Source organism: Pseudomonas putida (assembly GCF_009883635.2).
GTDB lineage: Bacteria > Pseudomonadota > Gammaproteobacteria > Pseudomonadales > Pseudomonadaceae > Aquipseudomonas > Aquipseudomonas putida_W.
The window spans coordinates 5,215,661-5,446,346 of the sequence record NZ_CP026115.2 but is presented as its reverse complement, the minus strand read 5'-3'; the positions used below and the strand labels follow the sequence as shown (position 1 = coordinate 5,446,346).

Annotated in this window: 194 protein-coding genes, 5 pseudogenes and 1 riboswitch (2 of these 200 cut by a window edge); of the genes and pseudogenes, 77 read left to right on the top strand and 122 right to left on the bottom strand. The window is 63.1% G+C overall.

Annotated features, from left to right (window positions below; genetic code table 11):
• Positions 1–806 carry the 5' portion of an MFS transporter gene (locus C2H86_RS24780; RefSeq protein ID WP_159410296.1) on the bottom strand. 544 nt of this gene lie to the left of the window's left edge, so 806 of the gene's 1,350 nt are visible here — the first part of the coding sequence; its start codon is at positions 804–806; its stop codon lies beyond the left edge, outside the window.
• 41 nt (positions 807–847) lie between these two features.
• A complete protein-coding gene (locus C2H86_RS24775) occupies positions 848–1,675 on the bottom strand; it encodes an amidohydrolase family protein (protein ID WP_159410295.1) in 828 nt (275 codons plus the stop codon).
• 146 nt (positions 1,676–1,821) lie between these two features.
• On the opposite strand from C2H86_RS24775, the gene C2H86_RS24770 reads away from it, so the two are divergent.
• On the top strand, positions 1,822–2,781 hold the full coding sequence (locus tag C2H86_RS24770; protein ID WP_159410294.1) for a LysR family transcriptional regulator: 960 nt from the start codon (positions 1,822–1,824) through the stop codon (positions 2,779–2,781).
• Between the two features lie 120 nt (positions 2,782–2,901).
• Here C2H86_RS24770 and C2H86_RS24765 read toward each other — a convergent pair whose 3' ends face one another.
• Positions 2,902–4,161 carry a HAMP domain-containing sensor histidine kinase gene (locus tag C2H86_RS24765; RefSeq protein ID WP_159410293.1) on the bottom strand — a complete coding sequence of 420 codons (1,260 nt, stop codon included), beginning with the start codon at positions 4,159–4,161 and terminating at the stop codon, positions 2,902–2,904.
• Complete coding sequence (locus C2H86_RS24760; RefSeq protein ID WP_159410292.1) at positions 4,158–4,850, bottom strand: response regulator transcription factor; 693 nt, start codon at positions 4,848–4,850, stop codon at positions 4,158–4,160. Before C2H86_RS24760 ends, C2H86_RS24765 begins: the two co-directional genes overlap by 4 nt.
• A gap of 178 nt (positions 4,851–5,028) precedes the next feature.
• Between C2H86_RS24760 and bamA the strand changes: the two genes are divergently transcribed.
• The 7 genes from bamA (at position 5,029) to C2H86_RS24725 (ending at position 10,547) form a co-directional block, all read left to right on the top strand.
• Positions 5,029–7,392 (top strand): outer membrane protein assembly factor BamA, encoded by a 2,364-nt coding sequence (gene bamA / locus C2H86_RS24755; protein ID WP_159410291.1) that lies wholly within the window; start codon positions 5,029–5,031, stop codon positions 7,390–7,392.
• A gap of 102 nt (positions 7,393–7,494) precedes the next feature.
• Positions 7,495–7,851, top strand: a complete 357-nt coding sequence (locus C2H86_RS24750; protein WP_159410290.1) for a hypothetical protein — start codon at positions 7,495–7,497, stop codon at positions 7,849–7,851.
• Positions 7,852–8,136: 285 nt separating this feature from the next.
• Positions 8,137–8,772: a hypothetical protein gene (locus tag C2H86_RS24745; RefSeq protein WP_159410289.1), complete on the top strand. Its 636-nt coding sequence runs from the start codon at positions 8,137–8,139 to the stop codon at positions 8,770–8,772.
• Positions 8,769–9,113: a hypothetical protein gene (locus C2H86_RS24740; RefSeq protein ID WP_159410288.1), complete on the top strand. Its 345-nt coding sequence runs from the start codon at positions 8,769–8,771 to the stop codon at positions 9,111–9,113. Before C2H86_RS24745 ends, C2H86_RS24740 begins: the two co-directional genes overlap by 4 nt.
• 21 nt (positions 9,114–9,134) lie before the next feature.
• Positions 9,135–9,497, top strand: coding sequence for a hypothetical protein (locus tag C2H86_RS24735; RefSeq protein WP_159410287.1), 363 nt, complete (start codon positions 9,135–9,137; stop codon positions 9,495–9,497).
• A 142-nt stretch (positions 9,498–9,639) separates the two neighbouring features.
• Complete coding sequence (locus tag C2H86_RS24730) at positions 9,640–10,047, top strand: hypothetical protein (protein WP_159410286.1); 408 nt, start codon at positions 9,640–9,642, stop codon at positions 10,045–10,047.
• Between the two features lie 86 nt (positions 10,048–10,133).
• The gene (locus C2H86_RS24725) at positions 10,134–10,547 is read left to right on the top strand and encodes a hypothetical protein (protein WP_159410285.1); all 414 of its coding nucleotides are present in this window, start codon (positions 10,134–10,136) and stop codon (positions 10,545–10,547) included.
• Positions 10,548–10,631: 84 nt separating this feature from the next.
• Here C2H86_RS24725 and C2H86_RS24720 read toward each other — a convergent pair whose 3' ends face one another.
• The 12 genes and pseudogenes from C2H86_RS24720 to C2H86_RS24660 form a co-directional block, all read right to left on the bottom strand.
• Positions 10,632–11,369 carry an HvfC family RiPP maturation protein gene (locus tag C2H86_RS24720; protein WP_159410284.1) on the bottom strand — a complete coding sequence of 246 codons (738 nt, stop codon included), beginning with the start codon at positions 11,367–11,369 and terminating at the stop codon, positions 10,632–10,634.
• The gene (locus tag C2H86_RS24715; RefSeq protein ID WP_159410283.1) at positions 11,362–12,207 is read right to left on the bottom strand and encodes an HvfB family MNIO-type RiPP peptide maturase; all 846 of its coding nucleotides are present in this window, start codon (positions 12,205–12,207) and stop codon (positions 11,362–11,364) included. The genes C2H86_RS24720 and C2H86_RS24715 overlap by 8 nt, the downstream gene beginning before the upstream one ends.
• A gap of 64 nt (positions 12,208–12,271) precedes the next feature.
• Positions 12,272–12,799 carry an HvfA family oxazolone/thioamide-modified RiPP metallophore gene (locus tag C2H86_RS24710; protein WP_159410282.1) on the bottom strand — a complete coding sequence of 176 codons (528 nt, stop codon included), beginning with the start codon at positions 12,797–12,799 and terminating at the stop codon, positions 12,272–12,274.
• Positions 12,800–12,985: 186 nt separating this feature from the next.
• Positions 12,986–13,327 (bottom strand): annotated as a pseudogene (locus C2H86_RS24705) (HNH/ENDO VII family nuclease); the annotation flags it as partial.
• Positions 13,328–13,429: 102 nt separating this feature from the next.
• Complete coding sequence (locus C2H86_RS24700) at positions 13,430–13,849, bottom strand: NTF2 fold immunity protein (protein ID WP_159410281.1); 420 nt, start codon at positions 13,847–13,849, stop codon at positions 13,430–13,432.
• Position 13,850: 1 nt separating this feature from the next.
• Positions 13,851–15,901 (bottom strand): annotated as a pseudogene (locus tag C2H86_RS24695) (RHS repeat-associated core domain-containing protein).
• A 401-nt stretch (positions 15,902–16,302) separates the two neighbouring features.
• Entirely contained in the window at positions 16,303–16,722 is a 420-nt protein-coding gene (locus C2H86_RS24685; protein ID WP_159410278.1) for a hypothetical protein, read from the bottom strand.
• Positions 16,723–16,732: 10 nt separating this feature from the next.
• The gene (locus C2H86_RS24680) at positions 16,733–17,878 is read right to left on the bottom strand and encodes a PAAR domain-containing protein (RefSeq protein WP_205524567.1); all 1,146 of its coding nucleotides are present in this window, start codon (positions 17,876–17,878) and stop codon (positions 16,733–16,735) included.
• Positions 17,875–18,450, bottom strand: a complete 576-nt coding sequence (locus C2H86_RS24675; RefSeq protein WP_159410277.1) for a DcrB-related protein — start codon at positions 18,448–18,450, stop codon at positions 17,875–17,877. Before C2H86_RS24675 ends, C2H86_RS24680 begins: the two co-directional genes overlap by 4 nt.
• A 58-nt stretch (positions 18,451–18,508) precedes the next feature.
• Positions 18,509–19,306: pseudogene (locus tag C2H86_RS24670) on the bottom strand (type VI secretion system Vgr family protein); the annotation flags it as partial.
• Positions 19,307–19,637: 331 nt separating this feature from the next.
• A complete protein-coding gene (locus C2H86_RS24665; RefSeq protein ID WP_159410276.1) occupies positions 19,638–20,408 on the bottom strand; it encodes a hypothetical protein in 771 nt (256 codons plus the stop codon).
• Positions 20,409–20,494: 86 nt separating this feature from the next.
• On the bottom strand, positions 20,495–20,983 hold the full coding sequence (locus C2H86_RS24660) for an isochorismatase family protein (protein ID WP_159410275.1): 489 nt from the start codon (positions 20,981–20,983) through the stop codon (positions 20,495–20,497).
• A 119-nt stretch (positions 20,984–21,102) separates the two neighbouring features.
• Between C2H86_RS24660 and C2H86_RS24655 the strand changes: the two genes are divergently transcribed.
• Entirely contained in the window at positions 21,103–21,954 is an 852-nt protein-coding gene (locus C2H86_RS24655) for a GGDEF domain-containing protein (RefSeq protein ID WP_159410274.1), read from the top strand.
• A gap of 84 nt (positions 21,955–22,038) precedes the next feature.
• Positions 22,039–22,335 (top strand): DUF3144 domain-containing protein, encoded by a 297-nt coding sequence (locus tag C2H86_RS24650; protein WP_159410273.1) that lies wholly within the window; start codon positions 22,039–22,041, stop codon positions 22,333–22,335.
• A 182-nt stretch (positions 22,336–22,517) separates the two neighbouring features.
• Here C2H86_RS24650 and C2H86_RS24645 read toward each other — a convergent pair whose 3' ends face one another.
• The 7 genes from C2H86_RS24645 to C2H86_RS24615 all read right to left on the bottom strand — a co-directional run bounded on the left by C2H86_RS24645 (position 22,518) and on the right by C2H86_RS24615 (position 32,360).
• Positions 22,518–23,513: a hypothetical protein gene (locus C2H86_RS24645; protein WP_159410272.1), complete on the bottom strand. Its 996-nt coding sequence runs from the start codon at positions 23,511–23,513 to the stop codon at positions 22,518–22,520.
• Between the two features lie 679 nt (positions 23,514–24,192).
• Positions 24,193–26,157 (bottom strand): heavy metal translocating P-type ATPase, encoded by a 1,965-nt coding sequence (locus C2H86_RS24640; protein ID WP_159410271.1) that lies wholly within the window; start codon positions 26,155–26,157, stop codon positions 24,193–24,195.
• Between the two features lie 37 nt (positions 26,158–26,194).
• Positions 26,195–27,235 (bottom strand): protease modulator HflK, encoded by a 1,041-nt coding sequence (hflK, locus tag C2H86_RS24635; protein WP_240349639.1) that lies wholly within the window; start codon positions 27,233–27,235, stop codon positions 26,195–26,197.
• Positions 27,222–28,238: a protease modulator HflC gene (gene hflC, locus C2H86_RS24630; RefSeq protein ID WP_159410270.1), complete on the bottom strand. Its 1,017-nt coding sequence runs from the start codon at positions 28,236–28,238 to the stop codon at positions 27,222–27,224. The genes hflK (C2H86_RS24635) and hflC overlap by 14 nt, the downstream gene beginning before the upstream one ends.
• Complete coding sequence (gene hflK, locus C2H86_RS24625) at positions 28,235–30,214, bottom strand: protease modulator HflK (protein WP_159410269.1); 1,980 nt, start codon at positions 30,212–30,214, stop codon at positions 28,235–28,237. The genes hflC and hflK (C2H86_RS24625) overlap by 4 nt, the downstream gene beginning before the upstream one ends.
• A gap of 446 nt (positions 30,215–30,660) precedes the next feature.
• Positions 30,661–31,365, bottom strand: coding sequence for an SDR family oxidoreductase (locus C2H86_RS24620; RefSeq protein WP_159410268.1), 705 nt, complete (start codon positions 31,363–31,365; stop codon positions 30,661–30,663).
• A gap of 101 nt (positions 31,366–31,466) precedes the next feature.
• Positions 31,467–32,360 (bottom strand): LysR substrate-binding domain-containing protein, encoded by an 894-nt coding sequence (locus C2H86_RS24615; RefSeq protein WP_159410267.1) that lies wholly within the window; start codon positions 32,358–32,360, stop codon positions 31,467–31,469.
• 303 nt (positions 32,361–32,663) lie between these two features.
• Between C2H86_RS24615 and C2H86_RS24610 the strand changes: the two genes are divergently transcribed.
• The gene (locus tag C2H86_RS24610) at positions 32,664–33,596 is read left to right on the top strand and encodes a LysR family transcriptional regulator (protein WP_159410266.1); all 933 of its coding nucleotides are present in this window, start codon (positions 32,664–32,666) and stop codon (positions 33,594–33,596) included.
• Positions 33,597–33,606: 10 nt separating this feature from the next.
• Here the strand turns inward: C2H86_RS24610 and C2H86_RS24605 are convergent, their stop codons facing one another.
• Complete coding sequence (locus C2H86_RS24605; protein ID WP_159410265.1) at positions 33,607–34,797, bottom strand: MFS transporter; 1,191 nt, start codon at positions 34,795–34,797, stop codon at positions 33,607–33,609.
• 299 nt (positions 34,798–35,096) lie between these two features.
• Here C2H86_RS24605 and C2H86_RS24600 point away from each other — a divergent pair, with 299 nt between their 5' ends.
• The 3 genes from C2H86_RS24600 (at position 35,097) to C2H86_RS24590 (ending at position 38,644) form a co-directional block, all read left to right on the top strand.
• On the top strand, positions 35,097–35,279 hold the full coding sequence (locus C2H86_RS24600; protein WP_159410264.1) for a DUF2986 domain-containing protein: 183 nt from the start codon (positions 35,097–35,099) through the stop codon (positions 35,277–35,279).
• 332 nt (positions 35,280–35,611) lie between these two features.
• Positions 35,612–37,333, top strand: a complete 1,722-nt coding sequence (locus C2H86_RS24595; protein WP_159410263.1) for an ABC transporter permease — start codon at positions 35,612–35,614, stop codon at positions 37,331–37,333.
• Between the two features lie 9 nt (positions 37,334–37,342).
• Entirely contained in the window at positions 37,343–38,644 is a 1,302-nt protein-coding gene (locus C2H86_RS24590) for an ABC transporter ATP-binding protein (protein ID WP_159410262.1), read from the top strand.
• Positions 38,645–38,817: 173 nt separating this feature from the next.
• On the opposite strand, the gene C2H86_RS24585 is transcribed toward C2H86_RS24590, so the two are convergent.
• Together C2H86_RS24585 and C2H86_RS24580 are read right to left on the bottom strand one after the other, a co-directional pair.
• Complete coding sequence (locus C2H86_RS24585; protein WP_159410261.1) at positions 38,818–39,081, bottom strand: DUF3077 domain-containing protein; 264 nt, start codon at positions 39,079–39,081, stop codon at positions 38,818–38,820.
• A gap of 155 nt (positions 39,082–39,236) precedes the next feature.
• Positions 39,237–39,479, bottom strand: coding sequence for a hypothetical protein (locus tag C2H86_RS24580; protein WP_159410260.1), 243 nt, complete (start codon positions 39,477–39,479; stop codon positions 39,237–39,239).
• 146 nt (positions 39,480–39,625) lie between these two features.
• Between C2H86_RS24580 and C2H86_RS24575 the strand changes: the two genes are divergently transcribed.
• Together C2H86_RS24575 and C2H86_RS24570 are read left to right on the top strand one after the other, a co-directional pair.
• Entirely contained in the window at positions 39,626–39,784 is a 159-nt protein-coding gene (locus tag C2H86_RS24575; protein WP_159410259.1) for a hypothetical protein, read from the top strand.
• A 110-nt stretch (positions 39,785–39,894) separates the two neighbouring features.
• The gene (locus tag C2H86_RS24570; protein ID WP_103447575.1) at positions 39,895–40,224 is read left to right on the top strand and encodes a hypothetical protein; all 330 of its coding nucleotides are present in this window, start codon (positions 39,895–39,897) and stop codon (positions 40,222–40,224) included.
• A gap of 135 nt (positions 40,225–40,359) precedes the next feature.
• Here C2H86_RS24570 and C2H86_RS24565 read toward each other — a convergent pair whose 3' ends face one another.
• From C2H86_RS24565 to C2H86_RS24545, 5 genes are all read right to left on the bottom strand, one after another.
• A complete protein-coding gene (locus C2H86_RS24565) occupies positions 40,360–40,674 on the bottom strand; it encodes a chorismate mutase (RefSeq protein WP_159410258.1) in 315 nt (104 codons plus the stop codon).
• Positions 40,675–40,900: 226 nt separating this feature from the next.
• The gene (locus C2H86_RS24560) at positions 40,901–41,224 is read right to left on the bottom strand and encodes an AAA family ATPase (RefSeq protein WP_159410257.1); all 324 of its coding nucleotides are present in this window, start codon (positions 41,222–41,224) and stop codon (positions 40,901–40,903) included.
• Positions 41,225–41,297: 73 nt separating this feature from the next.
• Positions 41,298–41,933 carry a LysE family translocator gene (locus C2H86_RS24555; RefSeq protein ID WP_159410256.1) on the bottom strand — a complete coding sequence of 212 codons (636 nt, stop codon included), beginning with the start codon at positions 41,931–41,933 and terminating at the stop codon, positions 41,298–41,300.
• 53 nt (positions 41,934–41,986) lie between these two features.
• Entirely contained in the window at positions 41,987–42,187 is a 201-nt protein-coding gene (locus C2H86_RS24550; protein ID WP_159410255.1) for a DUF1289 domain-containing protein, read from the bottom strand.
• Positions 42,188–42,241: 54 nt separating this feature from the next.
• On the bottom strand, positions 42,242–43,438 hold the full coding sequence (locus C2H86_RS24545; protein ID WP_159410254.1) for an MFS transporter: 1,197 nt from the start codon (positions 43,436–43,438) through the stop codon (positions 42,242–42,244).
• Positions 43,439–43,805: 367 nt separating this feature from the next.
• Between C2H86_RS24545 and C2H86_RS24540 the strand changes: the two genes are divergently transcribed.
• Positions 43,806–44,876, top strand: a complete 1,071-nt coding sequence (locus C2H86_RS24540) for an enoyl-CoA hydratase/isomerase family protein (protein WP_159410253.1) — start codon at positions 43,806–43,808, stop codon at positions 44,874–44,876.
• Positions 44,877–44,892: 16 nt separating this feature from the next.
• The gene (locus C2H86_RS24535) at positions 44,893–46,044 is read left to right on the top strand and encodes an acyl-CoA dehydrogenase family protein (protein WP_159410252.1); all 1,152 of its coding nucleotides are present in this window, start codon (positions 44,893–44,895) and stop codon (positions 46,042–46,044) included.
• A 6-nt stretch (positions 46,045–46,050) separates the two neighbouring features.
• On the opposite strand, the gene C2H86_RS24530 is transcribed toward C2H86_RS24535, so the two are convergent.
• The 5 genes from C2H86_RS24530 to C2H86_RS24510 all read right to left on the bottom strand — a co-directional run bounded on the left by C2H86_RS24530 (position 46,051) and on the right by C2H86_RS24510 (position 51,701).
• A complete protein-coding gene (locus C2H86_RS24530) occupies positions 46,051–47,007 on the bottom strand; it encodes a helix-turn-helix transcriptional regulator (protein ID WP_159410251.1) in 957 nt (318 codons plus the stop codon).
• A 290-nt stretch (positions 47,008–47,297) separates the two neighbouring features.
• Positions 47,298–48,353, bottom strand: coding sequence for a GlxA family transcriptional regulator (locus C2H86_RS24525; RefSeq protein WP_159410250.1), 1,056 nt, complete (start codon positions 48,351–48,353; stop codon positions 47,298–47,300).
• A 117-nt stretch (positions 48,354–48,470) separates the two neighbouring features.
• Positions 48,471–49,499 carry a glycine betaine/L-proline ABC transporter substrate-binding protein ProX gene (gene proX / locus C2H86_RS24520; RefSeq protein WP_159410249.1) on the bottom strand — a complete coding sequence of 343 codons (1,029 nt, stop codon included), beginning with the start codon at positions 49,497–49,499 and terminating at the stop codon, positions 48,471–48,473.
• Positions 49,500–49,564: 65 nt separating this feature from the next.
• On the bottom strand, positions 49,565–50,518 hold the full coding sequence (proW, locus tag C2H86_RS24515; RefSeq protein WP_159410248.1) for a glycine betaine/L-proline ABC transporter permease ProW: 954 nt from the start codon (positions 50,516–50,518) through the stop codon (positions 49,565–49,567).
• 22 nt (positions 50,519–50,540) lie between these two features.
• Positions 50,541–51,701 (bottom strand): quaternary amine ABC transporter ATP-binding protein, encoded by a 1,161-nt coding sequence (locus tag C2H86_RS24510; protein WP_159410247.1) that lies wholly within the window; start codon positions 51,699–51,701, stop codon positions 50,541–50,543.
• A gap of 361 nt (positions 51,702–52,062) precedes the next feature.
• Here C2H86_RS24510 and C2H86_RS24505 point away from each other — a divergent pair, with 361 nt between their 5' ends.
• The 3 genes from C2H86_RS24505 to C2H86_RS24495 all read left to right on the top strand — a co-directional run bounded on the left by C2H86_RS24505 (position 52,063) and on the right by C2H86_RS24495 (position 55,553).
• Positions 52,063–53,049: a LysR family transcriptional regulator gene (locus C2H86_RS24505; protein WP_159410246.1), complete on the top strand. Its 987-nt coding sequence runs from the start codon at positions 52,063–52,065 to the stop codon at positions 53,047–53,049.
• A gap of 104 nt (positions 53,050–53,153) precedes the next feature.
• On the top strand, positions 53,154–54,485 hold the full coding sequence (locus C2H86_RS24500) for an anti-phage deoxyguanosine triphosphatase (RefSeq protein WP_159410245.1): 1,332 nt from the start codon (positions 53,154–53,156) through the stop codon (positions 54,483–54,485).
• A 183-nt stretch (positions 54,486–54,668) separates the two neighbouring features.
• Positions 54,669–55,553: an alpha/beta hydrolase gene (locus C2H86_RS24495; RefSeq protein ID WP_159410244.1), complete on the top strand. Its 885-nt coding sequence runs from the start codon at positions 54,669–54,671 to the stop codon at positions 55,551–55,553.
• Positions 55,554–55,555: 2 nt separating this feature from the next.
• On the opposite strand, the gene C2H86_RS24490 is transcribed toward C2H86_RS24495, so the two are convergent.
• The 3 genes and pseudogenes from C2H86_RS24490 to C2H86_RS24480 form a co-directional block, all read right to left on the bottom strand.
• Positions 55,556–56,287, bottom strand: coding sequence for a hypothetical protein (locus tag C2H86_RS24490; RefSeq protein ID WP_159410243.1), 732 nt, complete (start codon positions 56,285–56,287; stop codon positions 55,556–55,558).
• Between the two features lie 108 nt (positions 56,288–56,395).
• Positions 56,396–57,187 (bottom strand): histidinol-phosphatase, encoded by a 792-nt coding sequence (gene hisN, locus C2H86_RS24485; protein WP_159410242.1) that lies wholly within the window; start codon positions 57,185–57,187, stop codon positions 56,396–56,398.
• A 60-nt stretch (positions 57,188–57,247) separates the two neighbouring features.
• Positions 57,248–57,516: pseudogene (locus C2H86_RS24480) on the bottom strand (manganese efflux pump MntP family protein); the annotation flags it as partial.
• Between the two features lie 10 nt (positions 57,517–57,526).
• Positions 57,527–57,698, bottom strand: a riboswitch (yybP-ykoY riboswitch).
• Positions 57,699–57,818: 120 nt separating this feature from the next.
• Here C2H86_RS24480 and C2H86_RS24475 point away from each other — a divergent pair.
• From C2H86_RS24475 to C2H86_RS24465, 3 genes are all read left to right on the top strand, one after another.
• Positions 57,819–58,709, top strand: a complete 891-nt coding sequence (locus C2H86_RS24475) for a universal stress protein (RefSeq protein ID WP_159410241.1) — start codon at positions 57,819–57,821, stop codon at positions 58,707–58,709.
• Positions 58,710–58,953: 244 nt separating this feature from the next.
• On the top strand, positions 58,954–61,089 hold the full coding sequence (locus C2H86_RS24470; RefSeq protein ID WP_159410240.1) for a TonB-dependent siderophore receptor: 2,136 nt from the start codon (positions 58,954–58,956) through the stop codon (positions 61,087–61,089).
• An 88-nt stretch (positions 61,090–61,177) separates the two neighbouring features.
• The gene (locus C2H86_RS24465) at positions 61,178–62,416 is read left to right on the top strand and encodes a hypothetical protein (RefSeq protein ID WP_159410239.1); all 1,239 of its coding nucleotides are present in this window, start codon (positions 61,178–61,180) and stop codon (positions 62,414–62,416) included.
• Positions 62,417–62,468: 52 nt separating this feature from the next.
• Here the strand turns inward: C2H86_RS24465 and C2H86_RS24460 are convergent, their stop codons facing one another.
• The 4 genes from C2H86_RS24460 to ptrR form a co-directional block, all read right to left on the bottom strand.
• A complete protein-coding gene (locus C2H86_RS24460) occupies positions 62,469–62,990 on the bottom strand; it encodes an acyloxyacyl hydrolase (protein ID WP_159410238.1) in 522 nt (173 codons plus the stop codon).
• Between the two features lie 180 nt (positions 62,991–63,170).
• Complete coding sequence (locus C2H86_RS24455) at positions 63,171–63,917, bottom strand: phytanoyl-CoA dioxygenase family protein (protein WP_159410237.1); 747 nt, start codon at positions 63,915–63,917, stop codon at positions 63,171–63,173.
• A gap of 9 nt (positions 63,918–63,926) precedes the next feature.
• A complete protein-coding gene (locus tag C2H86_RS24450; protein ID WP_159410236.1) occupies positions 63,927–64,379 on the bottom strand; it encodes a carboxypeptidase regulatory-like domain-containing protein in 453 nt (150 codons plus the stop codon).
• Between the two features lie 60 nt (positions 64,380–64,439).
• Entirely contained in the window at positions 64,440–65,306 is an 867-nt protein-coding gene (gene ptrR, locus C2H86_RS24445) for a putrescine utilization regulator PtrR (protein ID WP_205524634.1), read from the bottom strand.
• 107 nt (positions 65,307–65,413) lie between these two features.
• Here ptrR and C2H86_RS24440 point away from each other — a divergent pair, with 107 nt between their 5' ends.
• Positions 65,414–66,799 (top strand): aldehyde dehydrogenase family protein, encoded by a 1,386-nt coding sequence (locus C2H86_RS24440; RefSeq protein ID WP_159410234.1) that lies wholly within the window; start codon positions 65,414–65,416, stop codon positions 66,797–66,799.
• Between the two features lie 35 nt (positions 66,800–66,834).
• Here the strand turns inward: C2H86_RS24440 and C2H86_RS24435 are convergent, their stop codons facing one another.
• Positions 66,835–68,748: an AAA family ATPase gene (locus tag C2H86_RS24435; protein ID WP_159410233.1), complete on the bottom strand. Its 1,914-nt coding sequence runs from the start codon at positions 68,746–68,748 to the stop codon at positions 66,835–66,837.
• 330 nt (positions 68,749–69,078) lie between these two features.
• Positions 69,079–69,978 (bottom strand): helix-turn-helix domain-containing protein, encoded by a 900-nt coding sequence (locus C2H86_RS24430; protein ID WP_103447194.1) that lies wholly within the window; start codon positions 69,976–69,978, stop codon positions 69,079–69,081.
• Positions 69,979–70,158: 180 nt separating this feature from the next.
• Here C2H86_RS24430 and C2H86_RS24425 point away from each other — a divergent pair, with 180 nt between their 5' ends.
• The 3 genes from C2H86_RS24425 (at position 70,159) to C2H86_RS24415 (ending at position 73,983) form a co-directional block, all read left to right on the top strand.
• Positions 70,159–71,517 carry a glutamine synthetase family protein gene (locus tag C2H86_RS24425; RefSeq protein WP_159410232.1) on the top strand — a complete coding sequence of 453 codons (1,359 nt, stop codon included), beginning with the start codon at positions 70,159–70,161 and terminating at the stop codon, positions 71,515–71,517.
• Positions 71,518–71,584: 67 nt separating this feature from the next.
• On the top strand, positions 71,585–72,673 hold the full coding sequence (locus C2H86_RS24420) for a polyamine ABC transporter substrate-binding protein (RefSeq protein ID WP_159410231.1): 1,089 nt from the start codon (positions 71,585–71,587) through the stop codon (positions 72,671–72,673).
• A 14-nt stretch (positions 72,674–72,687) separates the two neighbouring features.
• The gene (locus tag C2H86_RS24415; protein WP_159410230.1) at positions 72,688–73,983 is read left to right on the top strand and encodes an NAD(P)/FAD-dependent oxidoreductase; all 1,296 of its coding nucleotides are present in this window, start codon (positions 72,688–72,690) and stop codon (positions 73,981–73,983) included.
• A gap of 135 nt (positions 73,984–74,118) precedes the next feature.
• Here C2H86_RS24415 and C2H86_RS24410 read toward each other — a convergent pair whose 3' ends face one another.
• Both C2H86_RS24410 and C2H86_RS24405 read right to left on the bottom strand, forming a co-directional pair.
• Positions 74,119–74,424 carry a helix-turn-helix domain-containing protein gene (locus C2H86_RS24410; protein ID WP_159410229.1) on the bottom strand — a complete coding sequence of 102 codons (306 nt, stop codon included), beginning with the start codon at positions 74,422–74,424 and terminating at the stop codon, positions 74,119–74,121.
• Entirely contained in the window at positions 74,405–74,788 is a 384-nt protein-coding gene (locus C2H86_RS24405) for a type II toxin-antitoxin system RelE/ParE family toxin (RefSeq protein ID WP_159410228.1), read from the bottom strand. The genes C2H86_RS24410 and C2H86_RS24405 overlap by 20 nt, the downstream gene beginning before the upstream one ends.
• A gap of 201 nt (positions 74,789–74,989) precedes the next feature.
• On the opposite strand from C2H86_RS24405, the gene C2H86_RS24400 reads away from it, so the two are divergent.
• Positions 74,990–75,670, top strand: a complete 681-nt coding sequence (locus C2H86_RS24400; RefSeq protein WP_159410227.1) for a DUF3313 domain-containing protein — start codon at positions 74,990–74,992, stop codon at positions 75,668–75,670.
• Positions 75,671–75,797: 127 nt separating this feature from the next.
• On the opposite strand, the gene C2H86_RS24395 is transcribed toward C2H86_RS24400, so the two are convergent.
• Complete coding sequence (locus C2H86_RS24395) at positions 75,798–77,174, bottom strand: L-serine ammonia-lyase (protein WP_159410226.1); 1,377 nt, start codon at positions 77,172–77,174, stop codon at positions 75,798–75,800.
• A 146-nt stretch (positions 77,175–77,320) separates the two neighbouring features.
• Between C2H86_RS24395 and C2H86_RS24390 the strand changes: the two genes are divergently transcribed.
• Positions 77,321–78,265 (top strand): LysR substrate-binding domain-containing protein, encoded by a 945-nt coding sequence (locus C2H86_RS24390; RefSeq protein ID WP_159410225.1) that lies wholly within the window; start codon positions 77,321–77,323, stop codon positions 78,263–78,265.
• Here C2H86_RS24390 and C2H86_RS24385 read toward each other — a convergent pair whose 3' ends face one another.
• From C2H86_RS24385 to C2H86_RS28575, 12 genes are all read right to left on the bottom strand, one after another.
• Entirely contained in the window at positions 78,266–79,927 is a 1,662-nt protein-coding gene (locus tag C2H86_RS24385) for a phosphoethanolamine transferase (RefSeq protein WP_159410224.1), read from the bottom strand.
• Between the two features lie 37 nt (positions 79,928–79,964).
• Positions 79,965–81,386 carry an undecaprenyl-phosphate glucose phosphotransferase gene (locus tag C2H86_RS24380; RefSeq protein ID WP_159410223.1) on the bottom strand — a complete coding sequence of 474 codons (1,422 nt, stop codon included), beginning with the start codon at positions 81,384–81,386 and terminating at the stop codon, positions 79,965–79,967.
• Between the two features lie 174 nt (positions 81,387–81,560).
• Positions 81,561–82,310: a WecB/TagA/CpsF family glycosyltransferase gene (locus C2H86_RS24375; RefSeq protein ID WP_159410222.1), complete on the bottom strand. Its 750-nt coding sequence runs from the start codon at positions 82,308–82,310 to the stop codon at positions 81,561–81,563.
• Complete coding sequence (locus C2H86_RS24370; protein WP_159410221.1) at positions 82,310–83,497, bottom strand: glycosyltransferase family 2 protein; 1,188 nt, start codon at positions 83,495–83,497, stop codon at positions 82,310–82,312. Before C2H86_RS24370 ends, C2H86_RS24375 begins: the two co-directional genes overlap by 1 nt.
• Complete coding sequence (locus C2H86_RS24365; protein WP_159410220.1) at positions 83,491–84,696, bottom strand: glycosyltransferase; 1,206 nt, start codon at positions 84,694–84,696, stop codon at positions 83,491–83,493. The genes C2H86_RS24370 and C2H86_RS24365 overlap by 7 nt, the downstream gene beginning before the upstream one ends.
• 22 nt (positions 84,697–84,718) lie before the next feature.
• Entirely contained in the window at positions 84,719–85,666 is a 948-nt protein-coding gene (locus C2H86_RS24360; RefSeq protein ID WP_159410219.1) for a DUF535 family protein, read from the bottom strand.
• A 7-nt stretch (positions 85,667–85,673) separates the two neighbouring features.
• Positions 85,674–86,651: a glycosyltransferase family 2 protein gene (locus C2H86_RS24355; RefSeq protein WP_159410218.1), complete on the bottom strand. Its 978-nt coding sequence runs from the start codon at positions 86,649–86,651 to the stop codon at positions 85,674–85,676.
• 27 nt (positions 86,652–86,678) lie between these two features.
• On the bottom strand, positions 86,679–87,203 hold the full coding sequence (locus C2H86_RS24350) for a serine O-acetyltransferase (protein WP_159410217.1): 525 nt from the start codon (positions 87,201–87,203) through the stop codon (positions 86,679–86,681).
• Positions 87,204–87,211: 8 nt separating this feature from the next.
• The gene (locus C2H86_RS24345) at positions 87,212–88,168 is read right to left on the bottom strand and encodes a glycosyltransferase family 2 protein (protein WP_159410216.1); all 957 of its coding nucleotides are present in this window, start codon (positions 88,166–88,168) and stop codon (positions 87,212–87,214) included.
• Complete coding sequence (locus C2H86_RS24340) at positions 88,161–88,778, bottom strand: acyltransferase (protein ID WP_159410215.1); 618 nt, start codon at positions 88,776–88,778, stop codon at positions 88,161–88,163. The genes C2H86_RS24345 and C2H86_RS24340 overlap by 8 nt, the downstream gene beginning before the upstream one ends.
• Positions 88,779–88,899: 121 nt before the next feature.
• On the bottom strand, positions 88,900–90,366 hold the full coding sequence (locus C2H86_RS24335; RefSeq protein WP_159410214.1) for an FAD-dependent oxidoreductase: 1,467 nt from the start codon (positions 90,364–90,366) through the stop codon (positions 88,900–88,902).
• Complete coding sequence (locus C2H86_RS28575; RefSeq protein ID WP_275898217.1) at positions 90,363–90,485, bottom strand: hypothetical protein; 123 nt, start codon at positions 90,483–90,485, stop codon at positions 90,363–90,365. The genes C2H86_RS24335 and C2H86_RS28575 overlap by 4 nt, the downstream gene beginning before the upstream one ends.
• Before the next feature lie 380 nt (positions 90,486–90,865).
• Between C2H86_RS28575 and C2H86_RS24325 the strand changes: the two genes are divergently transcribed.
• The 3 genes from C2H86_RS24325 to galE all read left to right on the top strand — a co-directional run bounded on the left by C2H86_RS24325 (position 90,866) and on the right by galE (position 96,035).
• Complete coding sequence (locus C2H86_RS24325) at positions 90,866–92,392, top strand: O-antigen ligase family protein (RefSeq protein ID WP_159410213.1); 1,527 nt, start codon at positions 90,866–90,868, stop codon at positions 92,390–92,392.
• 4 nt (positions 92,393–92,396) lie between these two features.
• Positions 92,397–94,997 carry a cellulase family glycosylhydrolase gene (locus C2H86_RS24320; RefSeq protein WP_159410212.1) on the top strand — a complete coding sequence of 867 codons (2,601 nt, stop codon included), beginning with the start codon at positions 92,397–92,399 and terminating at the stop codon, positions 94,995–94,997.
• Positions 94,998–95,072: 75 nt separating this feature from the next.
• Positions 95,073–96,035 carry a UDP-glucose 4-epimerase GalE gene (galE, locus tag C2H86_RS24315; protein WP_159410211.1) on the top strand — a complete coding sequence of 321 codons (963 nt, stop codon included), beginning with the start codon at positions 95,073–95,075 and terminating at the stop codon, positions 96,033–96,035.
• 43 nt (positions 96,036–96,078) lie between these two features.
• On the opposite strand, the gene C2H86_RS24310 is transcribed toward galE, so the two are convergent.
• The 7 genes from C2H86_RS24310 to C2H86_RS24285 all read right to left on the bottom strand — a co-directional run bounded on the left by C2H86_RS24310 (position 96,079) and on the right by C2H86_RS24285 (position 103,220).
• Positions 96,079–96,885: a CpsD/CapB family tyrosine-protein kinase gene (locus tag C2H86_RS24310; RefSeq protein WP_159410210.1), complete on the bottom strand. Its 807-nt coding sequence runs from the start codon at positions 96,883–96,885 to the stop codon at positions 96,079–96,081.
• Between the two features lie 11 nt (positions 96,886–96,896).
• The gene (locus C2H86_RS24305; RefSeq protein ID WP_159410209.1) at positions 96,897–98,462 is read right to left on the bottom strand and encodes a GumC family protein; all 1,566 of its coding nucleotides are present in this window, start codon (positions 98,460–98,462) and stop codon (positions 96,897–96,899) included.
• Positions 98,463–98,482: 20 nt separating this feature from the next.
• On the bottom strand, positions 98,483–99,601 hold the full coding sequence (locus C2H86_RS24300; protein WP_205524566.1) for a hypothetical protein: 1,119 nt from the start codon (positions 99,599–99,601) through the stop codon (positions 98,483–98,485).
• A 25-nt stretch (positions 99,602–99,626) separates the two neighbouring features.
• Positions 99,627–100,172 carry a polysaccharide biosynthesis/export family protein gene (locus tag C2H86_RS24295; RefSeq protein ID WP_159410208.1) on the bottom strand — a complete coding sequence of 182 codons (546 nt, stop codon included), beginning with the start codon at positions 100,170–100,172 and terminating at the stop codon, positions 99,627–99,629.
• Positions 100,173–100,458: 286 nt separating this feature from the next.
• A complete protein-coding gene (gene eppA, locus C2H86_RS28245; protein ID WP_181004478.1) occupies positions 100,459–100,635 on the bottom strand; it encodes an EPS-associated small membrane protein EppA in 177 nt (58 codons plus the stop codon).
• A 234-nt stretch (positions 100,636–100,869) separates the two neighbouring features.
• Positions 100,870–101,988: a glycosyltransferase family 61 protein gene (locus C2H86_RS24290; protein ID WP_159410207.1), complete on the bottom strand. Its 1,119-nt coding sequence runs from the start codon at positions 101,986–101,988 to the stop codon at positions 100,870–100,872.
• Between the two features lie 74 nt (positions 101,989–102,062).
• Entirely contained in the window at positions 102,063–103,220 is a 1,158-nt protein-coding gene (locus C2H86_RS24285; RefSeq protein ID WP_159410206.1) for a hypothetical protein, read from the bottom strand.
• A 907-nt stretch (positions 103,221–104,127) separates the two neighbouring features.
• On the opposite strand from C2H86_RS24285, the gene C2H86_RS24280 reads away from it, so the two are divergent.
• A complete protein-coding gene (locus C2H86_RS24280) occupies positions 104,128–106,392 on the top strand; it encodes a M60 family metallopeptidase (protein WP_159410205.1) in 2,265 nt (754 codons plus the stop codon).
• Between the two features lie 48 nt (positions 106,393–106,440).
• On the opposite strand, the gene C2H86_RS24275 is transcribed toward C2H86_RS24280, so the two are convergent.
• Complete coding sequence (locus C2H86_RS24275) at positions 106,441–108,042, bottom strand: putative bifunctional diguanylate cyclase/phosphodiesterase (RefSeq protein WP_159410204.1); 1,602 nt, start codon at positions 108,040–108,042, stop codon at positions 106,441–106,443.
• A 138-nt stretch (positions 108,043–108,180) separates the two neighbouring features.
• Here C2H86_RS24275 and C2H86_RS24270 point away from each other — a divergent pair, with 138 nt between their 5' ends.
• From C2H86_RS24270 to C2H86_RS24260, 3 genes are all read left to right on the top strand, one after another.
• Entirely contained in the window at positions 108,181–109,800 is a 1,620-nt protein-coding gene (locus tag C2H86_RS24270; protein ID WP_159410203.1) for an NADP-dependent glyceraldehyde-3-phosphate dehydrogenase, read from the top strand.
• 110 nt (positions 109,801–109,910) lie between these two features.
• Positions 109,911–110,378, top strand: coding sequence for a VOC family protein (locus C2H86_RS24265; RefSeq protein ID WP_159410202.1), 468 nt, complete (start codon positions 109,911–109,913; stop codon positions 110,376–110,378).
• 63 nt (positions 110,379–110,441) lie between these two features.
• Positions 110,442–111,629 (top strand): hypothetical protein, encoded by a 1,188-nt coding sequence (locus C2H86_RS24260; RefSeq protein WP_159410201.1) that lies wholly within the window; start codon positions 110,442–110,444, stop codon positions 111,627–111,629.
• A gap of 130 nt (positions 111,630–111,759) precedes the next feature.
• Here C2H86_RS24260 and yiaY read toward each other — a convergent pair whose 3' ends face one another.
• From yiaY to C2H86_RS24245, 3 genes are all read right to left on the bottom strand, one after another.
• Positions 111,760–112,908: an L-threonine dehydrogenase gene (yiaY, locus tag C2H86_RS24255; RefSeq protein ID WP_159410200.1), complete on the bottom strand. Its 1,149-nt coding sequence runs from the start codon at positions 112,906–112,908 to the stop codon at positions 111,760–111,762.
• A 78-nt stretch (positions 112,909–112,986) separates the two neighbouring features.
• A complete protein-coding gene (gene ilvA, locus C2H86_RS24250; RefSeq protein ID WP_159410199.1) occupies positions 112,987–114,549 on the bottom strand; it encodes a threonine ammonia-lyase, biosynthetic in 1,563 nt (520 codons plus the stop codon).
• 183 nt (positions 114,550–114,732) lie between these two features.
• On the bottom strand, positions 114,733–115,164 hold the full coding sequence (locus tag C2H86_RS24245; protein ID WP_159410198.1) for a PACE efflux transporter: 432 nt from the start codon (positions 115,162–115,164) through the stop codon (positions 114,733–114,735).
• Positions 115,165–115,438: 274 nt separating this feature from the next.
• On the opposite strand from C2H86_RS24245, the gene wecB reads away from it, so the two are divergent.
• The 5 genes from wecB to C2H86_RS24220 all read left to right on the top strand — a co-directional run bounded on the left by wecB (position 115,439) and on the right by C2H86_RS24220 (position 123,836).
• Positions 115,439–116,593: a non-hydrolyzing UDP-N-acetylglucosamine 2-epimerase gene (wecB, locus tag C2H86_RS24240; RefSeq protein ID WP_159410197.1), complete on the top strand. Its 1,155-nt coding sequence runs from the start codon at positions 115,439–115,441 to the stop codon at positions 116,591–116,593.
• Complete coding sequence (gene nrfB, locus C2H86_RS24235) at positions 116,590–118,764, top strand: cyclic di-3',5'-guanylate-activated glycosyltransferase NrfB (RefSeq protein WP_159410196.1); 2,175 nt, start codon at positions 116,590–116,592, stop codon at positions 118,762–118,764. Before wecB ends, nrfB begins: the two co-directional genes overlap by 4 nt.
• Entirely contained in the window at positions 118,761–121,763 is a 3,003-nt protein-coding gene (locus C2H86_RS24230; protein ID WP_159410195.1) for a phage receptor, read from the top strand. Before nrfB ends, C2H86_RS24230 begins: the two co-directional genes overlap by 4 nt.
• Positions 121,763–122,602 (top strand): DUF4434 family protein, encoded by an 840-nt coding sequence (locus C2H86_RS24225; protein ID WP_159410194.1) that lies wholly within the window; start codon positions 121,763–121,765, stop codon positions 122,600–122,602. The genes C2H86_RS24230 and C2H86_RS24225 overlap by 1 nt, the downstream gene beginning before the upstream one ends.
• A 142-nt stretch (positions 122,603–122,744) precedes the next feature.
• A complete protein-coding gene (locus tag C2H86_RS24220; RefSeq protein ID WP_159410193.1) occupies positions 122,745–123,836 on the top strand; it encodes a GGDEF domain-containing protein in 1,092 nt (363 codons plus the stop codon).
• Here C2H86_RS24220 and C2H86_RS24215 read toward each other — a convergent pair.
• Together C2H86_RS24215 and C2H86_RS24210 are read right to left on the bottom strand one after the other, a co-directional pair.
• Positions 123,811–125,109 carry an ATP-binding protein gene (locus tag C2H86_RS24215; RefSeq protein WP_159410192.1) on the bottom strand — a complete coding sequence of 433 codons (1,299 nt, stop codon included), beginning with the start codon at positions 125,107–125,109 and terminating at the stop codon, positions 123,811–123,813. The genes C2H86_RS24220 and C2H86_RS24215 overlap by 26 nt on opposite strands.
• A gap of 6 nt (positions 125,110–125,115) precedes the next feature.
• A complete protein-coding gene (locus tag C2H86_RS24210; protein ID WP_110638964.1) occupies positions 125,116–125,817 on the bottom strand; it encodes a response regulator transcription factor in 702 nt (233 codons plus the stop codon).
• Between the two features lie 253 nt (positions 125,818–126,070).
• On the opposite strand from C2H86_RS24210, the gene C2H86_RS24205 reads away from it, so the two are divergent.
• From C2H86_RS24205 to mobA, 3 genes are all read left to right on the top strand, one after another.
• Positions 126,071–127,240: an efflux RND transporter periplasmic adaptor subunit gene (locus C2H86_RS24205; RefSeq protein ID WP_159410191.1), complete on the top strand. Its 1,170-nt coding sequence runs from the start codon at positions 126,071–126,073 to the stop codon at positions 127,238–127,240.
• Between the two features lie 11 nt (positions 127,241–127,251).
• A complete protein-coding gene (locus C2H86_RS24200) occupies positions 127,252–130,374 on the top strand; it encodes an efflux RND transporter permease subunit (protein WP_159410190.1) in 3,123 nt (1,040 codons plus the stop codon).
• Between the two features lie 61 nt (positions 130,375–130,435).
• On the top strand, positions 130,436–131,011 hold the full coding sequence (gene mobA / locus C2H86_RS24195) for a molybdenum cofactor guanylyltransferase MobA (RefSeq protein ID WP_159410189.1): 576 nt from the start codon (positions 130,436–130,438) through the stop codon (positions 131,009–131,011).
• Between the two features lie 67 nt (positions 131,012–131,078).
• Here the strand turns inward: mobA and C2H86_RS24190 are convergent, their stop codons facing one another.
• The 5 genes from C2H86_RS24190 to peaA form a co-directional block, all read right to left on the bottom strand.
• Entirely contained in the window at positions 131,079–132,752 is a 1,674-nt protein-coding gene (locus tag C2H86_RS24190) for a fatty acid CoA ligase family protein (protein ID WP_159410188.1), read from the bottom strand.
• Between the two features lie 123 nt (positions 132,753–132,875).
• Positions 132,876–133,997 carry a quinohemoprotein amine dehydrogenase subunit beta gene (gene peaD / locus C2H86_RS24185; RefSeq protein ID WP_159410187.1) on the bottom strand — a complete coding sequence of 374 codons (1,122 nt, stop codon included), beginning with the start codon at positions 133,995–133,997 and terminating at the stop codon, positions 132,876–132,878.
• A 32-nt stretch (positions 133,998–134,029) separates the two neighbouring features.
• Entirely contained in the window at positions 134,030–134,353 is a 324-nt protein-coding gene (gene qhpC / locus C2H86_RS24180; RefSeq protein WP_027916687.1) for a quinohemoprotein amine dehydrogenase subunit gamma, read from the bottom strand.
• A gap of 1 nt (position 134,354) precedes the next feature.
• Positions 134,355–135,785: a quinohemoprotein amine dehydrogenase maturation protein gene (peaB, locus tag C2H86_RS24175; RefSeq protein WP_159410186.1), complete on the bottom strand. Its 1,431-nt coding sequence runs from the start codon at positions 135,783–135,785 to the stop codon at positions 134,355–134,357.
• Positions 135,786–135,834: 49 nt separating this feature from the next.
• Positions 135,835–137,400 carry a quinohemoprotein amine dehydrogenase subunit alpha gene (gene peaA / locus C2H86_RS24170; protein WP_159410185.1) on the bottom strand — a complete coding sequence of 522 codons (1,566 nt, stop codon included), beginning with the start codon at positions 137,398–137,400 and terminating at the stop codon, positions 135,835–135,837.
• 495 nt (positions 137,401–137,895) lie between these two features.
• Here peaA and C2H86_RS24165 point away from each other — a divergent pair, with 495 nt between their 5' ends.
• Positions 137,896–139,389 (top strand): aldehyde dehydrogenase family protein, encoded by a 1,494-nt coding sequence (locus tag C2H86_RS24165; protein ID WP_159410184.1) that lies wholly within the window; start codon positions 137,896–137,898, stop codon positions 139,387–139,389.
• Positions 139,390–139,500: 111 nt separating this feature from the next.
• Here C2H86_RS24165 and qhpG read toward each other — a convergent pair whose 3' ends face one another.
• The 4 genes from qhpG to C2H86_RS24145 are packed head-to-tail and all read right to left on the bottom strand — an operon-like array spanning position 139,501 to position 145,095.
• Entirely contained in the window at positions 139,501–140,793 is a 1,293-nt protein-coding gene (qhpG, locus tag C2H86_RS24160; protein WP_159410183.1) for a flavin-dependent monooxygenase QhpG, read from the bottom strand.
• Positions 140,786–141,457, bottom strand: coding sequence for a subtilisin-like serine protease QhpE (qhpE, locus tag C2H86_RS24155; RefSeq protein WP_159410182.1), 672 nt, complete (start codon positions 141,455–141,457; stop codon positions 140,786–140,788). The genes qhpG and qhpE overlap by 8 nt, the downstream gene beginning before the upstream one ends.
• Positions 141,447–143,180, bottom strand: coding sequence for an ABC transporter ATP-binding protein (locus C2H86_RS24150; protein ID WP_159410181.1), 1,734 nt, complete (start codon positions 143,178–143,180; stop codon positions 141,447–141,449). Before C2H86_RS24150 ends, qhpE begins: the two co-directional genes overlap by 11 nt.
• Position 143,181: 1 nt before the next feature.
• Positions 143,182–145,095 carry a sigma-54-dependent Fis family transcriptional regulator gene (locus tag C2H86_RS24145; RefSeq protein WP_159410180.1) on the bottom strand — a complete coding sequence of 638 codons (1,914 nt, stop codon included), beginning with the start codon at positions 145,093–145,095 and terminating at the stop codon, positions 143,182–143,184.
• 562 nt (positions 145,096–145,657) lie between these two features.
• Here C2H86_RS24145 and C2H86_RS24140 point away from each other — a divergent pair.
• The 5 genes from C2H86_RS24140 to alkB all read left to right on the top strand — a co-directional run bounded on the left by C2H86_RS24140 (position 145,658) and on the right by alkB (position 152,315).
• A complete protein-coding gene (locus tag C2H86_RS24140) occupies positions 145,658–146,986 on the top strand; it encodes a hypothetical protein (protein WP_159410179.1) in 1,329 nt (442 codons plus the stop codon).
• 32 nt (positions 146,987–147,018) lie between these two features.
• Positions 147,019–149,250, top strand: coding sequence for an Ig-like domain-containing protein (locus C2H86_RS24135; protein ID WP_159410178.1), 2,232 nt, complete (start codon positions 147,019–147,021; stop codon positions 149,248–149,250).
• Positions 149,251–149,265: 15 nt separating this feature from the next.
• Positions 149,266–149,736 (top strand): curlin, encoded by a 471-nt coding sequence (locus tag C2H86_RS24130; RefSeq protein ID WP_159410177.1) that lies wholly within the window; start codon positions 149,266–149,268, stop codon positions 149,734–149,736.
• A gap of 16 nt (positions 149,737–149,752) precedes the next feature.
• Positions 149,753–151,198, top strand: a complete 1,446-nt coding sequence (locus C2H86_RS24125; RefSeq protein WP_159410176.1) for a curlin — start codon at positions 149,753–149,755, stop codon at positions 151,196–151,198.
• A 472-nt stretch (positions 151,199–151,670) separates the two neighbouring features.
• The gene (gene alkB / locus C2H86_RS24120) at positions 151,671–152,315 is read left to right on the top strand and encodes a DNA oxidative demethylase AlkB (RefSeq protein ID WP_159410175.1); all 645 of its coding nucleotides are present in this window, start codon (positions 151,671–151,673) and stop codon (positions 152,313–152,315) included.
• Between the two features lie 21 nt (positions 152,316–152,336).
• Here the strand turns inward: alkB and C2H86_RS24115 are convergent, their stop codons facing one another.
• From C2H86_RS24115 to mnxG, 20 genes are all read right to left on the bottom strand, one after another.
• A complete protein-coding gene (locus C2H86_RS24115) occupies positions 152,337–152,573 on the bottom strand; it encodes a hypothetical protein (protein ID WP_054885269.1) in 237 nt (78 codons plus the stop codon).
• 742 nt (positions 152,574–153,315) lie between these two features.
• Entirely contained in the window at positions 153,316–154,158 is an 843-nt protein-coding gene (locus tag C2H86_RS24110; RefSeq protein ID WP_159410174.1) for a CsgG/HfaB family protein, read from the bottom strand.
• Positions 154,159–154,192: 34 nt separating this feature from the next.
• Positions 154,193–154,606 carry a curli assembly protein CsgF gene (locus C2H86_RS24105; RefSeq protein ID WP_159410173.1) on the bottom strand — a complete coding sequence of 138 codons (414 nt, stop codon included), beginning with the start codon at positions 154,604–154,606 and terminating at the stop codon, positions 154,193–154,195.
• Positions 154,603–155,004, bottom strand: coding sequence for a curli production assembly/transport protein CsgE (gene csgE, locus C2H86_RS24100; protein ID WP_159410172.1), 402 nt, complete (start codon positions 155,002–155,004; stop codon positions 154,603–154,605). Before csgE ends, C2H86_RS24105 begins: the two co-directional genes overlap by 4 nt.
• A complete protein-coding gene (locus C2H86_RS24095; protein ID WP_159410171.1) occupies positions 155,001–155,528 on the bottom strand; it encodes a type II secretion system protein in 528 nt (175 codons plus the stop codon). Before C2H86_RS24095 ends, csgE begins: the two co-directional genes overlap by 4 nt.
• Positions 155,503–155,877, bottom strand: a complete 375-nt coding sequence (locus tag C2H86_RS24090) for a type II secretion system protein (RefSeq protein ID WP_085676884.1) — start codon at positions 155,875–155,877, stop codon at positions 155,503–155,505. Before C2H86_RS24090 ends, C2H86_RS24095 begins: the two co-directional genes overlap by 26 nt.
• A 5-nt stretch (positions 155,878–155,882) precedes the next feature.
• Positions 155,883–156,356: a type II secretion system protein gene (locus C2H86_RS24085; protein ID WP_159410170.1), complete on the bottom strand. Its 474-nt coding sequence runs from the start codon at positions 156,354–156,356 to the stop codon at positions 155,883–155,885.
• Complete coding sequence (locus C2H86_RS24080; protein ID WP_159410169.1) at positions 156,353–158,215, bottom strand: secretin N-terminal domain-containing protein; 1,863 nt, start codon at positions 158,213–158,215, stop codon at positions 156,353–156,355. The genes C2H86_RS24085 and C2H86_RS24080 overlap by 4 nt, the downstream gene beginning before the upstream one ends.
• Positions 158,212–158,721: a hypothetical protein gene (locus C2H86_RS24075; RefSeq protein WP_159410168.1), complete on the bottom strand. Its 510-nt coding sequence runs from the start codon at positions 158,719–158,721 to the stop codon at positions 158,212–158,214. The genes C2H86_RS24080 and C2H86_RS24075 overlap by 4 nt, the downstream gene beginning before the upstream one ends.
• Complete coding sequence (gene pilO, locus C2H86_RS24070) at positions 158,721–159,284, bottom strand: type 4a pilus biogenesis protein PilO (RefSeq protein WP_159410167.1); 564 nt, start codon at positions 159,282–159,284, stop codon at positions 158,721–158,723. The genes C2H86_RS24075 and pilO overlap by 1 nt, the downstream gene beginning before the upstream one ends.
• Positions 159,271–159,813, bottom strand: coding sequence for a PilN domain-containing protein (locus C2H86_RS24065; RefSeq protein WP_159410166.1), 543 nt, complete (start codon positions 159,811–159,813; stop codon positions 159,271–159,273). Before C2H86_RS24065 ends, pilO begins: the two co-directional genes overlap by 14 nt.
• 1 nt (position 159,814) lies before the next feature.
• Positions 159,815–160,594: a hypothetical protein gene (locus tag C2H86_RS24060; RefSeq protein WP_159410165.1), complete on the bottom strand. Its 780-nt coding sequence runs from the start codon at positions 160,592–160,594 to the stop codon at positions 159,815–159,817.
• Positions 160,578–162,257 (bottom strand): GspE/PulE family protein, encoded by a 1,680-nt coding sequence (locus tag C2H86_RS24055; RefSeq protein ID WP_159410164.1) that lies wholly within the window; start codon positions 162,255–162,257, stop codon positions 160,578–160,580. The genes C2H86_RS24060 and C2H86_RS24055 overlap by 17 nt, the downstream gene beginning before the upstream one ends.
• Before the next feature lie 60 nt (positions 162,258–162,317).
• Positions 162,318–162,851: a response regulator gene (locus tag C2H86_RS24050; protein ID WP_205524565.1), complete on the bottom strand. Its 534-nt coding sequence runs from the start codon at positions 162,849–162,851 to the stop codon at positions 162,318–162,320.
• A gap of 237 nt (positions 162,852–163,088) precedes the next feature.
• Positions 163,089–163,730 (bottom strand): SurA N-terminal domain-containing protein, encoded by a 642-nt coding sequence (locus C2H86_RS24045; protein WP_159410162.1) that lies wholly within the window; start codon positions 163,728–163,730, stop codon positions 163,089–163,091.
• 11 nt (positions 163,731–163,741) lie between these two features.
• Positions 163,742–165,259: a cytochrome c/ABC transporter substrate-binding protein gene (locus C2H86_RS24040; RefSeq protein WP_159410161.1), complete on the bottom strand. Its 1,518-nt coding sequence runs from the start codon at positions 165,257–165,259 to the stop codon at positions 163,742–163,744.
• 3 nt (positions 165,260–165,262) lie between these two features.
• On the bottom strand, positions 165,263–165,898 hold the full coding sequence (locus tag C2H86_RS24035; protein WP_430738604.1) for an SCO family protein: 636 nt from the start codon (positions 165,896–165,898) through the stop codon (positions 165,263–165,265).
• Positions 165,899–165,921: 23 nt separating this feature from the next.
• Complete coding sequence (locus C2H86_RS24030; protein ID WP_159410159.1) at positions 165,922–166,578, bottom strand: SCO family protein; 657 nt, start codon at positions 166,576–166,578, stop codon at positions 165,922–165,924.
• Positions 166,575–168,563, bottom strand: coding sequence for a cytochrome D1 domain-containing protein (locus C2H86_RS24025; RefSeq protein WP_159410158.1), 1,989 nt, complete (start codon positions 168,561–168,563; stop codon positions 166,575–166,577). The genes C2H86_RS24030 and C2H86_RS24025 overlap by 4 nt, the downstream gene beginning before the upstream one ends.
• A gap of 18 nt (positions 168,564–168,581) precedes the next feature.
• Positions 168,582–174,437: a manganese-oxidizing multicopper oxidase MnxG gene (gene mnxG / locus C2H86_RS24020; protein WP_159410157.1), complete on the bottom strand. Its 5,856-nt coding sequence runs from the start codon at positions 174,435–174,437 to the stop codon at positions 168,582–168,584.
• Between the two features lie 313 nt (positions 174,438–174,750).
• Between mnxG and C2H86_RS24015 the strand changes: the two genes are divergently transcribed.
• From C2H86_RS24015 to C2H86_RS24005, 4 genes and pseudogenes are all read left to right on the top strand, one after another.
• Positions 174,751–177,732 (top strand): T6SS effector BTH_I2691 family protein, encoded by a 2,982-nt coding sequence (locus tag C2H86_RS24015; RefSeq protein WP_159410156.1) that lies wholly within the window; start codon positions 174,751–174,753, stop codon positions 177,730–177,732.
• 4 nt (positions 177,733–177,736) lie between these two features.
• Positions 177,737–178,629: pseudogene (locus C2H86_RS28430) on the top strand (DUF6708 domain-containing protein).
• 191 nt (positions 178,630–178,820) lie between these two features.
• Positions 178,821–179,108, top strand: coding sequence for a hypothetical protein (locus C2H86_RS24010; RefSeq protein WP_159410154.1), 288 nt, complete (start codon positions 178,821–178,823; stop codon positions 179,106–179,108).
• Between the two features lie 88 nt (positions 179,109–179,196).
• Positions 179,197–179,811: a Yip1 family protein gene (locus tag C2H86_RS24005; protein WP_159410153.1), complete on the top strand. Its 615-nt coding sequence runs from the start codon at positions 179,197–179,199 to the stop codon at positions 179,809–179,811.
• Positions 179,812–179,829: 18 nt separating this feature from the next.
• Here the strand turns inward: C2H86_RS24005 and C2H86_RS24000 are convergent, their stop codons facing one another.
• The 6 genes from C2H86_RS24000 to C2H86_RS23975 form a co-directional block, all read right to left on the bottom strand.
• A complete protein-coding gene (locus tag C2H86_RS24000) occupies positions 179,830–180,090 on the bottom strand; it encodes a DUF1652 domain-containing protein (RefSeq protein WP_159410152.1) in 261 nt (86 codons plus the stop codon).
• 217 nt (positions 180,091–180,307) lie between these two features.
• Positions 180,308–181,219 (bottom strand): DNA-3-methyladenine glycosylase family protein, encoded by a 912-nt coding sequence (locus tag C2H86_RS23995; RefSeq protein ID WP_159410151.1) that lies wholly within the window; start codon positions 181,217–181,219, stop codon positions 180,308–180,310.
• Positions 181,220–181,302: 83 nt separating this feature from the next.
• Positions 181,303–182,190 carry a pirin family protein gene (locus C2H86_RS23990; protein WP_159410150.1) on the bottom strand — a complete coding sequence of 296 codons (888 nt, stop codon included), beginning with the start codon at positions 182,188–182,190 and terminating at the stop codon, positions 181,303–181,305.
• Positions 182,191–182,295: 105 nt separating this feature from the next.
• Entirely contained in the window at positions 182,296–183,270 is a 975-nt protein-coding gene (locus C2H86_RS23985; RefSeq protein WP_159410149.1) for a hypothetical protein, read from the bottom strand.
• Positions 183,271–183,333: 63 nt separating this feature from the next.
• Positions 183,334–184,218: an alpha/beta fold hydrolase gene (locus C2H86_RS23980; RefSeq protein WP_159410148.1), complete on the bottom strand. Its 885-nt coding sequence runs from the start codon at positions 184,216–184,218 to the stop codon at positions 183,334–183,336.
• A 21-nt stretch (positions 184,219–184,239) separates the two neighbouring features.
• Complete coding sequence (locus C2H86_RS23975) at positions 184,240–184,869, bottom strand: LysE family translocator (protein ID WP_159410147.1); 630 nt, start codon at positions 184,867–184,869, stop codon at positions 184,240–184,242.
• Between the two features lie 122 nt (positions 184,870–184,991).
• Between C2H86_RS23975 and C2H86_RS23970 the strand changes: the two genes are divergently transcribed.
• The gene (locus C2H86_RS23970) at positions 184,992–185,471 is read left to right on the top strand and encodes a GNAT family N-acetyltransferase (RefSeq protein WP_159410146.1); all 480 of its coding nucleotides are present in this window, start codon (positions 184,992–184,994) and stop codon (positions 185,469–185,471) included.
• A 61-nt stretch (positions 185,472–185,532) separates the two neighbouring features.
• On the opposite strand, the gene C2H86_RS23965 is transcribed toward C2H86_RS23970, so the two are convergent.
• Genes C2H86_RS23965 through C2H86_RS23950 form a run of 4 tightly spaced genes read right to left on the bottom strand, consistent with a single transcriptional unit; the run spans position 185,533 to position 191,073 of the window.
• A complete protein-coding gene (locus tag C2H86_RS23965; RefSeq protein ID WP_159410145.1) occupies positions 185,533–186,462 on the bottom strand; it encodes an aliphatic sulfonate ABC transporter substrate-binding protein in 930 nt (309 codons plus the stop codon).
• A 3-nt stretch (positions 186,463–186,465) separates the two neighbouring features.
• Positions 186,466–187,509 (bottom strand): L-glyceraldehyde 3-phosphate reductase, encoded by a 1,044-nt coding sequence (gene mgrA / locus C2H86_RS23960; protein ID WP_159410144.1) that lies wholly within the window; start codon positions 187,507–187,509, stop codon positions 186,466–186,468.
• Positions 187,506–188,840, bottom strand: coding sequence for an LLM class flavin-dependent oxidoreductase (locus C2H86_RS23955; protein ID WP_159410143.1), 1,335 nt, complete (start codon positions 188,838–188,840; stop codon positions 187,506–187,508). The genes mgrA and C2H86_RS23955 overlap by 4 nt, the downstream gene beginning before the upstream one ends.
• A 28-nt stretch (positions 188,841–188,868) precedes the next feature.
• Complete coding sequence (locus tag C2H86_RS23950; protein WP_159412989.1) at positions 188,869–191,073, bottom strand: TonB-dependent receptor; 2,205 nt, start codon at positions 191,071–191,073, stop codon at positions 188,869–188,871.
• A 261-nt stretch (positions 191,074–191,334) separates the two neighbouring features.
• On the opposite strand from C2H86_RS23950, the gene C2H86_RS23945 reads away from it, so the two are divergent.
• The 7 genes from C2H86_RS23945 (at position 191,335) to C2H86_RS28240 (ending at position 200,373) form a co-directional block, all read left to right on the top strand.
• Entirely contained in the window at positions 191,335–192,381 is a 1,047-nt protein-coding gene (locus tag C2H86_RS23945; protein WP_159410142.1) for a LacI family DNA-binding transcriptional regulator, read from the top strand.
• An 87-nt stretch (positions 192,382–192,468) separates the two neighbouring features.
• Complete coding sequence (locus tag C2H86_RS23940) at positions 192,469–193,401, top strand: LysR family transcriptional regulator (protein ID WP_159410141.1); 933 nt, start codon at positions 192,469–192,471, stop codon at positions 193,399–193,401.
• 115 nt (positions 193,402–193,516) lie between these two features.
• Complete coding sequence (tcuA, locus tag C2H86_RS23935; RefSeq protein WP_159410140.1) at positions 193,517–194,962, top strand: FAD-dependent tricarballylate dehydrogenase TcuA; 1,446 nt, start codon at positions 193,517–193,519, stop codon at positions 194,960–194,962.
• Entirely contained in the window at positions 194,949–196,106 is a 1,158-nt protein-coding gene (gene tcuB / locus C2H86_RS23930) for a tricarballylate utilization 4Fe-4S protein TcuB (RefSeq protein WP_159410139.1), read from the top strand. Before tcuA ends, tcuB begins: the two co-directional genes overlap by 14 nt.
• Before the next feature lie 38 nt (positions 196,107–196,144).
• Positions 196,145–197,437 (top strand): MFS transporter, encoded by a 1,293-nt coding sequence (locus C2H86_RS23925; RefSeq protein WP_159410138.1) that lies wholly within the window; start codon positions 196,145–196,147, stop codon positions 197,435–197,437.
• A gap of 108 nt (positions 197,438–197,545) precedes the next feature.
• Positions 197,546–199,480 carry an RHS repeat protein gene (locus C2H86_RS23920; RefSeq protein ID WP_205524564.1) on the top strand — a complete coding sequence of 645 codons (1,935 nt, stop codon included), beginning with the start codon at positions 197,546–197,548 and terminating at the stop codon, positions 199,478–199,480.
• On the top strand, positions 199,363–200,373 hold the full coding sequence (locus tag C2H86_RS28240) for an RHS repeat-associated core domain-containing protein (RefSeq protein ID WP_205524563.1): 1,011 nt from the start codon (positions 199,363–199,365) through the stop codon (positions 200,371–200,373). The genes C2H86_RS23920 and C2H86_RS28240 overlap by 118 nt, the downstream gene beginning before the upstream one ends.
• A 68-nt stretch (positions 200,374–200,441) precedes the next feature.
• On the opposite strand, the gene C2H86_RS23915 is transcribed toward C2H86_RS28240, so the two are convergent.
• Complete coding sequence (locus tag C2H86_RS23915) at positions 200,442–201,563, bottom strand: MFS transporter (protein WP_159412988.1); 1,122 nt, start codon at positions 201,561–201,563, stop codon at positions 200,442–200,444.
• Positions 201,564–201,919: 356 nt separating this feature from the next.
• Between C2H86_RS23915 and mexE the strand changes: the two genes are divergently transcribed.
• The 5 genes from mexE to C2H86_RS23890 all read left to right on the top strand — a co-directional run bounded on the left by mexE (position 201,920) and on the right by C2H86_RS23890 (position 210,689).
• Entirely contained in the window at positions 201,920–203,161 is a 1,242-nt protein-coding gene (mexE, locus tag C2H86_RS23910) for a multidrug efflux RND transporter periplasmic adaptor subunit MexE (RefSeq protein WP_110635215.1), read from the top strand.
• A 12-nt stretch (positions 203,162–203,173) separates the two neighbouring features.
• Positions 203,174–206,353 (top strand): efflux RND transporter permease subunit, encoded by a 3,180-nt coding sequence (locus C2H86_RS23905; protein WP_159410137.1) that lies wholly within the window; start codon positions 203,174–203,176, stop codon positions 206,351–206,353.
• On the top strand, positions 206,350–207,768 hold the full coding sequence (locus C2H86_RS23900; RefSeq protein ID WP_159410136.1) for an efflux transporter outer membrane subunit: 1,419 nt from the start codon (positions 206,350–206,352) through the stop codon (positions 207,766–207,768). Before C2H86_RS23905 ends, C2H86_RS23900 begins: the two co-directional genes overlap by 4 nt.
• A gap of 167 nt (positions 207,769–207,935) precedes the next feature.
• Positions 207,936–208,991 (top strand): HEAT repeat domain-containing protein, encoded by a 1,056-nt coding sequence (locus C2H86_RS23895; protein ID WP_159410135.1) that lies wholly within the window; start codon positions 207,936–207,938, stop codon positions 208,989–208,991.
• Positions 208,992–209,084: 93 nt separating this feature from the next.
• Positions 209,085–210,689 carry a response regulator gene (locus C2H86_RS23890; protein WP_159410134.1) on the top strand — a complete coding sequence of 535 codons (1,605 nt, stop codon included), beginning with the start codon at positions 209,085–209,087 and terminating at the stop codon, positions 210,687–210,689.
• A gap of 6 nt (positions 210,690–210,695) precedes the next feature.
• Here C2H86_RS23890 and C2H86_RS23885 read toward each other — a convergent pair whose 3' ends face one another.
• Positions 210,696–212,684, bottom strand: coding sequence for a response regulator (locus C2H86_RS23885; protein WP_159410133.1), 1,989 nt, complete (start codon positions 212,682–212,684; stop codon positions 210,696–210,698).
• Between the two features lie 317 nt (positions 212,685–213,001).
• Between C2H86_RS23885 and C2H86_RS23880 the strand changes: the two genes are divergently transcribed.
• On the top strand, positions 213,002–213,688 hold the full coding sequence (locus tag C2H86_RS23880) for a type 1 glutamine amidotransferase domain-containing protein (protein ID WP_159410132.1): 687 nt from the start codon (positions 213,002–213,004) through the stop codon (positions 213,686–213,688).
• Positions 213,689–213,818: 130 nt separating this feature from the next.
• Positions 213,819–214,625 carry a CSS-motif domain-containing protein gene (locus C2H86_RS23875; protein WP_159410131.1) on the top strand — a complete coding sequence of 269 codons (807 nt, stop codon included), beginning with the start codon at positions 213,819–213,821 and terminating at the stop codon, positions 214,623–214,625.
• A gap of 16 nt (positions 214,626–214,641) precedes the next feature.
• Here C2H86_RS23875 and hppD read toward each other — a convergent pair whose 3' ends face one another.
• Positions 214,642–215,718: a 4-hydroxyphenylpyruvate dioxygenase gene (hppD, locus tag C2H86_RS23870; protein ID WP_079227918.1), complete on the bottom strand. Its 1,077-nt coding sequence runs from the start codon at positions 215,716–215,718 to the stop codon at positions 214,642–214,644.
• Between the two features lie 301 nt (positions 215,719–216,019).
• Here hppD and C2H86_RS23865 point away from each other — a divergent pair, with 301 nt between their 5' ends.
• Together C2H86_RS23865 and rarD are read left to right on the top strand one after the other, a co-directional pair.
• Positions 216,020–217,606, top strand: coding sequence for an EAL domain-containing protein (locus tag C2H86_RS23865; protein ID WP_159410130.1), 1,587 nt, complete (start codon positions 216,020–216,022; stop codon positions 217,604–217,606).
• Between the two features lie 32 nt (positions 217,607–217,638).
• A complete protein-coding gene (gene rarD, locus C2H86_RS23860) occupies positions 217,639–218,526 on the top strand; it encodes an EamA family transporter RarD (protein ID WP_159410129.1) in 888 nt (295 codons plus the stop codon).
• On the opposite strand, the gene C2H86_RS23855 is transcribed toward rarD, so the two are convergent.
• The gene (locus tag C2H86_RS23855; protein WP_159410128.1) at positions 218,489–220,060 is read right to left on the bottom strand and encodes a TerC family protein; all 1,572 of its coding nucleotides are present in this window, start codon (positions 220,058–220,060) and stop codon (positions 218,489–218,491) included. The two genes, rarD and C2H86_RS23855, sit on opposite strands and share 38 nt — an antisense overlap.
• Before the next feature lie 260 nt (positions 220,061–220,320).
• Between C2H86_RS23855 and C2H86_RS23850 the strand changes: the two genes are divergently transcribed.
• On the top strand, positions 220,321–220,902 hold the full coding sequence (locus C2H86_RS23850; protein WP_159410127.1) for a LysE family translocator: 582 nt from the start codon (positions 220,321–220,323) through the stop codon (positions 220,900–220,902).
• On the opposite strand, the gene C2H86_RS23845 is transcribed toward C2H86_RS23850, so the two are convergent.
• Both C2H86_RS23845 and C2H86_RS23840 read right to left on the bottom strand, forming a co-directional pair.
• Complete coding sequence (locus C2H86_RS23845; protein WP_159410126.1) at positions 220,895–221,680, bottom strand: helix-turn-helix transcriptional regulator; 786 nt, start codon at positions 221,678–221,680, stop codon at positions 220,895–220,897. The genes C2H86_RS23850 and C2H86_RS23845 overlap by 8 nt on opposite strands.
• A 10-nt stretch (positions 221,681–221,690) precedes the next feature.
• Positions 221,691–222,233 carry a helix-turn-helix domain-containing protein gene (locus tag C2H86_RS23840; RefSeq protein WP_159410125.1) on the bottom strand — a complete coding sequence of 181 codons (543 nt, stop codon included), beginning with the start codon at positions 222,231–222,233 and terminating at the stop codon, positions 221,691–221,693.
• 151 nt (positions 222,234–222,384) lie between these two features.
• Here C2H86_RS23840 and C2H86_RS23835 point away from each other — a divergent pair, with 151 nt between their 5' ends.
• Both C2H86_RS23835 and C2H86_RS23830 read left to right on the top strand, forming a co-directional pair.
• Positions 222,385–223,167 (top strand): aldolase, encoded by a 783-nt coding sequence (locus tag C2H86_RS23835; RefSeq protein WP_159410124.1) that lies wholly within the window; start codon positions 222,385–222,387, stop codon positions 223,165–223,167.
• A 33-nt stretch (positions 223,168–223,200) separates the two neighbouring features.
• Entirely contained in the window at positions 223,201–224,088 is an 888-nt protein-coding gene (locus C2H86_RS23830; protein ID WP_159410123.1) for a dihydrodipicolinate synthase family protein, read from the top strand.
• Positions 224,089–224,151: 63 nt separating this feature from the next.
• Here C2H86_RS23830 and C2H86_RS23825 read toward each other — a convergent pair whose 3' ends face one another.
• The 3 genes from C2H86_RS23825 to C2H86_RS23815 form a co-directional block, all read right to left on the bottom strand.
• The gene (locus tag C2H86_RS23825) at positions 224,152–225,570 is read right to left on the bottom strand and encodes a short-chain fatty acid transporter (protein ID WP_159410122.1); all 1,419 of its coding nucleotides are present in this window, start codon (positions 225,568–225,570) and stop codon (positions 224,152–224,154) included.
• 189 nt (positions 225,571–225,759) lie between these two features.
• Positions 225,760–226,416, bottom strand: coding sequence for a CoA transferase subunit B (locus C2H86_RS23820; protein WP_159410121.1), 657 nt, complete (start codon positions 226,414–226,416; stop codon positions 225,760–225,762).
• A gap of 35 nt (positions 226,417–226,451) precedes the next feature.
• Positions 226,452–227,150, bottom strand: a complete 699-nt coding sequence (locus tag C2H86_RS23815) for a CoA transferase subunit A (RefSeq protein ID WP_027916752.1) — start codon at positions 227,148–227,150, stop codon at positions 226,452–226,454.
• A gap of 140 nt (positions 227,151–227,290) precedes the next feature.
• Here C2H86_RS23815 and C2H86_RS23810 point away from each other — a divergent pair, with 140 nt between their 5' ends.
• Together C2H86_RS23810 and C2H86_RS23805 are read left to right on the top strand one after the other, a co-directional pair.
• Positions 227,291–228,196, top strand: coding sequence for a LysR family transcriptional regulator (locus tag C2H86_RS23810; protein WP_159410120.1), 906 nt, complete (start codon positions 227,291–227,293; stop codon positions 228,194–228,196).
• Positions 228,184–229,005 (top strand): aldo/keto reductase, encoded by an 822-nt coding sequence (locus C2H86_RS23805; protein WP_159410119.1) that lies wholly within the window; start codon positions 228,184–228,186, stop codon positions 229,003–229,005. Before C2H86_RS23810 ends, C2H86_RS23805 begins: the two co-directional genes overlap by 13 nt.
• A 112-nt stretch (positions 229,006–229,117) precedes the next feature.
• Here C2H86_RS23805 and C2H86_RS23800 read toward each other — a convergent pair whose 3' ends face one another.
• A protein-coding gene (locus C2H86_RS23800; RefSeq protein WP_430738564.1) for an error-prone DNA polymerase crosses the window boundary here: on the bottom strand, positions 229,118–230,686 show its 3' end. It continues 1,569 nt past the right edge of the window; 1,569 of the gene's 3,138 nt are visible here — the last part of the coding sequence; its start codon lies off the right edge, out of view; the stop codon is at positions 229,118–229,120.

Here is a 230,686-nt window from a genome sequence, read left to right as displayed (position 1 = left end):
CAGGTCAGGAAGAACACGTTGGTAGAGTTGCAGGCAAACTGCCCCAGGCAGATGCCGAGCATGTTGCGGTGCTTGAGCAGTGCCGGGATCTGTGACCAGTGGAACTGCGTGGCCTTCTGCCCGCCATCGACCACCCCGCCGCCGGCGGCGATGTAATCGAGCTCTGCCTGGTTAGCCGACGTCGACTGGTGTGGCTCATGGTATTTGCGCCACCACACCAGGCCATAGAGGATGCCCAGCAGCCCCACTGCCATCAGCAGGAAGCGCCAACCATAGGCATGCAGCACCCAGAACAGCAACGGCGTCAGGAACGCAAGCCCGGTGTATTCGGCAAAGGTGTAGATGCCGGTTGCCCGGGCCCGCTCGCGCTGCGGGAACCAGGTCGCCACCACGCGACTGTTGGTGGGGAAGCACGGCGCCTCGGTCACGCCGACCAGAAAGCGCATGCCCAGCAGCGACAGAAAGCCCTGGGCCAGGCCCTGCAGGCCGGTGAACAGCGACCACAGGGTCAACGCCAGCCAGTAGGTGAATTTGGTGCCGAGGCGGTCGATGAGAATACCGCCGGGGATCTGCGCTGCGGCGTAGGTCCAGGAAAATGCCGAGAAGATCACCCCCATCATCGCCGCGTTCAGGCCCAGGTCGGCGCTGATGCTCGGCGCGGCGATGCCCATCACGCTGCGGTCCAGGTAGTTGATCATGGTGCCACCGGAAATCAGCGCAAGAATCATGAACCGGGTGCGGGTGCGTTGTTGCGCGCGCGCCGGGGTGTCGAATACCCCGACGCCGATTGGCTGCTCAGTGCTCATGGCGGTTGCTCTCTTGTTATTGGATTGGCAAGTGCGGGGAATCAGGCAAAACCGAACAGGCACCGCGGTGTGTCCCACATGACCTTGCGGCGCAGGCGGGCGTCCGGCATCAGGCGTTCGGCCAGTTTCAGCAGCGGGCCGTAGTCGACCCGCGCCTGCTGGCGGATGAACGGCCAGTCCGAGCCCCACACGCAGGCATCCGGGCCGAACGCTTCGAGCAGCACCCGCACGTAGGCGTGGCTTTGTTCATACAGGCCATCGGCATTGGCGAACTTCTGCATGCCTGACAGCTTCACGCTGGCCCGCCCGCTGCTGGCCAGCCGCAGCAGGGCCTGGAAGCCGGCCTGGCGCACGCCGGCGGCAGCATCCGGGCGGCCGCAATGGTCGATCAGCAGGCGCGCCGAGGTCCCCTCGACCAGCCATTGCAGGTGCAGCAGCTGGTCTTCGCAGACCTGCACCTGGGCGAACATGCCCAGTTCGGCCAGCTTGCCGAACAGCGGCTCGGCATCACGCATGCTTGCCACGCCGTACAGCGCCGGGTTGAAGGCGACACCGACCACGCCCTGCTCGTGCAACGCCGCCAGGGCGTCCAGGCTGATCTGCCGCTCGACCACTGCAATCCCCTTGAAGCGCCCGTGGCCAGCCGCCAGTGCGTGAAGCAGCAGGCCATTGTCGGTGTGGTAGCCACTGTTCGGTTGCACCAGCAAGGCATGGCGCACGCCATAGGCGTCCATCACCTGGTTGAACTGGGCCAGGGTGGCGACCTCCTGGCCGGAAGGCGCGTAAGGGGCATTGGGGTGGTAAGCGAAATGTGCGGGGTCAAACAAATGGTTATGGCAGTCGATCTTGGGTTCGTCGTAGATGTTCAAGCGCGGTTCCTCCAAGCGCCACTGCGCTTGCCTGCAGATCTTGTTATTGTTCGCCGCCAGGGCGATTTGCCTGGGTTCACGATACTGCGGGCAGTTGCAGAGCGCTCATACACAGATGGCGAAGACCATAACCAGAGGTAATATGCATGACCCCCGCTGAGGAAAGCCCGGACGGCACGACAATGGTGTTCAAGCTGCGGCACATGGAAGTGTTCCGCGCGGTGATGCTGACCGGCTCGATCAGCGCAGCAGCGAAAATGCTCTACGTGTCCCAGCCGGCTGTGAGCAAGCTGATCGGCTATATCGAGGGGCGCCTGACCTACCGGTTGTTCGAGCGCATCAACAACCGCCTGGTGCCCACGGCCGAGGCGCAGGTGCTGTATCGCGAGGTCGAGCGGGTGTACCAGGCAGCCTTGCAGGTGAACGCGTGCGCCCATTCCCTGGCCGCCGGCAGCCACCGAACACTGCGCATTTCCTGCAGTGCCTCGCTATCAACCGTGGTCATCCCCGCCGCGCTGGCCCAACTCAAGCGCGAAGCCCCGTCACTGCAGATCGAGTGGCAAACCTCGCTGATGCACGCCATGCCCAACCAGATCCTGTCGAAGACTGTCGACCTGTCGATCGCCGCGTTGCCGGTGATCCACGACCACCTGCACTCCCAGGCCTTCATGCGCGGGCGCATGGTGGTGGTGATGCCGGCCGGGCATGCCCTGGCGCAAGCCCCGTCATTGACACTGAAACAACTGCAAGGCCATGCGCTGTTGCTGTTCCGCCCGGACATGCCGTTCGGCCAGCTGTTGGCCGGCCACATCGAGCGGCGTGGCCTGAAGCTTGACTCCCTGCTGTCGTTCACCAATGCCAACGAAGCCGTGGCACTGGTCAAACAGGGCATGGGCATCAGTGTGATCGACGAGTTCGTCGCGCAGGACAGCGGCCTGCAGGTGGTCCCTCTGGACGACGAGATCCATTTCGACATCAGCTTCGTCTACTCGCGCTTCGAGCCGCCGTCGCAGTCGGCGCTGCACCTGATGCGGGTGCTGCATGGCCAGGCGCTTGGGCTCGGCCGGGGGATTGACGGGTTCACGCTGCCCCCTAGGTTGAAGTGATTGAGGACTGGAAGTTGTTCGCCGCGGCAGCTTCAGCGCCTATGAGATCGAGCGCCGCGCGGGCGGCGCTCGATCTATGCCTTCACTAACAATTCAAGGCAGGCACCTCTGCCCCCACCCTCACCCCAAGCGCGGCAACAGAATGTCCACGCTCAAGCCACCCGCCCCGCCAGCCTTCGCGCTGATACTGCCCTGGTGCAACCCGATGGCGCGGCGGGCAATGGCCAGGCCCAGGCCGAAGCCATCGGCGCCGCTGTGCCCACCCCGGTCGAACGGCTCGAAGATGCTCTGCAGGCGCGCCGGCTCTACCCCGGGGCCCTGATCGACGATGTGCACCTGCAACTGTTCCCCGCCGCCCACCAGCCTCGCCTCGACGCGCACTTCGCTACCTGGCGCGGTATAGCGCACGGCGTTGCGGACCACGTTCTCGAAGGCGCGGTACAGCAGCTCCTCATGGCCGCGGGTGACGAAAGTACCAGCGCCCTGCAAACTGACCTGCGCCTGCTTCATGCCCGCCTCGAAACGGGCGTCCTCGACGATTTGCGCCAGCACCTCGACGGCATCCAGTTCGCCCTGCTCGCTTTGGCCTTGCTGCGACTGCACCCGCGCCAGGGTCAGCAGTTGCTCGATCAGGTCATCCATGCGCCGCGATTCGCGTTCGATGCGCCCAAGCATTTCCTCGCGCTCGGGCTGCTGGCGCAGCAGCCCGATGGCGACATGCAGCCGGGTCAGCGGCGAGCGCAGTTCGTGGGAGATGTCGTGCAGCAGCTGCTGCTGTGCTTCTACCAGCGCCTTGAGCTGCCCGGCCATGCGGTCGCAGTCTTCGGCCAGCTCGACGATTTCGTCGCGCCGCCGCCCCAGGCGCGGGCGCACGCGCACGTCGAAGCGGCCCTGGGCAACCTGGCCCATGGCCTCGCGCAGCCAAGTCAGCGGCCGGGTCAGGTAGAGGCTGCAGAGCAACGCGAACACCGCACTCATCAGTGTCCCGGTCAGTAACGGGCCCATGCCCCGCGGCCGCGGTGCTTCGTCCAGGCGGGTGGCCACCGAAGCGCGCAACACCAGGGCCTGGCCACCCTCGTCGAGCAGTGCCCGCTCAAAACGCGGCTCGGCCACGGCGCGGCCGGCCAGCAGGTGGCCAGTGCCGTCATACAGGCCCACCTGCACCTCCGGCGGCTGCGGCGACACCTGCAGGTACTGGCGGCCGGCCTGTTCGCCATAGCGGTGCAACAGGTTCAGTTCGGTGGCCAGCATCGAGCGCAGCCCAGGGGTGTCACCGCGCAGGTCATCAAGCATGAAGGTCCCGGCACCGACCAGGAAGGTCAGGCTGTTGGCCAGCCAGAAAGCCAGGAACAGCTTCCAGAACAGGCGCCGGCGCATCATTCGACGATCAGCATGTAGCCCATGCCTCGCACGCTCTGGATCCAGCTGCTGCCATCGTCGCGTGGGCCGAGCTTCTGGCGGATGCTGCTGATGTGCACGTCGATGCGCCGGTCGTAGCGGGTCAGTGGCCGGCCCAGGGCGTTCAGCGACAGGTCCTGCTTGCTCACCAGCTGGCCGGCCTGGCGGACCAGGGCCTCGAGCAGGCTGAACTCGGTACCGGTCAGGTCCAGTGGAATCGGCCCCCACTGCGCCTTGCGCCGACCGGGCCACAGGGTCAGGGCGCCACGGCCGATGGACTCGGCACCCTGGCTTTCGGCCAGCATCTGCGGATGCACCCGGCGCAGGATCGCCCGCAGGCGTGCCACCAGCTCACCCGGTGAGCTGGGTTTGGGCACATAGTCGTCGGCCCCCAGTTCCAGGCCGGCGATGCGGTCGATGTTGTCACCCCGTGCGGTCAGCAGCAGCACCGGCACCTGGCTGCGGGCACGAATGCGCCGCAGCACTTCGATGCCCGAGATGCCCGGCAGCATCACGTCCAGCACCACCAGTCGGTAAAGCCCGCTCAAGGCGCGGGTCTCGCCCTCCTCGCCGGTGGCCACGGCAGTGGCCTGGAAGCCCTCGCGGGCCAGGTACAGGGCGAGCATTTCGGTCAGTTCGCGGTCATCGTCGACCAGCAGTACGGGGATCATGATGGGTAAAGTGCCAGGTTCTGCAAAAGTGCCATGATCGCCCCGTCTTGGCGGACCGTGGGCGAACTTTACACATCTTTACCCTCGGTTAACCGCGCCGAACACAGCCCGCCCGTATGCTCATCGCCCGCTTCCCGGCAGCCCCGTGCTGCTCTTCTACGCCCGCCTGGAACCCTCGATGAATTACCCGCGACTGTTGCTCTCCATCCTGCTGCTCAATGCCTCCATGGCCCAGGCCGCGTCGTTCAGGATCGCCGACATCCGCGTCAATGGCCTGCAGCGGGTGTCCGCTGGCAGCGTGTTCGGCGCCTTGCCGCTCAACGTCGGCGACCAGGCTGACGACCGTCGCCTGGTGGATTCCACCCGTTCGCTGTTCAAGACCGGCTTCTTCCAGGACATCCAGCTGAACCGTGATGGCAATGTCCTGATCATCAACGTGGTCGAGCGCCCGTCGGTGTCGAGCATCGAGATCGAAGGCAACAAGGCGATCAGCACCGAAGACCTGATGAAGGGCCTGAAGCAGTCGGGCCTGGCCGAAGGCGAGATCTTCCAGCGTGCCACCCTCGAAGGCGTGCGCAACGAGCTGCAGCGCCAGTACGTGGCCCAGGGCCGCTACTCGGCCGAGGTCGATGCCGAAGTGGTGCCGCAACCGCGCAACCGTGTGGCCCTGAAGATCAAGATCAACGAAGGCACGGTCGCCGCCATCCAGCACATCAACATCGTTGGCAACACCGTGTTCAGCGATGAAGAACTGCAGCAGTTGTTCGAGCTGAAGACCACCAACTGGCTGTCGTTCTTCAAGAACGACGACAAGTACGCCCGTGAAAAGCTCTCCGGTGACCTGGAGCGCCTGCGTTCCTACTACCTGGACCGCGGCTACATCAACATGGACATCGCTTCCACCCAGGTGTCGATCACCCCGGACAAGAAGCACGTCTACATCACCGTCAACGTCAACGAAGGCGAGAAGTACACCGTTCGCGACGTGAAGCTGTCGGGCGACCTGAAGGTGCCGGAAGACCAGGTCAAGTCGCTGCTGCTGGTGCAGCCGGGCCAGGTGTTCTCGCGCAAGGTGATGACCACCACCTCCGAGCTGATCACTCGTCGCCTGGGCAACGAAGGTTATACCTTCGCCAACGTCAACGGCGTACCGCAGCCGAACGACCAGGACCACACCGTCGACATCATGTTCGTGGTCGACCCGGGCAAGCGTGCCTACGTCAACCGCATCAACTACCGCGGCAACACCAAGACTGAAGACGAAGTGCTGCGCCGCGAAATGCGCCAGATGGAAGGTGGCTGGGCTTCGACCTACCTGATCGACCAGTCCAAGACCCGCCTCGAGCGCCTGGGCTTCTTCAAGGAAGTCAACGTCGAGACCCCAGCGGTGCCAGGCACCGACGACCAGGTAGACGTCAACTACAGTGTCGAAGAGCAAGCCTCCGGTTCGATCACCGCCAGCGTCGGTTTCGCCCAGAGCGCGGGCCTGATCCTCGGTGGTTCGATCAGCCAGAACAACTTCCTCGGTACCGGCAACAAGGTGTCCATCGGCCTTACCCGTTCGGAGTACCAGACCAAATACAACTTCGGCTTCGTCAACCCCTACTTCACCGAGGACGGCGTAAGCCTGGGTTACAACCTGTTCTACAGCAGCACCGACTACAGCGACTACTACGATGACGGCGTGTCCTACTACGCCATCAACAGCTACGGCGCGGGCGTCAACTTCGGTTACCCGATCAACGAAACCTCACGCCTGACCTACGGCCTGACCCTGCAGCACGACGACATCAATCCGGGCACCTACAGCGCCGACGAGATCTACGATTTCATCCAGCGCGAAGGCAAGAGCTTCAACAACCTCAAGGCCTCGATCGGCTGGTCCGAATCGACCCTGAACAAGGGGGTGCTGGCCACTCGCGGTCACTCTCAGGCCCTGACCCTGATGGCCACCACGCCGGGCAGCGACCTGTCGTTCTACAAGCTCGACTACAACGGCCAGACCTTCCTGCCCGTGAGCAAGGACACCACCCTGCGCCTGCACACCACCCTCGGCTACGGCAACGGCTACGGTTCCACCGACGGCCTGCCCTTCTACGAAAGCTACACCGCTGGCGGCCAGGGTTCGGTACGCGGTTTCAAGGACGGCACCCTCGGCCCGCGCAGCACCCCAGCCACCGGCACCTATTCAAGCGCTGGCCAGGCCTATTACTCCGACCGCGACACCGACGTGCTCGGCGGCAATATCCTGGTCACCGGCGGCGCCGAGTACATCTTCCCGATGCCGTTCATCAAGAATCAGAGCCAGCTGCGCAGCTCGGTGTTCGTCGACGCCGGCAACGTCTACGCCGACACCTGCTACCTGTCCACCACCCAGGGTTGCGGCAACGTCGACCTGAACCAGCTGGCCGTGTCGCTGGGTGTGGGCGTGACCTGGTACAGCCCGATGGGGCCGCTGAGTTTCAGCCTGGCGGCACCGCTGAAAAAGCCGGACAACGCCGAGACGCAGATCTTCCAGTTCTCCCTGGGGCAGACCTTCTGACTGAGCGCGCACAAATTACCGCTTTTTACCCTCGCTTAACCCAAGTTGACAGTCACCTTGCCTAAGCTGAGAGACATATGAACATGCCTTGCAGGTACCCCCATGCCACCCTTCGCCCCCACCGCCCTGGCCTCGGCATTGCACGAAGACAGCCCCGCTTCGCTGCTCGACCTGGTGCAACGGCGCCTTAGCGCCATGCTGGGCCCACGCTACACGGTGATCCTCGCTGCCAGTGGCGATGACGCCAGCCACTACCACCTGGCGATCCAGCACAGCCAGAGCGGCCTGTCGCTGGAGGACAATGGCAGCATCGGCCCGCGCTTCGCCGAGCGGCTGCTGGCCCTCGGCGGGCAGCTCAAGGCCATGCTCGAATCGCAAACCTTCGCCCACATGGGCAGCGACGACCCGGCCCGACCGTTGGTATGGCTCAGCGATCCGGCTGATTCAGATGGCGCCTGATGGCGCCACTGGTGTGGCCATGGACCGTTGACGTTTCCACCTTGACGCGCAAGTACCTTGTTGAAACTGCATCCTTCACATTGACGTCAAGCTGAATATTCAACTTCAACACAACAACTTTCCGCATCGCAACTCAATACTTTCCATGCATTCCTGTACTTTTCAGAAAAGCCGTACAACCCTGCGCGCCTCAAACTTTCTGTAACCATTTAAACCTGTTCAGCGAAATATCTATTTTCATATATTTCCCAGCCTCGACTGCAACGACGCGCCTCAACGATGCGCATGAACAGTCACCGCTATTCAAGCCGCTGGGTGAATATGAAAAAGAAAAGACTGATCGCCTCCGCGTTACTCAGTACCGCCGTTCTATCAGGTTGTACGGTGACATTGGCTCAACCCTACGATGCCGAACTTTATAAAAATACTGAGGACTTCTACAAAAACGCAGCAACGCTACTGCTCAAGGGGGAGCGTGCAAGCCCTGTCAGCAAACAACAACTTTCAACCTTGAGGGCAAAAGATGCACGCCAGCATCCTGGGCATTTCAGCCGATTCCAGGCTGAGTACGACGAGCTTCTGGTCGAAAGCAACACCCTCATACTGCGGGCGCTGACCAACGCAGGAGCGCTCAGTGAGCCCGGCAAGCAGCTGCACGCCCGCGTCGAGCAGTCGCTGGAAGAACAGCTCGGCAACCAATGCGATGTGCTGCAGCGCGACTTTCCCGACGCCGACCTGACCACGCGCAACTATGTAGATCTCAAATGTCTGGTCAGCAGGTGGCAGCACGAACACCAGCAAGCCAGCTATCAGGTCTTGAACAAAGCCATTTGGCAGAATCGCAAGAACACACTCTTCGACAGCATACTGGCCATTCAGGCCGCGGCAGCCAACACACCGTCTTCGAGGATAAACCCATGAGCACCATCATCAATGGCGTGGACCTCGACGCGGTCCTGCTTGAGGCGATCAACGCCGCAAAAACCATCATTCACTCGGATTGGCCAGTCATTCGGGCCGAAGTGGAAAGCCTTGGTCGCAGCATGGCCAGGGATATGATGATCCTTCATCAACAGCAACAAGACGGCGCATTGAGTGAAAACGATATCGGACTATTCCTCGATGACCAGAAGATAGTGGCACGCCTGCGCCTTCGCTCCATTGCCATTGTCACACTGCAACTTGCAGAGGCCATTCTCAACGCCATGACTGCCGTGTTCAGGTCGGCCATCTACCGGGCACTTGGCTATGACATGCGATAATCGGTCTGCAAAGGAAAACACATGATGGACAATCAAATCCGCTCTGCCGAGCTGTTGGTAAAGAATGCGCTGTCAGACCCTGAAGTCCTGCAGAGGATTCAGGAAGATCCGCATAGCGCGCTCACCGCACTCAAGGAAGAAACCGTACAACAACTACCACACCTGGCACGTCCGAACGATGCCACCACCAATCGAATCTGGATCGTCATTGTCGGTTCTTTCACGCTGGTCATGCTGTATACCGTCTGGATACTGGGGAGTGGTGTCAGCGAAAGCACCATTGAGACCCCAGTGACGAAATCCGACACGATCCTCACCGTACTCATGACGGTGATCAGCTTCCTCACTGGCTTGCTGTCGCCCAGCCCGGTCACCTACAAATAGCCCTGAAGGCAGTAAAGCACTGAGGAGGCTGAACTTTTGCGCGATTACTGGTCTATCTGAGCAGGCTCACGCGAGCGGATGCGCAGCTTCGAGAGGCAACGCATCCGTATGTTCAATGATAACCAGGGGATTGCCTGTAATCATGAAACTCCACTTTTCGAAGCTCCTGTTCGCCAGCCTGTTCGCTTTCGCGGCCGCAGGCTCGGCGTCGGCGATGCAAATGCACACTCCGAACCCGGTCCAGGCCACTGACACAGCCCTCCACACGCCAGTCAAGCCAGCCCAAAGCCCCTGGCCAGACCTGGCCAGCATCGCCGATGGCCAGCAAGGGCCGCTGCTCGCCCATGACGACCGCTACTGGCGCGACGGCCGCTGGCACTACCACAGCGAAGACCGCCGCCGCGAAGAATGGCGTCGCGCGCAATGGCGCCGGGAACAGGCACGCCGTGAAGCCGAACGCCGCCACGAATGGGAGCGCCGCAACGAGCGCGCCCACCACTACGATCGCGACCACCGTTATGATCGCGACCACCGCTACTATCGCCGCTAAGCCCTGGCGGCCATTTGTGCCCTGCAGTTCCTTCGACTATGTTCACAGCAGCCAGCCACTGGCTCGACAGCGAAGGGACTGCAGGCATGAAAACAACGTTTTTCAGGTTCTCCCCACTCCTCCACGGCCTGGCCGGTGCAGCGCTGCTGGCACTGGCCGGCTGCAGCTCGATCAACGCCCATACCAGCGAATACGTCGGCGCGCCGCACTTTGCCCCAAGCAATGCCGCCAATGTCGAGGTACTGCGCCGCGAACCGATCCGCCGTCATGTACGCCTCGGTGAAGTGCTGATCGACGCCAGCGTCGAGCCGCCACCTGAAATCACCGAAGTGGAACAGAAGCTGCGCGAGGAAGCGGCGTCCATTGGCGGCGATGCTGCCGTGGTGGTGTATGACCACATTCAACCGGTGGCCGCCTATGTCGAAGGGCCGCTGTGGGATCGCGATATCCACAAGGTCGAAGGGCGCAAGCTCAAGGCGATCGTGATCAAGTACCAGTAAGCCGCTCATGACCGATTGCACATGAGCTACATGCCTGCACCGCCATGGGCGCCCAGTCCTGCTTCCGCCTGGGCTGGCGCCGGCCTAGTCGCAGCGCGTGCCGAGCACCACGCCCCGGGCCTTGAGGCTGAGCAGCAGCGCAAGGCCCGGGGCCTCGATGGCGGCGGGTTCGACGCCGGCCGCCGCGGCCAGCGCCGCCAGGTGTTCACGCCCGCTCAATGGCTGGCCTTGCAACGACTCCAACAGTGCATGGGCCAGCGGTGCCAGGCGCGAGAAGCTCACCTTGTGGCCCGCGCCTCGGTGCGCCAGCAGCAGCGTCGGTACGTCTGGCGCCTCAACCGGTAGATGCTCCGGCCCAATGTGGCTGACCGGCCAGGCATAGGCCAGCGGCATGGCGAGGCTGGACAGCACAGGCACGCCTTCGAGCAGATCACCCTCAGGGTCATGCTCAGGTTCGGCGACATCGCTCAGCAGCAAGGCCGTTTCGATCCACTCGTAATGGGCCAGTTCGGCGACCCACTCGGGTTGGTCGGTGCGCCCTTGCAGGTACTCGACCCACTCGCCGCCCACTTCGGTGAACAGCGGCGTGTGGCAGCGATGGTGGGCATAGAAGTCTTCACACAACCCCTGCCAGTGTTCGGTGGCGAGGCTGGCATGCAGCACTGGGAAGCTGCCGGCCAGCAATGATTGCAGGTTGCCGAAGAACAGTTGCCGATACACCGCCAGACGCCGCGCTTCGATACCGGGCGGCGGCGGATTGGCCTGCGGGTCGCGGATATGCCCGGCCATGCGCAGTTGCTGATCGCGCAGCGAGTCAGCCATGGCGCACCGCCAGGGCCTGCGCCACGGGTTGCAGGCTGCGAATATGGTCCACCTCGGCCAGCAGTTCGGCCAGTGGTGGCAGGTTGAAGTCGCGCTCGAGCAGGGTCGGCACCGGCCCCAGGTAATGGTAGGCACTGGCCAGCAGGCCCCAGACATCAGGCCTGACGCTGGCGCCATGGGTATCGATCTTCAAGTCCGGCGCTTCATCGTAGTGCCCGGCCACATGCAGGCAGACCACCCGCTCGGCCGGCACCTGGGCGAGAAACCCGGCAGCGTCGTAGCGATGGTTGCAGGCATTGACCACGATGTTGTTGATGTCCAGCAGCAGGTCGCAATCGGCTTCACTCAACACCGCCTTGAGAAACTCGATCTCGCTCATCGCCTGATACGGCGCGGCGTAGTAGGAGATGTTCTCCACGGCAATGCGCCGGCCGAGGGCATCCTGGACCTCAGCAATACGCGCCGCAGTATGGCGCACGGCTTCATCGGTGAACGGCATCGGAATGAGGTCGTACAGATGGCCGTCATCGGCACAGTAGCTCAGGTGCTCGCTGAACAGCGGTACCTGATGACGGTCGAGAAAGGCGCGGATCTGGCGCAGAAAGCCATGGTCCAACGGAGCCGGGCCGCCCAGCGACAATGACAGGCCGTGGCAGGCCAGCGGGTAGCGCTCGGCCAGTTGCGCCAGGCCTTCGCCGAAGGCACCGCCAACGCCGATCCAGTTGTCCGGGGCGCATTCGAGAAAGTCCACGGCGCCGGCGTCCATGGCCAGCAGTTCGGGCAGCAGCCCACGGCGCAACCCCAGGCCCGCGCCCTGCAGGGTAGAAGAAGTGTTCATCGGCATGTTCCTTGTGGTGCAGCGCCCTCCCCGGCCCACGGCCTGGGGAGGATGCCGCCGAGGGTCAGTTCTTTGCCTGGCTCAGTTTGCTGTACAGGTCGGTCGGGAATGGATTGCCATTGGCGTCGAACTGGTGCTTGCGGAACTGGTATACCTCGGCCTCGGAAAGGTAACCGTCGTGGTTGGCGTCGATCGCATCGAACTCGGCACCGGCCTTCGGGGCGACTGCCAACAGCTCGGCACGGGAAACGCGGCCGTCATGGTCGGCGTCGGTGCGGGCGAACGAGGCGTCACCACACTTGCCTTCACCGCATTTGCCTTCGGCCTGGGTGACCTTGCCCTTGGCACCGCTGGCGCCACACTTGCCCTCGCCGCACTTGCCCTCGGCCTGGGTGGCCTTGGCCTTGGCGCCGCTGGCACCGCACTTGCCTTCGCCACACTTGCCCTCGCCGGCCTTTTCTGCGGCGGCCAGTTGGTAGCCTTGTGGCAACGCTTCGACGGCAAACGCCGAGGAAGCCAGGTTGATACCGCCTACCAGGGCGATGCTCAGCAGGCCGAGACGAGTCTTGTTGGGGAACTGGATACGGGACATGGTGTTTCTCCTGATAGTCGTACGGTCATGCCTCAAGGGCGAAAGAGCCAGGGAACGCAGGCCGTGGGGCTTGTTCGTTCGGGCTGGCCCATTTGGCCCCAGGGATGTATCCCGGGCGTATCAGGAGGGCGAAGGTTTTGTATGTGAGTGTTGTGGCAGGCGCAATGATACAGTGAGATACAGCCACGAAGGGTCGTACTGATAACGGCGGTGAATCGGGTTGTAGGCGTGTTCCACCAGCAGCGAGGTATTGATGCCATTGTTGTGCACCTGTGAAAACTGATCGGCTGGCAAGGTCGAGGCAAACTGCCAGGCCTTGCGCCCCATGGCGTCATAGCCAAAGCAACTGGTGAGCTTGCCCTGGGGGCGGTAGACCTCGCGGTGCAGGTCATCGCGCTCCATGTCGCTGATCACCTGCCCATCCAGGTTCAACTGGTGCAGGTGGCCGCTGCCGTAGCACAGGTGGTTGACCTTGCGGCCATCCGGCAGGGTCAGCGTGGTCAGGTTGCTGAGCCGGTCGTATTCGTAGCGGATCCACTTGCCCTTGGCAACGCACGTTACGCGGCTCGGCAAGCTGCGTAACGTGCATTGCAGGTGCCTGGTCTCTGCCGTCGGTGTGAGTCAGTTAGCTCACAAAGGAGCGCGACGCCATTTTTCATCAAAATTCAAAACCTCTCTCTTCTTTATTTTCCACTCACCTTCTTTTTGAGCCATATAAATCCGAGAAATAGTTTCAGCCCCGTTGACTTGCTGCACGCGCACAGTCAAGTTTTTTTCATCGCTCTCCAGAATCTCAAATCTGTCAGAATCGGGATCATAGGTTGCAGGCTTTGTGCACCCCAAATCTATAAGGCGTCCATAGTTAAACTTGTCCTTCATGGCGTACTTATTTAGAATGCGCTCTAATTCATGCGCATATTCCTCTTTCAAACCAACTTTATCAACCCCCTCGCCAAGGGTTAGTTTGCGCTTGGCAAAAAAATCGACCTCCCACACCTTCATCTCCCCCATGAAAGCAATGAGACTCTCCGGCACATTTTGAATAGACATATTAATTCCCAAAAATACCCTCAAGAATTTTTACGCCTTGATGATAGACGTCATAAGTTATAGATGTGGGGCGCGTGCCGCCGCTACCGTATATGAAATTAAGCTCAACATCGACACCCCCCTTTTTCTGAACCACATTTGCAACTTGAGATTCGAATACTCTGAATTGCCCACGATTTATCCCTTTCAGCTGAGGGAAGACACCATTTTTAGCTCCTGAACCGCCTAAAATTTTACCAATAATGTGTCCAGCGTCATCGTCTGGATTTCCCATCAACCGAGCCCATGCTCTCGAAGATTGATTGGTTGCCGTACCTGACCTCAGATCGCCCCTCGTGATCGTAGCGGTCGCCTTCAAGGGTTGGCCTGCCATCCCTTTGGTAACATGTGTGGTGACACACCATCCTAAAGGATCAAGCCACCCCGTAGAATTAGGAGCATACTTGTAAAGATTGAATCCACCCAGTAGCCCAATAGGATCTTGAGTGGTAAAGCGTGCGACCTCGGGATCGTAGAAACGGAACGTATTGTAGTGCAGCCCCGTTTCGTCATCGAGATACTGGCCTTGGAACCGTAGATTCTGCTGGACCTGATCGACTGCCAGATGCTCAATCGCCCCCCATGAACGATACGTCGCTTGCCAAACAATCGTGCCGTCGCTGTCCGTCAGCTCCAACGGTGTACCAATCTGGTCCGTATGGAAGTAGTAGAGCTTCTGATCGTCGCCTTCCACCTGATCGACCCGCGCCAGCGGCGCGTAGCTACCCGGCTCATACAGGTACAAGATGCTCTGCTCCGGCGTCTCCTCGCGCAGCATCCTCAAACCTTGCCAGAGGAAGTGTTTCTGCTGAGTTTTACCGTTGACCTCCGTCTGCTTGGCCACCCGCCGCCCGAGGCTGTCATAGCGGTACTTACCCCAACTCTCCAGCGTGCCCTCGCGCAACTTCTCGGCATGGACAAGTCGATTTTCGCAGTCGTAACTGAAACTCTGCAGCTTGTCGTACCCCGTGCGCTTCTCGATCAAATTGCCCCAGGGGTCATACCTGTATTCCTGATCCCGCCACCGCTTGATCCGGTTGTCGTTGACCTGGGCAAACTGCCGAGCATTGAAGTCCAGGCGGTTGGCTGCTGCGTCGTAGCGAAATTCTTCACTGCTGATCAGTGAGCCGGTATCGCGTCCGCGCAACTGGCCATTGGCTTCGTATTCATACCGGGTCTCACCGCGCAGCTTGTCGAGCGTGCGCACCAACTCGCCGGCCGGGTCGTAGTGGTATCGGCGGTGAGTCGGGTTATAGGCATGCTCCACCAGCAACGAGGAATTGATACCGACGTTGTGCACCTGCGACAGCTTGTCGGCTGGCAAGGTCGAGGCAAACTGCCAAGCCTTGCGCCCCATGGCGTCGTAGCCAAAGCAGCTGGTGAGCTTGCCCTGGGTGCGGTAGACCTCGCGGTGCAGGTCGTCGCGCTCCATGTCGCTGATCACCTGCCCATCCAGGTTCAACTGGTGCAGGTGGCCATCCGGCATGGTCAGCGTGCTCAAGTTGTTGAGCCGGTCGTAGTCGTAGCCCAGGCTGCCATCGGGTGTGATTTCTTGCGTCAGCCGGCCCAGCAGGTCGTAGGCATACGCCAGCTTTTCTTCGGTCACCCAAGTTTCTTGCCGATATCACTCGGTTGCCTGTGGATACTCAGCAACCGGTCGGCCTCGTCGTAGGCGAAGTCTTGCCGGGCATCGCGGTTGACCTTGGCCAGCAACCGGCCAATGACATCCCGTTCGAACAGCGTATGTCGCTCAGGATGCTCGCCGTTTTCGCCGTAGCCGATTTCGTCCAGGCGAATCAGACGGCCACTGACGTCGTAGCTGAAACGCCGGGTCAGGTTGTCCACCCGTATTTCTTCACTCAGGCGGTCCGACGCGTCATAGGCAAAGCGGTAGGCCGCATTGTTTTCTTTGACCAGTGCGGTCAGGCGCAGGGCCTCGTCGTATTCATAGCGGATCCACTCGCCCTTGGCGTCCTGTCGGCGGCTCGGCAGGCCGCGCGGGGTGCGTTGCAGACGCGTGGTCTGGCCTTTGCCGTCGGTGTGGGTCAACACCTGGCCCAGGGCGTTGTAGGTGAAGGTTTCCGCACTTCCGTCCGGATGGCGGATGCGCAGCACCTCGCCGTCCGGCTTGCGCTCCAGCGCGGTGGTCTGGTTCAGCGCATCGCTCACCGCGATCAGGTGCTGGCGATCATCGTAGCGGTAGTAGGTGCTCTTGCCGGAGCAGTCCTGAAAGTGCTCGACCTGGGCATGGGCGTTCCACCGCAGGTACCGGGACTTGAAGTTGTCATCGTTGATCGTGTGGGCAGGCCAGCCGTCGCTGGGGTCGTACACCCTATAGGGCTAAAACCATTCAATGACCCCAGAAAGTTTCCTGTATGCAGGGGCTCAACATCATGCTCAGCAAACTACAGGTGCTAGTTAAACTCCTGAAAATCCGCATTCTCCAATCCAAACTTTTTAAAGACCCTAATTGCGTCTTCCGAAATAACCAGACGGTTATCCTGGCTTAGCCCGAAGTCAGACACACCAGCTACACCATCTACTTTCAACCAGACAAAGTCTGGCAGTGCCATGCCTGGATTGATCTCTTCAAATGTTTCCGATTTTTTTATAAAAACAGGTCCGAAACTGCACCCTGACAGGCCAGATTTTCTTATTGCAGATGCAGCCACCTCGGTAACAATATAGCAAGGGAAAGATTCAACCAGATGATCACCAAGCCAGTCGTCAAATTCATATTCTAAAGAGGAAATAGTTGGAGGGTGCATAGAGGTATCCATCACGGTTCCGTCACCAAGCCCTCCAGCGACCTCTGGACCAATAAAGTAATGCATAGAGTCAACCTTATCTAACTGGTGGAGTAAATTCAGCTCCAAACATACCATCTATCTCCGTTGCCTTGTCAAGTAATTGATGCTTGGTAGGCTTGGGGAATTCCATATAAAACTTATTCCATTCCTTTCGAATTGCGCTCAGGTGTAGCCTTGAATTTTTCTCCTTGGGAATACCCCTTAAGTTTTCAAGCGAATGGAGCTCCTCATTTTTTACGAGTCCCGGATATCGATTTTGAATCTGTTGCTCAACTGCGTGATGAACAATTACCTTTCCGCGCTGCTCAGGATATGCATTGAAAAAGGTTGTTCTGTAATCATCAGAATTAGCTTTTCCAAAAGTGGCTCGCGGTTGAAAATCATCACTTGAAGCGCTTAGGCCCGCTGAGCTTCTTTGGGTGATCTTTAAATTTCCACCGTTCGACCCAAGCCCACCAACTGGTTGAATTCTGTACCTCGCAGTCATTCCACCCGCGACGACAGCACTACCAAAAGCCATTAGCTTCTGTTGATCTGACCCTTCGCCGTAATGACGTCCACCAAACCGATATCCCGCCTCACCGCCAACTACACCCCCAAACATCCCCCACAGCGCCATTTCCGGCCCCACCAACGCCACGGCACTGGCAAGTCCAAACCCTATTACCGTGGCCTCAAGCCAGCCCGGCACTTCCGGATCGATCTCATCGGTAGTTTCAGAGCCACCACCAATAAAAACGTTTGATGACCCGGCGCTGATCCTTGCATCACATACCGTGCGATCCCCAGCCCTCGCTGCGGGTTGCCCGTTGATGTAAACAGACCGACTGCCCTGGGCCAGGGTTTTGCTTACTCCGGGATGATCGGTGCACAGCGCCTGATCGACATGCGCCCTGGCAGCGGGCCTGCCATTTATATGCACGTTGTCAGAGCCCGAAGTAATCCAGCCTGTTTCGCGTTGAGCATGGGAGAGGCTCCCCAGCAACTGGCCAAAGCCCGCACCGGCTGCCGCCCCCGCGCCGATCATGGCGCCAACTGCCAGACCACCCAGCCCTCCGGTGCCGACCACGGCAATCCCGATCAATACTGCGCCGGCACCCAAGGCAAGGCCGGCCAATAAGCCGCTCAATGCGCTGGAATGCTCGATCGGATCATCCTGTCGCGCAGCCGCGCCGGTCATGCGGTGACTGCCTTTTCAGCCGCGGCGCCACGCAACTCCAAGCTGCCGATCATCTCGTCGAAGGCACTGCGCTCAATGGCCGTCATACCTTTTGGGTTGTTGCTGGTGGCGGTGATCTGTATCAGAAGCGGGTGGTCATGCTCGTCCCGGTGCAGGAAAATCACTTGAATCTGGTGCACGGGCTGGCCTTGTTGACGCCAGCGCAGCTCAGCCCGTCGAGCCTCCAGGCCTGCTACCTCGACCGGTGAAACCGGCTCGACCCAGTGAATATGGGAAAGTGATTTTTCCAACGCCTTCAATGCCTGCTGAGAAAGCGCTTCGAGATCTGCGTCGGGTGGGACCTGCGACCGGCCTATTACCAGCGAGAACGGGCTTGGCCCGATGTCAGTCAAGGTCAAGAGTTGAAATGTCTTGTCCTTCAAACTTTCCGGCCGAACAAAACTCAGTTCATTGGTAAAGAAGCGTGGAGGCGGTATCGCTTTCAACGCCTCCTGTTCCAACCGCTCACGCTCAAGTCGCTCTTGCTGTTCACGCCGCTGTGAAAGACGGTCGTAAATATTCGGACGATGCATAAGACTGTTCCTTGTCCCTGACTAGTTCTTGTTCAAATTGATGAGGGTGCTACCGGTTTTCAAAACGCTGCACGTCGCCTTGCTCATTGAGGCTGCACAGGGCCACCGGCAGGCGGTTGCGGGGTTGGCGGTAGTCGAAGGTTTGCGCGGCGATGCTCCCGGCCTGCAGCTGGCGCTGGCCGCACCACTGGGTGATCGCGTCGGCGGTTTCGGTGACGGAGGTGCTGTGGAAGCGGATCTGCGCTTGCTCGGGAAGCGCGTCGAGCATCGTAGAGTCGTCGCAGATGACCAGGGTATGGCCTTCGCGGCTGTGTTCGAAAAAGTAGAACAGCCCGGCGTCATCCAGCAGGCGCTGGACGAAGTTGAGGTCGCTTTCGCGGTACTGGGTGAGGTAGGTGTGGCGTTTCTGCGGCTGGCTCAGGCGCAAGGCGTAGTCGGCATAGGCCGGGTACAAGGCGAAGACGTCCGCAAGTACGTCAATGACGGTGCAGTTCTGGAATATGCGCGTGTCGGTGCGGTGCCTGAGCATCGTCAGCCAAGGACTCAGGGTCGCGCCGTAGCGGTCCAACGCGCCGTCGCTGCCCTGGCTGGCAAAGCGCGTGAGGTAGCCGTTGATGAAGCGCGGCGCGGCATCGGCCAGTTCGATCTCGAGGCTGACCTGCTGGCCGATCATCGACTTGAGCGGCATTTGCGGTGCGTCGCAGATCAGCAGCAGCTCATAGGCGAACGGCTGCGACAGGGCCTCGGCGCCCCTGAAGCTTTCCAGCAGCAGCGGCTGGTCGGGGTCGGCCAGGTGGTGAAACTTGAACAGTCGGCGATGCTGCGGCGAAAGGCGCTCTGCCAGGTCCATGATCATTGCGTTGTCCTTGAGGGCGAGAAGCGCTCGGAGGCTAGGGCAATGATCGAGGAGCTGACAATGAACGGTGTGTTGAGGGAAAAACGTGTGTGTAGGACAGAGAAGCCGGGTGATTTCGCACATTCCTACACAGCGCGATAGTACCCGTCGCCGGGAAAGAGCGCCGGCCCAGCAATGGCGCTATTTTGCGGCGAATGCACGTCCGACCGGCACTTCGCCCTCGCACATCAGTAAATCTGCTTTCAAACAGCCCCGCCGAATCAAGGAGTTACAAAATGACCGCCAGATGTATTGATCGGCCGCTGCCGGAAAGCGCCATGTGTCGCGACGATCATGCCCGGCGGCGGTCCAGCAGCTTGGCCAGGGCGAAGGTCGCCACCACTGCCAGCACCACGGCGGCGGCAATGGACGGCACGGTGCCCCACTGCTCGATGAAGCTGTTGACCGTCAGGTAGAAACCCAACACGCCCACACCACCAATGGCGTTGCCGCGCACGATCGCCCCCAGCTCATGGTGCCCGCCCTGGACATGGGCGAACACCGCCAGCGGCCAGGCGATTACCGGGATCGGCGCCAGCAGGCCGCTGGCCACCGGCCCGAGCCACTCGGCACTGGCGGTGATCGCCACCAGCAGCGCGGTGGCCGTGAGCATGCGCATCGGGATCACCCAGCGTGGCAGTTGCACCACCTTGGTGGTGCCGGTGGGCGCCGGTTGCGAGGTGACGACGATGATCAGGCTGAGCAGCGCCAGGGTCACCACCACCGACAACGCCACCCAACCCAGGTGGCTCATCAAGGCCGCCATGGCAGCGTAAACCGCCAGCGCGGCGATGCAGCCGGGGAATGCGCCGATCCGTCGCGTCACCCGGTAATAGAACAGATAGGTCGCCTGGACTGCCGCCAGGCCGGCCAAGGCCCCCGGCACGGCCTGCAAGGCAAAGCCAGGGCCCTGTTCGAGGCTCAGGAACAACACGACCAGGGCTGAAGTGACCGGCAGGCCGGAGAGCAGCCCGCCGATTTGCGTGCCCCAGCGTTTGGCCGCCAGCGAGATGGCCAGCATGAGTGTGGGGGTGATGAGAAACTTGAGGTAAAAGGCAGTCATGGGGGCTAGCGCGTTTCGAAAGAAAGGGGGCCAAGTGCATCGGCGTCCCCATGCTAAACGATGCGCGCTGGCTTTTCGCGGTTTTCTCAGCGGCCCGACTGCGCGATCTCGGCCATCACCTCGGCTCGAGTGGTCACGTTGCCAAAGTGGTGCTTCCAGAGGTCGGTACCCAGCTTGCCTGAGCGGTCCAGCGATGAGCCGACGGTCAGGTCGGTCACCAGGGTCGGGCAGAGCCCGGCATCGAACAGCGCGAAGCCTGCCGCCAGCACGCAGGTTTCGGTCTGCATGCCGCACACCAGCACGCGTTCAACGCCGAGCTGCCGGATGTGGGCAATGGTCTCGGCGGTCTGGCCATAGCCATGCTTGATGAACACCTGGTCCACCTCGACCAGGCACTCGTCTTCGGCCGCCGGGTGCCAGCCGAGCTGGCGCTGGAACGGCGTCACCTGCTCATCGTGCAGTTCGACCGAGGCGATCGACGGAATGCTCGCTGACAACAGACGTATCCCGTCCACCAGCCATTCGGGTGGGCTGAAGGTGGACTGGACATCAACGATGAGCAGAACCTGCTGCATGAACGACTCCTGAATGCTCAAAACGGCCGCGGAGTATATCTGTTTGAATGGCCGCTGGTGGAACCAACCCTGCTCTGTGTATGCTGGCCACGCCCGAGCCCGATGCAGCGGACGCACCTATGCCTGTTGACCTGCAAGCACTTTACCCGAAGCTGATCCAGCTGATGCTCGACACGGTGTTCGTGGTCGACCGGGACAACACCATCGTGTTCGTCAGCAATGCCTGCGAGGCGTTGCTCGGTTACCGTGCCGACGAGCTGATCGGCACCCCGATCACCCGCTACATGCACCCCGAAGACCTGGACGCCACACGGGCGTCGATCATTCGAGTGATGAACGGCCAGTCGCACAGCGACTTCCGCAACCGCTACCTGCGCAAGGACGGTGGCGTGGTGCACATCCTCTGGTCGGCCTTCTGGTCCGAAGAGGTGGGCGCGCGCATCGGCGTGGCGCGCAACATCACGGCGCTTACCCAGGCCGAGCAGCAGTTGCGCTTTCTCGCCCACCATGACCCGCTGACCCGGCTGTGCAACCGCTCGCTGTTCAACGAGCGGTTGGCCAGCGCCCTGCGCCACGCGCGCCCGTTTGCGCTGCTGTTCCTGGACATCAATGACTTCAAGGGCATCAACGATGTGCACGGGCATGCCATCGGTGACCAGGTGCTGTGCGCCGTCGCGCGGCGCCTGGAGGGCTGTGTCGGCCCTCAGGACACGGTGGCGCGCATGGGCGGCGACGAGTTCACCATGCTGCTGAGCGACTTGAGCTCGGCGGGCGCGGTAGCCGAAAAGATGGCCCAGATCCTCGCCGCCATGGCAACGCCGTTGGCCAGCGAGCAGCGTGCGCTGCCCACGCCGTCCTGCAGCATCGGCGTGGCCTGCTACCCGGACGACGGCGCAGACATCGACATCCTGCTCAACTGCGCCGATGACGACATGTACCGCAACAAGCGGCGCCGTTCCGTGGCGCGATAAGCTGCTGCCGGTAATTGCTGCCGGCAGGTGCCCGCTGTGGCATGCTGCGCGCCCCGCACGACAGGCCCACACAGGTATCCCGCCATGACCCAAGCCACCGACCAGGCATTCTACGACCGCGCCGATGCGCATATCGACCTGGCCAACCAGCAGCTCGACTCCCTCGCCGACATCGGCAAGGTCAGCGCCTCAATGACCTTCGCCGCCAGCCGCTTCAGTGCCTGGCTCAGCGCCCGCAACTTCAAGTCCGGCGCCGAAATGGCCGCCGCGCGGGAGGAAATCCTGAAGTACTTCAGCGAACAGTACCGGATGATGCTGGAAGACAACGTCGACGAGTACATCGAGCAGTTCGACCGTTACGTGCTGGGCAAGGAAAGTTGAGTTTCAGACCCTGAACTGCACCAGCACCCGGCAGGCGTGGGCAACGCCTGCCCTAGTCACGCGCAGGCTTTGTTGCACGGGCTAAAGGCAAACCCTCTGGGAATTAGGTGCCGTTCATGATGCTGCTAACCAGGAATCTAAATTCGTGAGCCGTACGAAAATCACAGAACGACCCGGTGAAATTATTTTTCCTTGGTTGAGATGGTCACATACCAATTACAGTCATTGCTTTCGAGTTCAGCTTGCTGCTGGTGCCAATCTCCCTGCTTGCGCACCAGGCTCAATGCTGCTTTGAACCTGACGAACTCGACGCCATTTTTGAACCTTTCAGTGCGGTAGGAACTCTTCCAGACTTTAGTACAGTTGGCATAGGAAGATGACGAGCACCAGCCAGCGACCGGTGTCAACTCACCGCTTCTGTCTTCCTCATCGCGCTCTACGGGCGCCACCGTAGCTCCCAGGGCGCCAAGAATATTACTCATGAAGCGCTCGTAGCGCTCACCATAACAGTACGCCTTGACTGTCGAATCATCACCTTCTTCTACTCTCTTACCGGCAACGCCAGTAGGCCCTACCCAGAATGAAGTATAAAATTCCTTCTTCAACGTAAGGAATGTAGATTCCGCGACATCATCGACGAATTTGGTATACGAATCGAACTTGAAACCCAGGAAATTTCGCACGCTGTAAAAATACAGCACCCCTTTTTCACTCTCCCACTTTCCATCGCGGTCAACATCGCTTCTCTTGGTGCCATACGGAATATCAGACAGGCTTTTCGTCGATCCCGAAGATGATTGCGGATCCACGCCCTTGGAGGCGTCAGGCACGGGATCAATTTTGTTGATTCGATCATATACATCATTCACAGTTTTTATCTTTTCCGACGTAGACATCGTCTTGTCGTCCATGATCAATACACAGATCTGCCATTGATAAAATGCATTCGTACGTGATTTTTCCGCATCCGGATATTTGGAAAAAATTTCGGTCTTTGACTTTTCAATCGCGCCATCGAGTGAAGCGGAGCCTATTTGCTTGAACAAAACCTCAGCCTCTCCCTTCAGTGACGCTTGAAGCGCAGTATTACTAACTGGCGGCGCCTCCCCGCAACCCACTGCGAGTACCTTCTCTACCAGCAGGAAAAACAATAAAGACGCAAACATCACCCGTTTCATAAAGCCTCCTGCACCCGTATCTACAGACCAAGACGCTTGCGCCCCTCGGGACGGAATCATTCACTGCACGATAGTCCATCGCTGACAGAGCGTGTAGTTTTGCAGCGCGTACAGGTCGTATGCGTTTACCCTCGCGTACTGAACAGCATTTATACAATTCACCTATTGACCAAGGGAACACTCAGCCAGCGCATTAAAAAGGTCAGCCATCATTCACTTTCGAAATAAAGAAAGCGACCGCTTCAGCCACCCCACTCAAACTGGACAACTGGCTCCCCCCCGGCTACTGTCATCCTGAAAAGTGCGAAAAAGCCCTTATTGAAACTTCTGACTACCTACGGTGGTGAAGGCAACTAACGCTGCCCGTCGATCGCAGGTGCATGCAACCAAACGATTTCACCCCGTTCAAGCTGAACATTGCCCCCTTGAAGTTCCGAATGGAGAAGGTGTGACTCCCGCGTCCTTGACACTCAACTGAACGACACCACTTCCAGAGGACACACCATGGCAGTCGGACAAGAAAAAACCCATCGCCTGGTCGCCGACGGTGTGGTTGGCCTGCCACCCTGCGCGCACTGGGCATCGACTGGCCAACGGAGGCTTGAAGCATGGACGGAATGAAAGCGCCCTTCTACCCCATCATCCATGTGCGCACGAAACGGACTGACGCCGTGCTCAGCTAGGGCTGCAGCGCCGGTACCGCATTGCTCTGCCCGAGCCGTTCGTCATAGCGCAACAGGCGCCCGGCGTTGGTCAGCACCAGCAGCGTGCTGAGATTGTGCAGCAGCGCGGCGACCATGGCCCCCGCCGCGCCCAGCAGGCCGAATGCGGCGGCAACCACGATCGCCAAGGTCCAACCGAGGCCGATCAGCACATTCACCTGGAGTGTGCGTCGGCACTCGCGGCTGAGGCGGATACAGGTGGCCAGGCGCCGCAGGTCGCCGTTGATCAGCACGATATCTGCTGCGGCCAGGGCAATGTCGGCACCGTTGGCGCCCATGGCCACCCCGACCACACCGGCCTTCAGCGCCAGCGAATCATTGATGCCATCCCCCACCACCAACGGGCGAAAGCCCAGCTGCAACTCCTGGTTGACGTGGTGCATCTTGTCTTCAGGCAGGGCTTCAGCCACCACCTGCGTCATGCCGACCTGCTCGGCAATGGCTTCGGCGACACGGCTGCGGTCACCGGTCAGCAGCAACTGGCGCTGCAGGCCAAGCTCGCGCAGCTGCTGCATCGCCTCGGCAGACTCTGCCCGCACATGGTCGGCCAGCAGCAGCCAGGCGAGGAACTGCCCGTTCAGCGCCAGGCCGGCAATCGGGCCGTCATGCTCGGGCACGGGCGGCACCTGCAGGCCCAGTTGGCGGAACAGCTCCGGGCGCCCCAGGGCCGCTTCACCCTCGGCGGTGTGCGCCACCACACCAAAGCCCTGGCGTTCGTGGACGTCCAGCAGGGCCAGATGCTGCTCATGGGGCACCAGCGCCGCCAGGGCCCGGCTGACCGGATGGCTGCTGGCAGCGCCGAGGCCGGCCGCAAGGTTGACGATATCGGCCTCGGGCAAGCCCGCCGCAGTGCCGACCACGCTACGCAGACGCAGGTCGCCATAGGTCAACGTGCCCGTCTTGTCGATCACCAGCGAAGACAGGTCGGCCAGTTCCTCGAGGAAGGCCGAACCGCGAATCAGGATGCCATGCCGGGCAGCGACGGCAATCCCCGCCACTGCAGTCGCCGGCGCCGACAGCACCAGGGCGCACGGGCAGGCAGCCACCAGCACGGCCAGCATGGCCTGGGCATCGCGGGTGATGAACCAGGTCACGGCGGCAATCAGCAACACCAGTACCAGGTAGCGCCCGGCGTGGCGTTCGAGCAGCCGGGTAATGGGCGGCTTGGCTTGCTCGGCGCGCTGCATCAGGGCGATGACCTTGCCCAAGGTAGAGTCATCGCCGACGCGCGTGACCTCTACCCGCAGCAAACCGTCCAGGTTGATCGAACCTCCATGGATATCCATGCCACTGGCCACTTCCAGCGGCAGCGCCTCGCCGGTGATCGGCGCGGTATCGAGGCTGGCCTGCCCCTGCAGGACACGGCCGTCGGCCGGCACGCGGTCACCGGCACGTACCTCGACCTGGTCACCTGGTTTGAGGCTGGCATTGTCGACCTCGCGCACCTGGCCATCGGCATCGATCAGCCGCGCATGGCTGCGGGTCAACTGCCCCAGCGCGGCAATGGCCTCTTGCGAGCCCAGCACGCTGCGCTCTTCGAGCATGTGCCCGAAGATCATGATGATCGGCAGCAGTGCCGCAGTGGCCAGGTCGCCGGTTGCCCAGGCGCCCAGCATGGCCAGGGCGATCAGCTGATCGGTAATGCCGTGCAGGCTGGGGTGCAGCAGGCTGAACCAGGCCGAGCGCAGTACCGGCACCGCCACCAGCAGCGAGGCAGCGCCCAGCAGCAGTTGGCTGACGCCCTCTTGGGTCGGCGCCAGCCAGCGCCAGGCCAGCCCCAGCGCCAGCAACCCCAGGGCCAGCATCGCCAGGGTCAGCTGGCGTGCGGCAGTGCGTTGCTCGGCCTGCGATAGCAAGCCGGACGTGAGGTGGGTGTGGGCATGGTGATGGTGCCCGTGACCATGACAGTGATGAGTACTCATCGCGAGCAGCTCCAGAACTGGGAAAAAGGCATCGTAGTCATTGCGCAGGGCCCTGCAGGATCATGTGCCCGGCGTCATCTTTGTTGACGGTGGTGACCGACCCGGCACGCGCCAGGATAGCCGGCACCCGCTCACGGTAGAGGCGCAGCAGCAACTGCGGATCCTGCTGCTGGGTCAGGCCGACGATCGTCGCGGTGGCGGCCTGGGCGCGGGACAAGCGCTCGCTGGCTTCGGCCTGGGCCACTTGCACGGTGCGGTCGGCGGCCTGGGTGGCCTGCTGCAATTGGCGCGCAGCATCATTACGGGCCTTGGCGACCGCCTGCTCGGCCTGCTGGCTGGCAGTGAGCACCGCGTTGAACGCGCTGACCGCCGACCATGGCAGCGAAGACTGGATGTCGACCCGCACCACCTCGATGCCCAGGCTGGCGCCGGCCAACTGCAGCCGAGCCAGGCTGCCATTGATGCCTTGCTGCAGGTCACCGCGCAGCCGCTCGCGTTGATCGGCCAGACGGGCATCGCCGCCGACCAGCTCCGGGCGCGCGACCAGGATGGCATCCATGTCGCGCGAGGCGCAGATCTGTACGGCGTTACGTTCCACCAGGCGGTCCAGCGCGGGTTGCACATGTTGCCCCTGGCGCGCATAGGCGTAGGGGTCGCTCACCGTGTAGAACACCCGCACGTCCAGCTGCACGGCCCCGGCGTCGCCGGTCAGCAGATAGCCGGAACCTGCAGTGGCATCGCTGGCCAGGGTGCCGTCCTTGTCGGATTTCTGCGCAAGCGCCGAGCGCAGCAGCAACTCCACCCGGCGTTCGGTGACCCGCGCCGCCGAGGGCAACATCACCACTTGCTCGAAGGGCTCAGGCCAGGCCAGCAACAGGCCGGCATTCTGGATGCGCTCCTCGGCCCCCAGGCGCAAGACCACCGCACGGTTTTCCGGGCCTATCTGGCGCACATTGCCAAACAGCCAGCCCACCGCCGCCAGCACCACCACCACGTACAACGCCAGGAAGCCGATGCGCCCCGATTGTAGCCAGGGGCCGGCGGGCAGCATGGCCGACAACGGCTCACGGCTGGCCATGGTCAGCCCCCGCTGGCAGCACAGGCCCCTCTACCAGGGCGCGGAACGGCGCCGCGTCGGTGCGCAACACCAGCTTGGTGCCGGGGTTGATGACCGAGCCAAGGGTGTCGAGCGAGCGCAGCAAGGTGTACAGCTGCGGCGCACCGGCATAGGCCTTGCCGTAGATGTCCGCCGCCTGCACCTGGGATTGCGCCTGGATCTGCGCGGCCTTCACGCTGGCATCGGCCTGCAGGATACGGGCATCACGCTCGGCGGCCGACTGGATCTCGGCCGCCTTGCGCTTGCCTTCGGCCGTGCGCTCGGTGGCGATGGTCTCGCGTTCGGCGCGCATGCGGTCAACGGTGGCTTCGAGGGTGACCTTGGGCAAGGTCAGACGCTCGATACCCACTTGCACCACCCGCACCCCATAACTGTTGATCAGTTGCTGCTCGATCTGCTCGCGCAAGCGTTGCTCGAAGCCGTCGATGCGCACCCGGCTGGCATCGACGTTGACCAGGTCGGCCAGTTCGAAACCGCTGGCCGTGGTTTCCAGGGCCGAACCTACCAGGGTGCGAATCTGCCGCGCCGCCTCGTCGGGCTGATTCTGCACCGCGCGCATGAACAACTGGATGCTCTGCGGATCGGCCGCCACCTGCCAGGCGACATAGGCCTGCACGATGATGCGCAGGCCATCCCGCGTGCCGACATCCTGCAGCCCGCTTGAGGTGGTGCGCAAGCGCAGGTCGACCGGTACCGCGGCCTCGAACGGCACGGGCCAGCGCCAGTTGAGCCCAGGTTCGATCAGCACCCGCGACGGGTTGCCGAAACGTGTGATGACGGTTGCTTCGCCGACACGAACCTGCACGAGGCAGGCCGTCGCGGCCATGATCAGGACCAGCAGCAGCGCTACCCCGACACGCAGCCAGGCGGGTCGGGCACGGCCGTGATTATCGGCATGATCGTGATCATGATTGTGGTCGTGGTCGTGGTCGTGGTCATGACCATGTGCGGTATGGGAACTCACGGGTTACGCTCCTGGATACGGCCGGATGCGGGTTTCGATTGTGAAGGGTCGATAGGCGCGGCAAAGCTGCGCAGGTCCAGGGTCGGCGCCTGGTTTGCCGCCAGCCGGTGGTCGATGATTAGGCTGCTCGCCTGCGCCATCCCTTGGGACAGACGCTCCAGGTACTGTTCGAGGATGAACGCCTGGCCGGCGTGCAGCCAGGCGGTGTGCTCGGCATCGAAGCGCAGCGCGGCGGTGTCGGCCTTGGTCTGGGTTTCATGGGCGCCGGCCGTGGCCTTGTCGGTCAACGACGTGGCGCTCTGGCGGGCTTCGTCAAGCTTCTGCGCGGCCTGCCCACGGTCACGGGCGACCAGCGCTTGGGCGGTGATCTGCGCGGCCTGCACGGCATGGTAGGCATTGGCCGCGCCGGCGGGCGGGTGGATGGCCTCCACCGAGGTCGCCAGCAGCTCTACCCCGGTATCCATGCGGTCGAGGTCCGCCTGCACTGCACGGCCGATGTCACGGCCGAGCTCGGCACGCTCGGCGCCCAGCAGACCATCCAGCGAGCGACCGGCGAAGTCGTGGACCAGCACCCGATTGGCAATGCTGCGCAGCAGTTGCTCGACGTTGGCCGTGTGATACGCCGCCGCCAGGGCGGCCGCGTCGCTCAGGCCGATGCGGTAGATGAAGCGAACGTCCATGTTGACGATCTGGAACCCCTGACGCCCGCCATCGGCACCGGCAATCACCTGCGAGTTCTCGCTCAGGTGAGTGGCGTCCCACAGCCGGTTGGCGGTGGTCGGCGGAGCACCGTCGGCAGCCGCCAGCGGTTCGCTGACACCCTCGGCCGTGGTCGTCGCCATTTCATGGATGATGCTGTTGTCCACTGTCAGCACTTTGCCAAAGGGCCAGGGCAAGCCGACATGCAGGCCCGGCGGGTACACCGCCACGGGGTTGCCAAAGCGCTCGTAGACGCCACGATTGTTGGTCGGCACCTCGACGATGCCGGTCAGCAGCCAACCGACCAGCGCCACCAGCGCCGCCACCGGCAGGAACGCCCGCCGCATGAAGGCGAACGCCCATACCTGGCGCAGATCGATGCCCAGGCGTTCATGCAGTTCATCTTGCAGCACGGCCAATGGCCGGGGTGGCCACTGCAGAAAGTCGCCCGCCAGGCTACGCGCCACCAGTGCCGGCTCTTCACCTAGGCGCGAGGGGCGGAACATCGCCAGCACCGCCCGGGTCAGCAATTCGAGCGCTGCCAGGCCAGGCAACAGGCCGATCAGCACCGCCAGGCGGGCCGGCCACAGGCGCTCGCCGTCGATACAGGCCAGGCAGGCAATGGTCAGCACCTGCACGGCAATGACCAGCCGCAAGGTGGCGGCAAGCGCCGCAGCCTCGGGCCAGGTCGCCTCGCTTTCAGCCATCAGGTGGCGCTCGAGCACGACCAGGCAAAACGCAAAAACGGCCAACAGGCCGATGGCAACCCACGTCACCTGCCCTGCCACCGACGGTGTCGGCAGGTCGAAGCGCCAGGCCCCCTTGACCAGCAGCAGTGCCAGGCACGCCAGGCCAATGAGCCATGGCGTTTCTGCGCCAAGCCTGCGCCATTGCCGTCGGCAGGCATCGGCGACCTGCCGGCACCAGCGATCGAAACGGCTGAGCGACTCAGGCTCGACGGTTTCTTCGCCAGCGCGAGAGAACAGCAGCGGGACGGGCATGTGGCCCATGGCAGTCGCACGCCAGCTGGCCACCTGCCAGGCCGACTGTGCAGCGCCTGCCAACAGAAGCAGAGCGGCGCCGTTGACGGCGAGCAGGACCAGCCAGTAGGAGTCAGGGCTGAATATCCCGATCAGCCCTTGCAGTAGCGCCAGCAGCACAGCAACCGCCAGCGACAGGTACATCAGCTGCCTCAACTTGCGGGTATGGATCAGCGCATGCTGAAAACGGGGGTAACCATCGAGGTCGACGGCCTCAGTGTCTAGATCGACTCTCATTAAGACTCCAGGAAATACCAGGCTACGCAAGTCTTGAGCCGAAGGAGCTGACGGCCACCGGCGACGAGCAGCGTAACGTTATAACGACAAATGTAAAAAATTTGTCGCAAAACGTAAAATTGGCATTTGGGCCTCAAGATAGGTCGGAAGGGATGCGGCGCCTGTGAGATGGAGCGCCGCCCGCGCGGCGCATCGCGAGCTCTGCTCGCTCCTACGTTTGTTTCGGGCCAGTAACGCCTGTGGCAGGCGCGCGCGACCGCCTTTTCGTACGACGCGATATTCCGCCAGGCGCCAAGGCGTTCGCGCGCAAATCCCACAGGAATAACTGGCCCGAAACAAACGTAGGAGCGAGCAGAGCTCGCGATGCGCCGCGCGGGCGGCGCTCGATCTCACAGGCGGCAAAAACTTCAAGGCGAACACCTACCGGCCTCCCCCCTCGAAACTGCTCAGACGCTACGCGTCACGCCACCATCGACCTTGATGTTCTGCCCAGTAATGTAGGCAGCACCATCGCTGGCCAGGAAGGCAATGGTGGCGGCGATCTCCTCGCTGGTGCCGTAGCGCTTGAGTGGCACGCTGTCGCGGCGCTGCTCGGTGGCCGGCAGGCTGTCGATCCAGCCGGGGAGCACATTATTGATACGCACGTTATCGCCAGCGAACTGGTCGGCGAAGATCTTGGTAAAGGCCGCCAGACCCGAACGGAACACGGCCGATGTGGGGAACAAGTCAACAGGCTCGAACGCCCAGGCGGTAGAGATGTTGATGATCACCCCGCCCTTCTGCTTTTGCATGTAAGGCGTCACCAGCCGTGTCGGGCGGATGACATTGAGCAGGTAGGTATCCATGCCCTTGTGCCAGTCTTCGTCGCTGATCTCCAGGATTGGCGCGCGAGGGCCGTGGCCGGCGCTGTTGACCAGCACGTCGATGCGGCCCCATTGCTCCACCACAGCATCCACCAGGCGCTGCAGGTCCTCGACCGACTGGTTGCTGCCGGTGACGCCGATGCCGCCCAGTTCGGCGGCCAGCGCCTCGCCCTTGCCTGAAGAGGACAGGATGGCGACCTTGAAACCGTCAGCGGCCAGCCGACGTGCCGCTGCAGCCCCCATGCCGCTGCCACCGGCGGTGATGATTGCCACTTTTTCTACAGACATGTTGCCTCCTTGGGTAATGGAACCGTGCTGTTGCAAGTTTCATCACACTAGCAGCCGGCAGCTGATCGAGGGAGGCAGGCAAAGTTGGCCAAGCCAGTAGATTAACTATCGCCTACCTGGCTATTGAGCCACTCCCTGACAAGGCCTAGCGCTGCTGCCTCCTGCGCCTTGCGTGGCCATACCAGGTAGAACGCCTTGTCCAGCCTCAGCTGCTGGGGAAAGACCTGCTCGAGCCTGCCGGCAGCGATGTCGACCTTGACGAAGGCGTAGCTGGCAAGGGTAATGCCCTGCCCGCCAATGGCGGCGTCGATGGCCAGCGATGTCTGGTTGAAACGCACACTCTTCGCCGTCGGCTTCGAATGTTCAGGGAAGAAGGCAGCCGTGTATTGCGGCCAGAAATTGTGCCCGTCGTGCAAGGCGACATAGCGTTGCAAGGCCGCAAAGCTCTCTGGCTTGCCCATTTCAGACAACAACGCCGGGCTCGCCACCGCGACGATCCGTTGCTCCATCAGCAGCTCGACGTTCAGCCCGCCCCCGAACGGCGGCTGACCGTAGCGCACGGCGATGTCGACGCCATCGGTATGGAAATGCGAGAGCCGGTCGGTGGCCAGCAGGCGCAGGTCGATGTCAGGGTGGGCCTCAGCGAAATGGCCGAGCCTTGGAATCAGCCACTTCGAGGCAAAAGTAGGCGTCACGCTGACCGTGAGCTGGGACGGTGCCGGGCGCAGCAGCTGGGTGGCTTCATCGATCATCCCCAGGGCGATGCGGATACTCGCCGCATAGCCACGCCCGGCATCGGTCAGGCCAACACCCCGTGGCAGGCGCTCGAACAGGCGCACCTGCAGGCTGGCCTCCAACCCGCGCACCTGCTGGGCGACCGCCGCCTGGGTCACGCCCAGCTCCTCGGCGGCGAGGCGAAAATTCAACTGACGCGCCACCACTTCGAACACACGCAGCGCATTGAGTGACGGCAACCCGGGGAAACCAGCAGGCATGGGAATGGATTTTCTATCGGTCAAGGTCTCCTGAGGCTACCGACATCACCTGGGGTTTGGAAGCGGTGCCAGTCGATGATCCATCGCAAAAGCCCCGACTAGGGGTATTCTGCCCCCGGGGGTGGGTTCAGGGTTTGCTGCGCCAATACAGGGTGACCGCCACCACATCCACGGCCAGCACGATCGCCACAACGAGGAACATGAAGTAGTGATCCTCCACGAGCATTGGCGTATCCCCTGTCTGGTCAGCTTTTCAGCATTGCGAGCAATTCCTGTTCCAATGGCGCTAAAAGGGAGTAACGAATGTTTTCATCTGAACGGCTGAAGGGTCTCGACGTGTTCGTCGCCGTCGCGGACCTGGGCAGTTTCACTGCCGCAGCCGAACGGCTGAACCTCACAGGATCTGCAGTGAGCAAGAGTGTGGCGCGCCTCGAGGAACGCCTTGGAGTAAGGCTGTTCAACCGCACCACCCGCACCTTGGCGCTGAGCGAGGCGGGTATCACCTTCTACCGCACCTGTACCTCGGTACTGGCCGACCTGGAGCAGGTTGAGCATGCCCTCAGCGCCGAGGGCGACGAGCCCCACGGCAAGGTGCGAATAGACCTGCCGGCCTCGTACGGCCGGTTGCATGTGCTGCCGCTGATCCTGGATTTCATCCACCAGCATCCGCTGCTGCAACCGCACATCTCGTTTACCGACCGCTTTATCGACCCGCAGCACGAAGGCATCGACATCGTCGTGCGCATCGGCGGCCCTGATGCCTGGCCAACCAGCCTGGGCCACCAGTATTTCGGCGCCCAGCGCCTGATCTTCTGTGCCTCACCCACCTACCTTGCCCAGCACGGCGTCCCGCAAAGCGAGCGTGATCTCGATCAGCATCACTGTGTCGGTTATGGGCACGGCGATGGTCAAGTCAGCCCATGGTTCTTCAAAGGCCGCCAGCCGGGAGAAATGGAGCGGCGTACGCCGCAGGCGCGCATCGCTGTCGGCGATGGCGAGGGCGAAGTGGCCGCCGTGCTCGCTGGGCATGGCATCGGCCAGTTACCGACTTGGCTGACCCAGCAGCACATCGACCAGGGCACACTGGTCGAGGTGCTGCCTGAGCTGGCAACGGACGGCCTGCCCATGAACCTGGTCTGGCTGAAAAGCCGCGAGAACCAGCCCAAGGTCCGCGCCCTGCTGGACTACCTGCTGCCACGGTTGGCGCCCCATGGCAGCCGGCCCGGCGACAGCTGACTGCCCTGCCCTAACGCTCAGGCGCGAGGTTGCGAACGGCCAACGCCAGGAGCAGCGCGAGCACCGCAACGGCAGCGGCCACATAGCCGAGGTAGCCGATGCCCAGGTTAGACACGGTCATGCCGCCGATGATGGCGCCAGCGCCAATGCCGGCATTGGCTGCCGAAACATTGCTGGTGCCCGCCAGCGCCTGTGCGTGGGTAACCGAACGCATGACCCGCACCTGGCTGATCGGGTAAAGCGCTGTATTGGCGATGCCCCACAGCCCAAGCGCTACACAGAACAGCCAGCCACCTTGAGCCAGCGGAACGGCCGCCCCCATGCCCAGAGCAAGCAGCGCGAGAAAGCCGATGGTGGCTTTGATCGGCGAATGGTCGACGGCCCTGCCGCCAATCCAGTTACCCACCAGGCCAATCGCGCCAAAGCCCATCATCCACCAGCCAACATTGGCAGGTGCCACCCCCGCGACACGCTCGAGGATGTCGGCCAGGTAGGTGTAGGCGATGAACATGGCACTGAACACCACCACCGAAAGCAGCACATTGGCCAGGAAGCATGGCTCCCTGAAAATCCGTGCCTGCTTGAGGAAATCCACCTTGGCCGTGCGCGCCACGCTCGGCATGTAGACCCACATGGCCACAGCCATGATCAACGACAGCCCGGCAAGCAGCCAGAAAGCCCCTCTCCAGCCGATCGCATTGGCCGCCACAGTACCTAGCGGAATACCCAGCAGCATGGCCGCCGAGATCCCCAGGTAGACCCTTGAAATAGCCTGGCCCGCCCGCTGCGGCCCGGCCAGTTGCCCGGCGGTCTCGCTGGCCGTGCCCCAGAACACCGGCAAGGCCAAGGCAGGCACCACGCGGGCCACGCCGAGCAACCAGATGTTGCTCGAAGCGGCCGCAACGGCGTTGGCTGCGGCGAACAGCAGCAAGATCCCGATGAACAGTTTTTTCCGCTCCAGATGCGACAGCGCCGCCGTCAGGGGCGGACCGAAAACCATCACGGTGAAGGCAAACAGCGTCACCAGTTGCCCGGCAGCGGCAATCGAAATGTTCAGGTCTCGAGCCAGCGCGGGAAGCAGCCCGACGATCAGGAACTCGGTGGTGACGATGAGAAAGGCGGAAAAAGCCAGGATCGCGATGCTGATTCCTGCGTTTCTGGAAGTGGAAGCAACCTGTGCGGCTGATTCGTAAGCAGACATTGAGAGGCTCCTGTTGATGGCCTCCCAGTTTATTCATTCCATAAAATACAATTATTGGCCAATTCTCACGTATCAACGGAACTGAATTCATCAATCCTTTCAGCCTCTTCACGGTCACCGGCTTCTGTCGGCCACGGATACGCTGTCGAATTCCGGGCCGTCTGCGCGGCCTAGATCAGCCAGATGTTGCGATTGCGCTCGAGTGTCAGGTGAATTCAGAGAGAGGCTGCAGGCCGGGCCCGCAGAATGAAATCCCCAAGGTACAATGCGCGACCTACGCTGCACATCAGAGATGGACAATGAACCGCCAGAAGAAACTCAAACAGCTGCTCAAGGCCCACCAGAAAAAGGCCAATGCCAAGCTGGCGCCCAAGAGCAACAAGCCCAAGTACATCAGCAAGGCCGACCGGCTGAAGCTTGAAACTGAAGCGGCAGTTGTACAGAACGATTCAGACACACCGGCGGCCCAGGCAATCGCCTGAGCACCGACAGGCTCGATCAACGCTGCGTCTGCGATATTTCATCAAGAAAAGTCTGATCATTTTCGTGAATTCCTTTTCATGACGGCGGGATTGATCGTCTACGCAGTTGCTGGTCCAGCTACACACCCTCCCCATGCCGCATTGAGCGCATGCCTCGTCACGTCCCTCTCCGTCAGTGGCGATTAAACAAATCTTAATGTCTCTCAGGCATTTGCCGCCCTCTAGCCAGTTGCTTGCGACTGGCACTGCCTTTGCCCTGTCAGCCAACTGAACCATACTGGCTCACGTGGCGACAGCTGCCCTTCCCAGCCCCTGACGATAGAGATCTGATCATGGCCCGCCTGTTCACCCCGTCGTCAGGCCTGCGTAACGCCGTGCCCAATCGCTGGGACTGGATCCTCCTGCCGCTGGTGCTGGTATTGCTGGTGCTCGCCGCCTATGGCGCCATGCAGATGAGCCGGCCGTTCGTGGTCGGCGAGGCATTGTCGATCTCTCTCGACCCGGCCTACCTGCCCTACTACCTGCTGCGCACCATGCTGCGGATGTTCACCGCGCTGGGCTTCTCGCTGCTGTTCGCCTTCCTTTTCGCCGCGCTGGCGGCCAAGTACCGTGCCGCCGAGAAGGCCATGATCCCGCTGCTGGACGTGCTGCAGTCGGTGCCCATCCTGGGCTTCCAGGCCATTGCCATCGCGCCCTTCATCGCACTCTTCCCGGGCAATCTGCTGGGTGTGGAATGCGCGGCGATCTTTGCCATCTTCACCTCCCAGGCGTGGAACATGGCGCTGAGCCTGTACCAGTCGTTCCGCACCGTACCGCCAGAACTGAACGAGGCCGCACGGATCTTCCGCCTCTCGGCCTGGCAGCGATTCTGGCGCCTGGAACTGCCGTTCGCCATGCCTGGCCTGCTGTGGAACATGATGATGTCGATGTCTGGCGGCTGGTTCTTCCTGGTTGCCGCCGAGGCCATCTCGGTGGCCGGGCAGGATATCAAGCTGCCCGGGATCGGCTCCTATATCGCCGTGGCCATCGACCAACGCAACCTCGGCGCGATCGGCTGGGCCATCGCCGCGATGCTCACCGGCATCGTGCTCTACGACCAGCTGTTCTTCCGTCCGTTGCTGGCCTGGGCCGACCGTTTCCGCTTCGAAGACACCCAGGGCGACACCGCGCAGCGCTCCTGGCTGCTCGACTGGGGCCGCCACAGCAGTTGGCTGAGCGGCTTCAGCGCGTTGTTGGCGAAGGGGTTCCAAAGCGCCATGGGCTGGTTTGCCCAACGCCATGACGGCACCGTGGCGCGGCGCCATTGGCTGCGCCTGCCCACCTGGTGGTCACGCGCCTGGGACGCGGCCCTGCCGTTGGCTTGCGCCTTCGCCTTCATCCGCCTGGGACTGTTCGTGCACCAGGACGTCGGCTGGGGCGAGGCCCTGCACGTGCTCGGGCTGGGCTTGATCACCCTGTGCCGGGTGATGCTGCTGATCGCCCTCGCCTCGCTGGTGTGGGTGCCGCTGTCGATCTGGATTGGCCTGCGGCCCCGCTATTCGCAGAAGGTCCAGGCGCTGGCGCAGTTCCTCGCCGCCTTCCCGGTCAACCTGCTGTTCCCGCTGGTGGTCCTGGTGCTGGTGCACTTCCAGCTCAGCCCGAACATCTGGCTCAGCCCGCTGATGGTCTTCGGCACCCAGTGGTACATCCTGTTCAACGTGGTTGCGGGCGCCGCGACCATTCCCTACGAACTGCGCCTGGCCGCCGACAACCTCGGCCTGCGCGGCTGGCTGAAATGGAAACGCGTATACCTGCCGGCGGTGTTCCCCAGCTTCATCACCGGCGCCGTCACCGCCAGCGGCGGCTCGTGGAACGCCAGCATCGTCGCCGAGTACGTCAGCTGGGGCGACACCTCGCTGGTGGCCGACGGCCTGGGCAGCTACATCAAGCAGATGACCGACGCCGGTGATTTCCACCGCATCGCCTTAGGGATCGGCGTGATGTGCATCTACGTGATGCTGGTAAACCGCGTGTTCTGGCGCCGCCTGTACCTGCTTGCCGAAAACCTTCGCTGAGGACTTGCCATGAAACCATCGCTGATCGAACTCAAGAGCGTGAGCAAGGCCTTCCAGGCTTCCGACGGCACCCCGCGCACCGTCCTCGAAGGGGTCGACCTGAACCTGCGCGAGCGTGAAATCGTCGCCCTGCTCGGGCGCTCCGGTTCGGGCAAGTCGACCCTGTTGCGGATCATCGCCGGCCTGGTTGGCGCCGACCGCGGCACCGTCACCTACCGCGGCCAGCCGATCCACGGCCCGGTAGGCGGCGTGGCCATGGTCTTCCAGTCGTTTGCACTGTTCCCGTGGCTGACCGTGCAGCAGAACGTCGAGCTAGGCCTGGAGGCCCAGGGCATGAACCCGGCCGAGCGCCAGCGCCTGGCCGACACGGCGCTGGAGCTGATCGGCCTGTCCGGTTTCGGTGGCGCCCTGCCGCGCGAACTCTCCGGCGGCATGCGCCAGCGCGTGGGCATCGCCCGCGCCCTGGTGATGAACCCTGAGGTATTGCTGATGGACGAGGCCTTTTCGGCGCTCGACGTGCTCACCGGCGAAACCCTGCGCGACGACATGCTCGAACTCTGGGAAGAACGCCGCATCACTACCCGCAGCATCCTGGTGGTGTCGCACAACATCGAGGAGACGGTGATGATGGCCGACCGCATCCTCATCCTCTCCAGCGACCCGGGCCGGGTGCGCTCGGAACTGCACATCGACCTGCCGCGCCCGCGCAATGCCGACTCAGCGGAAGTCCGCGCGCTGATCGACGACGTTTACGCGCTCATGACCCGGGGCCCCGAAGCCATCGCCGCCGCCGGTGCGCCACCGGCCGTGGAGCTGGGCTACCGGCTGCCCGATGCCGATATCGCGCGGATGGAGAGCGTGCTCGAGCTCATCGCTGGCGAGCCCTTCAACGGCGAAGCCGACCTGCCGCACCTGGCCGAGGAAACCGCGTTGCCCGACGAGGTGCTGTTCCCGATCTACGAGGCCCTCGGCCTGCTTGGCTTTGCCCAGGTGATCGAGGGCGACATCCGCCTCACACGCCAGGGCCGCAACTACGTGACGGCCCGCCAGGCGCGGCGCCAAGACCTGTTCGCGCGCCAGTGCAAGGGGCGCGTGTCGCTGATCAGCTACATCCTCGACAGCCTCCAGCTGGAGCCCGCCGGCCTGCTGGAAAAGACCGTGCTCGACCGCCTGACGGAGTACATGGACGCCGAGGAAGCCGAGCGTGTGCTCAAGGTGGCCATCGAGTGGGGGCGCTATGCCGAACTCTATGAGTACGACTTCCACACGCGCCGCCTGACCCTGGCGCGGGAAATCATGGGCGAACACTGATTGCGGCGTTCAGGCGTGTGCGCTCAGACCGGCGAGCCCTTGCCACGCAGCAACGCATCGAACCGCTCCGGGTCAGCCGTGCCCAAGCGATTGCTTCGGCTGCTGACACTGATGCCTCTGCCGCTCAAGGCTGACCTGCAGCATCCAGACTTCCCTGCTGACGCAATCTTGGCTTATTGGGTCATGCCTAGTTCGGCATCATCCATCAACGCCTTGGCCATCGCGCTGAGGTAGTGCGAGGCCCAGATCATCATCGGCTTTTCATCCATCAGGCCCAGGATGGTCAGTTCGCGCACATAGCCCATCAGTTCCGAAGCCTGCTCTCGCGCGTCGCGGCAGGGGATGCCGGGTTCGATGCGGAACAATGGGTGGCTCTGGTTTTCACCTTGGAAGAAGGTGGTCTTGCCGACGGTGCATTGGGTGTCGTCTGTGGTCATTGGTCAATCTCCCTGAAAATTTGCTTTGCCTGGGCTGGCCTCTTCGCGGGACAAGTCGGATCGCCGCACCGCCGCTCCTACAGGGAATCGCGAACCCTTGTAGGAGCGGGCTTGACCCGCGAAAGGGCCAGACCAGCCAGCACATCACCTGAGCCTTAGTGCAAGGTCCGAGGCTTAGTAGGCATCTGCACCTGTATCAACGCCGCTTCGAGCAAAGCCCGCAACGCCTCCATCTCATGCATCGAGGCCATCATCAGGATCGACGCCGGTGACTTGGGCTGCAGCAGCAACGCCTGATGCACCACCGTGGACGCACACAACGCGTAGTCCGTAGCCTGGATCAGGGTGTCTTCAAGGGAATGAATATCGTGGGGTGGATCGGGGACAATCTTCAACATCGCATAGTACCTTTCCTGGGGCTTCCACCTGCCTGCTGTCAAACAGTCGGGTGGCAGCTGTACATGGGTTGACAGACCGGCGGACTATGCAAGTTCCGGCGCACGCAAGCGTGCCCCACGTACAGCCGCCATATCAGGCGAGCCACATGCATAATACCGTTACGGCCTGTCAAAGCCGTGTCGCTGATGAGCAGCGACAGGCCGAGACTAAAGCCCTCGGCAGAGCAGCCGCAACGGAAAATATGCGGGAAGAGTATCTTTGGGAAATGGACTACAAGAAAGGGGCAAAATCTGATTTTTTCTAAACGGTCTGTATAATCCCGCGGCGTTAACCGCACCCCGTGCGGTAGCCGAAGGACCGGCGCCCAGACTCGCGCCTGGTTGTTCGATCAAAGCCAATCGATAAGGAAATCCCATGCGTCAAATCAAACTCGTGCTCGCAGCATTGCCCTTCTGTGTACTGGCCGGCTGCGGCAACGATGCCCTGGAAGGCACCTATGAACAGACCACCACGGTAATGGGCATCCAGGGCCCAAAACAGAAAGTCGAGTTCGCCAAGGACTACATCATTGCCAACGGCAACAAGTTCAAGGTCGAGGAGTGGGAGCGCAAGGATGATGAGGTCGTCGCGCGCGACAAGGATGGCCAGGCACTGATCAATGTGCGCGTACTGGACGGCGGTAAGCGTCTGGAAGCCATTGGCGGCAGCAACATGGCCAAGAACGTGTTCGTGCGGGTGGACTGACCGACCGCGGTCACCCAACGCCAAATCTTCGCGGGTGACCGCGCTGTCGCTGTAGTCATTACCCAGAGGCGCCTCGATCTTTTGTGAAAGGTTGAGGCGCCCTGCCCGCCTGATGCACGCTGCTCCGTTGAATGCTCACGCATTGCCCGCTGGATCAGTGGCAGTCAGCGTGGCGTGAACGTTCAGCTCTTCGGCGATGAACGCCGATATCATGGCCCGGTAGACCTGTTCCACCACCGCAGGCGAAGCACCCGCCTCGCCTGCCATTACCCGCACCTTCTCGATGACTTGCTCGACCCGCGCCGGCGCGCGTACGTCATCGGTGGTTTTCTTGAAGCGCGCGGCCTGCGTCACGAGCTTGCCGCGTTGAGCGAGCAGTGAAACGAGGCTTCGATCGATGACATCGATGCGCTGCCGGACTTCATCCAGAGAGGTGCACGTTACTTCCATTTTCTTGAATTCCTTTTCATGGGCCGAGATTGATCGTAACCGCAATGGCTGGGTTCGCAGGCACTCATTGTAGCCATGGGCGAATGTTCGCTTCGGATCTCGGTGCCATTGCAAATACGCCCGAAGCTGCCATAGGCTGCCTTCTCATTAATAGATGCCATTGATGCAAGCTGCTGACGCCGAGTTCGCGCGTCGAGGCATCACCTTCGCGGTCCTGCACCGACACTCAAAGCCTTGCAGCCTTCTCGTGCCCACTTTGGCTGGCGTTCACTTCGATAACCTCGACAAACCCCTCGGACCTGCAAGGTGGCTCGAACGCAGCCGCCACCGCCTCAATACTCGCCCTCGGCACTTGATGATCGACCCGGCGCAAGGCATTGCGTGCCAATGCCTGCTCGACCGGAGCCTGCACCCAGACTGCCGTGACCGGCACACCATGGCGCGCAGCCAACGCCAGGATTGGCGCACGGTGCACGCGCCGCGGCAGTGCTGCAGGCACGATCAAGCTCGGCAGGGTCAGCCATATGGCCCAGCGAAAACCGCGGATCATCGCAAACTGGCCGGCACAGAGCAGCAAGACCAGTGCAACACCGGTACTCAGTACATAGGGCCCGAGAACGCTCTTAACCGGCCTGCCGGCGCATGGTCAGAATCGCCGCACCAAAACCGATGAACGTCGTGCCGACTACCCGGCTCACCCAACGCGACAGCGCCGGCCGGGTCAGCACACCCTTGGCCCGCGAGGCCAGCGCGGCATACAGGCTCAACGACGTCAGCGACAACGCCACGAAGATCCCGGTCAGGGTCAGGAACTGCGGCAGCAGCGCCGCGCCCTGGTCGATGAACTGCGGAAACAGCGCGGTGAAGAACATGGTCGCCTTGGGGTTGGTGACGGCAGTCAGGAACGCCGACTTGTACAACTTCAAGGGGGTCGGCTTGCTGACCTCGGCCGCCGCCTGATCCACCAGCATCGGGCTTTTCTTGAGCAACTGCCGGGCGCCGAGGTAGAACAGGTAGCCGGCACCGATCAGCTTGACCGCGTTGAACAGCATTTCGGAGCTGGCCAGCAACGCTCCCAGGCCAAGCATGGCGGCCGCCGACAGGCAGAACAGGCCCGAGCCATTGCCCAGTGACGACCACACGGCACTGCGCTGGCCGTGGGCGAGGCTGTTGTTGATGGCCATCAGGGTGGCAGGCCCTGGGCTGGCAATGGCGATTGCAGCCACCAGGGTGAAGGCGAGAAGCGAGTGGGTATCCATATGGCAGGCTCGGGAACGTTTCGAAGCGTGCATCTTACATAAGCGCAGCGGCTTCAGTCGTTACCCTGGCGCTTGGCGTTCTTCTTGGTAATGGCCTTCATCCGCGTGGCCGCGCGTTGCACGGCAGCCATCTTCTCAGGGCGTTTCATGCCGCGCCACTTGCGGATTTCTTCACGGGTGCGGCCGCAGCTCACGCACAGCTCGCTGTTGAGCTGGCAGAGCGAGACGCAGGGGTTTTCGATGTCTTTGGCCATGGCGGGCTCCAATCACGGCCGCGGATCATACCCTGTGGAAGCTGCCGGGCATACTCACGCTGCCACGGCACGCCCGCCCAAGCGGCGCCAGACCAGGCGGCCGCAAGTGATCGACCAGTTGGCCAGGGCAATCACCAGCAGTATGTTCAGCAGTGCCGGCATGCCTGCCTGGACGATGACCTTGCCGGCCAGCAGCGGGAAGCCGAACACGCCAACGAAATAGGCCAGGCTGAACAGCACCAGCGACTGGGCTGTCTGCCCGGCGGGGGCTTCGTTGGCCGCCAGGCCGTTGATCACCGAATAGGTCAGGCCATAGCCGACACCCAGCACCACGGCCGCCAGCACGTAGGTCGCCGTGCTGTCGACGCCGTACATGAACATCAGCACCGACAGCACCATCAATGCCGTCATTAGACAGGCCATGCGGTACGGGTCACGCTTGACGATGAAACCGGCAATCAGCAAGCGGCAGGAGATCGCAGCCGACATGAAACCAAGGAAGAACAGCGAGTAGTCCAGCTGCCTGGCGCTGGCATAGGAAGTCTGGAAGCTCGACAGCCCTCCGAAGATCGCGCCGCCCAGGCCAACCATCAGGATGGCGAACGCCGCCTTGGAAGACAGCACCGCACGCGTGGCTGCCGGGGTGATCTTGCACACCACCACGGCGCCGGTCTTCAGCTGCTGTATGCGCGGCCCCATCAGCAGGAACATCACGCCACCCAGCACACTCGCCACGGCTGCAGCGACGAAGGCCGCCTCCACCGGGTAACCCAACGCCTGCGCCGCGCGCCCCAGCAACGGCCCGGTGCCGATGCCGGTCATCATGCTGCCCGAGAGCAAGGCAAAGTATTTGACCCGCCGTTCTGGCTCGATGAGCATCGCCACGATGATCGGCCCCAGCGTGTAGAACAGGCCCCAACCGAAGCCCAGCAGCAGGCCGCACAGCAAGATGGCCGTACCGAACCCTGGGGCGGTGGCAAAGCCCAGGCAGGCCGCGGCAAGAAACACCGCGCCGCCGGCCACGGCCTTGGGTGCGCCAATCAGGTCGGTCAGGTGGCCGGAGAAGATCACCGCCATAAAGGTGCTGAGCATGGCGGCGCAGATCACCGTGCCGGCATCGGCTTCGCTGGCACCGTGTGCGCGCAGCGTCATGGCCAGCAGAAAGGTCGTGCCGTAGGAAAGCGAAAGCAGGTAGCTGCTCAGGCAAAAAGTGGCGAATAGGCCGTTGGCAGGTGGTTGACGGGAAAACATCAGGCATTCCAATTGTTTTTATCGAGTGCCCGGTTTTTATCACGGGGTGAACGGTGTTTGGATATCAAAGCAGCGGAGTGAAGCGTGGCACACTCATACCTATCAAGCACATCTCGGTGGGCGCTGAAGCTGCTCCCCCCTTCAAGTCTAACCATTCAAGCGGGCTTGCCCGCGATGCGCCGCGCGGGCGGCGCTCGATCTCACAGACGCTGCAGAACCCAAGCCAGGAACAACTCAAGGCATAAACGCACGATCCCCCTGCAGATTTGTCCATTGCGTAAGATAAATTCGCATGCCAGGATCCAGCGATCCTCCAGCGCACTCCAGACTTCACTTGGAAAATCAATAACAAAGCAGGGAGAACGCGATGACCGCGCACGCTCATACCTCGGCAACGGCTCATGTACTGGCCGAGGTCCGCAACCAGATTGGCCACCTCACCCTCAACCGCCCTGCCGGCCTCAATGCCCTGACCCTGGACATGGTGCGCAGCCTGCGCCAGCACCTCGACCAATGGGTCGAAGACCCACAGGTGCAGGCCGTGGTACTGCGCGGCGAAGGCCCCAAGGGCTTCTGCGCCGGCGGCGATATCCGCTCGTTGCACGACAGCTACAAGGCCGGCGAAACCCTGCACGAAGACTTCTTCGTCGAGGAATACGCCCTGGACCTGGCCATCCACCGCTACCGCAAGCCGGTGCTGGTGCTGATGGACGGTTTCACCCTCGGTGGCGGCATGGGCCTGGCCCAGGGCTGCGACCTGCGCATCGTCACCGAACGCAGCCGCCTGGGCATGCCCGAGGTTGGCATCGGTTACTTCCCGGACGTAGGCGGCAGCTACTTCCTCTCGCGCATCCCGGGCGAACTGGGCACCTACCTGGGCGTCAGTGGCACCCAGATCCAGGCTGCCGACGCCCTGTACTGCGGGCTGGCCGACTGGTACCTGACCAGCGACAAGCTTGCCGCGCTGGATGAAGGCCTGGATACGCTGCGCTTCGGCGACCATCCGCTCAAGGACCTGCAGAACCTGCTGGCCAAGCTCGGCAGCCAGGTGCTGGACGATGCGCCGCTGGAAAAGCTGCGCCCGGTCATCGACCACTTCTTCGCCCAGCCCGACCTGGCGGCGATCATCGAGCAACTGCGCGCCGTGCGCATCGGCGACAGCCACCCATGGGCGTTGGCGACTGCCGAACAGCTGGAAAGCCGCTCGCCGCTGGCCATGGCGGTTACTCTGGAGATGCTGCGCCGCGGTCGCCACCTGGCGCTGGAAGACTGCTTCGCCATGGAGCTGCACATCGACCGCCAGTGGTTCCAGTACGGCGACATCATCGAGGGCGTGCGCGCCCTGATCATCGACAAGGACAAGCAGCCGCGCTGGAACCCGCCGACCCTGGCCGGGCTGTCGCGCCAGCGGGTCGACCAATTCTTCGAAGGCCTGTGAGCCCGGGAGTACACAGATGCAAGACCTGGAACTGAGCGAAGAACAGATCATGATCCGCGACATGGCCCGGGACTTCGCCCGTGGCGAGATCGCGCCGCATGCCCAGGCCTGGGAAAAGGCCGGCTGGATCGACGATGGCGTGGTGCGCAAGATGGGCGAGCTGGGCCTGCTCGGCATGGTCGTGCCCGAAGACTTCGGCGGCAGCTACACCGACTACGTGGCCTATGCCTTGGCCGTCGAGGAAATCGCCGCTGGCTGCGGCGCCACCGGCGCGATGATGAGCATCCACAACTCGGTTGGCTGCGGCCCCCTGCTGGCCTACGGCACCCCTGAACAGCAGCAGGCCTGGCTGCCGCGCCTGGCCACTGGCGAGGTGATCGGCTGCTTCTGCCTGACCGAACCACAGGCAGGCTCCGAAGCGCACAACCTGCGTACCCGCGCCGAGCTGGTCAATGGCGAATGGGTCATCAATGGGTCCAAACAGTTCGTCAGCAACGCCCGCCGTGCCGGGTTGGCCATCGTCTTCGCCGTCACCGACCCGGAGCTGGGCAAGAAAGGCCTGTCGGCCTTCCTGGTGCCCACCGACAACCCCGGGTTCAAGGTTGACCGCAGCGAACACAAGATGGGCATCCGCGCCTCCGACACCTGCGCGGTGACCTTCGACAACTGCCGCATTCCGGCGGCGAACATCCTCGGTGAGCGTGGCAAGGGCCTGGCCATCGCCCTTTCCAACCTCGAAGGCGGGCGCATCGGCATCGCCGCTCAGGCCCTGGGCATCGCCCGTGCCGCGTTCGAGGCGGCGCTGGTGTACTCGCGGGACCGCATCCAGTTCGGCAAGCCGATCAACGAGCACCAGAGCATCGCCAACCTGCTGGCCGACATGCAGGTCCAGGTGAATGCTGCGCGGTTGCTGATCCTGCATGCCGCGCGGCTGCGCACGGCAGGCAAGCCGTGCCTGTCGGAGGCTTCGCAGGCCAAGCTGTTCGCCTCGGAAATGGCCGAGCGAGTGTGCTCGATGGCGATCCAGGTACACGGTGGGTATGGCTATCTGGAGGACTACCCGGTCGAGCGTTATTACCGCGATGCGCGTATCACGCAAATCTACGAAGGGTCGAGCGAGATCCAGCGCATGCTGATCGCGCGCGAACTCAAGCACTACCCCTTGTAAGCCCTGTCATTGGCGCTGCCTGAAGGTTTCCGAAGGCAGCTCGCCAAAGCGCTGGCGATACACTTCGGAGAACCGCCCGAGGTGCAGGAAGCCGTAATCCATGGCCAGCTCGGTCACGCTGCGCACCGCGCAGCTGCCATCGCTCAGGCACGCATGCACCCGCTCCAGCTTGCGCTGGCGCACGTACTGCTTGGGCGTGGTGCCCAGCTGGCGATCGAACAGCGCATACAGCGAACGCAGGCTCATGCAGGCCTGCTCCGCCAGCGCCTCGGCGGTCAGCTCCAGCTTGAGGTTGCGGTCAATGTAATCGAGGATCCGCTCCAGGCTCGCACCCGGCGTGCCCAGGCTTTCGCGGCGGATGTTGGTGCTCATCAAGGTCATCAGCTTGCTGGCGACAATCTGGCTGTAGTGCCCTTGCACCCGCGGCAGCGAATCACTGACCTCGGCTTCGTGGCAGACCATGGCCAGCAGGTTGACGAAGCCATCCAGCTCCTCCAGCCGGTAGTGGTTGCGCAGGAAGCGCACGCCGCCGTCCGGCCGTTGCCAGCGCTGCTCCTCGCAGATGGTGTCGAGCAGCCGGGTCGGCACCTTGAGGATGAATTTCTCGCAGTCTTCGGAATAGGTCAGGTCGACCGGGTCGTCCGGGTTGATCAGCAGCAATTCGCCAGGCACCAGGTGGTGCTCGCGCTGGTGTCCGCGCCACAGGCAGTTGCCGTTGAGCAGCACTTGCAGGTGGTAGATGGTTTCCAGCGCCGGCGAAGTAACCCGCACGCTGCCGCCGTAGCTGATGCGGCACAGGTCGAGTTCGGCGAACTTGCGGTGGCTCAGGCTGGCCTGGGGGTGGGTGGTACGCGACAGGCCGATGCAGTGCTGGCCGACGTGCTGGTTGACGTAGTCGGACACCGCATAGGGGTCGGCGTGATGGAACACGCTACTGCGCTCGCTCAGCAGGCGGCTTTCCATAGGCTAGGCACTCGGCATCGTTATTGTTCTGGGCGCCGCTTCCTACTGGCCCAGGGGCTGTGGTTGCGGTCGTTCACGGTCATTGTATCGGGCCAGGGTGAGGTATCTGGGGGCAGCTGACCACTGGCGCATAAGTGACACACTAAGCAAAAAGGCGGGGGTTGGGCAATGAGATGTTCGGATTGGGCGGGCGAATAGCGGACAATGGACTACCGGTGCCTGGGCGATTATCGAACATAGTTGATGCTTGTATTGCCCGCGAAGAGGCCCTACAAGTCAACATCAAGCTATCAATGTACCGCCACTTCCTGCCACCCTGCCCAACCTTGGCTGCGCGCGCGGAATTGGCGCGGGGCAATGGCGAACAACTCGCGAAAACGCCGATAGAAATGCGGGAAACTCACAAATCCACTGGCCACAGCCACCTCGGTCAGCGACTTGCTGGTGTGCTGCAGCAACTGCCGCGCATGGGTCAGGCGCAGTTCCAGGTAATACCGTGGCGGCGTGGCCTGCACATGGCGGCGGAACAGGCGCTCCAGGTGGCGCCGCGACAGCCCGGCATGCTCGGCGATTTCGTCGATGGCGATCGGGTCTTCGATATTGGCATGCATCAACTCCAGCGCCAGGCGCACCCCACGGGGCAGGCTCGGGTCGACTTCCGGCGTGATCGACGGCACGTCGCTCAGCACCCGCGAGCGGTCACACGCCAGCATCTGCTCCACAGCCCGACGCAGTGCTTCGCCGGCTTTGAACTCCAGCAGCGCCAGCATCATGTCCAGCGCACTGCTGGCCCCGGCACAACTCATCCGCCGGCTGTCGAGCATGTGCGCCTGGCGGCTGACACGGACCTTGGGGAACAACTCGCTCATCATCGCCCGGCCATCCGGGTGGAAAGCACAGTCATGGTCGTTGAGCAGCCCGGCTTCGGCCAGGAAGTAGGCGCCATTCCACAGCCCACCGAGCTGGCACCCCAGGTGGTCGGCCTGGCGCAACTTGCTTCGCAGCAGCGCCGACGCCTCCAGGCGTACGCGGAAACCACCGCACACCAGCAGACAGTCAAGCCCGTGCACATCAAGCTCGGCCAGCGCGGTATTGACCGGCAGCGCGATGCCGAGGTCACTCATTACCTGCGTACCCTCGCCCACCACCTGGATGTCGAATAGCGGCGTGGCGCTCATCAGGTTGGCGGTGACCAGGCTGTCCATGGCGGCGGTAAAGGCCATCATCGAGAAGTGCTCGTGCAGGACGAAGGCCACGCGGCGGCATGGCAGCCCCAGGGTGGTGCGGCCGGCAGGGTCGAGGTGGGCCAGGTTGGCGTTCTTGAGGATGCTTTCGAAATGGCTCATGGCGGTGACTCAACGGCGGGAAGAACGCGGTGGATTCTTCGCGGACAAGCCCGCTCCTACACGATTTCTGTAGGAGCGGGCTTGTCCCGCGAAGGGGTCAACATTGATGGAACAGGATTACTTGCTGGCCTGGGTAGCCGCAGCGCGGGAGGCCTGCAGCCACTCATCGAACTGCTGACGGTGCGCGGCGACCCACTCTTTGGCATGGCGGGTGATGTCGGCAGGCTTTTTCTCGCCTTTCTGCATCTTCAGGTTCTGGTTGCTCTCGTCATCGGTGCTGATCTGCACCAGCGACAGGAACTTGGTGGCCGCCGGGTTTTCCTTGGCGAAGTCCTTGTTCAGCACCGCCACCACCTTGTCGATGGCAAAGCCGAGGTTCTTGCCGTGGTACATGGTATCGACATCGTTGTTGCCATCCGGCAGGTCGGTCTTCGGCACTTCCAGCCAGACCACGTCCTTGCCTTCGACCAGCACACTGGCGATCCACTGCGGCACCCAGGTGAAGTACAAGATCGGCTTGCCTTCCTTGTAGCGAGTAATGGTGTCGGCCATCAGCGCGAAGTACGAGCCCTGGTTGACGGTCACGGTCTTGTCGAGGTCGTAGGCCTTCATGTGGTGGGAGATCACCAGCTCGCAACCCCAGCCCGGGTTGCAGCCGGTCATGTCGGCCTTGCCGTCGCCGTCGGTGTCGAACAGCTTGGCGATCTCGGGTTTCTTCAGGTCGGTGATGTACTTGATGTTGTATTGGTCGGCGGTTTTCTTGTCGATCAGGTAGCCCTGGGCGACGCCCGGCAGAATGTTGCCGGTCTTGACCATCACATCGTCGCCGCCGGCCTGCTGGTAGAACTTGTCATGCAGTTTTTCCCACAGGTGCACGGTGAAGTCGGCGTCGCCGTTGGCCAGGGCCACCATCATCACGCCGTACTCGGTCTCCTTCGGCTCCTGCACGTTGTAACCCAGCTCGCGCAGGCCTTCCATGGCCACTTCGCCACGAAAGCGCTCTTCAGCGATGGAGGGGAAGATCGGGGTGACCTTGACCCCTTCTCCCGGTTTGTCGGCCGAGGCATGGGCACACAGCGCGGCGGCTATCAGCGTGAGTGCGGTGGCGCATTTGAGAATGCTGCGGGAGAACTTGGATTCGTGCATCGTCGCTTACCTTCTTCTGATTTTTATCTTCAAGTGCGGCAGATCGAATGTATCCAGGGGATTGCTCAGGCAGTCTTGCGCCGCCCTTGGGGTTGCGCCGCGCCGCACAGGCGCATTACCACGCCCACGGGGCCGGTGTGGTACCAGCGCAGGCTCGGGTCGGCGCTGGTGCGAGCGCCCATGGCCTGGGTCAGGCGGTCGAGGAAGATCGCCAGCAGCACCAGGCCGACACCGCCGACGGTGGCCAGGCCCATGTCCAGGCGGCCGATGCCGCGCAGTACCATCTGGCCCAGGCCACCCACCGAGATCATCGAGGCGATCACCACCATCGACAGCGACAGCATCAGGGTCTGGTTGAGGCCGGCCATGATGGTCGAGGTGGCCAGCGGCAGTTGCACGCGGGTCAGCATCTGCCGCGGGGTGCAGCCGAAGGCGCGGGCGGCTTCGATCTTGTCTTCAGGGACTTGGCGGATACCGAGGTTGGTCAGGCGCACCAGCGGTGGCAGCGCGAAGACGATGGTCACCAGTACACCTGGTACGTTACCGATACCGAACAGCATCACCACCGGCACCAGGTAGACGAACGCCGGCAAGGTCTGCATGGCATCGAGCAAGGGCCGGATGATGCTTTCCAGGCGGTTGCTGCGGGCACACAGGATGCCCAGCGGAATGCCGATCACCGCGCAGAAGAACACCGAGGTCAGCACCAGCGCCAGGGTGGTCATCGACTCGGACCAGACCCCGATCAAGCCCAATAACGTCAAGGTGATGAAGCACAGCAGCGCCATGCGCTTGCCTGCCAGCTGCCAGCCGAGCAGCGACGAAAGGAGGATGCCGATGGTCGGCGGAATGCTCTGCAAGGTGAACTCGATGCCATTGAGCACCTGGTCGATCGGCCAGCGAATGGCGCGGAACACCTCGCGGAAGTTGTGCACGAGGAAGTTGAGGGTTGCGGTGACCCAGTCACCCAGGGGGATGGTGGCCGCCTGGAACGGGTCGAGAAGGCTGAATTCGGACATGAGGGCTTACCTCTTCTTGTACTTAGTGGCGGCTCAGGGTCTGCAGCAGCTCGTTTTTCGACACGGTGCCCTTGAAGGCACCCTGGCGGTCGAGCACTGGCACCGGATACGGCAGGTCGGCCGCGATGCCCAGTACTTCATGCAGTGGCGTATCGGTGTACACCGGCTGCTGCTCGTGCAGGCTGTAGCGTTCACTGGCACTGGCGCCATTGGCATCGGTGTCGACCACGCCGAGCAACTGCCCGCGGTCGTCCACCAGGTAGCCGTAAGGCACACCGGCCTGGAAGCTCGGCGCCTTGCCATTGACCTTGCACACCACGGCCGGGTCGAACTTGGCCAGGTCTCCGGCCTTGAGCACCCGCGAGCTGTCGAAGCTCTTGAAGAAGGTGCGCACGTAGTCGTTCGCCGGCTGGTTGATCAGCTCCTGCGGGGTGCCGATCTGCACCACCCGCCCGCCTTCCATGATCGCGATGCGATGGCCGATGCGGATGGCTTCTTCGATGTCGTGGGAAATGAAGATGATGGTGCGCTGCTGCTCGGCCTGCAGGCGCATCAGTTCGCCTTGCATTTCGCTGCGGATCAGTGGATCGAGGGCGGAAAACGCTTCGTCCATCAGCAGGATCGTCGGGTCGTTGGCCAACGCCCGGGCCAGGCCCACGCGCTGCTGCATGCCGCCGGAGAGCTGGTGCGGGTAGCTGTGCTCGTGGCCAGCCAGGCCCACCTGGCTCAATGCTTCACGGGCACGGCTGTGGCGCTCGGCTTCGGGCACGCCGGCAATCTCCAGGCCAAAAGCGGTGTTTTCCAGCACGCTCATGTGCGGCATCAGGGCGAAGGACTGGAACACCATGCCCATTTCCTTGCGGCGCACATCGAGCAGGGCTTTGTCGGAGAGCCCGGTGATTTCCTTGCCGTTGAGATGGATGCTGCCGGAGGTGGGTTCGATCAAGCGGTTGAACAGCCGCACCATGGTCGACTTGCCCGAACCGGACAGGCCCATGATGACGAAGATCTCGCCACGCTTGACGGAAAAGCTTGCATCGAACACGCCGACGACGTGGCCGGTCTTGCTGAAGATTTCGTTCTTGTCGGCACCCTTGCGGAGCATCTCCATGGCCATGTCGGGGTTGGGCCCGAAAACCTTGAAGATGTTTTTTACCGAAAGAATCTCATCGGCATGGCTCATACGACCCTCTTTATTATGCTTATTAACCAATCTTTGAACGTCGCACTTTCAATAAGGCGGGTAGAGATCAGTGCGAGTACGCTTGGCAGTCCGTTCAAATTCGAACGTGAGTCAAAACCGGCACGCAGAATGTCCTGCTTCAAAATTATTCGACATCGCTGTCGCGAATGCCGCGCCGTGTGGGTTTTACGTTAGGCCCTGATCCAGAGCTGGTCCAACGACATTTGTATCGCCCAAACCATTACCTGAAGTTATCAATCGGCCTGCAAGCGCGGTGCTAGACCGCTGCTGCATTTACCCATGGACCGTTTACAGGCTAGAGTGAATCACTTGGCTAGACGAAGGACCGCCCTCCACCACCATGGTCAGACACTCCGAACCCGATCAGACCCTGATCAAGATGCCGTCGTTGCGCGCCGTGAAAGTCTTCGTTGCCGCCGCCAAGTACCAGAACTTCACCCGCGCCGCCGAAGCCCTGTGCGTGACCCAGGCCGCCGTCAGCCGGCAGATCCGCGAGCTGGAAACGTATCTGGGCGCCGAACTGTTCACCCGGGTGGGTCGGGCGGTAGAGCTGACCGTGGCCGGCTCGATCTTCTTCGATGCGGTGCAGTTGTCGTTCGTCAACATCTCCCAGGCCGCCGAACGCATCCGCAGCAACACCAACACCCGGCATGTGGTCACCCTGTGCTGCTCGCCCGCGTTTGCCGCGTTATGGATGGGGCCGCGCATGCCGAAGTTCCTCGACGAAAACCCGGACATCGACATCAACCTGGTGACCACGCAGAACTTCCTGTCGATGGAGCCCGGGGTGCGCCCGGACATCTACATCACCAAGCTCGGCAAAGTGCAGGCGGGCTACAGCTCGCACCCGCTCAACCATGACGTGATCTACCCGGTGTGCACGCCCCAGTACCTGGCCACGCACCCCGAGCTGCGCACGCTGGAGGGCCTGCGCGACGGCACGCTGCTCAACCTCACCCCCTATGGCCGCTCGCAGGTCGCCGAGCACGTCGACTGGAATGTCTGGCTAGCGTTGCATGATGTCGACCTGAAGAGCCGCGCCAGCACGGCGCCGCATTTTTTCAATGCCAACGACTACAACCTGCTGGTGCAACTGGCGCTGAACAATCAAGGCGTGGCGCTGGGCTGGCATCACCTGATCGCGCCGCTGGTGGCCCAGGGCCTGCTGGTACGGCCGGTGGAGCAGGAACTGGTGCTCAAGGACACCTTCCATTTCCTGGCCTTCAACGAGGAAAAAGAGCACGACTCCAGTTGCCGGCGCTTGCGCGAGTGGTTGCTGCAGGAGTTTCAGCCGTTGCTCGAACAGCTGCGGGAAAGCCGCACCTGATCGGCAACCGCATCCTGCCAATGCCTATCTAAACATCTCGTTTATATCGCGTATCAAAACCAGCTGGCACCATGCCTTCTCTCTCTTCTTGCACAGGGAACGACATGACGGACGCCATTTGGGGAAAACGCAGGGACGAGCCTGGCAAACGCCACAACGATATCCGGGACGAATGGGAACGTGACTATGCGCGCCTGATCCACTCTTCAGCCTTCAGGCGACTGCAATCCAAGACTCAGGTACTGGGGCTGGGCGAAAGTGATTTCTATCGCACACGCCTCACTCACTCGATGGAAGTGGCGCAGATCGGTGTGGGCATCGTGCATTGGCTGCGCAAGCACCATACCGATGAACCCCAGATCCAAAAGCTCCTGCCCTGCTCCGCGTTGATGAACTCTATCTGCCTGGCGCACGATATCGGCCACCCGCCTTTCGGTCACGGCGGGGAAGTGGCGCTCAATCTGTGCATGAGGCACCACGGTGGCTTCGAGGGCAATGGTCAGACACTGAGGATCCTTTCCCGCCTGGACAAGTACACCGCCCAGCATGGGCTCAATCCGACGCGCAGGTTGTTGCTTGGCGTACTCAAGTATCCCGTTGCCTACAGTGCGCTGGTCAATGAAGACGCATACGGCGCGGTCAAGACTCCGCAATGGTTATCTCAAGCCAATCGGCAAAAACCACCCAAATGCTACCTGGATGACGAACAGGAAGTGATCGATTGGGTGCTTGAGCCCCTCGAGGCAAGTGAGCGTGAAGCCTTCAAACGCTTTGATACCCGTGACAGTGAACATGCAAAGGCTCGGCACAAGGCTTTCGATACGTCGGTGATGGAGTTGGCCGATGATATTTCCTATAGCCTGCACGACCTCGAAGACGCCATTTCGTTGGGCATGGTTACTCGTCACGATTGGGAAGATCACATCCAGGGGCATGAGCACCTGTTCAGGGATTGTGGCAGTGACCTTGAGGCTGCGGTGATCACCGAGCAGCTTTTTGCCGACAGCTACAAGCGCAAGGAAGCAATCGGCACGCTGGTCCATGCCTTCATCGTCAATACCGAGGTCCAACCCTCTACGCTCGACGGTGCGACGACCGACCTGCTGAAGTGGAACGCCCGCCTGAAACCACCCTACGAAGCGCTGCGTAAACATATCTTCAACCTCGTGGTGCACAAAGTCATCAAAAGCGCCAATGTGCAGCAACTGGAATTCAAAGGGCAAAAGATCGTGGTCGAATTGTTCGATGCACTGAGCTCCGATCCACAACGCCTGCTGCCCTCACGCACGGTGGCGCGTTACATGGCCGCAGAGGACGATTCGAGAAAGGCCCGGGTCATTTGCGATTTCATTTCAGGCATGACGGACGAATACTGCACGCGCCTCTATGAAAAGCTGTTCTACCCGCACAAAGGCTCCATTTTCGATCACTTGTGACGCCATCACCGCACCTGCAGAGACCTTGCAGGGTATGCACCTCGTGCCGGGGCCGCGTTGCGGCCCTTTCCGACCGGCCCAGCGCTCCGCCAAGGCCGTTCCAGAAACAGCTTGCAACCAAGCCATCGCACCGCTCGGTAACTTTTCCGACATCAACCCCCGCGCATCTGCTAGAAACCCGCCATGCCTACCCTCTTCCTCACTCACCTGCGCCGCCGCTGGCTCAGTTGGCTGTGCGCCGCCGTGATGGTCATCGGTTTGCCCGCTGGCTGTGCGGTGCTGCAGCACAAGGAACGCGAGCTGCTGTTCCGTATCGAGCCCGGTCAGGCCAGCTGGTTCCGCGGCCTGCCCAACGGCGTGCAGGAACTGGACCTGCGCCCGCGCAGCTTTACCGACAACCAGAACCTGCATGCCTGGTGGTGGCCCGCCAAACGCGCCGGTGCACCGGCCATCCTCTATCTGCACGGCGTGCGCTGGAACCTTACCGGCCAGTTGTTCCGCATCGAGCAGCTGCACGCAATGGGCTATTCGGTGCTGGCCGTGGACTACCGCGGTTTCGGCCAGAGCCGTGGCGGCCTGCCGTCCGAAGCCACGGTCTACGAGGATGCGCGCATCGCCTGGGAGCGCTTCGCGCAGTTGCAGCCCGACCCCGGCAAGCGCCTGATCTTCGGCCATTCGCTCGGCGGCGCCGTGGCTGTCGAACTGGCCTCCGAGCTGGCCAGCCAGGCACAGAAGGATGGCAGTGCAGCACCGGCGCGTGGTTTGATTCTGGAGTCGACCTTCACATCGTTGGGCGATGCGGCAGCGGCGGTTGCCAACACGTCACTGCCTGTGCGCTGGTTGATGTCACAGAAATTCGATTCGCTGGACAAGATCAAGGATGTCGGCCTGCCCGTGCTATTGGTGCACGGCATGGATGATCGCTTCGTACCGCCGCGCTTCAGCCAGGAACTGTTCGATGCCGCGCAGCAACCCAAGACCCTGCTGTTGGTACCGGGAGCGACCCACAACAACAGCATGAGCCTTGCCGGGCAACGCTACAGGCGTGCCATTCAGGCATTGCTTTGAAGTCACTGAACCGGTAGGAAGTTCATCAACAGTAAGCTCTGCGCATAATTCAGCCCAATCCGCCGATAGCGCTCATCCAGCAGCTCCGCCAGCAAATCCAGCCGCGCCACGATCTTGCCGAACTCCACGGCAAAACTCAGGTTGCTGCCCTCCTCCGAGATCTCGTTGGAGAACAGCAACAGCACCCCATTGGCATCCTGCCGCTGGCTGAGCATCCAGGTCGCCTTCTCGATATTGCGCGCCGCATTGTTGACGAACAGCGGGTCGATGGTATCGGTCATGTAGAACTCGGTGCGCCCGCCGTGCGCGGTGATCAGCATACTGCCGATGGCATAGATGAAGGCGCCGACCCGGTCGCCGCGAAATTCCGGGCTCAATGCATAACTCAAGGCTGTGAGGTCGCGGCGGTTGCCCAATTGCGGTAGAGGCTGGCGCTGTTCGATGGCGATGCGGATCTGTCGCTCGGCCGTGGCGGCGTCAAGGTAACCGGACATCTTCCACTGACTGGGGTTGCGCAGGTACAGCTTGTTCATCAGCAGATACAGGCTCTGCAGGTTGTCGCGCATGGCCAGCGTGGCCATGCGATCGACACTGGTCTGGAACAGTTCGCTGGGTTTGCCGTTGCCGAACTGGCTGACGATGTCGTGGCCTTGCTGCTGGCTGCAACCGGCCAGGCCTATGAGGGTGCCCGCGAGCAGCAGACGAGAGAGGATTCGGGAATTGCTTGCAACCATCGGCACCGGGTCAAAATCGGCGGCCGCGCTGGGGATCGGCGCGGCCTGGCCAAACATAGAGCCCGGAAATCGGAAAAAGTGCGGTGCCTGGGGCAGGCAACCCATCAATCACATGGCGTGGCGCAACATCTCCACGACCTGTGCATGCAGCGCCGGATCACCACAGGCCACCACACACCCGCCATTTTGCGCACTGCTGCCATCCCAAGCGGTAATCACCCCGCCCGCCCCTTCGATGATCGGCATCAACGCCTGCACGTCATACGGTTGCAAGCTCGCTTCGACGATCACGTCGACAAAGCCCGAAGCCAGCATGCAGTAGGCATAGCAATCACCGCCGTAACGCATCAGCCGTGCCTTGCCAGCCACAGCCTCGAACGCCGCCTTGCGCTCTGCGGTGTCGAACATGTCCGGCGTGGTGCACATCAGTGTGGCCGAAGCCAGGTCGGCGCAGGCACGGGTCTTCAGCCGCGTGCCGCTACGCCAGGCGCCTGCCGGAGTGCCGACAAAACGTTCATCGGTGAACGGCTGGTTCATTACGCCCACCACCGGGCGCGTTCCGTCATTCAGGGCGATCAACGTGCCCCACAGTGGCAGGCCGGTGATGAACGCACGCGTGCCGTCAATCGGGTCGAGCACCCAGGTCAGCGGGCTGCTGCCCACCGCTACGCCGGCCTCTTCACCGAGAATGCCGTGCTCCGGATAACGCGCCTGGATCAGCTCGCGCATGGCATCCTCGGCCGCCTTGTCGGCCACGGTCACCGGGTCGTACAGGCGACCGCCCTTGTCCTCGACCTCCAGGCTGGCGCGAAAGTACGGCTTGATCGCCAGCGCAGCGGCATCGGCCAGCTGCTCGGCGAAGGCTTGGAATTCGCCGATCTGTTCAGCGCTAAGGGACATGGGGCAGGTCTCGTGGAAAATGTCGGGGCTGCATCATACCCGACAACCTGGGTGTTACACCGCTGTCAGGTGTTCATAGAGAATGGTCGCGCCGAGCAGCAGCAGGGTAAAGGCGATCCACTGGTCCCACTGTTCGGCATACTGGCTGGCCGCCTGGCCCAGCAGCCAGCCGGTGACCGGGGTGATGGCTTCGATGACGCCGAAGATCAGGCCGGTGCGCAGGGCCTCGGCCAAACGTGGCCTGCGCAGGCGCGAACCCTTACCGATGGCGGCCGCAAAGGCATCCGTGGACATGGCGAGGCGAGAAAGACGAGGGAAATGGGATTCAACGATCGAGCTCCAGCCGGGCAACGAGTCAACGACAGTCGACCTGCAGGCCCCGGCTTGGCTGCAGGAAGGTCGTTGGTCTCGCCAATCCGGGGGGATGCGCTGGCCATGGCAGGTTGCCAAATATGTTGACCAGGGCGCCTTCACAGTGCGCGAAGGCAGGCTACTCCCCAATGAGTGGCGCGATGATACCAGCGCCATATGAAACAAGCGTGAATGGTTTTGCCTGGCTGAACGGGGTCTAGACTGTACAGACCAGATGACATGGCATGAACCGGGGGGCTGCCACACGTGGAGGTGTGCGATGAGCCAGTTCAAGCGTCTGTTCGTCATGCTCGGCCCGCAGATGCGCCATAGCCCGGCGCTGCAGCGCGCGGCGGCGCTGGCCGAGTCCAGTGGTGCCCTGCTGGATATCAACGTGTTCGTCGACGATGTCGACACCTTTGGCTTGATGAGCGATGGCCGAGAGCGTGAGCGGCTACTCGGCGACAACCGCCAATGGCTGGCCGACGAAGCCGAGCAACTGGGCAACGCCGGGCTCGATGTTTCCACCGAACTGCTGCTGACCCGGGACCCGCTGGGCAGCGTGCTCGAACGCATCGAACGGCTGGGGTGCGACCTGCTGATCAAGGACGTGCAGCACGAACCGGTACTCAAGCGTTTGCTGGTCACGCCGCTGGACTGGCAACTGCTCAAGGAAAGCCCGGTGGCCGTGCACCTGGTCAGCGACATCCGCCTGCCGCTGCCCCGGCAGATTGCGGCGGCGGTGGACCTTAACTGCCTGGGAGCAGGCGAGCATCTGGACGATCAGGTGATCCACAGTGCTCATGCCCTGGCCCTGCAATGCAACGCCGAACTGCACCTGCTGCATGTGTGCGATGCGGCCAAGACCCATATCGCCGACTTTGGTGCCGGCACCGTCACCATGCCGGGGTTCGATGGCAGTGTGCGCACGGCGCAGCGGGCGGCGTTCAACCGGCTGGGCGACCACCACCAGATTCCGCTGGAGCGACGGCATTTTGTCGAGGGTGCGGCGATCCGGGCGATTGCCCAGTTCGTGAGCCACAGCCGGGTCGATGTGATCGTGATGGGCAGCCATCGGCATGATGCGATGCAGACGTTCCTCGGCGGCACCACGGCGCATGTGCTGGAGCATCCGTTGTGCAATGTGCTGGCCATAAAGGCCAGTCGCTGAGTCTTGCACTGCCCGCACAGGCCTTTTCGCGAGCACGCCCGCTCTCACAGGTATACCAGCAACCTGATGGGCTGCGGGCCCCCTGTGGGAGCGGGCGCGCCCGCGAAGAGGACGGCCCTGCCAAGTGCATGGTATCTGGCACACCAGTGCCAACTAAAAAGAATGCATTTGATAATGATTCGTAGTAGTTTCTCGGCACTTCCCACACTCCCTTTCAGCGCCCTACTCCAGGATCGTACCGTCGATGCGTCGCACGTTCGTTTCGCTTTGTGTGCTTCAAGCTATCTCCCCGCTGGCCTTCGCCGAGCCCGAACCGCTCAATGACCCGGCCCAGATAGAACTCCAGGCCCTGAACATCACCAGCAGCGCCGACAGCGAACGCGCCGATGGCCCTGTGGATGGCTACAAAGCCAGCCGCTCGGCCAGTGCCACACGCACCGACACGGCCCTGCACGAGACTCCGCAATCGATCAGCGTGGTGCCCAAGGATGTGCTCGAAGACACTGGCGCCACTCGCCTGCAGGACGGCCTGGACTATGCCGGAGGTGTCGGCCGTGCCAACAATTTCGGCGGCCAGGGCCTGACCACTTTCACCGTGCGCGGCTTCACCACCGGCGAGTTCTACCGCAACGGTTTCCCGATCAACCGCGGCTACCCCAATGCCCCCGATGCCAACACAGTCGAGCGCCTGGAAGTGATCCGCGGCCCGGCCACCAGCCTGTATGGCCGGGGCGACCCTGGTGGCACCTTCAACGTGGTCAGCAAACAGCCGCTGGCCGAGCCCAAGGTGACCCTGGGCAGCCAGTTCGATGACCAGGGCATGCACCGCGCGACCCTGGATGCCACCGGGCCGCTGAACGCCGATGGCTCGCTGGCTTATCGCCTGAATGTGCTGGGCGAAGGTGGCGACAGCTTCCGCGACGATGTCGAGAGCGAGCGCTATGACGTTGCGCCGGTGATCAGCTGGCAGGTCAACGATGCCACCAAGGTCATCTTCGAAGGTGACTTCATGCGCAACAACCACCCGCTGGACCGCGGTTTGACCCGCCTGCCCGGCCAGCTCGGTACGGCCTCGCGCGACACCAACATCTGGGAAAAAGGCAGCGACAACCTGCTGCACAACGACAACAATATGGCCCAGCTGCGCTTCGAGCACCTGCTCAACGACAACTGGACCTTGGGCGGCGGCATGCAATGGCTGGACGGCTCGCTCAAGGGCAACGCCGTGGAAGCCAACGGCCTGCAGGCCGACGGCCGCACGCTGGGGCGCAACTTCAACTACCGCAAGCTGGAGTGGACCGACCGCGACTACCAGCTCAACCTCACCGGCCACTTCGACACCGGTGGCTTCGCCCACACCCTGCTCACCGGCATCGAATACGAAGACTACGACTACAACTCGATCATCCAGCGTTCGGCCGCAGGTACCGGCGCCTACCCGATCGACATCTTCGACCCGGTGCTGGGCCAGCCGCGCCCTGCCCTGACCCGCACCACCACCCATGACAAGGAAAATCTCAAGACCTGGGCGGCATTCATCCAGGACCAGGTGGCCATCACCGAGCGCCTGAAAGCCCTGGCTGGGGTGCGTTTCGAACGCTTCGAGCATGACTATGACAACAAGCTCAACAATGCCGGTGACTTCAACAAGGGCGAAAACGGCGTCACCCCACGCTTCGGCCTGATCTACGACCTGACCGACACGGTTGCCGTCTACGCCAACACCGCGCGCTCGTTCAAGCCCAACAGCGGCGCCAGCCTGCAAGGCACTGGCTTCGACCCGGAAAAGGGCAAGTCATACGAGCTGGGCGTGAAATGGGAAGCGCTGGACCGCCAGCTGAGCGTGGACGCGGCGATCTACCACATCGTCAAGGAGAACGTGCTGACCCGCGACCCGAACGACCCGACCGGCACCTACAGCATCGCTGCCGGTGAAGTGCGCAGCCGCGGCCTGGACATCAACGTCGCCGGCAACCTGACCCCGGAATGGCGGATGATCGGCGGCTACGCCTACGTCGACGCCGAGGTGACCAAGGACAACAGCATCCCCACCGGCACCCGCCTGGCGAATATCCCGCGCAACAGCTTCAGCCTGCTCAATACCTATGAGTTCCAGGATGGGCTGGCCAAGGGCCTGGGGCTTGGGGTTGGCGTGAAGTATGTGGATGACCGCGCCGGTCAGACGGCGGCCAGTACCTACACCATGGAGCGCTACAGCGTGGTCGACCTGCTGAGCTTCTACAAGGTCAATGAGCACGTGCGGTTGAACCTGGACGTGAAGAACGTCTTCAACAAGGGCTATGACGAGGGGGCGTTCAACACCTACGTGTACCCTGGGGCGCCGCGCACGGTGCAGGCCGGGGTTTCCTACATATTCTGATAGCTCGGTAAACTAACATTATTGCCAGTATCACCCTTTGCTCAAATTGCTTATCTTCTTTCTATCACTGATCGTTAGGAGACGCAAAATGCCTGGTCATGCAGGAGAAATGGATATCAGTTATGGGGAAAGTGGATATGCGAGATTTCCAGGTATGCCGCCTGATGAAAACGCACGCGTTATCGCCATCACTCAAGATCCAGACGGTAGCCTTGCTGTGGTGTGCGCCGTCAAGGGTGAACGCAAAAATTTCTTTATCCGTATAACGTCCAACGGGAAATGGGACACGCTGACAGGATTCAGACCAATCGAAGTGCCGGCGGACCAAGACGACTCCGCCAGCCACTTTGAAATGATCGCTCGAAACCCTGCGGCAAATACATACATCGCCCAGTCTACGACGTATTACATGGAGGAAGATCAAAGTATCGGCACTTGTGCAGTGGGCCAATATGACCTGAATTTCAATCCACTCAGCGGTTTCGGGAAACTGGGCATAACGCTTCACACCCCTGGTCATGCACCGACCAAGCCCAACACAACGGAGCCGGTCAAAGTACTGCGCAGTGAGCGTATCGGCAACGAAATCAGGTCGTTATTCATTTCGAAACGCGATACCGAAAGTGAGCCGACGGCTTGGATTGCCCTTCTGGACGCTCTGACAGGTTTGCCACTGCCCGGTGTGGGGCAAGCGCGAGTGGCACTGCCGATACTTGATGTCCAGCCAGGCACACCCACTTATCCCTTGAGGATCACCGACAGCGACTTCCTGGATGACGGTAGCCTAGTTTTGGCTGGCTCTACCGATTGGCGGCAGATCATCACAAAATTCAAGGCTGATGGCTCGTTGGACACCGTATTCGGTATCAACCAAGTCGCAGCCCACCGCAAGGAAGTAAAATTCTCGGTGGATCGCCAGTGCAAGCGGGTTGTAACGGTCGCCGGAACTCCTCGAAACTTTGGCGAACAGTCCGTACTGATTGTACGCCGTTTCTTTTTAGATGGGCGGGTCGATAGTGATTTCGGCGAAAATGGGTTAGTGAATATTTTTATGGCCAACTATGAGTGGAACACGGTTATTGGCGTATCCATAGACTCGGCACAGCGTGTCATTATCGCCACCAATCAACGTAAAGGCATCGACGTCTCGAATCACGCGACCGTAACGCGGCTGTTAAACAGCGGCCACCTGGATAAAAGTTTTGGTAGCCTAGGCCACTTTCAAGACCCCACTTTGCAATTGCAGAACCTGCTATTCAACGATGGCGAGTTGAAACTGTTGGCGCAAAAGGGCGACGATTTCCTGGCCATTCGACTACACCTTTGATCAACTGATCCAAACCCAAGACCCGGATAGCTCGAGTCTTGGGTTAACTGATTCAAAAACGTTTACTGTAGAACAGCGAGTAGGATTCGATGCCGTCGTTCGGTTGCTTGATGCCGGCGTTGGAATAGTGAATCGCCCGGATCCCCACCTTCTGCTCGCCAGGCAGCTTCAGGCCGAAACCGATACGGTCTTCGAAGTTGACCGATGAACCCAGATGCTGGTCGCCCACATCGGTCTTGGAGAAGGCCGCCAGGCCAATCCCGGCTTCGACATACGGGGTGTAGGTGAAACCACTGAACTCATAGGTGAACACCGGGCTGAACGACAGCGAGTGGGCGCCGCTGGCATCGCCACCTTCCCAGTAGGTGTAGGCCGCATCCCAATAGCCCGTCACAAAACCGATGTCGCTCTTCAGCCACTGCTTGTCCCAATCGAACGACATGCCGAGACGGTAGGTCATGTCACCTTGGCCGGTTGCCCCCACGGCACCGGAAATCTGCGCGGCCTGGGCCAGATTGCTGCCGGCGAGCGCCAATAGGGCGGCGGCCAGCGTGCTGGCAAGACGGGTTTTCATCAATGACTTCTCCTGATGGTCACACGGGCAAATGGGGGCTTGGGCCCCTCGATTTCTGCGGTGAACGGTGTATCCAACCGGTCACACGGGGTAACACTTTTCTGATTATTGTCCAGATAATCAGAAAGTTGAAAGTGAATTGCCAGCATTGTTTGAATTTACCTGCAGTGCCCAGCTACTTCAGTCGTATTCGGCCTCCTCATGCTCCCCCAGCAGGCGCCGTTGCCGAGGCGTCGCCTGCTCCAGCACCTGCGGGTTGAACTGCCAGCTCAGGTACGGGGAGAACTTTTGCGCCACCATGCGCCGGCCGTAATGCACCTGCAGCATGTCGCGCTGGCGGGTGTTGCTGCAGTTGGCGCCGCCGCTGTGCCAGACATCACTGCGAAAAACCAGTACATCCCCCGCCCGGCACAGCATCGGCTGTGCCTCGCGGCCCTGCCATCGCTGCTCGCCAGGTTGCGGCGGGCGCGCAGCGCGGTGGCTGCCGGGCACTATCCAGGTGGGGCCTATGTCGAGGTCGATGTCGCTGAGGTACAGCTGCGCGGTAAGGATCTGAGCAGGCAGGCTGAAATCGCTGCGTTCGCGGAGCCAGGCCGGCAACGCCATGGGTAGATGATCCAGATGCAACGCCATGCCTGGATAGCCTGGGTGGCTGCGCCAGGCCGTCTGGCCGATGACGTGGCAATCTTTGCCAAGCGCTGCTTCGGCCAGCTCGATCACTGGCGGCAGGTCAAGAAACGGCAACCACAGGGGGTTGCGGTTGAACACACACTTGTAGTGTTCCAGCAGCCCTTGGTAATCCCAGTGAATCGGTTGCAGGTCATCGATGGCGCAGCGCAGCAAGGCGATGCGCAAAGGGTCGAGCACACCTGTGAGCCACACGTAGCCTTGCTCGTGCAACTGCTGCAACTGGCCATCGATGCTCATCGGTACACCTCAACGCCAGTTCAGGTTGGCGGTGACCGGTGCCTTGCCATTGACGCTCACCTGCTGCTGAACAGTGGTACCGTCCGCCTGGCCGATAACCTTGTACTGGCCTGGCGGGAGCTGCACGTACAGCAATGGACCGGCGTCCTGCACGCTCAACAGCGACTTGCCCTGTGCATTCTGGATATCGATAGTGGCGCCGCTCTGGAACTTGCCGTCTGGCCCGGTCGAGAGCTCGACATGCAAGTCATAGCCCTTGGTGCGGCGCATGGCATTGGCCTCGTCCTGGCCGATACCGCCTGCCAGGTAGCGGATGCCGTTCTGTTCCTGGGGCTGCAATTGCACGGCCTGCATGTCGATGGGGGCGTTGTGGTCTTCCACTTCCGCGGCAGCCGCCAGGGTCCAGGGCAACGCCAGTGCGATCAACAGCGTGGCACCCAACGCATAGTGATGGTTACGCATGGTCAGCTCCTCCTCAGGGAGATGGCTTACCTAATGTTGGACCCCATCCACTGCTGATGTTCACGCCGTTCGCCGCTCTTCGAGCAGTTTCACGAACATGCTCAGGCTGCGCGAAACCGTGCCTCGGCGCCACACCAGCCAGGTCTTCAGGTAGCGGAACTGCTCCTGCATCGGCCAGGCGCAGACCGTGCTGCAACCGGGCATGTTGTCGAGCATGCTGCGCGGCAACATGGCCAGGCCGGCACCGGCGCTGACGCAGGCGAGCATGCCGTGGTACGACTCCATTTCGTGGATCTTGCCGGGCACCGCCTGATCCTGGACGAACCAGCTCTCGAAGTGATGGCGGTACGAGCAGTTGGCCCGGAAAGCGTAGATGCTCGCGCCGTTGACGTCCTGGGCGCGGGTCACCGGGGCGTGGTTGAGCGGCGAGATGATCACCATCTCCTCCTCGAACACCGGCATGCCTTCGAGCGTGGGGTGCAGCACCGGGCCGTCGACGAACGCCGCCACCAGGCGCCCCGCCAGCACGCCTTCGAGCATGGTCCCCGACGGCCCGGTGGACAGGTCGAGGTCGACCTTGGGGTAGCGCTGGTTATAGGCGGCCAGCAAGGCCGGAATACGCACCGCCGCCGTGCTCTCCAGCGAACCCAGGGCGAAGGTGCCCTGGGGGTCTTCGCCGGCCACGGTCAGCCGCGCCTCGTGCACCAGGTCGAGGATGCGCCGGGTGTACTCAAGGAAGTTCCAGCCCGCTGGCGACAGACGCAGGCGGCTTTTTTCGCGGATGAACAGCTCGACGCCGAGATCCTCCTCCAACTGCTTGATGCGCGTGGTCAGGTTCGACGGCACCCGATGGATGTGCTGGGCGGCGGCGCTGATGCTGCCCTGCTCGGCCACGGCCTTGAAGATCTCCAGTTGCACCAGGTCCACAGTCATTCTCCAAACGTGAATGTTTCGCTCATTATTATTCAGTTTTCATTAAAGCCATAGCCCACTAGTCTGGCGTCACTGATTAACAACAACGAGAGTGTCCAGCCATGAGTGCGATCAGCAGCCTGACCCACGCCATCTCCGTCGACCCGTTCAGCGGCGAGCAGATTGGCGCCTACCCCTTCGACACCGACGCCGCACTGGAAGCGGCGCTGCAACGTGCCAAGGCTGGCTACGGCCAGTGGCGCCAGGTGTCGCTGGGTCAGCGCAGCGAGTACCTGCTCGCCCTGGCCAGCACCCTCGAAGCCAAGGCCGAAGCCTTCGCGCAGATGATCAGCCGCGAAATCGGCAAGCCGATCGCCCAGGCCCGTGGTGAAGTCGCCAAGTGCGTCGGGCTGTGCCGCTGGTATGCCGAGCACGGTCCGGCCATGCTCGCCGCCGAGCCGACCCAGGTCGAAAAAGCCCGCATCGAATACCGCCCACTGGGCCCGATCCTGGCCGTGATGCCGTGGAACTTCCCGGTCTGGCAGGTACTGCGCGGCGCCGTGCCGGCGATCCTGGCGGGCAACACCTACGTGCTCAAGCACGCACCGAACGTGATGGGCAGCGCCTACCTGCTGGGTGAGCTGTTCAAGGACGCCGGCCTGCCTGAAGGCGTGTTCGAGGTGCTGAACGTCACCCCGGACGGCGTCACCCGCGCCATCAACGACGTGCGCATTGCCGCCGTGACCCTGACCGGCAGCGTGCGTGCCGGCATGGCCATCGGTGCCCAGGCGGGTGCGGCGCTGAAGAAGTGCGTGCTGGAACTGGGCGGTTCCGACCCGTTCATCGTACTGGCCGATGCCGATATCGATGCCGCCGTGCAGGCCGCCGTGATCGGTCGCTACCAGAACACCGGCCAGGTCTGCGCCGCCGCCAAGCGCCTGATCATCGAAGAAGCTGTGGTCGAGGAATTCACGCGCAAGTTCGTCGAAGCCACGCGCAAGCTGAAAATCGGCAACCCGCTGGAAGACGACACCTACATCGGCCCGATGGCCCGCTACGACCTGCGCGACGAACTGGATGGCCAGGTTCAGGCGACGCTGGCCGAAGGTGCCACCCTGCTGCTGGGCGGCAACAAGATCGAAGGCGTAGGCAACTTCTACGCACCGACCGTGTTCGCCAACGTCACCCCGGACATGACCGCCTTCAAGCAGGAACTGTTCGGGCCGGTGGCGGCGATCATCACTGCCCGTGACGCCGACCATGCCGTTGAGCTGGCCAACGACAGCGAGTTCGGTCTGGCGTCGACTATCTACACGGCCGACTATGCGCTGGCCGAGCGCATGACCGCAGCACTGGATACCGGTGGCGTGTTCATCAACGGCTACTGCGCTTCCGACCCCCGCGTGGCGTTTGGTGGCGTGAAGAAGAGCGGTTTCGGGCGCGAACTGTCGCACTTTGGTGTGCGCGAGTTTACCAATGCCCAGACCGTGTGGCTGGATCGCAACTGATTCATTGATTGGGGCTGCTTTGCAGCCCCGATTCTTCAATCCCGGACCTGGTCCTTGACCCAGTCCAGCATCCCCCCCGGCACGATCAGTTCATGCCGCGCCCGCGAACAGGCGGTATACAGCCCCGCCAGCATCCGCGCCCGCTCGTTGCGATTGCCCGCCGTGCTCGGCGCCACCATCAGCTCCGGCGACACCATCACCCGGGCGAACTCCATGTTCTTCACATCCCGCACGCGCCCGAGGAACAGCTTCGGCGCCTTGTCCCAGCGGTAACGGCTCTTGGCCTTGGCGAAATGCTCGGCGGTATAGCCTTTGCGCAGCATGCCGGCCACGGCAACAAAGGCCTTGTCGTCACCCTTGTCCTGCTCCAGCGCCTGCCAGCTGGGGTAACGGAACAGCATCGGGTGGCGTGCCCGGGTGCCGTAGCGGTACAGCTCGATGCAGTCCTCGACGAACAGCTCGAAGTCCTTGCGCGCACTTTTCAGCAGCACGAACGGTACCCCTTGATGGGTCAGGCGCTGGAACCAGCCGAACAGGCCCCACTCGTCATCGACGATCAAGGCGGTGGGCTGTTCAGGCACCGTCACCGTGTCGAAGAAGCTCACCCGGGTGTAGTGCTCGGCACTGCCACTGAAGGCGGCCTGGATCGCCGCCGGGTGCGCCTGGATCAACGGGTTGAGCACACCATCCATGGCCGGGCCGGCGCGCAGCGAATGGTCGATGTAGCGCTGGCGGATGAAGTTGCCATGGTGCGGGCTGAGGCCGTTGAGGTTCTGCAGTTCGTCGCCCAGGGCAATCACTGACTGAGGGCTGCGATCGAGCACGGCCAGCATCGGGGCCGAAAGCTCATGGGCCTCGTCGACGATGACGTGGCTGTAGCGGCTGTCGATCACCTCGGCTGTCAGCGACAGCAGCTTGACCCGGTGGTAGTCGCGTACCGGCAGCTGGATTTCACGGGCGGACGGGCGGATCAGTTCGTGCCAGTACAGGCGGGCCTTTTCCAGCAGTACTTGCTGGTCCAGCGGAGTGGTGCCAGGCCCGGCCCAGGGCAAGTGATGCAGCTGCATCTGGTTGTCGCCGCTGCGGCAGAAGCTGCGCACGGCCTTGACGCACAGGGCCACTACATCGTGCGCGGCGAGCGGGCCGATGTCGGGGATGTTCAGCCAGCGCACCACCTGCGCCTCCTGCGGGCGCCAGGACAGTTTGGTGCGGTACGGGTCGCGCAGGCGCCAGCCGTTGCTGGTGAGGTCACGGTTGAGGATGTCGTCGGCCAGTTGGCCGAAAGTCATCGCAGTGTAGGCCTGGGCATCTTTCACACGTGCCTGCAACGCCCGCAGCTGGCCTTCGGTGAGGGCCAGCAACAGCGTGCGCTGGGGGTCGAGCAGGCGCGCGAACTGGTGGATCAGGAAGGTCTTGCCGGTGCCGGCGAAACCCTGCACGGCAACCGATTCGTCGACGCCGCACAGGAACTCGCGCAGCAAACGGTTCTGCTGGTCACTGAGCATCAGGTCGCTGGCCAGTGACGGCAGGTACACCGGGTGCAGTGGGGTCACGCGCTGGCGGTAGCTGTCGGCGAACTGGAAATTCCACTGGCCTTCGGCGTCCTGGAACTCGTCGGCCTGGTACTCGGTTTCGGCCGACACCAGTGCGACGCCGTTCTCACCGAGCATGCCCAGCCCCATGGCGAACGCCTCGCGGTCGAAGTGCTGGGCTACCTGGCCCTGGAAGCGACCTGGGGCGGCGTCTTCGACCTCATTGGCGATGCGCACGATCTCGGCGAAGCGGCGCTCCTGTGTGTCCGCCGAGGCGCTGGCCGGTTGGCGCGGCAGGTTCTGCACGAACAGCACGGCGGCAGCTTCCAGCAGGCTGGCGCTCGGGAAGAAGTCGGTGGCGGGGGGCGCGCTGGCCAGGCGGTCGGCCTGGTCGCTGGGCAAAGGCAGGTAGAACATCGGGACCTCGGGTGGAAACTGCCGGGCACGATAGCAATTTTCCGCCTGGAATGCTGTGGTGTCTGTGAGATCGAGCGCCGCCCGCGCGGCGCATCGCGAGCTTTGCTCGCTCCTACGTTTGTTTCGGGCCAATGTCTCCTGTGGGATTCGTACGCGGACGCCTGGGTGCCTGGCTCGATATTGCGTCTTACGAGCAAGGCGGTCGCGCGCGCTTGGTACAGGCGTTACTGGCCCGAAACAAACGTTGGAGCGAGCAAAGCTCGCGATGCGCCGCGTGGGCGGCGCTCGATCTCACAAACGACCAAAATGCCATGGCGAATAGCCAACCATTCAGCCCCTGCGCCGCTTCAAGGTCTCGCTCGGAAACTCCTTGAACAACTGCCGGTAACTCTCTGAAAACCTTCCCAAATGCCAGAACGACCAGCGCATGGCCACTTCCGCCACGGTCACCTCACCACCGCGCAACAGATCCCGCCGCGCGCCGTTGAGCCGACGCAACCGCAGCCAGTGCGCCGGCGGCATCCCGGTGAACGCCTTGAACGCCTGCTGCAACTGGCGCAGCGAAACGCCAGCCACCTCGGCCAGCTCCACCAGGTTGAGGGTTTCTTCCGGGCAATCGGCCGCCCATTCGCTGACCCGCTGCATGATCGCCCGCTCCTCGCCGCGCCGCCCCAGCGCCCCGCCCTGCAAGCGCTGGCAGGCATTGTCGAGAATGAACAGGCAGTCCTCGAGCAGCTGCTCGGCCAGTGCCTGCCCTTGCAGCGGGCAATCAGCCTGGCCAAGGCGGGTCAAGGTGGCGCTCAGCCAGCTGCCGAACAATGCATTCTGGCCGCTGCCCAGCGGCACCATGAACAACCCTTCGAGCCGTTGCGGGTCCAGGCCATGGCGGGCGAGAAAGGCCTGGTCGAACACCACGGCCACTTCCTGGTAGTTCTCCGGCGTGATCCAGATATTGCGGCTCTGCTCGTTGAGCAGGTACAGGCTGTTTTCGCTCTGGTCGAAACAGAACGCCAGTGAACCGCTCGGCGCACGGAAGAACTGCTCGACCCGAGTGTTCAGGCGCTCTTCGTACACCTCCACGCCATCGAGCCCCAGGCAGCGCAGCTGGCCGCTGAAATGCCCTGGCGACATCTGCCGGTACTGCTGCTGCCAACCGGGGGTGGCGCGCACCTGTTCGGTGACATCCGTGGTGTGGAAAGCCTGAACTTGCAAGGCATTGGGCGTTGTCACGCTTTGTCCTATTTGCACTCTTTTGGTGCATTCGTTGCCGAAGAAAGTGGATAGATGGCTTTGCGGGCCTGCGCTCAAGATAGTCTCCAGCGTGTCACCTGGGAAGCGTAATGCCTCTGAAACCCTGTAACGGCTTTCGCGGCAAGCCCGCCCACAAAAAAAACCAACCAAGAGGTCTGTATGAACGCCCCCTTCGATCAGCTGTCCGCCTGGCTGAAAGAACACCGCATCACTGAAGTCGAATGCGTGATCAGCGACCTGACCGGCATCGCCCGCGGCAAGATCGCACCGACCGCCAAATTCCTCCATGAGCGCGGCATGCGCCTGCCCGAAAGCGTGCTGCTGCAGACGGTCACCGGCGACTACGTCGACGACGACATCTACTACAACCTGCTTGATGCGGCCGACATCGACATGATCTGCCGCCCCGACCCGACGGCGGTCTACCAGATCCCGTGGGCCATCGAGCCCACCGCCATCGTCATCCACGACACTTTCGACAAGCACGGCAACCCGATCGAGCTGTCGCCGCGCAACGTGCTGAAGAAGGTGCTCAAGCTGTATGCCGACAAAGGCTGGCAGCCGATTGTCGCGCCGGAAATGGAGTTCTACCTGACCCAGCGCTGCGAAGACCCGGACTTGCCCCTGCAAGTGCCGCTGGGCCGCTCGGGCCGCGCAGAAAGCGGGCGCCAGTCGTTCTCGATCGACGCTGCCAACGAATTCGACCCGCTGTTCGAAGACGTCTACGACTGGTGCGAACTGCAGGGCCTGGACCTGGACACGCTGATCCACGAAGACGGTCCGGCGCAGATGGAGATCAACTTCCGCCACGGTGACGCGCTGGACCTGGCCGACCAGATCACCGTGTTCAAGCGCACCATGCGTGAAGCCGCGCTCAAGCACAACGTCACCGCCACCTTCATGGCCAAGCCGATCACCGACGAACCGGGCAGCGCCATGCACCTGCACCAGAGCGTGGTCGACATTGCCACCGGCAAGCCGATATTCGCCAATGAAGATGGCAGCATGAGCGAGCTGTTCCTGCACCACATCGGTGGCCTGCAGAAGTACATCCCCAAGCTGCTGCCGATGTTCGCGCCGAACGTCAACTCGTTCCGCCGCTTCCTGCCGGACACTTCGGCGCCGGTCAACGTCGAGTGGGGCGAGGAAAACCGCACCGCCGGCCTGCGCGTACCGACCTCCAGCCCCGATGCCATGCGCGTGGAAAACCGCCTGCCGGGCGCCGACGCCAACCCTTACCTGGCGATCGCCGCCAGCTTGCTGTGTGGTTACCTGGGTATGGTCGAGAGGATCGAGCCGAGCGCGCCGGTCCAGGGCCGTGCCTATGAGCGGCGCAACCTGCGTTTGCCGATCACCATCGAAGATGCCCTGCAGCACATGGAAGATTGCGAAACCGTGCAGCAGTACCTGGGCAAGCAGTTCGTTCAGGGCTACGTGGCGGTCAAGCGCGCCGAGCATGAAAACTTCAAGCGCGTCATCAGTTCCTGGGAGCGCGAGTTCCTGCTGCTGAGCGTGTGATTTTCCGGGGGGCGCCAGGCGCCCCCCTTGCACCGAATTCAAAGAACAAGACCAACGAGGTGTCGACATGCGTCATCTGCAAGCCCTGATCCCCGCCACATTCGCCCTGCTGTTCGGCGCCGCCGCACAGGCCACGCCCAGCGTCAGCGTGTACAACTGGACCGACTACATCGGTGACACGACCCTGGCCGACTTCCAGGCCAGCAGCGGGATCAAGGTCGTCTATGACGTGTTCGACTCCAACGAAACCCTGGAAGGCAAGCTGCTCGCCGGCCGCACCGGCTACGACGTGGTGGTGCCTTCCAACCACTTCCTCGCCCGCCAGGCCCAGGCCGGTGCGTTCCTGCCGCTGGACCGCAGCAAGCTGCCGAACTGGCAGCACCTGGACCCGAAGCTGCTCAAGCAGCTTGAGCAGAACGACCCCGGCAACCAATATGCGGTGCCGTACCTGTGGGGCACCAACGGTATCGGTTACAACGTCGACAAGGTCAAGGCCGCGCTGGGCATCGACCATATCGACTCCTGGGCAACCCTGTTCGAGCCGGAGAACCTGAAGAAGCTCAAGCAATGCGGCGTGGCCTTCATGGACTCGCCCGACGAGCTGTTCCCGGCGATGCTCAACTACCTGGGCATGGACCCGCGCAGCGAAAAGCCGGGCGACTATGCCAAGGCCGAAGCGCGCCTGCTCGAATTGCGCCCGTACATCACCTACTTCCACTCCTCCAAGTACGTCTCGGACCTGGCCAATGGTGATATCTGCGTGGCCTTCGGCTATTCCGGCGACGTGTTCCAGGCAGCCAACCGGGCCGTGGAAGCGAAAAACGGCGTGAAGATCGCCTACAGCATTCCCAAGGAAGGCAGCAACCTGTGGTTCGACCTGCTGGCCATCCCCAAGGACGCCCAGAACCCCGAACAGGCCCTGGCCTTCATCAACTACCTGCTCGACCCGAAAGTGATCGCCAAGGTCAGCGCCACGGTCGGCTATGCCAACGCCAACCCGGATGCCCAGGCCTACATGGACAAGTCGCTGGTCGATAATCCCGAGATCTACCCACCCCAGGCGGTACTGGACAAGCTGTACATCTCCAGCACGCCGAGCCCGAAGATCATGCGCGTCATGACCCGCTCCTGGAGCAAGATCAAATCAAACCGCTGAACCGAGAACGCGCCATGCCTTTCGATACCCAACATACCGCGTCGTACTACGCCGCCACGGCGCGCAACACGACGCCCTACCCCAGCCTCGACGGCGAACTGACCGCTGACGTGTGCGTGGTCGGCGGTGGCCTGACCGGGGTCAACACCGCGCTGGAGCTTGCCGAACGCGGGCTCAGCGTGGTGCTGCTGGAAGGCCGCCGCATCGGCTGGGGCGCCAGCGGGCGCAATGGCGGCCAGCTGATTCGCGGCATCGGCCATGATGTCAGCGGCTTTGCCCGCTACGTCGGCCAGGACGGCGTGCGCTACCTGCAGCAGGCCGGCATCGAGTCGGTGGCCCTGGTGGCTCGCCGCATCGAGCAATATGCGATTGCCTGCGACCTGCGCTGGGGCTTCTGCGAGCTGGCCAACACCCCGGCACAGTTCGCTGCCTTCAAGGCTGAACAGGAGGACCTGGCCAGCCTTGGCTACCACCACGAAACACTCCTGGTCGGGCCCGAACGCATGCACGAGATCGTCGCCAGCGACCAGTACGCCGGCGGCTTGGTGGACATGGGCTCAGGCCATCTGCACCCGCTCGACTTAGTGCAGGGCGAAGCGCGCGTGGCCCATGGTCTGGGCGTGCGCATCTTCGAGCAGAGCCCGGTGCTGAGCATCGAGCACGGCTCCACGGTGACGCTGCACACGGCACGGGGCAAGGTGCGGGCACAGAGCCTGGTGCTGGGCTGCAACGCTCACCTCGACGAGCTGGAGCCACGCCTGAGCGGTAAGGTGCTGCCGGCCGGTAGCTATGTGGTGGCAACCGAACCTCTGCCGGAAGCACTGGCCAGCAGCCTGATCCCGCAGAACATGGCCATGTGCGACCAGAAGGTCGGCCTGGACTACTACCGCCTCACTGCCGACCGCCGCTTGCTGTTCGGCGGTGCCTGTCACTATTCGGGGCGCGATCCCAAAGACATCGCGGCCTACATGCGGCCGAAGGTACTCAAGGTGTTCCCGCAACTGGCCGATGTGCGCATCGACTACCAGTGGGGCGGCATGATTGGCATCACCGCCAACCGCTTCCCGCAAGTGGGGCGGCTGAGCCAGCACCCCAACGTCTTCTATGCCCAGGGCTATTCCGGGCATGGGCTGAACGTGACCCACTGGACGGCGAAGTTGCTGGCGGAAGGTATCGCGCTGGGGCAGAGCCAGGGGCTGGATGTGTTCAGCGCTGTACCCCATCTGACTTTCCCGGGCGGCAAGGCGCTGCGCTCGCCGCTGCTGGCGCTGGGGATGTTGTGGTACCGGTTGCGGGAGGCGCTGGGCTAAGGGCGGGTCAAGCCGAGCGTGCCGCGGGAGTGACCTTCTCGCGACGACTTAACCTTATAAACAGCCTTACGAAAACAAGATAAACGCATGATTTACATGCGTTTATTCTGAAAAATGCGGAAACACATAAATTATCTAAAGAATCGCTTGTAACCCTTTGATAGCAATGACATTTAGCAGCTTCAATGCGGGCCCTGCCGGACGTGTCTCGCCCTGCTCCCATTTCCGCACCGTTGATGCGCTGGTATGCAGATGAAGTGCGAACACCGGCTGGCTGAAATTCAGTGCCTCGCGAAGCTGGCGAATATCCAGAGCACTGAAATCCCGCACCGGAGCGGGACAGAGCATTTCGAAATCCCGAAGGGTAACCTTGCCAACAGCCCCGGCCTCATGAAGTACGGCCAGGTCCTCACGCAACGATTCAACAATTTTGCTGCTCACAGCAAACCTCCATCAAAACACCTGATTGCAACGCCCGCCTGAGCGCTACGGGACAAAGCTCCAGGAAAACCCTACCAGCGAAGCGCAATGCTTTTTGTTCTTCCGGCGTGATGTTGGCCTTGTCGCTCTTGGCGAACCCGTGCAGAAACACATAGCGATTCCCGACACGAGCAGACAGCAGCGTCCGATAACTACCTCGCTTGCCAGTACAGTGCCCTGCAACACGCTTCTTGAACAATTCACCGCCGAGGCTGGCATCAACCAGCCCTCTGCGCATTTCATTCACCGCCTGGCACAACATCGCATCCGATAGTTTCTGCCCGGCTTGCCAGCGCGCAAAATCCTTGCGCTTGAGAACTTCCATGAGTGGCCTCCAAACCATACCCGTTACGGGCATAGTTTTTCAACGGTCGCGGCGTTTGCATAGACGAGGCATTCTCCACAAATCGTAGGAAAAATCAGCGCCTCATCCCGTTACCGAAGCGACTTTTCGCCGGCCCACTGGCCATTCGCCAAGCACCTGCTAGCGTTGTTGTGGCCGCCCCCTCATGGATGCAAGACCATCATGAAATCATTGCCTCGCGTTACCCTGTTGTGCGCCGCTTTGCTAGCTGTGGCCGCCTGCTCCAGCAACCGCGTGGACCCCAAGGACTATTCCGGCTTCCTCAAGGATTACAGCCGCCTGCAGGAAGCCAAGAGCCCAACCGGTGCATCGGTGATGCGCTGGATCGACCCCAAGGTCGATGTCAACCGGTACACGCAGGTCTTCATCGAGCCCAGCCAGTTCTACCCCAAGCCGCAAGCGACGGCGGTCATTTCCCAGCAGACGCTGGGTGAAATCACTCGCTACTTCAACGAGGCCTTGCGCCGTGAAATGGGCAGCGTGCTGACCTTGGCCAAGGCACCCGGCCCAGGCACCATCGTGGTACGCCCGGCGATCACCGCGGTTTCTACAAGCAATGAAAGCCTCAAACCTTACGAATTCATCCCGATCGCGCTGGTTTCGGCGGGCGTCAACACCGCGATGGGTGGTCGCGACCAGGAAGTCGATGTCGGTGTCGAAGCGGCCTTCCTCGATGGCGCCAACCAGAAGGTGCTGGCTCAGGTGGTGCGCAAGGGCACCGGCAAAGAGCTGGAGAACGACAAGACCCAGCTGACCCTGAACGATGTCAAACCCGTGCTCGACGGCTGGGCCAAGGACATGCGCGCCAGCTTCCTTACCCTCAAGAACAAGAGCAACCGCTAGGGTACGTCATCAGTTCACCACTGATTTCGCAGCGCCCATGCGACCGAGCGCCGCCCGCGCGACGCTCGATCCATGCCTCACACCCAAACCCAAGGCAGGCACCTGCCACTTGCCGGCGAAACGCCGATCAACACTCGACGAACGCTACCGCCAGGCCACCCCGTGACGTCTCCTTGTAGTTGGCATGCATGTCGGCACCGGTATCACGCATGGTGCGGATCACCCGATCGAGCGAGATGAAGTGCTCGCCATCACCCCGCAGGGCCATCTGCACGGCATTGATCGCCTTCACTGCAGCTATCGCATTGCGCTCGATGCACGGCACCTGAACCAGCCCGCCGACCGGGTCGCAGGTCAGCCCGAGGTTATGCTCCAGGGCGATTTCAGCGGCGTTTTCCAGTTGCGGCGGTGTGGCGCCCAGTACTTCGGCCAAGCCCGCAGCGGCCATCGAGCAGGCTGAGCCAACCTCGCCCTGGCAGCCGACTTCAGCCCCGGAGATCGATGCATTCTTCTTGCACAGGATGCCGACTGCGGCAGCGGCCAGCAGAAACGCCACCACATCGTCGTCACAGGCGTTCGGGTTGAACTTCATGTAGTAGTGCAACACAGCCGGGATGATGCCCGCGGCGCCATTGGTGGGCGCGGTGACCATGCGCCCGCCGGCGGCATTCTCTTCATTGACCGCCAGGGCAAACAGGTTGACCCACTCCATGGCACTCAAGGTCGAACCGATCACGTTGGGCTGCCCGGCTTCCTGCAGGCTGCGGTGCAGGCGTGCGGCACGGCGCTTGACGTTGAGCCCGCCGGGCAGGATGCCTTCATTGCGCAGGCCGTTGTCGACACAGTCGCGCATCGCCGCCCAGATCCGCAGCAGGCCTTCGCGCACTTCGGCTTCTGGCCGCCAGGCGCACTCGTTGGCCAGCATCAGTTGGCCAACGCTCAGGTTGTTGGCCTTGCACAGCGCCAGCAGTTCGGCGCCGCTGGAAAACTCGTACGGCAGGTGAACGGCGTTGGCCTCGGCCTGCGGTGCATCGATCTCGCCCTGCTCGACGATGAAGCCACCGCCGATGGAATAGTAGGTCTGCTGGAACAGGCTGCCCTGCCCGCCCACTGCTTCCAGGGCCATGGCATTGGGGTGATAAGGCAGGCTTTCGTCCAGCAGCAGCATGTCGCGGGCATACTGGAATTCGAGCGGATGGCTGCCATCGAGCATCAGGCACTGCTCCTGCAGCAGCTGATGGATACGCGGCTCGATGGTGGCCGGGTCGATGCGGTCCGGCCACTGTCCCATCAGGCCGAGCAGGCAGGCGCGATCAGTGGCATGGCCGACCCCGGTGGCTGAAAGCGAGCCGTACAGCCGCACTTCTATACGCTGTACCTGCGCCAGCAGGCCACGTTCGCGCAAAGCCTGGGCAAAGCTCGCCGCCGCCCGCATCGGGCCTACGGTGTGGGAACTGGACGGGCCGATGCCAATTTTGAAAAGGTCGAAAACACTGATAGCCATACTAATGCCTGAGCGTGTCGGCACTGATTGCTGCCACACGCTGATCTGAGAAAATTGAACGGTATTGCCAATTTGCGCGATACTGCCGCGCTCACCGGCAGATGACCAACGAAACTTTCTAAGCAAGGCTTTAGCAGGGCTAAACGATGCGACGACAACTCAATGGCCAGATGTTCGTCTGGCTGCATGTTTTCTCCTGTGCGGCGCGGCACCTGTCGTTCACCCGCTGTGCCGAAGAACTGCACATCACCCCCGGTGCGGTCAGCCAGCAGATGCGCCAGCTCGAAGAACGCCTGGGCTACAAACTGTTCCTGCGCCGTGCGCGCGGTGTGGAGCTGAGCGCCGAGGGCCAGCGCCTGGCACAGACGGTCACCGAGGCCTATGGCAGCATCGAAGCCGAACTGCTGCGCCTGGATGCCGGGGAAATCCGCGGCACTTTGCGCCTGCGCTCGATCCCGTCGTTCCTGGCCAAGTGGCTCACCCCCCGGCTGCCGCGCTTCCAGCAGCGCTACCCGGAGATCGAACTGCGCCTGGTCGCCGAAGACAGCGCCCAGGCCTTGCACCCCGGTGACTTCGACCTGGCCATCGACCTCAACGACGGCAGTTACCCCGGCATGCTGTCGACCCCGTTGCTGGACGAACAGATCTTCCCGGTCTGTTCACCCACGCTGCTGCGCGGCCGCCCACCGCTGCATGGCCCGGCGGACCTGGTGCATTACCCGCTGCTGCACGACATCACCGCCTGGCGCGGCAGTTCGGAATACGCGGAATGGGAGTTCTACCTGGAGGGTATCGGCGCCACCGGGCTGGATGTGCGCCGCGGCCATACCTTCAACCGCAACCACCTGACCATCGAAGCGGCGATCGCCGGCATCGGCGTGGCCATTGCGCGGCGCACGCTGCTCAATGACGAGCTTGAGCGCGGCGCCTTGATCGTGCCGTTCGGCCACCCCATCGCCAATCACAAGCGCTACATGGTGCACTACCCGCCAGGCGGGTTGAACCAGCCCGGCGCCCGTGCAGTGCACGACTGGCTGGTGGAAGAAGCCCAAGGCTTTCGCACCTTGCACCCACTGGTGCTACCGGCCTGATCACTCGGCGGCGATGTGCTTGATGTCGAAGTTGAACGACGGCACGTAGCCGGTGCCGAGCAGATGCGGGCATTCCGAGGTCTTGAAGTCATCGCTGAGCAAGTCCTGCGTGCTGTCATAGCCCGGCATCGATATCCCGGTCATGTTCAGCAGCGTATGCGGCAGCGAGGCGATGCTGACCTGCTGATCTTCCCTGGCCTTCAACTTCTGCAGTTTGCCCGACTGCTCCGGCGAGAGGTTGCCGCTGGACCAGACAAACGCCGAGGTCGACAGGTCATATTCATTACCCATGCCATGGCCCAACAGTTGCCGGCTGTCATCCAGGAGGTTCTCGCCGTGGTCCGACGAGTAGACCAGCAGCGCTTTCTTCTGGCTGGCCGTCAGCTGTTGAATGATCGAGGACAGTAGCCAATCGGTGTACAGCACCGAGTTGTCGTAATCGGCCGTGACCCGGTCTTTCTGGCTACCGCTGGCGGGCTTGAACTGGGCGAAGTCGCTTGGGAAACGCCGTGCGTACTCGAAGTGGCTGCCCTTGATATGAATGAATATCGCCTGCCGATGCCCATTGGCCTTGCCCAGCACATTCTGCAAAACCGGTATCAGCGCACCGTCATAGCTGCGCTCCAGGTACTGGCGGTATTGAGCTTCTGCGGCGATCTGCGGAATGATCCCGCCGAAGCTGTCGACCTCCTGTGAAGACAACCAGTAGGTGTCGTAACCGGCCGCACGGAAGATCCCTACCAGCGATTTGTTCGACGCAATCAGGTCCCAGTCACGGATGGGTTCCAGGCTCAGCAGCGAAGGCACGGCGACCGAGGTATAGGGCGCGGTCGTGCACATGCGGTTGAACTTGAACAGCCCTGGTTGCTGATCGAGGTGGGGGGTGGTCCTGTTCTGGTAGCCGTACAACGACCAGTTGTGCGGGCGCGAAGACTCGCCGATGACGAACACCAGGGTCTCGATGTCGGCCTGGTCGGAGATGCTGGTGATCTTGACCTCTGACTCCAGGCGCTGCTTGATGTACCCCTTGGACTCTACATACAAGGTCGCCGTCAGGCCGATCTGTGACAGGTAACCGACGGGCGTGCTCTGGTCTTTCGCCACCAGGTCGAGCACTGCCCCTTTACTCAGCGAGTTGGCCTTGACGGTCTTGTAGAAGTAAGCCCCATAGCCCAGCAGCAAGCCGCCCAGCGCCAGCACAAGAATGGCCTTGTTGCGGTACAGGCGGCGGCCATGCAACCCGGCCAGCCCCACCCCGTAACACACTGCGAACACAGCCAGGATGCCGGCGATCGAGCGCCAGTAGGTGGCGAAGAAATCCGTCGCTTCCTTGTAGTTGGTCAAGGCAATGAACAGATACGCCGCCGTCAGGCGCGAATTGAAGTTCAGCACGACGAACAGGTCGATGCTCGCCAACAGATAGAAGGGCAGCAGCAGCAGATGCACTTTGAACTGGTTGGCGGACACGAAGCGGATTGCCAGCAGCCACAAAAATGAAATGGCAAAGGTGTACAAGACCAGCAAGTCGATCTTCGCGCATTGGCAATCCGCCAACAGCCTGGCCAACAGCGGCGACAACAGAAACGCCCATAGCACCAGCGAGGGCCACTCGGCTTTCAGCAGCCTGGCGGCACCTGCCCCTCCCGTTGACAAGACGCTCATGCTCCCTCCCCCCTGTACGCCACGCCGGATTCCGGCGTCAATAAGCCTGCTTGCCGGTGAAGGCATTGACCGTTCGCACCAGGATCACGAAGTCGAGCCACAACGACCAGTTGTTGATGTACTCGATGTCCGAATTGACCCGCTGGATCATCTGCTCGATGTCCTTGGTTTCTCCCCGATACCCCCGCACTTGTGCCAGGCCGGTCATGCCGGGCTTGATGTTGTGGCGGGCGAAGTAATCGACGATGTCCTGGGAGTACAGGGTGTCGTGCTGCAAGGCATGGGGACGCGGGCCGACCAGCGACATGTCGCCGGTCAGCACATTGAACAGCTGCGGCAGCTCATCGAGGCTGGTGCGCCGAATGAATGCGCCAACCCGGGTCAGCCGCTTGTCATTACGCTGCGCCTGCTCGACCACACCACTTTCCGGTTGGTGCACGTGCATGCTGCGGAATTTCCAGATACGGAATGACTCCCCGGTCCAGCCTGTACGGTCCTGACGGAAGAACACCGGCCCCGGGCTGTCGAACTTGATGATCAATGCGACCGCCAGCAATACCGGCGATGCGCACAGCAGGATGAGCGCGGCCAGCACGCGGTCCTCGAGGTTTTTCAGGAACAGGCTGGTCCCGGTCAGGGGCGTTTCCGACAGGGTCAGCACCGGAATACCGGCAATTTCACGCACGCTGTGGTTGATCAGGCGAAGCGAGAAGATGTCCGGCACCCAATTGACCGCGATGCACTTGTCGAGCAGCTTGAGGTAGACATCCTGAATGACGGCAGAACCGCCAAGGGGCGTCACCAGGTACACGGTGCGGATGCCATGCTGGGCAATGATTTCGTCCAGATCGGCGATGCTGCCCAGCACCGGCAGGCGCAGCTTTGCATCTTGCGCCTCGCGGGCCTGGTCCTCTTCCTGGTCGACCCAGATACAGCCCATTACCCGCTCACCGAACCACGGGTTGTTGCTGATCTTCTGATACAGGAAATTGGCCAGGTCGCCATTGCCGATGATCAAGGCGTTGTCCAGCCGCGCATGGGCCGTGAAGCGCTTCTGCAGCTCGCGCATGGCCACGTGCAGGAACAACTGGACGATATAGCCGATGACAAACAGTTGAACGACCAGCAGGCGTGAATAGGTTTCGCTCTGCTTGGTCAGGAAGGCGATGACCACCAGGAAACAGAACGTCGCCGACCACGCCTTGAACAGCCTGAAGGCCTTGACCGACAGCCCTACGTTGCTGCGGTAGATGGCGTAATGGTCATAAATGACCGCCAGCGCGCCGATCAGCAGCAGGAGCATGATCACGTAGTCTGAGGTGATGTAACCGAACTGGTCGTAGATCAGGTACCACGCCACGCCGGTGACGGCAATTCCGTCAAGGCCCGCTTGAATGGCGTTGCTGACGCTGCTTCTGCGCTGGAGCAATGACCGACTGCTTCTGGGTTCGAACACCATCGTAAGGCCTCACTGAACTGTGTGTGGCAAATGCCTGACCATCACAACGAAGCGATGGAAACTCACCTCAGGTACCTGAAAAACCTTTGAAATTTTGCAGCTCGGCGCCCCGCGTCGATTGATATCACTGTAGCAGCACCCGGCGTTTGCTGCGGGGCCGTTCGCCCCCCTTCACTACACCCGATGCGCAGGCGCCCTGGCATAGAGCACCGCACGCAAAAGGAACACCGGATTACCAATCACATAGCGTGCAAACAGGCGCTTCGGCTCTTTGAGCAACCTGAAAACCCACTCACCGTTTAACCGCCGCACCCAGTGAGGGGCTCGCGTTACCTTGCCACCCAAAAAGTCGACAATGGCGCCGCCGCACACGATCAGGCAGGGGCTGTCGAGCGCCGCCAGGCGTGCCGCCACCTGCTCCTGCTTGGGCATCCCCATGCCCAGCACGATCAGCGCTGGCTGGTGTGCCTGGGCGAGGCCGAGGTAGGTGTCGACCTCGGCAAAGCCATCGTGCCGTGACACCACGTGCACGCCATACTGCGCTTCGCAGCGCTGAGCGGCTGCGGACAGGAACGGCTCGCGCGTCCCCCAGAATGCCACGCGCCTGCCATTGAAGGCCGCCAGCAGCTTGGGGATGAAATCCGTGCCGTTCATGTTGAGCCCGGGGGCCAGCCCCAGGCGCCGCAGCAATATCGCCATGCCGGCACCGTCACGCAGTAGCACGTCCGCTGCCGCCAGTGCCTGGCAGTAATCGGCCTTGCCCGCGACCAGGTTCATCGCATGGGCGTTGACGAAGCCCAGCACGGTTGCCCGCTGTGGTGAGCTCAGCGACACCAGCAGGCGTTGCTCTTCGGTTGCATCCTGGACCAGGCGCAACTTGCCCATGACCGACTTCCAGCGTTGCAGCCAGGCCCATGCTTCCATCAGCTGTCATCCCGCTTCGAGCGCACCCAGTCCACCTGGCGCTTGAGTAGAAACCCCAGGTACAGGGGGATTTTCCTGGCCGCATAGAACGGCGCGTACATCAGCACCGAAAACGGGATCAGCTCCCGTGCAAAGCGCGCCCACGCCAGCAGGACGGCAGCGCCGAGCAGGCCCAACGCCAGCGTGGCAAGCAGCGCGGGCAACAGCACGCCGAATACCCCGAAGGCCAGCCAGGTAACCGCAAAAAGCACCATCAGCAGCAAAGACAACAAGGCCAGCGGTGGCACCAGCAGGTCGGCGGCCATGCCCAACAGCGGCCAGTTGCGTTGTACCAGCGCGCGCCCCAGAAGCTTCGGCCCCTCGGCCAGCACCACCCCCAGGTGACCATGCTCCCAACGCTTGCGCTGGATGCTCAGGCCTTCCTGGCTGGTGGGGAAGTGACTGTTGACCACAGCCTCCGGGCAAAACAGCGGCGGCTTGCCAAGCGCAGCGCACTCCAGGCCCAGCTTCAGGTCTTCGACCAGGTGCCCGGTGGCCAGGTTGACGGCCGACACGTCTTGCCAGGCAAAGGCCATGCCCGCCCCCATCAACTGACAGGGCAAGCCCGCCCGGGCCCAGCCACGCGGGCGGACCAGGTTCTTCACCCGCCAGGCAAAGGCGGCGACCTGCACCTTCAACCCGGCGCCGGCAGGGGCATGCATCAGATACAGCGCTTGCGCGGGCCGGGCATTGTCGACACAGCAGCGCGCCAGTTGCTCGAGCGCACCCGCCCCTACCTGGCAGTCTGCGTCGATGATGATCAGTACCTCGGGGGGCGACTGGCGCAGATGCTGCACCCCGAAGTCCAATGCGTAGCCCTTGCCCCGGTGCTGCTGATCCTGGCGCTCGACCACCTGCGCGCCCGCCGCGCGGGCAAGGCTTGCGGTCTGGTCCGTGCAGTTGTCCGCGACCACCAGCAGCTGGTCGCCTTCACGCAATTGCGGCCTGATGCTGGCAAGCGTGGACGCGATCAGCGATGCCTCGTTGTGCGCGGGCACCAGCACGGCAACCCGCGCACGAGGACCTTGCCGAGCGCCTGGTACAGGCGCAGGCAGGCAGGCCAGTACCACCTGGGTGAACAGCACCAGCGTCGGCAACAAGACCAGCAGCACCGCCAGGCCCAACAACCCGCTCAACAGAGTCAGCATGTCGGCACCTTGAAATGGCCGACCAGCCTGGCGGCTTCAGTATCGATGTCGTGGCGCGTGAGTACGCGCTGGTAGGCAGCCTCGCCCATGCGCTGCAGAACCTCCACGGGTTGCTGCAGGCAGTCGAGCATGGCCTCGGTCAACGCCTCGGCGGAACCTGCCGGGAACAACCAGCCGTTCTCACCCGGGTGGACCAGTTCGGGAATGCCGGCCACATAGGTGGTCAGCACCGGCCGGCGCAACGCCATGGCCTCCATGATCACCACCGGCAAGCCCTCGGCAAAGCTGGGCAGTACCAGGGCACGCGCGGCGAGAAGTTCGTCCCGCACCTGTGCACTGCTGATCCAGCCGGTGATGCGCACTTGCGCCTGCAAGCCATACCGTGCAATCAACGCCTCGATCGGGCCGCGCAATTCGCCATCGCCGGCCAACACCAGTTCGAAGGGCACGCCCCGGCTCGCCAGGGTGCGCGCCGCCTCGATCAGCAGCAGCTGGCCTTTCTGCTCACACAGACGCCCCACGCAAACCAGCCGAGGCGCAGCCGGCGGTGCAAGCGCGGTGCCCTCGTGGAAACTGCGCTCCAGGCCACAATGCACCACCTTGACCTTGCCCCAGTGCTCATGGGCCACCCAGCGATACAACTGGCTACGACCGAAAGAGCTGACCGCAGCCACGAAAGCGGCGCGCCGCACCTTCTCGCCCAGGTGCAGGATCTGCGCCTTGTCGAACTCTTCCGGCCCATGCACGGTGAAGCTGTAGGCCGGCCCGCCGAGGGCATTGGCCAGCATCACCACTTCTGCCGAGTTGGTGCCAAAGTGTGCGTGCACATGTTCCGCAGCGGATGACTGCAGCCATTGCACCAGCCGGCACGCTTCGGCCAGGTAGATCAGGTGGTAGGCCCATGGGCGATCAGCGCGCCAGCCCAGGCGAAGCGCCAGGCGCAGTGCGCCAAAAAACCGCTTGGGTTGTGCCCGTACGACCTCGAACAACGGCTTCAACAAGCCCCTCAACCCATCCTGCAGCACATAGCGGGTCTTGCTCCGTTCGGCCAGGTCCTCGGCGTCGTGCAGTTCGGCATCCCAGCCTCGCAAGGCGATACGCTGAACCTCGACGCCCTGGCGCTCCAGCGCCAGTATTTCGCGGCGAATGAAACTGTGACTGACCTTGGGATACTGATTGATGAAATAAGCGATACGCATAGTGCCCCGAATCTGAGTCCGTTTACTGAATGGCCAGGCCTGCCGTGCTTTGCTGCGCAGGGCTGCCGGCCAAGGCGGCCTGTATCTGGCCAAACGCGTCATCCAGCAACGCATGGCGCCTGCGGTACATCGCCCGCTTCTTCGCTGCGACTTCCTCTACCGCGCGCTGCGCGGGTGCCAAGGGGATGATGAAAAAGTCCTCGCGGTCCGAGGGCCCGGCGCCGTTTTCCTGCCAGATCACATCGTAGTTGGCCGCCAGATCCTGATGCTTGTCGGCGCCAAAATAAGGATGGCGATGGTGGCGGTAGTCGTCCCCCACCGCATAGATGCGCACGGCCCCCAGCGTTCTTGCCACGCACTTGATCGCCTCGATCAGCAGGCTTCTGGGGCGCAGGCCTTCGAAGTCCTTGGTCAGGTCGCGGTAGATTGTCAGCGAGGTCTCGCTGTCCACGCCCTTGTGGATGCCCTGCACTGCGCCGATGTACAGGCACAGGCCTGCCGCTTCACGGCACAGGGTAAAGGCGAGCGAGGCCACGCGCAGTTCGCCCTGGAACAGGTTGATCACCAGCTCCCCTTCGCGCTTGAACCAGATCGGCCGGTCGAGCACCAGGCTGCAGCCGCTGGAGTATGCCGTCAGGTCGCACAACTGTCGGTGCTCGTCACGCCGCAACAGCAGCAACGGGGCACAGTGCGCAGTCACCACTTCATAGTGCGACGCCACCGCATCGAGACGCTGCGGGGCGTTCCAGCATTTGCTGATGTAAGGCCACTGAACGACGCCAATGCAATCGACGCCCAGCCGCTCGAAGCGGTCTTGGCCCAGTGCCCGTGACATGCGCTGGGCAAAGGCCTGCAAGCCGGACCACTCCCGGGCCATGGAAACCGTCAACTTGTACTTGTTGTTGAGCGCGCGCAGCGAATAACCGGGCTGCAAGGTGAGCACGCTCTTGGCCAGCGATCTGAACGTCATCGTCATGTCATTTGTACTCGATCAGCAGCGCCTTGCCGGCCGCATACCTGTTCAGCAGGAACTTCGCCTGGCCGAGCATTTCCGGGAACTTGCCCAGCACCAGGAACACCGCCTGCCACCAGTTTTCCCGCGTCGAACGCTCGCCCCGGCGGGCCAGGCGCACGATCTGCAACGGATAGACCAGCAACAACAACAGCCCCCAACCGCCCGACAACAGGCTCACAGCGAAGATCGCCAGCGGCAGGTTCAGGCCCCATAACCAGGCGCGCCGTGATTCACGCAACCAATGGCGTTCCGGCGTCTGTCCATGCAGGTAAGCGCCTTCGGCATAGGCATAACCGGCACGTAGACTACGCCGCCACCATTGCCCGAAACGGGTCATGGCGGCATCGTGCAGGGTCATTTCATCGGGCAGGCGCCAGACCTTCCAGCCGCCCGCGCGCAAGCGCACGCACAGTTCCGGTTCTTCGCCGGCAATCAGTTCGGGGCGAAAACCGGACACCGCCATGAAGGCGTCGACACGCATCAGTGCATCGCCGCCGCAGGCCTTGGCTTCCCCCACGGGAGTGTCCCATTCCAGGTCGCACAGCAGGTTGTACACCGAGCGCTGCGGGAAGCGCTCGCGGCGGCGCCCGCACACCACTGCCACGTCCGGGTGCTGGTCGAGGAATGCCTGGGCCTTGCCCAGCCAGCCGGCATCCACTTCGCAGTCGCCGTCGACGAACTGCACATGGCGGATACCGGGCACGATGGCTTGCAGGCAGGCAAAGCCTTCGTTGCGCGCGCGTGCAGCGGTAAAGGGTTGCGCCATGTCCAGCGCCACCACTTCGACGCCCAGCCGATGCGCCAGCTGTACCGAGCCGTCGGAGGAGCCGGAGTCCACGTACACCAGCTGGTCCGCACGGCCCATCAGCGACAACAGGCAGCGCTCCAGGCGCTGGCCCTCATTGCGACCGATCACCACCACTCCAATGCCTGTCACCATGAGCTTCACTCGTCCGCTTGGGCTAGGTCACGTGTACTGCATCGCATCGCTGTGCTTGCGCGCCTTGATGGTCGCGGGCACTCCCACTGCCAGGCAGTTGTCCGGCACATCGATCAGCACTACCGCGTTGGAGCCTATCGTCACGTTGTTACCGATGCGTATATTGCCCAGCACCTTGGCACCGGCGCCGATATCCACGTTGTTGCCGAACACCGGGGCGATGGGTTCGTCGACATTCTTCAGGCCCACCACCACGCCGTTACGGATCCGGCAGTCATCGCCAAAACGCGCATAGCCACTGATGACGATGCCGCCGAAGTGGTCGATGACGAAGTTGCGGCCAATCACCACCTCGCAGGGCAGTTCGACCCCGGTGATGATCTGCACGAACTTGAACAGCACCTTGTAGACAAAAGAGCACAACTTGCGCAGCACGGCCGGGCGCACGCCGTAGCGCCAGCGGCCGAAGCGGTAGACCAGCAGCACCCAGAACCCCTGGGCGCCCCAATCCCCCCCATGAGCACGCAAATCTGCGCGGATGTTTTCGAACATGGTTTCACCTACCGTGTGGGTTGGCTGGCAAACTGGGTCTTGAACAACAGCGACCAGGTGGCGCAGGTATGCCGCCAGCACGCCTTGATCGCGGCCAGGCCGCGGCCTTTGAGCAATGCCTTGAGCGCCAGCACCAGGTCACCCAGGCTCACCAGCAGCATGTGCAAGGCCAGCCCCGCCGGGCCGTGATGCTTACGGAAATACAACAGCTCGCTCTCGATCTGATAACCGGATATCTGCCGGCTCGCCGCTTCCAGTTCGGCCACCGACTTGGAGCTTTCACCACCGATGTGCACCACGGTGGTGTCGGGGAAGTACACCACTTTCCAGCCGGCCGCCTTCACCCGCTTGCAATGGTCCACTTCCTCGTAATAAAGGAAGTAGCGCGGGTCAAATAGCCCCACCTGGTCGAGCACTTCACGGCGCACCAGGTAGAAGCAACCGGGCAACCAGTCACACTCACGCACCGAGGCGTGGTCCCAGTCCATTTCATCGACCATTTTCAGCCCAGGGAAGAAACGCCCGAGCCCGGTGCGCCCGACGAACACGTTCAAGGGGGTCGGGAAATAGCGGCAGCTCGGCTGCAGATCGCCATCCCGGCCTACCAGGCGCACGCCAAGAATGCCGCACTCCGGGTGTGCTTCCATGTAGTCGACGGTTTTCTGCAGGCTGTCGGCAGCCACGAAGGCGTCGGTATTGAGCAACAGCGCGTACTTGCCTTGCAGGTGCGCCAGCAGTTGATTGTTGGCGCGGCCAAAGCCGACGTTGAGCTTGTTGCTCAGCAACAGCGCTTCAGGGCAGACCTTGCCCAGGCGCTCCACCGAGTCGTCAACCGAGGCATTGTCCACCACCAGGTAGCTGGCCAACGCCTCACCACCTGCGGCGCGCAGTGCATCGAACATCGGCTGCAGCAATGCCGCGGTGTTGAAGTTGACCACCATCACATCGACAGGCTTCTTATCCATTGCTGCCGTCCCCGAAGAAATAGCGACGCCGGTGCATCGCCAAGGTTGACTCCAGCGCCGGGTCGAAGGAGCCATTGCGTTGCTTGATCAGGTCTATCCAGGGGTAGGCGTTGCAACGCTCTTCGACCCGCTTGATCAGGTCTTCAGTGGTGCAGATGAACTTGGCCGGGTTGCCGCCGACCACGGTCCCCGGAGGCACGTCCTTGGTCACCACGGCACCGGCAGCCACCACCGAGTCAGGCCCGATAGTCACGCGCGGCATGATGATCGCGCCGTGGCCGACGAAGCTGTTGTCCCTGACGTCGATGACACCGACCGAATCCAGCTTCTTGCCATAGCAGAGCTCGATGAGCGCGACCACGCCGTCGTGACCAAGCAGCGTGCAATCGGACAAGCCGACATTGTTGCCGATGCGCACCAGCGACGGGTCGGTGACGTTGCAACCGACATTCATGTGAAAGTTGCTGCCCACCGAATAGAACCGGCCCCATCGGCAGTGGTATTCACCCCACTGCCTGGGTGTGGGATTGCAGATTTTCCTGTAGACCGAAACGCCGCGTCCGGTCGTGTTGGCATAATGCGCCACTGCATTGCGTATCCATCCAAACATATGGCAAGCCTCGCAAATCAAGCGATCCTGGACTGTCCCTGAGGCAAACAAGGTCTCGTTCTTGTAGGTGCTGACCCTGTTGCACTCAACCCTTTCACACCGCTACTTCAGTTCTGCCGGTTCAGGCCGCCGCTCCCTTTGTGCTGTTCATCTTCTCGTTGAGGTGGTCGGCCAGCCTCAAGGCGAACTGCAGCAGTGGCATGGTCGGGTTCGAGGCCCCGCCGGTGGCGAAGATACTGCTGCCGGCGACATAGAGGTTTTCGGTGCCGAACACCTTGCAGTTGATATCGACCACCCCGTCCTTCGCGGCCGCCGCCATCCGCGTGGTGCCCATGTGATGCGCATGCGGCGACAACATCAGCGGCAGGCTGGTGTCGTAGACGTAATCGCTGAGCTTGATGTAACCCAGGCCCATTTCGGCGAACTGCTTGGCCAGTTCGCTGCCGATGCACTTGATGGTGTGCCGGTCATCGGCGCTCAATACCCAGTTGACATTGACCTTGGCCACGCCCAGTTCGTCCTTTTCATCCAGCAGCGAGATGCGGCTCTGAACGTTGGGAAACTGCTCGATCAGCGTGGTGATCACGCCATCGCCCGGGCAGCTGAACTTGGCCACGAATGCGATCTTGCTGGCCACGCCCATTTCACAGGCCAGGTTTTCCAGGAAGTGCTTCACTTCGGCCGTGCGGCCGTAGGTCCGCACATCATCCAGCACCGACGCCAGTACATTGCCCTTGCCGGCGTGGTATTCGGCGACGAAGGCATCGGTGGTGAAGTATTGACGCGGCTCGGTGCCTTCCCCGCTGCGCAGGATGAACTTGCCCATGTCGATATTCAGGTGCTCCATGAAGCACCGACCGACCAGGCCGTCCTTGCGCACGATGCCCGCGTCCGCCAACGACTGGCTGTTGAGCAGTTGCCTGGCGTTTTCAATGGCGCCCATGGCCAGGATGTAGTTGTGCGCGGTGACCGGCTGACGCTTGCCGTCGTAATCGGCCACCTGAACAGCTTTCAACCGGCCGTGGGCCTTGTCGAACAGGAGGTCGACGCAGTTACAGTTGATGAACACATCCAGCCCAGGCGTTTGGTCGAGCGCCGTGGCGTACTTCTGCGCAAAACGTGTTGGTGGACTGAGCAGGAAACGGTCGGCATCGAAATCGCCACCATTCAGGCCCGGGTTCACCGCGCGAAACTCCGCGCCCTGGGGCAGATCGACGATCTCCATGGCGCCCGGCAAATAGCGTTCGATCTCAGCGAAAGGGATCGGCCAACCGGGCATGTCGACGGGCGGTGGCACGGCGAAATCAGATTCGGTGAACGGCCGGCAACGCCCCATCCAGTGATTGGAGGTGCCGCCCAGATAACGCAGGCGGGCTTCCCCGGGATACAGCTCGAGGCCGGTGGAGGTGCATTTGTACAGCGCCTGCGAGCGCGGCGTGTACTCGCGCGCGCCCCCTTCGAGCAACGCCACGCTCCATCCCGCAGCCGCCAGGCGCAAGGCCAGCGTGATCCCCGCTGGGCCTGCACCGATGATGCAGAAGTCGTAAGCGTTACGCAGGGTCTTGTCGGTGTCGTAGTCCTTGATCATGAGCGCCCGTCCTGGAAGTACCCCACCGGCAACACCCAGCCGTTGATGATGACGAAGCCGCCCTTTGGCTCTGGTTTGCGCGCCGCATTGGCGTTGGCATTGACACAGACACCGAACACGGCCGCCCCGGCACTCAACAAGACACAATTACGTAGAAAGCCTCTCCGCCCCAGCAACGGAGTACAAAACTGCAGCTTCCCCATGATCACAGCCCCATACCGTTGATTTTCTTATGCCCCGCTCTCTACCGCCGCGGGCCTTGTCGGGCGACCATCAGGGTCAATCGAAAAAGCGCGTCGACAGAGAGGCACTGAGTGCCCCTATCGCAATCATAGGCATAACCTGCGTCACGCGCCTGTGCTGGATTTTTCGCATCGCCACAACTTCAATCGACTGCATGACTTCAATCTCTGACCGAATGGCTAGAACTCACTATAGTTTCATTTAGCCACGATGCTAGCCTCCATCCAGTCCACCGAGGGATAGGTGCCTACAACCCATGCCTGAACATTTAAGAGCCCTGGTCGTCATTGTGATTGTGGCCAGTGTGGTTTTCTTCATGGCCCGGCGTCCGGCAACGGACCTGATCCACCTGGCGGACTTCAAGCGACGCCGCAACCTGTGGTTTGTGCTGACCCTGGCGGCATTTTTCGCCCACAGCTTCTGGCTGTATGCCGGCGCCGCCACGGTGATCTTGCTGGTTGCCCAGCGCCGCGAGCACAACCCGCTGGCGCTGTTTTTCCTGTTGCTGTTCCTGATCCCGCCCGCGATGACCGAAATCCCCGGTTTTGGCGTGATCAACTACCTGTTCGACATCAACCACCAACGCGTCCTGACCCTGTGCGTACTGCTGCCGGCGGCGCTGGTGCTGCGCAAGCAAAGCGACAGCATTCGCTTCGGCCGCCTGCTGCCCGACAAGCTGCTGCTGGCCAGCCTGGTGCTGACCAGCGCACTGGCGCTGCGCGAAACCACCGTCACCGACACGCTGCGCCAGGTGCTGAGCCTGTACATCGATGTGTTCCTGCCCTATTACGTGGCCAGCCGTGGCTTGCGTGAACTCAGTGACTTCAAGGACGCCATGCTCGCGTTCGTCCTCGTGGGCTTTCTCCTGGCGCTGCTCGGGGTTGCCGAGTACGTACGAAACTGGCTGCTGTACAACGCCCTGCTCGATGCCCTGGGCCTGCAATGGGACATGAAAGCCTACCTGAGCCGTGGTGGCTCGTTGCGTGCCAGTGTCACCACCGGGCAGGCAATCGTGCTCGGCTACGTGATGGCCGTGGCCATCGGCTTGTTCCTGTTCGTGCAGCACTTCGTGCAACGGCCTGCGCACCGCTATCTAGGCGCCCTGCTGCTGGCCGCCGGGCTGTTTGCCCCACTCTCGCGCGGCCCATGGATCGGCGCCGGGGTAATCGTGGTGGTGTTCATCGCGCTGGGCAGGCGCGCCGTATCGCGCCTGGCGTTGCTGGCACTGGCCGGGGTGTTGAGCATACCGCTGCTGAGCGTCATGCCCGGTGGCGACAAGATACTCGACCTGCTGCCCTTCATCGGCAAGGTGGACACGGAGAACATCACCTACCGCCAACGCCTGCTCGACAATTCGTGGATCGTCATCCAGCGCAATCCGCTGTTCGGCTCCTTCGATTACCGCAGCACCCCGGAAATGCAATCGATGATCCAGGGCGAAGGCATCATCGACATCGTCAACACCTACGTTGGCCTGGCCCTGCGCATCGGCCTGGTGGGGCTGGGGCTGTTCCTGGGCTTTTTCGCCTGCATCCTGCTGGGCATCCACCGGGCAATGCGCGCGATCAGCGACAACGCTGACCCGTACCGCCTGCTGGGGCGGGTGCTGCTGGCGACCCTGCTGGGGATCCTGGTCACCATTTTCACCGTCAGCAGCATCACGGTCATCCCGATCGTGTACTGGTCGCTTGCCGGGCTCAGCGTCGCCTACATCCAGATGATGCGCCGACAGGCCATTGAAGAAACCAGCCAGGTGACCACCATCAGCCTTCAACCGAGGTAGTTCGATGCCCAGTCTCGCCCTGTGTACATGGACCCGCACATCGCTACTGGTCGGCCTGCTGGCATTGCCAGTGGGCGCCTGGGCATCCGAGTGGGTCGTGCGTGTCGACGAGCAGAACGGCCTGCCCACACTGACCCGAGGGGGTGGCCCGGCCTTCGTGCCCAGCTTCGACTTCTGGGGCGCGAACTGGGGGTGGACCGGGTTCTATCCTGCGCTCAAGGTCGATGGGCCCTACCGCTACACACTGACCGGCAGCAACAAGGACCTGGACTTCGACCTGAAGGCCGACATCCAGAAGCCCCAGGCGCAAACCCTCACCTGGGACTTTGACCTGCAGGCGCACAGCAGGCAGAGCAACGTGATGGGGGGCGGTATCGTCTGGCGCTTCGACCCCACGCTGATCGCCGGGGAAATGGGCGACCCGGTGCTGTTACCCGACAATCGCGGCTGGTCGTGGGGCAAGAACCCCCAAGGGCCACACGTCGAAATGCGCTTCGACCCACCGTTGGCCAAGGTGTATTTCGAGCGCGGCAACACCGACCAGGTGCGCACCTTCTTCTACACCGACCCGATCAAGCCTGGGCAACAGCAGATCAAGGCGCAGCTGAGCGTGACCGGGGATATCACCATCGGCCAGACCGCTACTGAACGCTTCGGCATGACCGACCCCACGACATGGCCGGATGACCAGCTCGACTGGCGCACTTCACCGGTTGACCTGTCGTTTCTCAACACGCCAGAGAAACCGGCCGGCAAGCGTGGCTTCGTCAAGGCCGATGGTGAGCAGCTGGTGTTTGCCGACGGCACCCCGGTGCGTTTCTGGGGTACCAACCTGTCGGCCTATTCGCTGTTCCGTACGCCCGACGAAGAAATCAGGCAACAGGCCAAGCGCCTGTCGGCCCTGGGCTTCAACCTCGTGCGCCTGCACCACCATGACTCCCCCTGGGTGACGCCCAACATCTTCGGCGACCTGCAGCAGATCAAGGACACCCAGCAGCTCAGCGCCGAGTCGCTGAAGAAGATCGACCTGTGGATCAAGAGCCTCAAGGACGAAGGTATCTATGTGTGGCTCGACCTGCATGTGTCGCGGCCAGTCACTGCCGCCGACAACATCTACGGTTTCGACGAGCTGCCCAAGGACCATGGCGTCGCTGGCCTCAAGGGCTACCTGTTCGTCAACGTCACCCTGCAGCAGGCCTTGAAGCGCTTTGCCGAGCAGTACCTGACCCACGTCAACAGCTACACCGGGCTCGCCTACAAGGACGACCCGGCGATTGCCGCCGTGCTGATCACCAACGAGAACGATGTCACCCACCACTTCGGCAACGCACTGCTGCCCGACAAGGATGTCCCCAAGCACAGCCGCCTCTACATGGAGCAGGCCAAGGCCTTCGCCCAGCGCCACGACCTGCCGGCGGACAAGACCTGGCGCGCCTGGGAGCACGGCCCGTCGAAGCTGTTCCTCAACGACCTTGAGCAGCGTTTCTACGCCGACATGATCGGCTACCTGCGCACGCTCGGGGTCAAGGTGCCGATCGCCACCACCAGCACCTGGGGCCTCAATGGCCTGTCCTCGCTGCCCGCATTGACGGCGGGTGACGTGGTCGACGCCCACAGCTACGGCGGCCTTGGCCAACTGGAGAAGAACCCGCTGAGCAGCGACGGCATGATCAACTGGCTGGGTGCGGCCCAGGTGCTGGGCAAGCCGATGACCGTCACCGAGTGGAACGCCGAACCCTTTCCCTTGCCCGACCGCCACACGCTGCCGCTTTACGTAGCCGGCACCGGCAGCCACCAGGGCTGGGACGCAATCATGCAATACGCCTACAGCCAGCAGGCGTTCTTCGAACCATGGCGCCGGGCCGACAACTGGAATGCCTACAACGACCCGGGGCTGATCGCCACCCTCCCCGCCGCCGCCCTGCTCTATCGGCGCCAAGACGTGCACCAGGCAAATACCCGCTATGTTTTCGCACCCACCGCGGCAACGCTGTTCAATCAGGACATCTCACCGGCCAACTCGGTGATGTTGCGCACCGCCATGGAAAAAGGCCGTCTGCAGATCGCCATGCCGCAAACCCCGGAGTTGCCGTGGCTGCAGGCCGGCACGATTCCCGCTGACGCGCAGGTGCTGAAAGACCCTGGGCAGTCACTGATCGATGCCAATGCCAGCGAAGCCGTAAGCGACAGCGGCGAACTGCGCCACAACTGGCAACAAGGCCTCTACACCATCGATACGCCCATGACGCAGGCGGCGACGGGCTGGCTGGGTGGCCAGTCGCTGAGCGTGGGTGACATCCACGTCCAGCTGAAAACCGGCTACGCCAGTGTCGTGGTGCAGAGCCTGGACAGCAAGCCGCTGGCCAAGTCGCGCAACCTGCTCATTTCACTGGGCAGCCGCGCCATCCCCAGGCCCGATGACGTCACACCCTTCCATGTCGAACCCCTCGAAGGCAGCCTGAGCATCAAGGCACCAGCAGGTCTGAAGCTCTACAGCCGCAGCAGCGACGGCAAGGAAAATGCCCTGCCTGCGAGCTACAAGGATGGGCGCTACCTGATCACGTTCGATGGCCAGCACATGGCCAACTGGCTGTTCTTGAAATAGGGCATATCGCCATCTACAGTCATTGAAGCCCTGTATTCCAGGCATTCGACGCTACGTCTGTTCCAGGAGGATTGGATGAAGTACTTGGTTGTCGGTGGTGCAGGTTATATCGGTTCACACATGGTCAAGCACCTGCTGCGTGCCGGCCATGAGGTGGTGGTTGCAGACCTTCAGGCGCCGGCGCCCGGCATCAAGTGGAACTGTCTCGACATCGCCGACGGCCGCGCGCTGGACGCCCTGTTCAGCGACTGTCACTTCGATGCGGTGTTCCATTTCGCCTCGTTCATCCAGGTCGGCGAGTCGGTGGCCGCCCCCGACAAGTACTACCAGAACAACGTCTGCGCGACCCTGAGTCTGTTGGAGGCGATGGAACGGGCAGGCATCAAGCGACTGATCTTCTCCTCCAGTGCAGCCGTGTACGGCGACCCTCAGTATGTACCCATCGACGAGCAACACCCGAAGGTGCCGATCAACCCCTACGGCCGCACCAAATGGATGGTGGAACAGATGCTCGAAGACTTCGACCGGGCCTATGGCCTGCGCTCGGTGAGCTTGCGTTATTTCAACGCGGCCGGCGCTGACCCGGACGGCGAACTGGGCGAATGCCATGAGCCGGAAACCCACCTGATTCCACTGATCCTGCAGGCGGCCTCCGGGCGCCGCGAGGCCGTGACCGTGTTCGGCCATGACTACGACACCCCCGATGGCACTTGCATCCGTGACTATATCCACGTTGAAGACCTGGCTTCGGCGCACGCGCTGGCAGTGGAGTACCTGCTGGCTGACGGTGTGACCACTGCGTTCAACCTGGGCAACGGACTAGGGTTTTCGGTGCAGGAAGTGATCGATACTGCTCGGGCAGTGACCGGGCGGCAGATCAATGTGAATGAAGCGCCACGCCGCGCTGGTGACCCGCCCCGGCTGGTGGCCGATGCTGAAGAAGCCAGGTCGGTGCTGGGCTGGCAACCCGTGCACACTTCACTGGATGAGATCGTGAGTCATGCGTGGGCGTGGGAGATGAAGTATCCCTGGAAATGACAGCCAGCCCCTTCGCGCCGGCACAGCGTGAAGGGGCCAACCTTCAGTAGTAGGTCCGCAGCTGCTCGTCCGCCTTGTTCAAAACCGCCCCCACCAGGTTCGATGAAGCCAGGTGATACAGGCAATCCTCGATGTCCTTCTTGCTATTCATGCCGTTGGCCACCACCAGCAGCACGCAGTCGATTTTCGGCAGGATGGTCATCGCATCGTCGGAGCTCAACAGCGGTGGCAAGTCGAAGATGCAAATCCTGGAGTCATAGCGATCCCGCAACTCGGCAATCATGTTATCGACCTTGGGCGACGACAGCACTTCGGTCGACATCGGCACCGGCTCGCGGGTCGGCAGTACCACGAAGCGTGGCAGCGTCGGGTTGACCAGCGCCTCTTCCAGCCACGCCTTGCCGCTGAGCACATCGTTGAGCGCCTTTTCCATCGGCAATCCCAGGGTGCTGCCGACCCGTGGGCGACGCAGGTCGAAATCGACCAGCAAGGCGGTTTTGGTAGTGTGGTGAGCGATGCTCATGGCCAGGTTGACGGCCAATACGGTCTTGCCAGCCTCGGGCGTCGGCGAAGTGATCGCCAGCGTGCGCCAGCCGTTCTCCTCCATGGCATGCAGCACCTGGGTGCGCAGCAGGTCGATCGCCCCGCTCATGTTCGAGTTCTTGTTGAAGGAAATGATCCGGTTACGCTCCAGGTGCTCCGCACTCAGCGGCACCACCTTGGTCTGCACATAATCGAACTGGCCAAGTTCACCGGGTTTTGCCCTCACAGACGGCACCTGCGCCGTATCGGAGGTGGCAGGTGAAACCTGGTGAATGTTCTTACCAATAGCCGGCGTACTTCTGTCCATCGCTGCGCTCCCTATTCAAACCGAGCCATAGCTTTGAAAAGCAGGAGGTCCAAAGGCATGTAAAACATGTGGACGCCCACCAACAGGATAGCAATCAGCAGCAAACCGGCACCTATCATCATCGACATCAGCCGCTTGCGCCTGGCCTTGTCCGCCTTGGTCGCGATATACGGCACCGCCACCAGCACGCGCCGGCCCAGTACGCTCTCCAAGGCACCGACACCGCGCACGCGCTGATTGAGCATTTCCAGCAGCATCACCAGGCCACCGCCAGCGGCCGGGGCCAGTACCAGGCCAAGTGCGACGATTTTCTTGCGGTTGGGTTTGACCGGTTTTTCCGGCATCAGCGGTGGCTCCAGCAGCACGAAGCGCTCGGCCTTGTTTTCCTGCTCGAGGCTTTCGGTAATCTTCGCGCCCATCTGCTTGTTGCGTATTTCTTCGTATTTCTTGCGTGCGTTGTCATGGTCGCGCAGCAGCGTCACCAGGCCGCGCTCGACTTGCGGCGCCTCGAGGATATCGGCCTCGTAGCCTTCCATCTTGGTGGTCAGCTGGCGCTTCTGGTCGGCCAGCGAGGCGATGCGCGACTGCGCAGCAGCCATCTTGGTCCGTACACGCGCGGCGTCGAGGTTGCCGCCAGCCACTGCGGCAATGCCCTGGTTACCCGATGTTTTGAGCACGTCGATCTTGCGTTTGATCGCCACCACGTCCGGATGCGCTTCAGTGTATTTGGTCAGCAGTCGGGCGTATTCGGCCTTCAGCCCAGGCAGATCCTGAGGGTCTGGGGCAACGGCCCTGCCATTGGCCGCCTGGGTCGGCACGCCGGAGTTGGCCGCCGCCAGTTCCAGTTCCAGATAACGCAGTTCTTCCTGCGCAGCCTTGTAGTCACGGTCCACCTCACGGAACTCCAGTTCCGAGCGCGACAACATGCTCATGCGCAACTGCTGGTTTTCAGGCAGGGCATTGGAGTGCGCCTGCTTGAAATCCGCCAGCTTGTTTTCCAGGTCGGCCAGCTCGGCGCCGAGCTTGTCAGCTTCCTGGGAGAGGAATTCGGTGGTTTCGGTGGCACGTTCGGTACGCTGCTTCATGTTCTCGTTGAGGAACAGCGACACCAGCTCGTCGGCCACTTCCTTGGCCACGTCCGCGCGTTTGTCCTCATAGGATACGGTGAAGGCCACGGTGGCCTCGCCGCGCCCCTTGACGTACGTGCTGAGCGTGGCGACCACGATCGCACTGCGCATCTGCTCGATCTTGTCGGTTTCGCTGAAGCGGCTGCCGCGGTCGGCGAACAGGTTGTACTTGTCGATGATCCGCGCCAGATTCTCGCGGGTCATCACCCGCTGGCGGATGACCTCGATACGCTCATCGGCAAAGGTATTGTTGCCCGCCGAGACCAGGTCCGGGGAGATCTGCTGCGACTCCACCAGAATGGTCCCGGTCGACTGATAGATCGGCGGCACACTGATCGCCACCCCGATGGTAGCGGCCACCACGACCACTATGACGATCGCCAGCAGCAAGGCACGGTCCTTGATGATGGCGACGTAATCTTTTATAGAGAGCTCGTACTCAGATTTCATAGTGGCCACCAATCCGAAATTCAGATGTCGGGGTATCTATACGTCAGCGTCAAACCAGCGATGGTAGCGTCGGCATCGGGCAAGTCATCCTGCTGGCGCTGCTTGTACATCAATGAGAAACGCAGGTCCCAGGCCGGCGAGAACGCCCGGCTGGCCCAGACGCTGTAGGTCTGCAGGGTGTTGGGGTTCTGCCCTTTGCTGTCCTGCCACCAAGCGTCTGCGCCAACCCGGGTGGTTTCCGTGAGCAGGTAACTCCAACTGCCACGCACCATATCCACCTCGGCGGCACCCCCTTCGGCGTTGGACATGGTGGTGCGATCGGCGCTGAAGACGGCTTCGGTTCGTGCGCCGCGATAGGTCAAGGAAGCGCCCCCTTCGCCGCGGCGCTGGGTACCGTTTCCGTTGGTCTGGTTGACGCCGACATGCGCGGCACCCATCAGGCTGTCGGAAAACTGATACTTGATGCCAATGCTGGGGACATAACTATTGGTGGCGACTGCTGCGGTGCTGTCATCCGGCTCGTAACGCCGCGCCTCGAAACCGGTAATGATGTCGGTACGTTCGCTCCAGGCATAAGTCCAGTTGAAGTCGTTGGCGTACTCGTCGTAACCGGTCAACGTACTGACGTCGTAAGTGGCATGGGAGTAGCGAAGTTCGTTGGACAGGGTGCTGCGCTCGGTCACCGCGCTGCTCCAGTTGCCCGTGAGCCTGGACATCTTCTGGGTGCCGTCGGTGGTGGTCACCACACCGGTGTCCTGTACCGCACCGGACAGCGTCGAGCTTTCATCGTATTGCGCCAGCAGGCCAAAGCCGCCGCTTTCGGTTTCACGCTGCCAGCCCAGCCGCAGGTTCGGGTCTTCACGGTCATCCATCACCGAGCGGTCCGATGAACGCAGCACATGCATGCCCACGCCCATGCGCAACTGATCACGATCGAACTGACCTACCAGGGTGTAATCAGGCGCAATGATCGTACGCGTCACACCTTTCTCCTTGGACGTCAGGAGCAATGGGTTGCTGTCGTACTCGACAGTCGTGGGAACCTCGACTGAAGACTGCCAGTTGGCGGCATCAACCACCCCGGAGAACGGCATCATCATGATTGCCGTTACAACACTCGTCGTTTTATTGATAGGCACAAGTCGTTCTTAATTATTAGGAGAGTCAGGGTACGACCAGCGTATCGCCAGCCTGAAGTTGGAAGTTGGTGGACATGTCACGCCCAGAAACCAGATCCTTGTAACGCACCGGCATGACCTTTTGGCCGCGAATGACCTTGATGGCACTTTCGTCGGCGAATTTGTCCATTCCACCCGACATGCTCAGGGCCTGAAGCACCGCCGTAGGGCCTGCCATCGGCACCGGGCCGGGCTTGATCACTTTGCCTTGAACATACACCAGATTGCCAGCGGTACTGGTGACGACCACGCTGACATTCGGCTGGGCCAGGTAAGGTTTCAGTGCGGTCTCGATCTTTCTCGCCACGGCGGTGGCTTCAAGGCCGGCGACATCCACGCGCCCCGCCAGCGGGAAGGTGATACTGCCATCGGGAAGGACAACGGTTTCCTGACGCAGGGTGTCTTCCTGCCAGACCGAGATCATGACTTTGTCGCCGGGGCTTAACAGGTAGGCAGAAGAGGACGTGTCGGCGGCAACAGTGCCGGACCAGACCACCAGGGCGCACAGAACGGACATCAGCAAACGTACCATGAGGGATCCCTCCGGCCAGTCGGCCCAGGTTAAGAGCACTGAATGAGTACAACGACGAACCTCTCGCTCCGCTTCGCAGCGTGTCTGCTGCGACGGCCTCACCCATCCTGGAGGCCCTTTACCGCGATGCCGCCCTGCCTGCCGCTTACTGCTGTTCGCGCCGAGGGCGCTGGCTACTGGAATATAGCAACAGCTGTAAAATTGACAAGCATTGGCGCCCCCGAAAAAACGTAAAGACCCACGTTTTAGCGTCAACGCATTGGCATCGTGATAAAAATGAGAAAAGTTAGATCTTCTTTCTATTGGCGACCGCGATGAAACCGATCACTGCGGAAGCAAACAACCATCCCGCCGAAGACAGCGGAACAATGGTATTTTCGGTCAAGTAAGAGTCGGCCGCTCGCGCTGCACCAGTCAATAATACCAACAGGAAGAAAGACTTGATGAACAGAGTCGAGCGCATGTTCGCCCCCTGCAAGAGGTAAGTTGTTATTGGTTTGGCGGAAGAGTGGATCGCTGTTGATTTGAGCTTATGGGCACAATGACATTACGTCAATGATCCGACACCATAATAAATCTCAATGGGACATGCCTGGGCTCGTCAAAATGCCGTCAGCATGATTCTGCTGGGATTTTCACCCTGCCAGGGCTGCGTTTCTACCCGCAGCCTGGCAGTCGATTGCCGACCAATCAAGGATCAACAAGGGAACAGATCCAGGGTTCGCTCCACTTCATCGATGTCGATGGTGAAGCCATCTCCTTGCGGCATCCCGACCACGAAACCGAAGTGCTGATGGTCACGATCCGTCAGGTATTTGTAGTAGCTCACGAAGCGGTTCGGCGGCTGTAGCGCCAGTATCGAACCACCGGGCTGCAAGACATTGACGCCATGCACCAGCTGGCTTCCTTCAACGCCAATCACCGTTCGCGCCCCCGCACAGGCGGCGACGATTCCTGGCACATCGGTCTTCATCGGGTCGATGACGCGAAAACCGCGGTGCTTCTGCAGGTGCGAGGCGACTTCAAGCTCATTGCGCATCAGGCGCAGGTCGCCATCGCTGCCACGCAGTATGAACACTCCCGGGTGCGGCGACGGGTCGACATGCGACAACAACTTGTCACCCATGGCGCGGTAGCGCGAATACCGGCTGCGGTTGTTGCTGAGGTCGTCGAACAGCACGAGCTCATGGAAGAACGCGCCACGCGTGCGCAGTGGCTGCATGCTCAGCCAGCGTTCATATGCCGGCGCTTGGCTGAATAGCGGGTAGCGAGCCGAGGGCGCGGTGGTCACCGGCACGCCTTCTTCACAGGCCAGGGCGTAGGTCGGGCAGTCTTCCATCAACCAGGTACCGAACCAGGTATTGCCATTCTGGGTGCAGTAGATGGCCCCGCGGTCGATTTCGTGATCCACCGTGACGCCAGGGAACCGGCTCGGCTTCAACGACAACCAGTGGCTGGCATTATCCTTGTACAACGCACCGTCGATCAGCCAGACATCCTTCAGCAGGTAGCCGCGTGTCGGTCCCTGCTCGATAGTGATCCCGCCTTCCATGGTCCGCGCAGGATGCACATACGGATAGAAGCGCTTGGCTTCCCAGCCCGTTACCCGCTCCAACTGGTTGGGCAAGTAGAATGCCGGTGGCGATACCGTTGTTTCACCGGGTGCGATATCCCAGACCTTCTCGGCGACACGCTTGATATCGATATCAGCCTTGCGTGCCAGGCGCTTGCGCACGATGTGCTGGTAGGCCGCCAGGGTCCAGGTGTTCTGGCTGGCAACCGAAGAGCCACTGAAGTTCGAAATACCGCTGCCCATGAAACGCCCCTCCCGATGTGACAGGTGTCTGGTCCGAGGCAAGGCACGCACTCCCGGCATGCCTTGAAGTCGGTTCAGCTGGAAACGACGACCCTCTCCATCATGGGCGGGGACTGTAGCGTGGCGTAACGGCTGCGCAGGGTTTGCAGGAAAGACTCGCCACTGCTCCCGGCGCCATAGAGGTAGATCTTGTGCAGGCCACCAAACACCATCTCGTGATAACGGCTGGCGACCTCATCATCACTCGGCCCTTCCGGCAGGCCCAGGTGAAGCGTCAATTTGTTGCCCTCGACGGCGAACAATGGGGTGTCCCAAAGGAATTGCGCGGTCCCCGTGCGGGGCAAGCGGACGAACAGGTAGGCATGGTTGCCCAACTCGTCGATATCACCGCCACGCCGGCGCTTCCACTTCAACAGGCCGTCGTCCGGCCGCGCCAGGCACATGCCGATATCGTAGTAGTCGTAACCGTTGGCCAACGCCCACTCGAGGGCCATGAAGGTGGTGATCGAATTGACCTCGCGCAACTTTTTCGGATCTGAGAACACCGCTTCGCAATAGCCGAAACGCAAGGTGCTCCAATAGCGTTTGCCGTCCCGCGTGATCTCGCAGCCCAGGTGGCAGCCGATGACCTCATCGCCGCAGGTGATCAGATCCAGGCGCCCTACCCCTTTTGCCAGACGAAACACTTCGTCGGTTGGAAACTGCGCCGCATGAATACCCTGCCGGGCACTGGCATAGGGCCGCAACAGCTGTTGATCGGCCATGGCGATCTCGTCATCGTCGAGCGTCTGGCGCATCTGGTAGAGCGGGCGGTTCTTGCGAATGCTGCGGCGCAGTTCACTGTCGTAGCGGGCGGTGATGTCATCGAGCGAACGGCCCAAGGGCACCACGGCGCTCAGGTAGTGGGGCACCGTCAACGCGCCGGAAGTCGGCATCTCGCTCACCACCACCACATGCCGGGGCTCAGTGGGAGCAGCCTCATCGGCCGCTTCGGCCGGTTGCTGCTGGCCCTTGCCGCCAATCAGCAGCTTGGCCATTTCGCGCTGCTGCTTCCTGCCGATGTAGAGGATTTCGTACGGGCTGGCCTGCTGCAGCCGGAAACGCGAAATTTCCCAGCGCCAGAAGCAGGTACGGGCCAGCAGCTCGCGTAACTTGCTTGAAACAGTCCGGATCTCGTAACGCATGGAAGGCGAGATCACTTTTCGCGCCACAGCCGCCAAGTTCTCTTTCATGTCTTCTTCGACGTCCTTTGATGTTGTCAACGAGGCTGATCGGAAAACAATAGAACGGAGCTTCAAAGCCTGCATAACGTGTTGATTTATAGACAATCAACTTCGGAAGCCGCCTTCACATTCAGTAACAATTTAAGATGCAGGTGCGCTGCTTGGCAAGCGGCATTTTGACAGCATCGCAGCTTTATTAATGGCGTCAAATTTATTGGCACGGGCAAGGCTCACGGGTTGCTTTTGCTATAAATCCACCCTATTTCAATACGCTGAAACTGGTATTACTCCACTACCGCCGTGAGCGATCGCACATGCTGCTTGATTGCCCCTTTTGACAAAGCTGCGTCGATATGCGCCACCTTGCTTCCGCTATGCCCCACGAGGAACTCACCACAACACAACTACCCACCTGGACCCGCCACACCAAACCCCAGCACTGCCAAGGCCCGCGCATTCTGGATGAAGTAGAAGCTTACAATGAAGCGCAACAGGTGGGTCTGCTGGTGGACGACAGCGGCGCTGTGGCGCCGTCCGCAGCTGCGGTACCGACGCGACCTTGAACCTTTCACATCGCATCCAAGGCGCGCCCACGCAGAGCTCTGACGGCGCCTGGCGACGATCGACCATACCCTGCCTTTACACCAGCAGGTACTCGAGCGGCCTGCTCACCACTTACTCGACATCGAACTCAAGCCCCAAGCCTCCGACATTTGCGAAGTGTTCAATATGAAATTCGAAAATCAAGCGGGACGCGGGAAGAAACACACTCGCGGCCACTGCCCAACTGTCAACTGTTAATAGTGACAGTATTGCATCGTTCCGCACCTTGCTATCGTCGTAATTCGAATATTCCCGTTCGGCCAGTCAGTATCCAACACCAGCGGGGTGGCTACCCATGGAGGCGTACACATTCATGTCAACCATTGCAAAACCTTCTCCGCTGCCTGCAGCCAGAACAATGCGCTACTCGCAAAGCGTGGCCTATGACACTTACGTTTCAAAAAATGGCCAACCATCATATGACAACGACGAATTTCTTGTGGTGAAGCTTGATGATTATGATCCTGGACACCGCGAGGCATATTTATCTTTCGACACTTCAAAACTCGCCCCTCTGTCAATCATTGGCGAGTTGCAGTTAATGCTTCACACCGACAATCGAGCCGACGATGGAACCATCGAGATTCATATCGTCGAAGATCATTCATTCTGGGGAAGGTCCTTCGATTATGCCCATCGCCCCCCACGCGGTGAACGGGTCGCGTCATTTACCATGAAAGAGCAAGACCCGGACGGCTGGATCACGGTCAGCATCAAAGATGAAACGATGATTCAGAAACTTTTGGGTAACGGCAAGATGTCATTGATGCTGCAGGGTCTAGACTACCGTAAATACCACCGCTTTTCTTCATCGAAACGGAGTGCTTATGCGCCTAGCCTGACCGCGGTTACGCGCCACCCTCCCATTTCAGCCTCGAAAAATATCCGCTATCTGAATTTCATTTGCACGAGGGAAGAAAACGGTTTTTCAGTAGTAAGACTGAGCGAGATCGATATCATCGACGACACCGGCACTCGCCTCGACAAACAAGCGTGGGAGGTGGTAGATGGCACAAGCCTCGATGGCTGGCAGACACTCTTCGACAACGACAGGCAAACACAATACAAGGTAAATCAAGCCACTCCCGTTTATTTGACCATCGACCTGAAAAAGGAGGTATCGATCGCGGCATTGGTATTTTCACCGCAACTTGCCGGGTTCGAGGGCCGCCCCGCCGACGTACTCATTTACGGCAAGCCAGAGCAACCCGCTGACTGGGCCCTGATCGGCTCACGGGCCGTCCCGCACGGCAACGGAAATGCGCCCCATGTCATTTTTACCTGGGCGTCGGCACTGGCTTCGCAAACGGAGAGGTCCTATTCGCTTCCAATCAAGACCTCTGTCGGCATCGAGCAGGCCAGGTTGAAACACCGGATAGCGCGCAGCCCGTTGAATGTCACTGGCCTGCATTTCAATGAGCCCGGCATCGTGTGCATCTGGATCGAATCTACCGACCCCAAGAGTAGTGACTACCTTGAGGCACGCGAGGGGCACTGGGACGGCTCACTCAAGCATCGACTGCATTACGGGTTGAACGCTTTCTATTTCTCATCTGCCGGTGGCCAGTTGTATTTCCAACTTGCCAGCAATGACAGCACTGACAATAAACGAAGTGCCACCATCAGAGTCATGGCAGAACACGTGGACTTCCACCCTGTTTTTGAGTCCAATGTAACCTCACAATCTGCCTGGCTCAAGATGCTGGAAACCTACGACACCACGAACGTGGTAGAAATGTTTACGCGCAGAGTCATCCTCACTGTTCGAGCGAAAGATTTTCTGCCACTGGCCAAGCAGATTGACATGCAAGCGTTGGCAGACACTTACGACAACGGCATCGCGCCGACAGAGTTAAGTGCAGGTGTCCTGGCAACCCACTCAAATGCACTGCATCATCCTGACGTCAACCCCTATCATTTCGTACCCAGTGAAGGTGGTTACATGAGCGCCACAAAAAACAGGCTCAAATACCACTACAGCCTCACGCCAAGAATGCTCAATGAAGCGGGCACCTTCTGGGGCATTTGGCATGAAATCGGCCACACCCTGCAAACGACTGCACTCTACTGGGCTGGGCAAAGCGAAGTCAGCGTCAATATCTATCCGTTCGCGCAACGCGCCTGGTCGGGGCCGATATCTAAATTGGCAAGTCAATACGACCCCAATTTTGTAAAAGCCTATGCAGAGTTGAACAGCGTCGACAACTACTCGCAATTGTCCTCGCTCAGTCGCGAACTGATGTTTCACCACCTGTTCTTCATACACGGCGAGAAAAACATGTATGCGCTACATCAGCGCTACCGCGCCAATCTGGCAGGCGAGATCAACGACCCCGAGTTCCGCATTGGTGCGACAGATGATGAATCCATGAATGTCATGGCGATGATCTCCTCGAAACACACTCAGTCAGACCTGACACCCTTTTATCTCTTCTGGAAATATCCCCTGACTGAGCAGACCCTGAGCACCATCAAAGGATATGGGTTCTCACCCATCAGCGATTTCGAAAAACTACCCTCCGACCTTATCGTGGATCGCCCTCCCGAGGACTTCGACATGGTGTTTGACGAAACCTGAGTTGGCTGTCGAAGGTGCAATTCTGGCCTTGCCTGATGCGACCGACCACTAACGCGGCATCCGCGCCCTGAGCGGGTTGCGCGCCACCCACTTCTGCAATTCGGCGGCCGGCATCGGCCGCCCCAGCAGGTAACCCTGGCCCTGGTCACACCCGGCATTGCGCAGGAAGTCATATTGCTGCTGGGTCTCGATCCCCTCCGCCGTGATGCGATAGCCCAGGGCATGCCCGAGGTCGATGATCGCCCGGGCGATGGCCACCGCATCATCGTCATCGGGCAGGTCCTTGATGAACGCCCGGTCGATCTTCAGGTGGTCGATGGGCAAGGCACGCAGGTAGGCCAGCGACGAATAACCGGTGCCGAAGTCGTCCACGGCCGTGGCCACGCCCATGGCTTGCAGCTGGGCCAGGGCCGCGCACGCCTGTTGCTGGCTTTCCATCAGCAGGCTCTCGGTGATCTCCACTTCCAGCAGGTTGGGGGCCAGGCCATGGCGTTCCAGGGCAATGGCCAGGCTCGAGACATAGTCGCTGCGCTCGATCTGCAACGCCGCCACGTTGACCGCCAGGGGCCCCGGCAGGCAATCGGCGGCGCGCCATGCGGCCAGTTGCGCACAGGCCAGGTCGAGCACGCGCTCACCCAAGGGGATGATCAGGCCAGTGCGCTCGGCCAGCGGGATGAACTCGCCAGGCGGTATCAGCCCATGCTCTGGATCACGCCAGCGCAACAAGGCCTCGACCCCTTCCAGCTGGCCGCTGAACAGGTCGACCTTCGGCTGATACCACAATTCGAACTCGTTATCCTGCAGCGCCCGGCGCAAGTTGCGCTCCAGCTCCAGGCGCTGGTGCAGGCGTGCCGTCATGTCCGGGTGATAGGGGCGCCATGCGTTGCGCCCCCCCTCCTTGGCCGCGTACATGGCCGTGTCGGCATGGCGCAGCAGGCTGCCAACGTCTTCGCCATGTTGCGGGCACCAGGCCAGGCCGATGCTGCCCGTTACCAGCGCGGCATTGCCATTGAGGTCGAACGGCCGTTGCAGGCAGCGCAGCAGTTGCCGCAGCTGGTGACTGACCTGGCCCTGGGTGCCCTGGAGCATGAACACGAATTCATCGCCGCCCAGCCGGCATACCCGGTCGCCGGTGTCGAGTTCCTGAAGAAAGCGCGCAGTCGCCTGCTGCAGCAGCAAATCGCCCATGGCGTGACCCAGGCTGTCGTTGACCTGTTTGAAACCGTCGATATCCAGTAGCAGCACGGCCAGGCCATGGCCTTCGGCAGTGGCCTCAGCCAACTGCTGCTGAAACAGCACCCGGTTAGGCAAACCAGTGATGGTGTCGTAATGCGCCAGGCGTTCCAGCTGTGCCTGCGAGCGCTGCAGTTCACGGTTACGCTGTTGCAGCTGGCGCTGTTTGCGGTTGATCTGAGCGATGAACAGGCTGAGCAGGCCACTGCAGGTCAGGGCGAACCAGAACAGCGGCGAGTGGAACAGGCTCGCGTCCTGCTGGCTGTGCTGGCGCTGGATGTCCACATGGCCAAGCGCCATGGACACGCCGATACCGGCCAGGGAAACGCCGACCGGCAACAAGCGGCGAAGGGCGCGACGCAGCGCGCCGACAGTCGGTATCGGTTCGTGGGTCATCGGGGAATTGGACGGGGTCATAAGCCTGCAGATGTGGGCGATTGCCCCTGTATCGGCGCGGTGCGCGCAAAATTGAGCCAGACTGGTGTTTTTCTTGCCCAGGGTGCATGCTCGGAGCTGAAGCGTTTCACCCGCCAAGTCACATGAGGTGCAGTACCCATGGAACATCTGCTCGACTCGCTGTTTCCCGCCGCCGGCGACATTCCCGAAAACTGGCACCTGGGCGCACCGCTGGAACAACGCGACTACCTGGTGAACGGTGAACTCAGGCGCTGGGACGGGCCACTGGCCACGGTGCGCAGCCCGGTCTGGCTGAAGGAAGCGGATGGCGAGCGCCAGGTGGTGCTCGGCAGCGCGCCCTTGCTCGATGCCGACACCGCCCTCACCGCCCTGGACGCGGCGGTAAACGCCTACGACAAGGGCCGTGGCGCCTGGCCGAACATGCGCGTGGCCGAGCGTATACAGCATGTGGAAACCTTCCTCGCACGCATGCGCGAACAGCGCACCGCCGTGGTCAAGCTGCTGATGTGGGAAATCGGCAAGAACCTGAAGGATTCGGAAAAGGAATTCGACCGCACCTGCGACTACATCGTCGACACCATCAACGCCCTCAAGGACCTCGACCGCCGCTCCAGCCGCTTCGAGCTCGAACAAGGCACCCTCGGCCAGATCCGCCGTGCGCCGCTGGGCGTGGCGCTGTGCATGGGCCCTTACAACTACCCGCTCAACGAAACCTTCACCACGCTGATCCCGGCCCTGATCATGGGCAACACCGTGGTGTTCAAGCCAGCCAAGTTCGGCGTGCTGCTGATTCGCCCGCTGCTCGAAGCGTTCCGCGACAGCTTTCCGCCAGGGGTGATCAACGTCATCTACGGCCGCGGCCGCGAGACGGTCAGCGCGCTGATGGCCAGCGGTAAGGTCGATGTGTTCGCCTTCATCGGCACCCACAAGGCGGCAAGCGACCTCAAGAAGCTTCACCCGCGGCCGCACCGGCTGCGTGCGGCCCTGGGCCTGGACGCGAAAAACCCCGGCATCGTCCTGCCCCAGGTAGACCTGGACAATGCCGTGGAAGAAGCCATTACCGGCGCGCTGTCGTTCAATGGCCAACGCTGCACGGCGCTGAAGATCCTGTTCGTCCACGAAGATGTGGTCGAACCCTTCCTCGACAAGTTCCAGCGCAAACTGGCCGCACTCAAGCCAGGCATGCCCTGGGAACCAGGCGTTGCGCTGACGCCGCTGCCGGAACAGGGCAAGGTCGATTACCTCGACCAACTGGTGGCCGATGCCACGGCCAAAGGCGCACAGGTGCTCAACGAGGGTGGCGGGCAGAGCCGCGGCTCGTTCTTCTACCCCGCCCTGCTCTATCCGGTGTCTCGCGACATGCGCGTGTACCACGAGGAGCAGTTCGGCCCGGTGGTGCCGGTGGTGCCTTACCGCGACCTGCAGACCGTGATCGACTACGTGCTCGACTCCGACTACGGCCAGCAGCTGAGCCTGTTCGGCAATGACCCGGCGACTATCGGCAGCCTGGTCGACATCTTTGCCAACCAGGTCGGCCGCATCAACCTCAACGCCCAGTGCCAGCGCGGCCCCGACACCTATCCGTTCAACGGCCGCAAGAACAGCGCCGAAGGCACCCTGTCGGTGCACGATGCCTTGCGCGTGTTCTCCATCCGCACCCTGGTCGCCACGCGCTTCCAGGAAGCCAACAAGGAACTGATCAGCGAAATCATCCGCAACCGCCAATCGAGCTTCCTGACCACCGACTACATCTTCTGACTGCCGCGCTTATAGAGAATCGATCTAGCATCATTGTCGATTTTCCATCTGCGCAGACGACTCTAAGCATCAGGGCGCCCCTCGGCGCCCATTGCAAAGGAGAATCGAACATGGCTGTCAAACCCATCCCGGAAGGCCAGCACAGCATCACCCCGTACCTGGCCATCAACGACGCCGCCAAGGCCATTGAGTTCTACAAGAAGGCCTTTGGTGCAGTAGAAATGTTTCGCCTCGATGCCCCGGGTGGCCGTGTCGGCCATGCCGAGCTGAAGATCGGTGATTCGTCGCTGATGCTCGGTGATCCCTGTGACATGGAAGGCGGCCTCACCGCCAGCCAGAAGCTGGCGGGCGCAGGCGTAGGTATTCACCTATATGTCGAGGACTGCGACAAAATCTACGCCCAGGCCCTGGCCGCAGGCGGCACTCAACTGCACCCGCTGACAGATCAGTTCTACGGCGACCGCAGCGGCACGCTGAAAGACCCGTTCGGCAATATCTGGTTCGTCTCCACCCACAAGGAAGACCTGACCCCCGACGAAATCCGCGCCCGCGCTGCCAAGATGTTCAGCGGTAGCTGAGCGACGAGTTGAAAGCGCAGCGCGTTTGCTTGAAGCTTGTGGCTCGTAGCTTGGAGCTGCTTCATGCGAATCATCGACAAAACCGCGGCGCAGGTGCGCAGCCTGACCCCGGCCGAAGAGGAACTGCTGGTCGGTTTCGCCACCGGCAGCCTCGCCGGGCCACGCCTGCTGCAGGCCAACCAGCTGCTGATGAAGGTGCGCAGCGCCAACCAGTGGCTGGCCTGCGACTGCCGCAAGGATGCCTTGCCGGTGCTCAATGTCACCCTCAATGGCAGCACCGGCACGCTGTTCCTGAAGAACAACCCGGGCACTGCCGAGCATTCACCCGGCTGCCCGTTCACCAAGGACGAACGCGAAGCCAGCGAGCGCGAGGATGAACCCGTCGCGCCTGCCGCCTGGCTGGCACCTGACACTCCGTTGCGCTTGATCGGTGATTACCGCAAGGCCAGTGAAGACAATGGCACGGCGGGCGAAGGCAATGAGCGCCGCGAACAGCAGCGTCTGCTGTCGCTGCTGCTGACCTGGATCGAGACCAGCGGCCTTAACCTTTACGCCACGCACCTGAAAAAAGACCTCACCGGCCAGTTCACCGAGCTGCGCAGTGTCGCCAGCCGCTACCCGTTGCTCGAACGGGTGCCGGCCAGCAATTACCTGGAAACCCGCCTGGACATGAAGCACATGATGATGCTCAAGTCCCGCTTGCGCGAAGCCACGTTGTTCGGCAACCATCGCCGCCATGGCCTGCTGCTGGACTGCGTCGACCAGATCAAGGGGCGCAAGCTGTTCAACAACCGCAGCGAAGACGGTTTCGATTTCCAGGGGCACCACCTGTACTGGGGTGGCAGCCGGGCGTCGGGGCCGCTGTTGGCGCTGGCCCTGTACTCACCGACCACGGCGGGCAGCCACTTCTATGAACTGATCCACGTGGCCAGCGTGCCGGTGCTGTCGCGCGCGCACCTGTTCCCGGTGTACCGCGACGAAGAGCGCGAGCCCCTCAAGGCGCTGGTGTCGCTGATCGACTGGATGGCCAGCAAAGGGGTGAAGGTGCAGATGCGCCGGCCGGTGATCGGTGGGCAGGTGATGGATGAGCTGGTACTGACCTCGGATCTGGACCGGGTGTTGTCGGTGTCGTTGCTGGAGAAGCCGATCGGGCCGGAGCCCGATGCCGAGAACTTCAAGCGCTATGCGGACTTCAAGAGCCTGGAGACCTTCCGCAAATATGTGGCCGGGTTCTTCATGCGTGAGCGCTGAAGACCAAGTCGCCTTCTTCGCGGGACAAGCCCGCTCCCACAGAGACCTCACAGATTTTGAATCATGCGGAGTACCTGTGGGAGCGGGCTTGCCCCGCGAAGAGGCCGGTGCAGCCACACATCCTTGGCGATCAGAATGCCGCCCGGAAAATCCCCTCGATCTCGCCCTGACTGGCCGGCCGCGGGTTGGTCAACCCACAGGCATCCTTCAGGGCATTGGCCGCCAGGATGCCGACATCCTCAAGCTTGGCCCCCAGCTCCGCCAACCCCGCCGGAATACCCACCGCCACCGCCAGGTGCTCGATGGCCGAAATCGCCGCCCCCGCGCCCTGCTCGGCATCCAGCCCGCAGACCTTGATGCCCATGGCCTTGGCCACATCGCGCAAGCGCGCGGCGCTGACCTTGGCATTGAAACGCTGCACATGCGGCAACAGCACCGCATTGCACACTCCATGGGGCAAGTCGTAGTAACCGCCCAGCTGGTGCGCCATGGCATGCACGTAACCGAGCGAGGCATTGTTGAACGCCATGCCTGCCAGGAACTGCGCGTAGGCCATGTTCTCCCGCGCCTGCAGGTCGTTGCCATCGTTCACCGCCTGGCGCAGGTTTTCACTGATCAGGCTGATGGCCTTGAGTGCGCAGGCATCGGTAATCGGCGTGGCCGCCGTCGACACATAGGCCTCGATGGCGTGGGTCAATGCATCCATGCCAGTGGCCGCCGTCAGCCCCTTGGGCATGGCAACCATCAGCGCCGGGTCATTGACCGAAAGGATCGGCGTGACGTTACGGTCGACGATGGCCATTTTCACATGGCGGCGCTCGTCGGTGATGATGCAGAAACGGGTCATTTCACTGGCCGTGCCCGCCGTGGTGTTGATGGCGATCAGTGGCAGCTGCGGCTTGCGCGAGCGGTCGACGCCCTCGTAGTCACTGATATGCCCACCGTTGGTGGCGCACAGGGCAATACCCTTGGCGCAGTCATGGGGCGAGCCGCCGCCCAGCGACACCACGCAGTCGCAGCGCTCACGCAGCAACACGGCAAGGCCTGCCTCGACGTTGGCGATGCTGGGGTTGGGCTTGGCGCCGTCGAACACCACCGAGTCGATATCCTGCAAGGCCAGCATGCGCCCGATACGCGCGGCGACCCCGGCCTTGGCCAGGCCCTGGTCGGTCACGATCAGCGCCTTGCGCAAGCCATAACCGGCAATCGCGGCCATGGCCTCGTCGAGGCAGTCGATGCCCATGATGTTGACGGGCGGGATGAAAAAGGTGCTGCTCATGACCGGATCCTCCTGGTGGGTCTGTCTACCAACGAGGATCCGCCCGTTCAATGCAGCGAATGTTGATCCAGAGCAACGTTAGCCAAGGAACAGCCGGTAAGCCGGATTATCGGTCTCGTCCCAGTAGCGGTAGCCCATCTCGTCCAGCGCCTGGGGCAGGCTGGCCTGCTCGTCGGCGGGCACTTCCAGCGCCGCGAATACCCGCGCTTCAGCCGCGCCATGGTTACGGTAATGGAACAGGCTGATGTTCCAGCGCTTGCCCAGCCGCTCCAGGAAGCCTAGCAGCGCCCCTGGCCGCTCGGGGAATTCGAAGCGTAGCACCCGCTCATCGGCCCCCGGCGCGGCATGCCCGCCCACGGTGTGGCGCACATGCAGCTTGGCCAGTTCGTTGTCGGTCAGGTCGAGCACGCTGTAGCCTTGCCCTCGCAGGCTGGCCAGCAGCTGCTCGCGCGGGTCGTGCAGCGGGTGGGTCTGCACGCCAACGAACAGGCGCGCTTCCTTGCCCGGGTAGTAGCGGTAGTTGAACTCGGTGATCTGCCGCTTGCCCAGCGCCTGGCAGAAGGCCCGGAAGCTGCCGGGCTGTTCGGGGATGGTCACGGCGATGATCGCCTCGCGCTGCTCGCCCAGTTCGGCACGCTCGGCCACATGGCGCAGGCGGTCGAAGTTGACGTTGGCGCCAGAGTCGATGGCCACCAGGGTCTGCCCCTTGACGCCCCCGCGGGCCACGTACTTCTTGATCCCGGCCACCGCCAGGGCACCCGAGGGTTCGGTGATCGAGCGGGTATCGTCGTAGATGTCCTTGATCGCCGCGCACAGCTCATCGCTGCTGACGGTCACCACTTCATCGACAAAATGCCGACACAGCTCGAAGCAATGGGCGCCGATCTGCGCCACCGCCACACCATCGGCGAAGGTACCGACCTGCGGCAGGATCACCCGCTCGCCAGCAGCCATGGCAGCCTGCAGGCAGTTGGAGTCTTCGGGCTCGACACCGATCACCTTGACCTCGGGGCGCAGGTACTTCACGTAGGCAGCAATGCCCGCGACCAGCCCGCCACCGCCGACCGGCACGAAGATCGCGTCCAGCGCACCCGGCTGTTGGCGCAGGATCTCCATGCCCACGGTGCCCTGGCCGGCGATCACATCCGGGTCGTCGAACGGCGGCACAAAGGTCGCCCCGTCGCTGTCGGCCAATTGCAGTGCGTGGGCCAGGGCATGGGGGAAGCTCTCGCCGTGCAGCACCACATGGCCACCCCGCGAACGCACGCCTTCGACCTTGAGCGATGGCGTGGTGGTGGGCATGACGATGGTTGCTTTCATGCCCAGGTGCGCCGCCGCCAGGGCCACGCCCTGGGCATGGTTGCCTGCCGAGGCGGTGATCACGCCACGTTCGCGCTGGGCCGTGGTCAGGCGCGACAGCCGGGTATAGGCCCCGCGGACCTTGAACGAGAAGGTCGGTTGCAGGTCTTCGCGCTTGAGCAACACCTGGTTGCCGAGGCTGGCAGACAGCGCGGGAGCGGCTTGCAGGGGCGTCTCGATGGCCAGGTCGTACACCGGCGCGGACAGAATGCGGCGCACCTGTTCAGACAGCAGTTGCTGCGGAATAAACGGGGTACGAGGGCTGACGTTGAGGCTGGTCATCGATTGCAACTCCTTGGCTTTTTCACGTTGCCCAGGAGTCAGAGAGAAGAAACCCGCCTCCAGGGCGGGTTCGGTGCACGTACGCGCTAGCCCGCCAAGCTGATAATGGCGGTAATAATAATGGCGTTCACGTGCGGGAAAGTTTTCATGGGGTGGGACGTTATCCCGCCTGGCTTGGCCAAGTCAACACTTTGCTTGCTGCGCCGACAGCGGCACGTCGAATACCTTGTCGAAGCCCCACTGGAACACGAAGGCATAGACGAAGAAGAACACGAACAGAGCCAGGTTGGTGAGCAACGCCGCCCACAGGCTGACATCCAGCCAGTACGCCACCAGCGGCAGCAGGATCAGCACCAGCCCACCCTCGAAGCCCAGCGCGTGCAGGCCCCGGCGCAGCACCGTGCGCTCGCGCTTGCGCTGGCGTGCCTCCCAGCGCTCGAAGGCCCAGTTGTAGGCCATGTTCCAGCTCATGGCGATGCCCGACATCAGCACCGACAGCACCGTCGATTCCGCCATGCCGGCGCCGAACGCCAGTTCCAGCGCCGGTGCTACGCAAGCCACGGCGATGGCTTCGTAGAGAATGGCCTGGACGATCTTGCGTGCCTTGCCTTGCATGTTCAGCTCCCTGAAAGAAACGACCTACAAAATTACAAGATCAAGCCAGCAAGAAAAAGCCTGAAATACTTTATTGACTGACCGTTCAGTCAAGAATTATTAAGCTTTATCGTTTCCGCAAGCCCCTTCCCCTGGCGTCCGGCCCCTCCTTGCACGACACGGCTTCCCCCGATCACGCATTGGACAACCCTGCATGCGACTGCTTGTATCTATCACTTGCAAGCGGCGACATGTCCTACCCCTTCGTCCAGGGAAATGAACGAGGAACAAGACGATGGCGTATAGCGTCATGATGGTGTTCGGCACCCGACCCGAAGCGATCAAGATGGCCCCGCTGGCCCGCGTGCTGCGCAGCTGGCCCGAGGTCGACCTGCATATCTGCTCCACCGGCCAGCACCGCGAGATGCTCGAGCAGGTGCTGACCGCCTTTGGCCTGAGCGTCGATCAGGACCTCAAGGTGATGACCCAGAACCAGACCCTGAACGGCCTGGCTCGCGACCTGCTGGACAAACTCGACCAGGCCTACGAGCAGGTCAAGCCCGACATCGTGCTGGTCCACGGCGACACCACCACCAGCTTCATCGCCAGCCTCGCGGCCTTCCACCGGCACATCCCCATCGGCCATGTCGAAGCCGGCCTGCGCACCGGCAACCTGCAGCAGCCCTGGCCCGAAGAAGCCAACCGGCGCCTGACCGGGGTGCTCGCCGACCTGCACTTCACTCCGACCCGCGACTCGGACGCCAACCTGATCCGCGAAGGCGTGCCGCCGGAGCACATCGAAGTCACTGGCAACACCGTCATCGACGCGCTGTTGTGGATGCGCGACCACCTGGCCGAACGGCAATGGCAGCCGGCCGCCGATTCGCCGCTGAGCGTGCTGCGCCCCGAGCAGCGCATGGTGCTGATCACCGGCCACCGCCGGGAGAACTTCGGCCCCGGCTTCGAGCGTATCTGCCTGGCCCTGGCACAGTTGGCCGAACGTTACCCCGACGTGCAGTTCGTCTATCCCGTGCACCTCAACCCGCAGGTGCAGAAGGCCGTGTATGGCGTGCTGTCGAACCGCAGCAACATCCACCTGATCGCCCCGCAGGACTACCCGCACTTCGTCTGGCTGATGAACCGCGCCCAGATCATCCTCACCGATTCCGGCGGCGTTCAGGAAGAGGCCCCGGCACTCGGCAAGCCAGTGCTGGTGCTGCGCAAGGTCACCGAGCGCCCCGCCGTACTCAAGGGCGGCACGGTCAAGCTGGTCGGCACCCTGACCGAACGCATCGTCGAGGAAACCCGCCAGCTGCTCGACGACCCGGTGGCCTACGCACGCATGGCGCGGGTCTATACCCCGTTTGGTGACGGCCACGCCAGCGAGCGCATCGCCGAGCGCCTGACGCGCTGGTTTGCAGAAACGGCCAACCCGCGAGATGACGCATGAGCCTGGCCTTCATCGACTTCCTCACCTATGTGCTGTTCGGTCTCAAGATCCTGGCGATCATCCTCGCCTCGCTGATGTTCCTGCTCGGCCTCGATGACCTGTTCATCGACCTCTGCTACTGGGGCCGCAAGCTGATCCGCCGTTTCCGCATCTACGACAAGTACGAAAAGGCCGACGAGAAACGCCTGTTCGAAGTAGCGGAAAAGCCCCTGGCGATCATGGTCCCGGCCTGGAACGAGGTAGGTGTGGTCGGCGAGATGGCACGCCTGGCGGCCTCGACCATCGACTACGAGAACTACCAGATCTTCGTCGGCACCTACCCCAACGACCCGCAGACCCAGGCCGACGTCGACGCCGTGTGCCTGCACTACCCGAACGTGCACAAGGTGGTCTGCGCGCGCCCCGGCCCCACCAGCAAGGCCGACTGCCTGAACAACATCATCGACGCCATCCTGCGCTTCCAGGACGATGCCCGCATCGAGTTCGCCGGTTTCATCCTGCATGACGCCGAAGACGTGATCTCGCCCATGGAACTGCGCCTGTTCAACTACCTGTTGCCGAACAAGGACATGATCCAGATCCCGGTGTACCCCTACGCGCCGGAATGGAAGGGTTTCACCGCCGGGCACTACGTCGACGAGTTCGCCGAGAACCATGGCAAGGACGTGATCGTGCGCGAAGCGCTGACCGGCCAGGTACCCAGCGCCGGCGTCGGTACCTGCTTCAGCCGCCGCGCCATCAGCGCCCTGCTCGAGGACGGCGATGGCATCGCCTTCGACGTGCAGAGCCTGACCGAAGACTACGACATCGGCTTTCGCCTGAAGCAGAAAGGCATGAAGTGCATCTTCGCCCGCTACTCCATCACCGACCCGGCGCTGGCCCTCAAGCACGAATGGCGGCCGGGCATGAGCCGCGAGTTTTCCCAGGTGATCTGCGTGCGCGAGCACTTCCCGCGTGACTGGCAGCACGCCATCCGGCAGAAGTCGCGGTGGATCGTCGGCATCGTCTTCCAGGGCACCAGCAACCTCGGCTGGAGCCGTACCGGCGCGCTCAACTACTTCCTCTGGCGCGACCGCCGGGGTCTGTTTGCCTACCTGCTGAGCTTCCTGGTCAACCTGTTGCTGCTGGTGCTGCTGGCCATGTGGCTGGTGACTGTCATCGCCCCGGATTCCTGGCGCTTCATGTCGATCCTCAGCGATAGCCGGCTGCTCACCACCCTGCTCTGGCTCAACGGCTTGATGCTGGTCAACCGCCTGTTCCAGCGCGGATGGTTCGTCACCCGCTACTACGGCATCTTCGAAGGCCTGCTGTCGGCGCCACGGATGATGTGGAGCAACTTCGTCAACTTCTTCGCCAACCTGCGCGCCCTGCGCCAAGTCATGGAGATGGGCGATTCGCGGCGGGTGGCGTGGGACAAGACCACCCACGAATTCCCCGCCCTCGCCTCGCCGGCACGCACACCGCTGGGCCATCGCCTGGTGGAAAAAGGCTACATCACCGAGGAACAGCTGCAGCAGGCGATCACCAGCCCGGTGCGCCGGCGCCTGGGCCGCGAACTGCTGCTGCGGGGCTGGCTGACCAGCGAGCAGCTGGTGCAAACGTTGGCCGAACAACTCGACCTGCCCTGGGCACCGCTCAACCCGTTCAAGCTCGACCCGCAGCTGATTGCCCAGTTGCCACGCCGGCTGGCCACGCACTATGGCGTACTGCCGGTCGCCGAAGACGGCAACACCCTGGTACTGGCCAGCGAAAGCCCGGTCAGCCAGGTGTCGCTGGGGGTGATCAGCCGCCAGCTGAAACGTCCGGTCAGCTGCCGCCTGGCGCCCCAGGGCCGGGTCACCCTGGGCCTGCGCTATCACTACCCGAGCCCCTGGCAGAAGCCCGAAACCCACGCCATGCTCAGCGTGCTGGAGCGGCACCAGGATGATGCCGATCTGATCGAACGGGTCAGCCACCACCAGGTAATGCTTGGCGCCCTGCTGCAGGTACGCGGCATGGTCCCGGTCACCCTGTTCAACCAGGCACTGATCGATTTCGACTCCGAACAGCAGAGCCTCGGCGAGCACCTGATCGCCCGCGGCATCATCACCGAAGAGGTGCTGCAACAGGCCCTCGCCGAGCAGGCCAGCGAACAGCAGGCTGCCTTTGATCTGACCCGGGAGGTGGCATGAAGCCGCGTCTGTCCCTCACCCTTTCCGGCTTGCTGCTTTGCTCCACTGCGCTGGCGACCCAGGCAGCACCGATGACCGAATTCCAGCGTTTCACCAGTTATCCGTTCATGGAACGTAGTTACCGCGAAGCGAAGAAGGACAACTGGGCCGAAGTCGAACGCCTGACTCGCCATGTGCTCAACCGCGTGCCGAACAACGACGAAGCCCGTACGCTGCTGGTCGATGCCCTGGCCCACCAGCGCCGCTACAAGGAAGCCGAAGCCATGGCCGAGCAGTTCGGCGATGGCCACGAATACGCCAACGCCCTGCTGGAGCTGCGCCTGACCTGGATCGAGCAGGACCCGCCTGCGGCCAGCCAGGTGGAAGGCTGGCTGGCCAACGCCGATGGCACCCAGCGGGTGCGCCTGTGGCAGGCCTACAGCCTGAGCCTGGCCAAGTTCGGCGGTGCTGGCAAAGCCCTGGAGTGGCTCAACCAGCTGCCGCCACGCGACGATGGCCAGGTGCTGCGCCTGGCCCGGGCCAACTTCGCCGAACAGCTGCGTAACTGGAAGGAAACCATCGAGCAACTGCAGCCTCTGGCCGACAAGGGCCAATTGCCGCCAGAGGACTGGCAACGCCTGGCCAACGCCTATGTCCAGCAGGTCGATGAAAAGGGCCTGGAAAAGCTGCTGCAAAGCGCCCCCTCCCCCGAAGTCGCCAACCAGACGCGCCTGGCCATGGCCAATCGGGCCATCGCCGTCGGCCACAACCAACTGGCGCAGCGCTGGTTGGAAAAATTGCCCACCCAGCAGTTGCAGCAACCTGAGCAACGCCAGCAGCTGTGGGAGCTGGCCCGTGAAGGGGATGACGCGCCGCTGGTACGGCAGCTGAGCAACGAGCTGCAGCGGCCTTGCCTGGAGACCGTCGACTGGTTGTCACGCCGTGACCCCGACCTTGCCCGCGAACAGTTCAAGGACTGCCCAGCCAGCGCAGACCCGCGTGCTTATGCGGTGCTCAAGCAGCGCCTGTATGGCGACCCGGTGCAGCCGCCACAACCCCGCACGGCCGCCGAATGGGAAAAACGCTACCGTCAGAACGGTGACCTGGCTGCACTTGAGCAAGCAACCTATCTGCTGCTGCAACAAGGCCAGAGCGAGCGCGCCCGCACCCTGCTGGAGCAGGCCTATGACCGTCGCCAAGGGCGACTGACACCTTCCCTGCTGCAGCGCCTGGGTAACATCTATGCGCGCAACGATGGCCCGCTCAACAGCCAGCGCATGCTTGGGCTGATCCCCCGGGTCGACCCCAATACCCGCGCCCAGTTGCTCGGCCGCCTGGCTGAAAACGGCCAGTGCGACGCCGTGCGCCGGTCCATCCCGGCAAACCCGACCGAAGCCGGCCAGTTCCGCGCCCTGGGCCGCTGCGCCATGCCCGATCAACCCGGTGAAGCAGTGGTCTATTACCAGGCCGCCGAACGCCTGGGTGACAGTGGCAACCGCCTACCCCTGGCCTATGCGCTGGAAGCTGCGGGTGATTCCGAAGCGGCCATGCCGATCTGGCGCAACCTGCCGGCCAGCGCCTGGAACGACAACGCCCGCCTGACCGCCGCCCGTGGCGCCTTGAATGCCTGCGATGCCGACGCCGCCCGCCGCTACTGGGACGCCGCCGCGCACAACAGCGCCGATGACTGGGCACTGGGTGCCGCCATCGCGCAACGTCAGGGCGACCTGCACGCGGCGCTGGGCTTCCAGCGCCAGGCCTTGGCGCACAACCCGCGTGCCGACCACTACTACGCCGCCGCCAGCACGGCGCAACTGGCCGGCGACAGTGCGCAGAGCACTGCCTGGCTGGCCGAAGCCGTGCGCCTTGAGCCCAGCCAGCCACGCTATCGTGCCGACTACGGCATGCGCCTGGCCGGCTCGCCGGACAAGGCCCAGCGCCAGCAGTCGATCCCTTATCTGGAACGCGCCACCCACGACTTCCCCGAGGACTATCGCCTGGGCGAGACCCTCGCCCTGCGCTACGACGAAGCCGAGAACAGCGCCGCCGCGCGCCGCGAGCTGCGCCGGGTGATCGACGTGGAAGAGAACCTGGTCGATGGCGACGACGAATACGGCAGCCTCGAGGCCCGCAAGTACCGCCAGCGCCGCGCCCACGAAACCCTGTCTCGGCGCGACACCATTACCCTGGCCAGCACCTGGTCGCCCGCTGGCACCTCTACCAACGACAAGTTCCTCGACAACGGCGAGCGCAGCGGCACATCGCGCCGTGCGCAATCGCAGAACGTGCAGCTGGCCATGTGGGACCACGCCCTGGGCGAAGAACCCAGCCGCAATGGCAGCACCCTGTCGGTCTACGGCCGTGTGCTGTTCGGTGGGCAGAGCCGCACCGATTATGCGCAAAGCATGGGCACCGGCGTCGGCCTGCTATACAAGCCACTGGGCCAGGCCAACCTCAACCTGTATGCCGAGCTGTACCACCAGCGGCAGATCGACGACGACCACTACAGCGGCCTGAGCCTTGGCGAACTGCTGAGCCCGGCCAAGGTCGGCGGCAACTGGGGTGACTTGCGCCACCATGCCGAATCGAGCAACGACCTGCTGCTGCGCGCCACCGCTTCGTTCCTCGACCAGGGCGACTGGCGCAACGACTGGCGGGTCGACGAAGACGACTGGAACGAGCGCTTCCTCTACCTCGATGCCGCCTGGTGGACCCGCGCCGGCGACCACGCCTGGCTGTCACGCTACCAGCAGGGCCATGCCTGGAAGCTGCCCGGCAACTCGCCACAAACGCTCATGCCTTATGGCTTCTTCGAGTTCTCCAGCCAGGACCCGAGCAACGACTGGCGCCAGGATGCCCGCGCCGGGGCTGGTGTGCGCTGGCAGTGGTGGTTCGACGACGACCGCTACAACGCCTACCGCGGCTCGCTGAAAGTGCGTGCCGAGTACCAGCAGTCGCTGGGTGGCAACCTCTACAAGAGCGCCAATGGCGTGCTGGTTGGCGCGGAGATGACCTTCTGATGCGTACGCTCCTGGCAATCTGCGTGCTTGCCCTGTGCCTGCCGGCCCTGGCCGACCAGCACCTGTTCTACCAGCCGCTCAACCGCGATGCCGCCGTGACCCCGGCGCAGTGGCAGCAATTGTGGCGCGCCACCAAGGCGCAAGGCGGCAAGACCCTGATCGTGCAGTGGAGTGCCTACGGCGACAGTGATTTCGGCGGCGCCCAGGGCTGGCTGGCCAACAGCCTGCGCGAGGCCAACGCCCAAGGCCTGGAGCTGGTGCTCGGGCTGTACCTGGACCCGGCCTATTACCAGCGCATCGAGGAACTCGACGGTGACGGCCTGAACAATTACTGGCAATCGCAACTGGGCCGTTCGCTGGGCCAGTACCAGCAGGTGCGCAAGGACTGGCAGCTGCCCGTCGCCGGCTGGTACCTGCCCATGGAACTGGACGACCTGCATTTTCGCGATACTGGTCGCCGCGAGGCGTTGTACAGCCAGTTGCAGGCCTTCAACCGGCGGCTGGACAAGCCGCTGCACATCAGTGCGTTCAGCGCAGGCAAACTGGCACCGCGGGTCAATGGCGCCTGGCTGGATCAACTGGCCGGGTTGGGCTTGACTGTGTGGTGGCAGGACGGTGCCGGGACTGGGCGCTTGCCGCCACTGGTGCGCCAGAGCTACGAACAGGCGCTGCCGTGCCGGGTGGGGGTGGTGCGCGAAGCGTTTCGCCAGGTGAGTGCGCCGGGGCAGGCGTTTCGCGCCGAGGCTGCGGAGCCGAAGCTGGGTGCGGGGTGCCATGCCGAAGCGGTGTTTGCCCTGCGCTACCGGCCTTGGGCCAAGGGTGTTCTGCCACAGAATTGAGTCAACCTGTACCGGCCTCTTCGCGGGGCAAGCCCGCTCCTGCAGGAATAGTGCAAGGCTGAGGCAACGCTATTCCTGTAGGAACGGGCTTGCCCCGCGAAAGGACCGTAACAGGCAGAGCATTCCTCCCAGGAGCCCACCGATGTTCAAGACCATCGAAGAGCACGTGCGCAAGCAGGTCGCCCCCGCCGCCCTGCGTGCCGAGTTCCGCCAGCACGAATTCGAGTCCATGCGCCTGTTCTGCATGCTGGTGTTCTGCGTCAGCATCGCGATCTGGCTGATCTTCGACCTGATCGTCAGCTTCCTCGGTGGCCAAGGTTTCACCTGGCTGTCCTACTTGTTCATCGCCCTGCTCGGCTGCCTCACCGTGGTGCTGCGCTTCACCCGCCGCAGTCACCATTTCGACGTGCTCAACCTGCTGTTCATCAGCGTCATCACCCTGGGCATGCGCCTGGTGATCGATGGCATTCCCGAGCCCCTGCGCCCCGTGTGGCTGGTGCTCGGCGTGTCGACCGTGCTGTATGCCGTGTCGGTACTGCCGGTGCGGCGCTGGTCGTTCTTCTGCGCCATGGTCATCACCTGGGTGATGCTCAACCCGTTCTACCACACCCGTATCGACGCCGATCAACTCGAAGGCGCCATGCTGATCAGCTACGCGATATTCCTCAGCGGCCTGGTGAGCTACAGCTACCTGCAGATGCGCCAGGCCAAGCTGCACAACTTCTACCTGTCCAAGGTGCTGCTGGAGCAGGCCTATGTCGACGCCCTGACCGACATTCCCAATCGCCGCTCGTTCATGGCCAGCGCCGAGCGCCAACTGCGCCAGGCAACAACGGGGCAGTACCTGGCGATGATCGATATCGACAACTTCAAGCGGGTCAACGACCGCTTCGGGCATGACGTTGGCGATGAAGTGCTCAAACGGGTGGCGGTGCATATCAAGGCAGGCGTGGCCGGCCATGAGTTCGCTCGCCTGGGTGGCGAGGAGTTTGCGATCTTGTTCGAAGGGCTGGACCAGCAAGGGGCCGAGCAGCGGGTCGACGCGCTGTGCCAGCGCGTGCGCGACGACCTTGGCGTGCCGCCCGTCACCATAAGCATCGGCCTGGCCCGGGTCGACAGCGGGGACAGCCTGAGCATGGCGCTGATACACGCCGACCAGGCGCTGTACCAGGCCAAGCACAATGGCAAGGACCAGTTCGTGCTGTGGACTAGCCAGCTGGCAGCCGAATCCTGAACTGCGCCCCACCCAGCGCCGACTGCGCCACGGTCAGGGTCCCACCCTGCCCTTCGATCGCACGGCGGCTGATCGCCAGGCCCAGGCCGAAGCCACCGGTATTGCGGTCGCGGCTGCGGTCCAGGCGATAGAACGGCTGGAAGATCCGCTCACGCTCCTCGGCAGGGATACCGATCCCGTCATCCTCCACGGTCAACAGGCAGGCGCCGTCCGCCTCCAGACGCAACCTCAGCAACAGGCTTTCATCGCAATAGCGCATGGCATTGCGCACCAGGTTCTGCACGGCCCGGGCGGTCAGTCGCGGGTCCAGCACGAAGCGGGGCAAGTTGTCCTCGGCCTGCACTTCCCACTGGATACCCCGCGTATCGAGCTCCTCGGCAAACCCGCCGAGCACGCTGTCGACCAGCTCCAGCAACGACACTTCGACGCGCTCCCGCGCCTGGTCGGCGTTGTACAGGCGGCTGTAGGACAGCAGTTCGAGCACCAGTTCGTCCAACTCGCGCACATGCCCGACCAGTTCCAACAGGCGCTTGCGGCTGGTCGGCGGTACCTCGTCGAACAGCAGCACCAGGCCGAAATCCAGCCGGGTCAGCGGCGTGCGCAGCTCGTGGGAGACCGCGTTAAGCAGCTCGCGCTGCTGATTGACATGGCGTTCGAGGTCGCTGGCCATGGTGTCGAACACCCCGGCCAGTTCGCCGATGTTCGAGTGCGGCGAGATGTGCGTGCGCTCGGCCATCCGCCCCTGGCCCAGGCGCCGGGCGGTTTCCTTCAGGCGCTCCAGGTCACGCCAGTGCGGCCACACCCACAGCAGCAGGCAACCGAGCATCGCCGCGCCGATCAGCACAGTCACGCCCCAGGACAACACGTTGATGTCCAGTGGGTCTGGTGGTGAGTGCAGGCTGACCAGCCAATCCTTGTCCAGCGGTGCCAGCACGGTCTGGTAATAGCCCCAGTCTCCGATGCGCACGGCGTACTGGCCCTGCTCCAGGCGCACCTCTTCCTCTGGGCTCAGGCCTGCCTTCTCGCTGCGCAGCAGCTTGACCTCCAGTGGCGCGAAGGCCCTGGCCAGGTCCTCCTCCACCGCTGGCCATTGCGCTTCTGGAGCCTGGCGGAACTGGCGGACGATCAGCGACTGCACGCCCTTGGCCTGGTCCAGGTTGTAGGCCATGAAACGGTCGTGGAACAGGCCGACAATGGTGTCCGGGATCAACAGCAGCGCCCCCGCGTAGGCGATGATGATCACCAGATACAGGCGCACCAGGATCTTCAGCATGGTGCGTCAGCACTCCCACTCGACACGGCTGAACAGGTAACCCTTGCCCCACACGGTCTTGATCTTGCGCGCCTCGCCGGCACTGTCGTCGAACTTGCGGCGCAGCTTGGAAATGGCCACGTCCACCGAACGGTCGGTGCCGTTGAACTCGATGCCGCGCAGTTGCTGGAGGATGCGATCACGGCTGAGCACCACACCGGCATTGCGCGCCAGCACCACCAGCAGGTTGTATTCGCCGCTGGACAGTTCCACCTCCTCGCCGCGCCAACTGACCAGCCGTTCGGCGAGGTCGATGCGCAGGCCTCCGATGAGGATCTGGTGGTTGTCCAGGCGCGGTTCGTTGACACTGCTGCGGCGCAGCAAGGTACGCACGCGGGCCAGCAATACCCGTGGCTCGCAAGGTTTGGTCACATAGTCGTCGGCGCCCATCTCCAGGCCCAGCACCTGGTCGTGGCTGTCGTCGCGGGCGGTCAGCATCAGGATCGGCAGGCTTTGTGATTCCTGACGCAGCAGGCGGCACAGTTGCAGGCCATCGATGCCGGGGAGCATCAGGTCGAGAATCACCAGGTCGGGGTGGTCCTGCCGGAAGGCGTCCAGCACGTGGTCGCCACGGGCAATCACCCGGACATGGAAATCGTTGCGTTGCAGGTAGCTGGCGATCAGCTCGGACAGCGCACTGTCATCTTCGACCAGGAGAATGTTGGGCATAGGGCTTACAGGAAATATTGAGGATATCTTCGCCGGCCTCTTCGCGGGACAAGCCCGCTCCTACAGGCTTGCACTATCCCTGTAGGAGCGGGCTTGTCCCGCGAAGAAGCCGGCACAGGTTCATGGAGAATATAGAAACCTACAAACCGGTAGGACTGTTCTTAACACTTTTTCACACAGGTCCTACAGGTGTTAACAGCCGCCCGAGGAACGGTTGCCTTAGGATAGGCACGGTCATCATCGGAAGATCCGCATGCCTATTACCCTCCCCCCGCGCCTGCGCCCCCTGGCGCTCGTGGCGCTGCTTGCCCTGCCCCTGGCCGGTTGCGACGACGCGGCCGAGCAGGACGAACAACAGCCCGTACCCCAGGTCCGGGTCGAGACCCTGCAACTGCAGCCCCTGGCCATCAGCACCGAGCTGAGTGGGCGCATCCTTGCCCCGCGCACGGCAGAAGTGCGTGCGCGCGTCGCGGGCGTGGTGCTCAAGCGGGTGTACCGCGAAGGCAGCGACGTCAAACAGGGCGATGTGCTGTTCCTCATCGACCCGGCGCCGTTCAAGGCCGACCACGACAGCGCCCGCGCGACCCTGGCCAAGGCCGAGGCCACGCTGTACCAGGCACGCCTGCAAGAGCAGCGCTACCGCCAGCTGGTCGACGACAAGGCGGTCAGCCGCCAGGAATACGACAACGCCCGCGCCGCCTTCCTCCAGGCCGACGCGGCGGTTGCCGAAGCCAAGGCGGCACTGGAGCGCGCCCGCCTGAACCTGGGCTATGCCACGGTCACCGCGCCAATCTCCGGGCGCATCGGCCGCGCCCTGGTCACCGAAGGCGCCCTGGTCGGCCAGAACGAGACCACGCCGCTGGCGACCATCCAGCAACTGGACCCGATCCACGCCGACGTCACCCAGTCGACCCGCGAGCTCACCGCCCTGCGCCGGGCCTTGCGTGCGGGTGAACTGCAGCAGGCCGGCGATGGCCAGGCCCGCGCCACCCTGATCCAGGACGATGGCAGCGCCTACCCGCTGCCGGGCAAGCTGCTGTTCTCCGACATCAGTGTCGACCCAAGCACCAACCAGATCACCCTGCGCAGCGAATTCCCCAACCCGGACCTCGATCTGCTGCCGGGCAGCTACGTGCGCGTGCGCCTGGAGCAGGCGGTGCAGCCCAAGGGCCTGAGCGTGCCGCAGCGCGCCATCCTGCGTGACAGCGCCGGGGTGCCGAAGGTGCTGGTGGTCGACGCCCAGTCGCGCATCAGCGAACGCCAGGTGGTGCTGGGCAACGTCCAGGGTGATCGCTGGCGGGTCACCGAGGGCCTGGCGCCCGGCGAGCGGGTGGTGGTCGAAGGCCTGCAGCACGTCAAGGCGGGCGACCAGGTCCAGGTCGACCCCGACGCCCAGTCCATCGTCCAGCACACCGGCCAGTGAGGGCCTGATCCATGCCGCAGTTCTTCATCGACCGCCCGATCTTCGCCTGGGTGGTCGCGCTGTTCATCCTGCTTGCCGGCGCCCTGGCCATCCCCCAGCTGCCGGTGGCGCAGTACCCCAACGTGGCGCCACCGCAGGTTGAAATCTACGCCGTGTACCCGGGCGCCTCGGCGGCCACCCTGGACGAAAGCGTGGTCAGCCTGATCGAGCAGGAGCTCAACGGTGCCGACAACCTGCTGTACTTCTCGTCGCAGAGCAGCCTGGGCAGCGCCACCATCACCGCCACCTTCGAGCCCGGCACTCACCCCGACCTGGCCCAGGTGGATGTGCAGAACCGCCTCAAGGTGGTCGAGTCGCGCCTGCCGCGCCAAGTGACCCAGCAAGGCCTGCAGGTGGAGAAGGTGTCCACCGGCTTCCTGCTGCTCGGGACCCTCACCTCGGAGGACGGTGGCCTCGATGAAACCGCACTGTCCGACATCCTCGCACGCAACGTGATGAACGAAATCCGCCGCCTCAAGGGCGTCGGCAAGGCACAGTTGTACGGTTCCGAGCGCGCCATGCGCATCTGGATCGACCCGCAGAAGCTGATCGGCTTCAACCTCACCCCCAATGACGTGGCCGAGGCCATTGCCGCGCAGAATGCCCAGGTCGCACCCGGCAGCATCGGCGACCTGCCCGCCCGCGGCACCCAGGAAATCACGGCCAACGTGGTGGTCAGGGGCCAGCTGAGCACGCCCGAGGAGTTCGCCGCCATCGTCCTGCGGGCCAACCCGGACGGCTCCAGTGTCACCGTCGGCGATGTCGCCCGGGTCGAGATCGGCGCCCAGGAATACCAGTACGGCACCCGCCTGAACGGCAAACCAGCCACCGCCTTCAGCGTGCAGCTGGCGCCGGGCGCCAACGCCATGGAAACCGCCACCCTGGTGCGGGCGAAGATGAAAGAGCTGTCGCGCTACTTCCCCGAAGGGGTCAAGTACGACATCCCCTACGACACCTCGCCGTTCGTCAAGGTGTCGATCCAGCAGGTCATCAACACCCTGTTCGAAGCCATGCTGCTGGTGTTCGCGGTGATGTTCCTGTTCCTGCAGAACCTGCGCTATACGCTGATCCCGACCCTGGTGGTGCCGGTGGCGCTGATGGGTACCTTCGCCGTGATGCTGGCCATGGGTTTCTCGGTCAATGTACTGACCCTGTTCGGCATGGTCCTGGCCATCGGTATCCTGGTCGACGACGCCATCGTGGTGGTGGAGAACGTCGAGCGGATCATGGCCGAGGAAGGCCTGCCGCCGAGGGAGGCCACGCGCAAGGCCATGGGCCAGATCAGCGGCGCCATCGTCGGCATCACCCTGGTGCTGGTGGCGGTGTTCCTGCCGATGGCCTTCATGAAGGGCTCGGTGGGGGTTATCTACCAGCAGTTCTCGCTGTCGATGGCGGTGTCGATCCTGTTCTCGGCGTTCCTCGCCCTGAGCCTGACCCCGGCCCTGTGCGCCACCCTGCTCAAGCCGCTGGCCAAGGGCGAACACCATGAACGCAAAGGCTTCTTCGGCTGGTTCAACCGCCGTTTCGAAAGCATGAGCAACGGTTACCAGCGCTGGGTGCTGCAAGCGCTCAAGCGCAGTGGCCGCTACCTGGTGGTGTACGGCGTGCTACTGGTCGTGCTGGGTTATGGCTTCAGCCAGCTGCCCACAGCGTTCCTGCCCACTGAAGACCAGGGCTACACCATCACCGATATCCAGCTGCCGCCGGGTGCCAGCCGCATGCGCACCGAGCAGGTTGCCGCCCAGATCGAGGCGCACAACGCCGACGAGCCGGGCGTGGGCAACACCACGCTGATCCTCGGCTTCAGCTTCTCGGGCAGTGGCCAGAACGCCGCGCTGGCCTTCACCACGCTCAAGGACTGGTCCGAACGTGGCGCCGATGACAGCGCCCAATCGATCGCCGACCGGGCAACCCTGGCCTTTACCCAGCTCAAGGACGCCGTGGCCTATTCGGTGCTGCCACCGCCGATCGACGGCCTGGGCGAGTCGACCGGCTTCGAACTGCGCCTGCAGGACCGCGGCGGCATGGGCCATGAGGCGCTGATGGCCGCCCGGGACGAACTGCTGGCCGGTGCACACAAGAGCAAGGTGCTGGCCAACGTGCGCGAGTCCTCGCTGGCCGAAAGCCCGCAGGTACAGCTGGAAATCGACCGCCGCCAGGCCAACGCCCTGGGCGTGTCGTTCGCCGACATCGGCTCGGTGCTGGACGTTGCCGTAGGCTCCAGCTACGTCAACGACTTCCCCAACCAGGGCCGCATGCAGCGGGTGGTGGTGCAAGCCGAGGGTGACCAGCGCAGCCAGGTGGAAGACTTGCTGAAGATCCACGTGCGCAACAACAGCGGCAAGATGGTGCCACTGGGCGCGTTCGTCCAGGCCAAGTGGGTCAGCGGCCCGGTGCAGCTGACCCGCTACAACGGCTACCCGGCGGTGGCGATTTCCGGTGAACCGGCGGCGGGCTACAGCTCGGGCGAAGCCATGGCCGAGATCGAGCGCCTGGTCGCCCAGCTGCCGGCAGGTACCGGCCTGGAATGGACCGGCCTGTCACTGCAGGAACGCCTGTCCGGCAGCCAGGCCCCGGTGCTGATGGCGTTGTCACTGCTGGTGGTGTTCCTGTGCCTGGCGGCGCTGTACGAAAGCTGGTCGATCCCCAGCGCCGTGCTGCTGGTGGTACCGCTCGGCGTGCTCGGCGCGGTGCTGGCGGTGACCCTGCGCGGCATGCCCAACGACGTGTTCTTCAAGGTCGGCCTGATCACCCTGATCGGCCTGTCGGCGAAAAACGCCATCCTGATCATCGAGTTCGCCAAGCATCTGGTCGACCAGGGCGTGGACGCCGCCGACGCCGCCGTGCAAGCCGCCCGCCTGCGCCTGCGGCCGATCGTCATGACCTCACTGGCGTTCATCCTTGGCGTGGTGCCGCTGGCCATTGCCACCGGCGCCAGCTCGGCGAGCCAGCAGGCGATCGGCACCGGGGTGATCGGCGGGATGCTCAGCGCCACGTTGGCGGTAGTGTTCGTGCCGGTGTTCTTCGTGGTGGTGATGCGCCTGGCCGGGCGCAGCCGTACCAAGGCCGATCAGACGCAGGCCAGCGAAGCCTGACTGGACAAGCCGGGCGTTGAATGAGAGGGTTCCGGGCATTGACTGCCCGGAACCCTTTTTCATGCCTGATGCCCTGCCCCCCTGCTCCGTCCTGATCCTCGCCGGTGGCCGCGGCCAGCGCATGGGCGGGCGTGACAAAGGCCTGCTGGAATGGCGCGGTGAGCCATTGGTTGCGCATATCCAGCGCATCGTGCGGCCGCTCACTGATGACCTGGTCATTTCCTGCAACCGCAACCAGCAGGCTTATGCCGCTTATGCCGACCAACTGGTGGGCGATGCCGAGGCCGACTTCCCCGGGCCGCTGGCGGGGGTGATCGCCGGGCTGAAGGCGGCCAAGCATGACTGGGTGGTGGTGCTGGCTTGTGATGCGCCGTTGGTAGACCGGGCTTTGCTCGATGCACTGCGGCAACTGGCAGTGTCCGGTGGCAGTGCCGCGATGGTGCGTCAGGGCGGCTATTGGCAGCCGATGTTCAGTGTCTTGCCGCGCTCAGTACTGCCGGTGCTGGAGCAGGCCTGGGCGGCGGGTGAGCGGAGTTTGCAGAAGGCCTTGTTGCGGGAGGCGGTGCGGGGGGTTGAGTGTGCCGAGGATGATCGCAGGTTGAGTAATTTCAACAGCCCGGAGTTGCTGCAAGGGTAAATGCTTTACCGCCTGTACCGGCCCTTTCGCGGGGCAAGCCCGCGAAAGGGCCGGTACAGGCGAAACATCAACTCGCCGTCAGCTCCTCGATACTGATCTCGCGCATCCTGAACTTCTGCACCTTGCCGGTCACTGTCATCGGGAACTCGTCGACGAAGCGGAAATACCGGGGCACCTTGAAGTGCGCAATCCGCGCCTTCGCCCAATCGCGCAGTTCATCCGCGCTGGCGGTATGCCCTGGATGCAAACGCACCCAGGCGACGATCTCTTCGCCATACTTGCTGCACGGCACGCCGATCACCTGCACATCGGCCACCGCCGGGTGGGTGAAGAAGAACTCTTCCAGCTCCCGCGGGTAAATGTTCTCGCCGCCGCGAATGATCATGTCCTTGCTGCGCCCGACAATGCGCACGTAGCCCTGCTCGTCCATCACCGCCAGGTCACCGGTGTGCATCCAGCCCTCTTCATCGATGCTTTCGGCGGTGGCCTGGGAGTTGTTCCAGTAGCCCAGCATCACGCTGTAGCCACGGGTGCACAGCTCGCCGATCTCGCCACGCGGCACGGTGGCTCCGTCGGCATCGATTACCTTGTTCTCCAGCCGTGGCTGGGTGCGGCCGACGCTGGTCACCCGGCGCTCCAGATCATCGTCGGGCCCGGTCTGCAGCGACACCGGGCTGGTCTCGGTCATGCCGTAGGCGATCTGCACCTCCGCCATGTGCATCTCGCCGATCACCCGGCGCATCACCTCGATCGGGCAGGTGGCGCCGGCCATGATCCCGGTGCGCAGGCTCGACAGGTCGAAGTCGCCGCGCTGCGGGTGGTCCAGCTCGGCGATGAACATGGTCGGCACGCCATACAGCGCCGTGGCCTTTTCCTCGGCCACGGCGCGCAGGGTCGCCAATGGGTCGAAGGCATCGTTGGGGTAGATCAGCGTGCTGCCGTGGGTCATGCAGCCGAGGTTGGCCATGACCATGCCGAAGCAGTGGTACAGCGGCACCGGTACCACCAGCCGGTCGTGTTCGGTCAGGCCCAGGCTTTCGCCAACCATGTAGCCGTTGTTGAGGATGTTGCTGTGGCTGAGCGTGGCACCCTTGGGGAAGCCGGTGGTGCCGGAGGTGTACTGGATGTTGATCGGGTCGTCGCAACGCAGTTGCGCCTGGCGCTCGGCCAGGGTCTCACGGCTGATGGACTCGGCACGGGCCTGCAGGTCGTGCCAGGCAAGGAAGCCAGGCGGCGGAGCAGTGGCCAGGCTGACTACCCCGCGCAGTTCCGGGAAGCGCTCGCAGACCAGGGCGCCGGGCTGGCCGGTCGCCAGGCCCGGGATCAGGCCCAACAGCATGGCGTGGTAATCGGAGGTCTTGAAGGCGTCGGCGCAGATCACCCAGCGGCAACCGGACTGGCCGAGGGCGTAGTCCAGCTCGCTGGAGCGATAGGCCGGGTTGATGTTGACCAGGATCGCACCGACCTTGGCGCAGGCGAACTGGGTGATGCACCACTCGGCGCAGTTGGGGGCCCAGATGCCAAGACGGTCGCCGGGTTGCACGCCCAGGGCCATGAGTGCGCGGGCGTGCTGGTCGACGGCGTCGGCCAGCTGCTGCCAGGTGTAGCGCAAGGCCTGGTGGCGGACCACCAATGCTTCGCGGTCGGGGAAACGGGCGACGGTGGAGTCGAAGGCGTCACCGATGCACTGGGTGAGCAGGGATTTGTCCTGATTGCCCTGGGAGTAACTTGGCTGGGGCATGGGCGCTCTCTTGTTGTTCTTGTGTTGTCTGAACTGGCCTCTTCGCGGGACAAGCCCGCTCCTACAAGGGGTAGTCGATCTCCTGTAGGAGCGGGCTTGTCCCGCGAAGAGGCCAACACCGATCTAGCGGATGAACACCTGCGGCGTGGTGGTGGACATGTCGCCGCCTGGGAGCTTGATGTTCTTCACCTTCTCCAGCGTCTCGGGGTTGAACACCGCCAGGTCATTGAAGGTGCCGCCCAGGTACAACTTGTCGCCCTTCTTGTCGAAGGTCACGCAGTAATAGGTGTGCTCCAGATTAGCCGCCTTGATCAGCTTGCGCTGCTTGATGTCGTACTTGGCCAGGCGGTTGAGCACGCCGTAGATCTGGTTCGGATCCTTCGGCGAACGCAGGCCAGTGAAATACAGCTCGGTCAGGTCGGCGAACTCCTGGGTGTGGGTCTTGCCGGTCTTGAGGTCGACGCTCAGATAACCGTACAGCAGCTGCGCCTCGTTCGGGTCTTGCTTGGCATCCTTGAACTTGGCAATGGTGTAGAGCATCGAGAACTCGTGGCGCGGGCTCTGGTGCGGCCAGAAGTACAGCACATCCGGCGCGCTGTAGCCCTTGCGGTTCCAGCTGCGCAGCGGCAAGGCCACGGTGTATTTGCCGGTCTTGACGTCCATCTTGTAGATATCCGGCCCGGCGACGAACAGGCTGCCATCGTCAGCGGCGCGCATCAGGTAGACCTGGCGCGGCATCGGGAAGGTGCGCACCGGCTTGGCCTGCAGACCATCGGCGGTGCTGTACACCTCCAGGCGCGGCGGCTTGACCACGTAGTGGTCGTTCAGGCGCTGGGTCGGGTTGACGGTGGCGTACACCTCTTTGCCATCCGGGCTCAGGGCGAACGAGTACATCGACTTGCCAACTTCGCCCGGCACGCTGGACAGGTTGGCGTGGAAGGTGGTCTTGCAGGTGTCCAGGTCGATGCCGTAGATGTCGGCATAGTGGTTGTTGAGCACGTAGGCGGTGCGGTTGTCCGGCGCCATCATCGCGGTGCCGGGGCCGAACTTGTCGGGCATCTGGCAGCTCTTGTACAGCGTGTCGCTGGCCACGTCGATGACGTGCAGGTTGTTCGGGTAGTTGGTGGTGATCAGGTATTCCTGGCCAGCCTTCAGGGCCGGCCCGGTATCATCGGCCTGCGCCGCCCAGGTGCAGGCCGTGGCGGCGATGGTCAGCGCGAGTTGCGCGCAGCGTCCAGCTTTCATGCGGTTTCCCCTTGTCATTCTTGTTGGGCCGGTCACTTGTCTTTCGGGAACACGGTGCCGAGGTTGCGCCAGTCTTCCTGGGAGTTGTTGGCCTGGGCGTTCCAGTCTTGGTAGGTACTCATCATGTCCGGCACCTGGGCCGGCCACCAGCAAGGGTCGGAACAGCCATAGAGGTCGGCCTCCATCGGCTGGCACAGCGAGCTGACGCCGCCAAAGGCGTCCACTTCCCAGCCCGGGTCGGTGGTGGCGGTACAGCCGGCCACCGCGCTCATGGCCATGACTTCTTCGACGCGGTCTTCGGCGGCGGCCTGCTCGAGGATGCGGGCCTTGTTGTTCAGGGGCTTCAAGTGCTTCATGTCAGTGCGCCTTCCGCGGGGTGATGTAGCGGTCGATGAAGGCCGGGTTGGCGGCCATGATGCGGCTGTAGACCTCGATGCCGAAGTCGACCCAATCGCGCATCAACTCGCAGTAGTGGTAGGTCGGGTGCTGCGGGTCGCCGTAGCGGGCGTAGCTCTCGTGGTAGCAGCCGCCGGAGCACAGGTTGCGGATGCGGCAGCTCTCGCAGCCGGTGTTGCTGCGGTCCAGGCGCTGTGACAGGAAGTCGTTGAGCTGCGCCTGCTTCACGCCCTGGTGCACATTGCCGAAGGTAGGCAGGCTGGAACCGGTGAAGCGGTGGCACAGGTTCAGCTCGCCCTCGTGGTCCACGGCCAGCATCTTCAGCCCGGCACCGCACGGCAGGGCCTTCTTGTGGCCTTCGTGTATGTCGGTGATCAGCTGGTGCAGGTTGGAGAAGCCGATGTTGCGGTGCTCCAGCGCCGCCTCCAGGTACTTGCGGCCCAGCGCCTTCATGTTGGCGAACACCTGCACCAGCTCTTCACCGGTGAGGTTGAAGTCGGCCATGTCGCCGGAGGTGACCGGGGCAAAGCCGACTTCGGCGAAGCCCATTTCGTTGAACAGGTGGTTCCAGATGGTCTCGACGTCGGTGATGCCACGGGTCAGGGTGACCCGCGCGCCCACCGGGCGGCTGGTGTAGCGCGACAGCAGCAGGTCGGCCTTGCGCCGCACCACGTCATAGGTGCCCTGCCCGCCCACGGTGATGCGGTTGCGGTCATGCACGGTCTTCGGGCCGTCGATGCTGATCGACAGGCCGAAGCGGTGGGCGTTGAGCCAGTCGATGATTTCTTCGGTGAGCAGGGTCGCGTTGGTGGTCATGATGAATTCCACCTGCTTGCCGGCTTCGGCGAAGCGCCGCTCGCAGTAGGCGACCATGTGCTCGATCAGCGGCCGGTTGGACAACGGCTCGCCACCGAAGAACACCACGCTGTAGCGCTCTTCGTTGGGTGACTCTTTGAGCAGCATCTCCACCGAGGCTTCGGCGGTGGCGGTGCTCATCTTTTTGCCGGCGGACGGTTTGTCCAGATCTTCCTTGTAGCAGTAAGTGCAGCTGAGGTTGCAGCCAGTGTTGACGTTGAGCACCACGGTGTTCAGCGCCGTGCGCTCAACCTGCTTGAGGGCGATTTCCGGGGTCAGCGGCGAGCCGTCGCTGACCAGTTCCAGCGCGATCAGTTCGCGCAGTGTGTCCTGGATATCATCGCCGGCAAACTGCTGGCCAAGGCGCTGCATCAGCTCCTCGGCCGAGCAGTCGTGCTGGCGCAGGGTGTCGATGATCCCGCCGGTCACCGCATCGGCGGTGAACAGCGAACTGCTGGGGATATGGAACAGCATGCGGTCGGCATCGACCTGCACTTCGTGCAGGTTGCGTTCGACCAGGTTCAGTAGCGCGCCCATGGCGACCTCCCGATAATCGATCCGTTGGAAAAACCGTCATGCCCTGCCCTTACGGCAGCGGCGGGTTGTTCCAGCGCTGGACGGTGACGATCATGTGGCCTTCGCCGCTCTGGCCGCCGTCAGCCAGCGTGGCGATGACCTTCAGGTTGCCGGCGTTGTTGGTCATCATCTTGCGTGCCGGATTCGGGCCGGCACCGCCTGGCACGAACACCCCGTCGGCCTGCATCTGGCCGGCGAACTTGACGTCTTCGTCCTCGACCGCACGCTCGTTGAACGGCTCTACCTTCCAGCTGGCCGGCAGGTAACCGATACGCAACGGCTGGCCGCTGGCGTCCTTGCCCCAGGCTTCAGCTTCAAAGCGCCCCTGGACCTTCGGCACCGAAGCACCGTTCTCGCCGATACGGGCGATGGAGAACGCCGGCACCACCTTCACTTCCTCGACCTTGTCGTAGACCGCCAGGTTGACGCCCTTGAGCACACCCACTGCGACTTCGCGCTGGCCGGGCTTGGCATCCGCCGCTGCGCGGGCTTTCACGCGTACCAGGGTCGGGGTTTGTTCCAGCACCTCGGTCACTTCCACGCCCGCACCCAGTTCAGGCTTGCCGGCCAGGCCGCTGCCAACCAGGGTGATCTCGCTTTCGCCACCGGCCTTGATGAACGCCGGCTGCACCGCCAGCAGGCGAGCCTTGCCTTCTTTTGCAGCCGTGAAGTCCAGGCCGCGCTCATCGTGATCGGCCTCGAACATACGGCCTTTCATCTCGCCGTCTAGCGCAGCAAACACCTGGCGCAGGTTGCTGTCGCCGACCTTGACGTTGCCGCGCCATTCATAGCCGTTATAGAGCATCGCCGAGCCACTGCCGTTGAACGGCGTGCCGTCGGCGTAGCTGCCTTTGACCTCGACCTTGAAGGTGTCGCCCTGGTCGGCAACCACCGTCATCACCCCACGCACATCGCCCTTGGCCAGCATGTGGCCGCTGAACGCCCACTGTCCAGGCAGCGCCTCGGCGGTCGGCTTGGCCTTCTGCCAGGCGGCCCAGGCCGGGCTCTCAAGCGGGAAGCGCTTGGCCAGCTCCGGTACCACTTGCTTGAGGGCGATTTCCAGCCAGTCGCGGTCACGCGCCTGGGCCTGGTATTCGAGGGACGGCCATTGCCCGAGGTGGAAGTTGACCAGATGTTCCCATTCCTGCGCCGGGCGCCGCTGCAAGGCGACACGGGCACCGGAGTGGCAGCGGCCACAGGTTTCGCTGAGCTGGGTATCGAAGTGCTCGACGGTGTTGAGCCGGCGCTCCATGGCGTAGCGCACGCCATCGGTCTCGCTCGGCGCCAGGCCCTGCTTGTCGGCCAGGTACTTGACCAGGGTACGACGGTCGTCGTCGCTGATCTGCAGGCCATGCATGACCTGCATGCGGGCGATGCTCATCAGCCAGCCTTCCGGGGTCTTGCGCTGGTGGCTGATGCGGCTGTAGGTATCGTTGCCCTCGGGGATATGGCACCCCATGCACTTGTTCTGCAACAGGCTCGGGCCCTGCTCGGCCGCCATGGCCTGGGTGCCCAGCAGTGCGGCGGCGACCAGCGCCAGTTTGCCCGCATGCCGCCGGAGTCGAGTCGTCTTCAAGGTCAGACCTCCACGGTTGTTGTTCTTATCGTTTTCACACGCTTTGGTACAGCAGGTGTGCTTGTGACAGTTGTGATACAGAAACTGTGCCAAGTGATGCTAAAGCGTTGTATTTCAGGCTTTTAGCGGTTTTCTCCGGGAGTGGTGCGCGGTTACCTGCAGCGCCGGAGCGTGCCATTTCGCGACAAGGTGTTTCATCCTGAGACAGGGCCTGCTGCGCAGGCCATTCGCGGGACAAGCCCGCTCCTACAGAGCCCGCGTATGCCAGCTGCCGATGGGATCCCGGTAGGAGCGGGCTTGCCCCGCGAAGAGGCCGTCACAGCCACTGTTTCATCACCGTCTCACACCGTCTCAATGTGCAACAGCGCAGCCCTGCAATCCCAACCTTGCACCACGGCAAAACCCAGGCCGTTCAGCACCTTGCGGCCATCGGCCGACCTTGGCACGGCCATTGCGCCTATACCGGTCACATCCAATGACAAGAGGCACAGCCCCATGCTTTCCGACCTGCCCATCCTGCCCGCCACCCGCGCTTTCCTCGAGCGCAAGCTGAAGATGCGCATCGGCGCCGACTGGCAGGACGCCGCCAGTGGCCGCACCCTGTCGTTCCGCAACCCGGCCACCGGTGAAATCCTGGGTGAAGTGCCCGCCGCCGAACAGGAGGACGTCGACCGCGCCGTGCGCGCCGCGCGCCAGGCCTTCGATGACTCGCCGTGGAGCCGTGTGCGCCCCCGCGAGCGGCAGAACCTGCTGTGGCGCCTGGCCGACCTGATGGAGCGCGACGCACAGCAGCTGGCCGAGCTGGAATGCCTGAACAACGGCAAGAGCGCCGCCGTGGCCAAGGTCATGGACGTGCAGCTGGCCATCGACTTCCTGCGCTACATGGCCGGCTGGGCCACCAAGATCGAGGGTAGCACCGTCGAAGCGTCCATGCCGTTGATGCCCAACGACCAGTTCCATGGCTTCGTGCGCCGCGAAGCCGTGGGTGTGGTCGGTGCCATCGTCGCCTGGAACTTCCCGCTGCTGCTGGCTTGCTGGAAGCTCGGCCCGGCCCTGGCCACCGGCTGTACCGTGGTGCTCAAGCCGGCCGACGAAACCCCGCTGACCGCGCTCAAGCTGGCCGAGCTGGTAGACGAGGCAGGCTACCCGGCCGGGGTGTTCAACGTGATCACCGGCACCGGCCTGAACGCCGGCGCCGCGCTGAGCCGCCACCCGGGCGTGGACAAGCTGACCTTCACCGGCTCAACCGAAGTGGGCAAGCTGATCGGCAAGGCGGCCATGGACAACATGACCCGCGTCACCCTGGAGCTCGGCGGCAAATCGCCGACCATCGTCATGCCCGACGCCAACCTGCAGGAAGCCGCCGCTGGCGCCGCCACGGCAATTTTCTTCAACCAGGGCCAGGTGTGCTGCGCCGGCTCGCGCCTGTACGTGCACCGCAAGCACTTCGACAATGTGGTGGCCGACATCGCCGGCATCGCCAACGGCATGAAGCTCGGCAGCGGCCTGGACCCGGCGGTGCAGATGGGCCCGCTGATTTCGGCCAAGCAGCAGGACCGGGTCACCGGCTACATCGAGCTGGGCCGCGAGCTGGGCGCGACCATCGCCTGTGGCGGTGAAGGGTTCGGCCCGGGTTACTTCGTCAAACCGACGGTGATCGTCGATGTCGACCAGCGCCATCGCCTGGTGCAGGAAGAGATCTTCGGGCCGGTGCTGGTGGCAATGCCGTTCGACGACATCGACGAAGTGATCGGCATGGCCAACGACAACCCTTACGGCCTGGGCGCGAGCATCTGGTCGAACGACCTGGCTGCGGTACACCGGATGATTCCGCGGATCAAGTCAGGGTCGGTGTGGGTCAACTGCCACAGCGCGCTGGACCCGGCGCTGCCGTTCGGCGGCTACAAGATGTCTGGCGTCGGCCGTGAGATGGGCGCTGCAGCGATTGAGCATTACACCGAACTCAAGTCGGTGCTGATCAAGCTCTGATCCTTACCTGTACCGGCCCATTCGCGGGGCAAGCCCGCTCCTACAGGAGTTATGCGATCCCTGTAGGAGCGGGCTTGCCCAGCGAATGGGCCGCCATGCGGCCCCAGAATCTCAGCTGTAACCTTGGTCTGCCAGCCAGCGCATCAACATCCTCTGATGCTCTGCTGACACTGTGCTCATGGCTGCCCCGGGTGCTCGACCAATCAGCAACTCACGCACCACCGGCGCCAGCTCGATCCCCTGCAAATGCCAAACCCCCAACGGCTGATCCGCCGTCACCACCACCTCTGCCTCATCCACCAGCCCCTCACGCAACACCGGCCGCCGCGCCACCTGCACGGCCGTCCAGTCCGCCGCCAGATGCAACGGCTGCGCATCCGGCCAAGCCCGACGACGTTCCCAGAATGGCTGCCCTGCGCGCTCAAGCTCCTGCCCATAGAAATCGCGCCCAATGCGGGCAAAGCGCAAAAACAGCTGCTCGATCCGCTGCTGATGAAATTGTTTCGCCAGCGCCGCCCGCTCGGGCCGACGCAGCAACGTGTTGATCACCACCGGCGCCTGCAACGCCGATGACAGCGACTGGAAAATCCCATTCCCCGACAGTGGGTCAACCGCCATCGCCGCATCGCCCACCCGCACCCAGTCATCCCCCACGCAGTCGCCAGCGAGGATCGCCGTGCTGCTGCGCGCATGCACCTGCGCAGCCTCCAGCGCACGGGCATCGAACAACTCGGCCACCAGCGCCGACGCCCGTCGGCGTGCGGCGCAATATTCCGGCAGCGCCGCCTTGCCCGGCAGCCCCTCGGCGTCCAGGGTCACCTGCCAGTAGCAGCGCCCGTCGGCCAGCCTGGCCATCCAGGCCCAACCATCGTCCAGGCTTTCCACGGCAGACGCTGGCGTGCCTGGCTCAGCCTGCCAGAGATTGAGCAGGCTGACCGTTTCCGGGCCACGCAAACGGTCGGCCGCCAACGGCGCCTGGCGCCCGCGCGCTTCGACCAGAAAATCGCCCTGCAGCACCTGCCCGTCATCCAGCCGGACCTGGTAGCCCTCGGCACGCGAAACTTCGCGAACGCGCCCTTCCACCAAGGTTACCCCTGCCCGCCCCAGGTCATCGCGCAAGGCGCGGTCGAAACGCTGGCGATCGAGCAGAAACTCCTGATTGAGTTGCAGATGCTGGCCATTCCAGTGCACCTGCCGTGCAGCCGGTACCGCTGCCTCGGCCAAGGCGCCGCCCAGGCCGGCATGACGCAAGCCTTCCAGCACCCGTTGCGAAACCCCTTCCACGGCGGCAAAACGCCGCCAGTCGGAGACTACCGTCACCGGGTAGCCCAGCCGCCGCAGGCCAAGTGCGGTAGCGGCGCCAGCCGGCCCGGCGCCCAGCACCAGAATCTGTGGCTCAGGCATCCGCTGCACCTCGTCGTTCCGGGCCGCTGAACGCGGCGTGAACCTGCAGCCAGGCATAAACCTGCTGGCGGTCCAGGCCGGGCCGTTGCTGCAACAACGCTGCAATCCGCCCGCTCACAGCCGCACAGCCCAGACTCGCACCGGCCCGGCCGCCCCCACCTACATAGCCACCGAAGTCGGCCTGGGCGCTGCCGAGCCACGACCACTGCCCTGGCGCGCAACGGGCATCGCCGGTAATGCGGATAACCCCCGGATACGCAGCCGGGTACACCGCACTGCCCTGCGCCGGGCTGGACGCGCACAGCAGCACGCCAGCCTGCTGCACCTCAGCACAGGCCTGGCGCAACACCGCCCGGTCCTGCTGCAAGCCAAGGCTGAGGTTGATCAGCGTCACGCCCTGCTCCGCCAGCCAGAACAACCCGGCGGCGACCTGCAGGGCACTGGTACTGCCTTGCTCGGTGAAGACCTGAGCCAGTAACAGGGGCAGCTCGCCGGCCTCGGCTTGCAAGCTGGCCAGCACGGCGCTGCCATGGCCGAGCCGGTCCGGTTGCAGTTCACCCTCGCAGAGCACGCCCTCGTCCAGCCAGAAGCGTCGGGCAGCGACCAAGGTCTGCGCTGGCGCACAACCACTGTCGATCACGCCGACCCTGAATTCAGCGGCCATGCCTGATCGCCTCCTGGGGCAATACGCGCAATTGCCCGCCTTGCAGATGCAAGTGCAAGTCGGCATCGGCCAGGGTCGAGGCGCGGTGGCTGATGAGGATGCGCGTGCGCCCGGCGAACAGTTCGTCGATGGCGGCAATCACTTCGCGCTCGGTGGCTTCGTCGACCGCCGAAGTAGCCTCGTCGAGCACCAGGATCGAAGGTGCCTGCAGCACCGCCCGGGCGATGGCGATGCGCTGTTTCTGCCCGCCGGAAAGTTGCTGGCCACGCTCGCCGAGCAGCCCGTCCAGGCCAAGCGGCAGGCTCTCGACCAGGCTGTCGAGATGGGCCAGCTTCACCACCCGCTCCAGCTCGCCACGGCTGGCCTGCGGCGCGCCATAGGCCAGGTTCTGCGCCAGGGAGCCGCGGAACAGCACGATGTCCTGGCTGACCACGGCGATACGCTGGCGCACGGCGGCCAAGTCAAGCTCACGCAGGTCGGCGCCATCGAGCAGGATGCGCCCGGCATCCGGGTCGTAGAAACGCTGCAGCAGGTCGATCAGGGTCGACTTGCCGACGCCGGAGGCACCGCTGATGGCGACTTTCAGGCCACCGGCAATACAGGCATCGACCTGCGCCAGCACCGCGCCCTGGCGCCCGTCATGGGCAAAGCTCACGCCTTCCAGGCGCAGCTCCCCCGGCCCTTCCGGCATCGGCCTGGGCGAGTCGGCCTGGCGCACGGCCACCGCTTCCTGCTTCAGCTCCATCACCCGGCCCAGGCTCACCGCCATGCGCTGCACCGCCACGTACAGGCCCAACAGGCTCTGCACCGGGCCGACCGCCATGCCCATGTAGGTGGAAAACGCGATCAGCGCACCGAGCTGCCAGGTGCCCTGGATCACCCACCAGCCGCCGACCAGGAACGCGCAGGCGCGGCACCAGGAGGTCAAAGTGCCGGGGATCGCCTGGGTGAAGAATTCGGTGACCTGCACCTTGAGCAACTGGCGCATGTAGCCCTGCCCCAGCTGGTCCAGGCGCCCGGCCTCGCGGTTCTGCTGGCCGGCGGCCTGGATGAACTTCATCGCCGGTAGTGTCTCGACCATGAAAGACGACACGTCGGCCGAGCGCTCGCGCAGGTTGCGCACCTCGCGCTCGACCTTGCGCCGCATCCAGCGCAGCCACAGCACTTCGATCGGGATCAGCAGTGCCAGCAGCAGCGACAGTTGCCAGGACAGCATCAGCATCAGCGCCACCGCGCCCACCAGGCCAATCACCGCCGACACCGCCGAGAACAGCGAATCCACGGCAAAACGCTGGATCTCGGCGACATCGCCGTCGAGCCGCGAGAGGATGTCGCCGGTACGCCGACGCCCGTAGAAAGTCGGCGACAGCTGCTGCAGGTGGCGATAAAGGTCATCGCGCAGGGCGAACAGGATGCGCCCTGACAGGCGTGTGTGCAGGTAGCGGTTGACGCCTGCCAGCACCGTGCCCAGCAGGCCGGCGCCGATCATGATCGCCGCCATGTGCCAGAGCGTCTGGTAATCCTTGGCCAGCAGGCCTTCGTCGATCAGCGTCTTGACCAGCCAGGGTTGCACCAGGGCCAGCAGCGAAGCGCCGAAGGACAAGCCTAGCAGCACGCCGATGGCCCGTTGATGGGGGCGGACGAAACCATACAGCCAGGCCAGGGCCTGGCGCATGAGGAGCGGGTTGCTGGATTCCACCAGCCTGGCGAACAGGTTGCCCATGTCAGCCGCGCAACTGCTTGAGCTTGCGGTACAGCGTCGCCCGGCTGATGCCCAGCGCTTCGGCAGCGGCCGAGACATTGCCCTGGTGGCGCGCCAGGGCGCCACGGATCAATTCCAGTTCATTGTCCTTGAGGCTCCCGGAGGGCGTCGCGCCACTGGCCAGTTCTTCCAGCAGGCAATCGGTCAGGTGATCGAGGGTCAGCACCTGCTCGCCGTCCTCGCGCATGGCCAGGGCGGTGCGCACGACCATTTCCAGCTGGCGGATGTTGCCCGGCCAGTCGAAGCCTTCGAGCAGTGCCGCCAGGGCCGGGTCCAGGCTCACGCCCTTGGCCCCGGACTTGTCCAGCAAGCCCTCGATGATGCTCGCCAGGTCATCGCGCTCGCGCAGGGCCGGCAGGCGCAGCGACACGCCGTTGACCCGGTAGTACAGGTCTTCGCGAAAGCGCTGTTCCTGTACCAGGCGCTTGAGGTCGCGGTGGGTGGCGCAGATCAGCGCCACGTCGATGTCCTGCTCGTCGCCCGCGCCCAGCGGCGCCACCCGGCGCTCCTGCAGCACGCGCAACAGCCGCGCCTGCAGGGCCAGCGGCATGTCACCGATCTCGTCGAGGAACAGCGTGCCGCCATGGGCCTGCATCAGCCGCCCGACCATGCCGCCTCGGCGCGAGCCGGTGAAGGCGCCCTCGCGGTAGCCGAACAGTTCGGACTCGATCAGCCCTTCGGGAATCGCCGCGCAGTTGACCGCAACGAATGGTTTGTCGGCCCGCGGGCTGGCCTGGTGCAGGGCACGGGCCACGACTTCCTTGCCGGTACCGGTCTCACCCAGCAGCAACACCGGCAGGCCATTGCCCAGGCCCTGGCGGGCCATGCGCAGATTGCGCGCCAGCCGCGCATCACCGCCGGCCAGGGCATCCAGCGCGGGTGTCTTGTTGGCCGCCGCCGGCCTGGCCTGCGCCGCGCTGCCATTGAGCGGGCTGTGCCGTGGCAACTGCAGCGCCCGGAAGAAGAATTCGCCCTTGGCCGTTTGCACGTTGCTCACACCGCCCTGCCACAGGCGGGCGATGAAGGCCGGTGAACGCTCACCCAGCAGGTCGCTGCTGCGGCGCCCGATCAGGCCCTGGCGCGGCACCTGGAGCAATTGGCAGGCGTTGTCGTTGGCGGCCAGCACTTCACCGTCCAGGCTCAGGGCCAGCAAGCCGTGCCAGGCACTGTTGAGGTATTGCGGGCGGCTGTGGAAGGCCAGCACCAACTGCTCGGGGTGGCACAGGCCGAACAGCCGGCTCTCGATATTGCCGGCTGCCAGCATCAGCATGCTCAAGCTGTCCTGCGGCTGGGCCATGACCCCTTCACGGGTGATGTCGAGCACGCCGATCACTTCGCCGCGCGGGTCGCGCAGTGGCACCGAGGTACAGGAGAACGGGCTCAGACGGTCCAGGTAGTGCTCGCCGCAGTTGATCAGCGTCGGCCGGCCTTCAACCACGGCGGTGCCGATGGCGTTGGTGCCACGCAGCGATTCGCTCCAGCAGCTGCCAGGGTGGAGGTCGCGCAGGCCTTCGCGTTGCAGCACGTGCTTCTGCCCTTCGATGGCCAGCACGTTGGCTTGGGCATCGCCGAGGATAATGATGCCGGCCTTGCCCTGGCGCGAGACCAGGTAGTCCAGCTCGGGGGTGACGGCGTCCACCAGCAGCCGGTTGCGTTCCAGCAGCGTGCGCAGGTCATGGCCCTGCTCCAGGCCCAGGCCGACCTGCTCGCCTTGCAGGCAATCCAGGCCATGGCCGAGGCTGCGGCGCCAGGAGGCGTCGATTTCATCGCGCAGCATGCCCAGCGGCAGCTCGCCTTCGCTGGCCAGGCGCATGCGCGCCTGGCGGGATTCGTGCAGCGGGTCTTGGGCGTTTGTTATGGGAAATTGTCGCGCCATTTTTCGCTCCAGCTGTGGCCCTTGGGTCAGGGCTACGGGCTTGGTATTTTTTCCGCAGTGTGCGGGAGATTTTTCTGGGCGTCGAGGTGCATGCCTTTATGGGTGTGGTGCCTGGGAGATCGAGCGCCGCCCGCGCGGCGCATCGCGAGCTGCGCTCGCTCCTACGTTTGTTTCGGGCCAGTAACGCCTGTGGCAAGCGCGCGCGACCGCCTTGTTGGCACGGCGCGATATCGCGTCATGCGCCAAGGCATACGCGCGCAAATCCCACAGAAATAATTGGCCCGAAACAAACGTAGGAGCGAGCGCAGCTCGCGATGCGCCGCGCGGGCGGCGCTCGATCTCCCAGGCGCCACACCGCTAAAGACATGCTCTCCCAGCCCCACCGCTGCCCCCAATCCTGGGGAACACCGCCCATCAAAAACCCTGCCAATTAAATCGTCCGAACCGATGGAGCCCTTACCCCACAAGGCCTACAGCCCAGAATGAAATTTTTGGCACAGCTGTTGCCCTAGTCCTCCCAGACGCCCCAGTCCATGGGCCCGTTAGCAGGAGGAACCGACTCATGCTCCGACCGATACCCAACCCGCTGGCAGTGGCGATCGTCGCCGGTATGCTCCAGCTCCCGGCCCAGGCTGCATTGAACGCAGTCGACCCCGGCCCCTACAACCTCGCCAATGGCAATTTCGCTGGCTGGTATCAGGACACTCACGGCCGCACCCTGGACCTGTGCCTGACCAAGGCCGTCAGCTCACGCGTTGCCGGTGCGCCCGGCGCGCCGGCCTACATGTGCACACTGCTGCCGACACCGGGCGTGTTCGACGACACGCAACCCATCGCCTTTCCCACCAACTTCCCCGATGAAGCCTTCTGGTTCACCGCCGACGCTGCAATCGTTGATGCCGCACGTGGCATCGACCTGAGCTATGGCACGGCCATCGAAGCGGCCTTCGCCGCCGAAGAGCCGATCGAAGGCGACCAGGTCAGCTTCGCCCGGGTGCGGATCCGGGTCGATGTACCCACGGCTGGCACCTATGTGGTCACCCATCCCTACGGTGTCGAAGTGTTCGATGTACCCGCCGGCGGTCGCCGGGCGATCAACATGACCCGCGACATAGGTATCGCCGGAGCAGGCGATTTCAGCGGAGCCCTCAAGGGCGACGTCGGCCCGTTCCTGCGCAGTGTCAACGGCCCCTACACCGAAGGCAGCGAACGCTTCATCGGCGACCCCAACCTTGACGAGCGGGTAACCGGCAGCCCGTTCAATACCAACTTCGTTCGCATCGAAGGCCCCAACGGCCTGGACCTGCGCACTGAGCTGTTCTCGATTTCCGGCAAGCTCTCTGACGTGGCCCTGCCCACGCCCCTGATGCCGTTGCGCACGACCTACTCGCGGCACACCGAAAACGGTGACCTGCGTGCTCAGAAGGATGTTTTCGTAATGGCCCCGCCGCCGCCAGGCAGCGTCACCCTGACCAGCCAGACGCCGAACCTGAACCTGACCGAGGCCAATGGTACTGGTGCCTGGTATGCCCAGTCCGTATTGAACCCGGCACTCCCGGCCACCCTTGTCCTGACCGCCGACAACAGCGTGGCGATCCCCAGCAGCAGCCCGACCACGGCCAACCTGCCACTCACCGACCTGGTGACCATCACCCGCGCCGAGTTCAGCCTGGCATCCGGCCAGCTGACTTTGGTCGCGAGCACCAGCGACGAAACCAGCCCGCCAGCCCTGGTCGCTCGCACCGGCAACGGCGCGCTGATCGGCAGCCTCAGTGGCAACGGCGCGGTGAAGACGCTCACCACCAGCCTCTCGCCCATACCGCCGGCCAAAGTGCAGGTCACCAGCGCCAACGGCGGCAGTGACAGCGAAGACGTGGTGCTGGTGCCATGAACAGACAAAGGCTCCGCCTTCAAGGAGGCAGCATGAACACTTGGCAACGCCGTGCGCTGTTGGCCGCCGGTTTCTCCCTGACCGTCACCAGCGCTGCCTGGGCAGCGCTTTCGGATGTCGATCCGGGCCCTTACACCTTTGCAACTGGCGGCTATCCGATGTGGTACAAGGACGCCAACGATTTGTCCCTGGAGCTGTGCCAGTCACGGGCCACCAGCAGCCGGGCGCCCGGTGCGCCAGGGGCACCGGCCTACATGTGCACCTTGCTGCCCGAGCCGGGCGTCTACGACGATGCCTTGCCACTGGTGTTCCCCGACAACTGGCCCCCGGAGATGTTCTGGTTCCTCGCGGAAACTGAAATCCCGCAAGTAGGCAACAGCGGCTATGAGCTCGAAGTCTATGTCGCCGGCCTGGAAGCTGCGTTCGCCGCGGAAAACCCGGTCGACGGCGATCAGCAGAGCTTTGCCCGCATTCGTATCCGCGCCTCGGTACCCCGCACCGGCACCTATACCATTACCCACCCATACGGCGTGGAGACGGTCAATGTCACCACTGCCGGGCGTCGCGCGATCAACATCACCCGCGATATCGGCATCGGTGCACCGGGCAACTTCACCGGGGCCCTGAACGGCAACCTCGGCCCATGGTTGCGCGGGGTCGGCGGCCCCTATACCGAAGTGAATCCAGACACCAGCGCCACCGAGACCTTTGTCGGCGACCCGAATATCACCGAGGCCGTGACCGGTAGCCCGTTCAATACCAACTTCGTGCGCATCGACGGCCCGGCCGGTACCATCCAGACCAACGTCTTCACGGTGTCGGGCAAGGTCCTCGACCAGCGTGCGCAAACCCCGGTGACCCTGGAGCGCGCCACCTACTCGCGCAATGGCGCAGGCAGCCGCGTCGAAGTGTTCGCCAAGGCCCCCAATAATGCCAGCGTGTGCATGCGCAATGGCCTGGCACTGGTCGGCACACCGCCCTCGCCTTGCCAGTTCAGCCTGCTGCCGGACAACAACGGGCTGTTCTTCAGCCAGCAACTGAGCCAGGCGGCACCGCCAGCGGTGGTAGTGGTCACCGCCAGTACCACCACCGGTGGCACGCGCCCGACGGCACTGTCGAGCAAGCTCACCGACGTGGTGAAAATCAGCACCGCGCGCTACGACTGGGCCAACAAGCGCTTGGTGATCGAAGCCCGCTCCAGTGACGAAGTGGTCATTCCCGACATGCTGGCACAGGGTTATGGCCGGTTGTCCAAGTCGGGCACGTTGCAGACCCTCACCGTCAATGACCTCGCTCAACCGCCGGCCAGCGTCACGGTCAAATCTGCTCACGGCGGCAGTGACGTGGAACCGGTGGTGGTGGTCGGCAACGCCCCGGTCGAGGCCGACAACCAGGCACCGCTGGCCCAGGCCGACAGCGGCAGCACCAGTGTCGGCGTGCCGTTGACCCTGAACCTGCTGCAGAACGACAGCGACCCTGACGGCAACGTGCCGCTGACCATCAGCGACCTCACCCAACCCGGTACCGGCCTGGGCGGCGTGGTGCTCAACGGCACCACCTCGGTGACTTACACCCCACCTGCCGGCGCCACGCAACCACTGGTGGCCACCTTCAGCTACCGGGCGATGGATGCCAAGGGGCTCAAGTCGGTGCCGGCCACGGTCACCATCAACGTCGCACCGAACCAGCCGCCAACCGTCACCGCGCAAACCGTGGCAACCCTGGGCGTGCCCCTGACCATCAACGTGCTCGCAGGCGCCGCCGACCCTGAAGGCAACACGCCGCTGGTGGTCGCCAACGTGACGCAACCTGCTGCGGGCCGCGGCACGGTGAGTACCGATGGCAGCACGGTCACCTACACCCCGCCAGCCACGGTGACCACGGCGTTCAGCACCACCTTCACCTATCAGGTGCGGGACTCGCTGGGGGCGCTGTCCAACCCGGGCACGGTCACCGTCAACGTGTCGCCACGCCCTGCCGCCGAGACCTTCGCGGTCACCGCAGCCACCGTCCTGGCCCGCTCGAACAACCGGTACAACTGGGATGTCAGCGGCACCTCGTCAGTGACTACCGGCAACACCATCACCGTGCGGGTCACCACCACCACCGGCGTGCAGACCCTCGGCACCACCACGGTACCGGTGACCGGCCGCTGGCGCCTGACGGTGAGCAACAGCACCACGATCGTCCCGACGGCCGCACCGACCGCCACCGTGACGAGCAGCCAGGGCAGTACCCGTACCGTCAACGTAACCGTGCAGTAAGGCCGGGAGAACGCCATGAAGCGCCTGTATCCACTGCTGCTGAGCCTGGCCCTGTCGGGCCAGGCCGGGGCCGATGACCTGATGGACAACGCCGACCTGGCACCCGGCAGCGACCTCGGTGAACCGGTGATCATCCGCCTGCTGCCGGTCGGTGCCGGCCAGGCGGCGGTGATCGAGCAGCAAGGCAACGGCAACCGCGCCGCCCTCGACCAGAACGGCCAGGCCCTGCTGGGCCGCATCGTCCAGGCCGGGGGCGCGCAGGAGGCGTACATCCTGCAGGAAGGTAGTGACCTGATGGCCAGCATCAGCCAACAGGGATATGGCAACAGCGCTGCGATCCGTCAGAGCGGCACCAGCAACAGCGCCAGCATTGACCAGATCGGCAACAACAACAGCGCCAGTATCGAACAGGCCGGCTCAGGCCTGAGCAGTTCAGTGACCCAAGCCGGCAATGGCCAGCATGTTCAGATCACCCAATACCGATAGACCTGGAGGCTCCACCATGTTCAAGCTCGCCCCCCTAAGCGCCGCTATCGTCCTGGCCTTGGCCGGCCAGGTCATGGCTGACGACAGCACCTCGAACCAGTCGCAGACCGGTAACCAGAACATCGCCGAAGTGCAGCAGACGGTCGCGCCGTTCGCCTCGGCCACCCAGACGCAGACCGGCAAGGGCCACAACCACCTGGCAGTGCAGGAAAACAGCACGAGCAATATCGACCAGACCGCCAGTGGTTCGTACAACGCCGGCTACGGCGAGCAGCTGTTCGAAAATGGCAGCCAGATCACCCAGCAGGCCGCCGGTTCCTACAACGACGCCTTCGCCAGCCAGTCGGTGGGCGAGAACAACCAATCGCTGCAGAACCAGCAAGGCAGCGAAAACCGCTCGACCGTGTGGCAGGACACCCAGACCGGCAGCCAGGTCACCACCACCCAGAGCGGCCAGCGCAACGAAGCCTTCGTCGAGCAGCTGTTCGGCGGCAGTAACAATCGCGCCAACATCACCCAGGATGGCCAGGACAACTACGCGACCTCCGAGCACATCCTGCACAACGATGGCTATGTGCAGATCTACCAGCAAGGCAAGCAGAACTTCGCCTATGGCGACCAGCGCGACGGCAACGGCGGCACCATCAACATCGACCAGTACGGCACCGGCCACTCGGTGGAGGTCTGGCAGGACACCCAGACCGGCGCCAGCGCCACGGTCAACCAGACCGGCCAGACCAACGAAGGCTACATCGATCAGAGCTTCGGCAAGGACAACGTCGCCAACCTGTATCAACAAGGCCAGTCCAACGCCAGCTGGTCGGATCAGTTCGAGACCAACAACTCGAACACCACCGTCTCGCAAAGTGGCAAGACCAACAGCAGCTTCACCTACCAGACCGGTGACAACCAGAGCCTGACCGTCAACAGCAAGGGCACCGGCAACAAGGTCCTGGCGAGCAACTGGAAAGGCGACAAGATGGGTGGCCAGTTCGGCAAGAACCAGACGGCCAACATCAACCAGAACGGCACCAACAACAGCGCCAACCTGACCCAGAACGGCGAGTACCAACTGGCCACGCTGAGCCAGAAAGGCACCGGCAACACCATGGAGACCAAGCAGGCCGACAGCTACAACGAGCTGTACTTCGAGCAGAACGGGAGCGACAACAGCCTGATTGCCGACCAGCGCGGCACCGACAACTACGCCTTCGGCTCGTCCACCGGCAGTGGCAACAGCATCAACCTGGACCAGTCCGGCTACGCCAACCAGAGCTACACCAACCAGCTGTACGGCAGTGGCAACAGCGCAACGATCAAGCAGGCCGATACCGCCAACGTCGCCTACGTGACCCAGGGCGGCAACAACAACGCGGCCATCGTCAACCAGAGCGGCGCCAACCAGAGCGCCACCATCAACCAGATGGGCAACGGCAACACGGCCACCGCTACCCAACGCTGACGAGCTCCCCCCTTGAACCGCGGCGTCTCCTCTCCCTGGCGTCGCGGTTCCTTTTTTTGAGCGTTCGCCACGGCATTTTTAGCGTCGGTGAGATCGAGCGCCGCCCGCGCGGCGCATCGCGAGCTGCGCTCGCTCCTACGTTTGTTTCGGGCCAATTTTCCTGTGGAATTCGCACGCGAACGCTTTGGTGCATTGTTCGATATCGCGTCGTACCAACAAGGCGGTCGCGCGCGCCTGTCACAGGCATTACTGGCCAGAAACAAACGTAGGAGCGAGCGCAGCTCGCGATGCGCCGCGCGGGCGGCGCTCGATCTGCGCATCACCTCAGAACACGAGACAAGTACCTGGTAGCCCTCATCCAATCTCCCGGCAAGCGAATCGCAGCCACTTTCCCAATAGTGCGTGAAGAGCCAAAAAATGGTCATGAGGCACACGCGGGTTTAGAATGCACCCACACCCTTTGGGGCACCCCATGATCCAGTCCGACCTCGACCTGTTCGGCCCCCAGCCACAACGCCTGGCCAGCCACACCGTACTGTTGCCCGGCTTCGCCCTGGTCGTCATCGAGCAAGTGCTCGACGCCCTGCGCCCGGTGCTGCGCGCCGCGCCGTTCCGGCACATGCAGACACCGGGCGGCCTGAACATGGCCGTGGCGTTGACCAATTGCGGTTCGCTGGGTTGGGTCAGTGATGCCAAAGGCTACCGCTACAGCCCCACCGATCCGGTCAGCGGCCAACCCTGGCCCGCCCTGCCCCAGGTACTGCTTGAGCTGGCGGGTCGCGCAGCGGCGGCGGCCGGTTTCGAGGGTTTCGTGCCCGATGCCTGCCTGGTCAACCATTACCTGCCCGGCACCCGCCTGAGCCTGCACCAGGACCGCGACGAGCAGGACTTCGGCCAGCCGATCGTGTCGATCTCACTGGGGTTACCGGCGGTTTTTCTGTTTGGCGGGTTGCAGCGGTCGGACAGGACTCAGCGGATACCGTTGAGCCATGGTGATGTGCTGGTGTGGGGAGGTGAAGATCGGCTGCGCTTTCATGGGGTGTTGCCGATAAAGCCAGGTTTGCATCCCAGAATGGGCGAGCGGCGGATCAACCTGACCTTGCGCAAGGCAGGTTGACCCTGTACGCAGGGCCAGCCGTCAGATACCCGGCACCATCTTCCGCCCAGCCAACTGCTGCCTTTCCACCCCATCCAGCAACGCCTCCACCACCGCCTTGGCCGAATCCAGCCCGTGGTCATTGCTCAACAACAGATCACGACAGGTCCCCTTGGCCAGCTCCAGCGCCTTCAGATTGGTGGCAAACGCCCCTTTCAGCAGCGTGGACAGGTGCACCAGCGCATCTTCGTAATCCACCCCCGAGCGCACGGCAAACAACGGCGGATGGCTGCATTCACAGGTGGAGAAACTGGAGGCCGCCGTTGTGGCGCGCACGGGAGGATCAGGTAAGCCTTTTGTCATTGTGTCGCTCCTTGATTCACTGGAGCCGCCACAAATCGCTACCAAACGAAAGGGTGACGGCTGTACGCAGGTTGGTAGACCGGGAATCAAGGAAACCGGCGCGCACGGAGGCGCCCTACGCACAGCCGCCATAAAACGAAACAGCCGGGCACAAAAAAGCGCCAACTGTATCGCAGAGCGGGCGCTTGTGCGCCTTGATTGATCGCGGGCTACCAAACCCGACTGCTGGACTTACAGCAGCGGGCAAAGACTACCGGTGTCGGGGAAGCCTTTCAAGCGAAGGGCATGTGCAGTAACACTTCTCTCGCCGGCCTCCACGTCCTCACCTGCTGACGCGGTCGATGCTGGGGAAATGGCTGGGGGTGTATGGCTCTCAAGCTTGGGTGGGGCTGAGATCGAGCGCCGCCCGCGCGGCGCATCGCGAGCTCTGCTCGCTCCTACGTTTGTTTAGGGCCAATGATTTCTGTGGGATTCGCGCGCGTACGCTTTGGCGCATGACGCGATATCGCGCCGTACCAACAAGGCGGTCGCGCGCCCCCGTCACAGGCGTTATTGGCCCGAAACAAACGTAGGAGCGAGCAGAGCTCGCGATGCGCCGCGCGGGCGGCGCTCGATCTCACAGGCACTGAAAACCTCATGGCGAACCCTCTAGAACCCTTCACTGCTGCTGGTTCTGGCTAAGGAACTTGTCCACCTCTGCCTTGCCTTCCCCCGGATCCCCCGCCACCTGCCACAACCGCCGCTCGATCCCCTGGGCCAGCAGGTGCCCCACCGCCGCCTCGATCGCCGACAGCACGCACAGCTGCGCCGGTTCGTTGGTGGTGTAGCCCACTTCAGCCTCAAGCAGCTTCTTGAACTCGATGAACTTGAACACCCCGGCACTACGGCCTACCGAGTAGATGGTCTTGCTGGTCATCACATTGGCCAGCACCTGCCCGGTGCGCACGTCTACCGCGCGCAGGTTGACCGTGACCTGGTCGACCCGGTACTCGCGGGAGATGTCGATGCCCAGGTAACGGGCGCCCTCGCCGCCGCTGCGCACGTTGGTGTCGTAGGCGATGATGCCGCCTTCGAGCATCAGGTTGGCGGCCTGCAACGGTGGCAGCTCGCTCATGATGTTCTCGGGTACGTCGGGCTTCTTCTGCGAAGCACGGATGATCTTGCGTTCGGTCAGCAGGTTCTGCAGGCCCTCACGCTCCAGCACCACGAACCAGCCGCTGGCACTCAGGGCATCCATCAGCATGCTCGCCGCACCCTGGGTGACACTGGTGGAGAACGAGCTGGCCGGGGTCGGCTTGTACTGCCCGGTCTGGTCGCGGAAGCCATACACCACGGCCATCAACCGGCCTTTCGGGCGTGGCATGTTGATCAGGTCGTAATAGGTAGACGCGCGTGGCGTCAGGGTCGGGGTTTCCGAGTCCTGTTCGGCCGGCATCGGTTGGCGCAGGCCACAGCCTTCCAAGGTGGCGAGGATCAGCAAAGCGCTCAGCAGACGTTTCATGGTGTTCTCTCCCCAGCTAAACGGCCAGTCCCTCTCAGGGGTTCAGGCCACTGACCTCAATGATCGAAATTTCTCCCGTGGCGCGATCGGTGACCTTGATGCTCAGGGCACCCGAGTCATCGATGACATCGATCAGGAACGCGTCGGTGGCCATGCTCCCGGTCTGGCCATTGCTGATGTTGTCCAGCAACTGCGACAACATCCGCGACTCCAGCTGGTTGCTGAAGCGCTCCAGGGCCGAGGTGCCGCCGAAGGCGGATGCGCGGTCCTTGAGGTCGGGATCGTCGTGGTCGTTCTGCGCCTGGGCGTTGTTCAGCAGCCAGGTGCCGTTCAGCGGGTTGCCGCCGAACGCGGGGTTGACCGGGGTGTACACCAGCTCGGTGGCGTGGACGGCGCAGGCACTGAGCAGCAGGCCAGCCGCAAGGCAACGGGGTATGCAAGTGTTCATAGCTCATCCCTATCCAGATCAGTGGTGTCCTGCAGCAGACGTTGCAGCTTGCGCTGAATGACTTCCTGCTTGACCAGGTCGGCGGCCATCACGGCCTCTTCTTTTAATTGGGTGACGTTCGGCGGCAGAAAGCGCCGGTACAGCACGTCACGGTCGAACTCTACGGTCACCAGGCTGCCCCAGCGGGCATCCGGGCGCTCGCGCACCACCAGGTTGAAGTCCAGGCGGCTGGTGGCGCGCAGGCGGTCGGCGAAGTAGTAGTAAAAGTCGTGGCCGATGTGCGAGATGGTGTTGTCGACGATGAAACCCTTCATCTCATCCTCGGCGTCGGCCATGGCCGCGCCTGGCAACCCGGCTGCCAGCAGCAGGCACAGGCACAGGGCGTGCAGGCGCTTCATGGCGTGTCTCCCGGGCCGGCATGGGTGCGGGCGCCGCCGGCACTTTCGTTGAAGGCCTGCTCGGCGACGAACTGCCAGTCGCTGTAGTGCTCCAGGCCTTCGAAACCGGAAAACTGCGTTTCGAAGCCACTGCGCTTGAACGGGGTGGCATCGGAGCGGCTGTGCACGCCGGTAATACGGCCATCGATGGCGCGCAGCAGGCCCCAGTCATCGCTGTTGGTGATCGGGTCCGGGTACAACCGGCGGATATGCCGCTTGGCCTCCGGGAAACGGTTGTCCTCGAGCAGGTCGGCAAGCTCCTTGGGGTACTGGGCCAGGCCTGGTGACGCGCGATAGTAGCTGCGCAGGGCCTGGGCATACTGGCCTCCCACCCACAGCAGCTCGCGCTCGTGCTCACGCTGGGCGACGCTCGACCACACCGTGCCGGTGGCGGCCAGGGCCACGCTGCTGACCGCGATCAGCAGCAGCACGCCCAGGTAGGTGAAGCCGGCGCTGGCTTTACCACTCCGCGAAGAGGCTGCCATCACGCGCCCTCCCTGTGGCACCGCTCTTGATGTCCGCCACGCCGCCGGCCACACCTTCCGGCGGTGGTACCAGCTGCCAGGCGTCGCTGCGTTCGGTGATCGGGTCGACCGGGGTGTTGCGCAGGTAGCGCTGCTCGACCAATTGCTCCAGCGAGTCCGGGTAATGGCCGGTGTCGCCGTAGTAATGGTCCAGGGCTTCGCGCAGCACCGCCAGGCTCTGGCGCAAGGTGGCCTCGCGGGAGCTGTCCAGGCTGTTGAAGTAGCGCGGCATGGCGATGGTCATCAGGGTGGCGATGATCGCCATCACCACCAGCAGTTCGATCAGGGTGAAGCCTCGGCTGCGTTTCATGGCCGTCACCATTGCCCGTAGGGGATGTTGTTGAGGCCCTTGCCACGGGCCTTGGAATACACGTCGAAGACATCTTCGCCTTCGCGTGGGTTGTCTGGGCTGCTGGCGTATGCGCGCAAGCCCCAACCGCCTTCGTCCTGGTTCTTGGCCGCCACCAGCGGGTCGTGCGGGATGCGCCGCAGGAAGTAGAACTTGGCACCCTTGGCGCTGCGCACATCGCGCACGCCTTCGACCAGCACCTGCAGGTTTGGCGGGTAGCCGCTGGCATCCAGGCGCTTTTCGATGAACCCGGCGTCGAAGGCGCGCTTGTAGGCGTCGATGGCGTCGCGGATCTGGTACAGCGCCTCGCGCAGCTGCTGCTCCTTGCCACGGCGCACCACCGTTTCGGTCAGGGGTGCGGCCATGGTCGCGAGCATCCCGAGCAGGGCCAGGGTCAGCACCACTTCGATCAGGCTGAAACCCTGCTGGCGGCGTTTCATGGCCGTGGGCTCACGGTGACCGGAACAGTAGCCACCTGGCTTTGCACTACCGGGGCGCTGTCATGGCTATCGCCCGGCACGTCACGCGGTGGCAGCGGCATCGCCTGGCGCACCTGCATGCTCGACTCGGTGCCGGTGCCGAATTCCATGTCCGACGGGCTCTGGTACGGCAGGTTGCGCACGATGCGCGGGGTGATCGCCAGCACCAGCTCGGACTTGCTCATGTCGTCCTTGTTGCTGCCGAACAGCCGCCCCAGGCCAGGGATGTCGCCAAGGCCGGGGATCTTGTTACCGGCGGCGTTGTGGTCGTTGCGCACCAGGCCGGCCAGCACCTGGGTTTCGCCATCGTGCAGGCGCAGGCTGGTCTGCGCGTTGCGGGTATCGACCTGCACCGGGATGGTGCCCTGGCGGGTGGCTTCCAGTGGGGTGGCGTTACTGACTTCCAGCGCCACCTTGATCGCCACTTCGTTGTTCAGGTGCACGGTGGGCTGCACTTCGAGCTTCAGGCCGACGTCCAGGTAGGTGACGCTTTCGGTGATCACCGGGCCCTGGGTGGACGGCACCGAGGTGGCGCTGATGATCGGTACCCGTTGGCCGATGTGGATGCGCGCCTGCTCACGGTTGCTGACGCGGATCACCGGGCTGGCCAGGGTGTTGATGTCCTTGTCCTGGGCGTTGATCTTGGCCTGCGGCGCTGGCGCGATGCTGATGCGGCTGGAGTTGATGCCACGCAGCTGGTCGAGCACGCTGACCGGGTTGCCGTCGTTGTTGAGCACGCCGAAGGTGTTTGGCCATTGCAGGCCAAGGTCGAGGATGCGCGAAGTGGCCACTTCCATCACTTCCACTTCCAGCACCACTTCGGGGTTGGACTGGTCCTGCGACTGCAGCAGCTTCTCGGCCATGCGCACGGCGTCGGGGGTATCGCGCATGGTCAGGGTGTTGAGGCGTTCGTCGACGAACACATCACGGGTCTTGAGCATGGTCTTGACCATGTTCAGCGCGGTGTTGGCGTCGATGCTGGTCAGGTAGAAGGTGCGCATGACCAGTTCCTGGTAGTCCTTGGTCTTCTGCGGCGAATCGGGGTAGATCAGCAAGGTGTTGTCGTTGACGATCTTCTGGCGCAGCTGGTTCTGCTCCAGCAGCAGCGCCACGGCATCTTCGATGCGCACATCGCGCACGAAGATGGTGGCCTTCATGTCCGGGCGCAGGTCCTTGTCGAAGATGAAGTTGATACCGGCAACCTGCGACAGCACCTCGAAGATGGTCTTCAGGCCCGCATCGCGGAACTCCAGGGTCACCGGGCGCTCCAGCTTGCTGCGCAGCTGCGGGAACGGCTGCGCGGTGCGCGCCTGGACGTTCTCGATGTCGGTGCGCAGGGCGATGCCCTTCTGGTTCTGCGGGTCCAGGCGCAGCACTTCGCGCATGTAGCGCTCGGCGCCGAACAGGTCGCCCTGGCGCAACGCCGCCTGGCCCAGGGCCACACGTTCGTCGAGGGTGCGAATCAGCTCCAGTTGGCGGATGCCTTCCTGGGCGCGGCGATTGTTCGGCTCGATGGTCAGCACCCGGCCGTAGCCCATCCGCGCACTGGCGAAGTCATGGCGGATGCGGTCGGCATCGGCCTGGCTGATCAGCGCTTCCACCGCTGCCTGGCGGCCATGGGCCAGGGCGATGTTCAGCTCGGTGTCACGCGGGCTGTCGCGCAGGGCCTCTTCCAGGCGGGCGATACCGGCTTCGTACTGGCCTTCCTTCATCAGCTCGGCGCTGTCCTTGCGCACCCCGCTGGAGCCGCAGCCGGCGATGGCCACGCACAGCGCCAGGAGCATGAACGGAGCAGGCTTGCACAGTTTCGACGACTTCATGGTGCGCTCCCTACAGACAAGGTCTGTGACTGATGCAAAGGCAGATAAACCAGGTCCAGCTCGTTGGCCGAGACTCTGTCGAGGCGATAGGTGCTGTCGATCACGTCGCCCTTGCGCACGACGTACAGCTTTTCCCCGCTCTGCAGGAAGATCTGCAGGTCGTCGCGGTCGCCCATGCGGCCGACGAACTGGAACGGCAGCGCCGGGGCGGTGGGGGCTGCGGCTACCACGGGTGTGGCGGCTACGGGTTGTTCGGTGACGGTGGCCAGGGTTTGTGGCTTGGTCCATTGCTGGGCGGGGAACAGATCTTTGGAGGCCTGTTCCGGCCCTTTCGCGGGCAAGCCCGCTCCCACAGGGACGGCGTTACTCACAAGACCTGTGGGAGCGGGCTTGCCCGCGAAGGGGGCGACGCTGTCTTCCTGGCTGAACCAGTGCCCCGGCGCCCAGGCCAGCGCTGCCGACACCCCGAGGAACCCGACCCACATCACTGCGCGTTGTGTGTTCATCACGACCTCGACAGGTAGAGGGTCAGGCGCACCCGGCCGTTGAGTTCGGTGTCGCCGATGCTTTTGCGTTTGAGTTCGAGGTCTTCCAGCACCAGGGTCGGCAGCTGGCCGATCAGGCCGCGCAGGAAGCCGCGGATCTGCGGGTAGCTGCCGCGTACTGGAAGGATGATCTGGTAGCGCGACAGCTGGGTCTTCGGATCGACGCCCAGGGCGTACTCGCCACGCGCCAGGCTGATGTGCTCGGCACTAGCCAGGTGGTAGAGGCGCTCGATCAGCTCGCTCGCTTCAGGCTGCCCGGGCAGTTGCTGGCGCAGGGTGTCCAGCGCCTGCTGCTCGGGTTTGACGGCGATCTTCAGCTCGCCACGCTTGACCCGTTCGACCTGCACGCTGGCATCCGCTTCACTGGCACGCAGTTCGCGCACGGCCTGCCACTCGGGGACTACGCCAACCATGGCGACAGCGACGGCGAGCACGGCGACGGCGGCGGCGCCCAGGCCGACCGGGCCGATGCGGCGCAGTTGCTCCTGGAGAATGAGGCTATTCACAGCATCAGGGACGCGCATGGCCAATCTCCCAGGTGGCGGTAAGGTTGAAGCGCACCGGGTGCTCAGGCTGCCCGGCCACCACTTCGTGGTTGAGCAGCGAGACATCGCTGAGCTCGTCGCTTTGCTCCAGGCGCTGGTGGTACTGCAGCATCGCTTCCAGGTTGCGTGCCTCGGCGGTGATGCGCACCTGGCCCTTGCGCGCATCCGGGGTCAGGGTCAGCAGTGCCACGTCCTCTTGCGGCTGCGCTTCGAGCATGGCGAACAGCTGTTGCCAGGGCCGTTGCAGTTGCTGCGAGACACTGCGCATCTGGGCCAGGCGGTCGGCCTGTTCGCGGCTGGCGGCGCTGTTCTGCGGGGCGACCGGGGCCGGGCGGCGGCCGAGTTGCAGTTCCAGGCTGTGCAGGCGGGTTTCCAGGTCTGCCTGCTCGACCTGCAGCTGCTGTTGCAGCAGCACCAGCCCGGCGACGGCGACGGTGCCCAGGGCCAGCAGCGACCAGGCCAACGGGCCGCTGCGACGGGGCTGGAATTCCAGGTCGAGGCGGCGCATGTCAGGCCACCGCCCGCCACATGGCGCACAGCGGGTCGCTGTCGCCGGCGGGCTGGCACAGCTGCACTGCTGCCAGTTGCGGCACGTCGCCGCGCCCCGGGGCATGCAGGTAGACCCGCGGCAGCTGCTCGCCGTACAGCTCACAGGTACGTTCGATCAGCGCCTGCAGGGCCTGGTCGCTGTCGGCGCAGCCCTGGGCCAGCACCTGTTGCCAGGCACCGCCGGCGGCCAGCAGCAGCACGCTGCGGCGCGGTTCGGCGAGCACGAACAGGAAGTCGCCCTGCTCCAGTTGCGCCGAGCAGCGGTTGTAGGCGGCCATCAGGTAAGGCTGCACCGAACGCAGGTTCAGGCGGCTTTCCCGGCCGAGGCTCTGCAGGCCTTGCAACAGGGCTTCGGGCAGTGCGGTGGCGATGCGTGCGGCACCGGCTGGCTCGGGCGAGAGGACGATGCGCCAGTCGTCCAGCGATTGGCCGTAGAGGTTTTCGAAGCAGGCCCGGGCGTAGGCATCCAGCTCGCGTGGCTGGCCGATGGCATCGCTCCACGGCACCAGGCAGAAGCGGCTGTAGCGGGCCGACAGCAGCACGCGCAGCTGGGCGCCCTTGACGGCGTGTTCGGCGAGCAGGCCACTCAATGCTTGCAATGCAGCTTCCCAAGCCGGCTGCGCGGCATCGCAGGCGAATTCGCGGCTGCCCAACCACTGAGTTTGATTGGCGTGCCAGCGACCCAGGCCGACACCTTCAGCGCCGAGTACGGCACAGAAACGATCAGATGAATGTGACACGGTTGATCTCCTCGAGAGTGGTGCGGCCATCACGGACCAGGTCCAGGGCCGAGGCACGCAGCAGGCGCAGGCCGCGCTGGCAGGCCAGCTGCTTGATCTGCGAGAGGGGGCGGCGTTCGACGATCATCTGCCGCAGGTCATCGTCCAGGTGCAGCAGCTCGGCAATCGCGCTGCGCCCGCGATAGCCGCTGCCACGGCATTGGCCGCAGCCCTGGGCGCGGACGAACTTCCAACCGGCTACCGCTTCGCGGGTCAGGCCCGAGGCGGTCAGGGTTTCGTCGTCGGCCTCGCACGGCGTGCAGCAGTGCGGGCAGGCCAGGCGGATCAGGCGCTGGGCCAGCACAGCGTTGAGGGCCGAGACGAAGCTGTAGGGGTCGACCTGCATCTGGCTGAAGCGGCCGATCACATCGAATACGTTGTTGGCGTGGATGGTAGTGAACACCAGGTGACCGGTCAGCGCCGATTGCACGGCAATCTGTGCGGTGTCTGGGTCGCGGATCTCGCCGACCAGGATCTTGTCCGGGTCGTGGCGCAGGATCGAGCGCAGGCCGCGGGCGAAGGTCAGGCCCTTCTTCTCGTTGACCGGAATTTGCAACACGCCGGGCAGCTGGTATTCGACCGGGTCTTCGATGGTGATGATCTTGTCCACGCCATGGTTGATCTCGCTGATCATCGCGTACAGGGTGGTGGTCTTGCCGCTGCCGGTGGGGCCGGTGACCAGGATCATGCCGTAGGGCTCGGCAGCCAGCCGGCGCAGGGCGCGCAAGGTTTCGTCGGCAAACCCGAGGGCCTGCAGCTGCACGCCGCTGACGCGGTCGGACAGGTCCTGCTTGTCGAGCACCCGCAACACCGCGTCCTCGCCGAAGATGCTCGGCATGATCGACACCCGGAAGTCGATCTGCCGCTCGCCGATGGCGACCTTGAAGCGGCCATCCTGAGGCACGCGCTTTTCGCCGATGTCCAGCTCGGCCATGACCTTGATGCGCGAGATCACCTGATCGGCGAAGGCACTGCCGCTGGCCTTGCCGGCGCCATTGAGCACGCCGTCGATGCGGTACTTGATGACCAGACCTTGGCCGGTCATGCCCAGGTGGATATCGCTGGCGTGCTGCTTGAGGGCGTCGTAGAGGGTCGAGTTGACCAGCTTGACCACCTTGCTCTGGTCTTCGCTGATGCTGGTCAGCGACAGGCGTTGCAGCGGGTCGATCTCACCGCTGGCCTCGGCGTCATGGTCGAGGGCGTCGACGGCGTGGAAGCTTTCTTCGTGGCGGGCCAGGAACGTGGCCAGGTCGGCCGCGTGGGCCAGGTACAGCGGCGCGCCCGGCAGGTTGTCGTCGATCCAGGCCAGGCGAGCGTGGTCGAAGGGGTCGGCGAACACGCCGATCAGCTCGCCCTCCTGCTCGATCAGCACGAACTCGCGCTTCAGGCACTGGGCCAAGCTGACCTTGTCGAAGCGTGGGCTGCTGGCCAGCAGGGCCTGGGTTTCCAGCACCGGGTAATGCAGGGTCAGGCCAAGGCGGCAGATGAAGCGGTCAGGGGTTTCGTTGGCCAGCCGTTCCAGGCAGTTGAGCAGACGCTCGTCGCCCGCCTGCAGGCGGGCCTGGGCCAGGAGTTCGCGGGGGAAGGCGCTGTGCCTGGCAAGTGCTTCGAGTACGTCTGACATGGCCTGCGACTCCGCTCAGGGGCGCGTCGCAGGCTGGCTTGGCCAGGGCAGCGGGCGCCGCTATTCCCCGGTGAGCAGTTGTTCGTCGTCAGGGCCTGGGGGCTTGGCGCCATTACGGCGGCGATCGGCCAACACCCAGCTGCCATCGTACAACTGCAAGGGGAACGATTCGTTCCTGTTCTGGCGTCGTTCGACAAACCCCTCGGCTGGATTGTCAGTGGCCCTGCGCTGGCGCTCGATGCCCATCAGGTCGAAGATCGCGCGGGCCAGTTCCGCCAATGGGAACGGCTTGAACAGGACATGACTCACACCAAGTTCGGCGGCACGCTCACGGACTTCGACAGTCGGGTGGGCGGTGATCAGCACGAAATGGCACTGCCTGTTCTTGCGCACGGTCTCCAGGACCTGAAACCCCTCCATGTCGGGCAAGCGGTAATCCAGCACAATCACTTCCGGTGCCAGGCCTTGAGCCTGCTCGATACCACTGGCACCGTCGTGGGCGACGTGAACTTCCAGGCCTTGTGCCTGCAGGTACGCTTGCAGGTTCTGCGCAAGGGTCTGTTCGTCATCGACTACCAATACTCTGTTCACCAAGGTCGACTCCCAAATACTGCCCGGTTACCCGGTTTGCGAAGTGCGGCCTCGACAAGGCTTGAGCAGGCTTCGTGCCAGGCGTGAATAGTCATTTCGCACCACTGTAAGTCATTGATCCTGCAAGGCTGTGCCAAACCCTGCAACACAGGCGTAGGCCCGGTTCCCCACATCCGGGGGAAGTGATGGCACTTTGCCAAACCGCTATTCCCCAGCATTGGGGAAATCCATTCGAGGGCCTCAGTGAGCGATCTCCACTGTAGCGGACTGGCGCAAACGTTGGCGCACGGAATCGCGCGCCTGCGCCTGCAACTGGCCGATGAGCGAGGCCCTGGCCAACTGCAGGCCCTGTTCGGATATGACCGAGGAGTTATCACTTTGGTTCTGCGCTCCTTGCAGGATTTGCCGGTTGGCCTGGTAGAACGCCTCGACGTCGGCCTGGCTGGGCTCGTCTACCGCGCTGAGCTGGGCGTACACCTGTTGCGCGGCCAGTTCATGGCGCGTGTAATCAGCGTACTCTGCCCGATCGAAACCTGCATCTGCCAGGCGCCTTTCGAACAGTGCCGGGCTGCCGAAGGTGGCTTCGACTTCGCCAACTTGCGCTGATACCTGTTCATCACTGATGTGAATCCCAGATCGTTGAGCCTCCTGCCAGAGCAGCTCCTTGTCGATCAGTTCGTCCAGGGCCTGGTCGCGCAGGCGCTTGTACAGCGTCGGGTTGCGGATGCTGGTCAGTGCCCTGCCCTGGGCTTGCAGGTACTCGGTGAAATAACGCTCCAGGCGCATCACATCAATCGTCACGCCGTTGACCCGCGCAGCGGGCACGTCGGCCCAGCTCGCCTTGGCGATCACCAGCAACAGGCACAGCAACAGGATCCGCATGGCACCTCCACTCAAGGGCTGTCCGGCAGCGGCCGGTACGGGGCAACGGCGGTAAAGCGCGGCCCGGGCAGCGCCACCGCGACCACATGGGCACCGGCCATGCCCTGGCGCCTGCCGGGGCCGAAGCCCAGCGCCGGGGTCAGGCCGGTGTCGACATCGTGCAGGCCCTCCAGGGCAGCCACCAGTTGTTCGCGGCTGGCATCGCGGCCAATCTGCTTCAAGGCTTCGGACAACAACTTCAGGGCACACAAGGTGTTGACCTGCAGCGACGCCTGGCGTGGGTCGAGGCCTTGGCGTTGTTGCAGCCCGGCCAGGCTCGCCATGCCCTGCTCGCTCCAGTCATCCGGCACGAACGGATAGGCCAGGAACAGCCGTTGCGACCACTGCGCTGGCAAGCCGGCCACGGCTGCCGCCACCTGGCTGGAGGCAGCGAACAGGTAAGGCTCACGGCCTTCGGCCTGCAGCGCCTGGGCCAGCGCGGCAAAGGCCTGGGCGCGGCCGACGAAGACGATACCCGGCCCTTCCACGGCCTGGCCGTCAAAAGCCTGGATCGCTGGCGGTGCCCAGCCTTGCTGGCGCAGACGTTCGCGCACCTGTTCGGCCAAAGCCGCCTGCTCGTTGCCGGCGTACACCACGCGCAAGCCATCGGGCGCCAGGCCCAGGCTGCTCCTGGCGTGTTCGGCCAGGCTCAGCAATTGGCTGGCAATACCCGGCATGGGGTCGAAAATCTGTGAACTGCCACCGCTGCGTGGCGTGTTGCCGATCAACGGCACACCCCGTTGTTCGAGCAGTGCCGGCAGTTGCTGATCGAGCAGGGGCGCCAGCGGCGCGATCAGGGTGAAGACCTGCTGCTGGTCGAGCAAGCGTTGCAAGGCGAGTTCGGCACTGACCTGGTCGGTACCGGTATCGGCCACCACCAGTTCCAGGCGCCGCCCATGAATGCCGCCCTGCTGGTTGATCTGCGCCACACCGTCCTCCAGTACGGCACGCACGACATGCCCGGCATCTGCCAACGGGCCATTGGCGGGCAGCAAGGTGCCCAGGCGCAGTACGCCTTCTTCCACGCCGGGGTCGCGTTCCTCGCTGAGGCGCTTGAGATAAGCCGTGAGGTTGCGCTGGTCAGCCAGGGTCAGTTCGAAGCGCGGCATGGCGGGGTCCAGCCGCTGACCCGCCGGATCGACGCCGTGCTGGATCGCGCGGGCCAGTGTGCCGTCGTTGTAGGGCGGGTAGCTGCGAGCGTTGCTTTGCCGCTCACCCTGCCCCAGTGCCAGGCGCTGCCAGTCGAGGCTGGGTGGGCGCACCCCGCCTTCGGCGCGCCCGCGCCCGTCTGTGCCATGACAGCTGGCGCAGGGCAGCACGCTGGCGGGGACGCTGATGTCGCTGGCGCCGACCCGGGCCATCAGCTGTGCGTCGCTGCTCGATACCCCTTGCCGATAGAGGCGCTTGCCGGCCTGTTCATTCGGGGTAAGGTCGAGCGCCAGCGCCTGGCCACAGAGGGCCAGGCTCATCAGCACTGCCCAGGGCTTCATGGCTCAACGCCCGGCCAGCGGTTGGGCCAGCAGCTGCATGCGCTGGGCGATGGCCGCGGGCGGTGCATCCGGGCGGATCTTGCTCCAGCGCTTGCCGGCCACGTCGCCGGCGATCAGCTGGGTCGAGTGCTGCTCGGGGCTGGGCAGGAACTGGCCAATGCGCCCCAGCACCAGGTCGACATCGGCCTTGTCGCCGGTGAGGAACAGCCAGTTGGCGCTGTCCACGCCTTGCTTTTCGGCAAAGGCCTTGAGCGCTGCCGGGGTGTCGTTGAGCGGGTCGCTGCTGATCGAAACGAAGGTCACCTGGCTGGCCAGCTCCGGCCCCATGGCATCGCGCACGTCACGCAGCTTGCGCGTAATCAGCGGGCAGGCGTCGGTGCAGTGGGTGAAGATCACGTTGAGCATCACCACCTTGTCCTTGAGCACATCGCTGTAGAAGCGCAGTTCGCGGCCGTTCTGGTCCTTGAGCACGGTGTCGGTGAACCAGGTCTGCGCATCGCGGGTACCGCCGCCGCTGGCCATGGTCGGCGGTGCCGGTTGCGGGCTGGGGCCCTCGGGGGCATGGCCCTCGTGGGCGAACGCGACCGAGCTGAGGATCCACAGCACGGCCACCAGGGCTAGCCAGTCGGTGCTACGCATGGTGGTGTAGCGGGCTGCGCTGCTCATGGCTGCACCTCACTGTGTTCGGCGATGGCGGTGCTCTTGGCGTGCACGCGACGGGCACTCAGGCGGTTGATTTCCTCGACCAGCACGGCCGGGTCGGTAAAGCCGTAGAAGCGGGTCCAGTGGCCAGTACGGCCGTCACCCACCAGGATCAGCGGCGGATGCTGGCTGAGGTCGGCACTGAAGCTGCCGAGGCCCTTGAGGGTTTCAGTGATCGCGTACTGCGAGCCGGTCAGCCAGCTCCAGCCCGGGCCGTGCTGGAAGGCCTTGGCGTAGTTCTGCAGGCGCCTGGCGTCGTCACGCTGCGGGTCGACACTGATCGATACCAGCTGGACCTCCTCGCCGACACGCCCGCCCAGCTGTTGCTGGACCTTGCCCATGATCGACGACACCACCGGGCACACCGTGGTACAGCTGGTGTAGATGAAGCCCATGACCACCAGGTGCTCGCCTACAAGGTCCTTTTCCAGGCGGACCGGCATGCCGTTCTGGTTGAGCAGCGAGACATCGGCAAAGCGCACGCTGGCCTTCTCCTGGTGCGCCGCTGGCGGCTGCCCGGCGTGGCCGTCGTGGTCATGGCCGGCATGGGCCAGGGCCAGGTTGCTGGCCAATGCCAGGCTCAGGGCAAGCAGCTGGAAAGAATGCTTGGCGTTCATCGCACATTCCTCACTTCGGTCTGGGAAGCAGTAGCCGCAGCGGCGGGCAGCACGCGCAGGCTGGTGTAGTTTTCTTCGGCGAACTTGCGCCCGAGCGATGGCGACTGCACATGCAGGTACCAGGCTCCGGCTTCAGGCAAGGTCAGCGCCGCCTGGTACACGCCCTCGCCCACCTCGACCAGCGGCAGGTTGCGCGGCAGCGACGAGGGCGCCAGGAAGTAGCGCAGGGTCAGGTCGTCCAGGCCTGCCCGTGGCCGACCGTCGTCGCCGACGATGCGCACCTTGGCGGTGAACGCCGTCTGCTGCGGCATGGGCTGGTCGAGGCCAATGAACTCGGCATGCGCCCCCCGGCGCTTGCTCGCCTCCGGCGCGGCGGCCACTTCGGTGCTGAAGCAGTGGATGATCTGCGGCTGGTTGAGCAGAAAGGCCACATCGAAGGTGCCTGCCGCCGGCATTTTCACCGTCGAGCCATACACCCCGGGGGCCAGTTCGCGCAGGCTGCGGTCGATGACCAGGGTCGCGCGGGCCTGGTGGCCACGGTTGTTGTAGCCGGACATCGGGGCGTTCATGCCCTCGGCGTAGAAGTAGGTGGTGTTGTCCACCGGGTTGACCACGAACACCGAATTGTCGTCCCGCGACACCGACAACCCTTGGGCCAGTGGCAGGTCACCGGCCTTGCGCGGCGCCGCCGGGCCGGCTTCGAAACCCTGGACGATCGGCTGGCGCCCTTCGCCCAGGCTGCTCAGGTTGATCATGCTGACCTTGGGCGAGGCCAGGCCGCGGATGTAGGCATAGCCTTTGGTGAAGGTCAGCTGGTAAGGCTCGGCCGCCACCGGGATGCGGTGGATCAACTGGTCGGTACTGGCGTCGATCACCAGGGCCTGGTTGTCCACGGTGTTGAGGACGATGCCCCAGCGGCCATCGCTGCTGAAGCGCATCGGCCCGAGGCCCTGCTCGGCCTTGACGATGTGGCGCAGCTGATGGCTGCGGGCATCGATCACCCGCACCGTGCCTTCTTCACCATCGGCCACGTAGACCGCCTGGGACAGCGCCGAGTAGGCCACCGACAGCGGGTGCGGGCCGACCTCCACGGTTTTTACCAGGCGCATCTCAGGGATGTCGATGATGCTCAGCGTGCCGCCGTCGCGGTTGCTGACAAAGGCGTAACGCGAGTCGGCGCTGAAGGCGATTTCGTGGTGCCCGGAGCCGGTGGCGAACGACTTCAGGGTACTGCGCGACGGGACGTCGATCACTGTCACCCCGCCTTTGGCCGGGTCGCGGCTGTTGTTGCCGACCCACAGCCGGTGCTGGTCCGGCTGCAAGGCCACGCGCACCGGTGATTCGCCGGCATCCAGGGTCGCCACACGGGTGAAGGTCTCGGTATCGATGACTGCCACCTGGCCACGCTCGGGGATCGACACGAATACCTGCTTGTCATCGCCGGTGGCCGTCCAGTCCATGGGCCGACCCGGCAGTTCGATACGCGCCAGAGTACTGGTGACGCCGCCCACCGAAACCGTCGGGTCGATCACGGTCAGGCTGGCGTCCTTGTTCAGCACCAGCAGGAAGTAGCTGTTCAGGTCCAGCAGCGGGCGGGCGCCGATGCTGCTCTTGAGAAACAGCGCAACACGGGCCTTGCAGCTCTGGTCGCGGTTGCCGCCTTCAAGCGGTGCCGACTGCGCCGGGTCGATCCAGGCACCCGGCGCCATGCCCGACAGCGGCTGGCCGCTGGCCTGGTCGGTGACCTTGAAACGGATGTTGGCGAAAGCCCCTTCACGCACATCGCCGCCGGCCAAAGGGCGCGCCTCGAACTCCACCGTCACACCGTCGCGGCTGAGCCGGTGCAGGGCCTGCGGGTCGGCAGGCTCCTGCAGCAGCTCGCGCGGGTCGCACCAGAGTTTCTCATACGCCACGCCCAGGCCGATCAGCGCCGCACCCAGCATCACCCCCAGTACCGCGGGCCGAGTATTCTTGTTCTTGTACATGCTCGCGCTCCCCTACCCTTACTGGCTCGCCGCAGTTGCCGGCGGCGCATCGTTGGTCACCCGCAGGATGCCCCACAGTCCCGAGAGGTTGCCGTAGGCGGCATAGTCGCGGAACAGGTAGTCACCTGGCACTGCGTTGGCGCCACCGGCACTGGGCAGCATGAAGCTGAAGTGCGCCGCCGGCAGTACGCTTTCCTGGGCGCCGATGTACATGGCCATCGGGTTGAAACCGAAGCGTACCGAACCGATGCCAGGCAGGTTCATCGGGTAACCGTCGAGGTCGTTCTTCTCGGCCTGGTAGTTGTGCAGCGGCCACAGGTGACCGTCGAGCTGGTAGGTGATGCCACGGCTGCCACCGCTTGGCATCAGCACATGACTGCGCACCGGCTGGCCAGGCTTGGCATACAGCACCGGGGTTTGCGGGTCGCCGCCGACCAGTGCGTTGCTGTAGGCCATATGGGCATTGGGCACATCGGCGAAGCCGAAGCCGTCGGCATGGCCGAACGGTGCGTCCGGTGCCAGGCCGAAGCGCAGCCACAGCGGCTCGGTCTTGTAGTTCAACGCCATGTTGCCGTTGTCCTTCGGATCGCCCGGCACGCCGTTGCCTTCGGTGGCGATGCCCTCCACCGGGCGGCCATCGGCCCAGCGCATGTTCATCGAGCGCTGCCACACCGTAACCAGGTCGCGGTAGTCGGGCTGGCCGCTGACCTTCACCGTGGCCTGGGCGCGGCTGGCGTTGTCCTCGGTCCAGGTCGCGGTCTGCGGCAGCACACTCATGCCGGCGACCAGGCCCTTCTGCGGCTGCTTGATGACATCCGCCGGGGTCAGGTTGAGGCCACCGAATTCGATCGGCGTGGTGTTGATGTTGTCCACCGTGCGGCCCAGTTGCAGCAGCGGTTTGCCTTCGCGCTCCAGGTGGCCGGCGTAGTACTGGTACACCCGGCTCGGGTAGGCGCCACTGTTACCCGCCCGGGGCGGCACGGTCTGCACTGGGTTGGCACCGACGTTGACGCCGTCCGACTTGGTGATGTCGTAGGCCAGCAGCTGCGCATGCAGGCCCACATGGCTGGACGGCCGCATCAGGTTGTTGTTGAAGGCGGTGGAACCTTCGCTGTCGAAGCGGTCGCGCTTGACCACGTTCTGCATCACCGCTGTGCTTGGCAAGTCAGGCATCACCTGCGGCAGGCGGTTTTCCAGGGTGATGCTGATGCAGTCGCCGGCATTGGCGCGCAGCACCAGCGGCTCCACCGGGACACCGGCCTTGAGCTTGCCGGTGGCCGGGTCGAGGTCGGCCTTGCGCACGTACAGCACGGCAGTCGGGTCATGCAACGGCGCGCTGTGGCCACCGACGGTGAAGGTGGTGCCGTCCTCCTCGTCGACCACCGTCACCTGCGGGATGCTGGTGGTACGGCTGTTGAACACCAGGGTGCCGCCATTGGCCTTGAGCGGGCCGCCGACGTGCTGACCGATACCGGCGGGGTCGTTGATGCTGACGCCGTTGCGGTTTTCCAGGATGTCGTTGGCCAGTGCGGCGACGATCTCGTAGCTGCGCTTGACCGTCGGGCGGGTGCCGATGCCATTGGCGTTGGCCGTGGTTTTCGGGCAGATGCCGTCGAAGTTGACCGTGTTGCGCATGGCCACCGGCTGCGGGTTGTTCGGCAGCGGGAACAGGTCGGCGCGTTGCGCGGTGTAGTTGCGCATTACCCCCCAGATGCCGTTCCAGTAGCCTTCCAGGGCCGCATCCATGCTGTACAGGTAATCACCGTTGGTGGCTGCGGCGCTGGAGATCATCGACACCGGCGCCATGAAGCCCATCTGCTCGGAAATGCCGATCATCTGCGAGGCCTTCCAGCCCGAGTTGGAGCTGTTGCCAAAGCCGGAGCCGTTCTGCAGCCACTTCACACCGTGCAGGGTGACGTTGTGCTCCTCTTCATGACCACCAGCGTGCAGGCGCAGGCGCACGTTATCACCGGAGTAGGTACGCAGCATGGGCGTGAACGGGTCGCCCGGCTCGCTACCGGCCTTGTTGATGTTCGGTGGGAACAACGTGGTGCCGCCGGTTGGCCCGACTGCCGAAGTGATCGCCGAAGGCGCCAGGTTCATCGCCGGGATCGCCCGGTCGGTGCGGCTCTGCAGGGCGTAGCTCAGGTCGCCGCCCAGGCCGTCGGCCTGCATGCCGCGCTTGCCGTCCGGGCCGACCTTGTTCGGGTCGAATACACGCAGGGCCAGCGGCTCGTTGCGGTAGTTGACGACGAACATGCCGGGGTCATCCACTGAAATGGCCTGCGGGCATGGCCGGCTTGGGCAACCCGGGCTCAGCCCCCCGCGCGACTCGACCACCGATTCGAGCAGGTTGGAAGCCTTCTGCCGCACGGGCGGGTTGATGGCGTAGCGGAAGCTGTCTGCGGTGGCCGGATAGGCTTGGCCGTTGGGCACGCCATCCGGGCCGGCGCCGACGTACACGCCCGCTTCATAGGCATGCTGGAAGTCGCTGTACTCCAGGAAGAACTCGCGGTAGCTGTCATTCTTGCCGTCGCCGTCATGGTCGCCGGTCTGGATTACTGCCTGCCACGAAGTCGGACCGCCGTCCTGGCGAGTGCCGGGGTTGTACAGCTTTTCGCCGGTTTCGGCGTGGTACCAGGTGGAACCGGCCGGCTCGGCGAGCACGGTGGCGTACAGCCCCAGTTGTTGGTGAGTCGATGGGCCAAGGTGGTCATGGGTGAAGATGGTGCCCAGGCCCCGGTCGACGTTATGCACGTTGACCAGCGGGTCGGCGAACCAGCGTTGCATGGCGGTGCGCGCGCCCAGCCAGTCGGCCCGGCCGAAGCGGCCGAAGTACGGGTGCTGCTTGGCGGACGGGCACGCGGCTGTGCCGTCGCGGGCATCGCCCTCGGTGCAACCATTGAAGCTGCGAATGGCATGCACGCGCTCCACCACGCTGCCGGGCGAGAGGATGCCGTCTTCGTAGTTCCAGCCGTTGGCCGAGCCGTCGGCGGCGGTCAGGTCCCACTTCGGCAGGTGGATGTGCTGGCCGATCACGTCGGTCGGCGTGCGCACCTGGTAGTCGTCCATCTCGTAGTACGACGGGATCAGGTTGGTGTGGGTGTACATCGTGCAGTCGAAGGTGTTCATGCGCATCACCAGCGGCTCAGGCGGGCGCTGCTTGGTGATCACCGGCCAGGCATCTTCCCAGAGCGCCAGGATGCGCGCCTGCGGGAAGTGGTAGCCAACCTTGTTGTACACCGCGTCGAACTGGATGTTGGCGCCTTTGTAGATACGCGGGCGGTCAGCGGTGAAGGTGGACGCGCCCCGGAAGTTCATACCGGTGAGGCTTTCACCGCTGACGAACTCGCCAACGCCCGAGGACTGGGTCAGGCGCTTGCCGCGGTCGTCCATGCAAGGTTCGTAGAAGGGGGCGCCTGCGGTCGGCAGTGCGCCGTTGGTACGAAAAGCCTTGGCGACCGGCTGACTGCCGGGGATCAGGGCAAAGCTTGGGTGCTCGGCCTTGGCGTGAAACTGCATGGCGGCCTGTTCGACGTCGGTGCCCTCTTCCGGCAGGTAGATCGGCTTGGCCTTGTGCACCACCTTGGAAAAGTCGAGCTTGGTGGTGGTGGTCACCGCCTCACCGCCGGCGGAAACCCCATCCAGCGCGTGGCGACCGAGGCCACCGTCCCAGCCGTCGACCTGGTTCGGATCGAGGTTGGCCCACAAGGCCTTGCCACTTTCCTTCAACTGCTTGGCCAGGGCCGGATCGAGCATGTCCAGTGGCGGAGTTGGCGGGCGGTTGCCGACGCTGCTTTCCATGCCGCCGATCCAGAACGGGTAGCCGGGGTTCTTCAAGCTGCCATCGGCGTTGCGGTTGGCCTCGCTACGGTCGACCAGGGCCAGCGAGCCGACTGCCTTGGGCACGGTAGGCTCGTGGGCGTGGTCATCGTCGCCCTCCACTTCGGGCGCATCGTCATTGGCGGCCACTTGCTCGGTGGCAAGCTTGGGTATCACCACCACCTTGCCTGGCATCGGTGCCATGGCCTTGCCAGGCAACGGGACGATGGCCGGGATCGGCGTACCCGCAACGATCTCGCCATCGGGCAAGGCCCGCGCGCCGACTGCCGGCTTGCCACTGCGCAGGGCGAAGGGTGTGCTGTGGTAGCCGTTCTGGCCTAGCCCGCTGACTTCCAGGCGGGTGCCTTCCTCGAACACGTCATGCACCCGCCACATGGCCCACATGCCCTGGGCAAAGTGCGGGTAGAAGTGGCAGTGGTAGATGGCATCGCCAGCCACGCGGTTGCGGTTGCCCGAGCCGCCGTTGGCGATTTCGTAGGTGTAGCCAATGCCCGGCCCGATGCCCTGGGCATCGATGTAGTCAGAGTTGTCATCGTTGGGGTTGAACAGCCACTGGTGGCCATGCAAGTGGAAGATGTGCTGCTCGTGGCCGTTGTGGGTGTTGCGGAACTTGGTGAAATCGCCGATGTAGCTGTGGTGCACGTTGGCCGGCTCTGCCGGGTACAGGGCCATGCTGGCCTTGACCCCGGTGGCGCTGGCCGGCGGCACTTCACCTGGGCGGATGTGTTCCAGGCCGACGTTGGCCGGTACATCGACCAAGGTGCCGATATCGCCCACGGTATGCGCGCTGAGGAAGAATTCCTCGTAGGCGCACGACAGGCAGTCATGCATCGGCCCGACGCCCAGGCGGTTGGCCACCACTTCTGCGCCCATGCCACCCGAACCGTAGTTGATCATGAACGAATCGCGGGTCGGCTCCAGCACATGGCCCATCACCGGGTCGGCCCAGTAACCTGGGAAGGCCTGAGTGGCGGCCACTTCGTCGGCGAACTGCGAAGCGAAATCACGGAACGCCTCGAGGCGGTTGGGCAGTGCCGGGTTGCGCTTGCCGATGCTCTCCAGCGGATAGGTGGTCTTGGGGAAACTGCCGTCGGGGTTGGGGCCCATGACGATGGCATCGGTTTCGCTGTTGAGGATTTCATTGCCGTCGACCATGGCAATGATCGGCTTGCCGGCCTTGCCTTCGCTCAGCCACGGCTCGCTTTGCGGGTACCGTGCCTGGTAGTCGATCACCGGCTGGCCGGTTGCCGTGCGGCCGGTGGTTGCCAGGCGCATTTCTTCTTCAGTGAGGGTATTGCGGAAGGTTCGCCCACCTTTGGGGACAACCACCACCTGGCCGAACAGGCCGTTGGCCACGTTGCCGGCGCCACCCTGGCCGCCGAAGGTCGCGCCTTGGCTGGTTGCCGCGAACGCACCTTCACGCTCGGCAAACAGGGTGTAGCTGCGGGTGTTGCCCGGGGCCACCAGGAAATTGCCGTTGCGGCCGGTGTTGGAGGCGATGTCACCGATGCTGTTGACGGCCTGCATGCCGTTTACCTGGAAGCCGACGTGGCGGTCGGTCACCTGTTCATCGGCAACGAAGTTTTCACCGCCCTCGTTCTCGACTTCGGTTTCCGGGCCCTCTTCCTCGCCCTCCTCGCCTTCCTCTTCGTGGTCGATCCCGTGCTTGTTGGGGTTGGCCTTGTAGTCGAGGAGGTTGGTCAGGTTGACCGTCAGGCAATCACCGGCGGCCACCCGGAGCACGATCGGCCGCGGGCGCTTGTCGGGGCGCAGGGTGACCTTGCCCGGCACTGCCGCGCCGCCCTTGCTCAGCGGCACCTGGTGGTCGTCCACCACGTCCTCGCGCAGGGCGAACATCATGCCGTTGGCGTTTTGCGCGCCCAGGCGGTTGAACATCAGTGGCTGGTCCAGCGCCACCACATTGGCCACCAAGGTGCGCTGGCACTGCACGGCGGCCTCGGCGGGCGCTTCCCAGCCAAACAGGGCCAGGACGAATGATGTCAGGACGGGGCCTTTGGACGGGGTCGACATGCTGCACCTCCGGGACACAGGAAACACTGCGAAGAGGTCAGCAAGGTGTGTGCCACAAGGGAATGGCGTTTGATTTCAGTTAGTTAGAAATGGAAGCGGAACCGATTGGGGAGGATTACCCATGGGAATTCCCCGAATTGGGGGATGATAGGCATTGGCGTTTCGGGGGATTGAACGACTGCGCGATTACGTGTCGACAACTCCTACAATTTAATAGGAAGAGTGACGCTCCCCCAAGAATGGCTTCCTCGCTAGTGTTCGGCCTCAGCGTAATTGCAGCTGATCGTCGATTACCAGTCCGAGGAATCACCCGATGAATGACGCTACCGTGAGCCGCGCCGCATCGCCCCCTGCCTGCAGTGCACGGGTACCGATCCTGCCAGTGCGCTACGCCATCGTGCCACGTAGCGGCGCTGCCCCGCCCTGCCGCTACAGCGACTCCGGCTTCGCCCTGGAGCAAGGCTTCCCTTCACTGCAGCAGTCCGCCTACACCCTGCGCGCCCTGCGTCCGGGTTATGTCTACGTGTTCATGAAAGGCACCCAGGGCGAAAAGCTGGTCATCCACGAGTACGACGGTGAAGGTCAGTACAAGGAGTTGCGCCACCGGTGCCTGGAGCACTACCAACGGCGCGACCGCTACTTGTCCGGCCGGGCGATGGGCTGGGTCTGGGCCGACACCTGCGAGACCAGCGCCAAGGAAGTCTGGATCGCCTACAGCCCGCACCTGTGGAGCAATGCCGTGACCGCGCGCATCACCGGTTCGCTGGCCATGCGCAAACGGCACATGCGCCAGCTGAACATGGCCGAGTTGATTGCCGGCAACCAGGCGCCGTCCAACCAGGCCCATGTGCTGCCGGTCAGCGCTTTGCAAACCTGGGTCGAAGACTTCAAGCCGGACGCGCAACGCATGTCACTGAGCTGGAGCAGCCAGCCACGCACTTCGGCATTGCTCGCCGGCAGCCTGCACGCCGTTGCACGGCACTACCCTTACACCCAACCGAAGATCCCCGCCGTGGTGGTGCTCAGCGACGCCGAAGGCCTGGCCCTGGATCTGAGCCTGTCGGTGTCGGCCTACCAGCATCAGATGCGCGACCTGATGCCCTCCGAACAACTGCCCCATATCAGACCCGCGCAGGGTACCGAGCAGGCTGATGTACCGATGTGCTACCAGCTGGATGCCGAACGCCTCAGCCCGCAGAGCCGCGATTTCCACCATCGCAATCTGATTGCCACGTTGCTGAACAAGACCCTGGAAAGCATGTACCCACCCGACAACCCGTCCCTGGGCACGGCAGCCCTGAGGATACGCCCGGACAGCCGACCGAAGCCGCCTTACGAGGAACGCTTCCGGGTGCTCACCCACCCAGACTATTCCGAGCAGGGCCATCGACTGGGGCAGCGTATCGATACCGCCAAGTACCTCAAGTTTCTGGAGGAACGCGACGAACTGGAGTACCGCATCAGCCAGATGCGTGAACTGGCCTTGCAAGCCAGCAACGATCACGACGCCTGGCTGGCCACCGCCGAAGCCGGCCATCTGGATGATCCATATAGCCTGGCGGCTGCGCTGGCCTGCTATGACCGGGACGAACTCAGTTCCGCCCGCGGACTGGAAATGTCCCTGGCCCTGCTGATTCACCCCATGGGCCAACCCGTGCCCGGCACCGAAGACCAAGACCTGCGCTTCAAGCGCCTGGAGCGCTGGCTGGACCAGCATGACAGTCCGCTGTACGAAGCGCTGGCGCCCTTCAACCCGTTTCGCGACAAGGCCGACGCAATCGGCACCTTGCTCGGTGGCAGTGACAATGTCATCGAAGGATTGGTTGGCCGCTTCCCGGCCTTTGCCGGCATCACTGACCTCACGGCCCAATCGGTGAGCACCGTGGTGCTGAAGCGCATGCGCGGACAGACGCGCTGGGATGCCAGCAACAGCCTGCGCCAGCAAGTGCAAGCTGCCGCGCGCGAGGCCAATGCCGAAAAAGCGCTGGGGCTGCTGGCGGCGCGGTACAACATCACTGACAGGCTGATCCGCGAGAATCCCTTCAGCCAGGAAGTGGAGAAATACCTGAAAAGCGGGATGGCGCAAGTTGAAGAAATGAAGCAGTTGCGCATCTCGGGTAGTAGGAAAGTGACGCTGGAGATGACCACGACTTCACTGGTAAAGCCAACGTTGCTAGGGTTGCTCACTTCCGGTGTCGGGACGGGTTTGAATGCCGGAATGCTGTGGTTCAACATTTTCGCGCTTAAATCGGCTTACAACAACTTGCAGAAAAGCGACACACCGGAATATACCTTCGGCTTCGCTTCCTCAATCTTTGGAGTGATCGGCGCGGCATCCGCAACGCTGGTCAGCGTGCGGGCTACGCAGAAGGCAATCATGCTGAAGTTGGGTTCGACAATGCCAGGCATGGGATTTGGCAACGGTATAATCAAATTTCTAGGCAGTAATCTATCCGTCCGCCTATCAGGTTATCCATCAATATTTCTCGGCCTAACTTCAGATTCCTTGAGGGGCCTGCGTCAATGGCAAAATGGCAGTCTCGCCTCAGGTTTATATACTTTCACTGGAGGTATAGCAACTGCTGCTGGATCCGTTCTTGTTCTGGAGGGAAGCCTTGCACTTGCCGGACCGACAGTGTTTATTCCATTTGCAGGCTGGGCCGCTGCAGGAATAATACTAGCGGGCGCTGCTGTGATTGCTGCCGGGTTTTACCTCCATTCCAAAGCGCATGAACGACTCCACTCTCCAATTGAGCTATGGGCAAGCAGAAGTATATTCGGGACAAAAGAGAACGATGGCGAAATACGTGAAAACTTGAAATTAGACCTCAAGAATAAGCTCCCACCTTTTGTCAATATGCAAGAAGAAATTGAGTTATGGCATGCTGAATCTTATGCCCCAATATTGCTTACCGAAAAATGCACGCGGCAACTAGGTCTTGGAAAACTTACCACTGCCTGGAGAGACAACAACCAATGGCCAACACCTGACTGGGCGACTATTATCCACACCCAAGTAATCGAGGTGGCACCCACTGCGGAATTCACGATACTTTTGCGAGATTTCACATTGGAGGTAAGTGAATGGCAAGGAACATTGAAAAGCAAAGATATTGATGGCACCACCACAATTCTTCGCACCCCACCTAGCTGCTACCTTACCGAAGCAGGACTAGTCATTCATTACAAAGTCCAAGCCAAGCCTTCAACGACCCTATGGCTCACCATCAATTACTACGCAAACCAGGGCCCATACAACACTCCATCAACTGCAACATTCAATCTTGGGCGATAATCCTATGTCAGTAGCTTGGCTTTTCGGCCCTAACCAAAAAACAGGAATCACTCCACGAATTTCTAGCCAACTTATCGAAACCACATCTTCAGTGATGCACCTGAGAAACCCTTGGGTCTCAGACTCCGTGTTCATGGGAAAACTTTACACAGCGATGATTTTAGGTACAGCCATTTTCTCTTACTTTACTCTCACCGACGCAGAAATTGACTACTCACTGGAAGGTGGAGACATATTTATTGTCGCATTACTACTTCTACCCCTCACCTTTTCTCCATTTCTAGCCTATAGGATCTTCTTCATACGAAACCTCTCCACGATATATCTTAATAGATTGACAAAAAAATTTACTACCGACGTGTTGCCAAGCTTATTATTTTTGACTGGAAGTCCATCGGTGCAGGCTTATTAAAACGTACCGAATTCAGCGGCTCATCCTTCAGCACCAGTTACGCACTGGCATTCGCCCCTCGCCGAGAGGACGGCAGTCTTCACCAAGAAGACTGCCTCTGGATCGATAGCAACGAGCCCACCGAATCCGACGTAAAATACGTCGCCGAAGTCTGGGAATACCTCCGCCATTTCATGGACCACGGCCACGACAAACTCCCTCCACCAGGCGAACCCAACTGGTGGCACAGGCCGTTGCACGCCATCTGCCTCACTCCCTCAGAAGCCTGGAACCACTACGCCCCCTGGCGCACCGGCGAACCCGGTGAAATGCAGGGCAAGAAGAACTGGCAATTGCCGTTCTGGGCCGTGCTGTTTCCCTACAACCTTTCCGTAGCCATATGTTGGTACGTGATATGCCGTCTCTTCAATGTGCGGGCAGCACCTGCACCACCCGAGGCGTTTGAAGAGGCGCCGGTTCAATCCACCAGGCGCAAACGCAAATAGACCGAACTGCACTGTACAGGGCCGCCATGCGGCCCTTTCGTCGGCACACCCCACAAATCCCCTGAAACAAGTTGAACATCTGCCTCCAGTAAGCTTCCAAAAGATGATACGTGCCATCCTTTTGCCAGGAGCCTGCCGCCTATGCCCACCCAACCTTTCCTCCTGTGCCAACGCCCAGGAACCCAGCGGCCATGAAGATGCCCGGCCGCGCGCCCAACTCCAGCCTGCAGCTCGACTACGTCCGCGACACCTTGTTCGGCCCGGTAGCCCTGAGCGTGGAATGCCAATGTCAGCTCGCCGCCCTCAACCTCCAGGGCCGCCCCGCCCTGCGCCTGCATATCTGCCCGCCACTGCCGGACAAGGTCGAGCGCGCCCACAGCGTGGCGTTCGTCTGGGATGGGCGCAGCTACCGCGGGGTGGTCCGTGACCAGGGCAAATGCGGAGATGGCGGCCTGAACCTGTTGCTGGAGCTGCAGTAACAAGTCGATCAACGGCGACGCACCCGGATGAACCTGACGCAAACGGCGGATCTCCATACCTACAAGGCCCTGCCTTCTGGAGAACACCATGAACAGCCCGTTGCTCAAGCTCTTTACCCATCCCGCCGACGCCTGGATCGACATCCGCCGCGCCGAGGAAGACCACCCGCAACAATACCTGCCGCGCCTGTTGGTGCTGGCCCTGATCCCTGCCCTGTGCCTGTTCGTCGGCACCACCACCTTTGGCTGGAGCCTGGCCGCGGAAGACCGCGTGCGCCTGAGCATGGCCAGCGCCGCGCAACTGGCCGGGCTGCTGTATGCCACCACGGTGGTCGGGGTGATGCTGATGGGAGTGATGATTCGCTGGATGTCGCGCGGCTTCGATGCACAACCGACGCTCAATCAATGCATCGGCTTTGCGGCCTATTGCGCCACGCCGTGGTTCTTCGCCGGCGTGTTCGGCCTGGTGCCGATCCGCTGGTTGGCACTGCTGGCGCTGGTCGCCGCATCAGCGTACGCCACGGTGTTGCTGTACGGCGGCTTGCAGACCTTCCTGCGCCTGCGCAAGGAACAGGCCATGTTGTTTGCCAGCTGCGTGTGGGGGGTGGGGTTGCTGTTGCTGGTGACCATCCTGGTGTCGATGATCCTGTTCTGGAGCAACGGCCTGATGCCGGAATACGTGCGCCCGGCCAGCCTCGGCTGACCGGTGCACATCGGGTGCTCAGGCGATGGCCCTGAGCGCTGCCGGGTGGCTGTCTCGCAAGGTATGCAGTTGGCCGACCAGATTCACCAAGTCGCGACAACTGTTCAAGCTCTGCAGTGAGACCCCGGAGAGGGTCACCCCCTCCTCCAGGCTTTGCCCTTGACCCAGGCGGATGGTCAGGGTGGCGCCGTCCGGGCAGCTGACTTCGCAGCGGTCGGGCAGGCAGGCCTGCTCGATGATCTGCCGCATTTCCAGCATGGAAACTCCTATCAACGACATGGTACGACCCTCTTTGTACTTGGATGGCCTGTTGTGTGTGAGTACGCCTTTGGCAGGCAGGGCGCCAATTGATATTGCGCATGCCCAAGCGGGGCGTCCATGCGCCGGGGCAATGATCATGCGGAAGAATCATCTAGCACCTTAGTGGAAGAACGATGATCAGCCTCGCCTGTTCGATCGAATGCTGGCACTTCACGACAGGCGGTCGCTGACCGGTCTATTTGTCTGCGAGGGACGCCCACAGATGCTGCGCGGCATATGCGCGCCAAGGGCGCCAGGCCTGGGCGCGTTCGGCCAGTTGGGCGTCGGGCCCTTCCAGCATGCGCAGGGCCTTGGCCAACGCTACATCGCCCAGCGGCAACGCATCAGCGGCACCCGCCTGGCGCAGCGCCAGATAGAGGGCGCTCCAGGGGCCGATACCTTTCAGCCGGCAGAGGTTGGCCAACAGCGGCTCCAGGGCCTGGCCCTTTCGCAACAGCTCTGGTTCTGCCAGCAGTGCCCGCGCCAAGGTACCCAGGGTGGCAGCGCGTGCGCGGGGCATGCCCAGGTTTTCCAGGTCGGCGTTGGCGAGCACGTTCGGCGTAGGGAAGACATGGGTCAGGCCTTCGGCCGGCAGACGTAGCGGCTGGCCATGACGCGCCACCAGGCGCCCGGCCAGAGTCATGGCACCCGCCACGCTGATCTGCTGGCCGAGCACCGTGCGCATGGCTTGCTCGCAGGCATCCCAGCCCTGGGGGACGCGCAGGCCCGGGCGGGCGGCGAGCAACCTGGCCATTAAAGGGTCGCGGCGCAGCTCGGCAGCGATACGCGCGGGGTTGGCGTCGAGGTCGAAGAAGCGGCGAATGCGTGCGATCAGGCCTGGTACAGCTGAGGCAGGCACGCCGCTGAGCTGGATAAACAAGCGATTGCCGCTGGCGGGCCGGGCTTCGAGTACACCATGTTTGCCTGACACGGGGAAACTGCGGCGATAGGTGCCAGCGCTGAAGGTTTCGATGCCGGGGATGCAGCGCGCGGCCAGGAAGGCCTGGGTCGAAGGCCAGTGGTAAGGCGTGGGGTAGCGCAGCCACAAAGTGTGCTGGCCGGAGGCATTGAGGGAGCGGTGAACGGCATGCAGTCGGGACAGAGGCATCGCAGCATCATGCCAAGATTTGCAGGGTTTGTACCGGTCTCTTCGCGGGGCAAGCTTGCCCGCGAAGAGGCCGGTACAGGCAATCAATGATCCAGGCCAGCGCCCTCGCCCGCCATTTGCCCAAACCGCCCGGCGTGGAAATCATCGAATGACTCGGCAATCTCTGCCTGGCTGTTCATCACGAACGGACCATAACCAACAATAGGCTCATCGATCGGCTCACCGCTGAGCAGCAGCAGGCTGGTACCTTCAAGCGCCTCGATTGCCACATCCTCACCGCCGCGCTCCAGCAGCACCAGGCTGGCCGGACCCGCTTCGCGATCGCCGTTGACCCGCACGCCACCGCGCAGCACCACCAGTGCAGCATTGTGGCCGTCGGCGATCGGCAATTGCAGGATGGCACCCGCTTTCAGGCGCAGGTCCCATACCTCCATCGGGGTAAAGGTCCGCGCGGGGCCAGCATGCCCTTGATAGGCACCGGCGATCACCCGCAGGCTACCGGCGTCGCCTTCCAGTTGCACCACGGGGATATCCGCCGACAGCAGCGTCTGGTACCCGGCAGCCGCTCGCTTGTCGCGCCCCGGCAGGTTGACCCACAGCTGCACCATCTCCAGCGTGCCGCCGGTACGGGCGAACGCCGGGGAATGGAACTCTTCATGGATGATACCGTTGGCGGCCGTCATCCACTGCACGTCACCCGGGCCGATCAGGCCGCCGGCACCCGTGGAGTCGCGGTGTTCCAGCTCGCCCTGATAGACGATGGTCACGGTTTCGAACCCGCGGTGTGGGTGCTGGCCGACACCGCGACGCTCGCTGGTCGAGGTGAAGTCGTACGGGCCGGCATAGTCCAGCAGCAGGAACGGGCTGATCTTGCTGGCCAGGTTGTCGTAGGTGAACAGGCTACGCACGGGAAAGCCATCGCCGACCCAATGGGCGTGAGGGCTGCGGTGGATACCCAGAATCTTTTTCATGAAAAATCTCCTCTCGCTGGCCATCAACTTACCGATGACCTCAATTCAAGACAAGATGGCTAAATCGGCACTGATTGTCCCACCAGCAGAACAATAATCTCACTGCTAGAACAGGAGGGCATCGTGGATTGGGTGCTCGGGATACTGAGCCTGGAGCCACTGTTGCAGGCTGGTGGAAAAGCACTTGCCAAGTGCTCTGAACTCCCGGTACAGCGGTTCGCGAAGGGCCTGTACCGGCTGAAGACTGTCCAGCAGTTGACGGTTGGCTGGCGATGAGACCATGCGCAGAAAACACGCGTACTGTTCAAGTACGATTGGGGTATGCGGATTTTCCTGACCCAGCAGCGCCAAGCGTTGCAAAGGCGTATACCTTGATAGGTGTCGAATCCTGTTCCGCTTGCCTTCACCTGGCAGCCCGCACGATTGCGCAATCAGCACGATCCCACCCATGAACAACAGCTTTCGTGAGAAACGCAGTTTGATGTTGCGCACGCCCCAGGCCTTGCCCTCGACGACTTTCTCTTCAAAATTGCTCATCAACGTACGGTAGTAGCGCACCAGGTCGTTAAGCATGAAGCGTGCGAGTCCTCGTCCCTGATTGTCAGGTACATACTCGCGCAATAAGTCTTGTTGGGTGTCACCTAAGCAGGCATCACCAAACAACGAGCGGCTCTCCAGTAGCAGTAGCATGCGCCGCGTGAGCGTATCGCTCGACTCACGCTTGCCCCCTATATTTGCGCTCAAGATCGAGCGCTCTACCAGGGCGGCAGCACTGAACTTTTCTTTATCGCTCTCCCCTGGCAGGCTCAGTGTCCGTAGTTTCTCAGTAGTCTGTTGCAGCACTTGAGCGAGCACCGCTGGACTCATGCCGCGGTCATGCAGGATGAAGAAGTCCATGTCCGAGACGCATGAAACTTCACATCGTCCATAAGAGCCCACCGCCACCACCGACAACTCGCTCGGTTTAACGAGAGGGGCAATAGTGTGATCAAACGATTGGCGCAGATGCGCTATTGCCTTGCAGGAGTACGTGAAGCGTTCCTTCAGGTAGGGGTGTTCGTCAAAGCCATTGAAGTCCATGATGTGCTGCCCTGAAAAGAATCAGCTTAATTGCCAGGACAGCCGCAGTACTTGCTGGAAAATCTATCCAGCCAATCGCTCCATCAAGTACGCCTGTACCTCGTGGCCGCAATGCAATGGGTCTTCCTGCATGAAACAATGCCCGCCGGGGACCTGCCGGGCGCTCACCGCAGGGTTGAGGCTGACCAGACGCTGCACCGAATGTGGCACAAAGGGATAAGTGTGTTCGCCATAAAGCACCAGCGTCGGCACCTGGATGGCAGCCAGCTGCGCCCACATGCGCGACGGGAACGAGCTGAAGATCTCCACCTCGCGGCTGGGCCGGCACTTAAGCACCACGACCTCGCCGCAATCACCGATGGCGTGTTCGACATACGCCTGCAGCGCCGCGTCGGTCCAGCCTTTGAAGATGCCACGCCCCTGCAGCGATGCCCGCGCCGCCTCACGGTCCGGCCAATGGCTGCGCCGGCTGGCAGCCTTGCGCGCCAAAGTGTGGCGGCGGTGCAGGCCGACCAGCGCAGCGGCGCCCATCACACCGATCATGCGCCGGCTGAACAGCACCGGGTCGAGCAACACGGCACGGGCGAACAAACTCGGCTGGCTGGCCAGCATCAAACCGGTCAGTACGCCACCGAAACTATGCCCCACTGCGTACCGGGGAAGCTCGCCATATTCCCCACGGCCGGCCTCGAAGGCTTCCACCGCCAGCGCAGCGGTCCTGTTCCAGCCGCGGAAGTCGCCGCCATGGTCGCTGTCACCATGGCCCTGCACATCGCAGAGCCACAGATCGAAATGTTCACTCAGGCTCAACAGCAACGGCTGGTAGGCCAGGCAGCAAAAGCCGTTACCGTGCAGGAAATGCAGCAGTGGCTTGCCGCTGGCTGGCGAGCGCCAGCCACGCAAGGTGAAGCCTTCGGAGCTGTCGAAGGACCAGGGAATCAACTGCATCGGGTTGGTGTACTCATGGGTTCATGAAAACGCCGATTCTACAAACAGCAGCGGGTAGAGTGAAATCACCAGCAGCAAGGCCATCAGGACATTGAACAGCATCAGCCAGCGCGGGTTCTGCAGCAGGTTGCGCAGGGCGCTGCCGAACATCACCCAGACGCCGACGCTGGGCAGGTTGACCAGGGCGAACAGCGCAGCGATCACCACCACATTCATCACATAGCCCTGGGCCGGCGTGTAGGTGGTGATTGCCCCCACCGCCATCACCCAGGCCTTGGGGTTGACCCACTGGAATGCCGCTGCGCCCCAGAACCCCAGCGGCTTGCGCGCGCCCGGCGAGTCGCCGCCGAGCGGCCCTGAGGTGGCGATCTTCCAGGCCAGGTACAGCAAGTAGGCCGCACCGGTATAACGCAACACGGTGTACAGCGGCGGCCAGGCCTTGAACACCTCGCCCAGGCCCAGGCCCACCGCCAGCACCATGACCATGAAGCCGACACTGATGCCCATGGCATGCGGGATCGAACGGCGCACGCCGAAGTTCACGCCCGAGGCCAGCAGCATGGTGTTGTTGGGCCCCGGTGTGATCGAGGAAACGAAGGCAAACAGTACGAAGGCGGTCAGCAGGTCGGCAGAGGCAAGCATGGCAGGCATTCCAGAATTGTTGCAGGTGCTGTCACACTAACGGAGTCGCCCTGCCCTGCGACCGGTACAGTTACGTTAAATTATGCAGATACAAATCACTGTACCGTTCACTTGAACAAGGAAGCCCCTGCATGAGCCTGACCATCCGCCCTGCCGTTCGCAGCGACGCCGCGCAGATTCTTGCCTACATCACCGAGCTGGCCGAGTATGAGCGCGCCCGCCACGAAGTGGTCGCCACCCTGGCCGATATCGAGCACAGTCTGTTCGACGAAGGCAGCACCGTGCACAGCCTGATCTGCGAGCGCGACGGCAAGGCCATCGGCTTTGCCGTGTACTTCTACAGCTATTCGACCTGGCAGGGCCGCAACGGCATCTACCTGGAAGACCTGTATATCACCCCGGAACAGCGTGGCGGTGGCGCAGGTCGGGACGTGCTGCGGCACATCGCACGCGAAGCCGTGGCTAAAGGTTGCGGGCGCTTCGAGTGGAGTGTGCTGGACTGGAACGAGCCAGCGATCGGCTTCTACCAGTCGCTGGGCGCCGAGCCGCAGGATGAGTGGGTGCGCTACCGGCTGGATGGCGACAAACTGATGCAGTTTGCCCGAGGGTAACCTCTGCCTGCATTGGCCTTGTACGCGAAACATGCGTGTGCAAAAGCCAATGCAAGCGATGTTAATGTCGCCCCCAGACCGCGCCAGCTATGTCGACCCGCTTGGGCAACAGCCGGTTGTCGAAGAACAGCTGCGCCGTGCGCTGTTGCTCGGCCACGATCTCGTCACTCACCGGAATCAGCGGCGACGCCGGGCGGTGACTGAAGCTGCGCCGCACCACCTCTTCAGGCAACCCCATGAACTGCGCCAGCAAGCGGATGCTGCCCGCCTCGTCGCTGCGCGTCAGTGCTTCGGCCCGGCTGATCTCCGCCAGCAGCCGTTTGACGAAATCGCCGTTGGCCTCGACATACCCGCGCGCACCCAGCATAAATGGCCCGATCAGGCCAAGCCCCTCGCCATTGGCCAGCAGACGCGCCTTGCCCTCCAGGTCGATGGCCGAATAGAACGGGTCCCAGATCACCCACGCATCCACGCTACCGCGCTCGAATGCAGCTCGTGCATCAGCCGGCGCCAGGTACACCGGCTGCACGTCCGCCATGCCCAGCCCGGCCTTGGCCAGGCTGCGCAGCAGCAGATTGTGTGCGCTGGAGCCCTTCTGCAAGGCAATGCGCTTGCCCTTGAGCCCCGCGACCGATTCGATCGGGCTGCTTGCGGGCACCAGGATCACCTCGGCCTTCGGCTTCGCCGGCTCAGCGCCGATGTACAGCAGGTCGGCACCGGCGGCCTGGGCGAAGATCGGCGGGATATCCCCCGTCGAGCCGATGTCGAGGCTGCCGATATTCAGGGCCTCGAGCATCTGCGGGCCGGCGGGGAACTCGATCCATTGCACCCGGGTGTTGGCGAACCGCTGCTCCAGCAGTTGGTGCTGTTTGGCCAGCACCAGGCTGATCGAGCCTTTCTGGTACCCGATGCGCAAGGTGCTGGGGTCCGCCGCCTGCACCGCACCGGTCAGCCCCAGCAGCAGGAGCATCACAAGATGTAGCATGCGCATCGGTCACTCCTTCCAGTCGGTCGAGGGTTTTTCCCAGAGGTTGATCCCGCCTTCCACGGCGTACTGGTCAATCTCGGCCAGTTCTTCGGGGCTGAATGCCAGGTTGTTCAGTGCCGCGACGTTTTCAGTGATCTGCTCGGGGCGGCTGGCACCGATGAGGGCCGAACTCACACGCGGGTCGCGCAGGGTCCAGGCCAATGCCAGTTGCGCCAGGCTCTGGCCACGACGCCGGGCAATCCCGTCGAGCGCACGGGCACGGGCGATGTTGGCCTCGGACAGGTGCTGCGGCAGCAGCGAGCCACCGCCGACGCGATTGACTCGGGCATCGGCCGGGATACCGTTCAGGTACTTGCCGCTGAGCAGCCCCTGAGCCAGGGCGGTGAACACGATCACACCCGCACCGACGGCCTCCGTGGTGGCGAGCAGGTCCTGCTCGATCCAGCGGTTGAACAGGTTGTACGAGGGTTGGTGGATCAGCAGCGGCACTTTCAGCTCGGCCAGCAGCGCGGCAATTTCGCGGGTCTTGCCAGCGGAATAGGAGGAGATGCCAATGTACAGCGCCTTGCCTTGGCGCACGATGTCGGCCAGGGCGATGGCGGTTTCCTGCAGCGGTGTGTCGGCATCGAAACGGTGCGAATAGAAGATATCGACATAGTCCAGCCCCAGGCGCTGCAGGCTCTGGTCGAGACTGGCGTGCAGGTACTTGCGCGAGCTGCCACCCTGCCCGTAAGGCCCCGGCCACATGTCCCAGCCCGCCTTGCTGGAGATGATCAACTCGTCGCGGTAGCTGCGCAGGTCCTCGCGCAGCAGGCGGCCGAAGTTGCTTTCGGCACTGCCATAGGGTGGGCCGTAGTTGTTGGCCAGGTCGAAGTGGGTGATGCCGGCGTCGAAGGCCGTGCGCAGCAGCGCACGCCGGGTATCGATGGGCGTGGCATCACCGAAGTTGTGCCACAGCCCCAGGGACAAGGCCGGCAATACCAGGCCACTGCGGCCGACGCGGCGATAGGGGATGCTGGTATAGCGCTCGGGGTTGGCGATGTAGCTCATGGTTGACCTCGGTCGGCAAAGTAGGGGTTGGCGGGCCGCTGCAGGCCCAGGTGCTCACGCAGGGTGCGGCCCTGGTAGCACTGGCGGAACAGGCCACGGCGCTGCAGTTCGGGGACCACTTGCGTAGCGAAGTCCTCGAGCCCCAGTGGCAGGTGCGGCACCAGCACGTTGAAGCCGTCGGCCGCGCGACCTTCGAACCAGGCTTGAAGTTCATCGGCGATCTGCGTCGGCGTGCCGATCAGGCTGTAGTGCCCTCGCCCGCCGGCAATACGGCGGCCTAACTCGGCGAGGGTCAGCTGCTCCTGGCCGGCCAGTTCAATGAGCAGCTGCTGACGGCTGCGCTGGCCATCCTCGGTCGGCGGCAACTCAGGCAACGGGCCATCCAGCGGGTAGCCGGACAGGTCGAAATTGCCGAGCATGCGCCCGAGCAAGGCGACACCCACCCGCGGGTCGACCAGGTCCTGGAACTCTTGGTACCTGGCCTGGGCCTCTTGTTCGCTGCGCCCGACCACGACGAACACACCGGGCATGATCTTCAGCGTGTCTTCGCTTCGCCCGTAACGCGCCAGGCGCCCCTTGAGGTCGGCGTAGAAGGCCTGGCCGCGGGCCAGGCTGGGCTGGGCGGTAAACACCACCTCCGCGCTTTCGGCGGCCAGTTCACGGCCGGTTTCCGAAGACCCGGCCTGTACCAGTACAGGTCGTCCCTGTGGCGAGCGGGCCACGTTCAGGGGGCCGCGCACGCGAAAGTGTTCGCCCTCGTGGTCCACAGCCCGAACCGCCTCCGGGCGATGAAACTGGCCACTCGCCTTGTCACGCACGAAAGCATCGTCGGCCCAGCTGTCCCACAAGCCCTGCACCACGTGCTGGAACTCGCGGGCACGGGCATAGCGCTGGGCATGGGGGATATGAGCATCGCGGCCGAAGTTGCCGGCTTCGGCGGCAGCGTCCGACGTCACCAGGTTCCAGCCGGCACGGCCGCCGGAAAGGTGGTCGAGCGAAGCGTACTTGCGTGCCACGTGGTACGGCTCGTTGTAACTGGTGGTGGCGGTGGCGATCAGGCCAATGCGCTCGGTGACCGCGCTCAGGGCCGAGAGCAGGGTCAGCGGTTCAAAATACACCGAGCGGGCACTGCGGCTGGCCAATGCGTCACTGGGGGCGGCAACGCTGTCGGCGACGAACAGGGCATCGAAGCAGGCGGCCTCGGCGATCTGCGCGGTGCGCCGATAGGTGTCGAAGTCCAGCGGGTCGGCGGGCACCTCTGGGTGGCGCCAGGCGGCAATGTGGTGCCCGGTGGCCATGAGGAAAGCGCCCAGGCTCATTTGACGGTTCATGCTCTGTCTCCTTGAAATGCAGCCACGGTCAGAAGTCCTTGCGCAGTTGAACGCCGAAGTAGCGCCCGTCGTCGCGCGGCACCGCCCGGTAGATGTAGTCGCCGCCGCTGGCCAGCATCTGTGCGTACGACTTGTCGCCTAGGTTCTTGCCCAGCAACGCCACGCGCCAACCGGCGTTGTAGTCGGCCAGGGCGATGCCGGCGTTCCAGATGCCATAGGCGCCCTGCACGGTGTCGGGGTTCTGGTCGAGGCTGAACTGCACCGAATCCTGCCAGCTGTAGTCACTGGACAGCTCCACATCCAGCCCGTTGTCCAGCGGGATCAGGTAATCGGCGCGCACGTAGGCTTTCCAGTCCGGCGTGAACGGCAGGCGGCCACCGTCGATGTCGCAGTTGGCCGTAGCACCTGCCGGGCAGTTGAAGTGATCGACCCGTGCCTTGGTATAGGCCGCTGCCGCCGAGAACTTGAGCTGGCGAGTGGCCTGGAAACTGGCATCGAGCTCGACGCCCTGGGTCTTGACCTTGCCGGCGTTGACCAGGCGGGTCACCACCTGGTTGGCCACGGTGTCGTAGAAGTTGGCCTGGTAGTTGTCGTAGTCGGTGTGGAACACCGCCAGGTTGGCCATCAGGCGGTTATCCAGTGCCGTGCCTTTGAGGCCCACCTCGTAGGCATCGGAGGTTTCCGGTTTGAGCGCCTCGGTATCGCGCGGCTGCATGTTGAAGAACACGTTGTAGGCCGGGCCCTTGTAACCGCGCGAATAAGTCAGGTAGCCGGTGAGATTGTCATTGAAGTCGTACTGCAGGCCGGTACGGCCGCTCCAGCCGTCCTCATCCACCGAACCGGAACTGGCCGTCGATGGCTGGATGCCCGTGACGGCAATGGGCGACGTCGACACGCGGCGGTGGTCGTACTCAAGGTCATCGTGGGTCCAGCGCAGGCCGAAAATCGCACGGAAATCTTCAGTGAAATTGAAGGTGTTCTCACCAAACAGCGCGACGCTGTCGTTGCTCGTCGAATAATCCGCCCTGCCCGTGTTCGCCACGCCGCTGTTGACCGAAAGCCGCTGGTACGTCTCGTTGGAGGTACCGTGCATGTAGAAGGCGCCCAGTACGTATTCGTTGAACTGGCCCTTGGGCGAAGTCAGGCGGAACTCCTGGCTGTACTGGTCGTAGTCCACCGTGCCTTTGTCGTGGGAGGCGGTGATCGGTAGCAAGGCGCGGCGGTCGCCGTCCTGGTACTGGGTATTGTCCCAGCCGCGCCAGGCGCTGATCGAGGTCAGGGTGTAATCGCCCAGTTGCCAGTCGAGCTGCGCCGACAGGCCCTGGTTGCGGTCGTCGACGCGAGTCTTGAAGTCACTGTTGATGTCACGGTTGTGGGTGCTGGGCTCGACCGGGCGCAATTGGCTGGCGATGGCCGTGCTGGCGCGGGTGATGACACCGCTAGGCAGCGTGTCCTCGCCATCCATGTAGTCGGCAATCAGGGTCAGGCGCAGGTCATCACTGGCCTCGAACTCCAGCTTGCCGCGGGCGCCCTTGCGTTCGTAGCCGTTGACATCATGGCCATTGGCGACGTTTTCGACGTTACCGTCATAGTCGCCCCACAGGGTGCTCAACGAGCCCTTGAGCTGCTCGCTCAGGCGGCCGCCAATGCCGAAGCGCAAGCGATTTTCGTTGCCGCCACCAAAGTGCGAGTAATCCACGTAGCCTTCGGGCTGCTCGGGGGCTGGTTTGCTGACGACGTTGAGTACGCCGGCAGAAGCGTTCTTGCCGAACAGTGTGCCCTGCGGCCCACGCAGCACTTCGATGCGCGCCAGGTCGAGCAGGTCGAGGGTGGACTGGCCGGGGCGACCGAACACCACGCCGTCGACCACCGTCGCCACAGTCGGTTCGACACCGGGCGAGGTGGAAATGGTGCCCACACCGCGAATGAACAGCGAGGTGTCCTTGTTCGAGGCACCGGCGCGGTAGTTGAGGGTCGGCACCTGCTGCACGATGCTGGCGACATTAGTGCGGTTGTCGCGCTCGAGCTGTTCGCCATCGAGCACCGAAACCGCCACTGGCACTTCCTGCAGGGTCGATTCGCGGCGAGTGGCAGTCACCGTCACTGCGTCGAGCGCCGTGGCTTGCGGGGCATTATCGGCCGCCTGCGCGGGTTGGCCGATAGCGGCCAGGAGCACGGCAGCAGCCAGCGGTTGGCGATGCTTGAACGGGAATGCGTTGCGCTCTTTGTACATGATGCTCACTGCCTTCGATGACCAGACCATGGCCCACACTCATGGGGCCGACGAGGTGTTGCTGTGGTTGTCTGGTCTCGCTCGTGCGAGTGGCAGGCGCTTGCCAACAGCAGCGCTTGTTAGCGCTAACATGATCAAGTATCAAAGCCTGTTACTTAGCAGGTCAAATAATAAAAAGTCAGTTTTATATGCAATAAAGCTATTTGCAAGTCATGGCCTCGTTAGCGCTAACATCGCCTCATTTCCCCATGAGGCCAAACTGTGAGCCAAGCCAAGGAACCGTCCCGCAAGCGGCGCGGCGCAGGTCGCGTCACCCTCGCCGACGTGGCGCGGGCCGCCGAGGTTTCGGCCATCAGCGTATCGCGCTTCTTCAATCAGCCCGAACAGGTCTCCCCGCCCCTGCGCGCGCGCATCGAAGCGGCGGTTCAGGCGCTGGGTTACGTGCCCAACCTGGTGGCCGGCGGGCTGGCCTCGGCCCGTGGGCGTATCGTCGGCATGGTCATCCCGAACATTTCCGGGCCGATCTTCGCCCAGACCATTCAAGCCTTCAGCGACACCTTGAGCCGGCATGGCTACCAGTTGCTGCTGGCCTCCAGCTACTTCAGCGAAGCGCAGGAGGAAAGCGCGGTGCGCGCCTTTCTCGGCTGGTCGCCAGCGGCGCTGGTGGTAACCAGCCATTTCCACAGCCCGGCTACCGAAAAAATGCTGGCCGAGGCCGATGTGCCGGTGGTCGAGATCTGGGATTACTGCCCTGAGCGGGCGCCACTGCAGGTGGGTTTCCTGCACCATCAGGTAGGCGTGCAGGCCTGTCGCTACCTGTTGGAGAAGGGCCACCGGCGGATTGCGTTCGTGCAGAACAGCGCCGCTGGCGACTTGAGTGCGCTGGAGCGGCGCGACGGCTACATCCAGACGCTGCGTGAAGCCGGGCTTGAACCTTGGGTTTTCGTGCCGTCGGCCGACTGCGCGCCGTTCGAGGCCGGCCGCCAGGCCATGGAGGCGCTGATCCGCCGCACGCCTCGGCCACAGGCGATCATCTTCGCCAACGATAACCTGGCCGCCGGTGCCCTCCTCGCCGGCCAGCGCGCCGGGCTGCGCTTGCCACACGACCTGGCGATCATGGGCTTTGGTGACTATCCGTTCGCCGAGATGCTGTTGCCGAGCCTGACCACATTGCGCCCGCCTTCGCGAGAAATTGGCGAACTGGCGGCGTTGCGGGTGTTGCAGCATCTGGGCAGCGTGGGGCTTGAGGGCGAGGTGCAGCGCTTGAACCTGCTGCAATGCGAGTTGATCGCGCGGGAAAGCGCGTGAGTGGTTGAGATTGCCTCGCCAGCGCAGCCATGCACCCGACAGCGATGTAAACTGACCGACTGCCCATCGTCCTCGTCAGGAGCACACTTGGAACTCAGACAACTGCGCTACTTCGTCAAGATCATCGAACACGGCAGCCTTGGCCGCGCCGCGCTCGAACTGGAGGTCGGCGTCTCCGCGCTGAGCCAGCAGATCGCCAAGCTCGAAAGCGAGCTGTGTACCCGCCTGCTCAACCGCAGCAGCACAGGGGTCACACCAACCAGCGCTGGCACGGCCTTCCTGCACCATGCCCAGCTCAGCCTGCGCCAGGCCGACAACGCCATCCTGGCCGCCCACCGTGGGCGCATGAGCGGCTACGTCACCGTCGGCCTGCCGCCCACCACCGCGACCGTGCTCGCCCTGCCGCTGATCAATGCCATGCGCGAGCGCTACCCCGACATCCAGCTGCACGTGGTGGAAATGCTCTCCGGGCACCTCGCCGCGCAGCTCAACGCCCGGCAAATCGACCTCGCCATCCTGTTCCAGCTCGAAGGTGGCAAACGCTGGAGCGTGACGCCGCTGCTCGATGAACGGCTGTTCGTCATCAGCCCCCCACAACTACCCCACGCGCCCCAAGGCAGTATGCACCTGGCCGACCTGGGCCCGCTGCCGCTGGTCATGCCCAGCGCCCAGCATGGTCTGCGCTCGACCCTGATGGCTGCGTTCGAACGCTCCGGCCTGGTGCCGAACATCATCATGGAAGTCGATGGCCTGGCCGTGCTGATGAACGCCGTGCGTGCCGGCCATGCCGCAACCATCCAACCGGGCGCCGCTGCGGCGCTCAGTGGTGAAAGCGGGCTGCGGGTCGCGCAGATCAGCGACCCCCACGTCGGCCGGCGCAACCTGCTGGCAACCCTGGCGGACGATGAGCTGTCACCCGCCGCGCTGGCCGCCAGGCGCGTGATCACCGACGTCGCCCGCCAACTCGTCAGCCAGCGGCAATGGCCGGGCGCGACCTGGATCGAAGACGCAAGCCTTTAGAAAAACTGAACACCCCATGCCATAGCCCGCCTTTCGGCGCCCGGCCGACAGGCCTACTTTCTCCTCACTCGCAAGGGGCCTTTCGTTCATGCCGCCTTGCGACCGAGGAGCGACAATGATCGATGTTCTTGTAATCGGCGGTGGCAACGCCGCCCTCTGCGCCGCACTGATGGCCCGCGAGGCCGGCGCCAGCGTCATGCTGCTGGAAGCCGCGCCCAAGGCCTGGCGTGGCGGTAATTCGCAGCACACCCGCAACCTGCGCTGCATGCACGACGCGCCTCAGGATGTGCTGGTCGACGCCTACCCCGAAGAGGAGTACTGGCAGGACCTGCTGAAGGTCACCGGCGGCCTGACCAACGAAAAACTGGCGCGCATAGCCATCCGTGCGTCCTCCAGCTGCCGCGACTGGATGCGCAGCCATGGTGTGCATTTTCAGCCGCCGCTGTCCGGCGCCCTGCACGTGGCGCGGACCAACGCGTTTTTCATGGGCGGTGGCAAGGCGTTGGTGAACGCCTACTTCCGCAGCGCCGAACGGCTCGGCGTGCAGGTGCGCTACAACGCCCAGGTCAACGATATCGAACTGCAGGGCGGCAGGTTCGTCGCCGCTCACTTGCCCGCCCGCGAGGTCGAGGGCCGCCAGCGGCCTGCCGAGCGCATCCAGGCCAGGGCCTGCGTGCTGGCGGCGGGCGGCTTTGAGTCCAACCGTGAGTGGTTGCGTGAAGCCTGGGGCCAGAATGCCCGTGGCGAATGGCCGTCGGACAACTTCCTGATCCGCGGCACGCGCTTCAACACCGGCATCCTGCTCAAGCGCATGGGCGAACTCGGCGCCGACATCATCGGCGACCCGACCCAGGCGCACATGGTCGCCATCGACGCCCGCGCGCCGCTGTATGACGGCGGCATCTGCACCCGCATCGACTGTGTGTCGCTGGGCGTGGTGGTCAACCGTGACGGCGAGCGTTTCTATGACGAAGGCGAAGACTTCTGGCCCAAGCGTTATGCCATCTGGGGCCGCCTGGTGGCCGGCCAGCCGGGCCAAAAAGCCTATTCGATCATCGACCAGCAGGCCATCGGCCGCTTCATGCCACCAGTGTTCCCGGGCACCACGGCGAACTCCCTGACCGAACTGGCGCGCAAGCTGGGCCTGCCACAAGCGCAGTTCCACCAGACCATCGAGGCGTTCAACAACGCCTGCCAGGCCGGCACCTTCGACCACACCGCACTCGACGACTGCCACACCGCAGGCCTGACCCCGGCCAAGACCCACTGGGCCCGCCCGCTGGTCAAGCCACCGTTCTACGCCTACCCGCTCAAGCCAGGCGTCACCTTCACCTACCTGGGCCTGGCCACCGATGACAGCGCCGCCGTGCATTTCGCCGGCAAACCCAGCCCCAACCTTTTCGTCGCAGGAGAAATGATGGCCGGTAACGTACTGGGCAAGGGCTATACCGCCGGCATCGGCATGGCCATCGGCACGGCGTTCGGCCGCATCGCCGGCGTGCAGGCGGCCGCCAGCGCAGGCTTCGTCGACAACCGGGAGGCACGCCATGCAGCTATTTGACCCGCAATCACAGAGCCAACTGGTCCCGGCGCTGAACGTGCACGAAAGCGAAGTGCAGCGGCAGATGAGCATCTGCAATGCCTGCCGCTACTGCGAAGGTTTCTGCGCGGTGTTCCCGGCCATGACCCGGCGCCTGGAGTTCGGCCAGGCCGATATCCACTACCTGGCCAACCTGTGCCACAACTGTGGCGCCTGCCTGCACGCCTGCCAGTACGCCGCGCCCCACGAATTCCAGGTCAACGTGCCCAAGGCCATGGCCAAGGTGCGCCTCGACACCTACGCCGAATACGCCTGGCCGCGCACCCTGGGCCGCCTGTACCAGCGCAACGGCCTGACACTGGCGCTGGCCAGCGGATTCGGCCTGGTGCTGTTCCTGTGCCTGACGCTGCTGGCCATGGGCAACCTGTTCACGGCCATGCCCGGCGGCAACTTCTACGGCATCTTCCCGCACAACACCCTGGCGCTGATGTTCGGCGCGGTGTTCGGCTTCGCGGTCATTGCCCTGACCCTGGGCGTGCGCCGATTCTGGCGTGACGTTTCACCGCCGAAGGCACCCACTGCACTGAAAACCGCCGCAGCACTTGAAGCGACCGCCAGCGTGGCCAAGCTCAAGTACCTGGACGGCGGCCACGGCCAAGGCTGCAACAATGCCGATGACCGTTTCACCCTGTGGCGGCGGCGCTTCCACCACCTGACGTTCTACGGTTTCCTGCTGTGCCTGGCCGCCACCGCCAGCGCAACGCTCTACCACTACCTGCTGGGTCTGGCGGCGCCGTACCCGGTGCTGAGCCTGCCGGTCTTGCTCGGTATTGCCGGTGGTCTCGGCCTGCTGGTCGGCCCTGCCGGGCTGCTGTACCTCAACCTGCGACGCAACCCCAACCACGGCGACGCCGAACAGAAACCCATGGACCGCGGTTTCATCGCCCTGCTGTTGCTGGTCAGCGCCAGCGGCCTGGCCCTGCTGGCGCTGCGCGAGACCAGCGCCCTTGGCCTGCTGCTGGCCCTGCACCTGGGGCTGGTGATGGCGTTCTTCCTGACCATGCCCTACAGCAAGTTTGCCCACGGCATTTTCCGCAGCGCCGCGTTGCTCAAGCACGCCATCGAGAAACGCCAGCCCAACCCGATCAATGCCGGCAGCGATTGAGCGCGGCGCCCTTCAGCCAATAACAACAAAAGCGAGCCATGATGAAAACGACAACACCGACTCGGGGCGCCACCCTCGGCGCCATCCTGCGGGTCACCAGCGGCAACTTCCTCGAACAGTTCGACTTCTTTCTTTTCGGTTTCTATGCCACCTACATCTCCCAGACGTTCTTCCCGGCCAGCAGCGAGTTCGCCTCGCTGATGATGACCTTCGCGGTGTTCGGCTCGGGCTTCCTGATGCGCCCACTGGGCGCCATCGTGCTGGGCGCCTACATCGACAAGGTCGGGCGGCGCAAAGGGCTGATCGTGACGCTGTCGATCATGGCCGCCGGCACCGTGCTGATTGCCCTGGTGCCCGGCTACGCCAGCATCGGCATCCTCGCCCCGCTGCTGGTGTTGCTGGGTCGGCTGCTGCAAGGCTTTTCAGCCGGCGCCGAGCTGGGTGGCGTTTCCGTGTACCTCTCGGAGATCGCCACGCCAGGGCGCACCGGCTTCTACACCAGTTGGCAGTCGGCGAGCCAGCAAGTGGCGATCGTCGTGGCGGCGGCGCTGGGCTATACCCTCAACGCGTGCATGGCCACCAGCGAGGTGGCGGCCTGGGGCTGGCGCATTCCGTTCTTCATCGGTTGCGTGATCATCCCGTTCATCTTCATCATTCGCCGCTCGCTGCAGGAGACCGAAGCCTTCAAGGCCCGCGCACATCACCCAGGCGCTGCCGAGGTGTTCCGCTCGATGTGCGACAACTGGCGCACAGTGCTGGCTGGTGGGCTGCTGGCGGCGATGACCACCACCACGTTCTACCTGATCACGGTGTACACCCCGACCTTCGGCAAGACCGTGCTGCACCTGAGCACCACCGACAGCCTGGTGGTGACCCTGCTGGTGGGCGTCAGCAACTTCATCTGGCTGCCCATCGGCGGTGCCCTCTCCGACCGCATCGGCCGGCGCCCGCAGCTGTTGGCGATTTCCCTGCTGTGCGTGCTGACCGCCTACCCGGCCATGCACTGGCTCGCTGAAGCTGCCAGCTTCGAGCGCCTGCTCGTGGTGTTGCTGTACTTCTCGATGTTCTTCGGCCTGTACAACGGCGCCATGGTCGCAGCGCTGACCGAGGTGATGCCGGCGAACGTGCGGGTGGTCGGCTTCTCGCTGGCCTTCAGCCTGGCCACCGCGCTGTTCGGCGGCTTCACGCCGGCGGTGTCGACGCTGCTGGTGCAGGCCACCGGTGACAAAGCCTCGCCGGCCTACTGGCTGATGTTCGCGGCGGTATGTGGGTTCACCGCGACCACCGTGCTCTACCGTCGGCAAAGACCGCAAGCGGTAAGCGCCTCCTGACCCTGAGCCCATGGGCACCTGTCATTTTTATCAGGTTACGCACTGACGGATTTGCTGGAAGCTTACCTTGCATCGAGTCACGCCCTGATCTTGCGAGGTAGCTGCCCCATGGGTCGCATCGAAAAGGCAGTCAACCGCAACACCCCAACCGTAATGGCCTGCGAAAGCCGTGGCCTTGCCGTGCGCGAGATTGCCTTTTACCGTCACTCTGACCAGCTGGATGAAACCCAGGTACGTATCACCCGTCACCACTTCACTGCATCTGGCTTTCTGAAGCAGAGCGCGGACCCGCGCCTGAATAACGCAGATATTGCCAACTTCATCTATCACTACGACCTGGGTGGCGATGCCCTGCACACCCGTAGCGTGGACGCAGGCACCTCCGTCAAACTGATCGACACCGCTGGCCGGCCACTGCTCATCGTGAACGGCATCCTCAGCACTGACGACAGCACGGAGGACCACAGCCAGGCCGTCAGCCACACCTGGCATTACGAGGTGCCTACCCTGCCTGGGCGGCCGCTAGCCGTTTCCGAACAGGTTGCCAGTGGAGTCCCACGAACAACGCAGCGCTTCATTTATGCGGCCAGCACGGCTGCAGACAAAGACCTGAACATCGCCGGGCTTTGCATCAACCATTACGATACGGCCGGGCTGATGGCCACTGAGTGCATGGCCCTCTCTGGCGTGCCACTGTCGATGACACGCCGTTTGCCCCAAGCGGCAACTGACCCCGACATGCAGATGGATTGGCACGGCGTGGACCCGACTGCCTGGAATGCGCTGCTTGGGCCAGAAAGGTACACCACCGTCACCTGCGCCGATGCCATGGGCAATGTGCTGATCACGCGGGATGCGGCTGGCCATCAGCAGCGTGTGGCGTATGGCGTGAACGGGCAGTTGGCGGGCAGTTGGCTGACCGTGAAGGACAGCGCGGAGCAACCTGTCATGACAGCGCAGGCCCACACGGCCGGGGGGAGAAAGCTGAGCGAGACGCACGGCAACGGCGTGACATGCACCTACCAATACGAGCCGCGAACGCAGCGACTGGGAATGATTCGGGTAGAACGTGCAAGCGGATTGCTGCAAGACCTGCGTTACCAATACGACCCGGTGGGCAATGTGCTCAATGCCAGGGACGAGGCTCAGCAGACGCGCATTTGGCGCAACCAACGGGTGGAACCAGAAAACCTCTACGGCTACGACAGCCTGTACCAACTGGTCAGTGCCAGCGGGCGGGAAATGGCCAATGCGGGTCGCCAGAACAGTCATTCAACTCCGGCATCCCTGCCACTTGCCAGTGACAACGCCACCTACACCCGATACACCCGCCACTTCCACTACGACACTGCGGGCAATCTGACCCAGATCCGCCACAGTGCGCCCGCCACCCACAACGGCTACACCACGGACATTACCGTCAGCAACCGCAGTAACCGGGGGGTGACCGATACGTTGACTGGCATCCCTGAGGACGTGGATGCGTTGTTTACAGCCGCTGGCCATCAATGCCAGTTACAACCAGGCCAGGCACTCGAATGGACACCCCGGGGAGAACTGCAGAAAGTCACCCCCGTGGTGCGCGACGGCGCCCCGGGCGATCACGAACACTACCGCTACGATGCCCGCTGCCAGCGCGTATTGAAAAGCAGCACGCAACAGCTGAACAGCCAGCAAGTCATCTATCTGACCAATCTGGAACTGCGAACGACGGGGAAAGAAAACCTTCAGGTCCTGTGCGTGGGTGAAGCCGGTCATGCGCAAGTGCGCGTTTTGCACTGGGTGGCTGGCAAGCCGGCTGAAATTGCCAATGATCAATTGCGTTACCAGTATGGCGACCTTATCGGCAGCCATGGCCTGGAGCTCGATGGCAGCGGCAACCTGATCAGCCGGGAGGAGTATTACCCGTACGGGGAGACGTCGGTATGGGCAGCGCGCAGGCTGACTACAAGACCGTACGCTTTTCGGGCAAGGAGCGCGATGCGACTGGCTTGTATTACTACGGCTACCGGTATTACCAGCCTTGGGCAGGGCGCTGGTTGAGCGCGGACCCAGCTTACACAGTCGATGGATTGAACCTCTACAGCATGGTCCACAATAATCCTGGCACCCATGCTGATTCAAACGGTCTCATGACGTCGTCCTCTCAAGATGCACCTGAACCGCATCGATCATCCACGCTGCGCATAAAGGCGAAAGGGCTATTAAATTTCCCTCCAAATGAGGCAGGCATAGTAGCACAAGCACTCACCACAGCGGCTGATGCTCTCAGGAAAGTTGTCGAACGTGGCCAACCCTCGCGTGACTCACGAATGGAAATCTTCTTCGGACCACAATATGGCGTCATGGTACCTCGAATAGTAGAAAGTTGGAAAAGGTTAGAGAGGGTAGTAGCAGCCTATGCCACGCCAGCCATTGGCTACCCAAAGATAGACCGGGCGACCAGACCCGACAGCACCGTACTGGCACAGGTATTAAAAAAGGACGTTGAAGGCAAAATTTTCATTTTTGACAATTTTTTTTCAAAAACCATTTCAGATCAAACACGAGCAGCAACAATCATACATGAAATCAGTCACTTGAAAAGAGTTCCAGGCATACCGTCAGCCAGCGCCAGCACTCGGGACTTTTTCTATCTTGCAGACAATATCCCAATGCAAGACTCTCATAACGTTGCTTACCTGGGAGAACTTACTACAATCGAGGTCGCCGACCCAATTAGCTTCTTCTATGAAATAGCCATTCTAAACAATTACGAAATCATCCGAATTGAGGAGCAAACTATGCACTACAAAGAACATGGCAGATCGGCGCAACTTTCACTGAGTGATGCAGTGTCGACATTCAAAAAGAACGATTATCTTCGCGCACACATCACAAGTAAAAATGCCGACAGCATTGCTTATTCAGTCATGACATTAGCTCACTGGCTATAAATATGATTTATTACGTATTTCACTCTGTGATGGCTAACCATGAAGCAGTCACGGCAGCTATGTAAATGCTAAACCATGCGAACCTTACGCATTACCAACCCCACTAACCCCACATTGACCAACGCCAGCAAGCACAAGGTGACCAGCACGCCCATCGACCCGAAGTGCTCGAACAGATAGCCCCCCACCAGCGGCGTCAGTGCCTGCCCGATCAAGGAGGGCCGCGACATGCGCCCCATCAGCAGCACGTACTGCGCCGGCGGCATCATCGCCAGCGGCAGCAGCCCACGCACGATCGCGCGCAGGCCATTGCCGCAGCCGAACACCAGCAAGCCCACCGCCGTGGCTGCCGGGACAAAGGCCACCATCAGCAATCCGATCAACACCAGGCTCACCCAGGCCAGGGCGGTCCAGATCGGGTGGCGCTTGCCCGCGAGGATCTGCAGCACCCGCGACGCCACCTGGCTGGGCCCGAGCATCGCCGCCAGACCGATGGCCACCGGCAGCGAATGCCCCAACCCCTGCAGCACGGCCACCAACTGTACGGCGATGGCGGTCATGATGATCGCGCCAATGGCGAACATGCTGGTCAGCAGCCAGTAGAGCTGGCGGTCGACTCCAACGGTTTCGCCTTTTGCTGGCGTCTTGGAAGGGACTTCAACCCGGCCACCTGCGGGCAGCACTCGCCAGTACAGCGGCGCCACCACCACCATCAGCACCAGCGCGTAGCAAACGCAGGTCGCGCGCCAGCCGAAGTGTTCGATGGCCAGGGCCACGGTCGGCCATGAAAGGGTCGAGGCGAAGCCGGCAATCAAGGTGATGCCGGTGATGGCCTTGCCCGCGCCTTCGCCGTACAACCCGCCGAGGGTGGCGAACAACGCTTCATACAAGCCCATGGCCATGCCAATGCCGATCACCGCCCAGGCCAGCAGGAACAGGCCGAGGTTATGGCTGGCGGCCATGATCAGCAGCCCTACCGCCACCACCGCGCCGCTTGCGGCCATTTGCGGGCGGCCGCCGTAGCGGGCGACCAGACGGCTGGACAACGGGGCCAACAGCGCCGAGACCATCAAGCTCAGGGACAGCGCGCCGTAGACCCATTGGCTGGGCCAGCCGGTGTCGCGGCTGATCGGGTCGGCCATTACCGCCATGAGGAAGAACGAGCCGCCCCAGACCAGGATTTGCAGCACGCCGAGGAGGACGATGCCGAGGGGGCCGGGCAGGCGGTGGTACGTGCGCAAGGTGGGGCCTATTTCAGTTGCTGTGCGGAGGTGTCTGCACTGGCCTCTTCGCGGGACAAGCCCGCTCCTACAAGTACTGCACAGGTCTTGAATGCTGTGTAGATCCTGTAGGAGCGGGCTTGCCCCGCGAAGAGGCCGGTACTGCCTTTAGAGAGCTTACCTCCTGACTCCGTCACATGCCCGCCATCGATGTTTGATCCAGACATATCATTGCGCGTGATAATAGCTTTCGCTCCGTTCGATTCGTGCGTCACGCGCAAGACACTCACACTCCGCCCACTACTAATACATTGGCGGAGTTCTCCATGGATCACTCACTCAAACCCTTGCGCTTCCCCCTCGCTGCCCTGGCAGTGGTGGTGCTCAGCGCTTGTGGCCGCACCCCCGACGCCGTGCAGGCTCCCGCCGCGCCCAAGGTCAGCGTCGCCAAGGTCATCGAGCAGCCGATCAACGAATGGGACGAGTTCACCGGCCGCCTGGAAGCGCCGGAAACCGTCGAGGTGCGCCCTCGGGTCTCCGGCCAGATCGACCTGGTAGCCTTCACCGAAGGTGCCCAGGTGAAGAAAGGCGACCTGCTGTTCCAGATCGACCCGCGCCCGTTCCAGGCAGAGGTCCGCCGCCTTGAGGCCCAGTTGCAACAGGCCAAGGCCACCGCCATCCGCAGCGCCAACGAAGCCCGCCGTGGCGAGCGCCTGCGTGACAGCAACGCCATTTCCGCCGAGCTTGCCGAGTCGCGCAGCAGCGCCGCCGCCGAAGCCCGCGCCGGGGTCGATGCGATCCAGGCCCAGCTCGACCTGGCCCGCCTGAACCTCAGCTTCACCCGCGTCACCGCGCCGATCAGCGGCCGCGTCAGCCGCGCCGAATTCACCGCTGGCAACATCGTCACCGCCGATGTCACGCCGCTGACCAGCGTGGTCTCCACAGACAAGGTGTACGCCTACTTCGACGCCGACGAGCGCGTGTACCTCAAGTACACCCAGCTGGCGCGTGAAGGCCAGCGCGGCCAGAGCACCCCGGTGTACCTGGGCCTGACCAACGAAACCGGCAACCCGCACCTGGGCCAGATGAACTTCGTCGACAACCAGGTCAACCCGCGCACCGGCACCATCCGTGGTCGCGCCGTGTTCGACAACCGCGACGGCCAGTTCACCCCAGGCCTGTATGCCCGCCTGAAGCTGGTCGGCAGCGCCCAGTACGACGCCGTGCTGATCAACGACGAGGCGGTCGGCACCGACCTTGGCAAGAAGTTCGTGCTGGTCATGGACAAGGACAACAAGGCCGCCTACCGCGCCGTGGAACTGGGGCCGAAGCTTGAAGGCCTGCGCATCGTGCGCAGCGGCCTGGCCAAGGACGATCGCATCGTGGTCAAGGGCCTGCAGCGCGTGCGCCCTGGCTCGCCGGTGACCCCGGAAGAAACCCCGATGGCCAGTGAACAGACCCTCGCCGCCCTCGCCCAACAGCGCCAGGCCCTCGAAGCCAGCAACCCGGCGCCAAAAGTGGCCGGCACCACCGAAAAAGTCGCCAGCGCCCAGGCGCCACGCGGTTAAGGGACCACACCGATGAACTTTTCGAAATTCTTCATTACCCGGCCGATCTTCGCCGCGGTGCTGTCGCTGGTGCTGCTGATCGCGGGTTCGATCTCGCTGTTCCAGCTGCCGATCAGCGAATACCCCGAAGTGGTTCCGCCGACCGTGGTGGTGCGCGCCAACTTCCCCGGTGCCAACCCCAAGGTGATCGGTGAAACCGTCGCCGCGCCGCTGGAGCAGGCCATCACCGGTGTCGAGAACATGCTGTACATGTCCTCGCAGTCCACCGCCGACGGCAAGCTGACCCTGACCATCACCTTCGCCCTGGGCACCGACCTGGACAACGCCCAGGTGCAGGTGCAGAACCGCGTCACCCGTACCCAGCCCAAGCTGCCAGAGGAAGTGACCCGGATCGGTATCACCGTCGACAAGGCTTCGCCCGACCTGACCATGGTCGTGCACCTGACCTCGCCGGACAACCGCTACGACATGCTCTACCTGTCCAACTACGCCATCCTCAACATCAAGGATGAGCTGGCGCGCCTGGGCGGCGTCGGCGACGTGCAGCTGTTCGGCATGGGCGACTACTCGCTGCGCGTGTGGCTCGACCCGAACAAGACCGCGTCGCGCAACCTGACCGCCAGCGACGTGGTGGCCGCGATCCGCGAGCAGAACCGCCAGGTCGCCGCCGGCCAGCTGGGCGCCCCGCCCGCCCCCGGTTCGACCAGCTTCCAGCTGTCGATCAACACCCAGGGCCGCCTGGTCAACGAGGAAGAGTTCGAGAACATCATCATCCGCGCTGGGGCGGACGGCGAGATCACGCGCCTGAAGGACATCGCCCGGGTCGAGCTCGGTTCCAGCCAGTACGCCCTGCGTTCGCTGCTGAACAACCAGCCGGCCGTGGCCATCCCGATCTTCCAGCGCCCGGGCTCCAACGCCATCGAGATCTCCGACGAAGTGCGGGCGAAGATGGCCGAGCTGAAAAAGGACTTCCCGGAAGGCATGGACTACAGCATCGTCTATGACCCGACCGTGTTTGTCCGCGGCTCCATCGAGGCGGTTGTGCACACGCTGTTCGAAGCGCTGATCCTGGTCGTGCTGGTGGTGATCCTGTTCCTGCAGACCTGGCGCGCCTCGATCATCCCATTGATGGCCGTACCGGTCTCGCTGATCGGTACCTTTGCGGTGATGCACCTGTTCGGCTTCTCGCTCAACGCCTTGTCGTTGTTCGGCCTGGTGTTGGCCATCGGTATCGTGGTGGACGACGCCATCGTCGTGGTGGAGAACGTCGAGCGCAATATCGGGCTGGGCCTGAAACCGCTGGAAGCCACGCAAAAAGCCATGAGCGAAGTGACCGGGCCGATCATCGCCACGGCGCTGGTACTGTGCGCGGTGTTCGTGCCTGCTGCGTTCATTTCCGGGCTTACCGGGCAGTTCTACAAGCAGTTCGCGCTGACCATCGCCATTTCCACGGTGATCTCGGCATTCAACTCGCTGACCCTGTCGCCGGCACTGGCTGCCGTGCTGCTCAAGGACCACCACGCACCCAAGGACCGTTTCTCGCGGTTCCTGGAAAAGCTGCTGGGCAGCTGGCTGTTCGCCCCGTTCAACCGCTTCTTCGACCGTGCCAGCCACAGCTACGTCGGCGGCGTGCGCCGGGTCATCCGCTCCAGCGGCATCGCCCTGTTCCTCTATGCCGGGCTGATGGGCCTGACCTACCTGGGCTTCTCGTCCACACCGACCGGTTTTGTGCCGGCGCAGGACAAGCAGTACCTGGTGGCCTTCGCCCAGCTGCCTGACGCCGCCAGCCTCGACCGTACCGAGGCGGTGATCAAGCGCATGAGCGAGATCGCCCTGAAGCAGCCGGGCGTGGCCGATTCGGTGGCCTTCCCGGGCCTGTCGATCAACGGCTTCACCAACAGCCCGAACAGCGGCATCGTGTTCACCCCGCTCAAGCCGTTCGACGAGCGCAAGGACCCGAGCCAGTCGGCAGCGGCGATTGCCGCCGCGCTGAACGCCAAGTTCGCCGACATCCAGGACGCCTACATCGCGATCTTCCCGCCTCCGCCGGTACAAGGCCTGGGCACCATCGGCGGCTTCCGCCTGCAGATCGAGGACCGCGGCAACCTGGGCTACGAAGCGCTGTACAAGGAAACCCAGAACATCATCGCCAAGAGCCACAACGTGCCGGAACTGGCGGGCCTGTTCACCAGCTACCAGGTCAACGTGCCGCAGGTCGATGCCGCCATCGACCGGGAAAAGGCCAAGACCCACGGCGTGGCGATCACCGACATCTTCGACACCCTGCAGGTCTACCTGGGCTCGCTGTATACCAACGACTTCAACCGCTTTGGCCGCACCTACCAGGTCAACGTCCAGGCCGAGCAGCAGTTCCGCCTCGATGCCGAGCAGATCGGCCAGCTGAAGGTGCGCAACAACCTAGGCGAGATGATCCCGCTGGCGACCTTCCTCAAGGTCAGCGACACCTCCGGGCCTGACCGGGTGATGCATTACAACGGCTTCATCACTGCCGAGATCAACGGTGCCGCAGCCCCAGGCTACAGCTCCGGCCAGGCCGAGGCGGCGATCGAGAAGCTGCTCAAGCAAGAGTTGCCCAACGGCATGACCTTCGAGTGGACCGACCTGACCTACCAGCAGATCCTCTCGGGCAACACCGCGCTGTTCGTGTTCCCGCTGTGCGTGCTGCTGGCCTTCCTGGTGCTGGCGGCCCAGTACGAGAGCTGGAGCCTGCCACTGGCGGTGATCCTGATCGTGCCGATGACCCTGCTGTCGGCCATCACCGGGGTGATCGTGTCGGGTGGCGACAACAACATCTTCACCCAGATCGGCCTGATCGTACTGGTGGGCCTGGCGTGCAAGAACGCGATCCTGATCGTCGAGTTCGCCAAGGACGAACAGGCCAAGGGCCTCGACCCGCTGGCGGCGGTACTGGAAGCCTGCCGCCTGCGCCTGCGGCCGATCCTGATGACTTCGATCGCCTTCATCATGGGCGTGGTGCCGCTGGTGTTCAGCTCCGGTGCCGGCTCGGAAATGCGCCATGCCATGGGTGTGGCGGTGTTCTCGGGGATGATCGGCGTGACCGTATTCGGCCTGTTCCTGACCCCGGTGTTCTTCTTCCTGATCCGCCGCTTCGTCGAGCGTCGCCAGGCCCGCAAGGCCGAGCACGCAGCCGTGCTGGAGAACCACGCATGAACCTGCTTAAACCGTTGACCCCGAGCCTGCTGGCGCTGGCCCTGGCGGCCTGCGCGGTCGGCCCGGACTACAAGACCCCGGACACCCAGCCCGCACAATTCGACAGCACTGATGTGCAGGCCAAGGCCCTCGACCGCAGCCGCTTCGAGAGCCTGTGGTGGAAGCAGTTCGACGACCCGGTGCTGAACCAGCTGGTGCAGGCATCGCTGGACGGCAACCGCGACCTGCGCGTGGCCTTCGCCCGGCTCAAGGCTGCCCGGGCGATCCACGATGACGTCGCCAACGACCAGTTGCCGGTGGTCACCAGCCGCGCCAGCAGCGAGATCGGCAAAGGCCAGGTTCCCGGGCAGACCACCCAGCGGGTCAACCAGGAGCGTTACGACCTGGGCCTGGACATGGCCTGGGAACTTGACCTGTTCGGCCGTATCCAGCGCCAGATCGAGGCCAGCGAGGCCCAGGAAGCGGTGGCCCAGGCCGACCTGCAACAACTGCAGGTCAGCCTGATCGCCGAACTGGTTGACGCTTATGGCCAGCTGCGCGGGGCGCAACTGCGCGAGAAGATCGCCGTGGCCAACCTCAAGACCCAGCAGGAGTCACGCAGCATCACCGTGACCCTGCGCGACGCCGGGGTTGGCAACGATCTCGACGTTGTCCGTGCCGATGCCCGCCTGGCGGGTGTCGAGGCCACTGTGCCGCAGCTGCAGGCCGAACAGGCCCGGGCGCGGCACCGTATCGCCACCCTGCTCGGCCAGCGCCCGGACGCGCTGAGCGTCGACCTGGCGCCCAAGGCCTTGCCGGCCATCGCCAAGGCCTTGCCGGTGGGCGACCCGGGCGAGCTGCTGCGCCGCCGCCCGGATATCCGCAGCGCCGAGCGCCAACTGGCCGCCGCCACCGCCAATGTTGGCGTGGCCACCGCCGACCTGTTCCCGCGGGTGAGCCTCAGCGGCTTCCTCGGCTTTACCGCCGCCCGTGGCTCGCAGATAGGTTCCTCCGCCGCCAATGCCTGGGCGTTGGGGCCAAGCATCACCTGGGCCGCTTTCGACCTGGGCAGCGTGCGGGCCCGCCTGCGCGGTGCCAAGGCTGACGCCGAAGGCGCCCTGGCCAACTATGAACAGCAGGTGCTGCTGGCCCTTGAAGAGTCGGCCAACGCCTTCAGCGACTACGACAAGACCCAGCAGCGGCTGTTATCGCTGATGCGCCAGAGCGAGGCCAGCCGCAAGGCGGCCGACCTGGCCTCGGTGCGTTACCGCGAAGGCACGGTGGACTACCTGGTGCTGCTCGATGCCGAGCGCGAACGCCTGAGCGCCGAAGACGCCCAGGCCCAGGGCGAGGTCGAGCTGTACCGCGGCATCGTCTCGATCTACAAGGCACTCGGCGGTGGCTGGCAGCCGGAGACCGTCGCCAGCGCACGCTGATCCGCCCCGTTTCAACGACTCCTTTGGTTGGTTCCTCCCCCAACCGTTTGCCCCGCAGGCCTTGGTCTGCGGGGCTTTTTTATGGTCCCTTGGCGACCCCGCGGCTTGCAGCCCAAGGCATTCTGCCCCAAGCTCTGCCTTCCCACCGCCATGGACCGCAGCGCCCGATGCCCAGACGCCACCGCTACCTGATCGCCGTACTGCTGCTGATCCTGGTGACGCTCGCCATCGTTTTCCTGCGCCGGGACGACAAGCCCGCGCCACCGGTACTGCCACCCCACAGCTACGGCAAGGCGCTGCGCCAGGCACATGACGGTTTGCCGGGTGCCGCCCGGGTGCTGTACCAACAACTGCAGCGTGATGACCTGACACCGATCCGCCGCGCCGCACTGTATGCCGAATTGCCCAACTACCCATCGCCGCAGGCACTGAAGCTGGCCCGCCTGGACCTGGAAAACGATGATCCTCTGGTGCGCCGCGCAGCCATTGCCAGCATTCGCAAGCTGCTGCCGCCCTCTCAGCGCAGCCTGGTGCTGGGGCCGTTGCTGGACGATGACGAGCAGAGCGTGCGCTTTGCCGCCGTGGATGCCCTGCTCGGCCTCGACCCGGATGCCATCGGCCTGTATTTCGGCCCGTTGCAGACCGCGCTGGAGCAATACCAGCAGGCCCTGGAAAAACAACCCGACGACGCCGAGGCCCAGGTGCACCTGGCGCGCCTGTACCTGCACGAGAATGATTACGATCAGGCGGCTGCGGCCCTGCAGCGCAGCCTGGCCATGGCCCCGGATGGCCTCGACGCCCTGGCCACCCAGGTGCGTTTGCTGGAACGCCAAGGCCACCATGACCAATCCCGCCAGGTGCTGGCCAAAGCCTTGGCACTGCGCCCGGACTCGGCGTTCCTGCAATACGAGCTGGGGCTCTGGCTGATCCGCCATGACCAACGCGAATACGCCCTGCTGGCCTTGTCGCGCGCGGTGGAGCTGGAGCCGGAGAATGCCGACTATCGCTACACGTTGGCAGTGACCCTGCACGAGCTGGATCAGTCCGATGCCGCGCAGAAGCAGCTGGAAACCTTGCTCAACCGCCAGCCGGCCAATCGCCGGGCACGGGTGCTGCTGATCCAGTACTGGAAGGAGTCCGGCCAGTTGCAGAACGTTCAGGTGCTGCTGGCTGAACTGGAGCGGCAGAACCCGGACGATCCCTTCCTGCAACAAGGGCTGTAATCTGCGTTGAACCCGGGCGAATGCCCGTGGTCCAGTGGGTATCGGACCATAGAAGGCGGCAAGCACCTTGTCGACCGTTTCAGGAGAATCGCTTTGGCCAGTTCGTTGTCGATGGACGAACGTGCTGTGATCCTGGCCCCGGACCAACTTGCCCACAATGCATCGACGTTGTTGGCGGCAGCCGGTGTCGACTGTTTGCGCGCGCAAGATATCGCCAGGTTGCAGGCCTGCCTGATCGAAGGTGCAGCCGTGGCGATCATCGCCGAGCAGGCCCTTGAAGTCGAAGCCGCCGACCTGTTGAAAAGCTACATCGATCAACAGCCACCCTGGTCAGACCTGCCCATCCTGCTGTTGACGCGCACCCCTGCGGCCAGCCCTTCCAAGGCCAATCTTGCCTTAGGTAACCTGACCCTGCTCGCCCTGCCTTTCGACGATGGGAGCTTTCTGCACCTGACTCAGACCGCGTTGCGCAATCGGCGCCGTCAATACCTGGCGCGCGACCATATGCTCGACCTGCAGCAGCGACTGGATGCGCGTAGCGAGGAACAACACATCATCGACCACGCCCTGCAGCAAACCCGCAAGATGGAAGCGATCGGCCAACTGGCCGGCGGTGTGGCGCATGACTTCAACAACCTGCTGACGAGCATAGGGGGCAGTTTCGAACTGATCGACCGGCGCCTCAAAAACGGGCGCTGTGACGGCCTTGATGCAATCCTGCGCAGGGGCCAGCAAGCCGTGTCACGTGCTGCGGTGCTTACCCATAGCCTGCTGGCGTTTTCGTCCAGGCAGTCGTTGCACAGTCAGCGCGTCGACTTGCTTGCGCTCCTGCAACCGCAGCGCCTTGAAGCCATCCTGGGCCAAGGCGTCAGCCTGCACCTTGACCTGCCCGCAGACCTGTGGGCAGTGCAGGCGGACGACGCGCAATTGCAAGAAGCGGTGAACAACCTGTTGGTCAATGCCTGCGAGGCCATGCCCAACGGGGGCAAGTTGCGCATTGAAGCCCGCAACCAGAAGATTGACACGCAGCGGCCCTCAGGTGGTGGGCTGGAGACAGGTGAGTACGCCTGCCTGCGCATCATCGATGACGGCCAGGGCATGTCGCAAAGCACCCTGGAACATGCCTTCGAGCCCTTCTTCAGTACCAAGCCGGTAGGCCAGGGCATTGGCCTTGGCCTGTCCATGGTCTACGGCTTCAGCAAGCAGTCCCACGGACATGTAGCGCTGTTCAGCGAGATTGGCCACGGCACACAGGTGGACCTTTACCTGCCACGCCATCTTGAGCCACAACAGCCCCAGGCCTCCAGACCGCACCCAGCACCTGCCAGCGAAGGCCGCCATGTGCTGGTGGTCGAGGATGATCCCCATGTCCGTGACCTGCTTCGCCAGTCGTTGCAAGACGAGGGTTATCCCTGCCTGAGTGCCTGCAACGCCAACGAAGCCTTGCAGCTGTTGCGTTCAGCGCAGGCAATCGACTTGCTGGTCAGCGACGTTGGCCTGCCGGGCATGAATGGCCGGCAACTGGCCGAAATTGCCCGCACGCTCCGCCCGCACCTTCCGGTGCTGTTCATCACCGGCTACGCCGAGACGGCAATGGCGCGCGAAGGGTTTCTCGCGCCGGGCATGCAGCTGATCTGCAAGCCGTTCGAGCTCAAGCAGTTGCAGGCTCAGGTTGCCAACATGCTGGGCAGTCCCTGAGCCCGGTCAATCGCTCAACATCAGCAAGGCCTGGTTCATCAAGCTGGCCAAGGCGAACGGCTTGAGCATCAACGCCGTGCCTGGGGTCTCGGATAGTTGCGGCTCCAACGGTTTGTCGTTGAACCCTGTAATGAACAGAATCTTCTGATCCGGCTCGAACATGCGCATCGCCCTGGCGACCTGCCGCCCGCTGAAACCACCCGGCAGGCCGATGTCGGTGATCACCAGGTCGAAAGGGCCGTGGTAACGGAAGCGCTCGAGCGCCGAGTTCGCATCCCTGGCATCGCACACGTCGAAGCCACGCTCCTGCAGGTACTCCTTCATCACCGAACGCAGGTTTTCCTCGTCATCGACCAACAGCACGCGTTGACCTCTTGCTCGAGTTACAGCAGGTACCGGCTGCGGGGTTTCTTGCGCGATGTGTTCAAGGCAACGCGGGAACAACATACAGACCTTGAGACCGTGATCAGGCGCTGACTCGAGCCACACATAGCCGCCCGACTGTCCGACGAAGCCATAGACCATCGCCAGCCCCAACCCGGCGCCATGGCCCATGGGCTTGGTGGTGAAGAACGGTTCAAACGCCCGGGCCATGTCCACTTCGGGCATGCCATGGCCGTCGTCCGTGACATACACGGCGACATAGTCACCCGGAGCCAGGCCTCGCTCATCGGGGAACGGTGCCTCCAGGCGCATGTTGATCGTGCGCACTGCCACCACGCCACGCTCAAGGCAGGCCTCACGTGCGTTGGCAAACAGGTTCACCAACGCATTCTCCAGCTGTGCAACATCCAGACAGATGGTCCAGGGTTCTACGTCGAGTTCCCAGTCCACCCGCATTTCAGCCCCCAGCACCTGGCACAATAGCGGTTCCATGGAGGTCAGCTGGCGATTGATGTCCAATGGCTTGGGTGACAGTGGCTGATGACGGGAGAATGCCAGGAGGCGGTGAGTGAGCGTCATGGCACGTTGCACCGAATCAGTGGCCAGCGCCACATAACGTTCGATTTGATCAAGACGCCCTTGGTCCATGCGCCGCTGCAAGAGCTCCAGGCTGCCGCCGATACCCGACAGCAGGTTGTTCATCTCGTGGGCCATGCCGCCTGCCATATGGCTAACCGACTCCAGGCGCTGGGTTGCCCATAAAAGGCTATCGGACAGTTGCAAGGCATCTTCATGATCCTGAGAAATGTCTCGCCCGACAGCCGTCAGCAGCGAGCCGTCGAAACTCGCCATCCAGCGGAACAAGCGGTAGTGCCCGTCCTTGTGGCGCAAGCGCGTCTCCAGCTGCTCACGCCCACGGTCGCTAACGTACTCCATGACCGCAACCTCCACCTCGGCCCTGTCGGCAGGATGGACCAGCTCCAGGATCGGTTTACCGCTTACCTCGTCTTCAGTCCAGCCCAGAACACGCTGCCAGGCCGGGTTGGCCGCTTGCAGCCGGAGGTCGCGGGTAACGACGATCATGGCATCGCGAGAAAGCTGCCAGATGTGGTCACGATCGGCCATGATGCGCTCGATCTTGCGCTCGAACGCGAGCGCCTGCTCGCGCCATTCATCATGCGCATCAACGCTGGCGTTGGTTTCGATCACCGTGTGCAGAAACCCCACCACTTCGTCCTGCTCATCGCGTAACGGTGTGTAGCTGAAGGCGTAGCGGGCTTGGGCACCCGTTTGCTTGTTCGTTAGCCTTAGCGGTTGGTCTTCGACGAGGTTCGAGTCACCTTCAAGCACCTTGAACACCCAGGGGCCGATGTCCTTCCAGGCTTTTGCCCACAGTCTGTCGAACGCCTGCCCCAAAGCGTGGCCGTCACATTCGAGCAACTTCGCGTAAGCATCGTTGTGAATCACCGTCATCTGGGCGCCCCAGACCACTGCGCAGGGAAACGGCGAAAGCACCATCATGTCGACGGCAACGCGCAAAGGGGCCTGCCAATGCGGCAGCGGCCCGAGCGCGCTGTAACGCCAGTCGAACCGCGTGACCTGCTCAGCCATACCCTCTGCCGGTGATGACCGAGTGGCAAGTTCCATGCCCTGTGCCGAAGGTTTGCGTGGTGTACCTTTTACGAACACTGCCGTGATTCCACCATTGCTCTTGGTTAAAACTCCGTTTGCGCATCATCTGCCCGACGATTCGCCGCTGCAATAGCTGCACTGTTGACCGCTTCACATTCGACGCATCGTGCAGGCATAGAGCAATAGCATAGAGCCATTATCAAGATAGCGCCTTGGCAAACGAGAGCTATGCTCAATAGGTTTCCCCCGCGCCAACGAACGCATTGCCCTTTAACAACAAACCAGGGAGCGTGGTGATGAGCAATAAGATTCTGGTGGTACTGACCAACACGGCCAAATACCCGACCCTGAAACGGGCCACCGGCCTTTGGCTGGGGGAAGCTGTGCATTTTGTCGAGGCCGTGCAGAAAGCCGGGTATGAAGTCGATTACGTGAGCCCGAATGGGGGCTATGTGCCAATCGACCCACATAGCCTGCAGTTGGCCCCGGAGCTGGACTGGCAATGGTACGACGACAAGTCGTTCATGAACCGTCTGGGCGCATCGTCAAGCCCGGGCAAGGTCAGGGCAGGCGATTACTGCGCCATCTATTACACAGGTGGGCACGGCGTGATGTACGACTTCCCGGACAACCCGCCGCTGCAGGAACTGGCACGCAAGATCTACGAAAACAACGGCATTGTTGCCGCCGTCTGTCACGGCGTGGTCGGCCTGTTGAACATCAAGCTCAGCGACAACAGCCTGTTGCTCAAGGACCGAAAGGTTACCGGGTTTTCCAATACCGAAGAAAGATTGGCAGAGCTGGACAAGGTGGTGCCGTTTCTCACCGAAAACGAACTGGTTGCCCGGGGCGGCGACTACAGCAAGGACGATGACCCATGGAAGTCATTCGTGGTCTGTGACGGCCGGTTGATCACCGGGCAGAACCCCGCCTCGACCAGCCTGCTGGCCGAGAAGGTCATCGCTGAACTCAACCCGAAATAAGTCCTACATCCTGGCAGCGTAGTTCTCAAAAGATGCATGGTGTTGGATTACAGCAGGCGCCGTAATTGATTCATAGGCTCTCCACTGGGCTGCCCACCTCGGTCAGCTCGGTAAAGGGGGCTGAATTCGCATGTCAAGAATCAAGATTGCAGGGCAGAGTTTCATAGAACTGTTGCTGACATTGGCAATCAGTTTGCTACCGGTCGGCAGCGGGCTGATGATCATTGATTATCAGCAGGACAAGAAGCTTGAAGAGACCGCACGCATCTCTGTAAAGGAAGCTATTTATTCAGTGGACCTGGCGCTGGATCGAATCCACGCTTCGGCGTCTGCTGCCATTATGCTGGCAGGGACTTCCTGCGAGACTGCCCAGGCGCAATTGCTCGACCAGGTTGCGAAAGCAGCGCACCTGCGCTCGCTGTCATTGACTGCTAACGGGCTTCCTTATTGCAACACCTTGAAAACGCCTTACACACCGGATCAGATGTTCCCAGATGAACGATCGCAATTTCGTCTGGTGCTGGCCCCCCCGGCATTGCCCAATGCGGTTCTGCTCGCCTATCAGCTCGGAGACAAGAATCTGGGGGTCATTGCCACCTCCTACGGTATGTTGCTGCGCAATGAACTGCGTGCCTTTCAGACGGGGCTGACCCTTCTCGTCGAATTCGGAGATCTGTACATCTGGGCCGACGGCGACAGTCGCGACCCGGAACGTCCATCGCAAGAGGAGTTTTTCACAGAGGGTGTCTCAGCCAAGTATGGCTATACCGTCAAGGCGGGCTATGCAAAAGGCTATTTGGCACAAGAGAGGGGCCAGACGATGAAACAACTGCTCCCGTCCCTGGCGCTGGTCGGAATCATTACTGGCTCTATCACTTACTGGGGTTTGTACAGGCAACGTAATCTGCGTGTTCGTAGCGCCGCCAGCAAAGGCTGACGGCGCTGCGCTTCACTTATTCGGCATTGAGCACGCCACGGCGGACCTGATCACGCTCGATGGACTCGAACAGTGCCTTGAAGTTGCCTTCACCGAAGCCGTCATCCCCTTTACGCTGGATGAACTCGAAGAATACCGGGCCGAGCAGCGTTTCAGAGAAAATCTGCAGCAGCAGGCGCTTGTCGCCCGGCTCTGAAGCGCCATCCAGCAGGATGCCGCGGGCTTGCAGCTGGTCGACCGGCTCGCCATGGCCTGGCAGGCGTTCTTCGAGCATTTCGTAATAGGTTTGCGGCGGTGCGGTCATGAAACGCATGCCAAAGCCCTTGAGTGCATCCCAGGTCTTGAGCAGGTCGTCGGTGAGGAAAGCCACATGCTGAATGCCCTCACCGTTGAACTGCATCAGGAACTCTTCGATCTGCCCGGCGCCCTTGGACGACTCTTCATTGAGCGGAATGCGGATCATGCCGTCAGGCGCAGTCATGGCCTTGGAGGTCAGGCCGGTGTACTCGCCCTTGATGTCGAAGTAGCGAATCTCGCGGAAGTTGAACAGTTTCTCGTAGAAACCGGCCCAGTAAGCCATGCGCCCGCGATAGACGTTATGGGTCAGGTGATCGATGATTTTCAGGCCTGCCCCTTGCGGGTTACGGTCGACGCCTTCGATGAAATTGAAGTCGATATCGTAGATCGAGCTGCCTTCCTCGAAACGGTCGATCAGGTAGAGCGGTGCCCCACCGATGCCTTTGATCGCCGGCAGGCGCAGCTCCATCGGGCCGGTTTCGATCTCGACCGGCTGGGCCCCCAGCTCCAGGGCCCGGGCGTAAGCTTCGTGGGCGTTGCGCACGCGGAACGCCATGCCGCATACCGACGGGCCATGCTCGGCCGCGAAGTAGGAGGCGATGCTCTTCGGTTCGTTATTGAGGATCAGGTTGATGCCGCCCTGGCGATACAGGTGCACGTCCTTGGAGCGGTGGGTGGCCACCTTGGTGAAACCGAGTATCTGGAATACCGGTTCCAGCACGCCTGGCGTCGGCGAAGCCAGTTCGATGAATTCGAAGCCCATCAGGCCCATTGGATTGTCAAAGATATCAGCCATGTTCGTACCCTCATCTGCAGCGAAAATTAATGAATGCGTAGGATGTGGAACGGCAATGGTGGAGAGCACGGGATACCGCGCACGCTGCGGGCGAGGAAGTCACCAATGATCAGCTTGAACCCATGGTATGTCATATGGACCCATTCTCGGCGGGGGTTGATCCCTCAGCAACGAAGGACCTTATTGTTGTATTCGTAAACCGATTCTACATTGCGTAAATGGCTTTGTCGCGCATTAGTTCGCCACTGGCGCCGACAAGCGGCTATCCTCAGCACGTCAGACATCAGGAAGATCCCCCAGCATGCCCCTCTCGGTCAAACGCCCTGCTCGCTGGAGCTGGCGCACGCTCCTGCCCTGGATCGTCGGCGTGGTGCCGCTTGCCTGTGGCCTGGCAGTGATGAACTGGCAGATCGAACGCGAATTGCGCGCCTCCAGCCAGGCAACTGCACGCCAGGTGGTGGAGCATGTCGATCATATTCTAGACAACCTCGCCAATGCCGCGCAGGTGCTGCTGCCGCTGGCTGGCAGCCCTTGCGTGGACGCCCAGCTGGCCTTGCGCAGCCAAGTCACGCGCAATGCCTTCGTCCGTTCGACCAACCTGTTCCAGCAGCACAACCTGTATTGCAGTTCGCTGTTCGGCGACTTTGACGAGCCAGTCGACGCCCATGACTACACCGATGGCCGGCTTTGGCTGATGAGTGGCAACTCGGTAACGCCTGGCCATGCCCTGCTGGTGTACCGGGCCAGCGATGGCGATCGCGGTGCGATCATTACCGTGGATGGCGATCACCTGCTCACCGCATTACGCCTGATAGGCCCGGAGGAAGCGCTGCAGATCCGCGTCGGCAACGCCTGGATGGGCAAGGACGGCGCGGTGCATGACGGTGCCCCACCGGTCGCCGCCGCCGCCGATGTGACCCTGGGCTCGACCCGCTACCCATTCAGCGTGCACGGTGGCTACGAGGCCGGCAAGCAAGGCGAGCTGCTGCGCAGCCACTACCCTGCCCTGCTCAGCCTGCTGCTGGCACTCGGCGTGGTGGCCGGCGGCGCCTGCCGCTGGCAAATTCGCCGGGCCAGCTCGCCCAGGGCCGAACTGCGGCGGGCCCTGGAGGCGGACGAGTTTCTGCCGTACTTCCAGCCGGTGGTGCGCAAGGGTGACTACCGCTGGGCCGGGGCTGAAGTGCTGATGCGCTGGAACCACCCCCGTGAAGGCCTGGTGCGTCCAGACCTGTTCATCCCCTACGCCGAACACAGTGGCCAGATCGTCGCCATGACCCGGGCCCTGATGCTGCACACCGCGCAGAGCCTGGCGCCCTTCACCGCGCTGCTGGAAGACGGCTTCCACATCGGCATCAACATTACCGCCGACCATTGCCGCGACCTGAGCCTGCTCGACGACTGCCAGACCTTCCTCCAGCATTTCCCCCCTGGGCGGGTACGGCTGACCCTGGAACTGACCGAGCGCAAGCTGATCGAAGCCACTCCGGTAGCCCTCGAGCTGTTCGCCAAGCTGCATGACATGGGGGTGATGATCGCCCTGGATGACTTCGGTACCGGCCAGTCGAGCCTCAACTACCTGCGCCAGTTCAAGGTCGATTACCTGAAGATCGACCAGAGCTTCGTGGCCATGATCGGCGGCGACGCCTTGTCCCAGCACATTCTCGACAGCATCATCGAGCTGTCGGCCAAGCTGGGCCTGGGGATCGTTGCCGAAGGGGTGGAAACCGAGGTCCAGCGTGATTACCTGGCGCGAAGCGAGGTGGACTTTCAGCAAGGTTATCTGTTTGGCCGGCCGATGCCTGCAAGCGACTTCCTCAAGGCACTCGCCGCACAACCCGGCGTCGCGCGGTTGCCGCAGAACGCGCCCCCTGAGATCATGCGCGGCTGATCCACCTGCTCACTCCCCTATCCGAGGCATTCGTGTCAAAAGGCATTATTTCGTCGGTCATGGCGTCCTGTCTGTTCGCTGTGATGTATTTCTATACCTCCTTGCTGTCGCCGCTCGATGGCGAAGAGATCTTTGGCTGGCGCACCTTGCTCACCCTGCCCTGCCTCACCCTGTTCATGCTGGTCAGCAAGGACTGGAAACGCGTCGGCGAACTGCTCGCCCGCGTGCGTCAGACGCCGATCCTGCTGTTGGGCATGGTCGGTACGTCGTGGTTGATGGGGGTGCAGCTGTGGCTGTTCCTCTGGGCGCCGCTGCACGGGCGCAGCCTGGAAGTGTCGATGGGCTATTTCCTGCTGCCGCTGGCCATGGTGCTGACCGGGCGCCTGGTGTATGGCGAGCGCCTGTCACGCCTGCAGAAAGTGGCGGTCAGCTGCGCCGCGCTGGGCGTCGGGCACGAGCTGTACCAGAATGGCAGCTTTGCCTGGGAAACCTTGCTGGTGACGATCGGCTACCCGATCTATTTCGTGTTGCGGCGACGCTGCCGCACCGACCACCTCGGTGGCCTGTGGTGCGACATGTGCCTGTTGCTGCCCTGGGCTGTCTATTTCGTCACCCAGGGGCCGTTGTCGGCGGCCGACCTGCACCAGCACCCCGGCCTCTACGGGCTGATCCCGCTGCTGGGGGCGATCAGCGCCTGTGCACTGATCGCCTACGTACTGGCCAGCCGCCTGTTGCCGTTCAGCCTGTTTGGCCTGCTCAGCTACGTCGAGCCGGTGTTGCTGGTGGGCGTCGCCCTGCTGCTGGGCGAAACCATCGGCCCGGATCAGTGGCTGACCTACCTGCCGATCTGGGCCGCGGTGCTGGTGCTGGTACTCGAAGGCTTCAAGCACCTGCTGCGTCAGCGTCGGCGCTCGGTGTAAGGCGCACCTGGCGCACCCGGCGCTCCTCCACCGCCACCACGGTCATGCTCCAGCCGTTCCAGGCCAGCTGGTCACCCACCACCGGCAGGCGGTCCAGCAAGCTCATCACCAGGCCCGCCAGGGTCTGGTAGTCCTCGGTGGCGCGGGCGCTGAAGCCTGTACGCGCCTGGACCTGGCTCAGGTTCAGGGCGCCGCTGACGACAAAACTGCCACCCTCCTCGACGATCGCCGGGCCTTCAACCTCGCTGGCATCCGGCAGCTCACCGGCGATCGACTCGAGGATGTCGGTCATGGTCAGCAGGCCTGTGAAATCACCGAACTCGTTGATCACGAAAGCAATGTGCGTCGACTGGCTGCGCATCTGCTCCAGGGCGTTGAGGATGCTGAAGCTCTCCAGCAGGTTCAACGGCGCCCGCGCCATGCGCTCAAGGTCTGGCTGGTTGCCGGACAGCAGCTCCTTGAGCAGCTCCTTCTTGTGCACGAAGCCCAGCGGTTCCTCGATATGCCCGTTGCGGATCAGCGGCAGGCGCGAGTACGGCGAGTTGGCCAGCGCTTCGGTGATGGCGTGCGCGGGTTGCGCCAGGTCGATCACGTCGACTTCGGCACGTGCGGTCATCACCGTGCGGATCGGCCGCTCGGCCAGGTTCAGCACGCCGCTGATCATCACCCGCTCACGGCGGTCGAACAGCACCTGCTCCTCGCCACCTTCGACCAGGTCGGCGATTTCTTCGCCCAGCTCGTCAGCTTCGACCCGGCGGCCACCCAGCAGCCGCAGCACGGCATGTGCGGTACGCTCACGCAATGGCCGATGCTGCTGCAGGCTGCGCTTGCGGCGGGCACGGGCCAGCTGGTTGAACAGCTCGATGAGGATCGAGAAACCGATGGCCGCGTACAGGTAACCTTTCGGGATATGGAAGCCCAGGCCTTCGGCGGTCAGGCTGAAACCGATCATCATCAGGAAGCCCAGGCACAGCATGATCACCGTCGGATGGGCATTGACGAAGCGGGTCAGCGGTTTGCTGGCGACGATCATGATGCCGATCGAGAAGATCACCGCGATCATCATCACCGACAATTCTTCGACCATGCCTACTGCCGTGATCACCGCGTCCAGCGAGAACACCGCGTCAAGCACGACGATCTGCGCCACGATCGGCCAGAACAAGGCATGACGCACGGCACCCGTAGCCTGGGTGACGTGCCCTTCCAGGCGCTCGTGCAATTCCATGGTGGCCTTGAACAGCAGGAACACACCACCGAACAGCATGATCAGGTCGCGGCCGGAGAAGCTCTTGCCGAACACCTCGAACAGCGGCGCGGTCAGGGTGACCATCCACGAGATACTGGCCAGCAGGCCCAGGCGCATGATCAGCGCCAGGCTCAGGCCGATGACCCGCGCGCGGTCGCGCTGATGCGGCGGCAGCTTGTCAGCGAGGATGGCGATGAACACCAGGTTGTCGATACCGAGCACCAGCTCGAGGACGATAAGCGTCAACAGGCCTAGCCAGGCCGTGGGATCGGCTAGCCATTCCATTAGCGGGTACTCACGAAGGAAGCGTCACGAGGACGGCGGGAGGATGGCCGGAAAGGCCGAAGACTGGGGGGCTCCGCGAAGGTGCTCATATAGACCTTGATTGAAAATAGGGAAGACGATCCTACAAGCACAGCAGGTTTTTCTGATAGCGCGAAACTATTACAAAAGCTGTAGCAGCGTCGCAGGGGACTTTTCTTCAATACCCATGCCGGGCAAGGCCGCAGGATGGCGGCATCGTCCAACACACGGAGTTACGGAACATGAGCCTGTCCCTTTCAATGGCCGCATTCGCCCTTGCTGCATCGATTTCTCCCGGGCCGGTCAATGTCGTCGCCCTCGGAAGCGGTGCCCGTCACGGCCTGCGGGCGAGCCTGTGGCATGTGACGGGCGCGACGCTGGGCTTCTGCCTGCTGTTGGTGCTGGTTGGCCTGGGCTTGCACGAACTGCTGTTACGCTGGCCGTTGCTGGGCGTGGCGCTGCATTGGGGAGGCGTGGCATTTTTGCTGTACATGGCCTGGAAGCTGGCCAGCGACGATGGCCAGCTGGGAGGCTCAGATCAGCTGCGTGCACCTTCGGCCTGGCAGGGTGCGGCGATGCAATGGCTGAACCCCAAGGCCTGGTTGGCAGCGGTGGCGGGCGTGGGTGCCTATACCGGTGGCGAACAGCAACTGCTGTGGTTGTTCACCTGGATCTACGGGCCGATCTGTTTCGTTTCAGTAGCCTGCTGGGCCTGGGCCGGAAGTGTGATCGGGCAGTATCTGCGCAAGCCGCGTTATTTGCAGTTGCTCAATCGGGTGCTGGCCGTGTTACTGGTGGGAAGTGCGATCTTTCTGATTATTTGAGGCCACCGGTGCGGTAATGCCCAGGCGTCGTCGCCAGGTGCTGCTTGAACGCCCGCTGCAGGTGCGCCTGATCGGCGAACCCCGCCTCCTGCGCCACCTCGGCGATTGCCCTTCCCTTGCGCAATAGCGCCCGTGCATGCTGCACCCGTTGATCCAGCAGGTAACCGTGTGGAGTAAGGCCAAAGCGCTGGCGGAATGCCCGAATCAGATAAGCGCGTGACAAGCCACAGGCGGCGCAGACGTCCCCAAGGCTCAGCGGGTCTGTGCGATGAGCCCGGATGAACGCCGCTGCCGCGTCCAGTTGCGGATGGTCCACTCGCGCTTCATCTACCAATGGCTGCAAATAGCGTGGGAGGTCGCGAAAAAAACGCTCCAGGCGATCTTCACGATCGGCCAGCTCGTTGTCGAACAGGTCGGCAAACACTTGCAGCAAGTGGCTGTACAAATCCGGCGAAGTACTGACTGTCTGCACTGGCAGTACGAAGCCCCGAGCGCGCAGCCACGGGAGGTCGACGAACAGCATCAGGTACGACCAGGGCTGGCCGGCGATCGGGTTGCAGGTGTGCACCACACCTGGGTTCATCAACACCGTGGTGCCGGCCATGACCTCGACCTGACTGGCGCCACTCAGGTAGGTACTGCAACCACCGGTGATCACGCCGATGGAAAAGCTCTCATGGGAATGGGCGGCATAACAGACCTTGCGCCCATCCCCCACGCGCCGGGCCTCGACGAAGGGCAATGCCGGGTCCCGCCAGAACCGCGACACTTCGATCATCGCCCTGCCCTCATTCGCTGCTGTGCTGCACCACCACCAGCAGCTGCGCCGGCTGTTCGCCGACCGAACGCAGGCGGTGCGGTGTCTGTGCATTGAAGTGCAGCGCATCGCCCTGCTCCAGCAACACCCGTTCATTCATGAAGTCGACCTCCACCTGGCCGGCGTGGACGAACAGAAATTCCTCACCCTCATGCTCCTTGAAGGTCGGGTCGCTGAACTCGGTCGGCGGCTGGATCAGGAACGGCAACAGGCAGTGCTGCCCGAACTGGCGGGTCAACGCCGCATAGCCCGGCCCATGGCCATCGCCCACCAGCGCCTGGCGCTCGCCCTGGCGTACCAGGCTGTAGCGGCTCTGCCCGGCCTGCTCCTCGGCGAACAGCTCTTCGACATTGACGTTCAAAGCCCGGGCCAGCTTGAGCGCTGCAGCGATCGATGGCGTGTTCAGGCCACGCTCCACCTTGGACAGGTAACTCTTGGTCATCCCGGATTTTTCGGCCAGCGTCTCAAGCGTGACGCCAAGTTTTTTTCTTAACAATTTCAATCGGTTAGGCATGCGACGCGATTTTCCCAGATCCACAGGCTTGTCTATGACACTTTGTGTCATATAGGATTAATTGTGTCACGCACTGACCTGTTCCTCGACCGACCAAAGCTTTGGAACAGGCAGCGCTGACATCGCTCATCACGCCACAGAGGAAAACCCCATGGCCAAGACCCTGACACACAGCAAGGACCAACTGGTCCAGCAGGCGCTGACGCAGATGCAAGGCTCGCTTGCCGATAATACGTGGACTGTGCGAGAAAAGCTGGCCCTGACCTGCCGAATTCTGTTCGACCATGGCCACGACTCCGGTCTGGCCGGGCAGATCAGTGCCCGCGGCCCGCAACCTGGCACCTTCTACACCCAGCAACTGGGCCTGGGTTTCGATGAAATCAGCGCCAGCAACCTGCTGTTGGTCAATGAGGACCTCGAAGTGCTCGAAGGCCAAGGCATGCCCAACCCGGCCAATCGCTTCCACAGCTGGGTGTACCGCGCCCGCCCGGACGTGAACTGCATCATCCACACCCACCCGACCCACGTCGCCGCACTGTCGATGCTGGAAGTGCCGCTGCAGGTCTCGCACATGGACCTGTGCCCGCTGTACGACGATTGCGCCTTCCTCGAAGCCTGGCCAGGCGTGCCGGTGGGCAACGAGGAAGGCGAAATCATCAGCACCGTGCTGGGGGACAAGCGCGCCATCTTGCTCTCGCACCATGGCCAGCTGTCCACCGGCACCAGCATCGAGCAGGCCTGCGTGTATGCCCAACTGATCGAGCGCGCGGCGCGCCTGCAACTGCTGGCGATGTCGGCCGGCACCCTCAAGCCCATCGCCCCGGCACTGGGCCGCGAAGCCCACGACTGGATCGACCGGCCCAAGCGCCACGCCGCTGCCTTCAACTATTTTGCCCGGCAAAGCCTGCGTGCCCACGCCGACTGCCTGAACTGATCCCTGAATGCCTTGCTTGCGGAGCCTATAACCATGACTACTGAATTCCACGGCATCATCGGCTACACCATCACCCCCTTCAGCGCCGGCGGCGAAGAGCTCGACCTGCCCGCACTGGGCCATTCCATCGAACGCCTGATCGACGGCGGCGTGCAAGCCATTGCGCCATTGGGCAGCACCGGCGAAGGCGCCTACCTCAGCGACAGCGAATGGCAGCAGGTGGCCGAGTATAGCCTTGCCCAGATCGGCAAGCGGGTGCCCAGCATCGTCAGCGTGTCCGACCTGACCACCGCCGGTGCCGTGCGCCGCGCCCGCTTTGCCCAGGCCCAGGGCGCCGACGCGGTGATGGTACTGCCGGCCGCCTACTGGAAACTCAGCGAAGCCGAGATCCTCCAGCACTACCGCGCCATCGGTGACGCCATCGATATCCCGATCATGCTCTACAACAACCCTGCCACCAGCGGCACCGACATGTCGGTGGAGCTGATTCTGCGTATCGTCCGCGAAGTGGCCAATGTGACCATGGTCAAAGAGAGCACCGGCGACATCCAGCGCATGCACAAGCTGCAGTTGCTGGGTGAAGGCCAGGTGCCGTTCTACAACGGCTGCAATCCGCTGGCGCTGGAAGCGTTCGTGGCGGGGGCCAAAGGCTGGTGCACGGCGGCGCCCAACCTGATTCCGGCGCTGAACCAAGCGCTTTACCAGGCTGTGCTCGAGGGGGACCTGGTGCGGTCCAAAGCGCTGTTCTACCGGCAGTTGCCGTTGCTCGACTTCATTCTCAAGGGCGGGTTGCCGGCAACCATCAAGGCTGGGCTGGGACTGACCGGGTTGCCGGTGGGTGAGCCACGTCGGCCGGTGTTCGGACTGGATGAGCCAGGACGAGCGACCCTGGCGGCATTGTTGGCAGAACTGGCGGAATGAAACCTGTACCGGCCTCTTCGCGGGCGCGCCCGCAAAGAGGTCGGTGCAGGCAGCACAACTACCTCAAGGCATTACCGGTGACACATATTGCAAGGTGGTGCCCAGTGCCCACAGCAACACCAGCACCAGCGGCACATGCACCAGCAACTGCACGAACGAGAAGCCAATCAGATCACGCGCCTTGAGCCCCAGCACGCCCAGCAGCGGCAGCATGTAGAACGGGTTGATCAGGTTCGGCAGCGCTTCGGCAGCGTTGTAGATCTGCACCGCCCAGCCCAGGTGGTATTTCAGGTCATTGGCCACCAGCATCACGTACGGCGCTTCGATGATCCACTTGCCACCGCCCGACGGTATGAAGAAGCCCAGCACCGCCGAGTACACGCCCATCAGCAGTGCATAGGTGTCATGGGTGGCGATCTGGGTAAAGAACAGCGAGATGTGGTGGGCCAGAGTCTGTTCATCCACGCCTTTGACCTGGGTGAGGATCGCAGCGATCGAGCCGTACAGCGGGAACTGGATCAGCACCCCGGTGGTGGTCGGCACGGCGCGGGCCACAGCATCCAGGAAGCTGCGCGGGCGCCAGTGGAGCAAGGCCCCGAGCATGATGAACAGCAAGTTGTAGGTGTTCAACCCGGAAATCGCGGTGATCGCCGGCTTGGTGGCGAACTCCTGGTACAGCCAGCCGGCGGCCAGGGCCACCAGCATCAGGATCAGGATCGGGCTGTGTTCCAGCCATTCACCTGGGCGGGTACGCTTGGGCGCCGGCGGTGCAGTGAAGCTGGGATCGACGCCACAGTCTTCGGCGCTGCGCGCACTGTTCGGGCCGGGGGCCGTCGCGTAGGCGATCACCAGCGAGACGATCACCAGGGCTGCCAGCATCACGCCGGATTGCCAGAGGAAAATGGTCTCGGTGAACGGGATCACGCCGGTGATCGACAAGATCGATGGCGGCAAGCTGGCCGGGTTGGCCTGCAACTGCGCGGCCGAGGACGACAGCCCCAACGCCCACACAGCACCCAGGCCCAGGTACGCAGCGGCACCTGCGGCGCGGTAGTCCATCTTCAGTTCGGTGCGACGGGCCAGGGCACGGACCAGCAGGCCGCCGAACACCAGCGACAGCCCCCAGTTGAGCAGCGAGGCCAGCATCGAGATCAGCGCGACCCAGCACACGGCCGAGCGACCATTCTTGGGGATGCGCGCCAGGCGGTCGATCAGCCGGGCTGCGGGTGGCGAGCTGGCCACTACGTAACCACCGATGACCACGAAGGCCATCTGCATGGTGAACGGGATCAAGCTCCAGAAGCCATCGCCGAAGGCTTTGGCGGTGTCGGTCGGCTTGGCGCCCATGGCCAGCGCGCCGATGCACACCAGCAACACGGCAAGGGCGGCGAATACCCAGGAGTCGGGGAACCAGCGTTCAGCCCAGTTGGAACAGCGCAGGGCAAAGCGGGCGGAGCGGCTGTCTTGGATTTCAGCGGCCACGGTTACTTCCTTTTATTGGTCTTGTCGGATAAATCAGTAGAAACACAAAACCCCTGTGGGAGCGGCCTTGCGTCGCGAAAGGGCTGCAAGGCAGCCCCGAGATTTCAGCACCGATGCTGAGATCGCGGGACCGCTTCGCGGCCCTTTCGCGACACAAGGCCGCTCCCACAGGGGGGACAGTGTGATGCTTTAGAAGGTCATTTCCTTGACATCGTCCGGCACGATCAGCTTGCCGGCGGTTTTCTCGATGATTTCTTCAACGCTCACCCCCGGCGCGGTCTCGCGCAGGATGAAGGCGCCGTCCTCGATCTCCAGGTAGGCCAGGTCGGTCAGCACCTTGCGGATGCAGCCGGCACCGGTCAGCGGCAGGCTGCAGCGCGGCAGCAGCTTCGACTCACCATCCTTGGAGGCGTGGGTCATGGTGACGATGATGTTGTCGGCACCGGCCACCAGGTCCATGGCGCCGCCCATGCCCTTGACCAGCTTGCCGGGGATCATCCACGAGGCGATGTTGCCTTCCACGTCCACCTCGAAAGCGCCCAGTACGGTCAGGTCGACGTGGCCGCCACGGATCATGGCGAACGATTGCGCCGAGTCGAAGATCGACGCGCCACGGCGGGCGGTAACAGTCTGTTTGCCGGCGTTGATCATGTCGGCATCGATGGTGCTTTCGGTGGGGAATTCGCCCATGCCGAGCAGGCCGTTTTCGGACTGCAGCATCACGTCCATGTCGGCCGGTACATAGTTGGCCACCAGGGTCGGGATGCCGATGCCGAGGTTGACGTAGTAGCCGTCCTTCAGTTCACGGGCGACGCGTTGCGCCATCTGTTCGCGGGTCAGTGCCATGGTCAGGATCTCTTTGTTGTTCTGATGGACGGCGCTCAGGCCTTGACGGTGCGCTTTTCGATGCGTTTTTCGAAGGTGCCGACGATCACCCTGTCGACGAAGATGCCCGGGGTATGGATCTCGCTGGGCAGCAGCACGCCAGGCTCGACGATTTCTTCCACTTCGACCACGGTGATCTTGCCGGCGGTGGCCGCCAGTGGGTTGAAGTTCTGCGCGGTGTTGCGGTACACCACGTTGCCGTAGTGGTCGGCCTTCCAGCCCTTGACGATGGCGAAGTCGCCGGTGATGGACTCTTCGAGGATGTACTTGCGGCCCTTGAACTCGCGCACTTCCTTGCCGTCGGCCACCGGGGTGCCGTAGCCGGTGGCGGTGTAGAAGGCCGGGATGCCAGCGCCGCCGGCGCGCATCTTCTCGGCCAGGGTGCCTTGCGGGGTCAGCTCGACTTCCAGCTCGCCACTGAGCAGCTGGCGTTCGAATTCGGCATTCTCGCCAACGTAGGAGGCGATCATCTTGCGGATCTGCCGGTCTTCCAGCAGCACGCCCAGGCCGAAGCCGTCGACGCCGCAGTTGTTGGAGACCACGGTCAGGCCCTTGACGCCAAGGCGCTTGATTTCAGCGATGAGGTTTTCGGGGATGCCGCACAGGCCGAAGCCGCCGGCCAGTACCGTCATGTTGTCGGTCAGGCCTGCCAGGGCCTCTTCATAGGTTGCTACGCGCTTGTCCAGTCCGGCCATGCTGATCCGCCTTTTGTAGTTGTTGAACCGACGAGGCTGTCGGTGAGCGTGTGCAGCCATCTTCACCGCTGGCGACTGATTTGTTAATTTTGTTTTCATCATCGATTGATAACTTTTCCAAAACAGCGATCGAGGCTGTCATGAACGTCAAGCAACTGCGCGCCTTTGTCGCTGTCGCCAAGTACCAGAGCTTCGCCCAGGCCGGTGAACACCTGCATGTGTCGCAACCGGCCCTGAGCCTGACCATCAAGGCGCTGGAGGACAACCTCGGCGGCGCCCTGCTCACCCGCACCACCCGCAGCGTCAGCCTGACCGCCGAGGGCGAGGTGCTGCTGCCGCTGGCCCGGCGCCTGCTGGCCGACTGGGATGACACCGAAGAGATGCTGCGCCAGCGCTTCACCCTGCAACTTGGCCGCGTGTCGGTGGCGGCCATGCCGGCCTTTGCCGGCAACCTGCTGCCGCATTCGCTCAAGGTGTTCCGCCAGCGTTACCCCAAGGTCAATGTCACGGTGCACGACGTGATCAATGAACAGGTGCTGGAACTGGTGCGCCATCGCCGCGTCGAACTGGGCATCGGTTTCGAGCCGGACAACAGCGAAGGCCTGAACTTCCACCCGCTGTACATGGACCGCTTCGTCGCGGTGGTGCCGGCCGATTCACCACTGGCCACGCAAACCCAGGTCACCTGGGCGCAGTTGCTGGCGGAAGACTTCATTGCCTTGCAACGCCCGTCGGCGGTGCGCCTGCTGCTGGAGCAGAATGTCGCGGCGCGCCACGGCAAACTGGCGGTGGCCTTCGAAAGCCACCAGCTGTCGACCATCGGCCGCATGGTGGCCAGTGGCCTTGGCGTCAGCGCGGTACCGGCACTGTGCATCAACCAGATGCAGGAACTGGGCGCACGTTGCGTGACGCTGGTCGAACCCGCCGTCGAACGGCGCATCGGCGTGATCGCTTTGGCCGACCACAAGCTTTCCACCGCAGCCCATGCGCTGCTCGAGGTAGTGCTTTCCCATACCCAGACTCCGGAGGTGACATGCGTTACGTGAAACTGGCAGGTTGCAGCGTGCCGGCCATTGGCCAAGGCACCTGGTACATGGGCGAAGACCCGGCCCGCAAGGCTGCCGAAGTGGCCGCCCTGCAACAAGGCATCGAACAGGGCATGAGCCTGATCGACAGCGCCGAGATGTATGCCGAGGGCGGCGCCGAGGAAGTGGTCGGCCAGGCCATTGCCGGGCGCCGTGACCAGGTGTTCCTGGTCAGCAAGGTCTACCCGCACAACGCCAGCCGTCGAGGTGTGCCTGAAGCCTGCGAACGCAGCCTGAAGCGCTTGGGTACCGAGGTGATCGACCTGTATCTGCTGCACTGGCGCGGCCAGTATCCGCTGGAGGAAACGGTCGAGGCGTTCGAGCGCTTGCGCGAGCAGGGCAAGATCCGCCGTTGGGGCGTGTCCAACTTCGATGTCGATGACCTGCGCGAACTGCACAACCCGGCGTGCGCCACCAATCAGGTGCTGTACAACCCGGCGCAGCGTGGCATCGAGTTCGACCTGTTGCCGTGGAGTCGCCATCGGGGCTTGCCGACCATGGCCTATTGCCCGCTGGCCCAGGCCGGGCGGCTGTTGCAGCATCCGGTGCTGAGCGAGATCGCCGAGCGCCATGGGGCGACGCCAGCGCAGGTCAGCCTGGCCTGGGTGACGCGGGAGAACGATGTGATTGCCATTCCCAAGGCGGTGTCTGCGGAGCATGTGCGGCTGAATGCGGCTGCCGGGGCGTTGACCTTGACCAGTGAAGACTTGCGGGCAATCGACCGGGCGTTTCCGGCACCGACGCGCAAGCAGCATCTGGCGATGATCTGATAGACCGAGTTGACTTCTTCGCGGGCAAGCCCGCTCCTACCGGATCACCACAACCTTCAGTTTGCGCGCAATCCTGTAGGAGCGGGCTTGTCCCGCGAAGAGGCCGGCAAAATCAATGAAAATCCCGGCTCTTGACATCCAGCCCCTGCAGCAATGGGCTGATGTCCTCCAGCCGCCGGGCGATCAGATGCCGCACCCCGTTCTCCTGCTCCAGCCGCCCGCTCACCTTGAGCAGCTGCGACCCCACCAGCGCCCGCCGCTGCCGCTCGGCCAGGTCCCGCCAAACCACCACGTTGACCATGCCGAACTCATCCTCCAGCGTAACGAAGGTCACCCCGCTGGCGGTCTGCGGCCGCTGTCGCCCCACCACCAGCCCGGCCACGGCAATCGCATCGCCATGCTCGACCCCTGCCAGTTCGCCAGAACTGCGACAGCCCAGCGCCCGCAACCGTGAACGCAACAGCCTGAGTGGATGCGGGCCCAATGTCGTCCCCAAGGTGTCGTAATCGGCAACCAGGTCCTCGCCAACCGTTGGCACCGGCAACGCCACTTGCGCTTCCGGCACAGCCTGCACATCGGCAAACAGCGGCAATTGCGCCTGCACCGCCGCCACCTGCCAGCGCGCCTGGTGGCGGTCACCTGCCAAGGCTCGCAGCGCCCCCGCATCGGCCAGCCGGGCGCGGGCGCGGCTGTCGAGCCCGGCGCGCAGACACAGGTCTTCGACATCCCGCCAAGGGTGCTGCGCCCTCGCCTGCTCCAACCGGCGGCCATCCACCTCGCTGAAACCCCGGATCTGCCGCAGCCCAAGGCGAATGGCCAAGACACCGTGGCGATCGGGCTCCAGCGTGCAGTCCCATTCGCTGTGGAACACGTCCACCGGGCGTACCTCGATCCCTTGCCGCCGCGCCTCCTGCAACAGCTGGTCCGGGCTGTAGAACCCCATCGGCCAGCTGTTGACCAGCGCGCAGGTGAAAATCGCCGGCTCATGGCACTTGAGCCAGCTGCTGGCATAGCACAGCAAGGCGAAGCTGGCCGCGTGGGACTCGGGGAAACCGTAACTGCCAAAGCCTTTGATCTGCTCGAAGATACGCTCGGCGAACGCCAGGTCGTAACCGTTGCGCAGCATGCCCTCGACCAGCCGCTGGCGATGGGGTTCCAGCCCGCCATGGCGCTTCCAGGCAGCCATGCTGCGGCGCAGCTGGTCGGCCTCGCCGGGGCTGTAGTCGGCGGCGACCATGGCCAGTTCCATCACCTGCTCCTGGAACAGCGGCACGCCCAAGGTGCGCTCGAAGACCTCCTTGAGTTTTTCCGAGGGGTAGGTCACCGGTTCCTGCTTGAGGCGCCGGCGCAGGTAAGGGTGAACCATGTCGCCCTGGATCGGCCCGGGGCGCACGATGGCGACCTCGATCACCAGGTCGTAGAAGGTGGTGGGCCTGAGCCGCGGCAGCATGGCCATCTGTGCCCGTGACTCGATCTGGAACACGCCCATGGTCTCGGCGCGGCTGATCATGGCGTAGGTTTCCGGGTCTTCGCCGGGGATGGTCGCCAGGGTCAGCTGCCGACCGCGGTGGCGCTGCAGCAGGTCGAAACAGCGGCGCAAGGCGCTGAGCATGCCAAGGGCCAGCACATCGACCTTGAGCAGGCCGACCATGTCCAGGTCGTCCTTGTCCCACTGGATCAC

Bases quoted from the DNA above. Each gene is read 5' to 3' on its own strand.
- C2H86_RS24770 (WP_159410294.1), top strand. From the start codon at position 1,822: ATGACCCCCGCTGAGGAAAGCCCGGACGGCACGACAATGGTGTTCAAG.
- C2H86_RS24765 (WP_159410293.1), bottom strand. From the start codon at position 4,161: ATGATGCGCCGGCGCCTGTTCTGGAAGCTGTTCCTGGCTTTCTGGCTG.
- C2H86_RS24760 (WP_159410292.1), bottom strand. From the start codon at position 4,850: ATGATCCCCGTACTGCTGGTCGACGATGACCGCGAACTGACCGAAATG.
- bamA (WP_159410291.1), top strand. From the start codon at position 5,029: ATGAATTACCCGCGACTGTTGCTCTCCATCCTGCTGCTCAATGCCTCC.
- C2H86_RS24750 (WP_159410290.1), top strand. From the start codon at position 7,495: ATGCCACCCTTCGCCCCCACCGCCCTGGCCTCGGCATTGCACGAAGAC.
- C2H86_RS24745 (WP_159410289.1), top strand. From the start codon at position 8,137: ATGAACAGTCACCGCTATTCAAGCCGCTGGGTGAATATGAAAAAGAAA.
- C2H86_RS24740 (WP_159410288.1), top strand. From the start codon at position 8,769: ATGAGCACCATCATCAATGGCGTGGACCTCGACGCGGTCCTGCTTGAG.
- C2H86_RS24735 (WP_159410287.1), top strand. From the start codon at position 9,135: ATGATGGACAATCAAATCCGCTCTGCCGAGCTGTTGGTAAAGAATGCG.
- C2H86_RS24730 (WP_159410286.1), top strand. From the start codon at position 9,640: ATGAAACTCCACTTTTCGAAGCTCCTGTTCGCCAGCCTGTTCGCTTTC.
- C2H86_RS24725 (WP_159410285.1), top strand. From the start codon at position 10,134: ATGAAAACAACGTTTTTCAGGTTCTCCCCACTCCTCCACGGCCTGGCC.
- C2H86_RS24720 (WP_159410284.1), bottom strand. From the start codon at position 11,369: ATGGCTGACTCGCTGCGCGATCAGCAACTGCGCATGGCCGGGCATATC.
- C2H86_RS24715 (WP_159410283.1), bottom strand. From the start codon at position 12,207: ATGAACACTTCTTCTACCCTGCAGGGCGCGGGCCTGGGGTTGCGCCGT.
- C2H86_RS24710 (WP_159410282.1), bottom strand. From the start codon at position 12,799: ATGTCCCGTATCCAGTTCCCCAACAAGACTCGTCTCGGCCTGCTGAGC.
- C2H86_RS24700 (WP_159410281.1), bottom strand. From the start codon at position 13,849: ATGTCTATTCAAAATGTGCCGGAGAGTCTCATTGCTTTCATGGGGGAG.
- C2H86_RS24685 (WP_159410278.1), bottom strand. From the start codon at position 16,722: ATGCATTACTTTATTGGTCCAGAGGTCGCTGGAGGGCTTGGTGACGGA.
- C2H86_RS24680 (WP_205524567.1), bottom strand. From the start codon at position 17,878: ATGACCGGCGCGGCTGCGCGACAGGATGATCCGATCGAGCATTCCAGC.
- C2H86_RS24675 (WP_159410277.1), bottom strand. From the start codon at position 18,450: ATGCATCGTCCGAATATTTACGACCGTCTTTCACAGCGGCGTGAACAG.
- C2H86_RS24665 (WP_159410276.1), bottom strand. From the start codon at position 20,408: ATGACTGCCTTTTACCTCAAGTTTCTCATCACCCCCACACTCATGCTG.
- C2H86_RS24660 (WP_159410275.1), bottom strand. From the start codon at position 20,983: ATGCAGCAGGTTCTGCTCATCGTTGATGTCCAGTCCACCTTCAGCCCA.
- C2H86_RS24655 (WP_159410274.1), top strand. From the start codon at position 21,103: ATGCCTGTTGACCTGCAAGCACTTTACCCGAAGCTGATCCAGCTGATG.
- C2H86_RS24650 (WP_159410273.1), top strand. From the start codon at position 22,039: ATGACCCAAGCCACCGACCAGGCATTCTACGACCGCGCCGATGCGCAT.
- C2H86_RS24645 (WP_159410272.1), bottom strand. From the start codon at position 23,513: ATGAAACGGGTGATGTTTGCGTCTTTATTGTTTTTCCTGCTGGTAGAG.
- C2H86_RS24640 (WP_159410271.1), bottom strand. From the start codon at position 26,157: ATGAGTACTCATCACTGTCATGGTCACGGGCACCATCACCATGCCCAC.
- hflK (WP_240349639.1), bottom strand. From the start codon at position 27,235: ATGGCCAGCCGTGAGCCGTTGTCGGCCATGCTGCCCGCCGGCCCCTGG.
- hflK (WP_159410269.1), bottom strand. From the start codon at position 30,214: ATGAGAGTCGATCTAGACACTGAGGCCGTCGACCTCGATGGTTACCCC.
- C2H86_RS24620 (WP_159410268.1), bottom strand. From the start codon at position 31,365: ATGTCTGTAGAAAAAGTGGCAATCATCACCGCCGGTGGCAGCGGCATG.
- C2H86_RS24615 (WP_159410267.1), bottom strand. From the start codon at position 32,360: ATGCCTGCTGGTTTCCCCGGGTTGCCGTCACTCAATGCGCTGCGTGTG.
- C2H86_RS24610 (WP_159410266.1), top strand. From the start codon at position 32,664: ATGTTTTCATCTGAACGGCTGAAGGGTCTCGACGTGTTCGTCGCCGTC.
- C2H86_RS24605 (WP_159410265.1), bottom strand. From the start codon at position 34,797: ATGTCTGCTTACGAATCAGCCGCACAGGTTGCTTCCACTTCCAGAAAC.
- C2H86_RS24600 (WP_159410264.1), top strand. From the start codon at position 35,097: ATGAACCGCCAGAAGAAACTCAAACAGCTGCTCAAGGCCCACCAGAAA.
- C2H86_RS24595 (WP_159410263.1), top strand. From the start codon at position 35,612: ATGGCCCGCCTGTTCACCCCGTCGTCAGGCCTGCGTAACGCCGTGCCC.
- C2H86_RS24590 (WP_159410262.1), top strand. From the start codon at position 37,343: ATGAAACCATCGCTGATCGAACTCAAGAGCGTGAGCAAGGCCTTCCAG.
- C2H86_RS24585 (WP_159410261.1), bottom strand. From the start codon at position 39,081: ATGACCACAGACGACACCCAATGCACCGTCGGCAAGACCACCTTCTTC.
- C2H86_RS24580 (WP_159410260.1), bottom strand. From the start codon at position 39,479: ATGTTGAAGATTGTCCCCGATCCACCCCACGATATTCATTCCCTTGAA.
- C2H86_RS24575 (WP_159410259.1), top strand. From the start codon at position 39,626: ATGCATAATACCGTTACGGCCTGTCAAAGCCGTGTCGCTGATGAGCAG.
- C2H86_RS24570 (WP_103447575.1), top strand. From the start codon at position 39,895: ATGCGTCAAATCAAACTCGTGCTCGCAGCATTGCCCTTCTGTGTACTG.
- C2H86_RS24565 (WP_159410258.1), bottom strand. From the start codon at position 40,674: ATGGAAGTAACGTGCACCTCTCTGGATGAAGTCCGGCAGCGCATCGAT.
- C2H86_RS24560 (WP_159410257.1), bottom strand. From the start codon at position 41,224: ATGATCCGCGGTTTTCGCTGGGCCATATGGCTGACCCTGCCGAGCTTG.
- C2H86_RS24555 (WP_159410256.1), bottom strand. From the start codon at position 41,933: ATGGATACCCACTCGCTTCTCGCCTTCACCCTGGTGGCTGCAATCGCC.
- C2H86_RS24550 (WP_159410255.1), bottom strand. From the start codon at position 42,187: ATGGCCAAAGACATCGAAAACCCCTGCGTCTCGCTCTGCCAGCTCAAC.
- C2H86_RS24545 (WP_159410254.1), bottom strand. From the start codon at position 43,438: ATGTTTTCCCGTCAACCACCTGCCAACGGCCTATTCGCCACTTTTTGC.
- C2H86_RS24540 (WP_159410253.1), top strand. From the start codon at position 43,806: ATGACCGCGCACGCTCATACCTCGGCAACGGCTCATGTACTGGCCGAG.
- C2H86_RS24535 (WP_159410252.1), top strand. From the start codon at position 44,893: ATGCAAGACCTGGAACTGAGCGAAGAACAGATCATGATCCGCGACATG.
- C2H86_RS24530 (WP_159410251.1), bottom strand. From the start codon at position 47,007: ATGGAAAGCCGCCTGCTGAGCGAGCGCAGTAGCGTGTTCCATCACGCC.
- C2H86_RS24525 (WP_159410250.1), bottom strand. From the start codon at position 48,353: ATGAGCCATTTCGAAAGCATCCTCAAGAACGCCAACCTGGCCCACCTC.
- proX (WP_159410249.1), bottom strand. From the start codon at position 49,499: ATGCACGAATCCAAGTTCTCCCGCAGCATTCTCAAATGCGCCACCGCA.
- proW (WP_159410248.1), bottom strand. From the start codon at position 50,518: ATGTCCGAATTCAGCCTTCTCGACCCGTTCCAGGCGGCCACCATCCCC.
- C2H86_RS24510 (WP_159410247.1), bottom strand. From the start codon at position 51,701: ATGAGCCATGCCGATGAGATTCTTTCGGTAAAAAACATCTTCAAGGTT.
- C2H86_RS24505 (WP_159410246.1), top strand. From the start codon at position 52,063: ATGGTCAGACACTCCGAACCCGATCAGACCCTGATCAAGATGCCGTCG.
- C2H86_RS24500 (WP_159410245.1), top strand. From the start codon at position 53,154: ATGACGGACGCCATTTGGGGAAAACGCAGGGACGAGCCTGGCAAACGC.
- C2H86_RS24495 (WP_159410244.1), top strand. From the start codon at position 54,669: ATGCCTACCCTCTTCCTCACTCACCTGCGCCGCCGCTGGCTCAGTTGG.
- C2H86_RS24490 (WP_159410243.1), bottom strand. From the start codon at position 56,287: ATGGTTGCAAGCAATTCCCGAATCCTCTCTCGTCTGCTGCTCGCGGGC.
- hisN (WP_159410242.1), bottom strand. From the start codon at position 57,187: ATGTCCCTTAGCGCTGAACAGATCGGCGAATTCCAAGCCTTCGCCGAG.
- C2H86_RS24475 (WP_159410241.1), top strand. From the start codon at position 57,819: ATGAGCCAGTTCAAGCGTCTGTTCGTCATGCTCGGCCCGCAGATGCGC.
- C2H86_RS24470 (WP_159410240.1), top strand. From the start codon at position 58,954: ATGCGTCGCACGTTCGTTTCGCTTTGTGTGCTTCAAGCTATCTCCCCG.
- C2H86_RS24465 (WP_159410239.1), top strand. From the start codon at position 61,178: ATGCCTGGTCATGCAGGAGAAATGGATATCAGTTATGGGGAAAGTGGA.
- C2H86_RS24460 (WP_159410238.1), bottom strand. From the start codon at position 62,990: ATGAAAACCCGTCTTGCCAGCACGCTGGCCGCCGCCCTATTGGCGCTC.
- C2H86_RS24455 (WP_159410237.1), bottom strand. From the start codon at position 63,917: ATGAGCATCGATGGCCAGTTGCAGCAGTTGCACGAGCAAGGCTACGTG.
- C2H86_RS24450 (WP_159410236.1), bottom strand. From the start codon at position 64,379: ATGCGTAACCATCACTATGCGTTGGGTGCCACGCTGTTGATCGCACTG.
- C2H86_RS24440 (WP_159410234.1), top strand. From the start codon at position 65,414: ATGAGTGCGATCAGCAGCCTGACCCACGCCATCTCCGTCGACCCGTTC.
- C2H86_RS24435 (WP_159410233.1), bottom strand. From the start codon at position 68,748: ATGTTCTACCTGCCTTTGCCCAGCGACCAGGCCGACCGCCTGGCCAGC.
- C2H86_RS24425 (WP_159410232.1), top strand. From the start codon at position 70,159: ATGAACGCCCCCTTCGATCAGCTGTCCGCCTGGCTGAAAGAACACCGC.
- C2H86_RS24420 (WP_159410231.1), top strand. From the start codon at position 71,585: ATGCGTCATCTGCAAGCCCTGATCCCCGCCACATTCGCCCTGCTGTTC.
- C2H86_RS24415 (WP_159410230.1), top strand. From the start codon at position 72,688: ATGCCTTTCGATACCCAACATACCGCGTCGTACTACGCCGCCACGGCG.
- C2H86_RS24405 (WP_159410228.1), bottom strand. From the start codon at position 74,788: ATGGAAGTTCTCAAGCGCAAGGATTTTGCGCGCTGGCAAGCCGGGCAG.
- C2H86_RS24400 (WP_159410227.1), top strand. From the start codon at position 74,990: ATGAAATCATTGCCTCGCGTTACCCTGTTGTGCGCCGCTTTGCTAGCT.
- C2H86_RS24395 (WP_159410226.1), bottom strand. From the start codon at position 77,174: ATGGCTATCAGTGTTTTCGACCTTTTCAAAATTGGCATCGGCCCGTCC.
- C2H86_RS24390 (WP_159410225.1), top strand. From the start codon at position 77,321: ATGCGACGACAACTCAATGGCCAGATGTTCGTCTGGCTGCATGTTTTC.
- C2H86_RS24385 (WP_159410224.1), bottom strand. From the start codon at position 79,927: ATGAGCGTCTTGTCAACGGGAGGGGCAGGTGCCGCCAGGCTGCTGAAA.
- C2H86_RS24380 (WP_159410223.1), bottom strand. From the start codon at position 81,386: ATGGTGTTCGAACCCAGAAGCAGTCGGTCATTGCTCCAGCGCAGAAGC.
- C2H86_RS24375 (WP_159410222.1), bottom strand. From the start codon at position 82,310: ATGGAAGCATGGGCCTGGCTGCAACGCTGGAAGTCGGTCATGGGCAAG.
- C2H86_RS24370 (WP_159410221.1), bottom strand. From the start codon at position 83,497: ATGCTGACTCTGTTGAGCGGGTTGTTGGGCCTGGCGGTGCTGCTGGTC.
- C2H86_RS24365 (WP_159410220.1), bottom strand. From the start codon at position 84,696: ATGCGTATCGCTTATTTCATCAATCAGTATCCCAAGGTCAGTCACAGT.
- C2H86_RS24360 (WP_159410219.1), bottom strand. From the start codon at position 85,666: ATGACGTTCAGATCGCTGGCCAAGAGCGTGCTCACCTTGCAGCCCGGT.
- C2H86_RS24355 (WP_159410218.1), bottom strand. From the start codon at position 86,651: ATGGTGACAGGCATTGGAGTGGTGGTGATCGGTCGCAATGAGGGCCAG.
- C2H86_RS24350 (WP_159410217.1), bottom strand. From the start codon at position 87,203: ATGTTCGAAAACATCCGCGCAGATTTGCGTGCTCATGGGGGGGATTGG.
- C2H86_RS24345 (WP_159410216.1), bottom strand. From the start codon at position 88,168: ATGGATAAGAAGCCTGTCGATGTGATGGTGGTCAACTTCAACACCGCG.
- C2H86_RS24340 (WP_159410215.1), bottom strand. From the start codon at position 88,778: ATGTTTGGATGGATACGCAATGCAGTGGCGCATTATGCCAACACGACC.
- C2H86_RS24335 (WP_159410214.1), bottom strand. From the start codon at position 90,366: ATGATCAAGGACTACGACACCGACAAGACCCTGCGTAACGCTTACGAC.
- C2H86_RS24325 (WP_159410213.1), top strand. From the start codon at position 90,866: ATGCCTGAACATTTAAGAGCCCTGGTCGTCATTGTGATTGTGGCCAGT.
- C2H86_RS24320 (WP_159410212.1), top strand. From the start codon at position 92,397: ATGCCCAGTCTCGCCCTGTGTACATGGACCCGCACATCGCTACTGGTC.
- galE (WP_159410211.1), top strand. From the start codon at position 95,073: ATGAAGTACTTGGTTGTCGGTGGTGCAGGTTATATCGGTTCACACATG.
- C2H86_RS24310 (WP_159410210.1), bottom strand. From the start codon at position 96,885: ATGGACAGAAGTACGCCGGCTATTGGTAAGAACATTCACCAGGTTTCA.
- C2H86_RS24305 (WP_159410209.1), bottom strand. From the start codon at position 98,462: ATGAAATCTGAGTACGAGCTCTCTATAAAAGATTACGTCGCCATCATC.
- C2H86_RS24295 (WP_159410208.1), bottom strand. From the start codon at position 100,172: ATGGTACGTTTGCTGATGTCCGTTCTGTGCGCCCTGGTGGTCTGGTCC.
- eppA (WP_181004478.1), bottom strand. From the start codon at position 100,635: ATGCGCTCGACTCTGTTCATCAAGTCTTTCTTCCTGTTGGTATTATTG.
- C2H86_RS24290 (WP_159410207.1), bottom strand. From the start codon at position 101,988: ATGGGCAGCGGTATTTCGAACTTCAGTGGCTCTTCGGTTGCCAGCCAG.
- C2H86_RS24285 (WP_159410206.1), bottom strand. From the start codon at position 103,220: ATGAAAGAGAACTTGGCGGCTGTGGCGCGAAAAGTGATCTCGCCTTCC.
- C2H86_RS24280 (WP_159410205.1), top strand. From the start codon at position 104,128: ATGTCAACCATTGCAAAACCTTCTCCGCTGCCTGCAGCCAGAACAATG.
- C2H86_RS24275 (WP_159410204.1), bottom strand. From the start codon at position 108,042: ATGACCCCGTCCAATTCCCCGATGACCCACGAACCGATACCGACTGTC.
- C2H86_RS24270 (WP_159410203.1), top strand. From the start codon at position 108,181: ATGGAACATCTGCTCGACTCGCTGTTTCCCGCCGCCGGCGACATTCCC.
- C2H86_RS24265 (WP_159410202.1), top strand. From the start codon at position 109,911: ATGGCTGTCAAACCCATCCCGGAAGGCCAGCACAGCATCACCCCGTAC.
- C2H86_RS24260 (WP_159410201.1), top strand. From the start codon at position 110,442: ATGCGAATCATCGACAAAACCGCGGCGCAGGTGCGCAGCCTGACCCCG.
- yiaY (WP_159410200.1), bottom strand. From the start codon at position 112,908: ATGAGCAGCACCTTTTTCATCCCGCCCGTCAACATCATGGGCATCGAC.
- ilvA (WP_159410199.1), bottom strand. From the start codon at position 114,549: ATGACCAGCCTCAACGTCAGCCCTCGTACCCCGTTTATTCCGCAGCAA.
- C2H86_RS24245 (WP_159410198.1), bottom strand. From the start codon at position 115,164: ATGCAAGGCAAGGCACGCAAGATCGTCCAGGCCATTCTCTACGAAGCC.
- wecB (WP_159410197.1), top strand. From the start codon at position 115,439: ATGGCGTATAGCGTCATGATGGTGTTCGGCACCCGACCCGAAGCGATC.
- nrfB (WP_159410196.1), top strand. From the start codon at position 116,590: ATGAGCCTGGCCTTCATCGACTTCCTCACCTATGTGCTGTTCGGTCTC.
- C2H86_RS24230 (WP_159410195.1), top strand. From the start codon at position 118,761: ATGAAGCCGCGTCTGTCCCTCACCCTTTCCGGCTTGCTGCTTTGCTCC.
- C2H86_RS24225 (WP_159410194.1), top strand. From the start codon at position 121,763: ATGCGTACGCTCCTGGCAATCTGCGTGCTTGCCCTGTGCCTGCCGGCC.
- C2H86_RS24220 (WP_159410193.1), top strand. From the start codon at position 122,745: ATGTTCAAGACCATCGAAGAGCACGTGCGCAAGCAGGTCGCCCCCGCC.
- C2H86_RS24215 (WP_159410192.1), bottom strand. From the start codon at position 125,109: ATGCTGAAGATCCTGGTGCGCCTGTATCTGGTGATCATCATCGCCTAC.
- C2H86_RS24210 (WP_110638964.1), bottom strand. From the start codon at position 125,817: ATGCCCAACATTCTCCTGGTCGAAGATGACAGTGCGCTGTCCGAGCTG.
- C2H86_RS24205 (WP_159410191.1), top strand. From the start codon at position 126,071: ATGCCTATTACCCTCCCCCCGCGCCTGCGCCCCCTGGCGCTCGTGGCG.
- C2H86_RS24200 (WP_159410190.1), top strand. From the start codon at position 127,252: ATGCCGCAGTTCTTCATCGACCGCCCGATCTTCGCCTGGGTGGTCGCG.
- mobA (WP_159410189.1), top strand. From the start codon at position 130,436: ATGCCTGATGCCCTGCCCCCCTGCTCCGTCCTGATCCTCGCCGGTGGC.
- C2H86_RS24190 (WP_159410188.1), bottom strand. From the start codon at position 132,752: ATGCCCCAGCCAAGTTACTCCCAGGGCAATCAGGACAAATCCCTGCTC.
- peaD (WP_159410187.1), bottom strand. From the start codon at position 133,997: ATGAAAGCTGGACGCTGCGCGCAACTCGCGCTGACCATCGCCGCCACG.
- qhpC (WP_027916687.1), bottom strand. From the start codon at position 134,353: ATGAAGCACTTGAAGCCCCTGAACAACAAGGCCCGCATCCTCGAGCAG.
- peaB (WP_159410186.1), bottom strand. From the start codon at position 135,785: ATGGGCGCGCTACTGAACCTGGTCGAACGCAACCTGCACGAAGTGCAG.
- C2H86_RS24165 (WP_159410184.1), top strand. From the start codon at position 137,896: ATGCTTTCCGACCTGCCCATCCTGCCCGCCACCCGCGCTTTCCTCGAG.
- qhpG (WP_159410183.1), bottom strand. From the start codon at position 140,793: ATGCCTGAGCCACAGATTCTGGTGCTGGGCGCCGGGCCGGCTGGCGCC.
- qhpE (WP_159410182.1), bottom strand. From the start codon at position 141,457: ATGGCCGCTGAATTCAGGGTCGGCGTGATCGACAGTGGTTGTGCGCCA.
- C2H86_RS24150 (WP_159410181.1), bottom strand. From the start codon at position 143,180: ATGGGCAACCTGTTCGCCAGGCTGGTGGAATCCAGCAACCCGCTCCTC.
- C2H86_RS24145 (WP_159410180.1), bottom strand. From the start codon at position 145,095: ATGGCGCGACAATTTCCCATAACAAACGCCCAAGACCCGCTGCACGAA.
- C2H86_RS24140 (WP_159410179.1), top strand. From the start codon at position 145,658: ATGCTCCGACCGATACCCAACCCGCTGGCAGTGGCGATCGTCGCCGGT.
- C2H86_RS24135 (WP_159410178.1), top strand. From the start codon at position 147,019: ATGAACACTTGGCAACGCCGTGCGCTGTTGGCCGCCGGTTTCTCCCTG.
- C2H86_RS24130 (WP_159410177.1), top strand. From the start codon at position 149,266: ATGAAGCGCCTGTATCCACTGCTGCTGAGCCTGGCCCTGTCGGGCCAG.
- C2H86_RS24125 (WP_159410176.1), top strand. From the start codon at position 149,753: ATGTTCAAGCTCGCCCCCCTAAGCGCCGCTATCGTCCTGGCCTTGGCC.
- alkB (WP_159410175.1), top strand. From the start codon at position 151,671: ATGATCCAGTCCGACCTCGACCTGTTCGGCCCCCAGCCACAACGCCTG.
- C2H86_RS24110 (WP_159410174.1), bottom strand. From the start codon at position 154,158: ATGAAACGTCTGCTGAGCGCTTTGCTGATCCTCGCCACCTTGGAAGGC.
- C2H86_RS24105 (WP_159410173.1), bottom strand. From the start codon at position 154,606: ATGAACACTTGCATACCCCGTTGCCTTGCGGCTGGCCTGCTGCTCAGT.
- csgE (WP_159410172.1), bottom strand. From the start codon at position 155,004: ATGAAGCGCCTGCACGCCCTGTGCCTGTGCCTGCTGCTGGCAGCCGGG.
- C2H86_RS24095 (WP_159410171.1), bottom strand. From the start codon at position 155,528: ATGGCAGCCTCTTCGCGGAGTGGTAAAGCCAGCGCCGGCTTCACCTAC.
- C2H86_RS24090 (WP_085676884.1), bottom strand. From the start codon at position 155,877: ATGAAACGCAGCCGAGGCTTCACCCTGATCGAACTGCTGGTGGTGATG.
- C2H86_RS24085 (WP_159410170.1), bottom strand. From the start codon at position 156,356: ATGAAACGCCGCCAGCAGGGTTTCAGCCTGATCGAAGTGGTGCTGACC.
- C2H86_RS24080 (WP_159410169.1), bottom strand. From the start codon at position 158,215: ATGAAGTCGTCGAAACTGTGCAAGCCTGCTCCGTTCATGCTCCTGGCG.
- C2H86_RS24075 (WP_159410168.1), bottom strand. From the start codon at position 158,721: ATGAACACACAACGCGCAGTGATGTGGGTCGGGTTCCTCGGGGTGTCG.
- pilO (WP_159410167.1), bottom strand. From the start codon at position 159,284: ATGCGCGTCCCTGATGCTGTGAATAGCCTCATTCTCCAGGAGCAACTG.
- C2H86_RS24065 (WP_159410166.1), bottom strand. From the start codon at position 159,813: ATGCGCCGCCTCGACCTGGAATTCCAGCCCCGTCGCAGCGGCCCGTTG.
- C2H86_RS24055 (WP_159410164.1), bottom strand. From the start codon at position 162,257: ATGTCAGACGTACTCGAAGCACTTGCCAGGCACAGCGCCTTCCCCCGC.
- C2H86_RS24045 (WP_159410162.1), bottom strand. From the start codon at position 163,730: ATGCGGATCCTGTTGCTGTGCCTGTTGCTGGTGATCGCCAAGGCGAGC.
- C2H86_RS24040 (WP_159410161.1), bottom strand. From the start codon at position 165,259: ATGAAGCCCTGGGCAGTGCTGATGAGCCTGGCCCTCTGTGGCCAGGCG.
- C2H86_RS24035 (WP_430738604.1), bottom strand. From the start codon at position 165,898: ATGCGTAGCACCGACTGGCTAGCCCTGGTGGCCGTGCTGTGGATCCTC.
- C2H86_RS24030 (WP_159410159.1), bottom strand. From the start codon at position 166,578: ATGAACGCCAAGCATTCTTTCCAGCTGCTTGCCCTGAGCCTGGCATTG.
- C2H86_RS24025 (WP_159410158.1), bottom strand. From the start codon at position 168,563: ATGTACAAGAACAAGAATACTCGGCCCGCGGTACTGGGGGTGATGCTG.
- mnxG (WP_159410157.1), bottom strand. From the start codon at position 174,437: ATGTCGACCCCGTCCAAAGGCCCCGTCCTGACATCATTCGTCCTGGCC.
- C2H86_RS24015 (WP_159410156.1), top strand. From the start codon at position 174,751: ATGAATGACGCTACCGTGAGCCGCGCCGCATCGCCCCCTGCCTGCAGT.
- C2H86_RS24010 (WP_159410154.1), top strand. From the start codon at position 178,821: ATGAAGATGCCCGGCCGCGCGCCCAACTCCAGCCTGCAGCTCGACTAC.
- C2H86_RS24005 (WP_159410153.1), top strand. From the start codon at position 179,197: ATGAACAGCCCGTTGCTCAAGCTCTTTACCCATCCCGCCGACGCCTGG.
- C2H86_RS24000 (WP_159410152.1), bottom strand. From the start codon at position 180,090: ATGTCGTTGATAGGAGTTTCCATGCTGGAAATGCGGCAGATCATCGAG.
- C2H86_RS23995 (WP_159410151.1), bottom strand. From the start codon at position 181,219: ATGCCTCTGTCCCGACTGCATGCCGTTCACCGCTCCCTCAATGCCTCC.
- C2H86_RS23990 (WP_159410150.1), bottom strand. From the start codon at position 182,190: ATGAAAAAGATTCTGGGTATCCACCGCAGCCCTCACGCCCATTGGGTC.
- C2H86_RS23985 (WP_159410149.1), bottom strand. From the start codon at position 183,270: ATGGACTTCAATGGCTTTGACGAACACCCCTACCTGAAGGAACGCTTC.
- C2H86_RS23980 (WP_159410148.1), bottom strand. From the start codon at position 184,218: ATGCAGTTGATTCCCTGGTCCTTCGACAGCTCCGAAGGCTTCACCTTG.
- C2H86_RS23975 (WP_159410147.1), bottom strand. From the start codon at position 184,869: ATGCCTGCCATGCTTGCCTCTGCCGACCTGCTGACCGCCTTCGTACTG.
- C2H86_RS23970 (WP_159410146.1), top strand. From the start codon at position 184,992: ATGAGCCTGACCATCCGCCCTGCCGTTCGCAGCGACGCCGCGCAGATT.
- C2H86_RS23965 (WP_159410145.1), bottom strand. From the start codon at position 186,462: ATGCGCATGCTACATCTTGTGATGCTCCTGCTGCTGGGGCTGACCGGT.
- mgrA (WP_159410144.1), bottom strand. From the start codon at position 187,509: ATGAGCTACATCGCCAACCCCGAGCGCTATACCAGCATCCCCTATCGC.
- C2H86_RS23955 (WP_159410143.1), bottom strand. From the start codon at position 188,840: ATGAACCGTCAAATGAGCCTGGGCGCTTTCCTCATGGCCACCGGGCAC.
- C2H86_RS23950 (WP_159412989.1), bottom strand. From the start codon at position 191,073: ATGTACAAAGAGCGCAACGCATTCCCGTTCAAGCATCGCCAACCGCTG.
- tcuA (WP_159410140.1), top strand. From the start codon at position 193,517: ATGATCGATGTTCTTGTAATCGGCGGTGGCAACGCCGCCCTCTGCGCC.
- tcuB (WP_159410139.1), top strand. From the start codon at position 194,949: ATGCAGCTATTTGACCCGCAATCACAGAGCCAACTGGTCCCGGCGCTG.
- C2H86_RS23925 (WP_159410138.1), top strand. From the start codon at position 196,145: ATGATGAAAACGACAACACCGACTCGGGGCGCCACCCTCGGCGCCATC.
- C2H86_RS23920 (WP_205524564.1), top strand. From the start codon at position 197,546: ATGGGTCGCATCGAAAAGGCAGTCAACCGCAACACCCCAACCGTAATG.
- C2H86_RS28240 (WP_205524563.1), top strand. From the start codon at position 199,363: ATGGGCAGCGCGCAGGCTGACTACAAGACCGTACGCTTTTCGGGCAAG.
- mexE (WP_110635215.1), top strand. From the start codon at position 201,920: ATGGATCACTCACTCAAACCCTTGCGCTTCCCCCTCGCTGCCCTGGCA.
- C2H86_RS23905 (WP_159410137.1), top strand. From the start codon at position 203,174: ATGAACTTTTCGAAATTCTTCATTACCCGGCCGATCTTCGCCGCGGTG.
- C2H86_RS23900 (WP_159410136.1), top strand. From the start codon at position 206,350: ATGAACCTGCTTAAACCGTTGACCCCGAGCCTGCTGGCGCTGGCCCTG.
- C2H86_RS23895 (WP_159410135.1), top strand. From the start codon at position 207,936: ATGCCCAGACGCCACCGCTACCTGATCGCCGTACTGCTGCTGATCCTG.
- C2H86_RS23885 (WP_159410133.1), bottom strand. From the start codon at position 212,684: ATGGCTGAGCAGGTCACGCGGTTCGACTGGCGTTACAGCGCGCTCGGG.
- C2H86_RS23880 (WP_159410132.1), top strand. From the start codon at position 213,002: ATGAGCAATAAGATTCTGGTGGTACTGACCAACACGGCCAAATACCCG.
- C2H86_RS23875 (WP_159410131.1), top strand. From the start codon at position 213,819: ATGTCAAGAATCAAGATTGCAGGGCAGAGTTTCATAGAACTGTTGCTG.
- hppD (WP_079227918.1), bottom strand. From the start codon at position 215,718: ATGGCTGATATCTTTGACAATCCAATGGGCCTGATGGGCTTCGAATTC.
- C2H86_RS23865 (WP_159410130.1), top strand. From the start codon at position 216,020: ATGCCCCTCTCGGTCAAACGCCCTGCTCGCTGGAGCTGGCGCACGCTC.
- C2H86_RS23855 (WP_159410128.1), bottom strand. From the start codon at position 220,060: ATGGAATGGCTAGCCGATCCCACGGCCTGGCTAGGCCTGTTGACGCTT.
- C2H86_RS23850 (WP_159410127.1), top strand. From the start codon at position 220,321: ATGAGCCTGTCCCTTTCAATGGCCGCATTCGCCCTTGCTGCATCGATT.
- C2H86_RS23845 (WP_159410126.1), bottom strand. From the start codon at position 221,680: ATGATCGAAGTGTCGCGGTTCTGGCGGGACCCGGCATTGCCCTTCGTC.
- C2H86_RS23840 (WP_159410125.1), bottom strand. From the start codon at position 222,233: ATGCCTAACCGATTGAAATTGTTAAGAAAAAAACTTGGCGTCACGCTT.
- C2H86_RS23835 (WP_159410124.1), top strand. From the start codon at position 222,385: ATGGCCAAGACCCTGACACACAGCAAGGACCAACTGGTCCAGCAGGCG.
- C2H86_RS23830 (WP_159410123.1), top strand. From the start codon at position 223,201: ATGACTACTGAATTCCACGGCATCATCGGCTACACCATCACCCCCTTC.
- C2H86_RS23820 (WP_159410121.1), bottom strand. From the start codon at position 226,416: ATGGCACTGACCCGCGAACAGATGGCGCAACGCGTCGCCCGTGAACTG.
- C2H86_RS23815 (WP_027916752.1), bottom strand. From the start codon at position 227,150: ATGGCCGGACTGGACAAGCGCGTAGCAACCTATGAAGAGGCCCTGGCA.
- C2H86_RS23810 (WP_159410120.1), top strand. From the start codon at position 227,291: ATGAACGTCAAGCAACTGCGCGCCTTTGTCGCTGTCGCCAAGTACCAG.
- C2H86_RS23805 (WP_159410119.1), top strand. From the start codon at position 228,184: ATGCGTTACGTGAAACTGGCAGGTTGCAGCGTGCCGGCCATTGGCCAA.